Below are 221,724 nucleotides of genomic sequence, written 5' to 3' on the forward strand. Positions count from 1 at the left end.
CGACGAGTGCGTCTCGTCGGCCTGCGTGCAGCCGACCGGCACCCCGAGCAGGTCCACCGAACAATAGGCGTAGAACTGGGTCTTGCTGCCCGGCACCATGTCCGCCGACGCCGGTGCGGCCGTGGCGACCGCCGCGGAAACCGTGAGTGCAGCGGCCGTTGCCCAAGAAGCGATCCGGGTGTTCATCGTGCTCTCCTTCCGCCAAGCTTTCCCCTGCGTGCCAAGGGGTTCACCGGAGAGAATTCCCCGCGCGCCACCTCTTCAGCTCGACGTCACCGTAAAGAGTTACCGCCCACTGTTCACATACGTGACCATTGTTCATTCTGTTGACGGCCGTGGGGCCGGTAACCTATAAAGGGAAAGTCCGGGTGTCCGCCGCAACACCTCCGCAGCTCCGCTTCCCGGAGGCCATCGGTGTCCCCACGATCATCGTCGCGCCACACCGTTCTCCTCGGCGCCGCCATCGCCGCCGCCGTCGCCGCCGCCACCATCGCCGCGCTCGGTGGTCCGGAGCCCGCCGGAGCCACGCTCTCGGCTGCCACCACTCCCCCGCCCGACGGCGACGTCTTCGACGTCGCCACGGCCGCCCAGCTCCAGGCCGCCCTCGCGAACGCCGCCCCGGGGCAGGCGATCCGGCTCGCGGCCGGCACCTACCGCGGCTCCTTCGTCACCACGAAAGCCGGCACCGCGGCCAACCCGATCACGCTGTCCGGCCAGGCGAACGCCGTCCTGATCAACGACGGTCCCTCGGGCGACGGGCCCGGCTGCCCGGCACCGGCGGCCGGCTGGGACTCCGGCTACGGCCTGTGGCTCTCCGGTGCGCCGCACTGGACCCTGCGCGGGTTCACCGTGCAGGAGTCCAAAAAGGGCATCGTCGTGGACGGCTCCCCGCACACCACCATCGACGGCGTCACCGTCCACCACGTCGACGAGGAGGCCGTGCACTTCCGCCGCTCGTCGGCCGACAGCGTGCTGAAGAACTCCACAATCAGCTACACCGGTCTGGCGCAGCCGGGCTACGGCGAAGGCGTCTACCTCGGCTCGGCCCACTCGAACTGGGCCTGCCACGGCAACTCCGGCGGCGTCGACCGCAGCGACCGGATCCAGGTGCTGGACAACCACATCGGCCCGTTCGTCGCGGCCGAGGCGATCGACGTCAAGGAAGGCACGTTCACCGGCCTGATCCGCGGCAACACCTTCGACGGCCGCGGGATCACCGGCCAGAACTCGGCGGACTCCTGGATCGACGTCAAGGGCATCGGCTACACGATCGAAGGCAACACGGGCACCTTCGCCCCACCCGGCACGTTCGCCAACGGCTACGAGAACCACAACCCGAGCACGAGCCCGTCGTTCGCCAACGGCTGCGGAAACGTCTGGCGTGGCAACAAGTCCGACCTCGGCGGCGTGGGCGCCTACGCGATCAAGATCAGCTCGGTGTCCAAGTGCGCGGCCGACCCGAACGTGGTGTCCGCGTCGAACACGGTCACCAACGCCCGGTCGGGACTGACGAACGTCCCGGTCACCCCGTGAGGCTCACGGCACGATCGCGTCGACGTACCCGCCGTCCACCCGCACCGCCGCGCCCGTGGTCGCCGACGCGAACGGCGAACTCAGGTACACCACCATGTGCGCGATCTCCTCGGGCTCGATCAGGCGCTGCAGCAGCGACTGCGGGCGGTGCCGCTTCATGAACTCCCGCTGGGCTTCCTCCCACGGCAGGTCCTTGTCGACGAGCTCGTAGACGAAGTCCTCGACCCCGCCGGTGTGCGTCGGCCCGGCGATCACGGCGTTGACCGTGACGCCGGTGCCGGCCGCGTGCTTGGCGAACCCGCGGGACACGCCGAGCAGCGCCGTCTTCGACACTCCATAGTGGAGCATCTCGGCGGGGATGACGATCGCGGAATCGCTGGCGATGTACTGGATCCGGCCCCAGCCGCGGTCGGTCATGCCCGGCAGGTAGGCGCGGGTGAGCCGCACCGCGGCGAGGACGTTGACCTCGAAGTAGCGCCGCCAGTCGGCGTCGGTGATTTCCAGGGGCTCCTGGGCGCCGAAGATGCCGAGGTTGTTGACCAGGATGTCGGCGTCCGGCACCTCTTCGACCACCTGGGCCGCGCCGGCCTCCTCGGAGACGTCGCCCGGGGCCGGCAGGAAGTCCGCGTCCGGCACCTCTTCGCGCAGCCGCGCGATGGCCTTGTGGACGCCAGTCTCGCCGCGGCCGTTGATCGCGACCCGCGCGCCCGCCGCGGCGAGGCCTGCCGCGATCGCCGCGCCGATGCCCTGGGTGGAGCCGGTGACCAGTGCCGTCTTCCCGCTCAGGTCGACCCGCATCGTGAAAGCCCTCTCTCGCTCGCGTGCCTCCTCCGGGGCGATTCAAGCACAGCTCGCCGGAGCTCACCGGCTGGAAAACCCGGTTGCCGCACGCCACCCGCGGCCGCCACGATCTGCGCATGACCACCCAGCGCACCCCGCTCCTGCCGACCGTCGCCGCGACCACCGCGCCGGCCCGGCAGCAGCCGTGCCGCCCGCGGAGGTCGATCGCCCCGGCGCCGTGAGCGCCGCGCTGCTCGCCGGCCTCGTCGCCGGCTACGGCATCGCGATCCCGGTCGGCGCCGTCGGGACGTACCTGGTGGCCCTCACCGCCCGCACGTCGCTGCGGACCGGCCTGGCCGCCGCCATGGGCGTCGCGACGGCGGACGGGGTGTACGCGCTGGTCGCCGTGCTCGGCGGCGCCGCGATCGCGGGCGTCATCGCGCCGTTCGCCGGGCCGCTGCGGCTGCTCTCGGCGACGGTCCTGATCGTGCTGGCCGCCCACGGCACCGTGCGCGCGGTGCGCTCGCACCGCGCGCCGGCCACGCGGCCGGTCACCCCGCTCGCCCCCGGCCGCGCCTACGTCAGCCTGCTGGGCATCACGCTCGTCAACCCGGCGACCGTCGTCTACTTCACCGCGCTGGTGGTCGGCGACCGGGCCGGCGCGGGAGTCCCGGTGCTCGACCAGGCGGTGTTCGTGCTCGCCGCGTTCGCCGCGTCGGCGAGCTGGCAAGCCGCGCTCGCCGGCGGCGGGGCCCTGCTCGGCCGGGTCCTCACCGGGCGGCGGGGCCGGCTGGCGACGGCGCTCGTGTCGAGTGCGGTGATCACCGCACTCGCCGTCCGGCTCGTCCTCACCTGAGGCGGTCACCGGGCGGCCGGCGTGACCTTCGGCGCGGCACTGTCCACTGTGGATGGATGCGTCACGGTCAGTGCGGCCGGGCGCGGGACTGGGCGGCACGGCGCTCGCGGCCACCGCCCCTGCGTCCCGGCCAGCCGCCGCGTCAGCGTGGCCGGGTGCTCTCCCGTACGACCAGCTCAGCCGGCACGAGGTGCCTCGCTCCGGCGTCGCCGCCCGCCATCCGCTCTTCGAGGAGGCCGAACGTGCGGCGGCCGACCTCGATGAAGTCCTGGCGGACCGTGGTCAGCGGTGGGGTGAAGTACTCGGCTTCCGGCACGTCGTCGAATCCGGCGACGTGGACGTCCTCCGGCACCCGGATGCCCGCTTCGGTGAAGGCCCGCAGCAGGCCCAGCGCCATCTGGTCGTTGGCCGAAAACACCGCCTTGAGCCCGCGCTTGCCGACCAGCGTCCGGCCCGCTTCGTAGCCCGAGCGCGGGCTCCAGTCGCCGCGGACCACCGCCGGCGCGCGCAGGCCGTGGCTCTCCAGGGTCTCGCGCCAGCCGCGTTCCCGGTCCCTGGCCTCCAGCCAGTCCTCCGGGCCTGCCAGGTGCCAGACCGTCCGGTGGCCGAGGGACAGCAGGTGCTCGGTGACGAGGCGGGCGCCGTCGTACTGGTCGACCGAGAGCACCGGCACCGGCGCCGACTCGCCGCCGCCGACGGCCACCAGGGGGATGTCCGAAGGCGCCGCCGCGAGCGCGCGCCCGGCCGTCACGTGCGGGGCGATCACGACGATCCCCTCCACCGCCTGGCGCCGCAGGCTCTCCACCGCGTCGCCGATCGACGTCCGGCCCGGACGCGTCACGCTGCAGATCGCGACGCCGTAACCGGCCTCGCGGGCCGCGTTCTCGATACCGTAGAGGGTGCTCGCCGGTCCGTAGAGATTGGACTCGAGCGCGACCACACCGAGGGTGCCGGACCGGCCGGTGACCAGTGCCCGCGCGGCGGTGTTGGGCCGGTACCCGAGCTTCTGCACGGCGGCGAGGACGCGCTCGCGGGTCTCCGGGCGCACCGGCCCGCTCGCGTTGACCACGCGCGAAACGGTCATGTGCGAGACACCGGCCATGCCGGCGACGTCGGCCAGGCTCGGCTGCCGCGGTCCCGGCGGGAAAGTTCTCGTCTGCTCCCCCGGCTTCGCCCGGTCCACCACCCTGGCCCCCTCCACGTCGTACTGCCTCACCCCCGAGACGGTACCGTCGAACCGGCGCTTCCCGGACGTCCCGCGCCGGGCCGGGCCGACCGAGCGGACGAGAGAAGGCTTTCCCCGCCGCCGTGACGGGCCGGTGGCGCCACGACGTCGGCGGCGGCGCCGCGGTCGCCGTCGTGGCCACACTCGTCGTCAACGACGGCGGGACCGGTGGCCCTGCCTCGGCGGGCTCCGGTGGCCGCAGCGCCGCGGCCAGCCCCGGCACGGCCACCACCGCGCCGGCGCACGTCCCGGCGAGCAGCATCGCGTTCCCTCGGTGCATACCGGCTGTTGTCCGCGCGCCGCTCCCGCGTTCGCGCGATGTGGCGTGCGTCTCATCCGGACGAGGGAACGGGGACGCGGGTGGCGGGCCGCGACAACCAGTACCGTGACCAGAATCGTCGAACGGCTGGACCGGCCCGACCTCGCCGCACGGGATCCGAAGGAGATCTTCGCGCGGCTCTTCGACGAGTACGCCCCTCCCCTGCGCGGGTACCTCGCGGGCCGGGTGGGTGCGCACGTCGCCGACGACCTCGTGGCGGAGACGTTCGTCGTCGCGCTGCGAAGACGGGCGAGCTACGACCCGGAGCAGGCGCCGATCCGCGGCTGGCTCTACGGCATCGCCACCAACCTGCTGCGCAACCACGTGCGCCAGGAGGTCCGCGGGTTCCAGCTGACCGCGAAGGCCGGTGCCGGTGACCGCCCGGCCGAAAACCACGACACCGCGGTCGCCGGCCGGGTCGACGCGGCGGCCCGGCTGCGGGTGCTCGCCGCCGAGCTCGCCGAACTGTCCGAACAGGACCGCGACGTCCTGCTGCTCACGTCCTGGGCCGGTCTCGAACCGGCCGAAGTCGCCGAGGCGCTCGGCGTGCCCGCGAGCACGGTGCGCTCGCGCCTGCACCGCGTGCGCCACCGGCTCCAGGCCCTGCTCGCCCCCACCGAGGAGAACCCGTCATGAACGAGCTCGACGAAACTCTCGAGCTGCTCCACCGCGATGCCCGCACCGCCCCGGCCGACCTGTCCGCGGCCCGGGCCCGGCTGCTGGCCGAGCTCGACGCCGGATCCGTGGTCCCGTTGCGCCCCGGACGCCTCCGCCGGTTCGCGCTGCCGGTCGCGGCCGCGGTGGCGGGCGTGGTGGCGGTGACCGTCGTCGTGGTCCAGCCACGCCCGGCGGCACCCGGCCCGGCCGCCGCACCACCGGTCCGGACCACTTCACCGGCCCCGACGGCGGCGGCCCCGGACGTCCGGCTGATGTCGGCGGTCCAGGTGCTGACCCGGGCCGCGGACCTGACCGTCGGCGCGAGCGACCAGCCCGTCGGCCCGGGGCAGTTCCGCTACGTCGCCGAGCACACGTGGGTGCAGCGCGGCGTCCAGACCGGCGACGCCACCGGCTACACCTACCTGTGGGAGCAGGAGGTCGGCCGCTGGATCCCGGCGGACGAGCACGACGTCTGGCAGGAGACGCGCAAGATCCTGAGCACCGGGAAGTTCCTCGGCGGTTCGGTGCCGCAGTCGCAGGCCCCGGAGCCGTCGGTGACGAACACCGACCAGGGCCGGTGGCAGGGCCGCTGCGGCGACTTCTTCCCGAAGTCCAAGCCGGCGAAGAAGTGCGGCGACCCGAGCGACTGGGACAGCCCGGCGTTCTACGCGGCCTTGCCACGCGACCCGGCGGCCTTGTACGCGAAGCTGCAGCAGCTGACGAAGGGCCGCGGCTCGACGCCGTCGGTGATGTTCCACTTCGGCATCGAGATCCTCCGCGCGGGCCAGATGCCGGCGCAGCTGCGGGCGCAGTGGTACCGGGCGCTGGCGAAGATCCCGGGCATCACGGTACTGGCGGCGGAGACGAACCTCGACGGACGGACCGGGGTCGCGCTCGGCCTCGACGACCGCCACGAGATCCGCCAGCTGATCATCGACCCGGTGACCGGCGGGTTCATCGGCGAACGCACGATCGCGGGCGCGGAGCCGCGGCAGCCGTGGCTGAAGCCGGGCACGGAACTCGGCGCGAGCGCGATCACGACCGCGGTGGCCGACCGGCTCGGCGAGATCCCGCCGAAGTGACGAACCGCCCCAAGGTGGCCTTGGTTGCGTTGAACGCACCGAAGGCCACCTTGGGTGCGTCCAACGCACCGAAGGCCACATTGGGGCGCTCGGGTCCGGCGCCCGGGTCCGGCGCCCGGCGAGTGCTTGCAACTTTCATAGGGAAGTGGCGTTTTTTGAGGCTGGTGGGGCTAGTGGGACTGATGTGGTGCTGAGCGCGGCCGGTGAAGCCGGGCGTCGGCTTGTGGAGCCGGGGTCAGTCCGCCGCCAGGCGTACGCAGCACGATCCCGGGCGTGGGTCCAGCCTCGCCCGCCACCCGGGCTCCCCCACCCCCGCCAGCATTCCTTCGACCAGGCCCAGGTTCATCTCGCACATCAGCCGCGGGTGGGCCTGGGCCAGCCGGTGGAACGGGCAGTTGGCGAGCGAGACCTCGCCGTCCCCGTGCCGCGGCTCGAAGCCGTTTTCCTCCAGCGTGCTCACGATGTCCTGGCCGACGGTGGCCAGCTCCGCCCCCTGCTCGCGGGCGCGGCGGGCGAGGATCTCGCGCGCCGAGCCGCCGGTTGCGTCGGCCTCCTCCACCGACGCGGCCAAGAGCCGGCCGGCGAGCTCGTATTGGCGTTCGGGCAGGGAAACGCTCACCTGCCGGTCCGACCGGCGGTACAGCTTCGCCGGGCGGCCCGCCCCCGGGCCGCTGCGGCCGGTCCGGCGCTCGTGGCCCACCACCAGCAGCTGCTCCTCCACCAGGCGGTCGAGGTGGAATGCGACCGTCGCCCGCGGCACGCCGAGTGCGGCGGCGACGTCGTCGCGGCTCACCGGCTCCGGGCGGCGGACGACGTACTCGTACAACCGGCGCCGGGTCGGCTCGTCGAGCGCCGCGACCGCGGTCAGCGCCTGCGTTTGCTGCATCACCGCACTCTAAAACAAATACCTGTTGACGAAAACCCCCGGGAGCTTCTAACGTCGGCCTGACTTGATTTTAGAAGGAGGCATCCCGTGACCGCCGAACCCCTCAGCGCACCGGTCCCCCTGCGGCACCTCGGTGTCGTCCACCACCGCGACACCGTCGACCTGCGCGCGGCCCAGCGCGCGGTCGCCGACCTGTTGCGGGCCCTCGGGAAGGACCCGTCGTCGGAGCACCTCGGCGACACACCGCGGCGGGTGGCCCACGCCTACGCGGAAATGCTGCAGCCGCGCGACTTCCAGCTGACGACCTTCCCCAACGACGAGGGCTACGACGAGCTCGTGCTGGCGAAGAGCATCCCGGTGCAGTCGCTGTGCGAGCACCACCTGCTGCCCTTCCGCGGCGTCGCGCACGTCGGCTACCTGCCCGGCGAGCGGATCCTCGGGCTGTCGAAGCTCGCCCGCGTCGTCGAGATGTTTTCGCGCGATCTGCAGGTGCAGGAGCGGCTGACCAAGCAGGTCGCGGACTGGCTGCAGGAGCACCTGGCCCCGAAGGGCGTCGGCGTGGTGATCGAGGCCGAGCACCTGTGCATGTCCCTGCGCGGCGTGCGGGCGAACGGCGCGCAGACCGTGACGTCGTCGCTGCACGGCATGCTGCGCGAAGAACCCAAGACGCGGCAGGAGTTCTTCGCGCTGACCGGCGTGATCGGCTGAGGGGCCGCGCCGCGCAACGTCTAGTTGTCCCGCCGGTGCCGGCCGCGCCGGGTTCCCACCAGCGCGTGGACCCGGGTCGCCAGGTCGACCCGGCGCTCCCGGCGTGCGTACTCCAGCAGCGCCTGCGCCTGGTCCCGCGGCAGCCAGCCGCGGTCGGCGCCCGCCTCCAGGCGCAGCAGGTGGGTCACCAGCTCGCGCGACTCCTCGTCGTGCTCGCCCGCCAGCTCCGCGAACCGGCGGGCCGCCTCCGCCTCGCCGTCGCACCACGCCGTCATCGCCAGCAGCGTCGCCGTCGCCGTCAGGATGTCGCCGCGGTGGACGCCTCCCTCCGCCGCCAGGTGCTCGGCCAGCTGGAAGCTGCGTGTGCCGACACCGCCGGCCCCCTCGCGGCGCACCGCGTCCGCGAGTGCCCTGATCTGCCGCGTGACATAGTCCCCGCCCGACAACCCCGCCATGTCGTCCCCTCCGCCGGCGCACACCATTCGTGCGTCACCCGGACAGGTGTACTCCATTGGCGGCTGGATACGTCGAACGCCCCACCCGTTTCGTCCGATCGGCCGTGATTTCAGCCGGGTCGTCCGGGTTCGGCCCGCCGCTGGGACATGTACACCGCCGCCGAGGTGCGCCGCTCGACGCCGAGCTTGTGCAGCACCGACGACACGTAGTTCTTCACCGTCTTCTCGGCCAGGAACAGCCGCTCGGCGATCTGGCGGTTGGTCAGGCCCTCCGCGATCAGGTCCAGCACCCGCCGCTCCTGCGGGCTCAGCTGCTCGTACCGCGGGTCGGGCGCCGCGACGTTCTCGCCACGCAGCTTGTTCATCACCGACGCGGTCAGCGTGGCGTCCAGCAGGGAACCGCCGGCGGCGACCGTGCGGACGGCTTCGATCAGCGACCGCCCGGAAACCTGCTTGAGCATGTACCCGGCCGCGCCCGCCATGATCGCGCCGAACAGTGCTTCGTCGTCCGAATAGGACGTGAGCATCAGGCAGGCGGGCGGCGGCTCCATGGTGGACCGGATCTCCCGGCACACCCCCACGCCCTCGCCGTCGGGCAGCCGGACGTCGAGGACGGCCACGTCCGGGCGGGCCTGCGGGATCCGCACCAGCGCCTCGGCCACCGTCCCGGCCTCCCCGACCACTTCGATGTCGGGTTCGGGCTCGAACACGGTCTTCAGCCCGGTCCGGACCAGTTCGTGGTCGTCCAGCAGGAACACCGCGATCGTCATCGTCCACTCCCCTGCTCGCCGGTCGTCACCGGCAGGTCCGCCGTCCACTCCAGCCGCGACCCGCCGTCCTCGCCCGCCGCCAGCACGCAGTGACCGCTCCACCGGGCCGCCCGCGAGGCGAGGTTGGCCAGGCCGCTGATCCGGCCCGCCTCCGCCGGCGGGCCGCCCCCGTCGTCGCGCACCACCAGCGTCAGCCGCCGGCCGAGCCGGTCGACGGTGACCTCGACCGACGACGACTTCGCGCCGGCGTGCCGGGCGATGTTCGTCAGCGCTTCACGCAGCGATGCGATGAGGTCGGAGCGCACCGCGTCCGGTACCGCGGCGTCCAGCGGCCCGTCGAAGCCGACGCGCGGCTCGAAGCCGAGCGCGTCCCGGGCGTCCACGGCCACCCGCAGCAGTTCCGCGCGGAGGCTGCCCTGCGCCTGCGCCGGCGCCTGGAGCGAGAAGATGCTGTTGCGGATCTCGCGGATCGTGCCGTCGAGGTCCTGGGCGAACCCGGCCACGCGGGCGGCGACACCGGCGTCGGCGATCAGCCTGCTGACGCCCTCCAGCCCGAGCCCGGTCGCGAACAGCCGCTGGATCACCAGGTCGTGCAGGTCACGGGCGATCCGGTCGCGATCGGAGAACACCGCCAGCTGCTGGCGCGCCTCCTGCGCCCGCGAGAACTCGACGGCGAGCGCGGCGTGCCCGGCGAAGGTCTCGGCCAACTGGACGTCGGAGGCGGTGAACGGCGAGCGGTCGCGGAACTTCGCGACCACCAGCACCCCGAGGGTCTCCTCGCCGACGATCAGCGGCACCGAGATCGCCGAGTCGAGGTCCTTGACGATCGCCGGCATCGGCCCATCGTGGTTGCGCTGCTGCTCCTGCACGTGCTCGCCGTAGTCGCGGACGACGACCGGATGCCGGGTCGTGAACGCCATCCCGGTGGCGGTGCCCTCGGTCGGCACGGTCAGGCCGGTGAGGCGGTCGGCGTCCTCGCCCGGCGGCTCGACGACGTCGAACACGAGCCGGCCGGGGCCGTCGGGCCGCGCGATCGCGCCGGCCGTCCCGCCGGCGACGACGCGGGCGCGTTCGGCGACCAGCCGCAGCGTGGCCCGCAGGTCCTGGGCCGAGAGCAGGGCGCGGGTGACGTCGTAGGACGCTTCGAGCCAGCGTTCGCGGCGGCGCATCTGGTCGACGAGCAGGGCCTTCTCGACGGCCATCCCGGTCGCCGCGGTGAGCGCGCCGAGCACCTCGCGTGCGGGGCGGCCGAACTCCCCGCCGTCGCCGGGTTCGACCGTGAGCATCCCGAACGTCTGCGTTCCCGCGCAGACCGGCAGCTCGACCGCGCCGGGACCGAGCGCGCCCCGGCCGTATTCGGCGATCCCGTTCTCGGCCAGGTCCAGCCGGCCGCGGCGGGCGCCGAGCAGCTCGCACGTCGCCGTCACCGCGCGGTCCAGCAGCGACGGCAGCTCCAGCTCGCGGGCGATGCCGCCCACCGCCGCCAGAATCGCCGGCATGCTGATTTCGTCCGCCACTTCCCCTCGACCCCGCTGGCTCCGCCGCTGTCCCGGGCGTGCCCCGGGCCGTCAAGGGTCCCACAGGCCACTGCCCGTGTCGGCCCAATCCGGTTCGTCCATCCGGTGGGTCGATGACGGGAGCCACACCGTTACGGCCATCGCGGGATCACTCCGCGTGACAGGCGATCCGGTGGCCGCTGATGGTCTCCGCCGGGACGCGCAGGAACCGGTGGCCCGCACGGGTGGGCGCCGGACACGGGCAGGCTCGCTCGCCGAAGTCGACGGCACCGGACTCGGTGGCGCGCCCCAGCAGGCTGACGTACCAGCCGGCACCCAGGTCGGGCGCGAACTCGTCGGCTTCGAACGCGACGACGGCGTCCCGCGCGCCCGCGTACAGGAGGCTGCCGGGCAGGACGGCGAACACCACGGCGTCGCCGACGACCGTGAACCGCACCGGCCGCACGGCCGGCATGGCCCGGTGGGTGTAGATCACCCGGCCGAGGCTCGCCGTCCGGAGCAAGGCGAGGCACTGCTGCCGGTCCAGCTGCAGCCCGAAGCCCACGTCGTCCACCATCGCGTCCCTGTGTTTCCGCTGTGAATTCCCGGCCACCAGCGTGATCGGGCGCCCGGGCCGCCGATAGGGCCGTTCGGCCCGGCCACCCGCGACGCCGGCCGCCACGCACATCGGTCCACTTCGGACCAGGGCCGGAAGACCCGGTCCGGGACGGCCGCCCGGCCGGTGTGGCGGCCACGCGGAGTGACCTAGCGTCGTGACCGTACGTTGCCGTCGAAGTTGCGAAGAGGGGTGAGGGCCGATGCCACCGAACTCCGCCGAGAGCCGTCCCGCGCCCACGGCGCCGTTCTCCCTGGACCCGGCGCTCGTGCGGTCGGCGGTGCAGGGCGACCGCACCGCGGTGGCCGGGCTGCTGCGGGCACTGCGGCCGATCGTCTTCCGCTACTGTCTTGGCCGGCTGCGCACGTGGCAGGACGGCTCGTCGGACGCCGAGGACTGCGCACAGGACGTGCTGCTCGCGATCGTCCGCGCCCTGCCGGGGTACCGCCTCGCACCCGAGGGCTTCGTGCCGTTCGTCTTCGGCATCGCCGCGCACAAGGTGGCCGACTTCCACCGGTGCCGGGCACGCAACCGCAGCAGCCCGGTCGCCGAACTCCCGGCCGGCCGGGCGGGCGGCGCGGACCCGACGTGCGACGAGGTCGTGCGCTCCGCGGCACTCGACTGGTCGTCCGGGCTGCTCGACACGCTTCCGCCGCGCCAGCGCGAAATCCTGGTCATGCGCATCATCCTCGGCATGACGGCGGAGGAGACGGCCACCGCGGTCGGCCTCGGCAGTGCGGGCGCGGTCCGCGTCGCCCAGCACCGCGCCCTCGCGACCCTGCGGCGCAGCCTGCTGGCCTGCAAAGGGGCGTCCTGACGGATCCGGTGTGAAGGGAAACCGGGGTCACCATTTCCGCATTTCACGGCAATTCACGCCGAGGTCCGCACTGCGGGCATTCGACCGGTCTCACCGGGGGATACGGACGCCGGTTCACTTCGGTTCAAACTTTTTTCCACAAGCTCGTCTCGCGGAGACAATCCGCAGGTCGGAGCCCTCTTCAACTACGGAAGCACGAACCGGCCCTGACCGTTCGTGACGGCCGGAAAGAACTTCTTGCCCGGTGTCAAATGCCGGTGTAGCGTCCATAACGGAACGATAACCAGCCGGTTGACGGCGCGGCCACGGGCAGGTACGGGCGCGCACCCACTGATGTCGGGTCAGTGGACCAGCCGGGCATCGTGCCCTGCCGACGCATCGAAGAAACCCGTGACAGAACCCCGCCTGATCGGGACGAGCCTGGGCTCGTCCCGGCTCAGTGTCGCGCGTTCCCGCCAGCCCGACACCCGGAGGATTTTCCCATGTCCCGCACCCAAGGACGGCATCGCCTTTCCCGCCGGACGAAGATCGCGACCGGGGGCCTCGCCCTCGCGATCGCGGTCGGCGGCATCGTCGTCGCGACGACCACCGGAAACACCGGTGAAGCCAGCGCCGACGAAGCCGACCCCGCCTTCTTCGTCGACATCCTGAAGGTGAAACCGAACCAGTTCGACCCGCGCCCGGTCAGCGGCGCGGCGACGGGCACGTTCACCGTCGACTGCGGCCGCAACGAAAACGGCCACTTCAACCCGGACAACTTCATCGCCCAGCCCGGTGTCCGCAATGGAGCCCAGCACCTGCACGACTACGTCGGCAACCTGTCGACGAACGCCGACTCGAACAACAAGAGCCTGGCCAAGGCCGGGACCACCTGCCGCAACGGCGACAAGTCCGCCTACTTCTGGCCCGTGGTCCGCATCGACACCGGCGAAGAGGAGGAGAACGAGCCCGCCAAGGTGCCCGACGGCGACCGGGCGCAGGCCGACCGCGAGGCCAAGACCGTGCAGGTCGCGTGCCCGGACGTCGCCAGCAAGCTGCCCGACATCCCCGACCAGGCCATGGCCGAGGTCGACGGCAACCTCGACCAGCTCGACACGCAGGCCGACGAGGCCAACCAGCGCATCGCCGCGACGCAGGGCCAGGGCGGTCCGGACTTCGTGCGCAACGCGATCCTGAACCCGCTGAAGGACCGGCGCTCCGCGATCATCGACCGGATCGCCATCGCGATCGGCCGGTTCGCGCAGAAGCCGCGGGACCTGGGTGGTCTCGCACCGTGCGGGACGAAACCGGGCAAGGACACCGGAATGCCGGCGCCGCCGCCGAGCAGCACGGCCGGCGGGGCGCTGCCCGGGCAGGACGAGAACAACGAGCTGCCCGGGAACGACGGCAAGATCCTGCGGCCGCAGCGGGTGCAGCTCACCTTCCGCGGCAGCCCGGTCGGGAAGGTCGTGGCGATGCCGCGATTCCTGCGCGTGCTCTACGGCGACGCGAAGGTCTCGACCAACGGGCCCGCCAACGCCAAGGCGAGCTGGACCTGCACCGGCTTCGAGAACCGCCTCATCGACAAATACCCGATCTGCCCCGAAGGCAGCAAGGTCAAGCGCGTGCACACGTTCCCCAGCTGCTGGGACGGCAAGAACACCGACAGCGCCAACCACCGCACGCACATCGTGTTCCCGGACCGGTTCGGCCGGTGCGGCAACGGGTTCAAGGCGGTGCCGCAGCTGCAGATCTCGCTGACCTACGACATCCCGCGGGACATCCAGCTCAAGAAGCAGTACAAAGTGGACGCTTTCCCGCAGGAGGAGCACAACCCGCTGTCCGACCACGACGACTTCGCCAACGTGATGTCGCAGCGGATCATGAACGGCCTGGTGAACTGCGTGAACCGCGGACGCACCTGCCGGGCGTGACTTCCCGATCGACCCTGAAGGCCTCCGCACCGCCGCCGGTGCGGAGGCCTTCGTCATCGGAGCCGTGCACGCCTCCCGCGGGGGCCATGACGAACGCATGGGCCGGGGTATGCGCACCGCATTCCAGAAGACGTCAGAGTGCCCGCCCGGAACCCAATCTTATTCACGTCACCCCGACCCGGTGGCACCACCGGAAACACTCCACATCCCTTCAGGAGGAACCATGATCTCGACCTTCGAGCGCCCCTCGGCCGTCGTCGTCCACAACCGCGCCGTGGTCCACAACCGCGCCGTCGTCCACAACCGCGCCGTCGTCCACAACCGCGCCGTGGTGCACAACCGCGCTTCCGCCAAGTAGCCACGGCCAAGCCGCCGGCGTGCCGCGGCCCCGCTCCGGGGCCGCGGCACGGCCATGTCCGGCCCGTTTTCCGACCAAGGGGTTCGCCATGTCTTCCGACACCCGCCCGCAGCTGACCGGGATCGAGATCCACGACCTGGAACCCGGCCTTTGCCTGCTCATCACGCCGAACGGCGGCCAGTTCTCGATCACCGCCCCGGTGCGGGAGTTCCGGGCGTGGCTCGACCGGTGCGACGGCACCCGCACCCGCGGGGAGCTGCTGGCCGGGATGAACCCCGACTACGCGGAGGTGCTCGACGTCCTCGAGGCGGACGGCTGCCTGCGCGCGGGGCGGGACGAGGAAGCCGGCGCCCGGCGCCTCGCCGCGACCGCGGTGCTGCTCGCCGGAGCGGCCGAGCTGACCGGCCCCCTCGCGGAGATCCTCGCGCCGTCCGGCTACGCGCGGATCGAAGCGCTCACCGGGCTCGACCACCCCTTCCCGGTGGATCCGGCGGACACCGTCGTCGTCGCCGCGTTCGCCCATCCGGCCTATGCCGAACTCACCGCGCTGGATGCGTTCTGTGCCGACCGCGGGGTGCGCTTCTTCCCCTTCCGCTGTGAACGCGGCCAGGGGATCGCCGGGCCGGCGGTCACGCCCGGCACCGGCCCCGACTTCGCCGACGTGCTCGCCCGCCGCCGGTCCGCGGCGGTCGACCCGCGCGTGATCGACGCCTTCGCCGCCGCCGCGGCCCCGCCCGGCCCGCGGTTCCGGCCGGGGGAAACCCGCTGGCTGCTCACCGCGCTCGCCGTCCAGCTCGAACGCTGGGTCGGTGGTGCACCCGCCGAGACGACGACCGGGGAGCTCGAGCTCGATCCCGTCCGGCTGACCGTGCTGCCCCGGCCCGTGCTGCCTGTGCCCGACCGGCCCCGCCCGGTGGTGGCGCACGGGCCGCGGCCGGACCTGCTCGTCGACGACCGGACGGGCATCGTGACTGCGGTCCACGAACTGCCCGCCGCGCCGGGCATGCCCGCTCGCCTGCGGGTGTGCGCGGTCGACGTCGCCGACATGCGGCGGGTGGTCGACTGGCCCAACGACCGCCAGGCGTTCGGCACGTCGTGGCACGACTTCGAGCTCGCCCGAGACTCCGCGATCGGCGAGGCCGTGGAACGCTACTGCGGCAGCTGGCTCCCGCCGGAACGCCGGATCCGCCACGCCAGCTACGCCCGGCTGTGCCGCGACGGGGTGCCGGCCCTCGACCCGCGTCGCCTGAACCTCTACTCGCCACGCCAGTACCGGACCGCGGGCTTCCCGTTCGCGCCGCTGACCACGGACGTCGAATGCGCGTGGGTGGAAGGCTTTTCGCACACGACGAAGGAGGTCGTCTGGGTGCCGGCCTGCCTCGTCTCGACCGAGGCGGAACCCGGTGGCGCCCGGTTCACCGACCCGCTGATCGCCGGGCTCGCCGGCGGCACCAGCGTGGAGCACGCCGTCACCTCCGGCCTCGAAGAGGTGCTGGAACGCGACACGACCATGCTCTGGTGGGCCAACACGCCCCGGCTTCGCCGGCTGTCGGTCCCGGCGGAGATCCGGGCGCTGGTCGCCGACACCGCCGACACCTACGACGTCACGCTCATCCCCCTGGACAACGAGTTCGCCGTCCCGATCGTCGCCGCCGCGGTGTTCGACCGCACCCGGCGCTGGCTGTCCATCGGGTTCGCGACCCGGCCCGACCCGTTCGAAGCGGCCAAGAAGGCGCTCGCCGAAGGGTTCACCCTGCAGCACACCTGCCTCGCCCTCGACGACGAGCGCGAGCTGGGCGCGATGCAGGCCGACCTGCCGCACCTGGGCAACCTCAAGCCGTACCGCGCCGACCGGCGTTACCTCGACTCCTACCGCGAGGACTTCGCCGACGTCGTGGACCTGCTGTGCCAGCAGCAGATCTACCTCGACCCGCGGGCCGCGGCCCGGGTGGCGCCCTGGGTGCGCGACCTGCCCGTGCGGACCTGGGAGGGCCTGCCCGCGCTGGGCGAGCGGCGGCTCAAGGCCTACCAGGAGCGCGTCGAGGCGCGCGGGTTCGAAGTGATCAGCGTCGACCTCACCACCCGTGACGTCGAGGCCGCCGGGTTCCACGCCGCGCACACGCTCGTGCCCGGGCTGGTGTCGAACTTCCCGGCCGGGTTCCCGTACTGGGGCGACGGCCGGATCAGCCGCGCCGCGGTCGACCTCGGCTGGCGCGCCGAGCCTCTGCCCGAAGAGCGGCTGAACGTCTTCCCGCTCCCCCACGCCTGAGGAGGCCGGGATGGCCGTCACCGAACTGCTCGGGCTGCCCCGGACCCGGGGCCGCCTGCCGCTGGTCGCCGCGCAGGGTGTCGACGCACTCGGCACGGGCCTGTTCCTGCCCTTCGCCGTCGTGTACTTCCACGCGGCCAAGGGCATCTCGCTGCCCGCGGTCGGTGCCGCGCTCTCCGTCGCAGCCCTGCTCGCGCTGCCGGCCGGGCCGTTCGCGGGCCCGCTGGTCGACCGCTTCGGTCCGCGGCGGATCGTGGTCGCCGCCAACCTGCTGCGAGTGGCGACCTTCGCCGGGTACGTCTTCGCCGGGTCCTTGTGGCAGCTGGTGCTGCTGGCCGCGCTGACGTTCTGGGGCGAAGGGCTGTTCTGGCCGGCGTCCGGCGCGCTGGTCGCGCAGGTGGCCGACGACGGTCAGCGGGCCCGCTGGTACGCGATGGAGCGGACGCTGCGCAACGTCGGCATCGGCCTCGGCGGGCTGGCGGGCAGCGCGCTCGTCGTCGCGGGCGGCACCGGCGGCTACACGGCGATCGTGGTGCTGAATGCGGCCAGTTTCCTCCTCGCGGCGGTCCTGGTCGCCGCCTGGCGGGGCGGCCGGGCCGTCCCGCCGCGGACCGCTCGCGGCCCCGCCGCCGGCCGGGGCTACCGGGCCGTGCTCGCCGACCGCGCGTTCCGGCGGGTGCTCGTGACGGTGTTCGTCTTCGCCCTGTGCGACCTGGCCTTGACCGTCCTGCTGAGTGCCTACGTGCTCGGCACGCTGCGGCTGCCCGCGTGGCAGCCCGGGGTGCTGTTCGCCCTCAACACGGTGCTCGTGGTGCTCGCGCAGACCGTCGTGGCCCGGCGCGTGGAACGCTTCGGCAAGCCGCGGACGCTGCAGGTCGCGGCCGCGGTGTGGGCGGTCGCCTTCCTGCTGTTCGCGGTCGTGCCCCTCGCCGCGCCGCTGCCGGTCTTCGCCGTGCTGACCGTCGCCACCGCCGTGTTCACCGCGGCCGAGCTGCTGCAGGCCCCGACCAGCAGCGCGCTCACCGTCGCGCTGGCACCGCCCCACCTGCGCGGCCGGTACCTCGGGCTGGAGGAACTGCTGTGGGGCGTGGCCCGGGTGCTGGCGCCGGTGACGTTCACCGCCCTGCTGGCCGCCGGCCCGCAGCTGCCCTGGCTGGTCCTGGCCGGTTGCTGCATGCTGGCGGTGGTCGTCCTCGCGGGGCTGAAGGCGGTTCCGGAGCCGGCCGCGACCCGGGAGACCGCGGATGCCTGACTGGACCGAGCTCGGCGAGCTCTACCTCGACGTCTACCGCGAACCGCCGTACGGGGAAGGCGAAACCGAGGCGGCCGAGTTCCGCAAGACCGTGGCGCGGCACGCGCTCCTGCCCGGGTTCGCGGTCACCACCGTCCACAAGGGAACAGAGCTGGCCGGGTTCGCCTACGGCGTCGGCCGCGAACCGGGCTGGTGGCACCCGCGGGCCGCGGCGGCCGCACCGGCGTGGCTGGCCGGCCGGCCGGTGTTCTACGTGTACGAACTCGCCGTCCGGCCGGAGCACCGCGGGCACGGCCACGGCCGGGACCTGCTCGACCGCCTGCTCGCCACCCGGTCCGAGCCGTTCGCCGTGCTGGCCGCCTCCCCCGCGGCCCCGGCGCACGCGATGTACCGCCGGTGGGGCTGGCAACCGGCCGGCTCGCTCACGCCGGGCCGCTCCGAACTGCTGGTGCTGGCCCGGTGACCCGTCGTCACCGGGCCCGTGCCGGCTCCCGCGCCGGCACGGCGGGCCCACCGGTCCGGCGCCGGTGCCCCGGTTCGACGCCTGGGCTCCATTTCGCCGAGCCGCGGATTGACCCCGATGCGCGCGCCTTTCCGGATTACGGGAAATCACCGGCCGGGCACCGATCCGGAAATCGGGAAACGTCACCCCTCCCGGGTGTTCACCCGGCGTAACGCGGCGTCCGGTGCAGGCGACTCACCAGGGTCCGGACCGGGGAGGAAACATGGCGAAACGTCTGGTGATCTGCTGCGACGGTACTTGGAACAGCCTCCGTCAGCCGGCGCCGACCAATGTGGGCCGGCTCCAGAAGGTCGTCGCGCCCACCGACCCGGCCGGCACCGAACAGCGGGTGTACTACCGCGAAGGCGTCGGCACCGGAAAGCTGTGGGACCGCCTCACCGGCGGCGCTTTCGGCATGGGCCTTTCGGCGAATGTGAAGCACGCTTACCGGTTCGTCGCCGAAAACTACGAACCCGGTGACGAACTGTTCTTCTTCGGCTTCAGCCGCGGTGCCTACACCGCGCGCAGCACGGTGGGTTTCATCCGCAACTGCGGGGTGCTGCTCCCCGGTGAGCTCGGCAGGCTCGAGGAGGCCTACCGGCTCTACCGCGCCCGCGACCGGGTCACCTCCGGCCCGGACAGCCCGCAGGCCCGGGAGTTCCGCGCGAAGTACGCCCGGGAAGACCGGACGCCCATCCGGTTCGTCGGCGTCTGGGACACCGTCGGCGCGCTGGGCATCCCGCTCAGCGGCGGACGGCTGATCCACCGGCTGAACAAGCGCTGGCAGTTCCACGACATGGAGCTGACGTCGATCGTGCAGGCGGCGTTCCAGGCGCTGGCGGTGGACGAGCACCGCAAGTCGTTCAGCCCGGCCGTGTGGGCGCCGTCGAAGGCGGCGAACGGCCAGGTGCGCGAACAGGTCTGGTTCGCCGGCGCCCATTCCGACGTCGGGGGCGGGTACGGGCAGCCGGCCCTGTCGGACCTCGCCCTCCGGTGGATGGCCGACCGCGCCGAGCGGTGCGGCCTCGCCTTCGCGGACAACGCTTTCGCGAACTTGGCCGCTCGCGACGAACTCGGCGAGCTGCACGACTCGCTCAACGCGTTCTTCCGGTGGTTCGGCTCGGCGAACCGCGCCATCGGCCGGGTCGACCCGGCGACCGAGTTCGCGGGATCCTGCGCGGTATACCGCAGTGAGCGGATGGAGCCGCCGTACCGGCCCGGGAACCTGCTCACGTACCTGGCGGATCCGGTGCACCGGATCATGAAGGTCTGACTGTCCACGACGGACAGCGGAACGGGCCCCCGTCCCGCGGACAGGGGCCCGTGCACGTTCAGCGGGTCAGTGGTTGATCTTGAACCACGGCTGCGCCCAGCCGACGTAGGTCTGGCCCCACTTGCTCTTGATCTGCGCGATGGTCGTCTCGGTGTAGCTGCCCGGGCCGTTGATGTCGTTCGACAGGAACTTGCCGTCGCCGATCGAGATCATCGTGTGGCCGGCACCGCTGCTCTTGAAGTACGCGAGACCGCCGGCCGGGACCTGGTAGTCACCGGCGTGCTTGAACGAGGACGGGATCTGGGTCCAGTGGATGTAGGCGGTCTCCGAGCCGGAGGCGGACCAGCCGTAGTTCTGGGCGTTGATCCGGTCGCACCAGCCGTTGTAGGAGTCGATGTTGCTGGTGTGGACGCGGGTCTTGGCGTAGGCCACGGCCTGCGCGCAGGTCTTCGGGTTCCCGGTGCCCGCGGTCGAGCAGGTCAGCGTCGAACCGGCGCAGTCCGGCGCGACCCGGCCGTCGGAGCCGGTGTAGACGTAGGCGTCGCTGATGTAGCCGTCGCCCACCTTGTCCCAGATGTCCGAGGTGCCGTACTTGCCGTCGACCGTGGATCCGTTGGTCTGGCAGGTGATGGTCACCGCGGTGCCGTCGGCGATGCTGCCGATCGAGCCCGCGGTGGCGCTCGGGCTGGACCGCACGGTCAGCGCCGCACCCGAGTCGGTGTGCACGGTGCCCGTGGCCGCGAACGCCGGACCCGCCCCGGCGACCACGAGCGCCGCGGCGATGCCGGCCACCCCGGCCAGCCGCTTCACGATCCCCATCTTCATGCTTCCGTCCTCCAGTTTTCGGTGTGCGGACAGAATGCAGCGCACCGGTACAAGCCGCGTACAAACCGCGGTTGAACTTCTGGAGATGCGGCAAAGCGGACGAAAATCCGGTCAGGCCAGATATTCCGCCGCGGCGCGCAGGCTGACGTACGAGCCGCTGAACGTGTCGATCCGCGGGCCGGCGTCGCCGCCGGGGCCGGGCGCGCCGGTCTCCACGCGGATGAAGTCCAGCGCCGACAGGGCGGCGAGCAGCGCACGCACCCGCGGGTGCCGGTGCGCCTCCCGCGTCACCACGACGACGCTGCGGAAGCCCTGCGCCGCCTCGAGCACGACGTCGACGTCTTCCGGGGTGACGGTGAGTGTCCGGGTGCCCGGCACGAGCTCGGCCAGGTGCGCGCCGAGGCCCCACGGCACCGGCCCGGCCGCGATGGTCGGCTCGGTCTGCACGTCGACGACCAGCGGCGGCCCGTCCAGGCGCACCTCGCCCCGGATCCGCAGCGCCTTGCGGGCCGCCTCCAGGCCGAGCCGCCGGTCGACCGGGCCGACCTGCGCCGGCGCCGGGTCGGTACCCAGCGCCGCCGTCCGCGAAGCCGCCTCCGCCAGCCGTTCCAGGGGCAGCTCCCCCGCCGCGACCGCGGCCACGATCGCCGAGGCACAGGCGTCGAGCGCGGAAGCTTCGAACGCCGCGCCGCCGAGGCACAGCGCGTCCGCTCCCGCGGCCAGTGCCCGCACCGCGGACCGGCCGAGGCCGTCGTGGCGTCCGTACGCCCCCGACACCGCGCCCATCTCCAGTGCGTCGGTGATCACCGCGCCGGTGAAGCCGAGCTCGCCGCGCAGGACGTCGGTGAGCGCGGTCCGGTTGAGGGTGGCCGGCTCGTCGCCCCAGGCCCGGACGACCAGGTGGCCCGACATGATCGAGCGCACCCCGGCCCGGATCGCCGCGGCGAACGGGACCAGTTCGATCGCGCGCAGCTCTTCGAGGGTGCGCGGCAGCACCGGCAGCGCCACGTGCGAGTCCTCGGTCGCCGCGCCGTGGCCCGGGAAGTGCTTGGCGCACGCCGCGACGCCGTACTTCTGCAGGCCGGTCACGTACGCCGCCACGTGCGGCGACGCCTTCGCCGGGTCGGACCCGAACGCCCGGACGCCGATGATCGGGTCCTCGGCCGCCAGGGTCAGGTCCGCGCAGGGCGCGAAGTTCACCGTGACGCCGCACGCGGCCAGCCGCTCGCCGAGCGCGGCGGCGACGGCCGTCGTCAGCTCCGGGTCGTCCGCCGCGCCGAGGGCGAGCGGCCCCGGCACGAACGAGCCGGTGTTCACGTCGAGGCGGGTGACGTCGCCGCCCTCCTCGTCGATCCCGACGACCACGCCATCGCGCCCGCTTCGCAGCTGCGTGGTCAGCGCGGCGACCTGCTCGTCGTCGACGACGTTGCGGCCGAACAGCACCACCCCGCCCAGGCCGCCGTCGATCCGGCGGCGCAGCCAGTCCGGCGCGGTGGTCCCGGCGAACCCGGGCAGGAGGACGGCTTCGGCGAGCTTCTCGGGCGTGGACAGCGTCTCGGGTGTGGACTGTGTCTCGGGCGTGGACAACGGGGCTACCCCTTCACCGCGCCGGCGGTCACGCCGGACACGAGCTTGCGTTGCACGAGCAGGAAGAAGATCAGCGCCGGGATCGCGTAGATGACCGACGCGGCCATGACGCCGCCCCAGTCGGTGGCGAACGCGGTGCGGAACGACGCCAGCCACACCGGCAGCGTCTCCTTCGGCTTGTCCTGGATGAACACCAGCGCGAACAGGTACTCGTTCCACGCGGTGATGAAGCTGAACACCGAGGTGGTGACCAGCCCCGGCCCGAGCAGCGGCAGCGTCACCCGGCGGAACGCACCGGTCCGGCTGCAGCCGTCGATCATCGCGGCCTCCTCCAGCTCGTACGGGATCCCGTTGACGAAGCCGTAGAGCATCCAGACCGTGAACGGCAGCGTGGTCGCGAAGTAGATCAGCAGCAGCGACGGCAGCGTGTTGAGCAGCCCGGCGTCCCGCATCAGCAGGAACAGCGGGATGAACAACGCCGACACCGGGGCCAGCTGCGCCACCATGACCAGCACCAGGAAGCCCCGGCGGCCGGTGAACCGCAGCCGCGAGAGCGGGATGGCCGCCAGCGTCCCGGCGACCAGCGCGCACAGCACCGAGCCGACCGTGACGATCAGGCTGTTCATCAGGTAGGTCGGGAAGTTGTCCTTGCCCAGCGCGGTGGCGAAGTTGCCGAACGAGAACGACGTCGGGATCAGGTCGTACTTGGGCGAGAGGATCTCGCCCGGCGACCTCATCGACGTGACGAACATCCAGTACGTCGGGAAGACGATCACCAGCGCCACCAGGACGCCGACGACCGACAGCGCGATCCGCTGCGGCAGCGATTTCCTCACTTGAGATCACCTTCCGGGGTCCGGACGAGCAGCTGGATGTACCGGCCGGTGATGAGGGCCAGCACGATCAGCATCAGCGTCGCGATCGCGCCCGCCGCGCCGAAGTGGTTGCCCGCGATGCCCTTGAGGTACAGGACGACGGCCAGCGTGGTGCTCCCGCCGTCGGGCCCGCCCTCGCGGATCGCCCAGATCTGGGCGAAGGCGTTGAAGTCCCACAGGACCGACAGGAACGTCACCATGGTGGTGATCGGCCGGATGGCGGGCCAGGTGACCGCGCGGAACGTCTGCCACGCACTGGCGCCGTCGATGCCCGCGGCCTCGTACTGCTCGCGCGGGACGCCGATGATGCCCGCGTAGAGCGAGAACGTCACGAACGGCACGGCCTGCCACACGATGAGCAGCCCGATCACCGTCAGCGTGCTGGCCCCGCTGGAGAACCAGGAGAACCCGATGAAGCCGGGGAAACCCAGCCGGTCCAGTGTCTTGTTGAGGATGCCGTACTGCTCGTCGAAGATCCACTGGAACACCGTGGTCGTGGCGATCACCGGCGTGGCCCACGCCAGGACCAGCGTCACCTGCACCATGATCCGCACGACCGGGCCGAGGTGGCGCATGAGCACCGCCAGCAGCAGCCCGCCGACGATCGTGGCGGCCACGATGGCGGCGGTGAAGACCAGGGTCCGGACGGTGATCGTCCAGAACTCCGGGTCGGAGAGGGTGTTCGTGTAGTTGTCGAACCCGATCCAGACGGTCTTGCCGGAGACGAGCTGGCCGATGTCGAGCTTGCGGAAGCTGATCGCGAGCACCTGGACCAGCGGCCAGGCGAGCAGTACCAGGATGGCGGCGAACGCGGGGAGGAGGAGCAGGTACGGGAGCACCCGGTCGCCGAACCGGCCGCGCCTGCGCTTCCCGGCCCGCGTGTCGCGCGGCGATGCCGGCGGGGTCGCCCCCGCCGGCATCGTCACATTGGCGGTCGCGGTCATCCGCCGATGAGCTTGTTCAGCGCTGCGTTGGCGTCGGCGGTCGCCTGTTCCAGCGTCTTCTTGCCGGTCAGGTACGCGGTCAGCATGTCCTTGACCGGGTTCTGGCCGGACTCCACGTCACCCCACTTCGGGCTGGCCGGCACGGCCTTGCCGTTGGCCGAAGCCTTGGCCATCACGCTGCCCAGCGGGTCCTTGTCCAGGCCGGTGAGGTCGGTCGACGCGCCGGGCACGACGCCGGCGGCGGCGAGCTGGCTCTGGTACTTCGGGCTGGAGAGCAGCTTGACGTACTCCTTGGCCGCGGCCGCGTTCTTGCTGTTGGCCGGGATCGCCAGGTTCGAGCCGCCCAGGAAGACCGGGGCGCTCTGGCCGGCGGTCTTGCTCGGGATCGGGAACGCGCCGGTCTTCCCGGTCAGGCTCGCGTCGGTCTTCGCCGCCGTCGCCAGCTCCCACGGGAGGCCGATCATCATGGCCACCTTGCCGGCGCCGTAGACGGTCGCCTGCTGCGGCTTGGCCTCGTCGGCGTCCTTCGGCGCCTTCGTGCCCGAGGTGTCGACGAGCTTCTTGTAGAACTCGAGGCCCGCCTTCGCGCCGGCGCTGTCCAGCGTCGCCTTGAAGTTCTTGCCGTCGGGCTGGGCGATGTCACCGCCGTTGTCCCAGATGAACGACAGCAGCGAATACCAGTTCTGGCCCGGCATGTAGAGGGCCTGGAAGTCGGGGTCCGAGCCGAACTTCGTCTTCAGCTTGCCGATCGCGTCGATCCACTCGTCGTTCGAGGCGGGCGTCTTGGTGATGCCGGCCTGCTCGAACATGTCCTTGCGGTAGATGACCTCGCGGTTGGCCGCGTAGAACGGGACGCCGTAGACCTTGCCGTCGTAGCTGCCGGAGTCGGCGAGCCCCTTGAGCCACTGCGAGCCGTTGAAGCTGTCCTTGTCGGCGGTCAGGTCGGTCAGCACGCCGTCCTGGGAGGCGAACGCCGCGGTCTGCGTGTTGCCGATCTCGATGACGTCCGGCGGCGCGCCGCTGGCCAGTGCGGTGGTCAGCTTCTGCTGGATGCCGTCCCACTGCTGGATTTCGTACTTGACCTTGACCCCGGGGTGCGCGGCCTCGAACTCCTTGTTGAGCGCGTCGGTCAGCGTGGTCGGCGCGGAGCCGGTCATCAGCCAGACCGTGACGGTCCCGCTCAGCGGTGCGTTGCCGCTCGGCGAGGCCGCGGTGTCCGAGCCGCCGGAGCCCGCGCAGCCCGCGGTCGCGAGCGTGAGTGCGGCGGCGCCCGCCGCCAGCTTGAGCCAGCGTTTCACTCGATGCCGTCCTTTCCATGCCCGGCCACCGCGGCCGAGCGCCCCAAATGGTGTAGACCAATGTTGGGGTTAGAGTGGTACGTACCACAGGCGGTGTCAAGGCGGTTGCCGGAACGTTGTAAACGCATGCGGGCAGTAGCCGGACGGTTACGCCCCAGCCGGAGAGCCGCGTCGGAAGTCGTCCGAATAGGAAGGTGTCCCGGACGTTTCTTTCGACACCGGGGCACGGCTGCGGAACCGGAATCCGGTGCGCCCGCAGTGGCCGGCGACGACGAAAACCGCCCCGGGAAAGGCTTCCCGGGGCGGCGGTGGTGGTCAGGCCGGCGTTTTCACCGGTGGGACCGCATGTCGGCGAGCGCGGTGCGCCGCCATCCGCACCGGTGCGTTGGCCACGCCGAAGCCGCGGTACCCGCCGATCCGCTGCACCACTTCGAAGAACACGCGCGCCCCGGCCAGCGCGGTGTAGAAGTGCAGGAATTCCCCTTGCGCGTCGCGGTCGTAGAGCACCGAACGCTCCCTCAACGCGGCCAGCAGCGCGGGCGGCAGGTCCAGCCGGGCTTCGAGGTCGTCGTAGTAGTTGCCCGGGATGTCCAGCAGGGGTGCGCCCGCCGCCCGCATCGCCGCGGCCGCGGCCAGTGCGTCCGTGCAGGCGAACGCCACGTGCTGCGGCTCGGGGACCGCCGGCGCCCATTCGCCGCGGCGGACCACGGCGGCCTCCAGCGTCAGCCGCACCTCCCCCGCCACCACCGCGCGGCTGCGCACCAGGCCGAACGGCGCCGCGAACTCCGTCACCGGCGACGGCGTCAACCCGAACACCGAGCGGTAGAACAGCGCCGCCTCCTCGAAGTGGTCGAAGGGCTGCGTGAGCGCCACGTGATCGATTCCGAAAACCCCGGTGCCGCCGGCCGTTTCCCCGGTCGGCACGAAGTCGTCGCGCCAATCGTCGCCGCAGAGGAACACCTGGGTGCCGTCCGGCGCCTCGATCGACGCGAGGTCCGCCTCGCGCGGACCGCGCACCCGCGGCAGGACCGGCGCGCACAGCGCTTCCGCCCGGCGGGCCGAGCGGCCGGGATCGGTGCTGACCAGCGCGACCGCGCCGACCGCACCGTGCGCCGCGCCGCCTTCGTTGACCACCACCCGGGCGTCGCCCTGCTCCCACAGCTCGACCGGCTTGGTGCGGTGCACGCCGGTGCGCGCGAACCCCAGCGAGGCCAGCACCTTGCCCGCACCGGGATCGGTGACGACCTCGGCGAACGCGTGCCCGGTCAGCGCGGGCGCGGACGGCAGCTCCCGCACCCCGAGGGCTTCCTTCAGCGCCAGCAGCGACCGCAGCGCGTCGACCGCGGCGGGACGCGGGTCCGCCTGGCGGAACACGTCGTTGAAGACCTCCAGCGACAGCGGCCCGCGATACCCGGTGGCCAGCACGTGCCCGGTGAACGCGGTCAGGTCGAAGTCGCCCTGGCCGGGGAAGAGCCGGTGGTGCCGGCTCCACGGCAGCACGTCCATCGGCAGCTTCGGCGCGTCGGCGAGCTGCAGGAAGAAGATCCTCTCGCCCGGGATCGCGCGGATCGGCGCCGGGTCGTGGCCCTTCGAGAGGATGTGGAAGCTGTCCAGGCAGACGCCGAGCGCGGGGTGCGCGGCGCGGCGGACGATGCGCCAGGCGTGCTCGTACCCGCTGACGTGCCGTCCCCACGCCAGTGCTTCGTAGGCGATCCGCATCCCGCGGGTCGCGGCCAGCTCCGCCAAGGCGTGCAGCTGCCCGGCGGCCAGTTCGTCGTCGTCGATCGCCTCCGGCGAGACCGACGAGCAGACCAGGATCGTGTCGGCGCCGAGCTCGGCCATGACGTCGAACTTGCGCGCCGCACGGCGGAGGTTGGCCGCGTGCACGGGCGGCGGCACGGCTTCGAAGTCGCGGAACGGCTGGTAGAGGTCGATCGACAGGCCGAGGTCGGCGCAGCGGCGGCGGATCTCGGCCGGGCTCGACGGGGAGACCACCAGGTCGTTCTCGAACAGCTCGACGCCGTCGAACCCGGCCGCGGCGGCCGCGGCGAGCTTGTCTTCCAGGGTGCCGGACAGGCAGACGGTGGCGATCGCGGTGCGCGGCTCAGGCAGCACGGGCGGCCTCCCCGTCCAGTGCGTCGAAGTGCCGCAGCATCCGCGCCGGGTCGGGCTCGGCGCCGGTGAACAACCGGAACGATTCGGCCGCCTGCAGCACGACCATGCCACCGCCGTGCAGCACCCGGCAGCCGCGGGCGCGGGCGGCGGCCAGCAGCGCGGTCTCCAGGGGGCGGTAGACGATGTCGGCCACCCACAGCCGCGGGTGCAGCAGCTCGGCCGGGACCGGCGAGCCGGGGTGGGCGGCCATCCCGGTCGGGGTGGCGTGCACGAGGCCGTCGGCGTGCTCGAGCGCGCTCAGGTCGCCGGCTACCGCCCGGCCCGGGCCGAACTTCCGCTCCAGCGCCTCGACCAGGCCGGCGCTCCGGTCGCCGTCGACGTCGTGCACGGTGAGGCGCCCGGTGCCGAGCGAGAGGAGCGCGTGGGCGACCGCCGCGCCCGCTCCCCCGGCGCCGAGCAGGACGACGTCGTCCCGGCGGACGTCCGGCAGGCCGCGGGTGAGGCTGCGCGCGAAGCCCGTCGCGTCGGTGTTGTGGCCGATCGCGCGGCCGCCTCGGAACACCACGGTGTTGACCGCCCCGAGCGCGGCGGCTTCCGGCGAAAGCTCGTCCAGGTGCGCCACGACCGCCTGCTTGACCGGGTGGGTGACGTTGAGGCCGTCGAACCCGGCGAGCCGGGTGGCGGCGAGGACGTCGGCGACCGGGCGGCGCAGCACGTCGAGGTCCAGGAGGCGGTAGACGTAGCGGAGGCCGAGCTCGTCGGCCTCGCGTTCGTGCAGTGCCGGGCTGGCGGACGGCCCGATGCCCGTGCCGACGAGTCCGATCAGGTAGCTGGTCACGCCACACCCTCCCCGCTTAATGTACGAACTAGTACGTTCACGGTAGCGCGGCGTCCGCCCCGGCGGAAGGGCTGAGCTAGAGTGGGGCCGTCCACCTGCAGCGGAGGGAGCCCGGTGGCCGCACCATCGTCGGAGGCCGAGCGCCAGCGCGACAAGGAACGGACGCGCGCCGACATCCTCGCGGTGGCCACGCGGGAGTTCGCGGACAAGGGCTACACCGGCGCCCGGGTCGACGAGATCGCCGCCCGCACCAGCACCACCAAGCGGATGATCTACTACTACTTCGGCGGCAAGGAACAGCTCTACATCGCCGTGCTGGAGCAGGCGTACTCCGCGCTCCGCACGTCCGAAGCACAGCTGGACGTCGAACACCTCGAGCCGGAGGACGCGCTGCGGCAGCTGGCCGCGCTGACCTTCGACCACCACGAGGCCAACCCGGACTTCATCCGGCTGGTCAGCATCGAGAACATCCACCACGCGGAACACCTGTCGCGGTCGGAGATCCTGGCCGGGCTGGCCGACCCGGCGCTCGGCGGGATCACGCGGATCCTCGAGCGGGGCCGGAAGGCCGGCCTGTTCCGGACGGACGCCGACGCGCTCGACATCCACATGCTCATCAGCTCGTTCTGCGTGTTCCGGCTGGCGAACCGGCACACCTTCCAGGCGATCTTCGGCCGCGACATGCTGGACCCGGCCCGGCGGGAGCACTACCGCACGATGCTCGGCGACTTGCTGATCGACTACCTGACCGCGCGCTGAGCCCCCGCTCTGCCCGGCGCTCCGGCCGCCAAAAAGGATCTCTTGACACCCGCGCCCCGGTCTCGCACTCTCTATTAACTAACTAGACCGTACATTGCTTCCGCCACCCTCTTCGGCAGCAGTCTTGAGCACCACAGTCTGCGCAACGAAGCACGGACGTCAGGAGATCGTTCCCGTGACCGGATCGATGCCCCGCAAGGCAGCGCTGGCCGCCTGGATCGGCAGCGCGCTCGAGTACTACGACTTCTTCATCTACGGCACCGCCGCCGCGCTCGTGTTCGGCAAGGTGTTCTTCCCCGCCTCCTCCCCCGCCACCGGCACCCTGCTGGCCCTGGGCACCTTCGGCGTCGGCTACCTCGCCCGGCCGGTCGGCGCGTTCGTCCTCGGCCACGTCGGCGACCGGTTCGGCCGCAAGCGCGTCCTCGTCTTCACCTTGCTGCTCATGGGTTTCGCGACGTTCTGCGTCGGCTGCCTGCCGACGTACGCGAGCATCGGCGTCCTCGCGCCGATCCTGCTGGTCGTGCTCCGGCTGCTGCAGGGGCTGTCCGCGGCCGGCGAGCAGGCGGGCGCGAACTCGATGTCGCTGGAACACGCACCGGAGCACCGGCGCGCCTACTTCACCAGCTTCACCTTGAGCGGCACGCAGGCCGGGCAGATCCTGGCCACCGCGATCTTCCTCCCCGTCGCGGCACTCCCCCCGGAAGACCTGCTGACGTGGGGCTGGCGGCTGCCGTTCTGGGGCAGCGCGCTCGTCGTGGTCGCCGGCTTCGTGATCCGGCGCAAGCTCGACGAGACCCCGGTGTTCGAATCCACCGAGGTCGCGAAACTGCCGGTCGCGCTGCTGTTCCGGCACCACTGGGCCGACGTCCTGCGGGTGGTGGTCGCGGCGACGATCGCCTCGGTGAGCACGATCTTCACCGTCTACGCGCTGAGCTACGCGGTCAACACGATCGGCCTGGCGCGCACCCCGATGCTCTGGGTCGGCGTGCTGGCGAACGTCGTCGCGCTGGCGGCGATCCCGCTGCTGGCCGGGCTCGCCGACCGCGTCGGGCGCAAACCGGTGTTCATCACCGGCTGCCTGGCCTGCGGTGTGCTGATCTTCCCGTACCTGTGGTCGATCTCGATCGGCTCGTACACGCTGTTGTTCGTGCTCGGCATCGTGCTGTTCGGGCTGGCGTACTCGGGCGTGAACGGGGTCTGGCCGTCGCTGTACGGCGAGATGTTCAGCGCCCGGGTCCGGCTGTCCGGCATGGCGATCGGCACCCAGATCGGCTTCGCGGTCGCGGGGTTCGCCCCCAGCGTCGTGGCGGCGATCGGCTCCGGCAAGGACGACTGGCTCGGCGTCGCGATCTTCACCGCGGCGGTGTGCGTGGTGGCGGCGCTCGCCGCGGCGACGGCCCGCGAAACCTACCGGGTGCCGACCGCGCAGCTGGGCGGCGCGGCACCCGCGACACCGTCCACAGTATCCAAGTCTACTGTGGACGGTTAGAACGGGACGCCGGCCGCGGCGGCGAGCGCGCGCACCGCGGTCCACAGCCCGGCGCCGGCGGTCGCGAGGCCGCCGGCGTCCCGGAGCAGGTCCCGGGCCCGCCGGACCTTCGCCCCCGCGTCCGCTCCGCCGTGCACGACGTCCCGGTCGACCTCGTCGAGGGCGTCGTGCACGGCGTCCTTCGTCGCCGGCGGCAGCCGGGCCGCGTCGAGTTCGCCGCGGACCGCCCGCACCAACGAGGCGACCTGCCGCGCGTCGAACCCGCGGTGGATCTCCTGGTGTCCACCGTGGACGGTGTTGATGTCGCCGTGGACGGCGTTGTTGACCGTCCCGGCGCGAACTTCGCCGTGGAAGTGGATGCCGTCCATCTAGCGCCTCCCGTTCCGGCGCCGCTCGCGCGCCGCCTTGGCCATGACCAGCCCGATCGACGACACCACGCCGCCCAGCGCGAACAGCGCGAAGCCGACCGCGCCCAGCGGCACCCCGCCGAAGACCTCCGGGCCGAGCGGCGACGGCGGCGCGGCGAACGAATCCGCCGCCATCGCGTCCGCGCCCGCCTTGATGAACCGGAAGATCCCCGACGCGAACAGCCCGAACCCGACGAGGCTCATGAGCATCCCGAGGAACATGATCGGCCGGCCGAGCCCCTTCCCGGTCGCCATCAGCGAGAGCGCCTCGCCTTCCGGCGTGGTGAGGTCGTACTGGTGGTGCTGGCGGTTGTCGTAGCGGTTGTTGACATCGCGCCCGGCGTTGTTGATCGTCCCGGCCGAAACATCGCCGAACGAGACCCCACCGGACGAAGAACGCTGCCAGGTCCGGGTCTGCGGCGTGCCGCCCTCACCATCGGAGTAGACGGCGGCGACGGGCCCGAACTCCAGCCGGTCGCCGTGGCGGAGCGGGTGGTCCTGCCGCGCCCCCAGCCGCCGCCCGTTGACCCAGGTCCCGTTGCGCGACCCGGCGTCGGCCACCCAGGTGCCGCGCGCGTCCTGGCGGATCCAGGCGTGCCGCAGCGAAACCTGGTCCGACTGCAGCCGCAGGTCCGCGTCGGGCCCGCGCCCCACCAGCCACGAGCCCCGGCGCACCGCCAGGCGCGCGCCGGACCCGCCGAGCGTCTCGATCCTCGCCCCGCCCATCGGCACTCCTCCCGCCGCACGGCTCTCTTTCAAGGAAGAGCCGTGCGACGGGCCGGCGATATAGGGCGAACGGGTGAACCTGTTCAGACCTTCGGCGCTGCGGTGTCCGCTGCCTTCACCCGTTCCAGCAGCAGCTGGGCGACGTCGCGCACGTCCACGTTCTCCGCCTTCTGCTCGCTCTGGCGCTGGACCAGGCCGTCGGTCAGCATCACGCGGCAGAACGGGCAGCCCGTCACGATCGTTTCCGCGTCCGTGGCGATCGCCTCGTCCACCCGTTCCAGGTTGATGCGCTTGCCGATCTGCTCCTCCATCCACATGCGGGCGCCGCCGGCGCCGCAGCAGAGGGCGCGGTCCGCGTGCCGGGGCATCTCGGCCAGCGAAGCGCCCGTCGCGCCGACCAGCTCGCGCGGTGGTGTGTAGACCTTGTTGTGGCGCCCGAGGTAGCAGGGGTCGTGGTAGGTGACCTTCGGGCCGTCTTCGACCGGCTTCACCGGGGTCAGCTGCCCGCCGCGGACCAGGCGGTTGAGCAGCTGCGTGTGGTGGACGACCTCGTAGTGCCCGTCCAGGTCCGGGTACTCGCGGCCGAGGGTGTTCAGGCAGTGCGGGCAGGTCGTGACGATCTTGCGCAGCCGCGGCTCGCGGCCCTCGAACACGGCGTTGAGCGTCTCGGCCGTCTGCTGCGCCATCATCTGGAAGAGGAACTCGTTGCCCGCGCGGCGGGCCGGGTCACCGGTGCAGGACTCCTCCTTGCCCAGCACCACGTACTTGACCCCGGCGATGTGCAGGAGCTCGGCCGTGGCGCGGACGGTTTTGCGCGCCTGGTCGTCGAAGGCGCCCGCGCAGCCGACCCAGTAGACGTACTCGACGTCCTCGGCCAGCTCGCCGTCGAACACCGGGACGTCGAAGCCGAGGTCCTTGGTCCAGGCGAGGCGCTCCGCGTTGTTCTGGCCCCACGGGTTGCCCTTGGTCTCCAGGTTCTTGAACAGCCCGCCGAGCTCGGTCGGGAACGCCGACTCGATCATCACCTGGTAGCGGCGCATGTCGACGATGTGGTCGACGTGCTCGATGTCGACCGGGCACTGCTCGACGCACGCGCCGCAGGTGGTGCACGACCAGAGCACGTCCGGGTCGATGACGCCGCCGTCGTCCTCCGGGCCGACCAGCGGGCGGGCGCCCTCGTGCTCGGTGCCCGCGAGGATGTAGGGCGCCTCCTCGAACAGGTTGTCCCGCAGGTTCATGATGACGAGCTTGGGCGACAACGGCTTCCCGGTGTTCCACGCCGGGCACTGCGACTGGCAGCGGCCGCACTCGGTGCACGTGGTGAAGTCCAGCATGCCCTTCCACGTGAAGTCGCCGATCTTGCCGCGGCCGAACGTGTCGTCCTCGCCCGGGTCCTCGAAGTCGATCGGCTTGCCGGCGGACTCCATCGGCAGCAGCGGGCCGAGCGCGTCCGGCAGCCGCTTCGCCGAGACGTTGATCGGCGCCACGAAGATGTGCAGGTGCTTGGAGTAGAGCACGATCGACAGGAACACCAGCATGACGCCGATGTGCAGCAGCAGGCCGGCCGTCTCCAGCACCTCGGTCGCCGAGTGCCCGAGCGGCTCCAGGAGGTTCCCGACGCCGAGCGAGACGTACGCGCCGGAGTCGTACGGGAAGTTGCCGGACGCCGAAGAGGCGCCGCGGAAGAAGAACATCGTCCAGACGACGTTGAAGATCATGAACAGGATCAGCCACGCGCCCCCGGTGTGCGAACCGTAGAACCGGGACGCGCGGTCCTTGCGTTCGGGCGCCTGCCGGATCCGGATGACCGTGAAGACGCCGAGCGAGACGACCACCGCGACGGCGATGAAGTCCTGCAGGAACCCGAGCACCGCCCAGTGGCCGATCCACGGGATGGCGAACTTCTCGTCGAACAACGCGCCGTACGCCTCGAGGTACACCGAGGCGAGGATCACGAAGCCCCAGAACGTGAAGAAGTGCGCCAGGCCGGGCACCGACCACTTCAGCAGCTTGCGCTGACCGAACACCTCGCGCACCTGCGCGAAGACCCGGGCACCGAGGTCGCCGGACCGCTTGGTGTCGGGCTGGCCGGCCTTGATCAGCCGGTACAGGAAGGCCACGCGCTTGCCGGCGACGGCGAGGCCGACGACGGTCATGAGCAGGCCGAGGATGAGACGAACGAGCACGAGTCCTCCGGTCGTTCTTGAAGGAACGGCTCAGTGCGAGCCGGTGTAGTACCGGCACGCCTTGCACGCGTACCGCATCTTCGCGATCCGCCAGTGTTTCCGGTACAGATCGGGATCGGGCGAGCGCCGGACGCCGAGGCGCTGGTAGCGCCCGGGCCGCCGGCCGGTTTCGTACTGCTCGGTCGCGCGGCCGAGGTGGGCGCGTCGCAGCACGCACCCCCGCGTCCGGCACCGGCCGAGCGCGCTGCGGCAGAACCGGTGCAGCAGCACGAGATCGCCGGTCACTTCTTCGACGACGCCGTAACCGGGGTGGTCGCCCGGCCCGGCGAGCCGCACCGGCAGCCCGCAGTACGCGCATTTGAGCGTGCAGGGAAGGCAGCCGGTGAGGTGCCTGATCCGCAGTTCGCGCCGATCTTCGGAGCCGGGTCCCCGGACGCGCGACGCCATAAGGCCTCCTGGACGACTGTGATCAGCACCACTGCCCTGCTACTGGAGGGTAATGAGGAGATCACTGCACGCGACAGGACCGAACGGCCTGGTTTCCCTCGACCATTCAGGGCAATTTCCGGGGCAAGGATGACCTTACTGTCCGTAGAACGGACGCATAACACCGCGAATCGTACGTTCGGGCCTGCTGCGGCGCCCGTGTCCCCGCCGCGTTGCGCCGGCGGGTGGAAGCCCGGCGCTCGGTGCGCATGTTCTCCCCCGACCCGGTGCCCGAACGCGCGGTGCTCGACGCCATCGCGGTGGCCTCCACCGCCCCGAGCGGGGCGCACCAGGAGCCGTGGACGTTCGTCCTCGTTGCCGATCCGGCGGTGCGCCGCCGGATCCGCGAAGCCGCCGAGGCGGAGGAGGCGGGCCTCGCGACGCTGCCCCACACGCCGTCGCCGATGCGGTTCCTCGGCGAGTTGCTCGGCCGTCCCCGCAACGAAAAGGCGTTCGCGGTGCTGCCGGTCGGCTACCCGGCCGACGACTGCGTCGTGCCGGACCTGCGGCGCAATCCGCTCGACGAGGTGCTCGTGCGGATCTGATTCACCAGCCGGGCAAGCCGCCCGGCAGGTCCGGGAACACCGGGCCCGACAGCAGGTCCGCGCCCCGGTCCTGCCACCACGCGGCCTCGTCGGGCGTCCGCACCCCGGCGACCGACACCGAAGCCCCGGCCGCGTGCGCCGCGTCGACCAGCGCCGACAGCGGTCCGGTCACCAGCGGGTGGTCCCGCTTGGCGGCCAGGTTCGCCGCGATCCGGACCGCGTGGACCGGGAACTCCGTCAGGCAGGTGACATCGGCGAGGCCGTGGACCTCCATCCGGACGCCGATCTCGCCCAGCACCTTGTAGTTGTCCGCCACGTCCCCGGTCGCCGCGGTCAGAGCCGCGGCCGGGAAGCCGGGACGCAGGCCTTCGGGCGTCAGGCCGGTGTCGTTCAGGACGCGGCGGATCTCGCCGACCAGCTCCGGGTCCGCGGCCTGCTGCGCCGTCAGCTCGACGACCAGCGGCACCCCGATCCCCGCCGCCGCCAGCCGCTCGGCCGCCGTGCGCAGCAGCCACGTGCCCAGCGGCAGCGCCAGCCCGGTCTCCGCGGCCAGCCGCACGCACGTCTCGTGCGGCAGCACGCCTTCGGCCGGGTGGTTCCAGCTCAGGCGCGCCTCGACACCTTCGACCACTCCGGTCGTCGCGGACACCAGCGCGCGGTAGCGGGCGTCGATCTCGCCGTTCTCCCACGCGCCCGCCATCGACGCGGCCAGGCCGAAGTCGTGCCGGTCGCGCCGGTCCAGCTCGCGGTCGAACAGGCCCCACTGGTTGCCCGCCCGCTGGGCGCGCCGCAGCGTCAGGTCCGACGCATGCAGCAGCTCCGCGGGCGTGCTGTCGCGCGGCGGCCGGTGGACGACGCCGATGGCGGCCGACACCGCGACCCCGCGCTGCCCGTCGACGTACTCCGCTTCGGCGAGCTCGCGGGTGATCCGGCGGACGAGCGTCACCACGCCCGGGGTGTCCGACGTGTTCTGCACCAGCACGCCGAACTCGTCACCGCCGAGGCGGGCCACGAGGGCCTTCTCCGTGTCGAACACCGTCTTCAGCTTCGCCGCGACACCGCGCAGCACGCGGTCGCCGAGCTCTTGGCCGAGCCCGCCGTTGATCTGCGAGAAGCCGTCGAGGTCCAGGTGGAACAGCGTGACCCCGCGGGCCGGGTCCGCGTCGCGCAGCAGGGTTTCCAGGCGGGTGCTGAAGAACTGCCGGTTCGGCAGCCCGGTGAGGACGTCGTGCAGGGCCTGGTGACTCAGCCGCCGCTGCAGCAGCGACACCTCGGTGTCGTCGTCGACGATCGTGAGCAGCTGCCGGGGCGCGCCGACCGCGTCCCGGATCACCGACGCGGCGAACGTCGCCCACATCGGCTCGCCGTCCTTGCCGACCAGGCGGCGCCCGGCGCGCAGCCGGTGCAGCCGGCCGGCCACCAGCTCGCGGTAGCTTTCCCGCAGCTGCTCGACGTCCTCGGGGTGGATCAGGTCGAACAGGGACATCGCGGCGATCTCCGCCGGCGTGCGGTGGAGCGTCTTGGCCAGCGCCGCGTTCGCCCGCAGCACCCGGCCGTCCAGCTCGGTGAGCGCGACGCCGCTGGCCGAGCCGGCGAACACCTCCTCGAACTGCGCGCGGGTGATGACCTGCTTCTGCCGCGTCTCCTGCTCGACCTTCAGCAGCGCACGGCTCAGGCCCTCCTGCCGCTTCTGGATGTCCTCGCGCAGCATCTCGCCGTACCCGGAACTGAGGGCGCCGAGCACCAGCACGACCCGCTCGGCCAGCCGGTCGACGTCACGCAGTTCCGGTTCGCGCACCAGCCCCTTGCCCAGCACCTCCAGGCTCCGGCGCAGGCTGTCGGGTCCGACGCACCGCAGCTCGACGAGCCGCCCGCCCGCGCTCGCGGCCGCCTCGAGGTCCGGCGGATCGCTCGCCACCGCCGCGAACAGCCGCCCGGCGAGGCCGGCCAGCTCGCGCTCGATTTCGTCGGGCGGGTGCGGCAGGTAGGCCGTCGAGCTGATCAGGTAGCCCCATTTGCGGGCGAGCGCGCCCAGCCGCCTCGCCGCGAGATCGGCGGACGGCTTCTTCCGCGGGGCATCGCCGCGGGGGTGGGGAGCGGTCACCTCAGGCAGTCCAAGGGTTCAGTGCACACCGTTCGGGTCAATCGATCTATCTTGGCCCGGAATTGTGCGACACGCACGGATTCAGTTTCGTCCGATCGAGTGGTAACCCTGTGGAGCGATCCCGAGGCGGTCCTGCAACCACGAACGGGTGGCATTGCGGTATTCGTTCGCATTTTCGTGCAACGCCACGGAATGGCCTGCCCGCGGCAGCACGTACATCGACAACTTCGACGGGTCGGCGTAATAGGGCGCTTCCTGTGCCCGCAGCACCGCGACGTCGGAACAGTCGCGCAGCGCGAGCAGCCCGCAGAAAAGGACGTCCTTTTCCCCGACCACCTGGAAAACCGGTGCCGTGATTCCCCACGTCGCGGGCAACACGATGCCGAACAACGCGACGGTGCCCATCCCGGGCACCGAAACCTGGTCCTTCGTCGCCTCGTCGGCCGCGATCACGGCGGGGTCGGCGTTGCCCGCGGCGTAGAACAGCCCGGCGCGTGCTCCCGGCTTCGTCGTGAAGTACAGCGGGTCGCTGCCGAGGTTGGACAGCCGGCTGTCGAGCAGCGCGGGCTGCAGGCCGAGCGCCGCACCGAGGGCGAGCACGGGCAGCGCGGGCAGGTGCGTGATGCCGGTCAGCACCACGCCGTCGACGTCGTGGTAGGTCGACGCCTCCACCGCGACGATCCCCGACCCGACCGAGTGCCCGACGATGACCACCTTCGCGAACGGCACCCCGCCCACCCGCCCGGCCCGCAGGTGGCCGACCACCTCGTGCATCGACTCGGCCGCCGCCCAGACCGACAGCGGCAGGCTCAGCGGCCGGCTGCTGCGCCCGGCGCCGAATTGGTCGGCGGCGAAGGTCGCGTAACCGTGCGCGGCCATGTCCCGCTGGTAGGAGTAGCGCTGCGGCTCGTGGGGCAGGTCCCAGTACGCGCTGTTGTACGTGCCGCCGTGCACGAGCAGCTGGACGGTGTCCGGCGCCTCTCCGGCGGGCAGGCACAACCGTCCGTGCACGATCGACGGCGCCCCCGGCACCAGCGGTGGCAGGCCGGGCCCGGTGACGGGCAGATCCGTGTCACGGCACGAAATCGCGGCGGCCGCGGCGGGCACCGCCGTGGTCAGCGACGCGAACAGGACACCGCAGGCGAACAACGCCGACGTCAGCTTGAGCGGCCGTCTCAAACCGCACTCCCCTTCCGGAAGAAGCCAGCTGAAGGACCCCGGAACACTACACCCGGTAGTGGATCCGGCACCGTCAGGTCCGGCGGGGCACCACGGTCATCGGCAGCCGGTTCGGCTGCATGGTGGCCTTGATCTGCGCGTACACCTTCTTGCCCGGCACCGGAACCAGGCGCCACCGCGCGCCGATGGTCGCGGCCACGATGCCGATCTCCGTCGGCGCGAACACGTGCCCCGGGCACAGCCGGGGCCCCGCGCCGAACGGGATGTACGCCCCCCTCGGCAGTTCCGCGGTGCGGCCGGGCGTCCAGCGGTCCGGGTCGAACCGGTCCGGGTCGGGGAACCAGCGCGGATCGCGGTGCAGGGTGTGCTGGCTGACCGCGACCTCGCTGCCGGCCGGGATGGCCACCCCGCCGAGTTCGACGTCCTCCCGGGCGCGGCGCATCAGGATCAGCGGTGGGGTGCGGCGGACGATCTCGTCGACGATCTGCAGGGTGTAACCGAGCTTCGGCAGGTCCTCGAAGCGCGCGGGCCGTCCGCCGAGGACCTCGTCGACTTCGGCGTGGAACCGCCGTTCGACTCCCGGGTGCTGCCCGAGCTCGTGGAAGAACCAGGCCAGCGCGACGGCGGTGGTCTCGGCACCGGTGGTCAGGATCGTGATGACCTCGTCGTGCACCTGGCGGTCGGACATGCCCTCGCCGGTGTCCTCGTCGCGGGCCAGCAGCAGCATCGAGAGCAGGTCGCCGTGGTCGGCGCCGTCTTCGCGGGCCGCGACGACGGTCTCGCCGATCACCTCGCGCAGGCGTGCGGCCGCGGCGTCGAACCGCCGGTTCGGCGGGATCGGCAGCTTCTCGACGAACTTCGGCGAGAACGCCCGGATCAGCACGTACTTGAGCATGATCGGGATCGAGTGCCGGATCTCCGCCAGTGCTTCGGCGCCGAGGGCGGTGGAGAACAGCGTCTGCCCGGCGATGGTCAGCACCAGGTCCTGCATCCGCCGGTCGAACTCGACGACCTCGCCCGGGCGCCACGAATCCACCAGCTCGCCGGCCAGTTTCGTCATGGTGGTTTCGGCGTAGCCCGCGATCCGCGTGCGGCCGAAGGCGGGCATCACCAGCCGGCGCTGGCGGCGGTTGAGTTCGCCGTTCGAGGTGGCCAGCCCGTCGCCGAAGAGCGGGCGCATCTTGTCGAAGACCAGGCCCTTGTCGAACTTGCCGGCGTCGGTGGCCAGCACCTGCCAGGCCAGCTCCGGGGTGGTGACCACGTGCACCGGGAGCGGGCCGAGGTGGATTTTGACGACATCTCCGTGCGCGGGAAGGGAAGTGAAGAACTTGAGCGGGTCGCGCAGCAGGGGCACCGTGTGCCCGAGCAGGGGCCGCCGGCCGGGAACGGGACGCGCGTTCGTCATGGCCTCGTCTCCTCGTGACCGGGTCACCCTAGCCGGGCCCCGGGCACACCGGACGCGAGTCCACACGAACGGATGAGGGCGCTAAGCTGCGCCCCCGCAGCGTCCGCGAGGGTGGGAGGTCCCGTGACCGCAGAGCCGAGCTGGGTACCGCCGGAGGTCGACACCACGGTGCCGAACCCGGCCCGGGTGTACGACTTCTGGCTCGACGGGGACCACAACTTCGCCGCCGACCGGGCGCTCGGGGAGCAAATCCTCAAGATCATGCCCGGCGTCCGCGACGCGGCCCGGCTCAACCGCGCCTTCCTGCGCCGCGCCGCCCGGTACATGGCCGGCGCCGGGGTCCGGCAGTTCCTCGACGTCGGGTCCGGCATCCCGACCGTCGGCAACCTGCACGAGATCGTCCAGCAGGCCGACCCGGCGTGCCGGGTGCTGTACGTCGACCGCGAGCCGGTGGCGGTCGCGCACAGCGAACTGCTGCTGCAGGGCAACGACAACTGCGCGGTGCTCCAGGCCGACCTGCGCGACGTCAACGACATCTTCGACTCGGAGCCGGCGCGCCGGCTGCTCGATCCCGGCCAGCCGACCGGCGTGTTCATGTTGCTGTTGCTGCACTTCGTGCCGGATTCGTGGGACCCGGCCGGCATCCTGGCCCGCTACCGCGACCGGCTCGCCCCGGGCAGTTTCCTGGCCGTCACGCACGTCGCCGCGGACTCCGGGTCGGAGCGCCTCGACGAGGCGGTCGAGGTGTACAAGACCGGCCAGAACCAGCAGAACCAGCCGTTCCCGCGCACGCACGACCAGGTGCTCCGGTTCTTCGAGGGTTTCGACCTCGTCGAACCGGGCCTGGTCGGCTGCGCGATGTGGCACCCCGAGGGGGCCGGCGACATGTCCGACGACCCGTCGATCAACTCCCTCCCGTACGCGGGCGTCGGCCGGAAACCCTGATCACCGCAGCGAGAACGTCGCCAGGTTCACCGGGCCGTCGAACGTCAGGTAGACGTCGTGCCGTCCGGTGACCTTGGCCAGGGCCGCGGTCACCGTCGTGTACGCGTACCGGTCGCCGGTCGAAGCCACCGGCACCGTGCCGAGCACGCGGCCGGTCGGCGAATCGAGGCGGACCGTGATCTGCGCTGACGCCGTCGCGGACACCGAGGCCGAGAACCGCGCCGGGCCGGTCAAGGCCACATTGCGGTACGCCACCCAGCTCCCGGCCACGCCCGCGACCGAAGTACCCGAAACCTTCGACGTGTCCGTCAACGTCGCGCCGGAGTAGTCATCGAAGTTCTGGGCCTGCGTCGGACGGGTCAGGTCGCGCGGCAGGGCCCGCTCGCCCGGCACGTAGACCCGCTGCGGTGCCGAAAGCTCGGTGGCGTTGCGGCCCACCGAGAACTCGTAGACCCCCGCCGCCACCACGGACCGCTCCCGCGAGACGTCCCAGGACGCCAGGTCGGCCACGGGCACCTCGAACCGCACAGTGCGGGTCTGCTTCGGCGCCAGGGTCACCTTCGAGAAGTCCCGCAACTTCTGCACGCCGGAGTTCTTCGAATAGAGCTGGACGACGTCGCTGCCCGCGCGGGCGCCGGTGTTCGTCACGTCGACGCTCACCCGGACCTTCCCGCCGGCCTGGGACGTGCGGACGTTGTCGTAGCGGAAACCGGTGTAGCTGAGCCCGTAGCCGAACGGGAACAGCGGCTTCCCGCGGTAGTACTGGTAGGTCAGCCCGGTCTTGGAGATGTCGTAGTCCAGGATGCTCGGCAGCCCCGCGTCGGAGGCGTACCAGGTCTGGGTCAGCCGCCCGCCCGGGTCCTTGTCGCCGAAGAGCACGTCGGCGACCGCGTGCCCGGTTTCCTGCCCGGCGTGGCTGGTCCACAGGATGCCGGGCACGGACAGCGTGTCCCAGCCGGTCGTCGGGTAGCTGTTCTCCACCACGACGACGGTGTGCGGGTTCGCCTTCTGCACCGCCTCGATCAGCGCGCGCTGCGCCGGGGCGAGCTCGGTGCTCGTGCGGTCGTTGGCCTCCCGGCCGTTGATGAACGGCATGCTGCCGACCACGACGACGGCGGTGTCCGCGTCCTTGGCGGCGGCGACGGCGCTGCCGACACCGCTGGTCAGGACGTCACGGCCGAACTTGGTCGCGTGCGCGGCGTCCGGGGCGGAGAACGTCAGTGTCCCGTCGGCGCCGACGACGGCGAACTTGTTCGGGCCGAACCACGGTTCGTTCGCCTCGTTGCCCGCGTACTCGAGCACGTAGCTGCCGTCGGGCTGGGCGTCGAGCTTCAGCTGCTGCTGCACGAACCAGCCGGCCGGCTGGTCGACGTCGTTCACCAGCGCCCCGCCGGAGTAGCTGAGGAACTTGCCGTTCGCGGCCGCGCGCAGCGTGTTCTTGCCCGCGCCCCAGTCGTAGACGTCGAAGGACTCGGCGGTGCCCGCGGCAGTCCCGCCCGCGATCACCTTGCCGGTGGTGGCCGGCGCCGTCAGGTACCGGCCGGTGGACAGGTCCTTCAGCGCGATCCGGTCGACGCCTTCCGAAGACGCGACGGTGCCCGCCGAGCCGAGGCGCTCCTTGATGCCCTGCACCGGCGTGACCTTGTACTGCATCGCGCCGGCGTACCAGTCTTCGTACAGCGTGTTCGAGAGCGGGCCGACGACCGCGATCTTCTTGTTCCGCGCGGCGTCCAGCGGCAGCGCGTTGCCGTTGTTGCGCAGCAGCACCATCTGCTCGACGGCGGTCTTGCGCGCCAGCGCCTGGTGCGCCGGTGAGTTGATGACGGCCGGGGTGATCTTCGCGTAGGGGTTGCGGCCCGGCGGGTCGAACTCGCCGAGCCGGAACCGCAGCGACAGCAGGTGCCGGTCGGCGTTCTCGACGTCGGCCATCGTCAGCAGGCCCTTGCTCAGCGCCTCCTTGACCGCATTGGTCGTGATCGAGCCGTCGGTGTCGTTGTCGGTGAAGCTGTCGAGCCCCGCCTTGATCGCCGCCGCGTTCCCCTCGGCCTTGGTCGGGTAGTACTTCTCCGAGTTGACCAGGTTGGACGGCGCACCGGCGTCGCTGACGACGGCGATGTCCTGCGGCGCCCACTTCCGCAGCGCGTCGTCGAGGTCCGGGCTCACGTGGCTGGGCCGGCCGTTGACCAGGTTGTACGACGGCATCACGGCGTTGGCCGCGCCCGCCTGCAGCGGGATCTTGAACGCCTGCTCGTCGTAGTCGTGCAGGATCTTCGGCGGCACCGAGGAACTGGTGGTGTCGCGGTTGACCTCGTTGTTGTAGGCGAGGAAGTGCTTCAGCGTCGGCGCGGCCTGCAGGTACCGCGGGTCGTCACCCTGCATGCCGCGGCCGTAGGCCACCGCGAGCTCGCCGGTGAGGTAGGGGTCTTCGGAGTAGCCCTCCTCGTTGCGGCCCCACCGCGGGTCGCGCAGCAGGTTCACCACCGGGGCCCACAGGTTGAGGCCCCACAGCGTCGGGTTGCGGGCGTTGAAGCCGCGCGCTTCCTGCCCGACCGCCGCGCCCACCTGCTTCACCAGGGCCGGGTCCCAGGTGGTGGCCAGGCCGATGGCCTGCGGGAACACGGTGCCGTCGGCTTTGACGACGGCACCCTTGTTGTCGTAGTCGGTCGACCAGGCCACCCCGTGCAGGGCTTCGGTACCGGTCTTGAAGACCCCGATGCCGAGCCGCGGGATGGCTGGTTGGTACTGGTGCAGCAGCGAGACCTTCTCGTCCGCGGTCAACCGGGAAAGCAGGTCGTCGATCCGCGCGGCCAGCGGCAGCGACGGATCGCGGAAGGGTGGCGGCGGCGCCGCGAGTGCCGGCGACGGAGCCAGCAACAGGGTCGCGGCCACCGCCGGGACAAGGGCACGGCGGAAGAGGGACAAGCGCACGGACGGCCTCCGAATCGTCGAATCGTTTCGACGGCGTGGCGCGGAACATTCGCGTCGAACGGCGGGGAACGCGACGACTATTACAGCCGGGTGAGCAACAGGTCAAGAGTGCCCGGGAAGGCTCCCAGGCCGCTCGGCCGGACACGGCGAACCCGGCTCTGAGCTGCGACAAGAACGGTCAGCAGGCGCTTTCGATGAATTCGATCGCGAGGCCGGTTGTCGAATAATCGTCGAACGCGGGCGAACGGCAAATGATGCTTGTGTTTCGGGCGGGTGTCACTTACCTTCGTGCCATCGTCGATGCGCTTCGACACCGCACTCCCCGTCCTTCTCCTCCCCGCACCCAGGAGGCCGCCCGTGGTCACGATCAACGACGTCGCAAACGCGGCCGGGGTCGCGCCCAGCACGGTGTCGTACGTGATCAGCGGCAAGCGCTCGATCTCGCCGAAGACCCGGCGCCTGGTCGAGGACAGCATCCGCAAGCTCGGCTACCACCCGCACGCCGGGGCGCGGGCCCTGGCCAGCAGCAAGACCAACGTGCTCGCGCTGGTCGTGCCGCTGCGCACGGACCTCAACGTCGCCGTCGTGATGGAGTTCGTCGCCTCGGCGGTCACCGCGGCCCGCGCGCACGACCACGACCTGCTGCTGCTCACCAAGGACGAAGGGCCCGCCGCGCTGCAGCGGGTGGCGTCCTCCGCCATCGCCGACGCGCTGATGGTGATGGACGTCGAAACCGCCGACCCGCGGGTGCCGATGCTGCTGGCGCTCGACCTGCCGGTGGTGCTCATCGGCGTGCCCGACCACCCGGCCGGGCTCAGCTGCGTCGACCTCGACTTCACCGCGGCGGCCTCCGCGTGCGTCGCGCACCTGGCCGAGCTCGGCCACCGCTCGATCGCGCTGATCGGCCCGTCACCGGCCGTCTACCGGCGCGGCACGAGCTACGCGACACGGTTCCTGCGCGGCTTCGACGAAGCCGCGAAGAGCCGTGACCTGCGCGCGGCTTCCCACGCGTGCGCCCACTCCTACGAGGCGGTGAGCGCCTGCCTCGACGAGCTGCTCGCCGCCGAACCCGGCCTGACCGGCCTGGTCGTGCACAACGAGGCCGTGCTGCCCGGGCTGCTGTCGGACCTGCGCCACCGCGGCCTGCGGGTGCCCGAGGACATCTCGGTCATCGCCGTGTGCCCGGACAGCATGGCCGAGCAGCACGTCGTCTCGCTGACCAACGTGGCCATCCCGGCCGAGGAGGTCGGCACCCAGGCCGTCGAAATGACCATGCGCCGGCTCGCCGGCCACACCACCCCGGAGGTCCGGTTGCTCGGGCCCCGCCTCACCCGGCGCGAGAGCACCACCTCGCCGCGCGCCTAACCCGGTTCTGCTCCGCCGCCGAAGGAGAATCACCATGCCCGTAGTCCGTCGCGCCCTCGTCCTGACCGCGAGCGCCACGAGTGCCGCGCTGCTGGCCGCCTGCAGCCCCAGCCCGGCCCCGTCCGCACCCGGTGGCACCGACGCCCCGGCCGCCACGTCGATCACCGAACTCGACTACTACTCAGACGAGCAGGGGTCCGCCGCCTGGCAGAAGATCCTCGACACCTGCGCCACGCAGACCGGGATCAAGATCGACCGCCAGAAGGTGCCGACCAGCCAGATGCTGCCGAAGGTCCTGCAGGGCGCCAGCTCGAAGACCCTGCCGAACCTGCTCTTCACCGACAACCCCACGCTGCAGCAGGTCGCCGCCACCGGCGCGCTGACCCCGCTGACCGACTACGGCATCGCCACCGACGGCTACTACCCGAGCATCGTCAAGGCCGGGACCTACCAGGACAAGCTGTACGGCGTCGCTCCGGGCGTCAACGGCCTCGCGCTGATCTACAACAAGGACCTCCTGCAGGCCGCGGGCGTCGAGCCGCCGAAGACCTGGGAGGAGCTGAAGGCCGCCGCGGCGAAGCTGACCAAGGACGGCAAGTACGGCCTGGCCTTCTCCGCCATCCCGTCCGAGGAAGGCACCTGGCAGTTCCTCCCGTTCTTCTGGAGCAACGGCGCCGAACTGTCCCAGTTGGACTCTCCGCAGTCGGCGCAGGCGCTGCAGTACGTCACCGACCTGGTGAACTCCGGTTCGGCGTCCAAGTCCGTGGTGACCTGGAACCAGAACGACGTCGCCGACCAGTTCGTCGGCGGCAACGCGGCGATGATGATCAACGGGTCCTGGAACATCGCCCGGCTCGACGAGCAGAAGTCGCTGCACTACGGCGTCGTGCCGATCCCGGTGCCGCAGGCGGGCGGCAAGCCGGTGGTCGCTCTCGGCGGCGAGGTCGGCACCATTCCCGTCACCAGCGGTCCGGCGCAGCAGGCCGCCGCCAAGGTGCTCTCCTGCATCCTCTCCGAGCCGACGATGCTCGAGTGGAGCAAGGCACACGCCTACATCCCCTCGAAGACCGCCACGGCGCAGAAGTTCGGCACGGAGCAGCCGACGATGCAGGCGTTCGTCGACGAGGTCGGCACGGCCCGCTCCCGCACCGCCGAGCTCGGCGAGAAGTACCCGAAGGTTTCGCAGGCGCTGGCCGACGCGCTCCAGGCGGCGCTGACCGGGAAGACGCCGGTCGACCAGGCCCTCAAGGCGGCGCAGCAGGCGAGCGGCTCGTGACGCTCGCCGCCACACCGACGGTCTCGGCGGCACCCCGCGCGAACCGGAAGTCCCACCGGGACAACCGGTTCGCCGCGTGGGGGTTCCTGCTGCCGGCACTGGCCTACATCATCGTGTTCTTCGGGTACCCGCTCGTCGCGAACCTGGTGATGAGCACGCAGGACTACACGGTGAAGTCGTTCTACACCGGCGAAGCACCCTTCGTCGGCATCGCGAACTACTCCGCCGTGCTGAACAACCCGCTGTTCTCGACCGCGGCGCTCAACACGGTCCTGTTCACCGCCGGGTCGATCGTCTTCCAGTTCACCATCGGCCTGGCGCTCGCGGTGTTCTTCAACGGCCGCTTCCTCGGCAGCGCCCTGCTGCGGTCGCTGCTCCTGCTGCCGTGGCTGCTGCCGCTGGTGGTCAGCGGCGCGGTCTGGCGGTGGATGTTCGACCAGGACCACGGCGTGCTCAACGCGGGCCTGCGGTTCCTCGGTTTCGACGCGGTCCCGTGGCTGAGCAGCACGAGCTGGGCGCTGCCGGCGGTGATCCTCACCAACATCTGGATCGGCATCCCGTTCAACCTGGTCATCCTGCACGGCGGGCTGCGCGCGATCCCGGCGTCGCTCTACGAAGCCGCGGCTCTCGACGGCACCGGGCCGTGGCAGCGGTTCCGGCACGTCACCTGGCCGCTGCTGCGCCCGGTCACCGGGATCGTGCTCATGCTCGGGCTGGTCTACACGATCAAGGTGTTCGACGTGATCATGGTCGTCACCGGCGGCGGGCCGGCCAACGCGACGCAGACGCTGACCACGTGGTCGTACCGGCTGTCCTTCCAGGACTTCGCGTTCGGGCAGGGCGCGGCGGTCGGCAACGTCCTCATCGTGGTGGCGACGCTGTTCGGGCTGCTGTACCTGCGTTCGGCGAAGACGACCCTGGCGGAGGCGGCATGAAGACGTCGAACTGGCCGCGGACGGTGGCCGGCGTGCTGATCGTCGCGGTGCTGCTGTTCCCGCTGTACTGGATGGTCAACGCCTCGCTGCAGCCCAGCGGCGCGCTGCTGAGCCCGGACCCGGCGTTCTTCCCTGTCGGCGGCACGCTGGACGGCTACCGGAAGGCCGTCGCGTCGCAGGGGCCCAACCTGCTCTCCAGCGTCGTCGTCGCGCTCGGCACGGTGGTCGTGTCGCTGCTGGTGGCGGCACCCGCGTCGTACGCGCTGGCCCAGCTCAAGGTGCGCGGCGGCCCGGCACTGGTGTTCGTGCTACTGATCGTGCAGATGATCCCGGGCATCGTGATGGCCAACGCGCTCTACACCGTGTTCAGCAACCTCGGCCTGATCGACAACTACCTCGGGCTGGTGCTCGCCGATTCCACCGCGACCATCCCGTTCGCCATCCTCCTGCTGCGGGCCTTCATGATCTCCGTGCCGAAGGAGCTGACCGAAGCGTCCCGGGTGGACGGTGCCGGGTACTGGCGCACGTTCCGCTCGATCATCCTGCCGGTCAGCCGCAACGCGCTGGTGACCGCCGGGCTGTTCTCGTTCCTGTTCGCCTGGGCGGACTTCCTGTTCGCCGTCACCCTGACCACCGGGCAGTCGTTCGAGCCCATCACCGTGGGCATCTACCGGTTCGTCGGCAACCAGTCCGCCGACTGGAACGGGATCATGGCCACCGCCGTGCTCGCCGCGATCCCCGCGGCCGTCCTGCTCGTCGTCGCCCAGCGTTATGTCGTCGCCGGGTTGACCAGCGGCGCCGTCAAAGACTAAGGAGTTCGCTTGATCGCCACGACCGAAGACGGCCGCTCACTCGAGGTCAGGGTGCGGCACGAGGTGCTGCGCATCGAGCCGTGGGGTGACGGCAGCCTGCGCGTGCGCGCCGGACGGCACCGCATCCTCGACGACGTCCCGGGCGCGCTGCTGCCCGCCAAGCCGTCCGCCGCCACCGCGGAGGCCGACGGGCGGCACGGCCGGGTCGTCAACGGCGCGCTCACCGCGATCGTCGAGATCGCCGACACCGACACCGGCATCGACACGCAGCTGAAGTTCGTCCGCACCGACACCGGCGAAGAGCTGCTCTCCGAGCAGCGCGCGCACTTCTGGTGGCCGGGCGCGCGGCTGTTCATGCCCTCGCGCAACGGCTACGGCCGGCTGGAACAGCGGTTCACCGCCTACGACGACGAGCGGATCTTCGGCCTCGGGCAGCGCACGCACGGCCGGCTCGACCAGAAGGGCCTCGTGCTGGACCTGGTGCAGCGCAACGCCGAGGTGTCGGTGCCGTTCCTGCTGTCCAGCCGCGGCTACGGGTTCCTGTGGAACAGCCCCGCCGTCGGCCGCGTCGAGCTGGCCGCCAACGGCACCCGCTGGGTCGCCGACGACGCCCGGCAGATCGACTACTGGATCACCACCGGCGACGACCCGCGCCAGATCCTCGGCCACTACGCCGACGCGACCGGGCACGCGCCGATGCTGCCGGAGTGGGCGGCCGGGTTCTGGCAGTCGAAGCTGCGCTATCGGACGCAGGAAGAGCTGATGTCGGTCGCGCGCGAATACCACTCGCGGGGCCTGCCGCTGTCGGTGATCGTGACGGACTTCTTCCACTGGACGCACCTCGGCGACTGGAAGTTCGACTCGGCCGACTGGCCCGACCCGGCGGGCATGGTGCGCGAACTCGGCGAGCTGGGCGTCAAGCTGATGGTCTCGGTGTGGCCGTCGGTCAACCCGCTGTCGGAGAACTACCGCGAGCTGCACGAGAACGGTCTGCTGGTCGCCACCGAGAACGGCGTTCCGTTCCACGCGCCGTGGAAGGACAAGGGCTTCGACGTCGAGATGCCGGTGGCGTTCTACGACGCGACGAACCCCCAGGCGCGGCAGTTCGTCTGGAGCAAGGTCAAGGAGAACTACTACGACCTCGGCGTCCGCGCGTGGTGGCTGGACGGCGACGAGCCGGAGATCCAGCCCGGCCACCCGCACAACCTCGGCTTCCACGCCGGCCCGGGTGCCGAGGTGTTCAACCTCTACCCGCAGGCGAACGCGCAGACGTTCCACGACGGCATCCGCGCCGAGGGCGACGACGAGGTGGTGCTGCTGTCCCGCTCGGCGTGGGCGGGCAGCCAGCGCTTCGGGGCGGCGCTCTGGTCGGGTGACGTCGGGGCGACGTGGGCGTCGCTGCGCGCGCAGGTCCGGGCCGGGCTCAACGTGGCGCTGGCGGGCATCCCCTGGTGGACGACGGACATCGGCGGCTTCCACGGCGGCGACCCGGACTCGCCGGAGTACCGCGAGCTGATGGTCCGCTGGTTCTCCTACGGGGTGTTCTGCCCGCTGTTCCGCCTGCACGGCTTCCGCGACCCGCGGCCGGCGTTCGGGCCGGAGATGACCGGCGGCCCGAACGAGGTCTGGTCGTTCGGCGAGCCCGCGTACGAGGCGATCACCGCGTCCCTGCGCCTGCGGGAGCGGCTGCGGCCGTACCTGATGGAGCAGATGCGGATCGCCCACGAGCAGGGCATCCCGCCGATGCGGCCCGTGTTCGTCGACTTCCCGGCGGACCCGGCGGCCTGGGACGTGGACGACCAGTTCCTGCTCGGCCCGGACGTGCTGGTGGCGCCGGTGCTGGAGCCGGGGGTCACTTCGCGGCAGGTGTACCTGCCGGTCGGAGCCACCTGGACGGACGCGGTGACCGGCACCCGGTACGAGGGCGGCGACCGGGTCGAGGTGCCGGCACCGGCGGAGCGGATCCCGGTGTTCCTCCGCGACGGGGCGGACCTGCCGATCCGCGAGGGGTAGCGGCTACTGCTCCCGCAGCTCGACCCACGGCTGCGGCTCGGGCTCGCCCGGTGCCCAGCCCGGCGGCCAGGTCCGGATCACGTCGGCGTCGGTCCGGACCTGCGCCCCGGCGAAGTCGAACTCGGCGGCCGTCACGCCCGTGAAGTCCACAGGGCCGGCGAAGTACGCCCCGGCGAAGCTCGCCTTGCCGACTTCGCAGCCGCGCAGGTCCACCGCGTAGAGCACCAGATCGTCGAAGTCGAGGTCCATCCCGGGCCAGAACCGCGGCGACCAGGGACGCAGGTGGGGCAGCAGGCGCCGCCACAGCTCGGCCTGCCACGCCGGCTGGTCCGGCCACTCGTACTCGAACTCGGCGAGGAACTCGTCGACGCACTGCTGGCGGCGGTCGGGGTGGCCATCGGCATGCTCGGCGAAGGAGTCCAGCGCCGCCAGCCGAGCGGTGTAATCGTCGGCCAGGAGCCGGGCTTCGACTTCCTCGGGCACCGGTTCGGGCGGCGCAGACGGCGTGAGCACGTCCACCGGACGGTCCCGGCGGAGGAGCAGCCACGCCGCGACCGCGCCGGAGACGGCGCCGATCAACGCGAGGATCACGAACGGCGTGACGGTCGACATGCGGGAATTGTCCCGTGCCGGCGGTCTTCACGACACCGGTTTAAGGCGCACCCGGCCCGGCGCACGACGCCGGCCGGCCTGCGGGCGAGCGGGAACCGGGGCACCCGGTTCCCGCTCCCGGAAGTCAGGCGGACTTGATCGCGGAGATCTCGAACTCCAGCGTGACCTTGTCGCTCACCAGCACGCCACCGGTCTCGAGCGCGGCGTTCCAGGTGATGCCGTAGTCCTTGCGGCTGATCGTGGTGGAGCCCTCGAAGCCGATCCGGTCGTTCCCGAACGGGTCCTTGGCCGAGCCCTCGAACTCGAACGGGACGGTCACCGAGCGGGTGACGTCCTTGATGGTCAGGTCGCCGGTGACGTCGAAGCTGGTGTCGCCGGTCTGCTTGATCTCGGTCGAGGTGAAGGTGATCTGCGGGTACTCGTCCATCGACAGGAAGTCGTTGCCCTTGAGGTGCCCGTCGCGGTCGGCGTTGCGGGTGTCGATGCTGGTGGCCTGGATGGTCACCTGGACGCTCGACTTCTCCGGCACGTCGCCGTCGATGGTCGCGGCGCCGGTGAACTCGTTGAAGCTGCCGCGCACCTTGGTCACCATGGCGTGCCGGGCGACGAACCCGATCCGCGAGTGGGCGGCGTCGAGGGTGTATTCGCCGGTCAGCTGGGGGTAGGTGGTCGCGCTGGTCATCGCTGTTCTTCTCTCCTCGTGGTGGCGCCCCCCGGTGATTGAGGGTTCAACAAGACTGTACCCGATTTTGCTGGTTGCGCAAGCAAGCTTTCGGTAGACTTGCCGGTATGGGTGATCTGTCCGCGCTCGGCCCCGAGGAAACCGCCTTCTGGCGGCCGCTGATGCGCATCATGACGGCGCTGCCGCGCGCCCTCGAGGACCAGTTCCTGCCCGAGACGGGCCTCGCGATCACCGACTACGGGGTGCTGGTGGCGCTGTCCGAAGCGCCGGGCCGGCTGCTCCGCATCTCGGCGCTGGCCGCCACCACCGGGCTGTCGCTGAGCCGGATCAGCCGGGTCGTCGACGACCTGGCCCGCCGCGGCCTGGTCGAGAAGCGCCGCTGCGCGGAGGACGGCCGCGCGTCCAACGCCGTGCTGACCGAGGCCGGATTGGCCAGACTGGAGGCGGCCTACCCGAGCCACCTCGCCCGCGTGCGGGCTTCGGTGTTCGACCACCTGAGCGCCGAGGACATCCGCACGGCCGGGCCGGTGCTGGCCCGGCTGGCCGCGGCACTGGAGGCCGCTCCCCCGACCGACGACTGCTGAGACCACCGAGACTGCCGAGGAAGCCGATGAGCGACAAGGGCGAGTACAAGCGCGACCTGAACTACCTGCCGGACCGCATCACCGCCGACGGCCGCGACGGCTGGCCGGTGGAGCCGGGCCGCTACCGGCTGGTGGTCGCACGGGCCTGCCCGTGGGCGAACCGCGCGGTGATCGTCCGGCGGTTGCTGGGCCTCGAGCCGGTCCTGTCGATGGGCATCGCCGGCCCGGTCCACGACGAGCGCAGCTGGAGCTTCGACCTGGATCCCGGCGGCCGCGACCCGGTCCTCGGCATCGAGCGCCTGCAGGAGGCGTTCTTCAAGCGCGACCCGGACTACCCGCGCGGCATCACGGTGCCGGCCTTCGTCGACGTCCCGAGCGGCAAGGTCGTCACGAACGACTTCGCGCAGATGACGCTGGACATGTCCACCGAGTGGACCGCGCACCACCGTTCCGGAGCACCGGAGCTGTACCCGGAGAAGCTGCGGGACGAGATCGACGACGTGGCGCAGAAGGTGTTCACCGACGTCAACAACGCGGTGTACCAGTGCGGGTTCGCTCGTTCCCAGGAGGCGTACGAGCACTCCCACCGGAAGTTGTTCGCCCGGCTGGACTGGTTGTCGGAGCGGCTGGCGGACCAGCGCTACCTCGTCGGCGACACGATCACCGAGGCCGACATCCGGCTGTTCACGACCCTCGTCCGGTTCGACGCGGTGTACCACGGTCATTTCAAGTGCAACCGCCACAAGCTGGCCGAGCTGCCGGTGCTGTGGGCGTACACGCGCGACCTGTTCCAGACGCCCGGGTTCGGCGACACGATCGACTTCGCGCAGATCAAGGAGCACTACTACGTGGTGCACGAGAACGTGAACCCGACCGGGATCGTGCCGCTGGGCCCGGACGTGTCGGGCTGGCTGACCCCGCACGGCCGCGAGCAGCTGGGCGGCCGCCCGTTCGGCGACGGGACACCGCCGGGCCCGCCGCCGGAGGGCGAGCGGGTGCCCGCGCTCTGAGTTCTCGGTTACGGTGATCGCCATGGAACGCCTGCGCGATCGCCGAGTCCTGGTCACCGGCGCCGGTTCCGGCATCGGCCGGGCGACCACGTTCCGCCTGATGGCGGAGGGTGCCCGGGTCATCGGCACCGACGTCTCCGAAGAAGGCCTGATCGGCACCCAGCAGGCCGCGCCCCTCGGAGGCTTGACGACGTACGCCATGGACGTGGCCGACGAAGAATCGGTGAACTCCGGGGTGGCCGCGGCGATCGACGTGCTCGGCGGCCTCGACGTCCTGGTCAACGCGGCCGGGATCCTGCTGGCGTCGCACACCCACGAGACATCGCTGGAGTTGTGGAACCGGGTGCTGGCGGTGAACCTGACGGGCACGTTCCTGGTGACGCGCGCGGCCCTGCCGTCCCTGCTGGCCTCGGAGCACGGCGTGGTGGTGAACTTCAGTTCGACATCGGCCTCGTTCGCCCACCCGTACATGGCGGCGTACTCCGCGAGCAAGGGCGGCATCCAGGCGTTCACGCACTCGCTGGCCCTGGAGTACGGAAAGCAGGGCCTGCGCGCGGTCAGCATCGCCCCGGGCAGCGTGAAGAGCGGCATCACGGACTCGGCGGCGAGCTGGCTCCCCCAGAACGTCGACTTTTCCCTGTTCGGCCGGTTGCTCCCACTCCTGCCGACCGACCACACCACGGAGGTGGGCAACGCGGTGGCGGCCCCCGAGACGGTGGCGGGAGTGGTGGCCATGCTCGCCTCGGAAGACGGCAAGTTCATCACCGGCACCGAAATCCGCATCGACGGCGGCACGCACACGTGAGCAGGCCCGCGATGTCTTGATGCCGCGAAGTCCGAGCGCGGCTCGTGGATCCAGGCTGGAAGGGTGCCGGCAATCGGGCCGCGCCGGCGGGGCACCGGCACCGGCTGCCCACCGCTCTGTTCGACGCCTCGGCGCCACTTCATCCGCCTCCGCATCCGCGCCTGAGGAATTGTCAAGACCTGTGGATCGGCGGGGGCGGCGGCGGACCGTCTCCCGGTGGTTGGCGATCTTCCTTCCTGAGTCGGGACGTAGCGGCCAGGCGACGAAGGATGTGCCTGGAAGTCTTACGGCACCGGACGGCAGGACCGCCGAGGAGAACCGCTTGTCGTTGACCCGCGGCTCGTGGTAGCCGTTGCGGACGACCAGACGGTGGCCCTGCTCGTCACGCTGGGCGCGGCCGGACCTACATCGCTCGGGCCGAACGACGAGCACGCCGTAGCGCGTGGGTGTGGGCCCGTAGCCGTGTGGCTGCGGGCCTTTCCCGTGTTCAGGCTGCGAAGGGCAGCGGTTCGTGCAGGTTGTTGCGCCTGGGTTTTCGGCGCCTGTCGATGAACACCGGCGGAAGGAACTCGGGCAGACCATCGGCGGCGATCCGGACCTCCCACCCGGAGCGGTGCAGCAGCCGGTGGTGGTGAGCGCACATCAGCACCAGGTTGCCGAGATCGGTCGGACCACCGTCAGCCCAGTGGCGAATGTGGTGGCCTTGGCAGTGCCGGGGTGGCCGATGACAGCCAGGGAACGCGCAGCCACGGTCCCGTAAGAACAGGGCCCGGCGGAGTCCGGCGGAAATCAACCGCCGGAGCCGTCCCAGGTTGAGAGGTTCACTCTTCTCACCCAGCACGGCGGGGATGATCATGGCGTCGCAGGCGTGCACGCGGGCTTCGGCGGCCGAGATGGTGCCGGTGTCGCCGAGGGTCGCCTGACCGACCCCAGACTTCAACTCCTCCAGAGACACCGCGACCATCACATGCGCTCGCTCCCCCGCCTGCATCGGCAACTCCGGCGAGTTGAGAGCCAGGTCGATCGCGTCGGAGAAGGCATCACCGTAACGCTGCGGCAGCGTACGAAGGTCAGGGCCCTCATCGCTGGTGCGGCGTTCGGCCAGGGCATCCAGCAGGGCGCTGGCGCGGGTGCCGGTCTCGTCATCGAACCTGGCGTTCAACTCCCAAGTGCCGGACCGTCGGCGCCGCAGGAACAGCTCCCGCGGCGGGATCACCGGGTCGGCGACGGCGGGTTCCTCACCGTCAGGGGCCAGGTGGGCAAGGATGCGAGCCCCCAGCGCAGCGACCTGCTTGTGCCCGGCCTCGGCGGCAAAAGCCAGCAGGTCGGCCTCGGCGCGGTCGTGGTGCTCGGGCGGAACCTGGCCGAGGACATCGGTGATCACATCGATCATCGGGTTACTCAACCGCCCCGCCCGGGCAGCAACACCGGTCGCCGGAGCCAAGGCGGAAATCGGGCTGCCGTCGAGGGTGCGGCCGGGGTTGAGAGCACGGGCCCGCTTCACGATCCGTTCAGCGGCGGACTTGGGGATATCGGCCAGCTGCTCCAGCAACCGTGCAACAGAGCGGTAACCGAACAGCTCCATCACCCCACGCCGCTCAACCTCCACCAACACAGCACCCAGCTCCGCCTCAGCAGACCGCATACACGCCACCAGCTCACCGATGCGATCGGCCAAAGCCACCGCATCAGAAGAAGAGGAAAGCACTGCGCTGCTGGTCATACCTCCAAACTACCAACCATCGAACACCCGTTCATCACACGAAAGGGTGCACCTGTGAAGGGAATGTCGATAGTTGTTGGCAGCCAAGGGTTTCCCGCGCTGGGACGCGGCAGCATCCGCGGCACCGCAGCCGGTGCAGGCGATGCTCGGCCACCGACGGACGCACCTCGGGCAGGTCCACCACCTGCCGACAGGTCACCCCGACCTCGTCGCGGGGGCGCAGCCCGGTGCGGCATCCCGAACACAACGATGGCACGTGATCCACGATCTGATCGGGGTCCTCCACCAGCGACAGGCTCACCTCCCGGCGCTCCCGGCTGCTTACCCCGCTTGCGGTTGACCCTGCCACGCAACGACCTCGGTGCCGGCTTGCTGAACCGGTCCGACGACGGCATCGACGAGTTACCCGAATTCACCCCCGAGGCGACGTTTCAGCTGGGCGACCTCGTCCCCCAGCCGGCCGATCTCCTCCCGCGCACGCGTGAGCTCCACCGCCTGCGCTGCAACCAGTGCAACCAGCTCGTCATACGACGGGCGAACACCGAACGGGTACGAACCCACCGACCGTCCGGACCCCAGAACTCCAAAACGCGCCCAGCCGGATCTAGGCCATCAAGTGGCCTAGATCCAAGCCACCCTGACAACCATGGATCCCTTCCACATCACCATCCCCCAGCAAGACCTCGACGAACTGCGCCGCCGTCTGGCGACGACCCGCTGGCCCGGCGAACTTCCCGATGCCGGCTGGGACTACGGCGTCAGCGAGTCCTACCTGGCTGAGCTCGTCGGCTACTGGCAGGACGGTTTCGACTGGCGGGCACAGGAAGCCCGGCTCAACGAGTACCCGCAGTTCACCACCACCATCGACGGCCAGCGCATCCACTTCCTGCACGTGCGCTCCCCCGAACCCGACGCCAAGCCACTGATCGTCACCCACGGCTGGCCGAGCACGGTCGCGGACTTCCTGAAGATCCTCGGCCCTCTCACCGACCCGCGGGCCCATGGTGGTGACCCGGCCGACGCTTTCCACGTCGTCGCGCCGTCGGTGCCCGGGTTCGCCTTCTCCGGTCCGACGCGCGAACGCGGGTGGAACACGCACCGGACCGCGCGGGCGTGGGCCGAGCTGATGAACCGGCTCGGCTACGAACGTTACGGCGCCCACGGCGGGGACTTCGGCAGCATCGTCTCCCCCGAACTCGGCCGCGTTGCGCCGGCGGCGGTGGTGGGTGTGCACGTCAACGCCGTGGCGAACGCCGGGGTGCCGACCGCGCCCGGCGATCTGGACCGGCTGTCCGAAGAGGACCGGAAGCGGGCGCAGGAGAACGAAGCCTGGTGGTACGGCCACTCCGGCTACGCCACCCAGATGGCCACCCGTCCGCAGACCCTCGCCTACGCGCTCAACGACTCCCCCGCCGGGCAGCTCGCCTGGAACCTCGAGTGGTTCGTCGACTGGGATCCCACGGCCACGAACCAGACCCCGGTGAGCCGGGACGCCGTCCTCACGAACGTGACGATCTTCTGGCTCACCGGCACCGCCGGCTCGGCCGCACGCCTCTACCTGGAGGCCGGTCAGGACGGCTGGGGTGAGCGGCCCGCGCCCTCCGGTGTCCCGACCGCCGTGGCGAACTTCCGGGGCGACCACGCGATCCGCGGGCTGGCCGAGCTGTCGAACACCGTGACGCGCTGGTCGGAGTACGACACCGGTGGGCACTTCGCGTCGCTGCAGGCGCCGGACGTGCTCGTCGACGACATCCGGGCGTTCTTCCGGGAGCTCTAGTCCGCAGTGGAGGCTCGGCGGCGGCGTTTGTCCACGGCGCCGTCGAGCAACGGCCGCAGTTCCTCGACCACCGTGTCGAGCGGGGCGACGTCCCGGTGCGCCCGGGCCAGCACGATCGCGCCCTCCAGTGCGCTGAGCACCAGCACGGCCAGCGACGCGCTGCGGGCCGGGGGCACGCCCAGCTGCTCGAGGGTGGCGGCGACCGGGCCCTGCCACCCTTCGAACGCCTTGCCGACCGCCTCGCGCAGGCTGTCGCTGGTGGCCGCGGTGTCGGCGACCGTGGCCACCAGCGGGCAGCCGGCGTCGAACCCGGACGTGGTGAACTCGTCGGTCCACTGGGCGGCCATGGCCGCGAACAGCTTCCCCGGAGTCGGGTCCTCGAGCTTGGCCGCGACGCGCGCCACGCGCCGGGCTGCGTAGTCGCCGGCCCAGGTGACGGCTTCGGTGATCAGCTGGTCCTTACCGCCCGGGAAGTAGTGCTGCAGGGACCCCCGCGGGGCTTCGGCGTGGGCGACCACGTCCCGCATGCCGGTCGCCCCGACACCGTGGATCCGCACCAGCTGCGCGGCACTGAGCACCATCCGCTCGCGCGGTGTCCTGGTCATCGGCTGCCTCCTTCATGACGTCCGTCATGGTAGCCCAGTCCGGCACGACCAGCGCGAAGTCGCGTTCGCCGCGCTCGTACGACGGCAGCGGCCGGAAGCCCTGGCCCAGCAGCAGCGCCTCGGCGCCGGCGTTCCCGGCCTGCACCGTGGCGCGCACGGTCCAGCCCGGCCAGCGCCCGGACGCCCACAGCCACCGGCTGAGCGCGCTGCCGATCCCCCGCCGCTGCCACGCATCGGCGACGAGGACCCCAACCTCCGCTTCCCCCGGCGTCTGCGAGACGAAGTTGAGCAGCCCCACCGGAGTGCCGCCGCGGACGGCGAGCAGCGCGACGCCGTCGGGGGGCCCGGCGAGCAGAAAGCTCTGGTAGCGCTGGAAAACCTCGGCCGGGCGAGCCGGTCCGCCCATCAGGAACCGGCGCCGGAGACTGTCCGGCGAGCAGGCCGCGACGAGGGCGGCGACGCACTCGCGATCCGCGGAGCGGACCTCTATGACAGTGGTCATAGACCCATCAGACCACAGTGGCGCGAAAAACTCCATGACAGCCGTCATAGCGCAGTGCGGACCCCGCGATTCGCCCGGCGGAGCCGCGGGTACGTTGCCGTGGCCGCGCTCCCCCACCGCGAAAGGCGTCCGACGATGCAGCTCTACGCCGAACGGCCGATCCGCCGTACCGCCCAGCTCGTCAGCGATCTGCTGGCCGTGCTGCTCGTCGTCCTCGCGGTGTGGCTGGGGACTTCGGTGTACGACGAGGTCATGAAACTGCGAGCACCGGGTGACGGGCTCGTCGACGCGGGCACCGGCCTGCGCGGCACCTTCGACTCCGCGGCGAACTCCGCCGACGGGATCCCGCTCGTCGGCGACGCGCTCGCGCGGGCACTGCACGGCGGTTCGGACGTCGGGACCAAGCTCACGGACGCCGGCCGCTGGCAGATCGAGGCCGTCGAAAACCTGGCCTGGTGGATGGCGGCGATCATCATCGCCCTGCCGGTGCTCGCCCTCGTGGTCACCTGGCTGCCGCTGCGCTGGCACTACACCCGCCGCGCCACCGCGGCCGCGCGGCTGCGGGCCCTGGGCGACGAAGGGCTCGACCTGCTCGCGCTGCGGGCGCTCGCCACGCAGCCGTTGGGACGCCTGGCTTCCGTGGGCGAGCCGGCCACCGGCTGGCGGGCGCGCGACCGGGACGTCATCGAGAAGCTCGCCGGGCACGAACTGGCCCGGCACGGGCTCGCTCCCTGAGCCGGAGGTCTCCCCGCCGGCGCTCGGGACACCCCGGCCCGGTGGCCGCCCGGATCCCCGGCGGGCGGCCACCGGGTCTGCCCGGCGCCGGCGTCACTTCGCCGGCGGGTTCACCGCCGCGGCGACGTCGGCGATCGTCTTCGCGTCGACCAGCCCGGTGTCCTCGAGGACCGTCATGTGGTCGAGGACGGTCTGGTTCGCCTGGGTCGCGTGCCGCCGGATGACGTCGTTCTGCGTGCCCGCGCGGACTTCGGCGATGGTCGCGAAGATCTTGCCGTGCGACTCGCGCAGCACGTTCGCGAACAGCTTGTCGAACTCCGCGCCCTTGGCGTTGGTCAGCTGGCGGACCCAGTCCTGCTGTTCGGCGGTCGCCTTGTCCGGCAGCGCCACACCGAGCATCTTCGCGTCCTCGCGGACGAGCTGGTCGAGGTGCGAGTGCCCGTCCAGCAGGTGCAACCCGGCGCGCTTGACCTGTTCACTGCTGGCGTTGGTCTGCGCGAGGTCACCGGCGGGGATCTCCCAGAGCCCGGCTTGGCGGACCTTGACCAGGAACGTCTTGTCGAGCTCGGTGACCGGGCCGGCGCCGGCGATGTTCTCGGCCCCGGCCTGGGCGGCCGAGCCCATCTGCATGCCGGGCATGTTGTGCGCCGGGACCTCCGCCTGCGTCGAGCCGGGCGTGGTCTGGGCGTTGGCGTTCAGCACCATGACCGAGCCCACGCCGAGCACGGTGAGCGTGGCCACGACGACCAGCGCGGTCCGGACTTTGGCACGGCCCGTCATGCCACGGTGATCCGGCATGCTTCCTCCTTTTGACGGCAGTTCGGTACCGGGTACACGGATGCCGCCGCGGGGAGGTTCAGCGAATTCCGGGGAATTTTCGTTGCGCACCAACGTAATCAGTACGTAAGGATTCGCCGGGCAGCGAAAAGGGAAGAGCGGCCACGGTCGGCCGGACCACCACGGCCGACGCCGGGGATGTCCATCTTGACCGATGCTCTTGCGGTTGGCAAGTATTGCGCCATGCAACCCCCCGAAGACGCGGCGCCGGACGCCGACCCGGACGTGGCCGCCCTCGACGGCCTCACCGTGGTCCTGGTCGGGATCGCGTGGGAATGCGCGCACGCGGCGCCGCCCGAGGTGTCCTTCCCGCAGTCGAGGCTGCTGCTCGTCCTCGACCGCCTCGGCCGGGTCCCGAGCTCGCAGCTGGCGGCGGCGATGGGGGTCAACGCGTCCTCGGTGACCAGGCTGGCCGACCGCCTGGAAGCCATGGGGTACGTGGTCCGCGGCCGCAGCCCGGGCAACCGCAGCGTCGTCACGCTGGAGGTGACCGAGGCCGGGCACGAGATCGTCGCGCGGATGCTCGCCCTGCGGCACGCCGCGCTGGGGGCGCTGCTGGACAAGCTGCCGCCGTCGCAGCGGAAGGCCGCGGGCACGGCGGCCCGGCAGCTGCTGCACGCGGCCGCCGCCACCCCGGCGCTCGGCCCGGGCGCAATGTGAGGGCGGGACCGGCAGCGGGCCGCGTGCCGGGCACGAGCCGAACCTGCGCGAAGTGTCCGATGTGGACGGCGGAGGCCGCGGCCGTCCGGCCGCGGCCTTCGCCGTCTCCCGAGGTCAGGAACCGGTGGGACCGGTCCAGCCGTCGGGCACGTGGCCGACGCGGACCCGCTGCGGGTGATCACCGACCGGCACGGACAGGAGCTTCCGTCCGGTCGCGAAGTCGATCGCGGTGACCTGGTCGGCGCCGGCCTCGGAGATCACGCAGGCGCTGCCGTCGCCGCTGACCGTCGCCCAGTACGGCTTCGACGCGGACACCAGCGTGCCCTGCTGCAGGGACGCGCGGTCGACGACCGTGGCGTAGTCGTCCATGGTCCCGGCGACGCAGAGCTTGGTCCCCGCCGGGTTCATCGACATGCCGTGGTGGCGGGAGTCGTTGACGTAGGTCTTGCGATCGTTGCTGGTGGCCGGGTTCTTCGGCAGTTCCTTGATCCGCGTGATCTTGTCGGTGGCCACGTCGTACTCGGCGAAACCGTTGAAGAACGACACCTGGAAGTACAGCTTCGACCCGTCCGGGGTGAACGCGACCGGGCGCACGGCGTCCGAGAGGTCGCTGCGGCCGAAGGCGTCGAGCCGCTGGCGCATGTCGATCACCTTGACCTGGCGGAAGGTCGCGGCGTCGACCACGGTGATGCGCCGGTCCCCCTTGGTGAAGTCCCAGCCCGGGTCGTCGAGGTCGGTGTTGACCTCGCCGATCGACATGTTCCACAGGTACCGGCCGCCGTCGGTGAACACGTTCTCGTGCGGCTTGTCCCCGGTGGCGAAGGACCCCACCTGCTGCCCGGTGACGATGTCCAGCACGTGCACGGTGTTGCCCGTCGAGGCGGAGACGGCGACGCGGCGGCCGTCCGGCGAGACCGCCATGTGGTCGGAGCGGAAGCCCGACACCGGGAAGCGCCAGTTGATCCGGCCGGTGGTCAGGTTGATCGAGACGACGTCGGCGAAGCTCGGCCGCGACGCCACCACCGAACCGCCGTCCGGCGTCGTGTACATGTCGTCGACGAACTGGTCGTGCCCTTCGCCGGGCCCGTTGCGGATGCCGAGGAAGAAGGCCAGCTTGATCGGGTTGAGGTAGATCTCCGTCAGCCGCTGGTCCTTGTCGGGGATGATGTTCACCCGCCCGACGCGGGCGAACGAGCCGCGGGACTGGATGACGTCCGCCGTGCCTTCCCAGTTGTTGCCGACGAACATCACCTCCCGCAGGGCCGCCGGGGCGCCGGTGGCCGGCACCGCGGCGCCGGTCGCCAGCAGGGCGACGGAGGCGGTGAGCCAGGCCAGGCGGGAGAGGTACGACCGATTCCGACGGGAGTTGCGCACGGGGAACACCTTTCGGCACTGAAGAGGTGTGGTGACCTTCGGTCGATGGATTTCGCGAAGGAACGGGGTTACTGTCCGGTATCGTCACGATAACCGGCCACCGGAGCCGCTCCGGTAGGGCCGCTCGCCCAACATCGCGGCCGCGGTGTTGTGGCCTTGCCACAACGGGAGGGTGCCGTGCCGGCCTCGCCGCTGCTCCGGCAGGTGCTGGACGCGATGGCCGCGGACGAGACCGTGCTCGACGAGCTCGTGAAGGCCGCGCGCAGCCAGTCACCCGAGGTCGCGCGGCTGCCCGAGGCCGAGAACCGGCGGCACGTCCAGTTCCTGCTGTCGGCCGCGCTGCGCGCGACCACGAACCCCGACAGCGCCGACTACACCACCGCCGAGGCGCTCGGCGCCGACCGGGCCGCGCAGGGTGTCCCGCTCACCGACCTGCTGCGCGGGGTCCAGGCCGGGCGCACGCTCGCGGCCCGCTTCGCCGTCGAACGCGCGCGGGCCGCCGGCCTGCCCGACGACGTCATCCTCGAAACCGTCCTCGACGCCGAGCGCTACACCGGCGCGCTGGAGCGGCACATCGTCAAGGGCTACCACGCCGCCGAACTGCAGCGGTCCCGGACGGTGCGCGACGCGCGAACCCAGTTGCTGCGCACTTTGCTGCTCGCCGGGGACCCGCCGGCGCCGGAGGAGCTCCGGCAGGCGGGGCTGCGTCCCGAAGGCCGGTACTCCTGCGTGGTGTCCGACGTCAGCGACCCGGCGCGGGCGCGCACGCTCGAACAGGCACTCCTGGAGTTCGGCGGGGTGTACGGGCTGGTCGAGGGCAGGCTCACCGGCTTGGCGGCGCGCCCGCCCACCGGCGTCGCGCTCGCCGACGGCGTCCTGGTGGTCGTCGCGCCCCCGGCCGCCCTGTCCGAGCTGCGGGAAGTGCACCGGCTCGGCACGGCCGCGGCGCGCATCGCCGGTCCGGGCTACCACGACCTCACCGAACTGGCGGGCGAGATCGCGCTGACGGCCCAGCCGCTGCTCGCGGACCTGCTCGCGACCGGCCTGCTCGGTGCGCTCGACCCGGGCAACGCGTTCCACCGCGAGCTGGCCGCGACGGCGCTGGCCTACCTCGACCACGGCCAGCGCCTGCGCCCCACGGCCGAAGCACTGCACCTGCACCCGAACACGGTCCGCTACCGCCTCGACCGGCTGGCCGAGCTCACGCCGGTGGCCCTGCTGGAGCACAGCGGCGGCCGCGTGCTCGACGCCGTGCGCTGGTGGTGGGCACTGCACCACTGGCTCGCCTGCCGATAAGGTCGCCCCCCATGGCAGAGCTCCGCCGGATGCCGGCGTCGCTCGAGGAGCTGACGGAGGTCGCGGCGAAGGTCCGGGCGGCACGTCAGACCCGGTGATCGCGGTAAAGCGGGTCAGCATCTCACTTACCGCTCACGACGGCCACGGCAGACCGCGCACCCGCGCCGAGGAACGCCAGCAGCCGTTCGCCCTCCTCGGTGATTTCCGCTCGCTCCCGCGCCGTGAGCCGGTCGTGCGCGGTGACCTCCAGCCGGTCGGCGTGCAGCCGCCAGTCCGCGCGGAAGAAGCCGTCCACCAGCAGCGTCCCCCGGGAAGCGCCGTTGCCCGGCGGCAACGGGACCCGGCGCCCGGGCGGGAGGACCCGGGCGCGGTCGGCGTGGGCGAGCAGGACGTTGTCGTACTCCGGCAGGAACCGCGCCGGAGCCGGGGTGTCCGGGTCCGGGAGCAGACCGTCTTCGACGTCGTGGAGCACCTCGCCGGACTCCGCGCGGAACGTGCGCAGGCCCATCGGCTCCACGATCTCCCGCAGCTTCGTCAGCCCCGACCACGCCTGGACGTCGGCGACCGAAGCCGGGCCGAACGCCCGCAGGTACCGCCGGACCACGTCCTCCAGCGACGGTGCGTCGGCCAGCGGGCGGCCGAGCCAGCCTTCCAGGGTGGTCAGCGTGGCCGGGCCCGTCGAACCCCACACGCCGCGGGGTGTCACCTGCGCGGTCGGCACCAGGTAGCCGACCGCGTACGAGAGCGCTTCGGCGTCGTGCTCCGGCCACCGGGTGGCCAGCGCGTCCTGCAGCTGCCGCCGGGTGCGGGGCCGCTCGTCCAGCAGCCGACGGCCGAAGCGCGCCACCTCGCCGAGGTCGGCGTCGCCGATGCGGCGGCCGAAGTGACCGGTGTAGCCGCCGGCCACCACGCGCTGGACCAGCGGCCGCAGCACCCGTGCGTCCTCGGCGAGGACCAGGTGGACGGTCCCCCGCATCAGCAGCCCGCGCACGGCGTGGCGGCCGGTGATCAGGGACGCCAGCTCGTCCGGCCGGAACCGGGCGAGCCGCGTCCACAACCCGACGTACGGCGCGAGCGGCGCCTGCGCCTGCATCCCGACGAGGTGCCCGAGCACCGCCGCGGCGGGCAGCGACGCCCGCTCGAGGAGGTGCTGCCGCGCGAGCAGCGCGCGGTTGAGCGCGCGGGCGTTCACGGCCGCAGCCCGCGGAAGAACGCGCGGACGTCGGCGACGAGCAGCTCGGGCTCCTCCATCGCCGCGAAGTGACCGCCCTCGGCGAACTCCGACCAGTGCGCGATCTTCTCGTCGGGGTCCATGATCCGCCGGACCACCGGTGAGGTGTTGAACACCGCCCAGCCCGCCGGGACGTCCGAGGGCGCCAGCCACCCGTGCGCCGCGTGGGCGGCCTCGTAGAGGAACCGGGCCGCGCTCGCGCCGCTGCGGGTGAACCAGTAGAGGCTGACGTTGGTCAGCAGCCGGTCGCGGTCGACGCCGCCGGTGCCGGTCCACGCCTCGAACTTCTCCGCGATCCAGGCCAGCTGCCCGACCGGGGAGTCGGTGAGCGCGGCCGCGATCGTCTCGGGCTTGTGCGACTGGAGGTCGAGGTAGCCGCGGCCGGCCCGCCAGGCCGCGCGGGCGGCGTCCAATTCGGACTGTTCGGCCGCGGACAGGCCGTCCGGCAACGGCAGCTGCTCGCCGGCGAGGGCGATCGTGCCGCGGTCGCTGTTGACGTGGGTGCCGATGACGCGGTCCGGGTACAGCGCCGCCAGCCGGCCGGTGACGCCCGCGCCGAGGTCGCCGCCCTGCGCGGCGAACCGGTCGTAGCCGAGCCGGGTCATCAGCTCGGCGAACGCGCCGGTCGTCCGGGCCAGCTCCCAGCCGGGGCCGCTCAACGGCGTCGAGAACCCGAACCCGGGCACCGACGGGACGACGACGTGGAACGCGTCCGGGCCCGGCTCGGTCAGCGGGCCGATGACGTCGAGGAATTCGGCGATCGAGCTGGGATAGCCGTGCGTGAGCAGCAGCGGCATCGCGTCGGCCTGGGCCGAGCGGACGTGCAGGAAGTGGATGGTCTGGCCGTCGATCACGGTCGTGAACTGCGGGAACGCGTTGAACGCCGCTTCCTGGGCCCGCCAGTCGAAGCCGTCACGCCAGTACTCGGCCAGGGCCTGGACCTCGGACGCCGGGATGCCGCGGGACCAGTCCGGCTCGTCGCCGGGCACCGGCGCGGCGAACCGGGCCGAGGCCAGGCGGCGGTGCAGTTCGGCCAGCTCGGCCTGCGGGATGTCGATGCGGAAGGGGCGGATTTCGTTCGTCATGGGAAGCACGCTAGGAGCCATTGCGGAAGACTTCCTTCCGCGATTCGTGCGATCCTCGAAGAATGTTGCAGACCTCCGCCCGCCTCCTGCGGCTGCTGTCGCTGCTCGAAACGCGGCGCGACTGGACCGGCGCCGACCTGGCCGGACGGCTCGGTGTCACCACGCGCACCGTCCGCACCGACATCGGCAAGCTGCGGGAGCTCGGCTACCCGGTCGAAGCCGCACCCGGCGTGCAGGGTGGCTACCGGCTGGGCGCGGGCGCGCAGCTCCCGCCGCTGCTGCTGGACGACGACGAAGCCGTGGCCGTCGCGGTCGGGCTGCGGACGGCGACGGGGGTCGCCGGCATCGCCGAGACGTCGGTGCGGGCACTCGCCAAGCTGGAGCAGGTGCTGCCGTCGCGGCTGCGGCACCGGGTGCGGGCGCTGCAGACCGCGACGGTCGCGGTGCCCGGGGCCGGCCCGGCCGTCGACGCCGACGTGCTGACCGCGATCGCGGCGGCGATCCGGGCGAGCGAGCGGCTGCGCTTCGACTACACGAGCCACCAGCGCACGCCGAGCCGCCGCGACGTCGAGCCGCACCGGCTGGTCAGCTGGGGACGGCGCTGGTACCTGGTCGCCTGGGACACCGCCCGCGACGACTGGCGCACCTTCCGCGTCGACCGGATGACGCCGAAGGTGCCGAACGGCCCGCGGTTCGCCCCGCGCGAGCCGCCGGAGGGCGACGTCGCGCAGTTCGTCCAGCGCAGTGCGGGCGCGGCGACCTGGCGCTTCCACGCCCGGGTGCGGCTGCACGCGCCGGCCGGGCACGTCCGGGCGCGGCTGCCGATCGCCGTGGACGTGACGCCCGAGGGCCCGGACCGCTGCGTCGCCGAGGTCGGGTCGGACAACGCGTCGATGCTCGGGCTGTACCTGGGCCTGCTCGACGTGGACTTCGAAGTGCTGGACGCGCCGGAACTCGCCGCGGCACTGGCGAAGACGGGCGAACGGTTCCTGCGGGCGGCTACCGCAGCGAGTCCGCCAGCTCCTGGATGATCGCCAGCTGCTCCCGCACGCCGACCTCCATGCCGGACTGCAGGATCGTGTCGCGCAGTTCCTTGCTCCCGGTCTCGGTCAGCAGCTCCACGCGCGTGCGGTCGCCGTCGAGGGCGGTGAAGGTGACCGTGTTGAGCGGGCCGTCCACGGATTCGAGGTCCACCCCCGGCATCTCGAACACCTCGGTGTAGACGATCCGTTCGTCCGGCACGATCTCGCGGTACTCGCCGTGGAAGCCGACCTCGGCGCCGTCGCCGGTCTTCAGCACGTACCGCCAGCGGCCGCCGGGCCGCAGGTCCAGCTCGACCTCGGTGGTGGTGCCGCGGTGGCCGCTCCACCAGCGCCGCACCAGTTCCGGCGTGGTCCACACGCGGTAGACGAGGTGCTTCGGCGCGTCGAATTCGCGCGTGATGAGGATGCGGTCGTCGGCGGGGGTGCTGATCTCCACGTCACTGCTCCTGTTCCTTGAGTTCTTCGAGGACCTCGTCCATCAGGTCGAACCGCTCCGCCCACGTCCGTTCGTAGCGCTTGACCCAGTCGTGGATGGGCTTGAGCGCGGCGCCGTTGAGCCGGTAGAGCCGCTGGCGGCCGTCGCCGCGCACGTCCACCGCGCCGACTTCGCGCAGCACCCGCAGGTGCTTCGACACCTGGGGCTGGGCCAGGCCGAGCAGGTCGACGAGGTCGCCGACCGACCGCTCGCCGCCCATGAGGACGTCGAGGATCTGCCGCCGCCGGGGTTCGGCGACCGCGTTGAAGGTGTCCGCCGTCGTCGCTGCTCGTGCCACGCGGTCATCATATTCCCATATGGGTATACGTCAAGCCCGCATCCTGGGCACGCTGGGCGCGCGCCGGTTCGCCTGCTCTCGGCGTCGCACCACCGGCTGCCGCGGCACCAGAGGCCGTCGATGGCGCGGCCGCCGCGCAAGATCAGGCGGCGGGTCGGCGTCGAAGAGCATGAGGTGCGCGGCTTCCCCTGCTTCACCGTCCGCCGCGCGGGGAGCAGGCGTGCGATCTGCACGTCGTTCACCTGCACGGCGGTGGTTACGTCGAACAGGTCGAAAAGCACCACTGGCAGTACGCCGCCGATCTGGTCGCCCGGCTCGGCTGCGCGGTGACGCTGCCGGTGTACCCGCTGGTGCCGCACCACGACCACACCGCCACCATCCCGGTGGTCCAGGCCGCCTACGACGAGATCGAGGCCGAGCGGGTCGTGGTGACCGGCGACTCCGCGGGCGGGGCGCTGGCACTGGCGATCGCCCAGAACCTGCGCGCCGACGGGCGGCCGCAGCCCGAACGGCTGATCCTGTACTCGCCGTGGCTGGACGTCCTGCTCGAGGACCCGGTTTCGGAACTGCTCGACGAGACCGACCCGATGCTCGGCATCGCCGGGCTGCGCGAGGCCGGCCGGATGTACGCCGAAGGCACGAACCCCCGCGATCCGCTGGTCAGCCCGATCCACGCGGACCTGACCGGGCTCGCCCCGATCACGCTGTTCATCGGGACCCGGGACGTCCTGCTGCCGGACGCCCGCCGCTTCGCCGAGCGGGCCGGCGAAGCGGGCGTCGAGCTGGACTACCGCGAGTACCCCGGCATGTTCCACAACTGGCTGATGCAGGCGATCCCGGAGGGCCGCGAGGCGATGAACCACGTCGAGCGGCTCCTGCGGCGGCGGCCGGTCACCGCCCGTTCCGCGCCAGGCCCCGGAAGCAGTCCCAGGCGCGGCTGACCAGCGCCGGGTGCGTCCGCAGGTCGATCACCGTGCGCGCCAGTGCCGCCGCCGAGGCCAGCATCGCCACCCGGCCGCGCGGACCGGCCGCCGCGGCCGCGAACTCCGGGGTGTGGTCCGACATCTCCTCCGCCGTGATCGCCACGAACGGGTGGATCGCCGGGACGCGGACGCTGACGTCGCCGATGTCCGACGACCCGAGGAAGACCCCCGGCGCCGGCGGGGTCGCGTGGATCCCGCACGCCGCCAGGTGCTCGGTGAACCGCTCCGAGAGCACCGGGTTGTCGCGGAAGTGCGCGTACCCGCGCCCGAGGCGTTCGACGTCGACCTTCGCCCCGGTCGCCAGCGCCGCGCCGTCCGCGCACGTCGTCACGTCCTCGACCAGCCGGTCCAGCGCGTCGGTCGTCAGCGCGCGGAGCCCGAACCGGGCTTCGGCCCGGTCGGGGACGATGTTCGTCGCCTCGCCGCCGTGGGTGATGATGCCCTGGACGTGCGCTCCGGCGGGCAGCCGCTGGCGCAGGGCCGAGATGGCCCCGAACGCCTGGATGAGCGCGGCGAGGGCGTCGATGCCGTGCTCCGGGTCGCCGGTCGGGTGCGCGGCCCGGCCGTGGAAGGTCACCTTGAGCTCCACCTGCGCGGTCAGCGGGGCCCACGACCACGAGTGGACGCCGGGGTGGACCATCAGGGCCGCGTCGACGTCGTCGAAGACGCCCGCCTCGGCCATGGCGACCTTGCCGCCGCCGCGTTCCTCGGCCGGGGTGCCCACCGCGAGCAGCGAGCCCGGCGCGTCCCCCAGTACCTCCTTGGCGGCCAGCGCGGCCCCCAGGCCGGCCGCGGCGATCAGGTTGTGCCCGCAGGCGTGCCCGAGGCCGGGCAGGGCGTCGTATTCGAGCAGCAGCGCCACGCACGGCCGCCCTTCGCCGGCCCGCGCGACGAACGCCGTGGGGAGCCCGGCGATCCCGGTTTCCACCTCGAAGCCGTCCGCGGCCAGTTCACCGGTGAGCCGCTCGGCGGCGGCGTACTCCTCATAGGACAGTTCCGGCCGCTCGTGCAGCGCGGTGGCGACGGCCCACAGCCGCTCGTCCAGGTGCTCGATGCGCTCGTCGGCCCGCTCGTGCAGCTCCTCGTGCCACTCCATGCCCTCCGGCATACCCCAACCACGCACGGTCATGCCACCGCGTGTTTCACGCGGGCCGCGTCTCGCCGTCGCCGGCCCGCACGAAAAGCGGCTGGTGCCGCGGCACGTCCACAAGTCGGTGATCTCCGGGCTGATCGTCAGCGGCGTCCGCCCGGTGTGGGTGCGGCCGCACTGGGACGGCGAGCAGCACCTGAGCCACCCGCCGGGCCCGCGCGAGTTCGCGGAAGCCTACGAGAGCGACCCCGAGGTCAAGGGCGCCCTGCTGGTGACCCCGACCGACTACGGCACCTGCGGTGACATCGCCGCGGTGGCGCAGTGGTGCCACGAACACGGGCTGCCGCTCATCGTCGACGAAGCCTGGGGCGCGCACCTGCCGTTCCACGACGGACTGCCGCAGTGGGGCATGGACGCGGACGCCGACGTGTGCGTGACCAGCGTGCACAAGATGGGCGCGGCGGTCGAGCAGAGCTCGGTGTTCCACCTGCAGGGCGACCGGGTCGACCCGGACGTGCTGAAGGCGCGTGAGGACCTGCTGGGCACGACCAGCCCGAGCTCCCTGGTGTACGCGGCACTGGACGGGTGGCGGCGGCAGATGGCCGAACAGGGCAAGGAACTGCTGGACGGCGCCCTCACGCTCGTGCAGTCGGTGCGCGGCCGGCTGACCGAGCTGGGCCTCACGGTGCTGCACGACGAGTTCCTCGGCCCGGACCTCGCCGACTCGGTGGATCCACTGAAGGTCGTGCTCGACCTCGACCCGCTGGGCATCAGCGGGTACCAGGCCGCCGACTGGCTGCGCGAGCACCGGCGCGTCACCGTCGGCCTCTCCGACCACCGCCGGATCGTGGCCCAGTTCAACCACGCCGACGACGCCAAGACCGCGGGCACGCTGATCGACGCAGTCGACGCGTTGCGGAAGGTCGCGCCCTCGTTCGAGAAGCCGCCGAAGGTGGACCTGCCGTCGCCGCGGGAGCTGGAACTGGAGACGGCGATGCTGCCGCGTGACGCGTTCTTCGGCGAGGCCGAGCAGGTGCCCGTGACGGAGGCGGCGGGCCGGATCGCGGCCGAGATGATCACGCCGTACCCGCCCGGATCCCCCGGCGTCCTGCCCGGCGAGGTGCTCACCCGGCCGATGCTCGACTACCTGCGCAGCGGGCTCGGCGCGGGCATGCAGCTGCCCGACCCGGCCGACTCCGAGCTCAAGTCGATCCGGGTCGTCGCGAAGCACTGACCCCCGCAGAGGAAGAGGGGGCACTTTCACGTGAAAGTGCCCCCCTCTCTCCGGGGTTTCAGGCTTTGGCGCTCTTGAGGTCCAGGGGGTTCTTCGGCGCCTTGGAGCGGGCGTCGATCATGCGCTGCCCCAGCTCCTGCAGCTGCTTGCGGCCCAGCGCCGAGCGGACCTCGGGGAACCACTCGTCCTCTTCCTCTTCGACGTGGTGGCGGACGTTCTCGGTGAGCACGGTGACCTTGGCGTCGAAGGTCTCGTCCTTCGGGTCCATCCCGAGCAGCTCCGACAGCATCCACACCACGACGTGGTGCTCCTCCACGCTTTCGAGGACGTGGTCCTTGGTCTCCGGCACGGCTTCCCGCGCCGCCGGGTAGAAGATCTCCTCCTCGATGTAAGCGTGGACGGTCAGCTCTTCGATGATGGAGTCGGCGATCCGGCGCTTCTCGTCGTACGCGTCCTCCCCCGCCTTCTCGAATTGCTTGAAGAGCTTCTCCACGGTCTTGTGGTCGTTCTTGAGCAGCACGATCGCGTCGGTCGACATGAGCGGGCGAATACCCGCTCACCACGCCGGAAAACGCGTTTGCCGGAACACCCGTACGGGTATCCAGGCGGTCCCCGACCCCCAGGAGAACACCGGTGAACCAACCGACGGGCGACGTGCTGACGTTCGGCATCGAAGAGGAGTTCTTCGTCGTCGATCGCCGTGGCCACCTGTCCCACGCCGGCGACGACGTCGTCGACGCGGCCGAAGCCGCCGGCGACGACCAAGGCGAGCTGCAGCACGAACTCACCCGGTCACAGGCGGAGGCGGCCACCGACGTCTGCCGGACCCACGCCGAAGCCCTGCGCCAGCTGCGCGGGCTGCGCGAAGACCTCTCCGGGGCCGCCCGGCGGCGCGGGTACCGCCTGCTGCCCGCCGGGTCCCCGCTGCTGTTCGAAGCCGACCCGCCCGTCATCACGCCGAACCCGCGCTACGAGCGGATGGCCGAGCACTTCGGAGCCACCGCGCGGACGTCGCTCACCTGCGGCTGCCACGTGCACGTCGCGATCCCGGACAAGGAAACCGGCGTCCAGGTGCTCAACCGGGTCCGGCCGTGGCTGCCCGCCCTGCTCACCGTGACCGCGAACTCGGCGATCGCCGACGGCTACGACACGGGCTACTGCAGCTGGCGCTACCAGCAGTGGAGCCGGTGGCCGTCGGCGGGACCGCCGCCGCGGTTCGCGTCACTGGACGAGTACGAAAGCATCGTCGACGGCTGGCTGCGCGCGGGCTCGATCCTCGACCGCGGGATGATCTACTGGGACGTCCGGCTGTCGGACAAACAGCCGACGATCGAGTTCCGCATCGCCGACGTCGCGGCCGCCCCGGAAGACGCGGTGCTGCTGGGCGTGCTGGCGCGCGGCCTGGTCGCCACCGCGCTGGCCGAGGACACGCCCGCACCGCACCTGTCGAACGAAGTCCTGCGCGCCCAGCTCTGGCGCGCCTCCCGGGAAGGGGTCACCGGCTGCTGCCCGCACCCCAAGAGCGGCGACCTGGAACCGGCGAAGGCGGTCCTCGACGACCTGGTCGAGCTGACGGCCCCCGCGCTGGAAGCCGCCGGCGACCTCGACTTCGCGCGGGAAGGAACGGCGCGCCTGGCCGCCGAGGGCGGCGGCGCCGACCGCCAGCGGCGCCGGTTCGCGGAGCGGCAGCGCGCCGAAGACGTCGTCGACCTGCTCACGGGAAGTTAGCGCACCATCCCCTGCAGGCGGTCGAGCAGTTCGAGGGCCCGGACCGCGGCGCGCGACTCGCCGGGGTCGACGACCAGGTGGACGCCGGCGGCTTCGGCGTGGCGGTGGGCGCGCAGCAGCACGCGGATGCCCGCGGCGCCGAGGAAACAGACGTTGCCGAGGTCGACGCGCAGGACGCCGGGGCGCGCGCCGATGTGCTCGTCCAGCACGGCCGCCAACCGGGCCACCGTGCTCAGGTCCACTTCGCCCGTGACCTCCACGACCACCGCGTCGGGGCTCTTCCAGCGGATGCGGCTGGCCAGGTCACCGTCGGACGGGGCGCGGGGCGAAGGCAGGCGGTGCACCGGCGGGGTGGCCGTCCCGGCCACCCGCAGCCGCTCGTGAGTCGTCATGGGTGCGAAGTACCCGCCGCGCGCTCACCGCGAAACAAGCCGGGCGCATTTCCACCGCCGGAGCGGGTACCCCCGCCGGACGCCCGTCCGGAAGGAGCCCGCCCATGGCCGACGGCCCGCCCACGATGGGTGTCGAAGAGGAGTTCCTCCTCGTGAACCCCCGCACCGGGCACGCTTCGCCGTGCGCCGAGCCGGTGCTGGCCCGGTACCGCCACCACGGGCCGCTGCCCGACGGCGTCCGGATCCACCGGGAACTGCGGCTCACGCAGCTCGAAGCCGCCAGTGGCGTCTGCACGACGGCCGACGAGCTCCGCCTCCAGCTGACCGTGGCGCGCCGCGTGCTGGCCGGCGCCGCGGCGGCCGAGGACTGCGCGCTCCTGGCCACCGGCACCCCGGTCGGTCCCGGGCCGGCCGCGCCGCCGCCCGCGAGCACCGGCCGCTACGCCGAAATCGACGCCGCCTACGGCGCGGTCGTCGCCGACTACGAGGCCTGCGGGTGCCACGTCCACGTCGGGGTCCCGGATCCCGACACCGCGGTCGCCGTCGTCAACCACCTCGGCCGGTGGCTGCCGACGCTGCTCGCCCTGTCGGCCAATTCGCCGTTCGACCACGGGCGTGACACCGGTTACGCCAGCTGGCGGATGGTCCTGCAGTCCCGCTTCCCCGGCTCCGGAGTCGCGCCGCACCTGCGCGGGTACGCCGAATACCGCCGGGTCGTCGAGACGCTGGTCGGCTGCGGCGCGCTCGTCGACCCGGACCAGACGTTCTGGCTGGCCCGCCCGTCCGGGCGGTTCCCCACGGTCGAGTTCCGGGTCGCCGACACCGGGCTGACCGTCGACCACGCCGTGCTGCAGGCCCTGCTGAGCCGGGCGCTGGTGCAGCGGGCCCTGACCGACCTCGCCGACGGCCGCGAGGCCACGCCGCTGTCCCCGCAGGTGGCCGCGGCGGCCGTGTGGGCCGCGGCGCGCCACGGGCTCGCCGGGGACCTGGTGGACGTCGCCGGCGAGACTCGGCGTCCCGCGTGGACTCTCGTCGACGAGCTGTTGACGCACGTCCGGACGCCGCTGGAAGAAAGCGGTGACCTGGCCGAGGTCCGCAAGATCGTCGACGCGGTGCGCGCCGACGGCACCGGGGCCGCCCAGCAGCGCGCGGTCGCCGAGCGCGGAACGGCGGCCGCCGTGCGGTGGCTCACCGCGGCGACCGTGCCCGCGGGGCATGGAACGCTGCTGACGGGGTAGCCGGGGTCATGACGACTTCCACCAGCGTGCCGGGCGCGGCCACCCTGCCGTCCGCCCGTGGCCCGCTTTCGGAGTCCGTGCTGGGGACTCTCCTGCGTGCCCGGCCACGGGCGGACCTGGGCTTCGACGGCCTCGCGGACGCCGACCCGCTCGGCGACGACCTCCAGCTGGCTCTCCACCTGTGCTACGAACTGCACTACCAGGGCCTGCCCGGCGTGTCCGCCGACTGGGAGTGGGACCCGGAACTGCTGCGCCTGCGCGGCGCGCTGGAAGCGCGGTTCCTCGCCGCCCTGCGCGAGAACGTGGCGGGCGGCGACGACGTCACGGCCGGACTCGACGCCCTGCTGGTCGAGCCGATCGACGTCGAAGGGGTCTCGCACTTCCTGCGCGACCACGGTGACTGGACGCAGGTGCGGGAGTACTTCACGCACCGCTCGATCTACCACCACAAGGAAGCCGACCCGCACGCGTGGGTGATCCCGCGGCTGCGTGGCCGCGCCAAGGCCGCGCTGGTGGCGGTGGAGTTCGACGAGTTCGGCGGCGGCCGCGCGGAGTTCGTGCACGCACGCCTCTACGCCGATTTGCTGCACGCCGCCGGCCTGCCCGACGGTTACCTCGAGCTCATCGACCAGGTTCCGGGCGCGATGCTGGCGGTGGTCAACATGATGTCGCTGTTCGGCCTGCACCGATCGCTGCGGGGGGCGCTGTGCGGGCACTTCGCCGCGGCGGAGATCACCACGGCGCCGTCCGCGCAGCGGATGGACCAGGCCCTGCGGCGCCTGGACGCGCCGGAAGCGTGCCGGTTCTTCTACACCGAGCACATCGAAGCGGACGCGGTCCACGAGCAGGTCATGCGCCACGAGGTCCTCGGCGACCTGCTGGAGCACGAACCCGGGCTGGCCGCCGACGTCGTCTTCGGCATCCAGGCGACCGAGTTCCTCGAGGGCCGCTTCGGCGAGCAGGTGCTGAGCAGCTGGAAGGCCGGGAAGTCGTCACTGAGGACCTGAACCCGCCCCGGTGGGCACTTTCACGTGAAAGTGCCCACCGGAGGCAGCTCAGCTGTCGTCGTCCGCCTGCGTGCGGACGCGTTTGCGGTGACTGGTGTCGCAGAACGGGAACCGCTTGCTCCGCCGGCACGCGCACACCGCGACCAGGAAGCGATCCGACCGCACCAGCTCACCGTCGGGGGTGCACAGCTCGACCGGTCCTTCCACCAGGACCGGGCCGCCCGCGACGACGGTCACGCGCCGGGGCCCCCGCTCAGCGGTCGGCACGGAGCACCACCAGTTCTTCCACCCGCTGGCCGGGTTCGACCAGCCCGGCCGCCTCGAGGAACTCCGTCCGTCCGGAAAGGACCGGCCCGAACGGGATCCGGGCGCGCCGGGCCACCGAGGTGCGCAGTCCGTGCGCGGCCAGCAAGTCCAGCGACTTGTCCACATCGGACAGTGCGGACTGGACGAGCAGCATCGTCCCGCCCGGGCGCAGCAGCGTGCCCGCGGCGGCGCACAGCGGATCCAGCAGCGCGCGGCCGTCCGGGCCGGCGTCCCAGCCCCGGGTGGACCGGACCGCCGGCGCCGGGGACGGCACGTACGGCGGGTTCGCGACGACGACGTCGAACGGGCCTTCGCGCAGTGCTCTGGCGAGGCCTCCCCGGCACGGGCGCACGGCGAGCTGCCGGATCAACGCGTTGAGCCGCGCCGAGGCCAGCGCCCGGCGCGAAAGGTCCACCGCCAGCACGGTTCCCGCACCGCGGCGGGCCAGGGTGATCGCCTGTGCGCCGGTGCCGGTGCACAGGTCGAGGGCACGTGCCCCGGCCGGGATCGGCAGCTCGGCGATCGCGGAGGCGAGCAGGGCGGTGTCCTCCTGCGGGCGGTAGACGCCGGGCAACCGCAGCATCCGCGGAGCGGGCGGCACGGGCCGGTGGACAACGGACCGGGCGGCCAAGGGGCCCGGGCGGAGGGGTTCCGCCGACGTGGTCATCTGGGTCTCCTTCACTCGCCGCGGTCCCGGCGCGATCGCCGGTGTGCCAACCGCGTCGCCCCCGGCTACCCGGCGATCATCGCGGCAAACGCCGCGGTTGAGCGGGACCCAGCGGGGTATCCGGTCCGGAAAGGACCACGAACAGGAGGGTTCCGGATGACTTCCGAGGAACGCACGCAGCACCCCACCGAGCCCGCCGAGGGCGCCCGCGGCGACGACCCGCACGGCGACACGCCGGAGGCGCAGCGCGAGACGCTCCGCGGCGAGCAGGGCACGTCGGGCGGGAACGAGCACGACGACAGCGACCCGCAGTCGGGCTGAGGCCGAGCTCGAAACGACGACGGGGGTCGCGTTCGGACTGTCCGAACGCGACCCCCGCCGTCTTGCGGCTCACTCCGTGTGGCTCACTCTGTGCGGCTCACTCCTCGGCGAACTCGAACGGCAGCGCGTCGACGCAGGCCTGGTACTTCTGCACCATCTCGTGTTCGGTGTGCCCGGCGACGAACAGGTGCGCCAGCTCGAAGCTGTAGCTGTCCTGCTCCGGAAGGTCCGACAACCGCTGCCCGACCTCCGGCACGATCTCGATCTGGGTGCCGTCGATCCGGTCCTGCACCGCCACGATCTCCTCGGGCGTCGGCACCCGCGTCACCACGCCGTCTTCGAACCGGCGCAGGTACCACTTGCCGGCGATCTGGTAGGTGCCCTTGCTGGGACGGCGGCCGGGGTCCTGACCCAGGCCGAGGCGCACCATGATCTCGTGGTTGGCGACGCCGTCGACGAACTCGAACAGCTCCGCGTGCGACTGCGAGTGCCGCGGGTTGATCTCCAGCAGGCACACCTGACCCGACTCGGGGTCGCAGAAGAACTCGATGCTGAAGGTGCCGTTGTCGAAGCCGATCTGCTTCATCACCCGCGTGGCGACGTCCCGCATCCGCTGGACGGGCTCCTCCCCCAGCTGCGAGGGGTACTGGTGCCGCAGGAAGGACGAGCTGTCCGGGTAGTTGATGGAGTCCAGGGCACCGTAGACGGTCACCTCGCCCTGGTAGACGTAGCCTTCGACGGCCGCTTGGACGCCGTGCAGCGCTTCTTCGGCCAGGCAAGCCGCGCCACCCACCCGGGCGATCTCCGGCGGCAGCTCGACCTGCTCGAGCACGTAGCCGAACGGCTCCCCCACCCGGCCGACACCGGCCCGGATTTCGGCCACGGCGTCGGCGAATTCGGCGTCGTTCTCCGCCTTGAAGGCGAGTTCGGAGGAGAAGGACTTCACCGGCTTGAGCCACATGGGGTAGCCGACGCCCTCCGGCGGGGCCGGGTGCTCCGCGTCCAGGTCGACGATCCCGAAGTTCGGCAGCTCTTCGATCGCCTTTCTCTGCTCGAGCCGGCTCCAGTACTTGTGCTCGCACTTCAGCACCGCCTCCAGCGAAACGCTGGGCAGGCCGTAGCGGCCGCACAGGATGGGCACCATCGACGCGGCGGGGAAGTCCCAGTAGCTGACGATCGCGCCGATGTCGCCGTCGAACGCGTCCAGTTCGTGCTGCGCCGTCTTCAGGAGCGCTTCGAAGTCGATTTCGCCGTGCTGCAGCTCTTCGGGGGTCAGCAGGCCGTGGAACCGGTAGTTCCCGGCCCACGGCAGCCGTTCCAGCACACGCTGGTTCTCCTCGTCCAGGCCGATCACGAAGATGTCGGTACTCATGCGCAGGGGCTACCCGAGGCGCCGAGCGGGTCAAACGGGCCGGATGGCCGGTTTGACCCGGCCGTCAGCGGGCATCCGCACGCATGGCTGTGCCGTCCGAACCGCCCGTCCTGCCGGAACCGCTCTCGCTGTGGGTCGAAACCGCTCCGTCCCCGGATCGCACGGCGGTGCCGGTGCCGGAGTCCGCCGACGTCGCGGTGCTCGGCGCGGGCATCGCCGGGCTCACCACCGCGCTGCTGCTCGCGCGCGCCGGCCGGTCGGTCGTCGTGCTCGAGGCCGAGCGGGTCGCGGCCGGGGTGTCCGGCCACACCACCGCGAAGGTCAGCGCCCAGCACGGGGCCAAGTACGCGGACCTGACGTCCCGCCACGGCGCGGGCGCCGCGAAGGCCTACGCCGGAACGCAGGCGGCAGCCTGCGAGTGGATCGCCGCCACCGCGGCCGAGCTCGGCATCGACTGCGGCTTCACCCGCGCGGACAGCTACGTCTACACCACGCGGGCAAGAACCGTGGACTCGCTCAAACGGGAGGCGGACGCGGCCGCCGCGGCGGGGCTGCCGGCGTCGTTCACCGAGGACGTCGCCCTCGACGTGCCCGCGCTCGGGGCCGTGCGGACCACCGGGCAGGCGCACTTCCACCCGCGCCGGTGGCTGCTCGGCCTGGCCGCCGAGATCGAGCGGGCGGGCGGCACGATCCTCGAACACGCCCGGGCGACCGCGCTCAACGGGCAGACCGTCCGCACTTCGCGGGGCGACGTCGTCGCGGGCGAAGTCGTCGTCGCGACCCACTACCCCGTGCTCGACCGCGGCCTGTACTTCGCCCGGCTCGACCCGGTGCGCGACCTCGTCGTCGCGGGCCCGGCGGCCGGGAACGCCGCGCCGGCGGGCATGTTCCTCGACGCCGACACGCACCACTCCGTGCGCGGGTACACCGAACAGGGCACGCCGATGGTGATCGCCGGCGGCGAGCACTACCGCGTCGGCGCGCACGTCAACGTCGAATGCCGGTACCGGCGGCTCGCGGAGTGGGCCGACGCGCACGCGGGCCTGCACCGCGTCACCCACCGCTGGTCGGCCCACGACATGTCCACGCCCGACCTGCTGCCCTACGTCGGCCGCTACCTGCCGGGGACGAAGAACCTGTGGGTGGCCACCGGGTTCGGCCAGTGGGGCATGACCGGCGGCACGGCCGCGGGCCACGTGCTGGCCGCGCGGATCCTCGGCGAACCGCACCCGGCCGCGGACCTGTTCGACCCCAACCGCTTCGACGCCCGCTCGGTGCTCGAGGTGGCCCAGGACAACCTGACCGTCGCGAAGTACCTCGTCGGCGACCACGTCGCCGCGCTGTGGCGGTCCGAGAAGCTCGACGACCTGCGGCCCGGCGAGGCGGAGGTCGTGCGCGTGGGCGGCGAGCTCGTGGCCGCCCACCGCGACGAGGCCGGGAAGCTGCACACGGTCGGCGCGCACTGCACCCACCTGGGGTGCCTGGTTTCGTTCAACGACGCCGAGAAGACCTGGGACTGCCCCTGCCACGGCTCCCGGTTCGGCGTCGACGGCGAAGTGGTGCAGGGCCCGGCGGTCCGTCCGCTGCGCCGCGGCCCGGAGTGAGCCGGCGGGGACGTCCCGCCGGCTCGTCCGGCTCGCTCGGCTACCGGGACGCGAGTTTCTTGCCCGCGTCGTAGAGCAGGTGCAGCGCGTCCGCCACGCCGACGGCTGTCAGCACGGTGGCCGCCAGGCGGGTCGCGCGCGGCGCGATCACCAGGCCGGCGGCCAGGCCGGTGCCGACCCAGACGTTCAGGCAGAACGGGCACGACACGAGCTCGCCGACCGCGTGCTCGACGTGCCCCTTCGCGGGCACGGACTCGTTCAGCTCGTCGTCGCCGGCCGGTTCTTCGTACCGGGTGAACGGGGCACGCAGCGGGCTGGTCACCGCGTCCTTCGCCAGGAGACGGCTGGCCTTGAACGTCGCCGCGCCCAGCAGGACCGTGTCGCCGGCACCGAACCGCTGCGGCAACCGGGCGCCGACGGCCCGGCCGAGCAGCGTCAGCCCGCCCACGAGCCCGCTGTAGGCCCCCATCGCGACCACGTACCCGGCCAGCGGCCGGTCTTCCTTGCCGGCGTAGCTGCGCTGAACCTGCTTCGCCTTCTCGGTGACGTCTTCGAGCACGCTCATGCTTCCGCCGATCCGGGCTCGCTCGGCTTGCCCTGCTGCTTCGCCTTGACCTCGCCGGCCATCAGTGCGTCGAACCCGGCTTCGGCCGCCGGGTCCTGGGGGCCGGCACCGAGTTTGGTGTCCGTCATGTCCGCGCGCTCGAAGAACTCGGCGGCGTGGACGGCGCCGCACGCGCGGACCTCGTCGGCGGCCGTGGCGGGCTCGGCGTCTTCGGTGGCCGGCACGAGGTCGAAGTCGTGCCGGGCGAACTGTTTCGCCGGCTCGAGCCCGATTCCGCTCGACGCGCCGGTGACGACGGCCAGCGGCCTGGTTGCGGTGGTCATCCGTGCTCCTTCCGGTGCTTTCCCACTGGCTACCCGCCGCCACCGGTGGCAATCATGGTTTCCCGGTACGCCGGGCGGGTATCTCGCGGCGGTGGGACGCACCAGACTCCGGCGCAGTGACCTGCGCGGCCCGGGCATCAAGCGGATCCGCCGCGGCCGCGGGTTCTCCTACGCCATGCCCGACGGCTCGCCGGTGACCGACGCCGAGCTCCTGGCGCGGATCAAGGACCTCGTCGTCCCGCCGGCCTGGCGGAACGTGTGGATCTGCCCGTACCCGAACGGGCACGTCCAGGCGGTCGGCACCGACGACGCCGGGCGGCGCCAGTACCTCTACCACGAGCAGTGGCGGCGCGACCGCGACGAGGAGAAGCACGACCGCGTGCTGCAGATGGCCCGCCGGCTGCCCCGGTGGCGTGCTTCGGTGGCGGACGACCTCGCCGGACGCGGCCTGACCCGGAAGCGGGTGCTCGCCGCCGCCCTGCGCATGCTCGACCGGGGGATCTTCCGCACCGGCGGTGAGGAGTACGCGGAGGAGAACGGCACCCACGGCGTCGCGACGCTGCTGCGGGAGCACGCGGCGGTCCGCGGCGACGAATGCCGCTTCTGCTACGTCGCCAAGGGTGGCTTGAACCGCGAGGTGGCCATCCGCGACGCGGAGCTGGCGGCGGTGGTGAAGTCGCTGCTGCGCAGCCGGTCCGGGAGCGACCGGCTGCTGGTCTACCGCGAGGGCGGCACGTGGCACGAGGTGCACGCGGCCGACATCAACGAGCGGTTCAAGGAGCTGGCGGGCGAGGACTGCACGGCCAAGGACATGCGGACGTGGAACGCGACGGTCCTGGCCGCGGCGGCGTTCGCGGCGGCGTTCGCGGCAGCGGACTCCCCGACGTCGGAGACGGCCCGCAAGCGCGCGGAGGCGAAGGTGATGAAGGAGGTCTCGACGGCGCTCGGCAACACCCCGGCGGTGTGCCGGTCGTCCTATGTGGACCCTCGGCTGGTGGAGGCGTACCGGGCCGAGCGGACGATCGCCCCGGCCCTGAAGCGCGCGGCAAACCTCGACGGCGACGAGGCACGGGCGGTGCTGGAGAAGGCCTGCGCGCGGTTACTGAACGCGTCGTGACGGTGTGGAGTGGGAGGCACGGTGGGATCCATCCGAACGTGTACTGGCAGGCAGCCGCGGTCTTCGGGGAACCTGGAGGGGATGACTTCCTCCGCAGTCCGCTGGCGCGCCTCGATCGCCCTCACCGTGGGTGGCGACGGGACGGTGTCGAGCATCGTCGAGTCCGACCACGGGAGTGAGGGATCGGCGCGGGAGTGGATCGAACGGAAGCTCCCCCGAACACGGTTCCCGGCGTGGATCCCGGCGTCCCGCCGGCGGGACGGGGTCGAGCTGTTCGGCCGGGTGGCCCGGGGCAGGATGGTGACGGACCAGCTCCTCCCGACCTGGGAGCCGGAGGCGACCCCGGTGTGGCACGCCGACCGGGCCGGGGACGCGGTGCAGTGGCGCCGCTGCGCGGCCGACGGTCACTGAGGTACGGTCCGCGCAGCCGGGAATGCGCCCCAATGTGGCCTTCGGTGCGCCCAACGCACCGAAGGCCACATTGGGGCGCTGGCGACCGGACAACAAGCGGACCGACGTCAGGCGCGGCCGGGTCTCAGGGCGCGGCCGGGCTCAGGGCGTGCCCACGTCCTTGCGCAGCAAGCAGAACTCGTTGCCCTCCGGGTCCTGCAGGACGACCCATGACTCCTCGCCGGTCTGGCCCACGTCCGCCGGGCGGGCACCCAGGGCCGTCAGGCGTGCCAGCTCCGTTTGCTGGTCCACCCCGGCCGGGCTGACGTCGATGTGCAGCGGCAGCTTTCCCCGGCGGGTGTCGTCCGTCTGGGCCAGGATCAGCGTCGGCGGGCCGTCGCCGAACCGGGTGCCGGCCGGGCCCAGGGCCAGGCCGTCCGGCTCGTGGCCGATCACCTCGTAGCCGAGGACCGCGCACCAGAACTCCGCCAGGCGGTCGGGGTCGCGGCAGTCCAGCACCAGTTCGGTGATCCGGCAGGCCATCCGCTCACTTCCGTTCCGACTCCGCCACCGCCGCGGCTTCGTCGTCGTCCATTGCCTTCGTGTCCCGCGGCGGCAGGAACGGCTCCGCCTGGTCCTCCTCGCGCCCCGCCTCGATCGTGCGGCCGCGGGCCAGCTCCGCGTCCAGCTCGGCCCCCAGCAGCACCGCGAGGTTGAAGATCCACAACCATACAAGGAACACGATCACCCCGGCCAGCGAACCGTAGGTCTTGTTGTAGGAACCGAAATTCGCGACGTACAGCGCGAAACCGGCCGAGGCCAGCACCCACAGCAGGACAGCCAGCAGCCCGCCCGGGGTGAGCCACTTGAACCCCGGCTGCCGGACATTGGGCCCCACCCAGTACAGCAGCGCGAACGCCACGCTGACCAGCAGCGCCATCACCGGCCACTTCGCGATGTCCCACACCAGGACGCCGGTCGAGCCGAGCCCGATCAGGTCGCCGATCCGGCGGGCGACCGAGCCCGTCGCGACCACGCCGAGCGCGCACAGCGCCAGCAGCACCACGATGGCGATCGTCAGCGCCACGCGCAGCGGGACGACCTTCCAGATCGGCCGCCCCTCCGGCATGCCGTAGATCGCGTTCGACGCCCGCATGAACGCGCCGATGTACCCCGACGCCGACCACAGGGCGCCCAGCAGGCCCAGGATCGCCAGCGGGCCGGCCAGGCTCCGCGAGCCCGTCAGCTCCTTGATCGCGCCGACGAGGATGTCCTTGCCCTGCCCGGGGACGACCTGGTTGACATTGTCGATCACCGTCTGGATCTTGTCCGGCCCGAGCAGCCCGAGGATCGCGGTCAGCACGATGATGCCCGGGAACAGCGACAGCACGCCGTAGTAGGTGAGCGCCGCCGCCCAGTCGGTCAGGTTGTCCCGGTTGAACTGCTTGAAGGTCCGCTTGAGCACCGCGCCCCACGACCGCTTCGACAGCTCTCCCGGTCCTTCGGGTTCTTTGCCGTGTCTGGCCACCATTGCCACCTTCCACCGAGTTGTGGCCACGCATACCCCGTCCGCGAATGGGTATGCCTGGTTCGTCACCGGAAGCAGGAGGAAGCCGTGCCCGAGGTCAGTCGCGTGATCGACGTACCGCCCGACGCCGTGTTCGCGGTGCTGGCCGACGGCTGGCTCTACGCCGGCTGGGTGGTGGGCAGCTCCCACATCCGCGACGTCGACGAAGACTGGCCCGCGGTGGGCTCCCGGATCCACCACAGCGTGGGCCCGTGGCCCTTCCACATCCAGGACGTGACGGTGGTCCGCGCGGTCGAGCCGGGGCTGTCCCTGTCGCTGGAGGCCCGCGGCTGGCCACTGGGCGCCGCCGCGGTCGGCCTGACGCTGGTCCCGCACGGCGGCGGGCAGACGCTGGTCCGGATGACCGAGCACATCATCCGCGGACCGGGCAAGGTGCTCCCGGCGGCGGTGCAGGCGGTCATCGCGAAGCCGCGCAACACGGAGTCACTGGCCCGGCTCGCGGACCTGGCGACGGGCAAGCACTCCCGCGCGCAGCACGGCCACCCGAAGCCGTAAGCGTCAACGCCCAGCCGGGGGCACCCTGCGGACCGGCGCGGCCCCGGCCACGCGGGCGCAGACCGCGTGGTGGATGCCCGGCCACCGTCGCACGCCCACGAGGCGCAGACCGCGTGATGGATGCCCCGGCCACCGCCGCCGAAGCCACAACCGGCGCACGCCCGCGCGGGCTCAGCCGTAGATCGCGCGGTGGGCTGCCCGGATCACCGCCGCATACCCGCCGCCCAGCAGGCCCGACCGGGCCAGCGCCGCGCGGGCCGCGTTCGCTCCCGGGCCGCCGTGGACCGCTCCGCCCGGGTGGGCCGATGCGCCCGCCAGGTACAGGCGGTCCACCGGGGTGTCGGCGCGGCCCGTGCCCGGGACCGGGCGGAAGAACAGCTGCTGGTGGATCGCCGTCGTTCCCGCGTTGATCGCCCCGCCGATCAGCCCCGGGTTGTGGCCCGCCAGCTCCGCCGGCCCCTGCGCGTACCGGGCCTTGATCAGCCCGGTGAACCCCGGGGCGTTCGCCTCGACCGTCTCCTCGATCCGCTTGACCCGCCGCTCCAGCGCCGCCCGGTTCTCCATCGTGCCGCGCGGCACGTGCGTGTACGCCCACGCTGCTTCCGTGCCCGCCGGTGAGCGCGAGGGGTCGCTCGTGGTCATCTGGCCGAGCAACAGGAACGGACGGCGCGGAGTCCGGCCGCGGGCGAGCTCACCCCCGAACGCCGAGAGCCCGTCGAGATCCGTGCCGAGGTGGATCGTGCCCGCGCCACGCGCCGCTTCGGCCGTCCACGGGATCGGGCCGGACAGGGCCCAGTCCACCTTGACCGTGGCACTGTCCCACTCGAACTTGCCGAGGTCCTCCACCAGCCGCGACGGCAGCCACTCCTCCCCCACCAGCTCGCGGTACAGCACCGGGGCCGGCACGTCGGCGAGCACGGCCTTGCGCGCCCGCACCGGGTCACCGGCCGCGTCCCGCACGCCCAGCGCCCGGCCGTCCCCGATCAGGATCTCGCGCACCGGGCGTCCACAATGGATTGTCCCGCCCCGGGATTCGAGCCGGCGGACCAGCGCCGCGGCCAGCTCCCCCGCGCCGCCTTCGGGCACCGGAAAGCCCTCGTCCTGGCCGATCATCGCGAGCAGCCAGCCGAACACCGCGCTGCCGGCGTTGTCGACGGACAGGTCGCTGTGCGCGGAATTCCCGGCCACGAGCAGCTTCGCGCCTTCGCCGTCGAACAGCTCGTCGCCGAAGCGGCGCGCGGGCAGCGTCAGCATGCGCGCCAGCCGCAGCGCGTCTCCGGTCCCGGTGCGGCGCAGCAGCTTCATCGCCGGCCGGACCGGCGGGAACGGCGTGAACAACGCGTTCAGCAGCGGCTCGCGGAGTTCGCGCCACTGCTCGAACAGCCGCCGCCACGCGTCGCCGTCGCCCGGGGCGAACTCGTCGGCCGAGGCCGCCGTGCGGTCGAGGTCACGGGACAGCACCGCGCACCGGTCGTCGGGCAGCACGTGCGCCAGCACGTCGGGCGCGTGCCGCCAGCGCAGGCCGTGCTCGGCCAGCCCCAGGCCGCGGATCACCGGCGACACCGCCGAGAGCGGGTAGAAGGCGCTGAACAGGTCGTTGCGGAAGCCCGGCTCGGTCACCTCGGCGGTCCGGACCGAGCCGCCGGCGTACTCCGTCGCCTCCAGGACCAGCACCGACCAGCCCGCATCGGCCAGGAGGTTGGCCGCCACCAGTCCGTTGTGCCCGGCGCCGATCACCACCGCGTCGACGGCTTCCGTACTCACTCCGGCCTCCTGGCTGGTCAGGCTTGCGACTGGTGGCTCGGCCCGACCCGGGTGAGCGAGCGGAGCCGGGCCAGGACCCCGTCGCGGCGCGGCGGGGCCAGGGGCGGGCTCGCCGCTCCCGCGCCCGTCCGGAGCCCGGTGACCAGGTCGGCGAGCGCGGCCGCGGCGTCATACCGAGGTTGCCAGCCCAGCGCGGTCTCCGCCAGGGTGGTGTCGGCGAGGGCCGCCCGGTCGGCCAGCTCGAGCCAGCCGGGGTGCACCGGCAGCACCCCGCCCAGCCAGGCCGCCCGGGTCGCGAGCCGCACCACCGGCTTGGGCACCGGGACCCGGCTTCCACCCAGGACACCGGCCAGCGCGTCGGCGTCGAGCACTTCCGGCGCGGCCAGGTTGACCGCGCCGGTGAAGCCCGTGTCGAGGATCAGCCGGATCGCTTCGGCGACGTCGGTGGTGTGCACCACCTGGGCCCGCAGGTCCGTCCACAGCGGAACCGGCAGCCGCCGCCCGCCGACGAGGTGAGCGGGTACCGCCGGGCCGAGCAGCCAGCGCGCGAACTCCCCCGCCGCGGCCCGGTGCAGGATCGCGCACGGCCGGATCCGGGCCACCCGGACCTGCGGGTACTTCTCTTCGAACCGGTCCAGCAGGGTTTCCAGCGCCGCCTTGCCGCGGCTGTACGCACTGCCCGCGATGCCGTCGCACGGCCAGTCCTCGGCCACCTTGTCCCAGCGTGGTGTCGGCCCGTAGGCGGCCACGGACGAAGCGACGACCAGGTGCGGCACGCGAGCGGCCGCCGCCGCGGCGAGCACGTGCCGGGTGCCGTGGTCGTTGGTGCGCCCCATCGGCGGGTCGCCGCGCACCGGCGAGATCGCCCACGCCAGGTGCACGACGGCGTCCGCGCCCGCGAACACCGCCGCGAGCTCCTCTTCCGCGCCGGGGGCGCCGACGTCGACGGACCGCCAGCCCGCCCGGCGGTACGGCTCGGCGGTCGTGTCCGGCAGCCGCCGCGCCAGCCCGGCCACGTCGTGGCCGGGCTCCAGCGCGGCCAGCAGTGCCGTTCCGACGTTCCCGGTCGCCCCGGTGATCACGATGCGCACCCGAACGGCTTACCCCGCGTCGCGAACGTGAAACTTAGACGAGGTCACGCGGAATCCGCCGGTGCCAGTTCCGCGAGACGATCCGGCGCGCCCCGTCGTAGCCGTCGAGCTGCGCGTCGATGACGAACTCGGTGTCGGTGCAGGACACCCGGGTGCGGGTCTCGCTGCGCGCCACCCAGTCGCCACGCGCGAAGGTGACGTCCCACGCGGTCTCCGCCACCGGGGAGCAGAAGTCGTCGGCGACCCAGCTGTAGCGCTCGCGGACGTCCCGGGTGACCTCCAGGTCGAGGTCGTCGAAGCGGACGGTCCCCGCGTCCTTCACGATGTCCAGCGCCGACTGGTAGCCGATCAGGTCCCGGGAGACGGTCCAGCGCTGCTCCCCCGGTGTCAAGGCGGTCACCGGCATCGGCGGCGCGCCCTCGGGTTCGCCGAACGGCCGGGCCGGCAGCTCGTCCGGTTCGGCGACCGGGCGCACCGGCAGCTCGAGCGCGCTGTGTCCGGTGTGGACGGACAGCAGCACCGGTGTCGGCGGTGGCCAGGCCAGCGGCCAGTACGACGTGGACAGCGAAAGCCGGATCCGGTGCCCGGCCGGGAAAGCCTGCGCCACGGCGTTCAGCTCGATCTCGACCGGGCACCGCTCCCCCGGTTCCATCGGCGACGGCTCGTCGTGGCCGTCGCGGTGGGTCAGGTTGAGCAGCCCGTAGGTGACGCGCGTGGCCCGGCCGTCCGGGGCGACGTCCGAGATCCGCGCCGCGACCATCGCGACCGGCTGATCCGCCGAGACCTCCAGCCGCACCTTCGGGGAGCCGAGGATCTCGCAGCGCTCGGTGAGCACGTCGGTGTCGAAGACGAGCGACCCGCCGTCCTCTTCGCGCTGGTCGTAGGGCAGGTCGGGCGGGGCGCTGTAGGACGCCCACTTCCCGGAGAACTGCCCGACCGACAACGGCGACGACACGGTCAGGGCCTCGTCGGCGACGGTCTCGCCCGGCCGCGCGAGGCGGTGGCGGGCCAGGGGCAGCTCCTGCGGCGCGACGTGTGGCGACGGCCAGGTGGCCTCTCCGACCCAGCGGCCGGGGCGGTCCTCGTACGACGTCGACGGCGGCACGCTCTCCTGCATCCAGGTGCGCAGCATCGGCCCGTCCATGGCCCCGTTCTCCTCGCCACGCAGCCAGTGGTCCCACCACCCGACGACCTCCTGGAGGTAGCCGATCGCCGGGCCGGGCTCGCCGAGGTGCGGGTACTTGTGCGACCACGGGCCGATCAGCCCGCGCCGCGGGACGTCCAGGTGGGCCAGCAGCCGGATCACGGCGTTGGAGTAGCCGTCGGCCCAGCCGCTCGAGGCCAGCACCGGCACCTGGACGTCGCTGTAGTTCTCCGACACCGACGCGTGCCGCCAGTAGTCGTCGCGGCGCTGGTGGCCGAGCCAGTTCTCGATCCACAGGCTGCAGTTCTCCAGCCGCACCAGCCACATTTCCCGCCACCGCTCGCCGACGACCGCCGGGTCGGGCGGCAGCGTGGCGTAGGCGAACATCGTGCCGGACTCGGCGACGTTGTCCGACAACAGGCAGCCACCCATGTAGTGCATGTCGTCGGCGAAGCGGTCGTCGGTGAACGACGAGATCACGATCGCGCGCAGGCTCGGCGGTTTCCGCGCCGCGACCTGCAACGCGGCGAACGCGCCCCACGAGATGCCCATCATCCCGGTGTCGCCGGTGCACCACGGCTGCCCGGCGATCCATTCGAGGACCTCCTCGGCGTCGAGCTGCTCGCGTTCGAGGTACTCGTCGGCCAGGACGCCCTCGGACTCACCGGTGCCGCGGATGTCCACGCGCACGCAGGCGTACCCGTGCCCGGCGAGGTAGGGGTGGTGGATGGAGTCGCGGGGCGCGGTGAGGTCCCGCTTGCGGTAGGGGATGTATTCGAGGATCGCCGGCACCGGTTCGGCGTCCGACGAGACCGGCCGCCAGATGCGGGCGGACAGGACGGTCCCGTCGGACATCGGGATCCGGACGTGGTCTTCCTCGGTGATTTCGTACGGCAGCGAGGTGACGGCTCGCAAGAGCACTTCCTCCCAGGGGTTACGCGGTCGGCTGCAGCAGGATCTTCTGGGCGCCGTCGAGCTTCTTCTGGAACATCTCGTACGCGCGGGGCGCGTCTTCCAGCGGCAGCTTGTGCGTGGCGAAGCCTTCGACGCCGAGCGGGTCCCCGTCGGCGGTGAGCACCGGCATGATGGCGTCGAGCCAGTGCCGGACGTTGGCCTGGCCCATCCGCAGCTGGACCTGCTTGTCGAACAGCTCCATCATCGGCATCGGGTCGACCATCCCGCCGTAGACACCGGACAGCGAGATCGTGCCGCCGCGGCGGACCGTGTCGATGGCGGCGTACAGCACGCTGAGCCGGTCGATCCCGGCCTTCTCGGTGATCTTCTCGCCCAGCGGCTGCGGCAGCAGGCCGACCAGGGTGTGCGCCAGCTTGCCGACCGGGGCGCCGTGCGCCTCCATGCCGACCGCGTCGATCACCGAGTCCGCGCCGCGCCCGTTCGTCAGCTGCCGGATGGAGTCGCCGATTTCCTTGTGGTCACGCGTGTCGAGCGCGGTGGCGCCGTGTTCGCGGGCCCGCGCGAGACGCTCGGGCACCAGGTCGACGCCGATCACCTGACCGGCCCCGCGGTGCCGGGCGATCCGGCAGCACATCTGCCCGATCGGCCCGAGCCCGAAGACGACGACCGTGCCCCCGTCGGGGACGTTCGCGTACTCGACGGCCTGCCAGGCGGTCGGGACGACGTCGGAGAGGTAGACGAACCGCTCGTCCGGCGGCCCGTCCGGGACCTTGATCGGCCCGTAGTGCGCCTGCGGCACGCGCAGGTACTCGGCCTGGCCGCCGGGCACCTGGCCGTAGAGCTTGGTGTAGCCCAGCAGCGAGGCACCCTTGCCGTGCGCTCTGACCTGGGTCGTTTCGCACTGCGACTGCAGGCCGCGCTCGCACATCCAGCAGTGGCCGCAGGAGATGTTGAACGGGACCACCACGCGGTCGCCCGGCTTGAGGTTCGGCACCTCCGGCCCGACCTCCTCGACCACGCCCATCGGCTCGTGGCCGAGGATGTCGCCCTCGGTCATGAACGCGCCCAGGACTTCGTAGAGGTGCAGGTCGGAGCCGCAGATCCCGGTCGAGGTGATCCGCACGACCGCGTCCGTGGCCTCCTCGATCTTCGGGTCCGGCACCTCCTCGACGCGGACGTCGCGTTTGCCGTGCCAGGTCACTGCCTTCATGGCTCTCCCTTTCCGCGGTCGGGCGTCTCCGCCCCGGCTTCCCACGGGCGGCGACGGGCAAACCCGTCCGGTGCTCAGGTGAGGGCGTCGGCCACCAGGTACACGGCGGCGGCCACCGCGGCGGCGGCCGGGAACGTCAGCACCCAGCCCATGACGATGTCGCGGGCGATGCCCCAGCGGACCGCCGAAAGCCGCTTGGTCGCGCCCACCCCCATGATCGCCGCGGTGATGACGTGCGTCGTCGAGATCGGTGCCTTGACCGCGAACGCCGTCACGTACAACACCGACGACGCCACCGATTCCGCGACGAACCCGTGCGGCGGGTCGAGCGGGAAGACGCGCCTGCCGAGCGTCCGCATGATCCGCAGGCCACCCGAATAGGTGCCGAGCGACAAGGCCAGGGCGCACGCCAGGCTCACCCACACCGGGACGGCGAACGTCTGCTGCTGCCCGGCCGCGACCAGTGCCAGGACGATCACGCCCATGCCCTTCTGGGCGTCCTGCAGGCCGTGGCCGAGCGCGAGCGCCGACGCGGACACGATCTGGAAGCGGCGGAACACCCGGCCGCTGCGGTGCGGGTTCGCCCGCCGCAGCAGCCACAGCGCGGCGACCATCGCGAGGTAGCCCAGCACCAGCCCGAGCAGCGGCGACGCCACCATCGGGATCAGCACCTTCTCGGCGATCCCCGCCCAGTGCACGGTGCTCGCGGCGGCCAGCGCCGCGCCGACCATGCCGCCGATCAGCGAGTGCGATGACGACGACGGGAGCCCGAAGTACCAGGTGATCAGGTTCCACGTGATGGCCCCGGCCAGCGCGGCGAACACCACGGTGAGCGCGTCCGGCCCGACCGGGACGTCGATGATCCCCTTGGCCACCGTCGCGGCGATGCCGGTGGACAGCAGCGCGCCCGCCAGGTTCATCACCGCCGCCAGCACGAGCGCGGCCCGCAGGGTCAGCGCCCGCGTCGACACCGCGCTGGCGATCGCGTTGGCCGCGTCGTGGAACCCGTTGGTGTAGTCGAAGACGAGCGTCAGCACGACCACGGTGACCAGGGCGGCGGTCCCCGTCACTCAGGACTCCTTGACCGCGATGGTCTGCACCACGTCCGCCACGTGCTCGAACGCGTCGGCGGCCAGCTCGAATTGCTCGACGACTTCCTTGGTCTTGAGCACCTCGAGGGCGTCACCGCCCGGCTCGAACAGGTGGGCCAGTATCCGCCGGTAGACGCGGTCGGCCTCGTTCTCCAGCTCGTTGATCTCGATCCAGAACGGCTCGAGGTCGCCCACCTTGGCCAGGCCGGGCATCGACGAAGCCGTCAGCTCGGCGGCCCGGCAGAGCACCCGGACCAGGACGTCGATGCCCGGGGGGAAGGTGCCGATGCGGTAGAGCACGGCCAGGTCCGCGGCGGTGTCCATGAAGTCCAGCACGTCGTCGATCTTGGCGGCGAGGGCCTGGATGTCCTCGCGGTCGAACGGCGTCACGAACGAGCTGTTGAGCTCCACCATGATCGTGTGCGTCAGCTCGTCGCCCTGGTGCTCGACCTCGTGCAGGCGCTTGGCGATCGGTTCCCGCTCGGCCGGTTCGGCGGCCACGAGGTCTCTCAGCAACGCGGTCGCGGTGACGAGGTTCTTCGCCGCGTCGGCGAGCAGGTCGAAGAACCGGGTGCCCCGTGGGGTGAAGCGCATGGATCGCAGTCCTTCGTCGCGCGCCCGTCGAGGGCCGGGTACCCCGCCCGGCCGGACGTTTAACGGCCGGTCTCCGGGAAATCAGGAGTCATGACCGATCCCGGATCCCGGCGCCTGAGAGTTCTGCTCTGGCACGTCCACGGCTCGTGGACCGACGCTTTCGTCCGCGGCCGCCACGACTACCTCCTGCCGGTGTCACCCGGCGGTGCGCCCTGGGGCCTCGGCAAGGCGGGGCGGAACTGGCCGTCGGTGACCGAGGTTCCGCTCGACCGGCTGGCCGAGGCCGGGCCCGACGTCGTCGTCCTGCAACGCCCGGAGGAGCTGGACTTCGCCGCCCGGCTGGGCGTTCCGGCCGTCTACGTGGAACACAACGCGCCCCGGCCGTACGCCGCGTCCAGCGAACACCCGCTCGCCGGCCGGTCCGACATCACCGTCGCGCACGTGACCCACTTCAACGCGGCGATGTGGGACTGCGGCCGCGCGCCGGTGACCGTCGTGCCGCACGGCATCCCCGATCCGGGACCGCGCTACACCGGTGAGCTCGCCGCCGGGGTGTCGATGATCAACGAGCCGGTGCGGCGGCAGCGCGTCACCGGCGCCGACCTGCTCGGCACGCTCGCCGAGGCCGCCCCCGTCGACGTGTTCGGCATGGGGACCGAGGAGCTCGGCGCGCCGCTGCGCGGCCTGGGCGACGTCCCGGCGCCAAAGCTGCACGACGAGATCGCCCGCCGCCGCGTCTACCTGCACACCGCCCGGTGGACGTCACTGGGACTGTCCCTTTTGGAGGCCATGCACCTGGCCATGCCGGTCGTCGTCTTCGCCGCCACCGAGGCGGTCGAGGCGGTCCCGGACGACGCGGGTGTGCTGTCCACCGACGTCTCCGTGCTGGCGCGGGGTTTCCGCGAGCTGCTGAACGAGCCCGACTTCGCCGCGCTCGCGGGCAAGAACGCCCGCGAACACGCCCTGAAGCACTACGGGCTGGACGCCTTCTTGACCGCTTGGGACCACCTCCTCGCCGAGACGGCCCGTCGAACCGTGAAGGGAACGCCTCACCGATGAAGATCGCCATGGTGTCCGAGCACGCCAATCCCCTCGCAGCCCTGGGCGAAGCCGACGCCGGCGGCCAGAACGTGCACGTCGCGGAACTGTCGGCCGCGCTGGTGCGCGCCGGGCACGACGTCACCGTCTACACGCGACGGGAGAGCCGCGACGAGCCACCGGAGGTCCGGACACCGCAGGGCTTCCGCGTCGTGCACGTACCGGCCGGGCCACCCCGCAAGGAGCCGAAGGACCACCTCCTGCCCCACATGGGCGAGTTCGGCAGCTTCCTGCGTGACCAGTGGGCGATCGAGCAGCCGGACGTGGCGCACGCGCACTTCTGGATGTCCGGCCTCGCCACTTCGCTGGCGGCGAGCGCGACCGGCACCCCGGTGGCCCAGACCTTCCACGCCCTCGGCGTGGTCAAGAAGCGTTACCAAGGCGACCAGGACACCAGCCCGGCCGACCGCATCCGGCTGGAGCGCATCATCGGGCGGCAGGCCGGGCGCGTGATCGCCACCTGCTCCGACGAGGTCTTCGAGCTGTCCCGCCTCGGCGTGCCGCGGTCGCGGATCTCGATCGTGCCCTGCGGCGTCGACCTCGGCCGGTTCTCCCTCGACGGGCCGGTGGCCCGCCGCCGGCTGCCGCACCGGCTGGTCGCCGTCGGCCGGCTGGTCCCGCGCAAGGGGTTCGACATCGCGATCACCGCCCTCGCGCAGCTGCCGGACGCCGAGCTCGTCATCGCGGGCGGCCCGGAGCGCGGGCGGCTGTCCCAGGACCCCGAGGCGGGCCGGCTGCGGCAGCTGGCCGAGCGGCTCGGCGTCGCCGACCGCGTCCGCTGGCCCGGCCAGGTGTCGCGCGACGACATGCCGCCGCTGCTGCGCTCGGCCGACGCCGTCGTGTGCACGCCGTGGTACGAGCCGTTCGGGATCGTGCCGCTGGAGGCGATGGCCTGCGGCGTCCCGGTGGTCGCGGCCGCGGTGGGCGGCCTGACCGACACCGTCGTCGACGGCGTCACCGGGCTGCTGGTCCGCCCGCACCAGCCGAAGGAGCTCGCGTCCCGGGTCCGGCGGCTGCTCGACGACCCGGCCCTCTGCCACGCCTACGGCACCGCGGGCCACGACCGCGCGGTGGCCCGCTACTCGTGGGACCGCGTCGCCGCCGACACGCTGCGCGCCTACCACAAGCTCGTCCCCCAGCAGGCCGCCACCGCCGAGGCCCGCTGACCGCCGCAACGGTCGGCTCACGCACCACGAGCCACCCGTCGCCGTCCCCCTCGACCGGTTCTCAGAGAGCTCTGAGAACCGGTCGCTAGCGTGCACCGAGGCATGTTCACGCCAGTTCCAGGAGGGATTCGGTGAGAGTGATGTTTCGGATCGCCAGATCGGTGCTCGTCTCGGCCTCGGTGCTCCTGCTGTCCCTGGCCGGCACATCCGTCGTCGCGTCGGCGCAGACGGCGTCGCAGCCCCAGACGTGGCAGCTGGAGCAGTTCGACCGGACCAGCCGGATGTGCGTTCAGTACGGTCCCGACGGGAGGACCCACGCCTCTTACTTCATCTTCGTGGTGAGCGGGAAGTGGACCACCGACCTCGAGTTCGGGATGCGCGACCTGCCTCCCGGCTGGACCGCCACCGAGCACCACCTCCCACCGGGCGCCAACTTCCACGCCCCTGACGGCTCGATCAACGTCAACGGGTTCGTCGGCGTGCGAGGAGCCGCATCGGTGCCGATGGCGACCTACCACGCACACATCCGGGTATCGGACGGGACCGTGACCGAAACCCTCCCGACCGACATCGTGGTGACCACCGAGTCCTGGGTGGACTGCATGAATCGGGGGTGAATCCCCGGCACCGGGCGCCGGACGGCCCCACCACGGCACGACGGCCCTCAGCCGACGTAGCGGCGGGCCTTCGACTCACGTTGCGGGGCTTCCAGGAGGCGGAGGCCGTGCTCGACGTGCGGCGGGACCACGCGGCGGTCCGCGAGGACCCACGGCAGGCCGCGGAGCACGTCGAGCAGCGCGGCAGCGGTGGCGGAGTCGCGAGGAGCCGTACGCAGCACGTCACGGCCCCGGCGGAAGACCGCCGGCCAGGGACGGCGCAGCAGCAACGTCCACAGGGTGTTGCGGATGCCGAGGCGGCGGCGGTGGCGCGGGTCGCGCAGCTTCGACGGCGCGTGGTGGATGACCACGTCCTCCGCCCAGCACATCCACCACCCGCGTGCCGCGAGGTCCAACGCGAACAGCTCCTCCTCGCCGCCGAGCCACATCCGCGTCGAGAAGCCGCCGGCCTCGCGGAACGCGCTGACGCGCACCGCCGTCAGGCCCGCCATGATGCCGAGCAGCGCCGGCCCCGGCAGCCAGTCCGGGCCGGGCACCGGCGACTCCCGCAGCTCCGGCGTGATCGGGTCCTCGGCCAGGCCGGGCTCGACCAGGCAGCGCCCGGTCACCGACCCGAGACCCGGGTACCCGTCCAGCAGGTCGGCGGCCCGGGTGAGCGCGCCCGGCTGCCACGTGGTGTCGTCGTCGCAGAAGGCGACGTACGGCGTCGTCACTTCCTCGACGGCGATGTTGCGCGCCACCGCGCCGAGGTTCTCCGCCAGCCGGAACAGGCGGACACCGGGGAATTCCCGGGCGACCATGTCGGCCGTGCCGTCGGCGGACCCGTTGTCCGCGACGAAGACCGGCGCGGCGTCCGGCAGGGACGTCATGTGCGCCAACGTCTCGCGCAGCTGCTCGCGACGGTTGCAGGTGATGATCACGACCGAGATTCGCGCCATTCGGCGGTCCTTTCCAGAGTCCGGGCCTGGTGTTCGACGTGGGCGGGCAGCACACGGCGGGAGCTCAGCGCGCGCGGCAGGTGCGGGACCGCGCCGAGGACGGCGCCGGGCGCCCGCACCAGCGTCCGCGCCACCTCGCGGCGGCACACGCGCGGTGGGCGGCGCAGCACGGCGATGAGCAGCCGGTTCCGCAGTTCGGCCCGGCGGCGCCACGACGACGGCGGCCGTGACCGGGAGGGGTGGTGGTGGGCGCGCAGGCGCCCGACGTAGCAGACCTCCCAGCCGTGCGCGGCCAGGTCGTAGGCGAGCAGCTGTTCCTCCGCGCCGAAGTGCAGCAGCGGGCTGAATCCGCCCACCTGCAGGTACGCCGTGCGGCGCACGATCGCGGAGCAGGCGAGGAAGCCGAGCACCAGCGGCCCGGGCGCGCCGTCCGGGTGCCCCAGCGGGCTGCGCTCCATTTCGGGCGTCACCGGGTCGTCCCGGCATTCCGGGCCGACGAGGGTGCGCGCGGCGAGCAAGCCGGTCCCCGGGTGCTCGTCGAAGATCCGCTCCGCCTCGGCCAGTGCGTCCGGTGCCCACCACGAGTCGTCGTCGCTGAAGGCGATGTAGGGCGTCTCGGCCGCGATGACGCCGAGCGTGCGGGCGGCGGCGCCGAGGTTCTGCGGCAGGCGGATCAAGCGGACGCATCCGAACCGTCCGGCGACTTCGGCCGTGTCGTCCTCGGAAGCGTTGTCCAGCACGATGACCGGCGGTCTCGGGTCCAGCGAAGACAGCCGGCCGAGGGTGCGCGCGAGCTCGGTGGCGCGGTTGCGGGTGGCGATGACGACGGTCGTGCGGGCGCTCATCGCGGCCGCACCAGTTCGTCCACCAGCGCGGCCAGGGCGGGCGGGTGCGCGGGTGGCCGCACCGGTGCCGTCAGGCACCACTTCAGGCGGGCGTCGAGCAGCGCGGGGTCCGCGACGTCCCCGGCGGCCACCACCGGCCAGTCCAGTGCCTTCCCCTGCGCGGTCACCTTCCCGCCGCCGGCCACCGGGTCGACGGCGAGCACCGGCACCCCGGCCTTGAGCCCGAAGACCAGGCCGTGCAGCCGGGTCGTCACCACGGCGTCCATTTTGGACACCGCGGCGGCGAACTGGTCCGGGGTCGCGCACCGCTCCCAGTCCGCGTGCGCGAGCCGCGTGTCCAGCGGAACCCGGGCGCAGTCCAGGCCGGCGAGCCAGCCGGTCAGTGCCTCGTGGACCTCGGCGTGGCGCCCCGCGCTGCCGTACTCCGGCTGGTGCGGTGCCAGGATCACGCCGAGCACCGGCGTGGGCGACACCGCGGCGCCCAGCGACAGGTCCGGTTCGGCGGTGGTGCCGTCGTCGCGCGGGATGACCCGGTGGAACCCGGTCACCGCCGGGTCTTCGGCGTCGGGCACGGACACCCCGACCGCGATCCGGCGGCAGGCGGCGTAGCGCTCGTGCAGCGAACGCACCTGCGGCCCGTGGACCGGGCCGCAGGCGAAGACGACGTGCGTGTAGTCCCCGGGTGGCGCGTCGGGCAGGTGCAGGGTGCCGGGCCGGAAGCCCGGGCTCCAGGCAATGCGGTGGTCGATCCCCGCTTCCGCCAGTGCGGACGCCGCCGCGCGCAGGCTCAGGACGTCGCCCGCCGTCGCTTCTCCGTGCAGAAAACTGGCCCAACCGGTGAGCAGAACTCGCATGGCAGGGCGCTTACCCGCTCCTCACCCCCTTACACGGGTTTGCGCCCACCGGGGCCGGGTAGCCGCCACGGCATGACGAATCCGGGAGTGATCAGGCGGTTCGAACGTGCGGTGGTGACCGGGGGTGCCGGCTTCGTCGGCGCGCACCTGTGCGAGCTGCTGCTCGAAGAGGACATCGAGGTCGTCGCCGTCGACAACCTCGCGACGTCCTCGGCGGACTCACTGGAGCACCTGCGCCGCCACGCACGGTTCCGGTTCGTGCGGCACGACGTCACGCTGCCGATGCCGCTGAGCTGCGAAGCCGACGTCGTGTTCCACCTGGCTTCGGCCGCGTCCCCCCGCGACTACCTGGCGCTGCCGATCGAGACGCTGCGCGCGGGCTCGCACGGCACCGAGAACGCGCTCGAACTGGCCCGCCGCGACGGCGCCCGGTTCGTGCTCGCCTCGACCAGCGAGGTCTACGGCGATCCGCTGGAACACCCGCAACGCGAAGGGTATTGGGGCAACGTCAACCCGATCGGGCCGCGCAGCGTCTACGACGAAGCCAAGCGCTACGCCGAAGCGCTGACGTCGGCCTACCGCCGCGAATTCGGCGTCGACACGGCGATCGCGCGGATCTTCAACACCTACGGCCCCGGCATGCGCGCCCACGACGGCCGGATGATCCCGGCGTTCCTGGACCAGGCGCTGAAGAACGAGCCGATCACCGTCACCGGCACCGGTGCGCAGACCCGGTCGATCTGCTACGTCGAGGACACCGTCCGCGGCCTGCTCGCCCTCGCGCGGGCGGACCACGCCGGACCGGTGAACCTCGGCAACCCGGACGAGCTCACCGTCCGTCAGGTGGCGGAGCGGATCAAGGACATCACCGGGTCCGGCTCGCCGATCGAGTACATCGACGCGGTGGTCGACGACCCGCAGCGCCGCTGCCCCGACATCTCGCTCGCCCGCGACGTCCTCGGGTGGGAACCGAAGATCGACGCCGACGACGGCCTCCGTCGCACTGCGGCGTGGTTCCGCCGGGCGCCGTCGCGCTGAGTAGCGACGCCCAGGGCTTTTGCGCCGCCATCGTTTATCAACGACTTCGCCGGGTAGCGCTATAGGCGAGAGCGGGCCTCACGAGTCCGCACCGGAACGCCAGAGGCAGGTCGATGCGCATACTCGGGATCAATGCCGTCTTCCACGACCCGGCCGCAGCGCTGGTGGTGGACGGGGAGATCATCGCCGCGGCGGAGGAAGAACGCTTCAGCCGCCGCAAGCACGGCAAGCAGGCGGTGCCGTTCTCCACTTGGGAACAGCCCGCCCAGGCCGCCGCCTGGTGCCTGGCCCAGGCGGGACTGTCCGCGAAGGACCTCGACGCCGTCGGGTACTCCTACGACCCCGCGCTGGTCGAGCCGGGCCTGCCCGGCCACGACCCGAGCGGCGAGGAACTGCGGACGGAGTTCGCCAAGCGGGCACCCCTGTTCCTGAAGTCCGCTTTGCCCGGACTCGACCCGGGCATCGTCAAGTTCGTCCGGCACCACGTCGCGCACGCCGCGTCGGCCGCGCTCGCCGCGCCGTTCGGCGACTGCGCCGTGCTGGTCGCCGACGGACGCGGCGAAAGCACGTCCTATCTGGCCGGTGAGTACCGAGACGGGCGGTTCAAGGAACTGGCGGCCCAGAAGCTGCCGCACTCGCTCGGCCTGCTCTACGAAGACCTCACCGAGCACCTCGGCTTCGCGCGGTCCAGCGACGAGTACAAGGTCATGGCGCTCGCCTCCTACGGCAAGCCGGAGTTCCTCGACGAACTCTGCGAGCACGTCCACGTCACCGGGGACGGCGGGTTCCGCGCCTCGGGCGTCGACCTCGCATCGCTGGCTCCGCGCCGCGAAGCCGGCGAGGAGCCGACCCGCCGGCACGCCGATCTCGCCGCGAGTGTCCAGAAAGTCCTCGAGGACATCCTGCTCGAGCTGGCGGACTGGCTGCACGAGGCCACCGGCCAGCGCGATCTGGCGATGGCGGGCGGGATCGCGCTCAACTGCGTCGCCAACAGCCGGCTGCACGCCGAGGGCCCGTTCGACCGGATCTGGGTGCAGCCCGCCGCCGGGGACGCGGGCACCGCGCTCGGCGCCGCGTTGCAGCTGGCCGCCGACGCCGGGGAACGCGGCGCGCCCATGGGCGACGCCGGGCTCGGTCGCGGGTGGACCGACGAAGAGCTCGAAGAAATCCTGATCAAGGCCAAGCTGCCCTACGAACGTCCGGACGATCTCGCCGAGACGGTCGCCGAAGCACTGGCGAACGACGAGGTGATCGCCTGGTTCCAGGGCCGCGCCGAATTCGGCCCGCGGGCGCTCGGGCACCGGTCGCTGCTGGCCCACCCGGGCCGCAAGGCGAACCTCGAGCGGCTCAACGACGTCAAGGGCCGCGAGCAGTTCCGCCCGGTGGCGCCCATGGTCCGGGCCGAGCGGGCGGCCGAGATCTTCACGCGCGGCCCGCTGCCCAGCCCGTACATGCTGTTCGTGCACGACGTCGCCGAAGAGTGGCGCGACCGCATCCCGGCCGTCACGCACGTCGACGGCACGGCCCGCGTGCAGACCGTCGAAGAACGCGAAAACCCGGTGCTGGCCCGGATGCTGGCCGGCTTCGAGCGCCGGACCGGCCTGCCGGTCGTGATCAACACCAGCCTCAACACCGCCGGCCGTCCGATGGTCGACTCGCCCCGGGACGCGCTGGAGTGCTTCGGCTCGGCCCCGATCGACCTGCTCGCGCTCGGGCCGTTCGTGCTCCGGCGTCCCCGACCCACCCGAACCGGCGCGGCGTCGCCGGAGAAGAAGGAGGTGCCGTGATGGAAGACCATCTCGCCGCGCTGGCCGAAGCCGCCGGCCGGGCCCGTGAATCCGCCCCCAAGATAACCGCGTGGGGACGGCACCTCGCCGGCGTGTTCGAGGCCGGCGGACGGCTGCTCGCCTGCGGCAACGGGGGCAGCGCCGCCGAAGCCCAGCACCTGACCGGTGAGCTCGTCGGCCGGTTCCGCCACGAACGGCAGCCGCTCTCGGCCATCGCGCTGCACGCGGACACCTCCGCGACCACGGCCATCGTCAACGACTACGGCGACCACGAGGTCTTCGCCCGCCAGGTGCGCGCGCACGGGCGGCCGGGCGACGTGCTGGTCTGCCTGTCCACCAGCGGCACCAGCCAGAACGTCGTCGCCGCGGCCAAGGCCGCGCACGAACTCGGCGTGACGACGTGGGCGCTGACCGGACCGGCCCCGAACCCCCTCGCCGCCCTGTGCGACGACGCCGTGACGGTCGAGGCGCCGACCGTCGCGACCGTGCAGGAGATGCACCTGGCGCTGGTGCACGGCCTGTGCGCGGCGCTCGACGACGCGCTCGGGGTGACTGCGTGAAGCCGCTGGTCGTCCTCGGCGACACGCTGCTGGACGTCGACGCCGAAGGCACCGCCGAGCGGCTGTGCCCCGAGGCGCCGGTGCCGGTGGTCGACCTGACGGCCCGGCGCCGCCGCCCGGGCGGGGCCGGCCTGGCCGCGCTGCTGGCCGCGCGGTCCGCGGCCGAGGTCGTCCTGGTCACGCCGCTCGGCGACGACGAAGGCGGCCACGCGCTCACCGGGCTGCTCGAACCGGACGTGACCGTGCTGCCGCTGCCGTTGCGCGGCACGACGGTGTGCAAGACCCGCGTCCGCGCGGGCGGGCAGTCGCTGCTGCGCCTGGATTCCGGCGACGGCACGGCGACCACCGACCCGCTGCCCGCCCGGGTGCACGACGTGCTCGCCGACGCCGGCGCGATCCTCGTCGCCGACTACGGCCGCGGCCTGACGCGCAACGCCGAAGTCCGGCGGCTCCTGCGGGAACTGGCCGAACGGATCCCGGTGGTGTGGGACCCGCACCCGCGTGGCGCGCAGCCCGTGCCCGGCACGCGGCTGGTCACGCCGAACCTCGCCGAGGCGCGCGCGGTGCTCGCCGGGCACGAGGAACCGGGCGAGCTCGCCAAGCTGCTGCGCGGCCACTGGCACGCCGACGCGGTCGCGGTGACCGTCGGGTCCCGCGGCGCGGTGCTGGCCGACGGCCTCGGCGAAACGACCGTCCCGATCCCCGCCGCGGCGCGGACCCCGGGCCACACCGCGCCCGACACCTGCGGGGCGGGCGACCGCTTCGCCGCCGCGGCCACCGCCGCGCTGCTCCGCGGCGCGGACACCACCGAAGCCGTGGTGACCGCGGTCGAGGCGGCCGCCCGGTTCGTCGCCGCCGGCGGCGCGACCGCGCTGTCCACGAACGACGGCCCGGTACCCGACCCGCAGCCGGCGACCGACGCCTTCGGCCTCGCCGGACGGATCCGCGAGACCGGCGGCCGCCTGATCGCCACCGGCGGCTGCTTCGACCTGCTGCACCCCGGGCACGTGAGCCTGCTGCGGCAGGCCCGCGCCCTCGGCGACGCGCTCGTCGTCTGCCTCAACTCCGACGCTTCGGTCCGTGGCCTCAAGGGGCCCGGCCGCCCGCTGGTCCGCGACCGCGACCGGGCCCGGCTGCTGACCGCGTTGTCCTTTGTGGACGCCGTCGCCGTCTTCGACGAGGCCTCGCCCACGGCCGTCCTGGAGAAGCTGCGCCCGGACGTGTGGGTGAAGGGCGGCGACTACGCCGACGCGGACCTGCCCGAACGCGAAGTGGTCGAACGGCACGGCGGCGAAGTCGTGCTCGTCCCGACCGTGCCCGGCTACTCGACCTCCCGGCTGGTCGCCGCGGCGGCCAGTGCCTGAACCCCTCGCCCGCGAAGGAGAGCGATGCGACCCCTCGGCAACGTCCTGATCACCGGTGGCGCGTCCGGACTCGGCGCCGCCACCGTCGACGCCGTCCGCAAGGCGGGCGGGACCCCCTACGTCCTCGACCGGGTCCGCCCCGACGACCCGGCCGAGTACGTCGAAGCCGACCTGACCGACACCGCCGCCACCGAGGCCGCGGTGCGCGAACTCGCCGAGCGCGCGGGCGGCCTGGACGGCGTCTTCACCGCCGCCGGCACCGACGCCTGCGGGCCGCTCGCCACCGTGTCCACCGAGGACTGGGAGCGGGTGGTGAAGGTGAACCTGCTCGGCACGGCCGCGGTGATCCGCGCCGCGCTCCCCTACCTGGAACGCTCACACGGCACGGTCGTCACCGTCGCGTCCACCCTGGGCGTCAAGGCGGTGAGCGACGCGACCGCCTACTGCGCCTCGAAGTTCGGCGTCGTCGGCTTCACCCGGGCGCTGGCCGCCGAGCTGGCCGGGCGCGTCGGCGTCACCCTGCTCGTCCCGGGCGGGATGTGGACGCACTTCTTCGACGACCGCACCGACCAGTACAAGCCGCCGCCGGACGCGAAGCTCAACCAGCCCGAGCACGTGGCGAGCACCGTCGTGTTCGCGCTCCAGCAGCCGGCCGGCGCCGAAGTGCGCGAGATGGTCGTGTGCGCGTCGGAGGAGGGATCGTGGCCGTGAGCTCCGCGGTCCTCGTCCTGCGCGCGCTCGGCGTCGGGGACCTGCTGACGTCGGTGCCCGCGTTGCGTGCCCTGCGCACGGCCTACCCCGACGACCGGCTGGTGCTGGCCGCGCCGGAAGGCCTGCGGGACCTGGTGGAACTGATCGACGCGGTCGACGAGCTGCTGCCGACGCCCGCGCTCGGCGAGCTCGCCTGGCCGGGCCCGCCGCCGCGGCTCGCGGTCAACCTGCACGGCAGCGGCCCGGAGAGCATCCACGACCTGCTGGCCGCCGACCCGGCCGAGCTGCTGACCCACCGCCACCCCGACTTCCCCGACGTGTCCGGCCTCGACTGGCGCGACGACCTGCACGAGGTGGACCGCTGGTGCCGCCTCGTCGAGTACGCCCACCTGGAAGCGGATCGCTCGGCCCTGCACCTGCCCGTGCCGCCGGGCCCCAGCCCGGCCCCGGACGCCGTCGTGGTCCACCCCGGCGCGGCGTTCCCGGCCCGGCGCTGGCCGCCCGAGCGGTTCGCGACCGTCGTCCGGGACCTCGCCGCCGACGGCCACCGCGTCGTGCTCACCGGCAGCGCCGGCGAACGCGACCTGGCGCTCTCGATCGCCGAAGCGGCCGGGCTCGGCGACGACGCCGTGCTGGCCGGACGCACCGACCTGGCGGAGCTGGCCGCGCTGGTGGCCGGCGCGGCGCTCGTCGTCTGCGGCGACACCGGCGTCGGGCACCTCGCCACGGCGTTCGGCACGCCGTCGGTGCTGCTGTTCGGCCCGACCCCGCCGCGGCTGTGGGGACCGCCGCCGTCCGCGCGGCGGCATGTCGGTGACATCCGGGGCTCCGCCCCGGGCCGGGGGCTCCGCCACCCGGACCCCCCGCCACTACACATGGTGCTCTGGGCCGGCAACGTCGGCGACCCGCACGGCGAAGAGCCCGACGGCGGGCTGTTGCTGCTCGGCGAGGAGCGCGTGCTGGCCGCGACGCGCTCGGCCCTGGAAATGCGGGTGGCGCATGGCTGAACACATCGGGATCGTCGGCGCGGGCTACGTCGGGTTGACCAGCGCTGCGTGCTTCGCGCGGCTCGGGCACCGGGTCACCTGCGTGGACGCCGACGAGTCCAAAGCAGACGAGCTGAGCCGGGGCGAGGTGGCCATCGCCGAACCCCGCCTGGCCGAGCTGGTCGCACAGGGGCTCGCCGACCGGACACTGAGCTTCACCACCGCGCAGGCCGAGCTCCACGGCGCGGACCTCGTCTTCCTGTGCCTGCCCACGCCACCCGCCGAGGACGGCCGCCCCGACCTCGGCGTGCTCGAACACGTGGTGCCGCAGCTCGGGCGGCTGCTGCGGCCCGGCTGCGTGGTGGTCACCAAGTCGACCGTGCCGGTCGGCACCGCGGCGCGGCTGCCCCACCTGCTGGGCCGGGACGACCTGCCGGTCGTGGCCAACCCGGAGTTCCTCCGCGAAGGGCACGCCGTCGAAGACTTCCTGCACCCGAACCGGGTCGTGGTCGGCACCGACCCGGCGGACTCGCCGCCCGCCCGGCGGGTCGCGCGGCTGTACGAGCCGACCGGGGCCCCGGTGGTGGCGACCGACTCGGCCAGCGCCGAACTCGCGAAGTACGCGAGCAACGCGTTCCTCGCCGTCAAGCTGTCTTATGTGAACGTCCTCGCCGAACTGTGCGAGCGGTTCGGCGCGGACGTCCGCGAGGTCTCGCGGACCATGGGCCTCGACGCGCGGATCGGCCCCGGGTTCCTCGCCCCCGGCCCCGGCTGGGGTGGCTCGTGCCTGCCGAAGGACACCTCGGCCCTGCTGCACGCAGCCGAATCGGCGGGCGTCGACTTCGCCATCCTCCGCGACGCGGTCCGCGTCAACGCCCGGCAGCGCGCCCGGGTGGTGCGGGCCGTGCGGCAGGCGGTGACCGGGTCGCCCGCCGGCTCCCTTTCCGGAGCCCGCATCGGCCTGCTGGGGCTGGCCTTCAAGGCAGGCACCGGCGACCTGCGCGACTCCCCCGCCCTGGCGGTGGCCGACGACCTGGCCCGCGCGGGTGCGGAGTTGACCGCGCACGACCCCGCGGTCGGGTGCCTGCCCGGAACGAGCTCGGTCCAGGTCGTCGACGACCCGTACTTGGTGGCCAAGGACGCCGCGGCCCTCGTCGTGCTCACCGAGTGGCCCGAGTTCCGGGACCTCGACTGGCCCCGGCTGGCCGCGGCCGCCGACCGGGCGGTCGTCGTCGACACCCGCAACCTGCTCGATCCCGACGCGGTGGCCGAGGCCGGCTTCGCCCACATCGGCGTCGGCACCCACCCACGGAGGCAGTCATGACCCTGCGCGTCCTCGCGCTGGCCTGCACGCTCAAGCCGTCACCCGCGAAGTCGAGCAGCGATCTCATCGCGCGTCAGCTGCTCGACCTCTTCGCCGAACGCGGCGCCACCGGCGAGCTGGTCCGGGTGGTCGACCACGACGTCCGCCCGGGCGTCGAGGCCGACATGGGCGACGGCGACGCGTGGCCGGGCATCCGGCGGAAGATCGCCGCCGCCGACGTCCTGCTGATCGCCACCCCGACGTGGGTCGGCCACATGTCGAGCGTCGCGCAGCGGGTACTGGAACGCCTCGACGCCGAGCTGTCCGAAACCGACGACGAAGGCCGCCCGGCGATGTTCGGCAAGGTCGGGGTGGCCGCGGTCGTCGGCAACGAGGACGGCGCCCACAAGATCATCGCGGACCTGTTCCAGGCGCTGAACGACGTCGGCTTCACGGTGCCGGCCCAGGGCGCGACCTACTGGAACGGCGAGGCCATGCAGGGCGGCGACTACCAGGACCTGGACGAGACGCCGGAGGCCGTGGCCTCGACGAACGCGACGCTGGTCCGCAACGCCGTCCACCTGGCCACCCTCCTGCGCGAGCAGCAGTACCCCGCCAAGTGACTACGCCGTTCGAGTGACATCACTGCGCCGGACGAGTGTGGCGCAGGCCACCTGGGTAACTAGGCGGGACCGCCGATCCTCGTCAGGGGGCTTCACTATGCCGAACCGAGTCATGATCAGCCACGACAGCAAGCCCATCCCGTGCGAGGAGTGCGGGCTGCCCACGTTGCACGTCGCGCGGCTGGTGTCCGGCGACGGCACGTTGCTGGGCCAGACGATGGTGTGCACCGCCTGCCGCCGTCACCGCTCCGAAGCCGACCCGGTCGCGGTCCAGTAGTCTCAGCGCCTTTCCAGCTGTTCCAGCAGCAGCCGCGCGGGCAGCGTCATGGCGCCGAGGCCCAGCCGGGCCGGGACGCCGTCTTCCTCGGCGGTCACCAGCCGGTGCTCGAGCTTTTCGAGCAGGGCCCGGCATTCGTCCAGCTCGACCGGCTCCCCCGCGACCGCCACCGCCTGCACCGCGCCGGCGAGGTGGTGCATCAGGTCGGCGAGTGCTTCCCTCGCGTCCGGCCAGGGGTACTCGAACGGGTGCTCCCGGCGGCCCGCCGTCGTCCGCACGGCGGCGATCAGCTGCGACACCGCCGGCCACAGCCCGATGAGTGTCCGAAGTGGACGTTCGTGGTGCGTCCCGGCGGCGGGACGGCCGCGGCGGAGGTTCAGCAGCCGGCCTTCCCGGGTCAGGCCGGCGGCTTCTTCGGCCGCCAGCACCTGGCTCCGGGCGTCCTGCTCCTGCGACAGCAGCCCGTCCAGGTCTTCCGGCGGCTCGTCCCGGCGGATCAGATCGGACAGCGACTCCAGCAGCGCGGCCACGGCCTTCCCGAGCCGCCCGGCGGCCGCGGCCAGCCGTTCGCCGTAGAGCGGCGGGAAGATCAGCGTGTTGACCGCGACGCCGATGGCCGCACCCAGCGCCGTTTCGAGCAGGCGGTCGCCGAGCAGCGCGGGCTCGCGGGCGGTGCCGTAGCAGATCAGGAGCATGCCGGTGACGCCCACCCAGACGCCGGAATCCCCGAACCGCCGCCAGCTGCCCGCGAGCAGCCCCAGGAAGACGACGGCGGCCAGCGCCACGGCCTGCCACGGGATGAACTGCCCCGCGACGGCGGCCAGCAGGACACCGCCGGCGACCGAGCCGACCTGCTGGAGCCAGCCGCGCAGTGATCGGTACACGGTGGCTTCGACGAGGAAGACGGCCGCGTAGGGAGCGAGAAAGGGTTGCGGCAGCCGCAGGACGAGGGTGGCGAGCAACCAGGCGCCGGTCGCGGCCAGGCTGGCTTTGGCGCTCTGGACGAGAATGCGGCGCTCACGGCCGGGGACGCGCAGAGCACGGGCGAACCAGCCGACCGGCGTCCGGTCGTGCTGTTCGTCGCCCGAGCCGGCGCCGCTTTCCGACCGGAGCACACGAGCCGGCCGGTCCGCCGCGGTCCGGTCACGCCGGGCGGCCTCCGCCGAAGAGCCCTGCGCCTCCCCCACCGTCGGTCTGTCCCGCTGTCCGGTCATGCGGGCGGGGCGATGTGCACGAGCTTCGTCTGGGTCATCTCGTCGAGCAGCTCCGGCCCGTAGCCGTACCCGTTGCCGCTCCGGCCGCGCGGGTGTGCCGCTCCGCCCGGGGCGCCGCCGAACACGTTGTTGACCTTGACCGTGCCTGCCTGCAGCTCGCGCCAGGCGCGCTGGGCGTGGGCCATCGAGGCCGTCAGCACCGTCGCCGCCAGCCCGTACTCACCCTTCGCCGCTTCGGCCAGTCCCTCGTCGAAGCTCTCCACCACCCGGACCGGCGCCACCGGGCCGAACGTCTCCTCCGTCATCACCCGCAAGTCCGGCGCGCACTCGGTGAGAACCGTCGCCGGGTAGTGCGCGCCCGGGCCGTCCGGGACCGCGCCGCCGGTCAGCAGCCGGGCACCCCGCTCGAGCGCATCCGCCACGTGGGAGTGCACGTGGTCGCGGTGCCGCCGGTCGACCAGGGGGGCCACCGTGCGGGTCTCGGCCTCCTTCACCAGCGCCGCCAGGAACGGTTCCGCGATCGCCGAGCTCACGTAGATCCGCTCGACCGCCACGCAGATCTGCCCCGAGTTCGCGAACGCCCCCAGCGCCGCCTGGCCCGCCGCCCACACCGGGTCGACGTCCTCGTCGATCACCAGCGGGTCGTTGCCCCCGTTCTCCAGCAACGTCTTCGCCCCGGTCGCGGCCGCGCTCGCGGCGATCGACCGGCCGGTCGCCGTGCTGCCGACGTGCGCGATGACGTCGATGTCGGAACGCATCGCGAGGAGCGCGCCGACCCCGCCGTCCCCGTGCAGCGTCTGCAGCACCCCGTCCGGGAAGATCCCGCCGAGCACCTCGCCGAGCAGCTGCCCGGTGTGCGGCGCGCGCTCGCTCGGCTTGTGTACCACCGTGTTCCCGGTGGCCAGCGCCGCACCGAGGAGACCGCAGGCGACCGCGACCGGGTCGTTCCACGGCGTGAGCGCGACGACGACACCGCGTGGTTCGGGCACCATCAGGTCCGTCGCGCCGACGGCGCCGAGCAGGCTGCGGCCGCGGTGGACCGGGCCGAGTTCGGCGTACTGGTCCAGGGTGCCCGCCCCGGCGAGCACGCCTTCGCGGGCTTCGTCGCGGGGCTTCCCCGTCTCCGCTTCGTTCGTCTTCGCCAGCTCGTCGGCGTGCGCCCGCAACCGTTCGGCCGCGGTGTGCAGCAGCGCCCCGCGTTCGGCGGCCGGGGTCCGGGCCCACTGCGCCCGGGTCCGGCGGGCCAGCGTGAGCGCCGCGTCGATCTCGGCTTCGCCCGCGGTCGGCACAGTGCCCACCACGCTGCCGTCGGCCGGGTTCCGGATTTCGATCGTCCCCGCGGTCATCCGCACCTCCTTGTCGTCGCCCGCCGTCGTCGCCCGCCGTCGTCGCCCGCCGTCGTCGCCCGCCGTCGTCGCCCGCCGTCGTCGCCCGCCGTCGTCGCCCGCCGTCGTCGCCCGCCGTCGTCGCCCGCCGGTTACCCGGGCACGGGGACTTCGACACGCCGTTTGATCACCCCGGCCCCGGGTATCCGGTGCCGGTGACTGCTTCGCTCGACTACACCGTGGTGATTCCCACGACGGGCCGGGAGACGCTTCGGCCACTGCTCGAAACCCTCCTCGGCGGACCGGATCCGCGGCCGGTGGAGATCCTCGTCGTCGACGACCGCCCGGACGGGTCCGCACTGGACGTTCCCGACGGCGTGCGCGTGCTCCGCTCCGGCGGCCGGGGACCGGCGGCGGCGCGGAACCTCGGCTGGCGCACCGCGAGCAGCGAGTGGATCGCGTTCGTCGACGACGACGTCGTGCTCGCCCCGGACTGGCCGCGGCAGCTCGCCGCCGACCTCGGCTCGCTCCCGCCGGACGTGGCCGCCTCCCAGGGCCGGATCACCGTTCCGCTGCCGCCGGACCGGCGCCCCACCGACGACGAGCGCGGCACCGCGGGTCTCGAACACGCGCGGTGGATCACCGCGGACATGGCCTACCGCCGTCGCGCGCTCGTCGAGGCGGGCGGCTTCGACGAGCGGTTCCCGCGTGCGTTCCGCGAGGACTCCGACCTCGCGCTGCGCGTCGCCGAAGCCGGGCACCGGATCGACCAGGGTGAACGGCTGACCACGCACCCGGCCCGGCGGGCCGGGTTCTTCTACAGCCTCAAAGCCCAGCGCGGCAACGCCGACAACGCGCTGATGCGGGCCAAGCACGGCGTGCTCTGGCGGCAGCGCACCGGCGCCGGGCCCGGCAGGCTCGGCCTGCACGCACTGTCCACAGTGGCCGGTCTGGCCGCGCTCGCGCTGCCGGTGCTGCGCCGGCGCGGGAAAGCGCGGCTCGCGGCCGGCGTCTGGGCCGGGCTGACGGCGGAGTTCGCCACCCGGCGGATCCTGCCGGGCCCGCGGACCCCCGGCGAAGTGGCGCGCATGGTCGTCACCAGCGCGCTGATCCCGCCCGCCGCGTGCTACCACCGGCTGCGCGGGGAGATCGCGGCCCGGCGGCCGCGGCCTCCGGTCGCGGTGCTGTTCGACCGGGACGACACGCTGATCGTCGACGTCCCCTACCTCAACGACCCGGACGGCGTCCGCCCGGTGCCCGGCGCGGTCGAACTCGTCCGCGGGCTGCGGGAGCGCGGCATCCCGGTCGGCGTGGTGAGCAACCAGTCCGGTGTCGCGAAAGGACTGATCACCCCCGAGCAGCTCGACGCGGTCAACGCCCGCGTCAAGGAGCTCTTCGGCCCGTTCGGCACCTGGCAGGTCTGCGTCCACGACGACGGCGACGGTTGTGCGTGCCGCAAACCCGCCCCCGGCATGGTGTTGCGGGCCGCCGGCGAGCTCGGCGTCGACCCCGCGTCCTGTGTCGTCATCGGCGACACCGGAGCCGACGTCGACGCCGCGCTGGCCGCCGGGGCCCGCGCGGTGCTGGTGCCGACCCAGCGCACGCTCGAACCGGAGATCGCCCGGGCCCGGCGGCACGCCGCCGTCGCCCACGACCTGTCCGAGGCGCTGCGCGTCGCCGGGGTCGCCGGATGACCCGGGTGCTCGTCGCCCGCCAGGACAACCTCGGGGACGTCCTGCTCGCCGGCCCCTGCCTCCGCGCGGTCGCGGCGTCCGGGGCCGACGTGACGCTGCTGACCGGGCCACACGGCCGCGCCGCCGGGGAACTGCTCCCGGGCGTGACCGGCCTGCTCACCTGGACCGCACCGTGGATCGACCCCGAGCCGCCGCCGGTGACCGCCGGGGACACCGGCGCGTTCGTCTCGCTGATCCGGTCGAAGCGGTTCGACCGCGCGCTGATCCTGACGTCGTTCCACCAGTCCCCGCTGCCGCTCGCGCTGCTGCTGCGCCAGGCCGGCGTGCCGTGGATCGGCGCGATCTCCGAGGACTATCCGGGCAGCCTGCTCGACCTGCGTCACCGCGTCGACGGCGATCCGCCCGAGCCGGTCCGCATGCTGTCGCTCGCCGAAGCGGCCGGGTATTCGCTGCCGCCGGACGACCACGGCGCCCTGGCGCTGCGGCGCCCGTTGCCGGACATGGCCCGGCTGACCGGTGGCGGGGCCTACGTCGTCGTGCACCCCGCGGCGTCGGTGCCCGCCCGCCAGCCGTCGGCGGCCTGGAGCCGCGAGACGGTCCGGGCGCTGGCCGCCGACGGGCACCGGGTGCTGGTGACGGGCGCGCCTTCGGAGCGCGCGCTGACCCAGGAGGTGGCCGGGTCGTCGGCGGTGAACCTCGGCGGCCGGACATCACTGGCGGAGCTGGCGGCGGTGCTGTCCGGGGCGCAGGTCGTGGTGGCGCCGAACACCGGCCCCGCCCACCTCGCCGCGGCGGCGGGCGCCCCGGTGGTCTCGCTGTTCGCCCCGGTCGTGCCGCAGGAACGGTGGGCGCCCTACGGCGTTCCCACGGTGGTGCTCGGCGACCAGCACGCTCCCTGCCGCGCCAGCCGCGCGAGGGTTTGCCCGGTCCCGGGCCACCCCTGCCTCGACACGATCGACCCAGCCGACGTCTGCCGCGCGGTGACGGCCCTGGCCCAGCCCGGCGCCATCGTTCCGGAGACCGCCGAAATATCGCGGTGATCGCGGCCCGGGCGCGCGGCCCGGGCCGCGGGGGTGTCAGCCGCCGATTTCCTTGCTCACGCCGCTGGGTCCCTCGTAGGTCCGGTCGGGCAGGCCGCGCACGACGCTCAACGTGTCCGAGTCGGCGCCGTTCCTCTCGGCCGCCTGCACCAGGTCGTCCCGCTCGGCCGGGTAGTCGACGCCGGACAGGTACTTCTGCAGTTCGATCGGGTTCGGCTTGCTCACGGGAGCTCTCCTTCCGTTCGGGGAACCGCCCGATTACCCCGCCCGCCGCCCGGCACACGCTCAGGACGGCACCGGCTGCTCCCCCGCCGGGCGAAGGTGGCGGACCACCGCGGCCGGGTGGCGGGTCAACGGCTGCAGCGGCAACGGCGTCGATTCGGCCAGCTGTTCCAGGTGCCGCAACAGGATTCCCTCGCGCAGCGCCCACGGGCCGTACCAGCGGCGCGCGGCGAAGTACATCAGCCGCGCCCTCCTCGCCGGAGAGGAACTGCGGCCGGATCCCGGCGCCCGCCTGGATCCGGTCGATCACCTCGTCGCGGTTCACCGCGTCGCGCACGGCCGCGGTGACGAACGGGTACAGCTGGTCGACGCCGAGCCGCACCGCCGCGTCCACCGCCCGGCCCACCGCGGCGGTCACCCGCTCGATCCCGCCGTCGCCGAGCGTCCCGTCGGGCAGCAGCTCTTCGGCGAGCAGCGCCGGCTCCTTCGCCGCGTGCGCCGGCAGCGGCGGTGCTCCGCGTTTAGCCCCCGGTGGGGGTGGTAGCCGACCGGGGACGAAAGGAGACGCTCGTGTCGCTCCCGGCGCCCCTGCCCGCCGACGCCGCTTTACCGCGGCGCGCCGTAGTCACCGGTGCCGACTCCGGCATCGGCCGCGCGGTCGTCGCCGCCCTCGCCGGCGGCGGCCTGGATGTCGGCATCACCTACCACTCCGACGCCGACGGCGCGGAAGAAACCGCCGCCGAGGCCCGCTCGCACGGGGTGAGCGCGCACGTCCGGCAGCTCGACCTGACCGGCCTGCCCGGCGCGGCCGACGTCATCGACGCGTTCGCCGAAGACCTCGGCGGCATCGACGTCCTGGTCAACTGCTCCGGCACCGGCAGCAGCGAGCTCGCGGTGGACCTCGACTACGAGAAGTGGCGCCAGGTCCTCGACATCGACCTCGACGGGGTCTTCCTGCTTTCGCAGCGCGCCGCCCGGCACATGATCGACGCCGGGCACGGCGGCCGGATCATCACCATCACCAGCGTCCACGAGCACGTGCCGCGCGTCGGCGCCGCGCCCTACTGCGCCGCGAAGGCCGGGGCGGGCGCGCTGACCCAGGTGCTCGCCCTGGAGCTGGCCGAGCACGGCATCACCGTGAATTCGGTGGCCCCCGGCGAAATCTCGACGCCGATGACGGGCCAGACCGACGCCGACCCGCGCGAGCAGGACCGGCCCGGCATCCCGCTCGGCCGCCCCGGCCACGCGGCCGAGGTGGCCGCCGCGGTCGCGTTCCTGGCGACCCCGGCGGCCGGCTACATCACCGGCACGTCGCTCGTCGTCGACGGCGGCCTGCTGCTGATGGGTGCCCAGCACGGGACCGCCTACCGCGGTCACGACTGGCGTTCCCCCTGAGACTGAGTTTCCCGAGACTGAGTTTCCCTGGGACTGAGTTTCCCTGGGACTGAGTTTCCCGAGACCAGGGGCCCGCGTCCGGCTGCAGGGACCGGCGCGGGTCCCGGCCGCGGGCCGGACGGCGGATCCCCCAGCCCGCCGTCCGGCCCCCTTCCACTTGTCCGTTTTCCGCACGCGTGACGGGGTATCCGGCCGCGGAGGGAAGGAGAACCCCATGTCTTCCGCTGAACCTCGGTCTTCCGCTGAACCTCGGTCTTCCGCTGGATCCCGGTCGTCCGCCGAAACCCGTTCCCGGCCCGGAGCTTCCTGGCTCCGGCCGGTCGTGGCCGTCCTCGGGCTGCTCTACCTCGCGCTCGGGATCGCCGGGTTCCTGACCCCGGAAACCGCCGCGGTCGGCCACGAAACCAGCCGCGCCGTCGGGATCTTCAGCGTGACCCCGCTGCTCAACCTGGTCCACACGGCGGTCGGGGTGCTCGGGCTGCTGGCCGCGACGCGGCGCACCGGCTCGATCATCTACTGCTGGGTGCTGTTCGTCGGCTTCACCGGGATGACCGCGTACGGCATCCTCGCCACCGCGATGGTCAACCCCGAGGACCCGATCAACCTGAACTGGGCGGACAACTGGCTGCACGGGCTGACCGCGGTCGCCGGGCTGGTGCTCGGCATCGCCGGGGCGCGGGCGGTCAACCGGTCCGCCGCGCGCACCCGGTGATCTCGGTCGTTTTCGCGAGGGCAGCGGGTAGCCGGGAAGGACACCGCGTGAAGGAGGTTCCATGCACCGCGAAAGCGACCGGCATTCGCCCCGGGAGGACGACGCGCTGAAGGCCGAGCTGCGCGGGACCCTGCAGGGCAACGGCCCGTCCCGCGCCGAGGAGTGGCGAGAGCCCGAGCTCCCGGCCGACGACGAATCGGACGTCCCGCCGTTGGGCGGCGGCGCATGACCACGGGCGAAGCGGCGGCGGTGGGTGAACCCGCCGTCGTCGTGCACCACCGGCTCCACGCGGACTTCGCGGCCGGGTTCCCCGGGCTGCGCCGGCTCCTGGGTCCGCGTGCCGGGCTGGAATTGGACGTCACCGGCCTGCGCGTCCGGTTCGGGCCGTGGCTGGTCGAGACCCCGCTGAGCAACCTCGCCGGGGCCGAGGCCACCGGCCCGTACCGCGCTCTTCGCGTCTTCGGCGTCCGGCTTTCCCTGGCCGATCGCGGCCTGACCTTCGGGACGACGACGCGGGGTGGCGTCTGCCTCCGGTTCCGGGAACCCGTCCGGGGCATCGCCCCGTGGGGGCTGATCCGCCACCCGGGACTGACGGTGACGGTGTCCGAACCGGAACTGGTCGCCGAAGCCGTCAACCGGATCGTGGCGGCGTCGTGACGGCGGCGCGCATCCTGGCCGTGACGGTCGACTGCCGTCAGCCGGACCTGCTGGCGGAATTCTGGGCAGCGGCGCTCGGCAACGGGAAAATCCGGACGTGGACCGACTCGCACGGCCTGACCTACCGCCAGCTCGAGTTCGACGACGGACCAGCGGTGCTGTTCCAGCCGGTGCCCGAGGAGAAGGCCGTCAAGAACCGGCTGCACCTCGACCTGGCGCCGGTGGCCGGCGATCAGCGGGCGGAGGTCGAACGGCTGGTGATGCTCGGGGCGAAGGTCCTCGACGACCCGGACGACGACCCGTGGATCGTGCTCGCCGATCCGGAGGGCAACGAGTTCTGCGTGCTGCCCGCCCGCTGACCCCGGTGGCTCAGGGTTGACCGACGGTGTCGCCGGCGTAGGCGGCCAAGCGCTCGTCGAAGCCGTCGGCGGTACCCGGTCTCCGGAAGTCCGGGGGATCCGGACGGCCGGGGTACTTCTCGCCGTAGAGGCCGGCCACGAACTCCACGACGGCTTCGGGCGGGGGCAGGACGTCTTCACCCAGATAGGCGAGCACGATGACCTCGTCGCCGGCCGCCGACTCGACCGCCACGGCCCAGCCGTCGCGTTCGTCCCACAGCAGTGCCGTCTCGTGACCCGGGAACCGCGCGAGCCGCCGCTCCAGCGCCACATACGCGCCGGCAGGCACGTCCACCTCGCAGAACCAGGCGGGTGCGTCCAGCTTGGCCGCGACGGCCAGCAGGTACTGCCGCAGCCCGCGCGCCGCGGCGCCGAGCCCGTCCCGTTCGCTCATCCGCTCCCGCCTCTTCGGTCGGTGCCCCCATCGGGTGATACCCCGTCACCCACGCGGTCAACCCGGCCCACCCCGGGTGGAGCAGGACGTCACCGCGTGTCCTCTGTGGAACCCGCGGTGTCACCGGATGAGCAGGTCGAGGACGTCGTCGTCGCCGAGCTGGCGGAAATCGGCGTACCACTGGCCGACCGCGCGGAAATCCGGCGGTTCGGCAACGCAGACGACGTCGTCGGCTTCACGCAGCATCCGCGCGGCCGCGCCGGGTGCGGCGACGGGCGCCGCGAAGACGAGCGTCCGCGGGTGGGCGGCGCGGACGTCACGCAGCGCAGCCGTCGCGGTGACGCCGGTCGCGAGCCCGTCGTCGACGAGCAGCACGTCACGGCCGGTGAGCGCGGCGGGCGCCCGGCCGGCGCGGTAGCGCTCGAGCCGGCGGCGGGCCTCGGCCCGTTCCCGGTTCTCGGCCCGGGCCAGCCCCGCGGCGGTCAGCCCCAGCGCGCGCAGGCCGGTTTCGTCGTAGATCGCCGGGCCGTCCGGGGTGACCGCGCCGACGCCGTACTCGCGGTGGCCGGGAGCGCCGATCTTGCGGGCGACCGCGACGTCCAGTTCGGCGCCGAGCCGTCGCGCGACGACGGCCGCCACCGGCACCCCGCCGCGGGCGAGCCCGAGCACGACCGGGTCGGCCCAGGCCCGGCGCCGCAGTTCGCCCGCGAGCCGCCGTCCGCCGTCCTCCCGGTCGGCGAAGATCCGCGGACGAGCCGGCCACGCGGGCATCAGGTCACGGGCGCCATTCGTCGCGCCAGTCGGGGTGGGCTTCGTACACCGAGGCGATCAGCTTGACGGACGCGTCGTCGTGGGCGTCGCGGATCTCGCGGCGCAGGAACTCGGCCTTTTCGGCGAAGGGCACCGGGTGCCGGTCCTCCATCGCCTCGACCGGCCCGCCGGCCAGCAGCAGCCCGTCGCCGTCGTCGGCGTACATGATCCGCAGCCGTCCGCGCCGTTCGGCCTCGTCGATCAGCGGCAGGTTCCCCGCCCGGACGCGCTCTTCGTCCTCCGCGAGCCGGGCGAGCACGAATTCGTCGAGCTTCGCGGTCGTGGTGTCGTCGAGATTCGTCATGGGCCCGGGATACCCGCCCGGCGGCGGCCTCAAGCGTCCGCACGGCTCAGGTGTCTGGCCACCGCGAACCCGGTGCCGAGCAGCACGGCACCCCCGGTGATCCACGGCCACAGCGGCACCGGGCCGTCCTCGCCCGGGCGCGCCGCCGCCGCGGCGGCCGGCACCGCGGCGTCTCCCCCGCCCGCCGCGGTGAGCCGGAACGGGATGGTGCCGGAGACCGGGTGGCCGTCGGCGGAGGTGACGCGGTACCGGATGGTGTAGGCCCCCGCCGGGCCGAGGGGGCGCAGCGGCGCGGAGACCCGGGTGTCCACAACGGACACCGGGCCGGCCTCCCAGTGCGAGGCGCCGTCCGGTCCGAGCACCGTCAGTTCGGTGAACCGGTTCTCCACCGGCTCGTTGAACTCGAGCACGGCTTCGGCCGGGGTCACGGCGAGTGCCGCGTCGGCGGACGGGGAACTGGACACCAGGACGCTGTGGGCGGCCGCCGCGGGCGCGCCGAGCACTGCCGCCGCACCGATTGCCGCCAGCACGGCGGCCATCCGGACGGCGAAAGAGCAGCGGGAAGTCATGTTTTCTCGCCTTCTCGGGAATTCGAGCGACGATCCGAACGTAGCGAGCACATTCGGCGCCGCGGCGGAAGGCCGTGAAACGGCTGTGTTAAGCAATTCTCACCGCCGCGGCGGATCGCCGTCTCCCAACCGGGCAAAACGGGCCACTACTCCGGTAGTCCGCGCCTCCGGCCACCCGAACGGCGCAGCGAACCCGGCTTTCGGCGCAGCTTCTCACCGCCGCGCGCCGTCAGCGGGACACTCGACTTTACCTGTCCTTCACGTGGAGATCACCCCGCGAAACGTGGCGGCTGCTTTATTGCTCCCACATCCCGTTCTTTCCCCGCCGCTCCGGAGTTTCCGGCGCAGCTCTTTCCGGGAAGCGCATTCCCGTTCTCTGGAGGCCAAAACCGTGCGAGGACCCGCCCTGCGCCGTGACCACGTCATCGCCGCGAGCCTGGCCGGCGCGGTCGTGGTCGTCGTCGGCTACGCGTCCGGCATCGGCCTGCGCCCCGGCACCGCGGCGGCGACTCCGCCCGTGGTGGCGGACGGCGGGCACCCCGCCACCCCGCACCCCCCCGGCGCGCAGCCGCCACCGGCCGGCCGGCTGCCCACCGGCGGCCCGGCGTCGCCGCTGCCCGCCGTTCCGGTCGGCGACCTGCCGTCGGTTCCGATGCCGCCGATGCCCGGCGACACCGGCGTGGTGGTGCCGGTCCCGGATCCGGGTTCCCCCGGCGCCGGCACGCCGCCTCCGCCGTCCCCGCCCGGATCGGCGCCACCGGTCCCGCCGCCACCCGGCACCGCCGTGCCCGCGTGCCAACCCGGTGTGCCGCAACAGGTTCTGGACACCGTCGGCGGGCTGCCGCTGCTCGGCGCCGTCACCGCCGGGCTCGGGGTGACCGGGCCGTCCGGGGTCGGCGCGCTCGTCCTCGGCTACTGCCTCACGCCCGACGGCGGACTGGAACCCGCGATGGTGCCCGCACCGGCCCCGACCGTCCCCAGTGGACAGTGAGCCGTGGAACCCGTCAAGGCGTGGTACGTGCTCGCGCGGACCGTCGACTACGCCGGTCTCACGCTGTTCGCCGGTGGGCTGCTGTTCCTGGCCGCGCTCTGGCCCGCCGGCGCCGGCCACCGCGGTGCCCGCTCGGTGCTGGTCACCGGCTGGGTCCTCGGCCTGCTCGGCACGCTCGCCGGCCTGGGCCTGCAGGCGGCGTGGGCCGCGCAGCGCCCACCCGGCGACTTCCTGGCCTGGGACCTGCTCGGCCAGGCACTGGACAGCCAGTTCGGGCGGATCTGGTTCGCCAGGGCGCTGCTCTGGCTGCTCGGCGGGGTGGTGCTGGCCTGGCTGCTGCAACGCGGCCGGGACGCGGCCACGGCGTTGCCCTGGCGGGTCGGCGCCGGAGCCATCCTCGTCGGGCTGCTCCGCACGACCGGGCTCACCGGCCACGCGGTGGAGAGCACCCGGCCGTGGTTGACGCAGCTCGCGGACTTCGCGCACCTCGCGGGGGCTTCGGCCTGGATCGGCGGGCTGGCCGTGCTGCTGTTCGGCGTCCTGGCCCGCCGTGACCCCGAAGAGCTCGCCTCGGTGATCCCCCGCTATTCGAAGCTGGCGATGACGTCGGTCGCCGTGGTGGTCGTCGCGGGCGTGGTGCTCGCGTGGCAGACCGTCGGCAGCGTCAGCCGGGTGTTCGGCACGACCTACGGGCAGACGCTGCTGGTCAAGCTGGGCGTGCTCGCCGTCGTGCTGCTGGCCGCGCAGGCCAGCCGTCGCTGGGTGGGCCGCCGCCTCGACTTCGCCGTCGTCCTGCGCGGGGACGCCGGCACCGTCCGCCCCTTCGTCCATTCCGTCGCCGCCGAGACCACGCTCGTGCTCGTGGTCCTCCTCGCGGCGAGCTTCCTCGTCACGGCCAGTCCCGGCCGCTGATCGCCCTGCGAAAAAAGGAGTCCTCGATGGACAACCCCACCCCCACCGCCCCCGAGCAACCGGAGGTGGTGCGGCGACGGCGGAACTGGCCGGTCGCCGTGGCGATCCTCGCACTGGCGGCGGCGTTGTTCAGCCTCGCCACGCTGCGCGGCGGCCAGGCCGAGCAGGCCGCGCCGAGCCAGTCGACGAACGTCGACCTGGCCGCCTTGGCCCAGCAGGGTCCCCTGGCCGTCCCGCTGTACCAGGGGCTCGCCCAGGAACAGGCCGGCGGGGCCGCCCCGGCGGCCGCGTCCGCCGCCAAGCCGGTCGAGGCCATGGGTTACAAGTTCTCGCCCGCCGACCTGACGATCGCCGTCGGGGACACGGTGACGTGGACCAACCACGACACCGCGCCGCACAACATCGTCATCACCGACGGGCCGGAGAAGTTCACCTCGCCGACCCTGCAGACCGGCCAGACCTTCAGCCACACCTTCACCAAGGCGGGCAAGTACTCGTACTACTGCTCGATCCACCCGACATGAAGGCGACCGTCACCGTGACCGGCGCGGCCCCGACCGGTGCCCCGCCGACCTCGGCCCCGACGTCCGCCCCCACCTCGGCCCCGAGCCACACGATGCCCGCGCCGTCCACCCCGGCCGGCGGCAGATCCTGCGTGCCGAAGGCGGTCCTGCAGCCGATCCTCGACCACATCAAGAGCGCGCACCTCGAGACCTCACCCGGCCAGCAGGTGCAGGACATCCTCAACCTCGACCAGTACATCAAGACCCACACGGTGTGGCTGGAAACGGTGCTCGCCCCGGCGTTCGACGGATCGGGCAGCCAGGTCGTCACCGACACGCTCGCGCCGATCATCGCGCACATCAAGAGCGCGCACCTGGAGACGTCGCTGGGGCAGCAGGTGACCGACCTGCTGAACCTCGACCAGTACATCAAGACGCACACGGTGTGGCTCGAGACCGTGCTCACGCCGTTGCTCAACCAGGCGAGCTGCTGACCCCGCGGGTGGCCCGGTCCGCCGGGCCACCCGCTCCCTTCCCCGGAGGCCACCGCCCCATGCCCGACACCGCTTTGCTGCCCGCCACGACCGGCTACACCCTGCGCCGCGATCGCTGCGTCATCGAGATTTCCCCGCGCCCGCCGGTGATCCGCGGCCGCCTGACCGCGACCGGCGGGCACTGGACACCCGGCTCCACGTTGTCGGTCACCCTCGATCCCGGCTCGCTGCGGACTCCGATCCCGTTCCTCGGCCGGGTGTTCCGCGGCGGCGAACTGAGTTTCACCGCCGCCGAGGTCGAAGAAGACCCGTTCGTCGTCGAAGGCAGCGTGGCCGGGCGAGCCGTGCGCCTGCGCGGCGACGTCCGGCACCGGGACTCCCGCAGTGTCGTCGTGTGGGCGGCCGGGTTCGTCCTCCCGCCCCGCCGGAAACCGGCGCACGCGGGGCGGCTCGTCCGGCTGCCGGCCCGGCGGCGGCTGCGCGTCGAGATCGCGATCGAGTTCGTCCGATGAGGCGCGCCGCCCTGGCCGTCGCCGGCCTGCTGGTGTTCCTGAACCTGCCGTTCGCCGGCCCGGCCGCCGCGGCGACGCAGCAGGTGATGGTGCAGGGCTACGCCTACTCCCCCGCCACGCTGACCGTGCGCGTCGGCGACACGGTCACGTGGATGCAGCACGACGAGGCCCCGCACGACGTCGTCACGACGAGCGCGCCGGTCGCGTTCCGCGGCCCGCAGCTGTCGGCCGGGCAGAGCTGGAGCTACACGTTCCGGCAGCCGGGCACCTACCAGTACTACTGCTCGGTGCACCCCGACATGCGGGCCTCGGTGACGGTGCTGCCCGCGCCCACGACGGCGCCCCCGAAACCGGCGAGCACGGCGCCCAAGACCACGCCGCCGCGGACCACCGGCACCGGCACGACGGCTGCCGCGGTGCCGGTGACCACGCCGCCGGCCACCACGCCGCCGGCCACGGCCGCACCCGCCGCGCCCGCCGGCGAGCCGCGGCCCGCGGTTCGGCAGCAGGCGACCTCGGCCGCGCCGTCGACCCTGGACCCGATGCTGCTGGTCGCCGGGCTCGTCACCGGGATCGCGGTGCTGTGCCTGCTCCTGCTGAGCTCGCGGCGGGCGTGAATTCCTGTCCGGAACCTGTCCGGAAAAGGACTGGACCAATAATATCGGCTCGCCACAATGGAAGCATCGCCCTTCAGCGCGGAAGGTGACCGATGCACTTCCTTGTTGCCCTGCTGACCGCCGTCCTGGCGGCCACCCCGGCCGCGGCTCCGGCCGCCGCCCCGATCTGTGCCAAGTACTGCGATGCCCGGGACCCGGCGCTGTCCCCCGGCGATCGCGAAGGCGTCGCCGTGACCACCGGGGCTCGCCGGATCTCCCTGCACCTCGACGACGGCGACGACATGGGGTGGGCGGCGATCACCGGGGGCGCGGCCGGCGACCACGTCTGGCTGGACCGCTCGTTCGACGCCGGGCGCACCTGGGCGTCGGGCAGCAAACTCGGCGACACCGCCACGCCGCCGGGCGCGACCGGCTGGCGGACGCTGATGTACAACGCCGACGACTGGGCGAACAAGGGCGTCGGCCTGCTGCGCGCCTGCGGGCAGCCCGTGGGGTCGGGCACGATCGCCTGCACCGGCTGGGCCCGCCCGACGTGGAACGCCTGGGACCGGCGCACCGCGGCCGCCACGGCGCTGATGGAGCGGTACAACCTCGGCACCGGCCTCTTCGACACGACCGGGTGGTGGAACTCGGCCAACGCGCTCACCGCGATCATCGGCAACATCCGGGTCAGCGGCATGGGCAGCTACCGCTACGCGATCGACACGACGTACACGAAGAACCTGTCGGCACAGGGCGGCAGCTTCCGCAACGACTACCTCGACGACACGGCGTGGTGGGGCCTGGCGTGGGTGGACGCCTACGACCTGACCGGCGACAGCCGCTACCTGAACACCGCCCGCGCCGACGCCGACCACATGCACGCCCACTGGGACGGCGTCTGCGGCGGCGGGGTCTGGTGGAACACTTCGCGGACGACGAAGAACGCCATCCCGAACTCGCTGTACGTCCAGCTGAACGCGGCCCTGCACAACCGCATCCCGGGCGACACGGCGTACTTGGCGAGGGCGCGCGCGGGGTGGACGTGGTTCTCGGGCAGCGGCGTGATCAACGGCGCCAACCTCGTGAACGACGGCCTGAACATGTCGACCTGCACCAACAACGGCCAGCCGGTCTGGACGTACAACCAGGGCGTGCCCTTGGCGGCGCTGACCGAGCTGTACCGCGCCACCGGCGACGCGGGCCTGCTGACGAAGGCGCGGGCGATGGCGAACGCGTCGACGACGAACGCGGCGTTGAACCCGGGCGGCATCCTCCGCGACCCGGGCGAGACGGCCGGCGGCGGCGGTGCCGACGGCCCGACGTTCAAGGGCGTGTACGTCCGGGACCTGGCGGTGCTGAACGCGGCCCTGCCGGACCACCCGTACACGGCCTACCTGCAGCGGCAGGCGAACTCGGCGTACGCGAACGACCGCACCAGCGCGGACGCGTACGGACTGCTGTGGGCGGGCCCGCTCGACCAGTCCGACGCGGCCCGCCAGCAGAGCGCACTGGACCTGATGAACGCGGCCCCGTGACGGAAGCCGGAACCCGCGTGATCAGAGCCGGATCTCGCGTGATCGGAGCCGGAACCGGCGAGTTCCGGCTTCAATCACGCCAGTCACGGGCCCGATCACGCGAGTTCCGGGCTCAATCACCGCTCAGAGGGTCTTCTCCAGGCGGCCGGCCAGGAGCTTGATGAACCGCGACGGGTCGGCCAGTTCGCCGCCCTCCGCCAGCAGTGCCATGCCGTAGAGCAGCTCCGCCGTCTCGGCCAGGCCCTCGTCGTCCGGTCGGGAGGCGTGCGCCTCGCGCAGCCCGGTCACCAGTGCGTGCTCCGGGTTGAGTTCGAGGATCCGCTTGATCGGCGGCAGCTCCTGCCCCATCGCGCGGTACATCTTCTCCAGCGTCGGGGTCAGGTCGTGCGTGTCGCCGACGATGCAGGCCGGCGACGTCGTCAGCCGCGACGAGAGGCGGACCTCCTTGACGGTCTCGCCCAGCGCCGTCCCCATCCACGTCAGCAGGGTCTCGAAGTCCTTGTTCTGCTGCTCGCGGGCGACCTCGGTGGCCTTCTTGTCCTCTTCCGACTCCAGGTCGACCTGGCCCTTGGCGATCGACTGGAACTGTTTGCCGTCGAAGCCCGGCACCGAGTCGACCCACATCTCGTCGATCGGGTCGGTCAGCACCAGCACCTCGAACCCCTTGGCGCGGAACGCCTCCATGTGCGGCGAGTTCTCGATCGCCGACCGTGATTCGCCGGTCATGTAGTAGATGTGCTGCTGGCCGTCCTTCATCCGCTCGACGTACTCGCGCAGCGAGGTCGGCTTCTCGGCGTCGTGCGTCGAGGCGAACGAGGAGATCTCGAGGATGGCTTCGCGGTTCTCGAAGTCGTCGAGCAGGCCCTCCTTGACCGCCCGGCCGAACTCGCGCCAGAACGTCGCGTACTTCTCGGCGTCGGCGGTCATCATCGTCTTGACCGTCGAGAGGACCTTCTTCACCAGGCGGCGGCGGATCAGCTGGATCTGCCGGTCCTGCTGCAGGATCTCCCGCGAGACGTTCAGCGAGAGGTCCTGCGCGTCGACGACGCCCTTGACGAACCGCAGGTACTCGGGGACGAGCGACTCGCAGTCGTCCATGATGAAGACGCGCTTGACGTAGAGCTGCACGCCGCGCTTGCGCTCCCGCAGGAACAGGTCCATCGGCGCGTGCGAGGGCAGGAACAGCAGCGCCTGGTACTCGAACGTCCCCTCGGCCTGCAGCCGGATCGTCTCCAGGGGGTCCTGCCAGTCGTGGCTGACGTGCTTGTAGAACTCGTGGTACTCGTCCTCGGTGACCTCGCTCGACGACCGCGCCCACAGCGCCTTCATCGAGTTGACGGTCTCGACCTCGGCGTCCTCGCCGTCGCCCGTCATCCGGATGGGCCAGGTGATGAAGTCGGAGTACCGCTTCACGATCTCGCGGATCTTCGCCGCGGACGTGTAGTCGTAGAGGTGGTCCTCGGTGTCCTCGGGCTTGAGGTGGAGGGTCACCGCGGTGCCCTGGGGCGCGTCTTCGACCGGCTGGATCGTGTAGGTGCCTTCGCCGGTCGATTCCCAGCGGACGCCCTCGGCCGTGCCCGCGCGGCGGGTCACCAGGGTGACCTTGTCCGCGACCATGAAGCTCGCGTAGAACCCGACGCCGAACTGCCCGATCAGGTCCTGCGACGCCGCCGCGTCCTTCGCCTCCTTCAGCTTGGTCAGGAAGTCCGCGGTGCCGGACTTGGCGATCGTCCCGATCAGGGCGACGACCTCCTCGCGGGTCATGCCGATGCCGTTGTCGCGCACCGTCAGGGTCCGCGCGGCGGGATCGGTCTCGATCGCGATGTGCAGGTCGGCGGTGTCCGCCTCGAGGTCCTTGTCGCGGTAGGACTCCAGCCGCAGCTTGTCGAGGGCGTCGGAGGCGTTGGACACGAGTTCCCGCAGGAAGGTGTCCTTGTTCGAATAGATCGAATGGATCATCAGCTGGAGCAGCTGACGCGCTTCCGACTGGAACTCCAGCGTCTCGATCGGGGCAGTCACTTCCGTTCCTTTCCGCATGTCAAAGCCGAGGTGAGTCGATCCTATCCGGCGGTTGTTCCGCCACGCATCCGCTGTGGTGAAACGCGATTGACGCAGGTCACACCGCTCGGCGACGATGCTCCGCACCAGCCGGAAAGCCGCTCGCCGGGCGGTTTTCCACCAACGAAAAGGAGTGCACTGTGAAGGTACTCGTCCTGAACGCCGGCTACGAGCCGCTGCAGACCGTTTCGGTCCCGCACGCGATCCGCATGCTCGTGCGCCACGTCGCCGAGATCCACGAGGCCGAGGAGGGCCTCGCCTACGGGCTGTTCCCGCGCCCGAAGATCGTGCGGTTGCTGCGGTACGTCGTCATGAAATGGCGATATACGCAGCCGCCGCGCTGGTCCCGGCGCGGCGTGCTGGTCCGTGACGGCTACCGCTGCGCCTACTGCGGGCAGCGCGCCACCACGATCGACCACGTGACGCCGCTGAGCCGCGGCGGCGCCCGGACCGAGTGGCTCAACACGGTCGCCGCGTGCGGCGGCACGGCCCGCAGCTGCAACGCCCGCAAGGCGGACAAGCTGCCGGGCGAGGCCGGGATGAAGCTGCGCTTCACGCCGTACGTCCCGGCGTGGGACCAGCTGCACCGGCCCGGCGCGTGAGCGCGGCCTGTCCGTCGGCACACCGGCGGGCAGGCCGTTAAGCTCGAACCGATCGCCACCCGCATCCGTGTGTTCCGGGGAAGGCCGGGGAGGTCGCCGTGACCGACGCAGGAGAGCTGATCGCCGGGCGCTACCGGCTGGCCGAACGGATCGGCCAGGGATCGATGGGCGTCGTCTGGCGCGCCCGCGACGAGCGCCTCGACCGGGTCGTCGCGGTCAAGCAGCTGGACTACGACGCGGCCATCGGGCAGGCCGCGAGCGACCAGGCGAGCCTGCGTGCGCTGCGCGAAGCGCGGCTGACCGCGCGCCTGCGGCACCCGCACGCGATCACGGTCCACGACGTCGTCGAGGCGGACGGCGGGCCCTACCTGGTGATGGAGTACCTGCCGTCGCGCAGCCTGGCGGAGATCCTGCTCGACCGGGAGACCCTGCCCGCCGAGGAGGTGGCGCGCATCGGCGTGCAGGTGGCGTCGGCGCTGGCCGCCGCGCACGCCGAAGGTGTCGTGCACCGGGACGTCACCCCCGGCAACGTCCTGCTCGGGGAGTCCGGCGTCGCCAAGATCGCCGACTTCGGCATCTCGCGGGCCACCGGCGAAGGCACCGTGACCGGCGGCGGGTTCATCGCCGGCACACCGGCCTACCTGGCACCCGAAGTCGCCGGCGGCCGGGAAGCCGGCTTCCCGGCCGACGTCTTTTCCCTCGGGGCGACGCTGTACCGCGCGCTGGAGGGCACGCCCCCGTTCGGCAACGACGACAACGCCATCACGCTGCTGCTGCGCATCGCGAAGGAGGAGATCGTCCCGCCGCGGCACCGCGGGCCGCTCGCCGAGGTGCTGACCCGCATGCTGCACCGGGACCCCGAAGCACGCCCGTCGATGGCGGAGGTCCAGGAGCTGCTCGAAGCGGTCACCGGCGGCCGTCCGCTGCCGCCGCCCCGCCCGCGGCCCCGGGCCGGCACCAGGCTCCTGCGCGTCCGCCGTCCGCGGCGACGGCTCGTCCTGGCCGCGGCCGCCGGCGTGGTGCTGCTCGCCCTCGGCGTGGTGATCGGCACGGCGCTCGTCCCGGACGGCACCACGACCGTCGCCGCACCGATCTCGTCGGGTCCACCGGTTCCGTCGGCCCCGACGACCTCGAGCCCGGCGCCGACGACACCGGCCGACCTGGGCTGCGCCGCCCGCTACGAGGTGACGAACTCGTGGCCCGGCGGCTACCAGGTCCAGGTGACGGTGCGCAACGACCGGGCCGCGGACCTGTCCGGCTGGAGCGTGCGCTGGCAGCTGCCCGCCGGTCACCGCATCAGCGGCTTGTGGAACGGCACCTTCTCCGTCGATGGTTCGACGGTGACGGTCGAAAACGCCGCGTGGAACGCGAAGCTCGGCGCGGACGCGACGACGACGTTCGGCCTGACCGCACTGACGCAGAACGGAAGTGACGACGCCCGCCCGGCGCTCACCTGCCGGACGCTGTGACCACCGGGAGGCGACCGTGAGTACCGCACGCGTGGACGCAAGGCGCAGATCGCTGCGTTTCGACGGGCGAACCGTCACTCTCCGGATCGATACGAAGACCATGGGCATCGTCCCCGACCGGGCGGACCACAAGTTCCCGGTCGCGGAGATCACCGGGATCCGGCACCGCCCGGCGACCACGTGGAAACGCGGTCAGATCGTCTTCGAGAAGGCGGAAGCCCCCACGGAGGTCGTCACCAACGTGCCGCTCTTCGCCGACAAGCTGCCCGGCAACGTCTTCGAGTACGAGTACCCGAAACTCGCCAAGGTCAAGGAGTTTCTGGAAGCCGTCGAGCAGGCGAGGAAGAAGTAGGGCGTTGGGCCGATCAGGGTAATTCGCGGAAGTTCGGGATCCGGGCTCAACTCCTCCGGCGGCTGGCTCGTCGGTAGTGGTGATCGATCACCACACGGAGGTGCCAGTGCGAAGAACATTTTCGGTGCTCGCGGTCCTGCTCGCCGGTTCGGCGGGCGTGGCCGCGATCGCCCCGCCGGCCGCGGTGGCCGCGGTGCCACCGCCGACCGTCACGCTCGTCACCGGGGACCGGGTGACCGTCCGGACCGCCCCGGACGGCCGGGACACGTTCGAGGTGCAGCCGGCCGCGGACAAGGGCATGGCGCGGGCGCTGGTGCACCTGCGGCTCGGCGGCCGGGACTACGAGGTGCCCGGCACCGCGCTGCCCTACCTCGGGCGCGGCCTCGACCTGAGCCTGTTCGACGTCAAGGCGCTGCTGGCGGGCGCCAAGGCACCGGTGGACACCGCGACGTTCGGTGCGGCACTGGCGAAGCAGTTCAAAGAGGACAGTGCACGCGGCCGGTTCGGCGACCGGGGGCTGTTCGCCGGCGGCGTCCGGTACGCCCTCCCGGGCGCGCCGGAGCGGCAGGTGGCCCGCCCGCGGTCGGTGATGCGGACGGTGTCGGTCGACGCCACCGACATCGCGGGCAAGCCCGCCGACACCGGCATCGCGTTCCTCTACAACACCGATGACGGCAACGCCCTCGCCGCGGACGAGAACTTCAACTACTTCTTCGGCGGCACGGCCAAGTTCAGCGTGCCGGACGGCAACTACAGCGCGCTCGGCGTGTTCTGGACGACCGACGCCGACGGCAACCCGACCGAGCTGCGGTTCAGTGCGCAGCCGGAGTTCGCGGTGAAGGCGGACGCAGGAGTCCGCGTCGACGCGAAACGGGCGTCCAGCAAGCTGACCTGGGTGACGCCGCGCCCGGCGTTGCTCGACGACACCGGCTTCCTGTTCCGCCGGGCCGCCAAGACCGGGCCGGCGCTGCTCGTCGACTTCGACGCCGGGCCCGGCGTGCCGATCTCGGTGTCGCCGACGAGTGTCCCGGTGCGCACCGGGGCGTTGCAGACCTATCCGTACAGCAGGCTGGTGTCCCCGCCCGGGCCGGGCACGCCGTACGAATACGTGCTGCAGAAGGCGAGCACCGGGGTGATTCCGCAGCAGCGGTACGTGATCACGGCGAAGGACGTCGCCGCGGTGGACGCCACGTACTTCAGCGAGTACTCCTCGCTCGGCCTGCGCCAGCGCAGCGGGATGTTCTCGTTCGAGGACGTCAGCGGCCGGCCGTCGCACCCGATCCAGCTGCCCCGCAAGCAGACCGAGTACGTCTCGGCGTCGCCGGACCTGGGGTGGTTCGGCGGGTTCTCGAAGTACGTGCTGCCGGGACCGTTCCCCGGCTGGGCCGGCGGCCAGCGCGAGGCGATGCACACCTACCAGGGCGGCACGTCGGTCACCGAGGACTGGAACCGCTTCCCGCTGCACCCGGCGGGCGAGGTGGCGCTGCTGCCGCTGACCGACGGCCGCGCGTACACGCTGCCGGGCGCGACGCGGGCCGGCGACGTGGTGCGGGTCGCGATCACGCCGTTCAGCGACAACCAGCCCGGTCACACCGGCTTCGGCTTCTACGGCGAGCCGCGGGACACCATCACCGGGTCCTACCGGTTCACCCAGGACGGCACGACCCTGGCCGAAGGCACCCCGCAGGGTGCCACCGCGGTCGGCTTCGCGCAGGAGGTCGCGCCGGGCCCGTCGACGCTGGGCCTCACGATCGACGCCGGGCGCACCGGGCCGATGTACCGGCAGAGCACCGCGACCCACACCGAGTGGACGTGGCCGTCGCGGCACGTCGAAGGCGTGACCCTGCCGCCGACGCTGTACTGCGGCGGCCGCGGCGCGGACGGGCCGGACCGGGAGTGCGCGGTCGAACCACTGCTGACGCTGGGGTACGCGGTCGGCGGGCTGCGGCCGGACGGGTCCACCGCGTCCGGTCCGCAGGGCCTGGACCTCACGGTGGGGCACCTGCAGCAGAGCGCCGGTTCCCCGGTGACCGCCGCGACCGTGCAGTACTCGACCGACGGCACGACCTGGCAGGACGCGACCGTCACCGCCCGCGGCAACGGCGTCTTCCACGCGGACTTCGCCGTGACGACGGAGGCGTTCCGCGGCACGGACGTCTCCCTGCGGGTCACCGCGGCCGACGCCGCCGGGGCGACGATCGCCGAGACGATCACCGCCGCCTACCACGTCTACGCGTCATGAGGGGAATGTCCACAGTGAACAGAAGATGGCTGGGCGTGCTGGCGGCCGCGGTGGCGGCCGTCGGCCTGGTCACCCCGGTGGCAAGCGCGGCACCGGCGCCGCGGGCGGCGTGCCCCGAACGGCCGGGCGTGCTGCACTGCCTCACCACCTACACGCCGGGCGCGGCGCGCGCCTTCGGTCCGGCCGGCTGGGGTGCCGACGACCTGGCGTCGGCCTATGCGTTACCCGCCTCGGCGGGGCCGGACGCCGTCGTCGCCATCTCGATCGCCTTCGACGCCCCGAACCTGGAGGCCGACCTGGCGGCGTACCGGGCGGAGTACGGCCTGCCGCCGTGCACGACGGCGAACGGCTGCTTCCGCAAGGTCAACCAGCAGGGCGCGGCGGCGCCGCTGCCGTCGGTGAACTTCGGCTGGGCCCTGGAGTCCACATTGGACGTCTCGATGGTGTCGGCGGCGTGCCCGTCGTGCCGGATCCTGGTCGTGGAGGGCAACTCGCCCGGGTTCGCCGACCTGGCGGAGACGGTGGACACGGCGGTGCGGCTGGGCGCGAAGGTGGTGTCGAACAGCTACGGCGCCCGTGAAGGCGGCGCAGCGCTGGCGTACGCGAGCCACTACCGGCACCCGGGCGTGACGGTGGTCGCTTCCTCCGGCGACAGCGGCTTCACGGCGGCGAGCTACCCGGCGGTCCTGGCCTCGACGATCGCGGTCGGCGGGACGTCGCTGGCCCGCGATCCGGACTCCCCGCGCGGCTGGGCCGAGTGGGCCTGGACCTACGGCGGCAGCGGCTGTTCGGCGTACATCGCGAAGCCGAAGTGGCAGCAGGACACCCACTGCGGCAAGCGAACGGTCGCGGACGTGTCGGCGGCGGCCGAGGACCTCGCGATCCACTTCGCGGAGGCCGGCGGCTGGCTCCCGGTCAGCGGTACGAGTGCGTCGGCCCCGTTCGTCGCGGGCCTGATCGGCCGTTCGGGGCACGCCGGGGTCACCCAGCCGGCGGGCCTGTACGCGAACGCGGGCTCGTTCACCGACGTCACCACGGGCCACAACGACCCGGCGGGCGGCGGCCAGAAGTGCGGCGGGGACTACCTGTGCGTCGCGGGCCCGGGCTATGACGCCCCGACGGGTGTCGGGGTGCCGAACGGCCTGGCGGGCTTCTGATCGCATGACGTGAACGACTCTTTCCCGACGTCGGACGTCGGGAAAGAGTCGTCCACGTCAGTTCGGACCGGTCACGCCCGGGCGGCACAGTCCGCGCTCGTAGGCCAGCAGCCCCGCGCCCGTCCGGTGCGCGCACCCCAGCTTCCGCACCACCTTCGCCACCTGCTCCCGCACCACCGGCTCCGGCAGCTCCAGCCGCGCGGCGATCTCGGCGTTCGTCAGCGCCGCGCCCACCGCCGCGAGCACCTCGGTCTCCCGGGCCGTCAGGCGGTCCACCGCCGCCAGCCGTTCGTCACGCGGGCCGGACAACCGGGTCGCCGCCGACACCCACCGGCGGGCGGCGTCCGGGGACAGCACCACGTGACCGTCGGCGGCCAGGCGGACCACCTTGATCAGGTCCCGGCGGCGGGCCGACCGCAGCACGAACCCCGCGGCGCCGTCGCGCAGCGCGCGCAGGATGCCCGCGTCCGAGTCGAACGTCGCCAGCGCCACCACCGCCGGACGGCGGGTCAGCGCGTCCGGCCAGTTCAGGCGCAGGTCGAGCAGCAGCACGTCCGGCAGCCGCCGTCGAAGGGTCACCCGCGCGGCCGTCGCGTCGGGCGCCGCACCGACGAGCTCGATGCCGTCCGCCTCGTCGAGGATCGTGCTCAGGCGGGCTCGCACCGCCGGGTCGCGCTCGGCCACCAGGACGCGAACCGGCAACGGTGCGAGCACCGCGTCAGTCCCGGGGTCGCAGGCGGATCAGCGGCAGGTCGGTTTTCGACGCCCCGACCAGGTCCCGGCCGCCGGGGCCGCGCAGCCGCACCTCGCGGAACCGCACCGACGAAAGCTGCGCGGCTTCGATCGGGTAGACGTCGCCGTAGCGCTTGATCTTGTCCACCAGCTCCTTGCCGAGCAGTTCGACGAGACCGGCGTGCCGGGTCGCGCCGCCGCCCAGTGGCACGTCCAGCTGCTTGCGGACCTCGGGGAACCGCTGGTCGAGCTCGACGGCCAGCTGGTGGATCGTGACGTAGGCCCGGCCGAACTCCGCGGCTTCGGGACCAGGCGGGATCTCCTGCAGCACCTTGATGAGCTTGTCGTCCATCCCGAGCTTGTCCCACAACGTCACGTCTTTTCCTCCGCTCACGACCGCCGTTGGTCTACCAGAGGACCGGCACGCGGTCCACTCCCCCGGTGACACGGTTGGTCCGGACCTGGAGTTCATCGACGCCGACGGCCAGGCGCAACCCCGGGAACCGCCGGAACAGCGACCCGAACACCACGCGCAGATCGGTGCGGGCCAGGCTGGCACCGATGCAGAACCAGCCACCGTGGGCGAAGGCGACGTGCGCGTTCGGCTTGCGCCCGGGATCGAACGTCCCGGCGGCGGGGAACACGGTTTCGTCCCGGTTGGCCGCGGCGATCGACAGCACGACCGCGTCCCCGCGGGCGATCGTCACGCCACCGAGTTCGACGTCGTCGTGCGCGTACCGCAGGACGCCGAGCCCGCTCGGGGCGGACAGCCGCAGGATCTCCTCGACGACGCCGTGCACGCGCCCTTCGGGATCGGCGGCCAGCGCGTCCCGGCGGGCGAGATCGGTGAGCAGGTAGAGCACGCCGAGGTCGATCCGGTTGGACGTCGTCTCGTGGCCGGCGAACAGCAGGCCGGCGGCGAGCCGGGCGAGGTCGTCGTCGCCGAACGACGGGTCCCCGGCCTGCGCGCGCACCATGTCCGAGACGACGTCCTGGCCGGGAGCACGCCGCTTGGCCGCGGCGAGCCGGCTCATGTAGGCGGTGAACTCGTCGAGCGCGGCGGCCGCGCCGTCGCCGATGTCCATCCGCCCCATCCGGTCCGACAGCACCCGGAAGGTCTCGCGGTCCTCGTACGGGACGCCGAGGAGCTCGCAGATCACCAGCACCGGCAGCGGGAACGAGAGGTGCTCGTGCAGGTCGACCGGGCCGTCACCCTCGCGAGCGCGTTCCATGGCGTCGAAACAGCCGTCGGCGAATTCCCGGACGTGCCCGACGAGCCGCCGGATCCGGTTGGCGGAGAAGGCGGGCACGAGCATGCGCCGCATCCGCGCGTGTTCGACGTGCTCGGTTTCGTGGTCACCTTGCGGACGGCTGAGGATCGCGGCGTCCGAAAGCGCCGACGCCTCTTCCGGCGCCGGGTGCGAGCGCCCGAACCGCGGATCGGTGAACGCGGCGCGCACCTGCTCGAACCCGGTGACCAGCCAGGCGGGATCCCCGGCCGGGGTGGTGACGGCCACGACCGGGCCCTGCCGGCGCAGCACTTCGAAGAGCGGGGCGATTTCCAGGACGTTCGGCCGTTCGAACGGCAGGCGCGGCGTCTCCGCGGTGGCGGTCATGGGTTCTCCTCCCGGGTGCGCGGCCGATCGGCGCGGACACGGGCGGGCCGGTCACCGGCCGCTCCCCGGTCCCCCCGGGAACCACGGTACTCACGAACGCAGGCCCCTGTGTGCACGTCGTCACGGACGGTGGATCGGCGTGGGTGTCCCGGATCGGTTCCGGCGGTTCGGCGTCGCCCGGCCGGGGTAACCCACCCGCGCTCAACCTTCGGGGCCGTTCACCCGTACTGATCCTTGGCAAGACCTTCGACGAGGGGGCGATGGATGCGCAGGACCGGGGTGGTGACCCTGCTGGGGACGGTGCTGGTCACGGCGGCCTGCTCGGCGCCGCGCACGACGACGCCGAGCCCGATCGCCGAGCCGGTGCCGCTGACCACGGCTCCGGTGCCGACCACCAAGACCGCCACTCCCCCGCCGGCGCCGCCGTGCGCCGTGACGACCGGTGCCTGTGTGAGCCTGACGCAGCGGCTGGCCTGGCTGCTGCGGGACGGCCGGGTGGTCCGCGGCCCGGTCCCGGCCGGGTTCGGGTCGCCCGATCAGGCGACGCCCGCCGGGTCGTTCCACGTCGTGTGGAAGGACCGCGAGCACCGCAGCAGCGAGTACGGCACCGACATGCCCAATTCGGTGTTCTTCGCCGCCGGCGGCATCGCCTTCCACGCCGGACCGCTCGACGCGCCCTCGCACGGCTGCGTCCACCTGAACGACGCCGATTCGGCGGCGTTCTTCGACGGGCTGAACGTCGGCGACAAGGTGCAGGTCTTGTAGGCTGCCACCCTGTTGGACACTCCCACCGTCGTTTCCCGGCTGCGCGCCGCGGGTTGCGTGTTCGCCGAAGACGAGGCCGATCTCCTCGTCGCCGCGGCCACGACCCCCGCGGAGCTCGACGCGCTCGTGGAGCGCCGCGTCGCCGGGCTGCCGCTGGAACACCTGCTGGGCTGGGCGGAGTTCCACGGCCTGCGCGTCGCCGTGCGGCCCGGGGTGTTCGTGCCGCGGCACCGCACCGGGTTCCTCGTCGACGTGGCCGTCTCACTCGCCCCGCCGGACCCGGTGGTGCTCGACCTGTGCTGCGGTTCCGGGGCGCTGGGTGCCGCGTTCGCCGCCGCGCTCCCGCCGCGTGAGCTGCACGCCGCCGACGTCGAACCCGCCGCGGTCGGGTGCGCCCGGCTGAACCTGCCGGACGCCCACGTCCACCAGGGCGATCTCTACGACGCGCTGCCGTCGTCCCTGCGCGGCCGGGTCGACGTCCTCCTGGCGAACGTGCCGTACGTCCCTTCGGCCGCCGTCGCGACGATGCCGCCGGAAGCTCGCCTGCACGAGCCGCTGGTGGCGCTCGACGGTGGCGCGGACGGCCTCGACCTCGCCCGGCGCGTCGCCGCGGGTGCGCCGGGCTGGCTCGCTCCGGGCGGGACCCTGCTGATCGAATCGAGCGAGCGGCAGGCGCCGGTGCTGGCGGAAATCCTTGCCGCGGCGGGATTGTCGCCGCGGGTGCACTCCTGCGACGAGCTGGGCGCGACCGTGGTGACCGGTACCGCGGAACCGTGATCTCACGTTCCGCCGCTCCCGGACGTCTACCAGGTGTGATCGCGAAACCGTTCGAGCAAGTCGTGGCCGAGCACGGGCCGATGGTCCTCCGGGTCTGCCGGGCCGTGCTCGGGCAGGCCGACGCCGAAGACGCCTGGTCGGAAACCTTCCTGGCGGCGTTGAAGGCGTACCCGGAGCTGCCCGCCGACGCGAACGTGCAGGCGTGGCTCGTGACGATCGCGCACCGCAAGGCCGTCGACGTCACCCGCGCGCAGGCCCGCCGTCCGGTGCCGGTCGGGGAGGTCCCGGACCGGCCCGGCCGCGCGGACGCGTGGAGCGGCGACCTGTGGGACGCGCTGGCGAGATTGCCCGGCAAGCAACGCCTCGCCGTCGCCTACCACTACCTGGCCGGGCTGCCGTACCGCGAAATCGCCGAGATCACCGGAGGCACCGCCGACGCCGCCCGCCGGGCCGCCGCCGACGGCGTCAAGACGCTGCGGGCGAGCTATCCCCTGGAAGGAGCGCACTCATGACGGACGTGTTCCGGTTCTTCACGGACGAGATCCTGCTCGACTCGAGGGTGATGCACGAGCGGCTCGTCGCCGACGCTTCCCGCCAGGGCCTGCTGGACGTCGCCTACCACACGGTCGACTCCCCGGTCGGGTCGCTGCTGCTGGCCGCGACCGAGCAGGGCCTGGTGAAGGTGGCCTTCGACCGCCAGGACCACGACGCCGTGCTGGCCGAACTGGCGGCGCTCATCAGCCCGCGGATCCTCCGGGCCCCGGCCCGCCTCGATCCGGTGGCCCGGCAGCTCGACGAGTACTTCACCGGCGAGCGGCACGGCTTCGACGTCCCGCTGGACCTCCGGCTGGCGCGGGGCTTCCGCCGGGCGGTGCTGGACCACCTGCCCGAGATCGCCTACGGCCACACGGAAAGCTACGCGCAGGTCGCGGCCGCCGCCGGCAGCCCGAAGGCGGTTCGAGCGGTCGGCACCGCGTGCGCGCTCAACCCGGTGCCGGTGGTGGTGCCCTGCCACCGGGTCGTCCGGTCCGACGGGTCGTACGGCCAGTACGCCGGCGGGGAGGACGCCAAACGGGTCCTGTTGACGATGGAGGCGGCCTGATGTTCCCGTCAAGCCGAGGTAACCGTGTTGGCCCGGTAGCCGGCTCGGAAGGGCCGGCGGGGCGCAGAATCGCGCGGAGGTCGCGGACGCGACGCCGTGCGAGCGCGATGAACCAGCCCGGGCACGTGCACCAGGCGGATCCCGGCATCAGTCAGCATCGCGGTCAGCTGGCCGTCCCCGTCCCGCCTGCACACCCCGATCATTCCGGACGACCGGGGGCGCACCTGAAAGGCAGGACGGCATGACGAGTTTCGAGGAGCGCGTCGCCGCGGCGGACTGGGTGGCGGTGGCCGCCGAGGTCGACGACTACGGCTGTGCGCTCCTGCCGCGGCTGCTCACCCCGGCCGAGTGCGCGCGGCTGGTCGCGCTGTGGGACGAGCCCTCGCGCTTCCGGGCGACGGTGAACCTGCGCCGTCACCGCTTCGGGGACAACGGCGACTACCGCTACTTCGCCTCGCCGTTCCCGGAACCGGTGCACCGGCTGCGGCAGGCGCTCTACCCGCGGCTGCTGCCGATCGCCCAGGACTGGTGGGCCCGCCTCGGGCGCCCGGCCGACTGGCCGTCCACTTTGGACGAGTGGCTGGCGGAGTGCCACGCCGCGGGCCAGCAGCGGCCGACGCCGATCCTGCTGCGGTACGAGCCGGGCGGCTGGAACGCGCTGCACCGCGATCTCTACGGCGACAAGGTGTTCCCGCTGCAGGTGGTGATCAACCTCAACGACCCGGGAACCGACCACACCGGCGGCGAGTTCCTGCTGGTGGAGCAGCGGCCACGCGCCCAGTCCCGCGGCACGGCAACGCTCATCCCGCAGGGCCACGGCCTGGTGTTCACCACCCGCGACAGGCCGGTCCGCTCGGCCCGCGGCTGGTCGGCGGCCCCGGTGCGCCACGGCGTTTCGGCGGTCCGTTCGGGCCGCCGTCACACGCTCGGCCTCGTGTTCCACGACGCGGCATGACGCCCCCCGAACTCGAGGCGCTGCTGCGCCTGCTCGGCGGGGCCCGGCACATCGTGATCGGCACCGATTCGTCCTCCCGCGCGGACGGCGACCAGATCGCCGCGGCCTGGGGCGGCCTGGTGCTGGCCACGGTGACCTGGCCCGAAACGGCGGCGTCGTGGCTGCGCCAGGCGCGTCGCTTCGCGGCACCGGAGCCGGACGCATGGGTGGTCTGCGCAACCCCCGCGGGCTGGGCGGGAATGTGCCGGCGCCTGCAGCTGTCGACGTCCTGGAGTCCACATCGGACCGTCGCGACCGCGGCGCTGGCGGGCTTCCCGCTCTCCGGCCTGCGCGGCGCCCGCGCCGACGGCACCACGTGGGAAAGCTGACGGAGCACGCAGTACTGGATTCCCCGTTCGGCCCCTGACGTGGTCGCCGACCGCGACGTACGGCGCCTTGCGCACTCCTTCAGGGCGTTGGCCCCGCGAGGCCGGCGCGGCGGCCAGGCGCATCAGACGCGGCTGAGCAGCAGGGTCACCCCCAGCCCGGTCATGGTCACGGCGATCACGACGTCCAGCACGCGCCACGCCATCGGCTTCGCGAACACGCCGGCGAGCCGTTTGGCCCCGAACCCGAGCGCACTGAACCAGACAAAGCTGGCAATCCCGGCTCCGACGCCGAACAACCAACGACCGTCACCCTGCGCCACGGCGACCGAGCCGAGCAGCAGGACGGTGTCGAGGTAGACGTGCGGGTTGAGCCAGGTGAAGGCAACGCAGGCCAGAACGGCCTTCCGCAGCGGCGCCCGGTCCTCGCCGACGGTCATGACGGACGGCCGAAAAGCCCGCCGCGCGGCCAGCGCGCCGTACCCGAGCAGGAACAGCCCACCCCCGACGGCGATGACCCCGACGGCGGTCGGCCACTGCTCCAGCACCGCCCCGACCCCGCTCACCCCCAGCCCGATCAACACGAGATCCGAGACCGCGCAGATGACGACCAGCGGCGCCACGGCACCACCGCGCAGGCCTTGTTGGAGCAGAAAGGCGTTCTGGGAGCCGATCGCCACGATCAGCGACAGGCCGGTTCCGAATCCGGCCAGCAGGAGAGGAAGCACCCCGCCACGGTATGAGCGGCCGGTGCATTACTCCAGCTAAAGGTTCTTACGTAACGTTAGCGTCCTTAATGATCCGCCGTACCGGGAAAGCCGTCCACTCCGCGCTCCACCAGATCGAAGGCCTGGTCGATCACCGCGGCCTGCTCCCTTCGCACGACTTCCGCGTCGTCCCCCGCCACGATCCGGCCCATTGCGTGGGCGAAGACCGTGGTGATCGCGGTTGTCAGCAAGCCCGCCACCATGCGGGAGCGGAACGCGTCGCCCGTCTCCTCGAGCAACACCTCGGCGAACGCGTCCGCGATCTCGCGCTCCTGCTCGTACCAGCGCGCCATCAGCGCCGGGCTCGACGTCAGTACCCACCAGAACCCCGGGCCGCCCGCGATTGCGCCGGACAGGGGATGACCGGACGCCAGCAGGGCGTGCTGGTGGTGACGCAACGCCGTGCACGGCGAAACTCCGGCGGGCCGGGACCGGAGCACCGACGTCAGCTCCGCCAGGCGGTCCGCGTGGCGGTCCAGGAACAGGTCCTCCTTGCGCGGGAAGTAGTTGAACACCGTCATCTTCGAGACACCCGCCGCCTCGGCTATCTCCGCCACCGTCACCTCCTCGAAGCCCCGCTCGATGAACAAGCCTGTGGCCACGTTGGAGATCAGCAGGCGGGTGGCCTGCTTCTTCCGCTCGCGCAGTCCCGGGTCCGGCATGCGGCAAGTATAGACCGGGCTCAAAGTTTGACTCGGTAAAAGTTTCCCGGCATCATCGGACGCATGAACAGGGATGTGGTGATCTCCGGGGGCGGACCGGTCGGCTTGATGCTGGCCTGTGAACTGCGGCTGGCGGGCGTGGACGTGCTCGTCGTCGAACGGCTGCCCGAGCCGGACCAGACGATCAAGGCCGGGTCGGTCAACCTGACCACGGCCGAGGCCTTCTACCGGCGGGGTCTGCTGCCCGCGATGGACGAGGTCGTGCAGCAGAACTCCGCGCAGATCCGGAAGTTCCTCGAGTCACGCGGCGGGGGCGGGCCGAGAGCCGTTCCGGTGGGCCACTTCGCCGGGATCATGGTGACCTCGGACGGGGTCGACTTCGACGACCCGGCCTTCCGGGACGTCGGGCCCGCCGCCCGGGTGGTCGTCATCCAGCAGCAGGCCGTCGAGGCAATCCTCGCCGGACGCGCCGCCGAGCTGGGGGTCGAAATCCGGCGTGGCGTCGAACTCACCGGGTTCGACGCCGACGACGACGGCGTGACCGTGCGGCTCGACGAGGGCGATCCCGTGCGCGCCGGCTGGCTCGTCGGGGCCGACGGCGGGCGGAGCCGGGTGCGGAAGCTGGCCGGCTTCGCCTTCCCCGGGACCGATCCGGCCATCACCGGGCGGCAGGCGATGGCCGACCTGACCGGCGCCGACGTGCTGCCCGCCGGGTGGCAGCACGGGACCGGCGGGCTCTACGTCCACGGGCCGATGCCCGGGCGGATGCTCACCGTCGAGTTCGACGGGCCGCCCGAGGACCGGGACGCGCCGGTCACCGCGCAAGAGCTCGAAGACAGCTTCCGGCGCGTCTCCGGTGCGGACATCCGCGTCGGGAAGGTCCACAGCGCGACGCGCTTCACCGACAACGCGCGCCAGGCGGCCACCTACCGCCGGGGCCGGGTGCTCCTGGCCGGGGACGCGGCGCACGTCCACTCCCCGTTCGGCGGGCAGGGCCTCAACCTCGGCATCGGCGACGCCGTCAACCTCGGCTGGAAGCTCGCCGCCACCGTCCACGGCTGGGCGCCCGGCGGCCTGCTCGACACCTACACGACCGAACGGCACCCGATCGGCGAGTGGGTTCTCGAGTGGACCCGGGCGCAGGTCGCCCTGATGCGCAGCGACGTGCGGACCAAGGCGCTGCGCCGGGTCGTCACCGAACTGCTGTTCACCGGCGACGGCGCGACGTACCTAGCCAAGAAGCTCTCCGGCGTCCTGCACCGCTACCCGATCGACGGCGAGCACGACCTCACCGGCCGCGCCGCGCCCGACTTCGCGTTCGCCGACGGCACCCGGCTCGGCGACCACCTCCACGACGGGAAGGCCCTCCTGCTCGACCTCGCCGACCGCGGCGACCTGCGGGAGACGGCGGCCGGCTGGGCCGGGCGCGTGAACGTGCTGACGGCGAAGTGCGAGAGCGAGCCGGCACTCACCGGCGTGCTGGTCCGGCCGGACGGGCACATCGCCTGGGCCCGTGACGACGATGCGACGGCCGGTCTCGAAGCGGCGCTGCGCAGGTGGTTCGGCGAACCCGCCTGACAGGATGGAACCGGTGAGCGGACTGCACCCACCGATCGAGCCCTACGACCACGGGCTGCTCGACGTCGGCGACGGGCACCACGTGTACTGGGAAACCTGCGGGAACCCGGCCGGAAAGCCGGCGGTGGTGCTGCACGGCGGCCCCGGCCAGGGCTGTACGTCCGGCATGCGGCGGATGTTCGACCCGGCCCGCTACCGCGTCGTGCTGCTGGACCAGCGCGGCTGCGGCCGGAGCCGTCCGCACGTGGCCGGCCCCGCGACGTCGCTGCGGCACAACACCACGAGCCACCTCGTCGCCGACCTCGAACGGCTGCGGGAGCACCTCGGCATCGAACGCTGGCTGGTGACGGGCGGCTCGTGGGGCACGACGCTCGCACTGGTGTACGCCGAGCGATTCCCGCACCGGGTGACGGAAATCGTGGTCAGCGCGATCAGCACGACGCGCCGCTCGGAGATCGACTGGCTCTACCGCGGCGCCGGCCGCTTCTTCCCCGAGGCGTGGCAACGCTTCCGCGACGTCGCCGGGGACGACGACGTCGTGGCCGCCTACGCCCGGCTGATGGCGGACCCGGACCGGCGGGACCGCGCCGCCCTCGCCTGGAACGCCTGGGAAGAAACGGTCCTGTCCCTCGAACCGGGTGCCTCGGCGGAGGTCCGCGGTGGTCCGCCGGACGACGCGCTGCTGGCGTTCGTCCGGCTCACCACGCACTACTACGCCCACGCCGGCTGGCTCGAGGAGGGCGCGGTGATCCGCGACGCCGGACGCCTGGCGGGCATCCCCGGCGTGCTGATCCACGGCCGGCTCGACCTCAGCTGCCCGGTCACGACGGCGTGGGAGCTGGCCGAGGCGTGGCCGGGCGCCGAACTGCTCGTCGACGACCGGTCCGGGCACGGCGCGAGCGACGTCAAACGCGCCTGGAAACTCGCTGCCCTGGACCGGTTCGCCGGTTAGGGGAGCATGGTGGCGACCGTCACGAGCAGCCCGTACAGCCAGCCGAAGGCGAGCCGTCGCAGGGTCGGCGGGCGGCCCGTTCTCGGGTCCGCGCAGCGCAGGCCGATGAGCAGCCTGCCGATCGTGGCGCCCCACCACCGCTGCAGGAACACGCGGTGCACGAAGGAGATCGCGAGGTAGGTGGCGAACAACGTGACCGTGTAGGCGATCCCCACCTCCGGGTCGACCTCCGCCGCGGCCACGGCCGCCACCACGAAGTGCAGCACGATGTCCGCGGAAACCGCCGGAAAGCGCCGCCACCGCGACGCCCGCCGGATCGGACCCGTCCGCAGCAACCGGCGACGCACGGGCCACGGGATGTCCGGCGCATCGTCCAGGGTGGGGTCGACTTCCATGCCCTCCCCACGCGCGGAGCCGGTGATCGGTTGCCTATCCCTCCGCCGCCAGTTGCACCGCGACGTCGATGATCATGTCCTCCTGCCCGCCCACCAGGGCGAGCTCGCCGCAGCGGCGCAGGATCGCCTGTGCCGGGACGCCGTAGCGCTCCGCCGCGCGCTCGGCGTGCAGCAGGAAGCTCGAGTACACCCCGGCCCAGCCCTGGACGATCGCGTTGCGGTCCATTTTCGGCCAGCGGTGCAGGTACGGGCGGACGACCTCCTCGGCCGCGTCCAGCAGGCCGCCGACGTCGAGGCCCGTGTCGATCTCCAGGCGGTCGAACACCGCCGCCAGCACCTCCGTCGGCGAGTTGCCCGCGCCGGCGCCGAGGGCGCACAGCGACCCGTCGATGTACCGGACACCCGCTTCGTAGGCCAGGACCGAGTTGGCGACGCCGAGCGAGAGGTTCTGGTGCCCGTGGTAACCCACCCACGCCGTGTCGCCCACCTCGGCGACCAGCGCTTCGAAGCGGGCGCGGGCCTCGTGCATCAGCAACGCGCCCGCCGAGTCGGTCACGTACGCCGCCTGGCAGCCCGCGTCCACCATGATCCGGGCCTGCTTCGCCAGGTCTTCCGGCGGCGTCCGGTGCGCCATCATGAGGAACCCGGCCGTCTCCATGCCGAGTTCCCGCGCCAGGCCGAAGTGCTGCGGCGAGACGTCGGCTTCGGTGCAGTGCGTCGCCACCCGGACCATCTCCGCGCCCGCGTCGAAGGCCCGCCGCAGGTCCTCGGCCGTGCCGATCCCCGGTACGAGCAGCACCGCGATCTTCGCCTGTTTCGCCTCTTCGCGGGCCGCGGAGATCAGCTTCAGCTCGTCGACGGCGGAAAAGCCGTAGGTGAAGGACGACCCACCGAGCCCGTCGCCGTGGGTCACCTCGATGACCTCGACGCCCGCACGGTCGAGCGCGCGGACGGTGTCCCGCACCTGCTGCTCGGTGAAGCGGTGCGCCATCGCGTGGCTGCCGTCGCGCAGCGTCGTGTCGACGATCCGGACGTCGTGCCGCAGTTCCGGGCGGCCGGTGACACTCATGCGGGCACCTCCTGCTTCGCGCGCGCCATCAGCTCGCCGACCCGGGCGGCCGCGGCGGTCATGATGTCCAGGTTCCCGGCGTACTCGGGCAGGTAGTCGCCGTTGCCGCGGACCTCCAGGAAGATGCCGACCCGCGCGTTCCCGTCCCACTCCTCGCGCGCGTCGTCGAACTGCGGGTCCGCCCGCAGGCTGTACCCCGGCACGTACTGGCGGACCTCGGCGGCCATCTCGTGGATCGACGCGGTGATCGCGTCGCGGTCGGCGTCCATCCCGATCGCGCAGAACACCGTGTCCCGCATGATCATCGGCGGCTCGACCGGGTTGAGGATGATGATCGCCTTGCCGCGGCCGGCGCCGCCGATCTCGGCCACCGCCTGCGACGTCGTGCGCGTGAACTCGTCGATGTTCGCCCGTGTCCCGGGCCCCGCTCCGCGCGAAGCGACCGACGCGACGATTTCGGCGTACGGGACCGCGGTCACCCGGGAAACGGCGTGCACCATCGGGATGGTGGCCTGGCCGCCGCAGGTGATCATCGAGACGTTCGGCGCGTCGAGGTGCGCGCCGAGGTTCACCGGCGGGCACACCATCGGGCCGAGGTGGGCCGGGGTCAGGTCGATCGCCTGGATGCCGGCCGCCTCGTACCGCGGGGCGTTCGCGGCGTGCGCCTTCGCCGACGTCGCCTCGAACACCAGTTCCGGCCGGGGATCCTGGCGCAGCAGCCAGTCGACGCCTTCGGCCGACGCCGCGATCCCCTGTGCGCGGGCGCGCTCGAGGCCGTCGGACTCGACCACACCGACCACGTAACCGACTTCGATCACTTCACTGCGTCGCAGCTTCGCCAGCAAATCGGTGCCGATGTTGCCGGGGCCGACGATCGCCGCCATCACGGGAGCCATGTCCCGACCGTCGCACCGCGCGGGCCGGTCGGAACAGCCCGGTGTTCCGTTCAGTGGAACGCAGAGACCGGACGGCGGACGCCCCCGATCACCGCCGCGGCCACCAGGGCGATCACTCCCCCGCAGGTCATGACGGCCGGGACCGACCCGGCGTCGACGACGAACCCGCCGGCCAGGGCACCCGCCGAGATCGTCGCCTGGAACGACGCGGTGAACAGGACGGTGGCCGCCTCGGGTGCGTCCGGCGCCGCGCGGGCGAACCAGGTCTGGGCGTGCACCGGCACCGCGCCGTAGGCCACGCCCCACGCCACGAGGGCCAAGAGCGCGCCGACCGGCCCGGTGTGCGGCAGGGCGAAAACGGCCACCGCGATCACCGCCGCCGCGAGCGCGAAGCCCCTCCGGTGCCGCCCCGCCAGGAAGGTGCCCGCGATCCCGGCGACGCCGTACGCGAGCAGGTAGCCGCTGAGCACCTCCGGGCGGACGACGTCCCGCAGCAGCGGCGTGACGTAGGTGTAGGTGCCGAAGTGGGCCAGGACGACCAGGAACGTCACCAGTAGTCCACTTCGGACAGCGCGTCGCCGCAGGAGTCCATTAAGGACGCTCGGTCGCGTGGCTTGCGCCGTCGGCAGGGGCGGCATGAGGAGCACGAGGGCCACGGCGGTGCCGAGACTCAGCACCCCCAGCAGGAGGAACGCCGTCCGCCAGCCCGCGAGCTGCCCGACGAGGGTGCCCAGTGGCACGCCCAGCACCGAGCCCAGCGGCACGGCGGCGAAGATCACCGAGGTCGCGCGCGCGGCGGCCGCCGTCCCGACGAGCCGGGGCGCCAGGCCGGCGCCGACCGACCAGAAGCCGCCGATGACGACGCCGACGAGGAAGCGGCCGGTCAGCAGCACCCAGAACGCGGGGGCGGCGGCCGAGAGGAAGCCGGCCACCGCGAGCAGGACCATGAGGCCGCCCAGCAGCGGCCGCCGGTCGATCCGGCCGGCCGCGACGGTGACCACCGGCGCGGCGACCGCGGCGACGAAGCCGGGCACGGTCATGGTCCAGCCGGCGGTCCCGGCCGAAACGCCGAACCCGGCCGCGATCGGCGTCAGCAGCCCGATCGGCAGGATTTCGGTGGTGACGATGGCGAAGATCCCGACGGTGACGGCGAAAACGGCCGGCCACCGCGGCGCTGGAGCGGTCATGGGCCCAGTGAACCGGCGGCGGCCCGTGAGGGCTGGCCGGTTTGCGACGGCTTGATCGCCGGGCGCGGGTCATGGCGGATTCCCGCCGGTTCGCCGACAGCTCCTGGAGATGAGCCGGGTTCGTCCCCGCCCGCGGGCGGGGACGAACCCGGTCTTCAGTCCAGCACCTCGCGCACGGTGCCCGCGGCGACCGTCAGCCGGCCTTCGCGCATCGCGAACCCGAGACCCGGGCTCATCGCGACCGGCTGCCCCAGCTCCACCGTCAGCGAAGCCGCGTCGCCCGGCCGGACGACCGTGACGCCCTCGGCGAGGGCGACCACCCCGACGACGTCGCTGGTGCGGAAGTGGAACTGCGGCCGGTAGTTCGCCGCGAACGGTGTCCGCCTGCCGCCCTCGGCGGCCGACAGCACGTGGACGTCCGCGCGGAACCGCGTGTGCGGCCGGACGCTGCCCGGCAGGCAGACGACCTGGCCGCGCCGGACCTCGCCGCGCTTCACCCCGCGCAGCAGCACCGCGGCGTTGTCGCCCGCCTCGGCGCGGTCCATCGGCTTGCCGAACGTCTCGAGCCCGGTGGCCACGCTGGTCACCGCCGGCCCGAGGCCGATCACCTCGACCGCGTCGCCGACCGCGAGGGTGCCCTGCTCCACCGCGCCGGTCACCACGGTGCCGCGGCCGGTGATGGTCAGGACGTTCTCGATCGGCATCAGGAACGGCAGGTCGAGCCGCCGCGGCGGGATCGGCACGTGCTCGTCGACGGCGGCGAGCAGGTCGAGGATCCGCTGTGTCCACCGCGGGTCGCCGTCGAGTGCGCGCAGCCCGGACACCCGGACCACGGGCACCGCGTCACCGTCGAACCCGTAGCGGGTCAGCAGCTCGCGCACCTCGAGCTCGACCAGGTCGAGCAGCTCCTCGTCGTCGGCGAGGTCGGCCTTGTTGAGCGCGACCACGAGGTGCTCGACCCCGATCCGGCGCGCCAGGACGACGTGCTCGCGGGTCTGCGGCATCGCGCCGTCCTGTGCCGAAACCACGAGCACCGCACCGTCGAGCTGGGCGGCGCCGGTGATCATGTTCTTGACGTAGTCGGCGTGCCCCGGCATGTCGACGTGCGCGTAGTGCCGGGTCGGCGTCTCGTACTCGACGTGCGCGATGTTGATGGTGATGCCGCGCTCGATCTCCTCCGGCGCGCGGTCGATGCGGTCGAAGGCGACGTAGCGGTTGGTGGTCCCGCTCTGCTCGGCCAGCACCTTGGTGATCGCGGCGGTGAGGGTGGTCTTGCCGTGATCGACGTGGCCCATCGTGCCGATGTTCAGGTGCGGCTTGGTCCGCACGTACTGTTGCTTGGTCATGAGTTTTCCCTGCGCTGGAACGAGAATGCGCGAAACCGGCGGAGCGCGTCGACCCTCCCCCGACGGTTTCGCGCCCAGGGCGGGGAAATCGGGGAAGGGTCAGCTTCGAGCGCCGCTGGACAGGGCCGGAAGCGGCCGTGCCGAAAGGGCGCTCGGCAGGGACAGCCCTGCGAGCGTCGCGCTATCGGACACGGGGAACATGCCCCGGAGGGTGTCACGCCCGCCGGCGCGGTGTCATCCGGTTTTCCGCGGCCGCATGATCAACGCCGCAACGTGGTAGACACAAGGCTTCCCGGTGCGGTTCGCGTAGGAATGCCGGGTATCGGCGGGAAAGTACACCGAATCGCCCGCCGCCAGGACGTACGACGCCTCGCCGACGCCCAGGCACAGCTCACCCGACTCGACGGCGACGAACTCGTGGGAACCCGGTGCGTACGCGGGGAAACTGCCCGCGTCACAACCGGGCGGCAGGGTGGTGCGGATCCACTCGAAGTTGACGCCGGGGACGACCGGCGTCAGCACCGTGCGGTGCCAGCCCCCGGGTTCGGCGACGTGGTCCTGCTCCGCCGCGCGGCGGACGATCACCCGGTCGTTCTCGAGGTCGGCGAGCAACCGGGAAAGGGACAGCCCGAGGCCGTCGGCGATGCGGGACAGCACCACGACCGTCGGTGTCTTCTCGCCGCGCTCGATGGCCGACAGCATGCTGACGCTGACGCCCGCCCCATCGGCCAGTGCGCTCAACGCGAGACCCCGGGACCCGCGCAGCTCGTGCAGGTGACGGCCGAGCAACACCGGATCAATCATTCCTCTATAATACCTGTCATGTCCACTATAGCGGAAGCCACGGCGGCCGACGCCGAAGGCATCGCCGCCGTCTTCGCGCCCTACGTCACCGACTCCGTCGTCACCTTCGAAACCACGCCGCCGACCGCCGGGCAGTGGCACGCGAAGATCCGCGACCGCACGTGGCCCTTCCTCGTGCTCGCCGAAGAGGGCGAGGTGCTCGGGTACGCGCTGGCCGCGCCGTGGCGGCCGAAGCCGGCGTACCGGCACTCGGTGGAGACGACGATCTACCTCGCACCGTCGGCGGCCGGCCGCGGCCACGGGCGCCGGCTGCTCGACGAGCTGCTGAAGCGGTGCGCCGCCGCCGGGGCCCGGCAGGCGATCGCGGTCATCGTCGACTCCGGCAACCCGGCGTCGCGGAACCTGCACCGGGCGGCCGGGTTCACCGACGCGGGCGTGCTGCGCCGCGTCGGCTTCAAGCACGACCGCTGGCTCGACACCATCCTGATGCAGCGCGAACTGGGCTAACGGGACTTCGCGCGCAGGTGCAGCCGCTCCCCCTGCTTGCCGAACAGGCTGAGGATCTCCGCCGGACGGCCGCCGACCGCGCCGAACCAGTGCGGGAGGCGGGTGTCGAACTCCGCCGCCTCGCCCGGCCCCAGGGTCATGTCCCGGTCGGCCAGGATCAGGCGCAGCCGTCCCGACAGGACGTACAGCCACTCGTATCCCTCGTGGACCTGGGGATCGGGTTCGCCCGTCTCCGGCTCGAGGATCATCTTGAACGCCTGTGGCGCGCCCGGCTGGCGGGTCAGCGGCAGCACCGTCATCGTCGCGCCGTTGTGGCGCGGGATGCGGCGCGCGGTCAGCCGGACGCGGGGGTCGCCGACCTCCGGCGCGCCCACCAGCTCGTCCAGCGGGACCTGGTGAGCCTGAGCGATCGGCAGCAGCAGCTCCAGGCTCGGCTTCCGCTGCCCGGACTCCAGCCGGGACAGCGTGCTCTTCGAAATGCCCGTCGCCGCCGACAGGTCGGCCAGCGTGACCCGCCGCTGCGTGCGGACCCGCTTGAGCCGGGGGCCGACCTCGGCCAGTGCCTGGGTGATCGCGTCCGTCATGCCTCCAGGAAACCCCGTTGTCCCGGAATCGGCAACAATGGTTGTCGAATCCGCCAAGCCGGGTTCATGGTGGCGACATGAGCGAAAACAACAGCTTCGACGTACTGGTGGTGGGTGGTGGCGCCGCGGGACTCAGCGCCGCCCTGATGCTGGGCCGGGCGCGGCGGCGCGTCGCGGTCGTCGACGGGGGCGCGCCGCGCAACGCACCGGCGTCGCACATGCACGGCTTCCTGTCCCGTGACGGCCTGCCGCCGTCCGAACTGCTCGGGATCGGCCGCGGAGAACTCCGCGGCTACGGCGTGGAGCTCCTCGAAGACCACGTGACCCGGCTCGAGCCGGGCTTCACCGCCCGGCTGGCCGGCGGCCGGGAGCTGACGGCCCGGCGCGTCCTGGTCGCCACCGGCGTCCACGACGACCTGCCGGACGTCCCCGGCCTGCGCGAGAGCTGGGGCACCGACGCGGTGACCTGCCCCTACTGCCACGGCTACGAAGTGCGCGACCAGCCGCTCGGCGTGCTGGGCACCGAACCCGCGAGCGTCGAGCACGCGCTGCTGGTCCGCCAGTGGTCGCCGGACGTCGTGTACTTCCCGCACACCACGCCGGTGTCCGAAGAAGACCGTGAACGGCTCGACGCCCGCGGGATCCGCGTCGTGGACGGCGTCGTGACCGCGGTCCGGCGGGCAGGCGGCCGCCTCACCGGCGTCGAGCTCGGGGCCCGGTTCGTGCCGCGGACGGCGCTGTTCCTCCGCACCCGGACCATCCCGCACGACCAGCTGCTGCGCGACCTCGGCTACGTCGAAGGCGACGTCGACCCGTCCGGGAAGACCGGCGTGCCCGGGGTGTGGGCCGCGGGGAACGTCGTCGACGCGCGGGCGACCGTGATCGTCGCGGCGGCCCAGGGCGCGGCCGCCGCCGGGGCGCTGAACCACGACCTCGTCACCGAGGACGTCCGGCGGGCGGTCGACGCGCTCGGCGGCTTCTCCCCCGCCGCGGAACGCGCGGCCGCCGGGGCGCGCTGAGGTCCTGGCTTCCGGTGGCCCGGCGTGCCAGGCTCGGCGGGTGCGCCCGACCCTGTACGACTTCGCCGGCGGCGACCCGGCGTTCCTCGCGCTGGCCGCCGCGCACCACGAGCGCTGCCTGGCCGACCCGGAGCTGAACCACCCGTTCTCGCACCCGGGTCAGCACCCGCGGCACGTCGAACGGCTGGCCTGGTACTGGGCCGAGGTCATGGGCGGCCCGCCGCGGTTCTCCGCGGAGTGCACCGACCACTCGGCGATGCTCCGGCTGCACGCCGGCAACGGCGACATGAGCGACCTCGGCCGCCGGTTCGTGACCTGCTTCGTCCGGGCCGCGGACGACGCCGGCCTGCCCGCCGATCCGGAGTTCCGCGCCGCGCTGCGGTCCTACCTGGAGTGGGCGGTGGCCGAGGTGCTCACCTACCCCGGCCCGCCCGCCGAAGTCCCCGCGGGGCTGCCGGTGCCCCGCTGGACGTGGAACGGGTTGCAGCCGCTGTAACGACCGGGGCGGCCACCGCGTCTTGCAGGCGACGACCGGCTGTGGAGGTCCGTCGCCAGAGCCGGTCCGGGCAGGTTCCCCCCACCCGCCCGGACCGGCTCGTGCCCCGCCGGGCGGCCGCTCAGGCGGTTCGGCCGGGCTCCTTGCCGAGGCGGCGGACCAGCTCGGTCAGCGCGGGCCCCAGCGGCCGGTCGACCCGCACCGCGGCGTAGCGGTCGCCGCGGGTTTCGCCGCGGTTGACGATCACCACCGGCTTGCCCGCCTTCGCCGCGTGGCGCACGAACCGGAGCCCGGACATCACCGTCAGCGACGAGCCGAGCACCAGCAGCGCGGCGGCGTCGTCGACCAGCCGGTAGCACTGCTCGACGCGGGGCCTAGGCACGTTCTCGCCGAAGAACACGACGTCCGGCTTCAAGACGCCTTCGCACGCCTCACACGGGACCGGCCGGAAGCCGCGCACGACGTCGGCGGGCAGCTCGACGTCGCCGTCGGGGTTGATGCGGGTGGCCGCACCGGTGAAGCCGGGGTTGGCCGCGCGCAGCCGCCGGTCGAGCTCGGCGCGCGGGCTGGTGCGGCGGCAGTCCAGGCAGACGACGCGGTCCAGGCTGCCGTGCAGCTCGACGGCGTCCGCGGTGCCTGCCGCCTGGTGCAGGCCGTCGACGTTCTGCGTGATGACGCCGGAGACGTAACCGCCGTCGCACAGCGCGGTCACCGCGCGGTGACCGTCGTTGGGATCGGCGCGGGCGATCGTGCGCCAGCCGAGGTGGCTGCGTGCCCAGTACCGCTGCCGCCCTTCGGCGCTGGTGACGAACTCGTCGTAGGTCATCGGCGTGTGCCGGCGCAGGCTGCCGCTTTCGCCGCGGTAGTCGGGGATCCCGGATTCGGTGGACAACCCGGCCCCGCTGAGCACGACAACCCGCCCGCGGGCGACGACGCGGGTCAGCTCGTCGAGGCTGGACGTCCGCGGCAGCGGCGCCTCCGCCGACGTCCAGGAGAGGGTGGGCCGGGTCCGCACCCAGCCAGGGTACGTGGGCGGAGTCAGCCTCCGGCGATGTCCAGGTGGTTCGGCCCGTCCCAGACGGAATCGGCGTCCACGAACGACCTCAGCAGTGTGGTCAGCCTCGGGTCGCCGCGGCCGTTGAGGTCGTCGGAGGCGATGCGGCGGGCCACGCCGGCCAGGAAGTCGGCGATCTGGACCCGGGCGTCGGTGCGGGAATCCACGAACCGCACGTCGGCCAGGCGGGGGCCGAGCGTCGCCTTGAGCTGCAGGATGCGCTCGGCCGTGAGGGCCAGCTGCTCGTCGTGCACCAGGGCGACCGGGGTGCCGCCGGCGCTCCAGTGGCGGACCGTGTGGACGACCGCCGGCACCAGCGGGTCGAGCACCGGCACCAGGCCCGGATCGCCCGCCAGCCGCGCGCGGTAGGCGGCCACGCGGTCGCCGCCGTCGCGGAACCGGGCGACGACTTCGCCGGCTTCACCCGGGACACCGGCGAGCTCGCCGACCAGGGCGAAGAATTCTTGCGGCGACGTCGTCACGCCGCGACGGGGGTTCAGTCGCAGCACGCTGGTGAAGGCGGTCAGGAAGAACTGCCAGCGGACGGTGCCGAACGCGGCCGGGCCCGTGCGGTGGAGGGTGCGCGCCATCGCGTCCGTGCCCTGCTCGGCCAGCAGGGAGACCGCCGCGCGCACGGCGAAGAACGTCTTGCCGGTCAGGTGCACGTGCCCGCGGCCGTCGAGCGGGCCGTCCGGGGCGAGCAGCCATTCGAGCACCGCGCGGTGCTTCGCGCGCAGCAGGTGGTTGGCCTTGTACTCCTCCGCGGGCGAGCCGATCCGGGCGCGGATCTCCCGCACGCACGCGGCCGCCTCGGGCCAGGACATCCGGACGCCGGTGTGGGCGAAGACGTCGGTCTCGCCGCCGAGCAGGTTCTCGCCCTCCGAGCCCGACTCGTCGCAGGCGATCTCGACCGGGCGCACCTGCCCGATCGTGCCAGAGGGACCGGGCCGCGGGCGATCGGTTTACCGGCCCGGCGTGGCCGGTGACTACCCCTGAGCCAGGGTGATCCGGCCGCCCGTGACCGTGATCGCCTTCTTTTCCAGGGGCTTCGACGCCGGCCCGTTCGCCACCGCACCGTCGGCGACCTTGAACTTGCTGCCGTGGCACGGGCAGTTGATGGTGCCGTCGGCGACGGCGTCGACCGCGCAGCCCTGGTGGGTGCAGATCGCCGAGAAGGCCGCGAACGTCCCCGCCGCCGGCTGGGTCACCACCACCTGCCTGTCCGCGAACACCTTGCCGCCGCCGACCGGGACGTCCGCGGCCGCGCCGAGTTCGGTGCCGGCGGGCGCCGGGGCCGTCGGCGTCCCGCTCGTGCTGCCGCCGTAGGTGCTGCAGCCGGCCGCCAGCCCGGCGCCGAAGACCGCGAGTGCCGTCCGGCGCGCCAGCACCGGGTCCACGTCGTCGTTGCGCACGTTTCGTCCTCCGAGAGCCATACCGCTAGAAGGTCAAGCCGAACTGGGTGAAGAACCACAGCGAAGCGCTCAGCCAGAGCCCGACCAGCGCGGTGAAGGCCAGGCCGCCCACCAGCGGCAGCGACCACGCCGGCGCGCCGTCCTTGCGCAGCAGGAGCATCTTCGCGACGAACACGCCGTAGAAGAAGCACCCGAGCAGGGAATGCAGGAGAACGCGCGGGCCGGACGACTGGAACCCGAGCGCGTAGAGGCAGTGCATCGCGACCGGGATCGACACGAGGAAGGCCAGCCGTCCCGACCACCGGTGCACCGGTGCGACCCACGCGGGCGCGCCGCCGAGCTTGCCGTACATCGCCAGTGCCGAACCGAACTGGACGAGGGCGAGCACGACGACGACCGTGGCGAGCCACGCCTTCACCGCCTGCGGACCGGAGAAGCCCGCGACGTTCACCGCGACCCCGGTCGGCGTGTGCAGGCCGCCGTAGACACCGAGCACGACCGAGACGACGGCGCCGGCCACCAGCGGCACCAGGAGCGCGACCGCGGCGCGGTGGCCCGCTGCCGGGGCGGCCATCAGAAGTCACCGGTCCCGGCCAGGCCGCTGATCGCCTCGGCGGTCACCGAGGCGCCGTCGACGGTCGCGGTGGCCGCGGCCGGATCGAGCGGCGGGGCGGCCGCGGGGCCCTCCTCCGTCGTGAGGATGCCGACCTGGCTGCCGTCGGGCTGCACGATCCAGCCGACCTTCGCCGCCTTGCCCTTCACCTTCGGCGCCGCCCGGTAGAGGCCGGCGGGTTTCTTCGCCGCCGGCACGGTGAACCGGTACGTCTTGCCTGCCGCCGTCACGGTGCCGGTGGCCGAAGTCGGGTCGAAACTGCCCGCCAGGCCGGCGTCCGGGGCGCCCTTGAGCTCCAGCTTGCCCCCGACGGCGACGCCCTGGAGCCACGCTTCGAGCTTCTTGCCGTCGCAGAGGTACGCGATGGCGTGGCCGTCCCGCGCCGACACCGCGATCGACGCGCCGCCGCCGGTCACCTTCCCGGCGTAGTCCGCCCGCGCGGGCGCTTCGGGCTTCGGCGGCTCCGATATCGTCGCAGGCGTCGCAGGCGTCGCGGTCGCCGTGGTGCTCGCGGCACCCACCGCGCTCGCGGTTCCGGCGACCGACGGCGCACCGGTCCCGGTCGCCAGGTTGGCGATGCCGATCCCGCCGGCGAGCAGTGCGCCGGCGAGCAGCGTGAACAGCGGCCCCGGATGTTTCATGGTCTGCCCCGCTTCTCCCGGTCCACCACCGTGTCCGCAACGCGGACTTCGGGCCGAAACGGCTCCACGCTACGCGCCGGGAAGAGGTATTGCTTAGCGTCGGCAACCGGGTGGCTCGTGGTTGACTGGCCGCATGCTTCCCTGGGACGGCGAACTCGCCGGACGAATCGACCGGCACACCGTCGATTCCGCGCTGCTGCGCGGCAATCCGCTCGGTGACCCGCACGAACGCCCGCTGTGGGTGTACGTCCCGCCCGGCTACGACGACGGCGACGAGCGCTACCCGGTGGTCTACGTCATCCAGGGCTACACCGGGCACCTGACGATGTGGGCCAACCGGACACCGTTCCGGCAGCCGTTCGTGGAGACGGCCGACGCCGTCTTCGCCGGAGGGGTGCCGGGCTGCGTCGTGGTGTACGTCGACGCGTGGACTTCGTACGGCGGCTCGCAGTTCGTCGATTCGCCGGGCACCGGGCGGTACCACTCGTACCTGTGCGACGAGATCGTGCCGTGGGTCGACGCGCACTACCGCACCCTCCCCGACCGCGAATCCCGCGCGATCGCGGGGAAGTCGTCGGGCGGGTTCGGCGCGATGATCACGCCGATGCTGCGGCCGGACGTGTTCGGCGCGCTGGCCACCCACGCGGGCGACGCGCTGTACGAGCTCTGCTACCTCGCCGACTTCGGCAAGGCGGTCCGCGCGCTGCGCGGCTACGGCCAGGACATCCAGGCGTGGTGGGCGGATTTCCGCAGCCGTCCGGCGTTCACCAAGCCCGAGGACGACACCCTGCTGACGGTGCTCGGCGTCGCGGCGTGCTACTCGGCCCGGGAGGACGGGACGCCGGAGCTGCCGTTCGACCCGCTGACCGGCGCGCTGCGGCCACGGCAGTGGCAGCGCTGGCTGGACTGGGACCCGGTCCGGATGGTGCCGGACCGGGCGGAGGCGGTCCGCTCCCTGCGCGCGGTGTGGATCGACGCGGGCACGAGCGACGAGTACTTCCTCGACGTCGGCGCGGAGGCGTTCCGGGCGGAGGTCGCCCGCGCGGGCCTGCCGGACGACCGCGTCCACTTCGAGCTGTTCGACGCCGGCCACGGCGGGATCGACTACCGGTACCCGCTTTCGCTGGCCTGGCTGGCGGAACGGCTGGCCCGCTGACGCCATGATCACCGAGACCGAACTGGCCCTGCCCGGCGGGCGCAGCCTGCACGTCTACGACACCGGCGGCCCCGCGCGGTGCACCGTGTTCTGGCACCACGGCACGCCCAACACCGGTGCGCCGCCGGAGCCGTTGCTGCCGCTCGCCGCGGAGCTCGGGGTCCGGTTCGTGTCCTACGACCGGCCCGGCTACCGCACCTCGACCCCGGTTCCGGAGCGGACCGTCGGGAACTCCGCCGAGTGCGTTGCCGCCGTTGCCGATGCGCTCGGGGTCGGCGCGTTCGCCCTGATGGGGCACTCCGGTGGCAGCTCGCACGCGCTGGCCTGCGCCGCCCTGCTGCCGGACCGGGTGCTCGCCGTGGCGAGCCTGGCCGCCGTCGCGCCGTTCGACGCCGAGGGGCTCGATTGGTTCGGGAGCATGGCCGCCGCGACTGCCGCGTCGCTGCGGGCCGCCACCGAAGGCCGGGCAGCCAAGGAAAAGCACGAGGCCGCCACCGAGTTCGATCCGGACGTCTTCACCGACGCCGACACGGCCGCGCTCACCGGGTCGTGGTCGTGGCTGGGCGAGGTCGCCCGCGCGGCCATCGCGGACGGGCCCGGCGGGCTGATCGACGACGACCTCGCCTACGTCACGCCGTGGGGCTGCGACCCCGGGCGGATCACCGCGCCCGTCCTCCTCGTGCACGGCGAACAGGACCGGATGATCCCCGCCACGCACAGCGCGTGGCTCGCCGGGCGGCTCCCGGCCGCCGAATACCGGCCCGCGCCCGGCGAAGGCCACCTGTCCGTGCTGCACCACGCCGCCGACGCCCTCACCTGGCTCGCCGGGGAGCACCCGCCCGGCACGTGAGCCGTCACTCCCCGAAGTGCGCCACGACCATGCCGGCCAGCGCGGCGACGTCCGCGTCGACCATCGGCTCGCCGGTCATGCCCATCCGGTGCAGCAGCGCACCGACCACGACGTCGATGAAGAACAGCACCCGGTGCTCCGGTTCGCCGAGGGCCTCCTGGAGCGCGAGCCGGTACGGGTCCTGCAGCCGCGAGGACAGGACCACGCGCAGCGCCGGATCGCTGACGGCGTCGCTGAACACGCCGGCGAACGCGTCGCCCACCCCGGGTTCGCCGATCTTCGCGGCCGCCCAGCGGATGGCCGCGGTCAGGACTTCCGCGCGGCTCCCGCCGGCCAGCGGTGCCGGGCCGAACGCGTCGAGGAGGCAGTCCACGATCAGCTCCCCCTTGGACGGCCAGCGCCGGTAGATCGTCGTCTTCGCGACGCCGGCCGCCGCGGCGATGCGCTCGACGGTGGCGCGCGCGTAGCCCAGCTCGTCGACCGTGCTCAGCGTCGCGGCGAACACCACGCCGTGGAGGCCGGCGCGGGGACGGCCCGGCGGCCGGGCGGAGGGGGACGAAGCCATGGCGCGAGCCTACCGGTTTTCGCTACCGTAGGTTTCGATACCTCAGGTTTCGAAACTAGGGAGTGACCATGACGGCCGAACCGACCGTGCAGCGTCCGCCGGAGCCGGACTGGCTCGCGATGACCACCGAGGAGCTGATCGCCTACCGCGAGGCCGAGAACCGCTTCCGGGCGTCCGCCGCCGCGCGGGCGTTCACCGGGGAGCCGCACCCGGACGTCGTGATCGAGTGGCGCGAGCCGGCGCTGCCCGGCCGCGTGCTGCCGGTCCGGGTGTACCGGCCGGCGGGCCGCGACGACGGCGCGCTGCCGCTCGTGGTCCACGTCCACGGCGGCGGGTTCGTGGGCACGGCCGTGCAGAGCGACTGGGTCAACAGCCGGCTCGCCGCCCGGCTGCCCGCGGTCGTCGTCTCGGTCGAACACCGGCTCGTCGCCCCGGACCACCCGCTCCCGGACGCGGTCGACGACGGCTGGGACGTGCTCCGGCACCTGGTGCGGGACGCCGGGACGTGGGGCATCGACCCGGCGCGGGTCGCCGTCTTCGGTGAAAGCTGCGGTGGGTTGATCAGCGCGCTGGCCGCGATCCGGGCCCGGGAGGCCGGGTTGCCCCTGCGGGCCCAGGTGCTGGTCAACCCGGCGGTCGACGCGACCGACGCGATGTTCGACCACCCGTCGGTCACCGAGTACGCCGCCACGCCCACCCTCGGCGTGCCGGTGCTGCGGCTGTTCCAGCGCCTCGCCGTCCCGCCGGGCACCGACGCCCGCGCACTCTCCCCGCTGCACGCCGGCGATCTGAGCGGGCTGGCGCCGGCGCTCGTGGTGGTCCCGACGCACGACCCGCTGGCCGATCACGGCCGCCGCTACGCCGAACGCCTCGCGGCGGCGGGCACCCCGGTCCGGCTCGCCGAGTACGCCGGCGCCGGGCACGCCTTCCTCAGCCTGCCCGGCCTGGTGCCGCAGGCCGAGGCGGCGGCGACGGACATCCTCGGCTTCCTCCGGACCTCACTCGCCGCGGACCGGGCCTGACGCCGCCGCGATGAACCGGAACGCCTCCGCGTGAGCCATGCCGGCCTGCCACGGCTCGTCGTGAGGGGTAACGCGGGCCATAACCCGCGTTACCCCTCACGACCCGGAACAGTCCACTGTGGATGGTCAGCGGGCCGGCAGCAGCGGCAGCAGCTCCTGGTGACGGCCGGCGCGGCGCAGCACGGGCGAGCCCGGCCCGGCCGGCTCCCGCGCGCCGGCCCGCAGCGCGGTCAGGAAGCGCACGACTTCGGGCGGCGGCGGCAGGATGTCCGCGCCGCCGAGGTAGGACAGCACGATCATCTCCTCGCCGCAGGCCGCCTCGACCGCGACCGCCCAGCCGTGCACCTCGTCCCAGAGCAACGCCACGTCGCGCTCGGGGAACCGGCGCAATCGCCAGTCCACCGCCACGTAGGCCGACACCGGGACGTCGACGTCCACGGTGCAGGACTCCAGGCCGAAGCCGAGCGCACGCGCCACCTCGCCCAGATACGCGCGCAGCCCGCGCTGGAACCAGAATTCGAGATCGGTGTCGATCAGGCCGGACACCCGTTTCCTTTCGCCACGTTCGACAAGACCGGCAACGGCCGCCGAATCATTGTCTTTCGCCACCGCGACGGCTGTCGCGCTTCGTGCATAGACCGTACCGACTTCGCGGACTTCGGCCCACCGCCGGACATCCGCATTTGCGGGCCGTGCAGTCACACGGTCGCCTGCACGTGCAGAGCACCACTGTGGACGATCAAATCCCCAGGTGAAGACGTTTTCCCGCAATTCGACGAAATCCCGGCCGCGCACTCGGCGGAATGGTGGTTGCCGAAGTTCAGCCGAACGCAGGAATCGGCACCCGGGTGCGTTCCAGATCGGCGAACAGATCTCCGAGCTCGTCGACGCGCGCCAGGACTTCGCCCGCGGTGAACCTCAGGTGCGTGACGTGCCGGCAGGCGCGGACCTCGTCCCAGGTGACCGGCGTCGACGCGGTCGGTTCGTCGCGCCCGCGCAGCGAGTACGGCGCCACGGTCGTCTTGAACGGGTTGTTCTGGCTCCAGTCGATGAAGACCTTGCCCGGGCGCAGGTTCTTCGTCATGCGCGCCACGACGAGGTCCGGCGTCTCGGCGGCGAGCCGCTCGGCCAGCGCCTTCGCGTACCGCGACGGCTCACCGCCGTCCGTCGTCACCACCCCGGCGTAGAGCTGCATGCCCTTGGAGCCGCTGGTCTTCGCCACCGGGGTCAGCCCGTCCGCGACGAGCACGTCGTGGAGCCGTTCGGCGACCCGGCAGCAGTCGACCACCGTCGCGCCGGGGCCCGGGTCGAGGTCGAACACCAGCCGGTCCGGGGTGCTGCGCTCGTCGCCGGGGCCGACGGTCCACTGGTGGACGTGCAGTTCCAGCGCGGCGAGGTTGGCCGCCCACACGAGCTCGGGCAGGTCGTTGATCAGCGGGTACGCGACGATCTCGGGGGCCTTGCCCCGGCCGCCGCCGACGGTCAGGCGCGCGGTGCGGACCCAGTCCGGGGCGTGCCGGGAGACGTCCTTTTCGAAGAACGAGCTGCCGGTGACGCCCTCGGGGAAGCGCACGAACGTCATCGCCCGGTCGCGGATGTGCGGCAGCAGCACCGGCGCGATCCGCGTGTAGTAGTCGAGCACCTCGCCCTTGGTGAAGCCGAGCCGCGGGTAGAGCACCTTCTCGAGGTTCGAGAGCGTCAGCTGCCGCTCGCCCACCCGTACCGTGATCCGGCTCCCCGCCACCCGTCCACGTTACCGCGGCGGGACGTGCCCGGAGACCACCCGGTCGACGAACCGCCCGGCGACTTCGCGCAACTTGACGTTCTCCCGCTGCGACTGCTCCACCAGCAGGGCGAAGGCGTCGTCGGCACCGACCTGGCGGATCGCCATCAGCATGCCCTTGGCCTGGTCGATGACCGCGCGCGAGGTCAGCGCGGCCCGGAGGTGCTCGGCGGTCTCGCGGGCCTGCAGGTACCGGTGGTACACGCGGAGGATCGCCTCCACCGCGGCCGTGTAGAGCTCCAGCAGCCGGCCTTCGACCTCCTCGAAGCCGCCGTCCTGCCGTCCGTAGCAGTTGATCGCGCCGGAGAACCGCTCGTCGGCCACCAGCGGTGCGGCGAGGAAGCTGCCGAAGCCCGCTTCCCGGGCGCCACGGGCGAAGCGCGGCCAGCGTTCGAGTGCGTCGGACACCGTGGTGCGGACGATCTTGCCCCCGCGGATCGCCTCGAGACAGGGGCCGTCGCCGAGGTGGTACTGCTCGCGGTCCAGCTCGTCCACCACGCCGCTCGTCGCGGTCGCCGTGTGCGGCACCTCCCCGGTCACCAGGGTCACCGAAGCCTCGTCGACGCCGGGGACCGCGTGGCGGACCTGCAGGCACACGTGCCGCAGCAGGATCCGGAAGTCGTCTTCCTCCCGCAGGACCGCGGTGAGGGCCTCCAGCGCTCCGGTGACCTCGTCGAACAGCGGCGAAGCCGGGGCGGTGGGATCCGGCCGTTCCATGTCTGCTCCTCCCGGTCGGGCGCGCGAAGTGCCCCCGGGTACCCACTCCGCCCGCGATCCATGTCCGCCGGCCGGTCGGCGTCCGCCCTGGTCACCGCGCGGCGGCCGCCCGTTCGCCGAGGAGCGCCCGCCGCAACGGTTCGCGCCAAGCGGCCCGCTCGAGGTCGAAGGCGCCGAAGTCCGTGCCGAACTCCCAGTAGGCCCAGCTCATGCCCAGCCGCTCGGCCTCGGTCCGGACGAAGGCCGTCCACCGGGCGCGGGACGCCATGTCCGCCGCGGAGAACGCACCGAACTCCCCGATGAACAGGGGAAGCCCCCGCTCCCGCCCCCAGGCCGCGGCCTCGGCCAGATCAGCGCGGACGGCGGCCTCGTCGGCGGCGCCACCCCAGGTGCGGCCGAGCCACCGCCCGGCCCCGGTCACCCAGCCGGCGCCTTGGTGGGTGAACTCGAACGGGGCGTAGTAGTGGATCGTGGCGATCAGCTTGCCGTCGTCGGGCACGGCGAGCGCGGGGAGCGCGTCGAGGCCGTTCATCCCGGCGGGCCCGACGAGCACGGTCCGCCCGGGGTCGGCCGCGCGGACGACGGCGAGGGCGTCGGCCAGCACGGCGTTCCACCGGGCCGCCGTGAGGTGGTCCCGTGGTTCGTTGAGCAGCTCGAAACAGAGCCGTCCGGAACAGCCGGCGTAGCGTGCCGCGATCTGCCGCCAGAGCGCGAGGAAGCGGGGAAGCTGTTCGTCCGGCGCCGCACAGAGCTCGTGGTAGTGGTGGACGTTCACCACCACCTGCAGGCCGCGGTCGAGGGCCGCGCCGATGCCCGCGTCGACGCGCCGGAAGAACGCCGGGTCGATCGCGTACGGCGGTGCGACCCCGGCGTGCGCCGACCACCGGACCGGCAGGCGGACGGTGTCGAAGCCGGCCGCGGCCACCTGGTCGAAGTACTGCGCGTCGAGCGGCAGCTCCGGCCCGTCACCCAACGCGTCGAGGGCGTTGCCGAAGTTGATTCCCCGCCCCAGCCACCGGTTCACTGTGCCTCCCGGGTCAAGATAGCCGCTCCGGGGGATCCTCCGGACGGGTTTACCGGCCGGGCTCACGCGCCGGCGAGGGCGGCGTCGCGCAGCTGACGGCGTGAGCTGATGCCGAGCTTGGTGAAGATCTTGCGCAGGTGCCATTCGACCGTGCGCGGGCTGAGGAACAACCGGGTGCCGATCTCGGGGTTCGAGTAGCCTTCGGCGGCCAGCCGGGCGATCTGGAACTCCTGTGCGGTGAGCTCGCCGGTCGGCTCCGCCGTGCGCTTCCGCGCGGTCTCCCCGGTGGCCTGCAGCTCCCGCCGGGCCCGGTCGGCGAACGCCTCCAGCCCCATCGCGGACAACCGCTCGTGGGCCGTGTGCAAGTGCGCGCGAGCGTCCGCACGGCGGCCCGCACGGCGCAGCCATTCGCCGTACAGCAGGTGGCTGCGGGCGAGGTCCACCCGGAGCGGCGTCCGTTCGAGGTGGGCGATCGACTCGCGGTAGCGGCCCTCGGCGTCGGGTCCGGTGCCGCACAACGCGCGCACGCGGGCGTCGATCCCCCTCGCTTCCGCGGTCTTGGCCGCTCCGGCGCGTTCCGCCGACCGGGTGGCCGCGGCCAGGAGCTGGGCCTCGTCCCCGGTCCGCGATGCCGCCTCGGCCAGTTCGGCGGTGGAGAGGGCCTGGAACCCCACCACGTCGTGGTCGAACACCCGGCGGGCGGCGGTCAGCGCGGCGTCGTGGCGGCCGAGGCCGTTGTACAGCACCGCCCGCCCGTAGTCGGCGAAGGTCACCAACCGGAGCTGGCCGCGCTCCGAGGCCTGGCGCGCGGTGTCCTCGAACAGCTCCGCCGCCCGTGCTTCCCGGCCGCGGAACGCCTCGAGCAGCATCGCGGCGTAGCCGACCGGCGCGTTGCCGGTCACGCCGGCGATCACGCGGTCTTCCTCGGCCGACGCGGCCGCCGCGGTGAGTTCCCCCGCGAGCAGCTCGTTGACGCCGAGGAAGTTGAGCGCGAACTGCAGCTGCACGAGGGCACCCGCGTCGCGGGCGAGCCGGACCTGACGATCGGCGAACTCCCGGGCCGCCGCGAAGTCCGCCGCTTCGGTGGCGATCATGCCGCCGGCCCGGTTGCCCAGCAGCCAGAGCACCCGCGCGGGGTCCTCCGTGCCGGCGTCCAGGCCGCGCACGGCCGCCAGTGCCTTGGTCAGCAGCGGCGACGCTGCCTGGTAACCATCGGTGAACCGGGTGGCCAGGGCATCGAGGACGAGGTCGACGGCACGGGGCGGCTCGTGCGCCGGGGGCGCGGCACGGCTCGCCTCGGCCGCCGCGGCGAGGACGCTCCGGTCCGCGCCGGCCCACAGAGCGGCCGCCAGCGCTTCCAGGTACGTCTCCCGCGCCCGGTTCACGTCCAGCGGGACGAGCTGCCCGGCCGCGCGCAGCAGGAGCCGGGCCGCGTCGCCACCGCGCCGCTGGTCGAACGCGATCTGTCCCCGCAGGTGCCCGGCTTCGGCGGCGCGTCCGGCGTCCGGCGGTCCGCTCGCCGCCGAGTCGAGGAGGTCGAGCGCCTCGTCGAGCGCGCCGGCATCGCGCTTGACCGCGGCCGCCGCGAGTTCGCGTTCCGCGCGCCGGGCGGGCTCGGGTGTCAGGAGCGCCGCCTGCTCGAGGAACGCGGCCGCCGCGACCAGGCCGCCGCGTGCCCGGGCTCGGCCCGCCGAGCGTTCCAGACCGGCCGCGACGTCCTCGTCCGGGGAGACGGTGGCCTGGGCGCGGTGCCAGGCACGGCGGTCGGGATCACGGTCGGGGTCGGTCACGTTCGCCAAGGCCCGGTGCACGTCCTGCCGGTCCGGGGCCGGCGCCGACCGGTACACCGCCGACCGCACCAGCGGGTGCCGGAAGCGGATGCGGCGGCCGAACTCGATCAGCCCGGTCGCTTCGGCCGCGGCCGCGGGGTCGGCGCCGAGCCCCAGCCGTCCGGCCGCGCCCCAGAGCAGGGTGGCGTCGCCGAGGGGCTCGGCGGCGGCGATGAGCAGGAGCCGCCGGGTGTCGGCGGGCAGCGGCTCCAGCTGCTTGACGAAGGACTGTTCGATGCGCCCGGCGAGCGGCACCGCCCCGGGCGGCCCGAAGCCGTCGGCCAGCTCGGCTGCCGTCCACGCGCGGGGCAGTTCCAGCAGCGCCAGCGGGTTGCCGTGGGCCTCGGCGATGACCCGGTCGCGGACCCGGCCGTCCATCGGCCCCTTGAGCACCGAGGCCAGCAGCGTGTCCGACGCGGCCTCCCCCAGGCCACCGATGGCGAGCTCCGGCAACCCGGCCGGATCGGGCTCGTCGCCGCCGTCGCGCACCGCGAAGACCATGGCGATCCGCTCGGCGAGGAGCCGGCGGGCGACGAAGGCGAGGACCACCGCGGACATCCGGTCGAGCCACTGCACGTCGTCGACCAGGCAGAGCAGCGGCTGTTCTTCGGCCACGTCGGCGAGCAGCGTCAGCACCGCCAGCCCGACCAGGAACCGGGTCGGCCGGGCCCCGGAACTCAGCCCGAACGCCGTGCCGAGCGCGTCGCGCTGGGGTTCGGGAAGGCGGTCGAGCCGGTCGAGGAACGGCGCGCACAGCTGGTGCAGCCCGGCGTAGGCCATCACCTGTTCCGACTCGACGCCGGCCGCGCGCGCGACGCGGAATCCCCGCGCCTGCGCGTCCACGTGGTCGAGGAGCGCGGTCTTGCCGATCCCGGCCTCGCCGCGCAGGACCAGCCCCTGGCCCCGCCCCGACCGGGCATCGGCCAGCAGGCGATCGAGAGCGGCGCATTCGCTGTGCCGGCCGATCAGCGCCGGCCCACGCCCCGGCATCCGCACCTCCCACGACCGGCCGGCGACAGCGGGACGACCGTGCCGGGCGAGGCGAACGATAGCGCAGCGGGGTCGGGGCGATCACGCGTCGTCGTGGCCTCCCGCGTGCGCGGCCAGGTACCGGGCGTACCAGACCGGCCACTCCTCGTCGTACTGCCCGGTTTCCTTCTCGTGCTCGCCGTGCGCGGCCGCGGCTCGCCGCAGGGCCCGCTCCAGCTCTTCGGTGGAGCGGTAGGTCACCCCGGCGGTGCGGCCGGGGAACCGGGTGGTGATCTCCTGCAGCAGCCAGGTGTTTCCGTCGGGGTCGCTGAAGGACGCGAACGACGAGTAGGTGCCGCGGCCGGGGTGCACGCCCGGGGCGAAGGCGCCGGTTGCGTCGCGGTGGAACACCTCGCCGACGTCGACGCCGTGCCCGGCCAGCTCGGCGCGGGCGGCCTCGATGTCCTCGACGACGAGGTAGGTACCGCGGACCGAGCCGGGGGCGGCATCGGTGATCCCGGTACCGAAGTGGACCGACGCCGACGATCCCGGCGGGGTCAGCTGGACCACCCGCGAAGCACCGAAGACGATGTCGGCGTCTTCGCGCCAGCCGAGTGTCTTGTAGAAGTGCTTGGTCCGGTCGACGTCGGCGACGGGCAGGACCACGACCTCGAGTTTCATGTCCATGATCGGCAACTCCTCAGTGTCTCGCGGCGGGGTTCGCCGCTCGAGATTCAGCGTGGCCCCCGGCGGGTCCCGTTCGCCCCAGGGAGACACCCTGGCCGGGCCCGGGCCCGGGCGGGTGCTCGGCCGGACCCGGCGCAGATCACTCGTGACCTGGAGAAACCGGCACATCCCCGCACCAGGTTTACCGGGGACGCCGGAAAGGTATACAGCGGTCATGTCGTCGGAACAGGCCGCGCCGGGCGAGCTGCCGCTGGACGGTGAGCTGGCCGCGGTCGCCGCCCGGATGTCCGGGCTGCTGCTGTCGCGGGAATCCGTGGAGTCGGTGCTGGAGCTGATCGTTTCGCTGGCCGGGACGACGATCCCCGCCGCGGCCGGGGCCGGGGTGACCCTCGTCGACGCCGACGGCGGGTTCGTCACGACGAGTGCGTCGGGCCCGCTGGTGCGCGAGGCCGACACCCTGCAGTACGAGCTGGGCGAAGGCCCCTGCATGACCGCGCTGGCCGGGGGTTCACCGCAGCGGATCGACGACGTCACCACCGAACGGCGCTGGACCCGGTGGTGCGCCGCGGTCGCCGGCTCGGGCCTGCGGTCGGTCGTCACCGCCCCGATGGTCACCCGGGACGGCTGCCACGGTGCCATCAAGATCTACGCGACGGCTCCCGGCGCCTTCGGACCGGTCGACGAGCGGGCGCTGGTGACGTTCGCCGACCGCGCCGCGGTCCTCGTCGCCAACGCGCGGGCGTACGAACGGGCCGGCCGGTTCAGCGAGCAGTTCAAGGGCACCCTCCGCGACCGGGACCGGGTCGCCATGGCGAAGGGCTTCCTCATGGGCCGGGACGGCCTCCCCGAGGAAGCCGCGTTCGACCGCCTGCTCGCGCTGGCCCGCGCCGACGGCACCAGCCCCGCCGAAGCCGCCGCCCGCCTCGTCGGCCCCGCGCCGCGGGAAGGGTGAGCGCATGCCCTTCCTGCCCGAGGAGGAACAGCGGCGGCTGATCGCCGCCTGCTTCGCCCGGAGCGACCTGACGCTGGAACAGCTGTGGATGCGCTACTTCGCCCTCGGCGGCAGCCTGAGCCTGCTGGAACTGGACGCCTACCTCAACGGGCTGGTCCCGCTGCCCCGGGTCGACCGGGACATGCTCGCCCACGCCGTCAACGAGCGGCTCGACGAGGTGACCGGGCCGGCCCGCGCGCCCTACAGCCACTCGGTCCAGGACGCGAAGCCGTTGCACGGTCCGCTGAAGGCCCTCGTCGACCTGCTAGAAGGCGCCCACCGCGCCCCGCCCGAGCGGCTCCCGGCCGTCGTCGCCGAGGCGGGCCGCGCACTCGACCTGACGATCGACGTCTACCTGGCCGACTACGACCAGTGCCGGCTGGTGCCGCTGCGGCCGGGTGCCGCGGAACTCGACATCGAGACCTCCGTCGGCGGCGACGTGTACCGCCGCGCCGGCACCCTGACCCGCGACGGGACGCTGTGGACGGTGCTGCTCGACGGCGTCGAGCGGCTGGGTGTCCTCGAAATCGTCCCGGCCGGCGACGCCGACCCGGACGACCCGGCGCTGCGGGAGCAGTGCCGGTGGCTGGCCGCGCTGCTCGGGCACCTCGTCACCATCACGACCCAGTACGGCGACGGCCTGGACCGCCGTCGCCGCCACCGGCGGCGCGGCTCCCCCGCCGAACTGCTGTGGCAGAGCCTGCCACCGCTGACCGGCGCGACCGAAAGCGTCGTCGTGGGCGTCAGCGTCCAGCCGGCGCACGACCTCTGCGGCACCGTGTTCGACTACGCCCTCTCGGAGGAGCGGGCGCAGCTGGCGATGTTCGACGCCGGCGTGCGCACCCGCGGCGCGAACACCGCGGTCGTGACCGCGCTGGCCGCCTACCGCGCCGCCCGCCACGGCGGCGCGTCACTGGGCGAGCAGTTCGCCGCGGTCGGCGCCGAACTCGAAGGCAGGCCGGACACGCCGGCGGTCAGCGGCGTGCTCGCCGAGCTGGACCTGAACACCGGCGTCCTGCGCCTGCTCGGCGCCGGGGACGCCGCGCCGCTGGTCGTCCGCCGCGGCGAGGCGCTGCCGGTCACCGGCCCCGCGGCCCCCCGGTTCGCCGCGGCGGGCGAGGCGGCGGTGACGGAGCTCCGGCTCGAATCGGGCGACCTGCTCGCGCTGTGTTCCCGGGGCGTCGCCGAGACCACCGACGGCGGCGGGGAGCCGTTCGGCCGGCCCCGGATCACCGGGCACCTCGGGCGCGACGCCGGCGAACTGCCCCCGGAGATCGCCCGCCGCCTCACCCGCGCCGTCCTCGCCCACGGCGGCGGCGCGTTCCGGCAGGACGCCGGGGTGCTGGTCGCCCGCTGGGTTCCGCGCTGAGCGCCGAACGCCGTCGGCAGGCGGTGCCGCACGCCTCGACCACCGGGATGCCGACCGCCCACTGGAACCCGCCGAACGCCGTCAGCAGGCGGTGTCGCGCGCCTCGACCGCCGGGGTGCTGGTCGCCCACTGGAACCCCGCCGAGCGCCGGCAACAGCCGGGCCGCGTGCCTCGGCCGCCGGGTCTTCGGCTGCTCGCGTGCCGATCCCGCTGCGCCCACCGCCGGACGCCGTCAGCAAGCCGTGTCGTGCACCTCGGCTGCCAGCAGCTCTCGCAGCGCGTCCGACAGCGATGCGAACATCGGGACCACCGCGGCCAGCCCGGTGATGCGGAACAGGCGTGCCAGCGTCCGGCTGTTCGCCACCACCCCGAACCGGCGGCCCGCGGCGCCGGCCCGCTCGGCGGCGGCCGCCAGTGCGCGGGCGCCGGCCAAACCGATGAAGGCCACCTTGGTGAGGTCCACCACGGTCGTCCCCGGTGGGGCCGTACCCAGCTCGCGCTCGAGGATCGGCAGGGTCAGCGCGTCGATTTCGCCGGCGAAGGTGAGCACCAGGAAACCGGGGCGGTACTCCGTCCGGCGCGCCGTGAGGGGCGCGGACCGGGCAGGGACCGGAAAGGTGGGGGACACGGGTTCGATTGGCCTTCCGCGCCGGCCGGGGCCGGCGACGCAGTGACGGATCAAGGGCAGTGACGTGATCAACGACGGGGTCTTGATACCCAAACGGCCGGTCCGGAAACGCTCTCTTTCACGGCGAGACGCTCGTGAAAGCCGACCAGAGCCGTTCCGCGGCGTGGCGGGCCGAAGTGCCGGGCCGGATCTCGCGGGTGCCGTCCGCCGGGGCGGGCACCTGGCCCCCGAGGTACTCGATGAGGGCGACGGCCAGCTCGCGGACCTTGACGTTGAACTCCTGGCTGGCGCGGCGCAGCGTCTGCCAGGCCTCCTCCGGCGGGCACCGGCGGACCGCCATGATCGCGCCCTTCGCCTGCTCGATGGCGGCGCGGGAAGCCAGCAGGTCCAGCATCTGGTCGGGGTCGCCCGCGGTGGCGGTCTCGGCGACCACCAGGGTCATCTCGGTGAGCTTCGCGTAACGCCGCAGGACAGCCAGGGTTTCGGCACCCGGCGCCCGGTCGAGCGTGACCGACAGCACGAACGCCCCGTCCTCGTCCCAGAACCCGGGCAGCGCGACGGCGCCGCGGATCGCCGCGGTCGCCGGACCGCCGTCGAACACGGTCTCGCGGGTCAGCGCCGGCCAGCGCTCGTCGCCGAAGAGGCGGTCGGTGGTGACCGGCTCGCCGGAGGCCTCCGCGGCGGGGACCGGCCCGCCGTGGGCCAGCTGGGCGGGGAGCACGTGCTCGGCGACGCCGGCGGTGGCCAGCACCCGCAGCGGCCGGTCGCCGCGGCTGACGGTCAGGCCCGCGCCGAGCCACCCGGGTAGTTCCCCGGCGATCCGCTCGAGCAGCGCCTGCAGCAACTCGGTCAGCGGTCTCCAGCGATCCGCCGCGTTCATCAGTGTCTCGGTCACCGAACCTCCACCGGTCTTGGTTCCCTTGATTTACCGCACCCCACGGGTCTCCGCTCGCGACGGCGCACCGGTTTGTGGGACCGGTTACGCGGAAAGACGAACCGGTGCGCCGTCCGGCGGAACCCGATCACCCGGCTGCGCTCGGCAACCCGCAACCGCCGACCCGAACGAGCGGTTTACCCGCCTCCGTCTCCGGGGTAGCCGATCGGTGATCCGAGGAGGCGCCATGACCCACCGGTGGTCCCGATGATGTTCAGCGAAGTCGTCGTCGCCGGGCAGATCGCCCGCGACCTGGTGATCGAGGTGCCGGACGCGCCCGACGCGGACTCTTCGGCGCCCGTGCGGCACCGGCAGGAGCTGCTCGGCGGGAAGGGCGCCAACCAGGCCGTGGCGCTGAGCCAGCTCGGGATGTCGGTGTCGCTGGTCGGCGTCGTCGGCCGCGACCGCACCGGGGACTCGCTGCTCGCCCAGGCCCGGGCGGACCGGATCGGCACCTCGCACGTGATCCGCCGGCCGGGTACCGAGACAGCACTGCTCGTCGACGTCGTCGACGACCACGGCCGCCGCCGCTACCTCGAGCACGTCCCGGACGGGACGCTGCTCACCGAGAACGACGTCTTCGCCGCGTCCGCCCCGATTTCGGCCGCCGCCTCGCTGATCGTGCAGCTGCAGCAGCCCGCGCCGGTGGCGCTGCTGGCGGCCCGGCTCGCGCACACGGCGGGCACCCGGGTCGTGCTCGACGGGGCACCGGAGTCCGACACGCTGACGGCCGAGCTGCTCGCTCTCGCCGACGTCGTGCGCGCCGACGGCCACGAAGCCGAGCTCCTCACCGGGCAGCCGGTGGACGACGTCGCCGCGGCCGCCCGCGCGGCCGCGGACATCCGGCAGCGCGGGCCGTCACTGGTCGTGCTGGAGGTGTCCGGGCAGGGCAACCTGTTCGCCGGACCGGAAGGCACCTGGTTCGTGCCGAACGTGAAGACCGACGTCGTCGACCCCACCGGTGCCGGTGACGCGCTCGTCGCCACCCTGACCGCGGCGCTGACCCGCCGTCGTCCGCTGGCGACCGCGGCGAGCCTGGCCGTCGCGGCCGCCGCGGCGACGACCGGGCACGCGGGCGGGCGCCCGCACCTGTCCCGCGCCGAACTCGACCGGCTGCAGCCGCGGGAGCTGGAAACCGTCCAGGCCTGAGGGGCTTACAGGCCGGGCAGCTTCTGTTCGAGGCCCAGCAGCACCGAGAACGGGTCGCCGCGCTCGGCCAGGCGGGCCGGCACGTCCCGGATCGTCCACCGGTCCGGGGCGAGTTCCGGGTCGTCCAGCTCGTCCCACTCCAGCGGCACCGAAACCGGCCCGCCGGGCCGCGGGCGGACGCTGTAGGGCGCCACGAGCGTCTTGTTCAGCACGTTCTGCGTGTAGTCGAGCCGGGCGCGGCCGCGGCGCTTGTCCTTCGTCCAGGCCCAGCTGACCAGGTCCGGCAGCACCTTCCCGATCGTCCTGGACACCGTCTCCGCCCACGCGCGCGTCTGTTCGAAGGTGCAGTGCGGCGCGATCGGGACCCACACCTGGACACCGCGCTGACCGGTCACCTTGGGCCGGCCGGTGAGATCGAGGTGCTCGAGCGCGGTGCGGTGCAGCCGCGCCAGGTCCAGCACCTGCTCGAACGTCGTCTCCGGGCCCGGGTCGATGTCGAACAGCACCCACGTCGGGTGGTCGACGTCGGCGGCGCGGGAGGTCCAGGCGTGCAGCTCCAGCGCGCCGTAGTTCGCCAGCCAGGCCAGCGTCGCGACGCTGTCGGCGACGACGTACCGGCTGGTCTCCCCCGGCTCGGCGCGGTCGTTGCGCCAGGTGGTCAGCCAGTCCGGTGCGTGCTGCGGGACCTCCTTCTGCCAGAAGCCCGGCTCGGTGACGCCCTGCGGGAACCGGTGGGTGTTGAGCGGGCGGCCGGCCAGGTACGGCAGCATCACCGGCCCGGCGGTGACGTAGTACCGGACGAGATCGCGCTTGGTGACCGGCTTTCCGCCCCGGGCGGCGGGGAAGAGCTCCTTGTCCAGGTTGGTCAGGGCCAGCTCGCGGCCCGCCACCGACCACCGGCCCTTGGCGCCCAGTGCGTCGAGGGCGGCCAGTTCGTCCTCGGTGGGCGCTTGCCAACCACCGACGGGCTCCTCCGCTTCCGCCGCCGGGCGGTCGCCGTGCCACAGAGCGTCGGGTGCGGCCGCGACCTCGTCGTTGGTGCGGCCGCTCTTCACCGAGCGCGGGTGGTCTTCGGCGTCCCAGCCGGGCTGCGCGTGCTCGTCCTGCTTGTGCAGGAGGAACCACTGGTCCTTTTCGCCGCGGCTGGTGCGGACGAGGACGAACCGCCCGGCCAGCTTCTCGCCTTCGAGGTCGAAGTGCAGCGTCCCGGCCTCGATGGCACGCGCCGGATCGGCTTCGACCGGCCGCCAGACACCACGGTCCCAGACGATGACGTCCCCGCCGCCGTACTCGCCGCGCGGGATGACGCCCTCGAACCCGGCGTACTCGATCGGGTGATCTTCGACGTGCACCGCCAGCCGGCGGGCCTTCGGGTCCAGCGTGGGTCCCTTCGGCACCGCCCAGCTGACCAGCACGCCGTCGAGCTCGAGGCGGAAGTCGTAGTGCAGGCGGCGCGCCCGGTGCCGCTGCACCACGAACCGGTGGCCGTCCGGACCGGCGGGTCCGCCGGCCGGCTCCGCGGTCCGGCCGAAGTCACGCATCTCCTGGTAGCGCCGCAGTTTGCGGGCCGGGTCTGCTGCCATGCTCCGGGAGTACCCACTCAGTCCGGCGACGACCAGGGCGGGTTCTTCTTCGCCAGCTCTTCGTATTCGGCGACCTCCTGCGGGGTCGGGTCGAGGCCGGCTTCTTCGGCAAACCGCTCCGGGTCGGTGACCTCGCCGGGTTTGCCGGGCTCCTCCGGCTCGGTGCCGTCGTCGGGGTCGGTCATGGCGGTCAGCCTCCCAGCGCGCCGCGGATGAGGTCGCGCGCGCGGTCCATGATCGCCGCGGGCGGGCCCAGCAGCAGGTTCGCCTTCGCGCTCTCGACGCCGGGGTGCGGGCGCGTCGGCCCGACCGCTTCGGCCACCTTGGCGGTCGCGGCCATCGCCCGCAGCCGCTCCGGCGGGCGGTGCGCCCGCAGCAGCGGGAACTCCTCGCGCTCCTCGTGCTCGGCGTGCGCGAGCACGTCTTCGCGCAACTGGACGAGCAGGGTGTCGAAGCCGTCGGCCTCCGGGCCCATCTTCTGCAGGGTGGTCAGCAGTTCCTTGGCCCGGTGCTCCTCGCCCAGCCGCGCCTCGACGACCGGCTCCGCCGCCGGCTCGAGGTCGCGGATTTCGGGGTGCACCACCAGTTCTTCCGCCGTCTCGTGCACGGCCAGCAGCCGCACGAGGTCGTGGAACAGCTCCTGCCGCCGGTCGTCTTCCGCGGTCTCCAGCGCGGCGAACAGCTCGCGGATCTCGCGGTGCTGGCGCTGCAGCAACTCGATGACGTCCTCGTTCTCCGCCATGGTCGGCCTCCTCCTCGGTCTCGGTCTCGATCCTCGGTCGGAAGCGGCGTTCCCCGTCCCGGACGGGTTACTCGTCCCGATGGGCGGCTGTGAGCCACAGCGCGCCCGCACCGGCCAGGGCGAGACCGGCGACGGCCCACCAGGACCACCAGCCGAAGAAGGCGACGACGAGCCCGACGGCGAGCAGCACGCCCCCGCCGACCGAGGCGGTGTCATCGCGGGCGGGCCGTGCGGTGAACGCCATCAGCCCACCGGCCCGTCGACGGCGGCCACGACGAGCGCGGCGCACCGCGCGACGGTCACGCCCCGTTCCTTCGCCATGGAGACCAGGGCGGCGTGCGCGGCCGGACGGCTGAGCCCTTGCGCGGCAAGGACTTCCAGGGCCAGGCCGACGACATCGGTGGCGGGCGGGGTGACGGTTCGCACGGGCATCGGAAGACCTCCGGCTCGGTCGGCGGCGCAACGAACGCGACCGGATACCCCGCCGCGCCGGGTTTCACACCTTCACCGAACCCGTTGGAGTGGCGCGGTTCAACTCCCGGCGAGCCTTCCTCCGGCGGGTGACCGCGCCGCGGTGGCTGCGCCTCGAGCCGCCGGACGCCGCTCACGGCCGGGCGAACCACACCGCCGTGTCCGGAGGCACCCGGCCACCGTCGAGCGGCCCGCTCGCCAGCAACACCCGTGCACCGCCGGGCAGCTCGCACGCCTCCCCCGCCAGATTCACCACACACCCGAACCCCGGCTCGCGCGTGAACGACAGGACTCCCTCCGGCGCGGGCGACCACGTCAACGTCCCGTCCCCCAGTGCCGGGTGCGCGCGGCGCCGGGCGAGCGCCGCGCGGTACAGGGCGAGCATCGAGCCCGGATCGCCCGCCTGAGCCGAGGCCGTCAGCGTCCGCCAGCGGGCCGGCTGCGGCAGCCACGTCGGCGCGCCGTTGCCGGTGAACCCGAACGGTGGTTCCGTTCCCGACCACGGCAGCGGTACCCGGCAGCCGTCGCGGCCGCGGCGGGTCCGGCCGGACCGCTCCCAGGTCGGGTCGGCCAGCACTGCCTCCGGCAGGTCCTCGACCTCCGCCAAGCCCAGTTCCTCGCCCTGGTACAGGTACGCGCCGCCGGGCAGGGCGAGCATCAGCAGCAGCGCCGCGCGGGCCCGCCGGATGCCGGGCCGTCCGCCGCCGAACCGGGTGACGTGCCGGACCACGTCGTGGTTGGACAACACCCACGTCGCCGGCGCACCGACCGCGTGCAGCGCCGCCAAGGTCCGGTCGATCACCTCGCGCAGGGCCGCCGGATCCCAGGCGCAGCGCAGGAAGTCGAAGTTGAACGCGGTGTGCAGCTCGTCCGGGCGGACGTACCGCGCGAGCCGGTCCGGGCGGTCGACCCACGCCTCGGCGACGAACACCCGGTCCGGGCCGAAGCCGGCCGCGACCCGCCGCCACGAACGGTAGATCTCGTGCACGCCGTCGCGGTCCCAGTGCGGGTGGCGGCTGCGGTCCGGCGGCCGCACGATCTCCTCGTCGTCGGCGCCGAGGTCGGGGAAGGCCGGGTCCTTGAGCAGGCCGTGGGCGACGTCGATGCGGACGCCGTCGACCCCGCGGGCGAACCAGAACCGCAGCAGGTCCTCGAAATCGGCGCGGACGTCCGCGTGCTCCCAGTTCAGGTCCGGCTGCTCCGGGGCGAACAGGTGCAGGTACCACTCGCCGTCCGGCACGCGGGTCCACGCGGGCCCGCCGAAGACGCTGCGCCAGTCGTTCGGCGGCCCGTCGCCGCGACCCGGCCGGAAGTGGTAGCGCGCGCGTTCGGGCGAACCGGGGCCCGCGGCCAGCGCGGCGCGGAACCACCGGTGCCGGTCGGAGGTGTGGTTCGGCACGACGTCGATCACGACGCGCAGCCCGAGCCGGTGCGCCTCGGCGATCAGGGCCACGGCGTCGGCGTCGGTGCCGAACAGCGGGTCCACCGACCGGTGGTCCTCGACGTCGTAGCCGCCGTCGACCATCGGCGAGCGGTACCACGGCGTGGTCCACACGGCGTCGACCCCCAGCTCGGCCAGGTAGCCGAGGCGGGAGCGGAGACCGGCGAGGTCTCCCGTGCCGTCGCCGTCCGCGTCGGCGAAGCTGCGGACGTAGACCTCGTAGACCACGGCGTCGCGCCACCAGTCGTCCATGCCACCGAGTATCTACGCTGGAGCCGTGACCGACGCGTGGGAATGGGACCCGTCCCTCTATTCGGGCAGCGCGCAGTACTACGCGCGGGGCCGCGTGCCGTATCCCGCGGACCTCGCCCCGGCCTTCGCCGCCGAGCTCGGGCTGGACGGGTCCGGACGGCTGCTCGACGTCGGCTGCGGTCCGGGATCGCTGACCCTGCTGCTGGCCGGGATGTTCGAGGAGGCGGTCGGGCTCGACGCCGACGGGGACATGCTCGCCGAAGCGGCCCGCCTCGCGGCGGCCGCGGGGATCGGGAACTGCCGGTGGGTGCACCGGCGTGCGGAGGAACTGCCCGCCGGGCTGGGCCGGTTCCGGCTGGTCACCTTCGCCCAGTCGTTCCACTGGCTGGACCGGCCCCGCGTCGCCGCCGCGGTGCACGGCATGCTCGCGCCGGACGGGGTGTGTGCCCACGTGCACGCGTCGACGCACGGGACCGTGCACCCGGCGATCGCGGAACTGGTGCGCGAGTACCTCGGCCCGGTGCGGCGCGCGGGACGCGGTTCGCTGCCGGACGGCACGCCCGGCAGCGAGGCGGCGGTCTACCGCGCGGCGGGTTTCCACGGCCCGCGGCGGTTCGAGGTGCCGGGCCGGGTCGTGACCCGCACGGTCGACGACGTCGTCGCCGAGGTGTTTTCGCTGTCGAGCTCGGCGCCGCACCTGTTCGGCGAGCGGCGGGCCGAGTTCGAGGCGGAGCTGCGGCGGCGGCTGGCCCCGGCGGAGACGTTCACCGTGCGCCTGCGCAAGCTCGCCGTCGACCTGTGGCTCACCAGGGGTTGTTGAAGTCCTCTTCCTCTTCGACGGCGGCACGGGGACGGCGGACGGCCCGCGGCTCGTCCCGCACGGGCCGCGGCGCCGGTTCGAACCCGCCGGTGTACTCGTCCGCGGCGAAGGCGGAGGCCGGTTCGGCGTGCGACCGGTCGGTGCTCCAGCCGGACTTGGTCTTGCGCTGGGCCAGCTCGCGGACGTGCTGGACGTACCGCTCGGCCGCCTGGACCTGCTTGGTCATGTACTCCTGGGAGCGGGCCTTGATCTCCTCGCCCTGCTGTTCGCGCAGGGCACGCCGATCGGCCTGTTCGCGGACGAGGCCGTCGAGCTCGGCCTTCATCCCGGCGATGTCGGTCATTCGTCCTCCTACCAGGTCCGGACGGACGGCGGCTCTTCGTCGTCGAGCGAGCCGATGATCCGCCGCCCGGGCTCACCGAGGTTGTCGAAGACGGCGCCTTCGATCCGGTAGGCGGGCGCGCGGCGTTCGGTGTCGCCGCCCCCGCCTCCCTGGGCACCGCCCATGGCCCCCATGCCGGGCATCCCGGACATCGACGAGCCGGGCGCACCGCCCGCCCCGGACGCACCGGCCGCCGACGCGAACGCGGGCTGGGCCGACGCGGGACCGGCGCCGGTGTGGGCACCGCCGGACACGGGTGACTCGCCGAGCCCGGCGCCGGCCGGGTCGAAGCCTGCGCCGGAGAACCCGGAGCCACCGCCGATGCCGGCCGCCGAGGGGCCGGGGTGTGAGCCGCCACCGCCGCCGCCGGGCGAGCCGCTTCCCCCGCCCGGGGTGCCGTCCCCGCCGCCGGGCGAACCCGGCCCGCCATCGGGTGCGCCGGCCGTGTTGCCGGGCGAGCCACCCGCACCATCGTGCGAACCAGGCCCGCCGCGGGGCGAGTCGTCTCCGCTGGCGGGCGAGCCCGGGTCACCGGAATTGCCGCCGTGGTGCGAGCCGTCGCCGCCACCGGGTGAGCCGCTCGCGCTGTCGGGCGAGCCCGGGTCGCCGGAGCCGCTGTCGTGCGGCTTCAGGTCCTCGAGGGTGCCCCGGTGGGTGGGGAGGTCGTCGAGCTGCTTCTCGGGGGTGGTGCCGAGGGCCTTGTCCGGCTTGTCGTCCTCGCCCAGGGTGTACGTCGTCGGGGTGCCCTTGCCGTCGTCGACGGTCACCACCGTCGGGCCGTCCGGGCCGTCGGGGCGCTCCGCGGTGATCTCGAGGTCGCCGTCGCGGATGTGGATCTTGCCGTCCGGGCCGGGGCGGTAGGTGTCCGTGTCCGTCCCTTGTGGACCGTCGGCGGGCTTGCCGTCGGACCAGTCGAGCTTGAAGTCCTTCGGGTCACCCGGTCCGTCGCCGACCTTGATGTCCATCTTGCCGTCGTGGTCCGGCTCGGTCATTTCGAAGGTCTTGTCGCCCTGCTTGACCTTCAGGACTTCGGGATCGTCGTCACCGAGCAGGCCGTCCGGCTTGCCGCCGGGATCCGTCTCGATGCCCGGGCCGCCGAACTCCTTCAGCGCGTCCGCGGCCTTCTTCTTCGCTTCCTCCGCGGCCTGTTCGGCGCCGGCCTTGCCGTCGTCGCCGGAGCCCGTGTCACCGCCACTGCCGCCGAGGCTGCCGGCACCGTCGCCGGACTCCGTCTCGATACCCGGGCCGCTGAACTCCTTCAGCGCGTCCGCGGCCTTCTTCTTCGCGGCCTCGGCAGCCGCGGCCGCGGCGTCCTGGCCGCCGTCGGACGGCGACGGCACCGAAGACGGCGTCGTGCCGTCGGATCCCGAGCCACCGCCGGAGCCGCCACCCGAGCCCAGTCCGGCGCCGGCGCCGGATTCCGTCTGGATGCCCGGGCCGCTGAACTGGTTCAGGGCGTCCGCGGCCTGCTTCTTCGCCGCCTCGGCCGCTTCCGCCGCCTGCTGCCTGGCCGCCTCCGCCGCGGCCGCTCCGTCGTCCTGGCCGGTCGGCGAACCGGAGCCACCGCCCGCGGAACCACCGCCCGCGGCACCGCCACCGGACGGCGTGGACCCCTCCGGGATCGACGGCACCGGACCGCCACCACCGGCCCCCGAGCCACTGCCGGAACCCGAGCCACTGCCGGAACCCGCGCCGCTCGGCAGGTCGCTTCCCGCGCCGCCGCCGGACCCAGCACCGCCGCCCGGCACACCGGACCCGGAACTGGTCTCGGGGATCGACGGCACCGGACCACCGGTTCCCGAGCCACCGGACCCGCCCGAGCCGGAACCGGACCCACCCGGACCGGAACCACCACCCGAGCCGGAACCACCCGAACCCGAACCCGAACCGTCCCCGGAACCACCGGGACCACCGCCGGAGCCGCCGGCCGACCCGGAACCGGCGCCCGCACCCGCGCCACCACCCGGCGCGCCGGGGCCATCGCTGCCACCCGCACCCGGCAGCGAAACGCCCTCGAACTCGTTGCGGATCCCGCCCATGACCTTGTCGAGCGCGTCATACGCCTGGTCGACCAGGTCCTTCGTGTCCTTGCAGGTCTTCACGAAACCCTGGTACAGCCGGTCCCACATGTCGGGGTTGAACTGGTTCTGCACCCACTGCTTGGCGAGGTCCTGGCCGTGCTTCTTGATCTCGTCGCCGTCGCAGCAGCCCTGGTCGTTGAGCGTGTCGACCAGGTTCGTCCCGAAGTTGAGGTCCATCCAGCCCGCGATCTGGGCCAGGTCCTGCTCGTTGCCGCGCTCGCCGTTGGCGACGGCGACGACCTTCTGCGCCATCGTGTAGTCGGCCTTGCCGACCAGATCGGTGTACATCCCGATGACCGCGTCGGCCTTGCCCTTGCACAGCTGGAACACCGTCGTGGCCGTGCTCAGCGTCGCTTCGCTCGCGTTGCCGAGCGTCTGGGACAGCTTGGCCGCCTTGGGCTGGATCTTGTCGTTGTAGGTGTCCGACGCGGCATCGGCACCGGCGCCGCTCCAGCTGCGGTACAGGGTGCCCAGCTGCGAACCGGTGTCCTGCACCGTCCGGTCCACCGTCTCCGAACCGCGTTTGAAGTGCCCGGCGTCGGCGACGAAGTCCGCGAAGCTGATCCCGCGCTGCTCGTCGAACGGCGTGCGGATGTCCTTGTCGAGGTCGAGCGCGCGGGTGTTGCCGCGGCAGTCGGCCGGGATCTTCGCCAGCAGCGACCCGAACGTCTCGAACAGCTTGAGCGCGGGCGCGGCGGCGTCGAAGATCTCGTCCGACGTCTTCGTCCCGCCGCTGCTGTCCGCCGCGGGCGGCTGCGTCTCGTCGAGCTTCTTCTTGCCGTCGTCGACGGCCTTCTTCTCTTGATCCTCGTTGTAGCTGTTCTGGTCGCCGCTCTTCTTCGCCTTGTCAAAGGCTTCGTCGACCGACTGACCGGCGAACAGCGGGTTCGCGTTGTACGCCTGCGCGTACTTCTCGGCCTCCGCCCGCTTCTGCTTGATCTCGTCCGGCTCCTGGTCGGACAGGAACGGTGGCGGGTTCTCCCGCAGCCAGCTGCTGATCAGCGCGCTCTTCTGCGCCGGCGGAACACTCGGGTCGTCCAGCAGCGCCTTGACGTCGGACCAGGTCTTCTTCTCGGCCATCAGAGCGGGCCCCCGGCGTTCGTGATCGCGCCCGCCTGGCTGTCTTCGTTGGCGCCGTAGCTCGACCCGGCGGTCCCGAGGTTCGTGCCGAACGAGCCGAGAGTGCTGCTGTAGCCGGAGACCGCGGCCCACAGCGCCTGCGCGCCGGCGGTGTACTTGGCCGCGTGGGCGCCGTGCGCCCGGCCGAACTTCTCCGCCGTCACCTGCGGCGTCTGCAGGTCCGGGTTGTCGTCGAGCAGGTGTTCCGCCAGGTCCCCGATGGTCTTGGCCGCCGCCGACAACGCCTCGGTCGTCGCGGTGTACCCCCCGCCGCTCATTTCAGCGCCTCTCCTGAAGATCCTCGAGTTCCCAGTGCTTCCGCCAGCACGCCGGCCACGGATCCCACGTCGGTGAACCGGTCGAGCCGGTCCAGGTCGATCGTCACCCCGTAGTAGATCTCCAGCGCCGCCAGCAGTTTGATCCGGCCCTTCGAGTCGATGCCCAGCTCCTCCAGCGGAGCGTCGGGCTCGACGAGAGCCGGGTCGAGCCGGAAGGTGTCGCAGACGACCTTCGTGACCTCGGCGCGGTGATCACCCACGGAAGTCACCATACTGCGCCTTGGCGGCCGACCGGGCGACCTTGCCGCTCGATGTGCGCGGAAGTCCACCGGAAGGGACCAGACGTACCGCGCGCAGCGTGAGACCGTGTTCGCGCGACACCGCGCGCAGCACCGCGCGGGTCACCTCCCGGTCGTCGGCGACGGCGCCGCGGACCCGTTCGGCCACCACCACCGCGCCCTCGCCGCGAGAGTCGGCGACGCCGAACGCGGCGACGCGGTCGCGGCGGACCGCGGGGTGGGCCTCCCCGGCCGCCGCTTCGATGTCCTGCGGGTGGAAGTTGCGGCCGTCGACGACGATGAGGTCCTTGAGCCGTCCGGTGACGTACAGGTCGCCGCGGTGCACGACGCCGAGGTCGCCGGTGCGCAGCCAGCCGCCGAGGCCGTCGAGCTCCGCGCCGAACGCCGTGGCGTCGCCGCGGCCCCAGTAGCCGTCCGCGACGTTCGGGCCGTGCACCCAGATTTCGCCGACCAGGCCGTCGGGTTGTTCCCGGCCGTCACGGACGATCCGGACGAGCTGCCCGACGGGACGTCCGACCGACAGAAGTTCCTGGCCGCCCTCGGTTTCGACCGCCCGGCCCTGCGCGAGGGCTTCGCGGTCGAACACCGCGCCGCGGGGCCCTTCCTCGCCCGCGCTCGCGACGTACACGGTGGCTTCGGCGAGCCCGTACGACGGCCGGTGGGCGGCACGCCGGAAGCCGCGCGGTCCGAACACCTCGTGGAAGCGCTCGACCGTGCGCGGCCGGACGGGTTCGCTGCCGTTCAGCGCGACCCGGACGCCGGACAGGTCGAGGTCTTCCCCCGTGTCGGCGTCGGCGGCGAGGTCGTAGGCGAAGTTCGGCGCGGCGGTGAACACCGCGGGGTGGTCCGCGAGCTGCCGCAGCCACCTCGACGGCCGGTGCACGAACTCCGCCGGCGCCATGAACACCGACCGCCCGCCGGCGAAGACCGGCAGGCACAGCAGCTGGATCAGGCCCATGTCGTGGAAGAACGGGATCCAGCCGGCGCAGGTGGTGCCCTCGTCGACGGCGTACGCGAGGCTGCCCTGCCAGCAGGCGGCGACGATGGCGCGGTGCGGGATCACCGCGCCGGCCGGCTCACGCGTCGAGCCCGACGTGTATTGCAGGTACGCCGGGCTGTCCGGCGTCACCGGCACCGGATCGGCGCCGGGCCCGGTGAGCTCGTCGACCACCACGACGTGCTCGTGCGCGGGCAGCCCGCCCGCCGCGGCCGACGACGTCAGCCACACCCGCGCGCTCGCGTCGGCCAGTACCCCGGCGAGCCGGCCGGCCTGCGCGGGGTTCGACGGCACCATCAGGGGGACGGCGATCAAGCCGGCGGCCAGCGCGCCGAAGAACGCCAGCGGATAGGCGAGCTCCTGGCCCGCGAGGATCGCGACCCGCTCCCCCGGCGCGGCGACGCGGCGCAGCTCGCCCGCCACCACGCGGACGCGGGCGGCGAACTCCGCCCACGTCAGCGTGTGCTCCACGCCGTGAACGTGGTCCTGGTGGGTGAACAGCGGACGTTCGTCGGCGTCGCGGGCGAACAACCGCTCCACGATCGACGTGCGCAGCACGGCCCCGGGCACGGTCGCCGGCGCGGTCGGACGAGGCACGCTGCGCAACCTACCGGCCCGCGGAAACCCGGTTCACCCCCGGGGCGAGCGCGGGTACGGTCGCAGACCATGGTCAAACCGGAAGCGCTGGTCTCCGCTCTCGCGGATCCGGACCGGCTCCAGCTCTTCGCCCGCATCTGCGCCGCTCCCGACGGGCTCGAGACGTCCGCGGCCACCGCCAAGCTCGCCAAGCGGCTCGTCGACGCCGGACTCGTCACCGTGGCCGGGGACCGCTACCGGGCCGTGCCGTCGGTGTTCCGCGAAGCGCTCGCCAAGGCTCCGGTCGATCCGCTCGACGCGCTCTTCCGCCACGGGCGGCTCGTCTCGATCCCGCACTCCGGCCGGCGGCGGCAGCTGTTGCTGGCCTACCTCGCCGACCGCTTCGAACCAGGCCGTCTCTACACGGAGCAGGACGTCCGCGAGAAGCTCTCGATGGTCCACGACGACCACGCGACGCTTCGCCGCTACCTCGTCGACGAAGGCCTCCTGCAGCGCAGCAACGACGGTGGCGCCTACGGCCGTCCGGCGGAAGCCCGCGCCGCCGGCTGAGCGGCAGGTGTCCCGGCGCCGCCGGACTTCACCGCCGTCGGGAGAACCCTTCTACAGGTCGTCGAAATCCTCGGGCCGCAGGTCGTCGAGCTCGGCGCGGAACCGCTCGACCTCGGCCTCGGCGTCCAGCACGTCGGCGGCGGGCCCTTCGGACTCCTGCTCGACCTCGAGCTGCACGGACGCGACGTCCAGCACCTCTTCGGCGACCCGGATGGGCGCGCCCTGGCGCAGGCCGAGCGCGACGGCGTCACTCGGGCGGGCCGACACGCGGGTGCCCGAGGCGAGCACGAGGTCGGCGTAGAAGATCCCGTCCCGCACCTCGGTCAGCTCGACCGCGGCGAGGCCCTGGCCGAACGCGGCGAGCACGTCGCCGAGCAGCTCGATCGTGCCCGGGCGCGGCTGCGCGATCTGCTCCCGCGCCCGCACGAGGGCTTCGGCCTCGCCGTAGCCGATCATGATCGCCAGCCAGCGGCGAGCACCCTCGGGCTCGCGCAGCAGCATCAGCGGCGCCTCACCGGGCACCGGCACGGCCATCCCCACCACTTCGATCGGGATCACGCTGACCACCGCACCCTCCGTGTCGTGGGACTCCTCCGCGCGCGTAATACCCACAACGGCGGCCCGGCAACCCGATCCGGCGGCCGGGTTTTCGCAGCCGGGCTCTTCCCGGCTGCGGACTACACCCCGGCGCCTTGCCCGGCCGTGGCGAGCGCTGTCACCGTCGACGGCGTGGAACCGACGATTTCGCGCAATGTGACCGTGTCCGCCGACCCGGACACGGTGTGGTCGTGGGTCACCGACCTGCCGCGGATGGGCGAGCTGAGCCCGGAGAACGTCGGCGGCCGCTGGCTGGACGGCACCGGGCCCGCCCTCGGCGCGCGGTTCCGCGGCCGCAACCGCAACGGCGAGCTGCAGTGGTGGACGCGGGTGCGGGTGGTCGCGTTCGAGCCGGGCCGCCGGTTCGCCTTCGACGTGCGCACGCCGTTCGGCTCGCGGGTCTCGCGGTGGGAGTACGTGCTGGCCCCCGCCTCCGGCGGCTGCGTCGTCACGGAGAACTGGTACCGGATCGGCAGCTGGGTGGTGCGGAAGTTCCTGGGGCCGCGGGTCACCGGCCGCGCCGACCGCCCGGGGTACAACGTCCGGTCGATCGAGCACACCCTGGCCGCATTGAAGGCCCGCGCCGGCTCAGTCTCTTGATAAGACTGGCATCTTCCAGCTAGGTTGCTTTTTAAGACCTAGGAGGAGCATGCCCGACAGCGCGCCCAAGCCCGGCCTCGTGCTCCTGGTCGTCTCGACGGCCGCGTTCCTGGCCGGTCTGGACACGTTCATCGTCACGATCGCCTTCCCCGCGATCCGGGCGGCGTTTCCCGGCGGCGACCTGGCGACGCTGTCCTGGGTGCTGAACGGCTACACGGTGCTGTTCGCGGCCTGCCTCGCCCCGGCCGGACGGCTGGCCGACCGGTACGGCCGCCGCCGGCTGTTCCTCGCCGGCGTGGCGGTGTTCACGCTGGCCTCCGCCGCCTGCGCGGCCGCCCCCACGATCGGGGTGCTGATCGCCTTCCGCGCGGTGCAGGCGATCGGCGCCGCACTCGTCATGCCGACGTCGCTGGCGCTGCTGCTGACGGCGTTCCCGCCGCACCGGCGTCCGGTGGCGGTCGGGGTCTGGGCCTCGGTGGGCGCGGCGGCCGCGGCCCTCGGCCCGCCGGTCGGCGGGCTGCTCGTCGAGGCGTCCTGGCGCTGGGTGTTCCTGGTGAACCTGCCGATCTGCGCGCTGACGCTGCTGGCCGGGCCGCGCGTGCTGCGCGAATCGCGGGACACCGGCGGCGGCGTCCCGGACGTCCTCGGCGCGGCCGGGTTGCTGGTGGGCGTCGGCGCCCTGGCGTATGCGCTGGTCGAAGCGTCCGACCACGGCTGGGGTGCCGGGCCGGTGCTGCTGGCGTTCGCGGTGGCCGCCGTCGCGCTGGCCTGGGTCCCGCTGCGCTCGTCGCGGCACCCGGTACCGGTGCTGGACCTGCCGGCGCTGCGCGTCCCGACGTTGTGGCTGGCCTGCCTGACCACCGGCGTGTTCGCCGCCGGCTTCGCGGCGATGCTGTTCGGCAACGTCCTGTTCCTGACGTCGGTGTGGCACGACTCGATCCTGGTGGCCGGGCTGTCACTGGCGCCGGGCCCGCTGGTGGTGATCCCGGTGTCGATCCTCGGCGGCCGGTTCGTGCACCGCTTCGGGCCGGGCCCGGTGGTCGCCCTCGGCGGCGTCTCGTTCGGAGCCGGGGTGCTGATCTGGTTGCTGCGCATGGGATCCACACCCGACTACGCGGCCTCGATGCTGCCCGGCCAGCTGCTGACCGGCCTCGGCGTCGGGCTCGTCCTGCCGAGCCTGTCGGGGGTGGTGGGCACGGTCCTGCCGCCGCCCCGCTGGGGCGCGGGCTCGTCGATGGTGAACACGGCCCGCCAGATCGGCACGGTCCTGGGCATCGCGGTGCTGGTCGCGGTCTTCGCGGGAACGCCGGACCTGGCGGACTTCCAGCGGGGCTGGCTGGTGATCCTGGCGACGGCGGCGGCCACCTGCGCGGGCGGGTTGCTGATCGCCGCGCGACGGCGGACGGACCATCACGTCGAGGAGCCTGCCGCCGCCGTGCGTGGTAAGGCGGGTTAGTTGTTCTGTCTTGGGAGGTTGCGATCGTGGCGACGCGTGACCGGATGATCTTGCTGTAGGGAAGGGCCTCCGGGTTCGGTGTGGATTGCGACGTCTACACCGATCAACGGAGGCCCTTCGTGACCCACGCCAACGCACCCCTGACCCCGACCGGGAGACTGCGGCTGGCCTGCTGCGTCGTCGAAGACCGGTGGCCGTTGCGGCGGGCCGCGGAACGGTTCCAGGTGTCGGTCTCCACCGATGCCGCTGCTGAGCGTCGCGATCCCGCTGTGGATCGTCGAGCGCACCGCGGCGCCGGGCTGGACGGTGTCGGCGTTGTTCGTGCTGAACACGGTCGCGGTGGTGGTCCTGCAGGTCCGCGTCGCCGGGAAGCTGACCTCGCTCGGCTCGGCGGCGCGGATGGTGCGCCGGTCGGGTGCGGTTCGCTGCCCCCCAGCGCCCCAATGTGGCCTTCGGTGCGCTCAACGCACCGAAGGCCACCTTGGGTGCGTCCAACGCACCCAAGGCCACCTTGGGGCGCTTGAGCCGGGGGTTACTCGCTGGCCTGGGCCGCCGTGGTCTGGTGCAGGGAAAGGTCCTGGCCCGCGGCCGGATCCTCGGCCCACGCGCCGGACTCCGCCGTCCAGGTCTGGCCGGCGAAGCTCACCTTGTCCACGCCCAGCGCCTCGGCGCGGCCGACCAGCCAGGCGGCGTACGTCCAGCCCTGTGCCGCCGGGTGGGGGCCGCTCAAGCGGGACGTGCCCAGTTCCTCCGTCGCCGCCGCCGCGAGGTCCGCGGGGGCCGCCAGGGTCAGGTTGCGGCAGGTCAGCACCGCCGGGAACTGGCCGTTGAACGCCGCCGCCATGGTGCGGGACTGGGGCTCCCACTGCGCGTACGCGTCCGGGTGGCCGGATCGCTGGACCGCCTGGGCCGCCTGAGTGATCGGCAGCGTCTCCCAGTTCGGCAGCTTCTCGAGCTTCTCGTAGAACTCCGTCGCCGCGTACACCGGGTCGCGCAGCTGGGCGATCGTGCCCCAGCCCTGGCTCGGGCGCTGCTGGAACAGGCCGACCGAGTCGCGGTCACCGCCCTCGAGGTTGCGCAGCTTCGACTCCTGCAGCACCGTCGCCAGCGCGACCGTCGTCGCGTGCGCCGGCAGCCCCCGCTTGATGCCGACCGCCGAGATCGTCGCCGCGTTGTTCATCTGCTCCGGCGTGAACGTGTAGGCGGACGCGCCGTCCCCCGGCAACGCCACCGTGCACCCCGGCGTCCGGACCGAGCCGCGCGTCAGCGCCACCACCACGACGACCCCGGCGGCCAGCACGATGACCGCCCCCAGGACCATGGCCAGCTTCAGGCCACAACCGCGCACCCTGCCTCCCCGTCACCCGTTGGCACCAGTCTGCCAAACGGAGGACGCGGCGCACCGGGTGCGGGTTCAGTGGCCGGGGCCGAGGAAGATCGGGTTGGACATCGCCACCATGGCGTTCGGCACCGTGGTGTTCGGGCCACCGGACGGGCGGCGGACCTCGACGCGCACCCAGCGGCTGTAGCGGGGGTAGGTCGTCCAGGTGACCGTGGCCGCGCCCGAGTCGCCGATCGGCTCGGTGCGTTCCGGGCCGAGCTGGTCGAGGAACGTCACCGTCGTCCCCGGCACGCCGGCGACCACGGCGTTGATGGTCACCGGTGTCCCGGTGCCCACGGCGAGCCGCTCACCGATGCCCGCGCTGGTGCCGCCGCCGGAGGCCGTGAAGTCCAACTGCACGGACGCCGACTCGGCCAGCCACGAACGTCCCGCCTTGAGCCCGGCCAGCAGTTCCCGGCGGCGCAGCCGGTCGGCGAGCACGACGGTGTGCGGCAGGGCCACGCGCTGGTCCGGGTGGTGCGCGTCCGAGTCGCCGATCGCCGGGATGAAGCGGCCGCCGCGCAGCAGCCCGTCCCAGTGGATGACGCTCGCCTCGTCGTCCTGGGTCCACGGGCCGTTCCACACCTCGACGAGGTCGGCGATCTCGTAGGCGAATTCGTAGGTGCACCCGAAGCAGTTCGCGAACGGGTGCGCCGCGGTGACCAGGCCGCCGGCGCGGTGCACCTGGTCGGTGAAGCGCCGGAAGTCCCGCGGATCGGCCGCGCGGTAGCGCCAGTCGATCCACGTGCCGGCGGGCAGGCCGATCGCGGGCCAGTGCCCGGACCGGGTCGTCACCTCTTCGCCGTTGAGGATCAGCAGGTCGTCGACGGCGTGGTCCCCCCAGACCAGCTGTGAGCTCGAGGTGTTGTGGTCGGTGGAGACGATGAAGTCGAGGCCGGCCGCGCGGGCGTCGGCGACGAGCTGCTCCGGTGTGCGGCGGCCGTCGGAGTGGACGGTGTGCAGGTGGCTGTCGCCGCGGTACCAGGCGCGGCCGCGCTCGCGGGCGGGCGCGGACTCCGGTGCCGGGTTCGGGGTGAAGGGGGTGCCGTCCGGACCGAAGGTGAGCGTGATGTCGACCCGGTAGGTCAAGCCCTGCGGCGCGACCGTGTACGGCCCGAGGATGACGTGCCACCGGCCGGGCCTGATCGGACCGGCGAGGTAGCCGGGCGTGGCCTCGGACGCGCTGATCGAGAACCGGTCGCGGAAGCCGCCGGACCAGCCGCGGAAGCCGCGCGCGTTGCCGAGGTCGTGGCCTTCCGGGCCGAAGATGCCGATGTCGCAGGCGTTCCCGCGGGTGCCGGCCGGCACCGGAGGCCGGTCGTAGGAGTACCCGACGTCGATCTGCCGCACGCCGCGCGGGACGTCGACGGGCAGGTAGTACCAGTCCGGCACGTCCGGGTTCAGGGTGCCGGTGACGGTCTGCGTCCGGCTGCCCGAGCCACTGGGCTGTTCGGCGAACGCCACGCCGGGCAGCATCCCCGCGGCCGCCGCCACCCCGCCGGCCCGCAGCAGCGTCCGCCGGCTGAAGTCCCCGGAATTCATGCGCACCTCCGCATCGAAAGACACCCCGACGCTAGGCCGCCGACGCGAACATCGGTGCGAACCGCCGGTGAACTTTCGCCGGAACCCCGGTCAGGCTCTGGCCCGCCTGGCCAGGATCCTCACGAGCGCGGCGACGCCGAGGGCGGCCAGCCCGAGCCGCGTCACGTCCACCGCGGGCACCCAGGTCACCTCGCCACCATGGACCACGAACGCGCCGACGGGCCGGGCGAACATCCCGAAGCCGGCCCCCTCCCGCACCGGAAGGGCGCCGGTGTCGTCCCCACCGCCGCCCCCGCCGCCGAGAACGGCCGCGGCCGGGATCACGACGGTCCCGGCGCGCTCGACCGGTTCGCCGTAGACCAGCCGGGCCGAGAAGATGTCCCGCGCGGCCGACGCCACCTGCCCCAGTTTCATCCGGACAGCATGACGGGGCGACGGGCCGACCGCGCCTTGCCGGTGGCGGATTTCGTCGGTGCCTGCCGGTAGCGTGGTGACCGGGGGCGGCGCCCATCGCCCGCCGTCCACTGTGGCCGGTGCCGCCTGCCCGGTTCCCCGCCTCGCGCAAAAATGGGCCACGGAATCGGTGCAGCGCTGAAAAAATTGCGCTGAAGGTGTGGCAAAAAGATGTATCCGATTGTTTTCAGCGCTTTGACGACTACCGTCCGATCGCTGCATTCTGCCACCCACGGGGAGGAATCATGGCACTGCTCAAGAACGGCGCGGTGGCCGCGCCGGCCGGTGCACCCACCGGCGCTCAGGCGCTGACCTCGGCCGATCCGTTCGGCGGGACCGGCACGGCCGCCGATCGGGGCGCGAACCGGTACGGCGTCTGCTCCATCGAAGACTTCCCGTCCGGCATCAACGACCTTTCCCACACCCACGACGACGCGGGTGGTTTCTACAATTACGTCAAGCAGTTCACCGCGCCGAACTTCTGGTACACCGACGGCGGTGTGCTGTCGTGGATCTACGGCGAGCAGTACGACGACTGGCAGGGCACCTACGGCTTCGACGCCTGCGTCGCCGAGTACCACTCCGGGCACGGGACGATGGACGGCAATGGCGTCTTCTGGATGCCGATGGGCGGCACCTGGGGCGGGTCGGCCTGGGCGAGCTCGGCCGACATGCGGCTGGGCAACGAGGTCGCGCGCTACCTGTTCTTCTCCACCTGTCTCTCGCTGCGCATCGGCGGCGGCCACAGCCCGATCCGCACCTGGGAGGCGGCCAACCTCGGCCTGCGGATGATCTTCGGCTTCGAGACGACCAGTATCGACAGCCCGCACTACGGCGCCTACTTCTTCAGCAAGTGGAACGGCAACGGCCACAAGTTCAGCAAGGCGTGGCTGGACGCGTCGTGGGACATCGACCACCACCAGGCACCCTCGGCGGTCGCGTGCGGGGCGACGCAGGCCGAAGCGCAGGACCGGCTGTGGAACGAAGGGACCTTCTCGACCGCCGCCGCGTCGAAGAACTGGTGGTGGTGGACCTGGTACGACGCCGCCAAGAGCATCCGGGCGGCGCAGCTGGAGCTGCCGGGCTCGACGCAGACGGCCCGGTTCGCCCCGCAGCGGCTTTCGCCGGCGCGGCTGACCGAGCTGGCCGGCCACTACGGCGTCCGGCTCGGCGGCGGGGTACCGGCGGACGCGATGGGCCCGCACGGCGTCGTGCTGGGCGACGGCCAGAGCGGGCCGCGGCTGAGCGTCGACCACCGCGGCGTCCGCGAGATCACCTTCGCCGACGCCGACGGCACCGGCCGGGACGCGCCGAGCGCGGACGAAGCCGTCCGGATCGCCCAGGACGCCATCGAGACGTTCGGCCTGGCCGACCGGGTCGACCTGGTCGCGGACAAGGTGCGCCACCAGTACCACGCCGGCGGCACGGCAGGCGACATCGCCGACCCGCGGGTGCGGGAGACCCACGTGGTGTTCACGCAGCTGGTCGACGGCCACCCGGTCGTCACGCCCGGCCTCGGCGAGGTGCGCGTCGGCATCGACGGCAGCGGCACGGTGACGACGATCGTCGACGCCACGCGCGAAGTCGACCGGCTGAGCGAAGGCGCGCCCGCCGCGCCGCCGTCGGCCGGGGAGTCCACCCGCGAGCCGTCGACGGTGGACGAGGCACTCGACGCGCCGCTGCAGCGGCTGCTGCGCCGGCTGTCGGCCGGCGGGCGCGTCCCCGCCGAGGTCCGCACCGTTCCGGACTCGACGGCGGTCGGGTATGCGCTGCGCGGCGACGACGGCGTCCCGGTCGTCCGGCGGACCGTCGAAGTCGACTGCGGTGCGGGGCTCGCGAAGCGGTACGTCGTCGAGGCGCCCCTGCACTGACCGGCGGAAACAGCGGGCGGGCCGTCACCACGTCGGGGGGTGCCGGCCCGCCGTTTCGCTCGATCGGGTGTAGATCCGCGGTATCCGGGGCACCCGCCAGCGACACCTGTGCTCCAGGGGGAGCGCGCTGGACCAAGGGGAGACCGCGATGACCTTCGATTTCGTCGGCCGCTGGCTGGGCAGGCATCGCGAGCGCCCCGGCATCACCGTCGACCTGGCGTGCGGTGGCCGCGTGACGCTGCGTGAGGTCGACGGCCGGCCGGTGCTGGTGGTCACCACCGCGCCCGGACCGAACGGCCGCAGCGACGTGGCCGCCGTCCCGCTGTCGGAGGCCGAACGCCGCGAACTCGGCCAGGTCCTGGACTCGGACGCGCTGCTCGCCTCCTGATCGCCTCCCCGCCACCCGCTGTTCGCCATCGCGTTGCGTGCTTTGTCGCGAACCTCGCGTGAAAGCCGGTCCGGACGGTGTGGCGCGGGTCGCTTTTTGTGGGGTTCCCACAACTCAGCCGCCCCGGCATGCGCCATCGCGGACATTGGTCCGACCCGTCGTCATCCACCAGGGTGTAGACAAGTGCAGGCGACGTTCCAGGACAGGTACGTCGCCTTCTGCGCGTGGGTACTTGGGAGGCTCAGCCGGTGTTCAGTCGTGTCGCCATCGTCAACCGCGGAGAGGCCGCGATGCGGCTCATCCACGCCGTCCGGGATCTGTCGGCGGAAACCGGGACGCGGATCGAGACGGTCGCCCTCTACACCGACGCCGATCGCACCGCCACGTTCGTCCGCGAGGCGGACCTGGCCTACGACCTGGGCCCGGCCTCGGCGCGTCCCTACCTCGACCTGGCCAAGCTCGAGAAGGCGCTGGTCGAGACGAAGGCCGACGCCGCCTGGGTCGGCTGGGGCTTCGTGGCCGAGGACCCGGCGTTCGCCGAGCTGTGCGAGAAGGTCGGCGTCACCTTCGTCGGGCCGAGCGCGGACGCGATGCGCAAGCTCGGCGACAAGATCGGCGCGAAGCTGATCGCCGAAGAGGTCGGCGTGCCGGTCGCGCCGTGGAGCCGCGGCGAGGTCGCCACCCTCGAAGACGCGCTGAAGGCGGGCGAGCAGATCGGCTACCCGCTGATGCTCAAAGCCACCGCGGGCGGCGGCGGGCGCGGCATCCGCATGGTCGCCTCCGGTGAGGACCTCGCCGACGCCTACGAGCGCACCAGCTCCGAAGCGCTGCGCGCGTTCGGCTCCGGCGTCGTGTTCCTGGAGCGCCTGGTCACCGGCGCCCGGCACGTCGAGGTCCAGGTCATCTCCGACGGCGCGACGGCGTGGGCGCTCGGCGTCCGCGACTGCTCGGTGCAGCGGCGCAACCAGAAGATCATCGAGGAATCCGCTTCCCCGGTGCTCTCGCCGGCGCAGACGGCCGAGCTGAAGGCGTCGGCGGAGCGGCTCGCGGTGGCCGTGGGCTACCGCGGCGCGTGCACCGTCGAGTTCCTGTACCACCCGGGCGAGCGGCTGTTCGCCTTCCTCGAGGTCAACACCCGCCTGCAGGTCGAGCACCCGATCACCGAGATCACCACCGGCACCGACCTGGTCAAGCTGCAGCTGCACGTCGCGGGCGGCGGGAAGCTCGAAGGCGACCAGCCGGTCGAGAGCGGCCACGCCGTCGAGGCCCGCCTCAACGCCGAGGACCCCGACCGCGACTTCGCCCCCTCCCCCGGCCGCATCGCGCGGCTGGCCCTGCCCGCCGGCCCCGGCATCCGCGTCGACACCGGCGTCAGCGAAGGCGACACCATCCCGGCCGACTTCGACTCGATGATCGCCAAGATCATCGCCTACGGCCGCGACCGCGACGAGGCCCTCGGCCGGCTGCGCCGCGCGATGGCCGAGACCACCGTCATCATCGAGGGCGGCGCGACCAACAAGAGCTTCGTGCTCGACCTGCTCGACCAGCCCGAGGTGATCGACGCGAGCGCCGACACCGGCTGGATCGACCGCGTCCGCGCCGAGGGCCGCCTGGTCACCCACCGCCACTCCGCGATCGCGCTCGCCGCGGCCGGCATCGAGGCCTACCAGGACGAAGAAGAGGTCTCCGTCCAGCGGCTGCTGTCCACCGCGCACGGCGGGCGCCCGCAGGTGCAGCACGAAAGCGGCCGCCCGCTCGAGCTCAAGCTCCGCGGCGTCGGCTACCGCGTCTCCGTCGCCAGGGCCGGGCGCAGCCGCTTCCGCGTCGGCATCTCGGCCGGGGCGTCCGACGTCCACCACGCCGACATCGAGATCGACCGGTTCGACGCCCACAGTGGCCAGATCCTGGTCAACGGCAGGCGCTTCCGGCTCATCTCGGCCACGCACGGCCCGATCCACCTCGTCGAGGTCGACGGCGTCACCCACCGCATCAGCCGCGACGAAGGCGGCGTCGTCCGCTCCCCCGCGCCCGCGCTGGTCGTCGCCACGCCGCTGGCGGTCGGCGACGAGGTCGAGGCGAACGCGCCGATCCTCGTGCTGGAGAGCATGAAGATGGAGACGGTGCTGCGCGCGCCGTTCCGCGCCCGCGTCCGCGAATGCCCGGTTTCCGTCGGCAGCCAGGTCGAGACCGGCGCACCGCTGATGCGCCTGGAACCCCTGGCCGACGGCGCCGAGGACGCGGCGGCCGAGGAGACCGAGACCGTCGAGATCGAGCTGCCCTCGGTGCCGGACGGCGTTTCCGCCGCCGAGCGCGTCGAACGCGGCCTGCAGGATCTCCGCAGCCTGCTGCTCGGCTTCGACGTCGAGCCGGCCGAGCGCAAGCGGCTCGTCGCCACCTACCTGGAGGCGCGCACCGAGCTGGGCAACCGGCCGGTCGAGGGCGAACTCGAGCTGCTCACCGTCTTCGCCGACCTGTCCGAGCTCAGCCGCAACACCCCGGGCGGCGAGCTCGACACCGAGCCGGGCAGCCCGGTGCACAGCTCGCGGGAGTTCTTCCACAGCTACCTGCAGAGCCTCGACGTCGAACGCGCCGGCGTCACCGAAGGCTTCCAGGCGAAGCTGAAGCGCGTGCTGGCGCACTACGGCGTCGACGAGCTCGAGCGCACGCCGGAGCTCGAAGCCGCGGTCTTCCGGATCTTCCTGGCCCAGCAGCGGACGGGGGCCGACGTCGCGGTCGTCTCGGAGCTGCTGCGGCAGTGGCTGACCGGCGCGCCGCCGGCCGAGTCGCTGAGCGAACGCGCCGGGCTCACCCTGGAACACCTGGTCGAGGCCACGCAGGTGCGCTTCCCCGCGGTGTCGGACCTGGCCCGTGGCGTGGTCTTCCGCTGGTTCGCCCAGCCGCTGCTGCGCCGCAACCGCGCCCGCGTCTACGCCGCCGTCCGCACCGAGCTGACCTACCTCGACCAGCACCCGGACGCACCGGACCGCGCCGAGCGGATCCAGGCCATGATCACCGGCTCGCAGCCGCTGGTCCGGCTGATCGGGCAGCGGATCGGCCGGCCGGGCCGCGACCACGCGCCGCTGCTGGAGGTGCTGACCCGCCGGTACTACGGCAACCGGCGGCTGTCCGCGGTCGCCGTGCGCGAAGCCGGCGGGCACCGCTGGCTGACCGCCGAGCTGAACACCCCCGAAGGCGGGCTGCCGCTGGTCACCACCGCCGTCGACATCGCCGCCCTGCCCGACGCACTCCGCGCGCTCGGCGAGGTGGCCACCGAAGGCGTGGTCGCCGACCTCTACCTGCGCTGGGAGGACCAGCCGGACGTCGACGCGACCGCCGGGCGGCTCGGCACGCTGCTGGGCGAAACCCCGGTCCCCGCGGGCGTCCGCCGGATCGTGGTCACCGTGGCCGGCACCGGCGGCGCGGTGATGCACCACCACTTCACCTTCGAGCGCGGTGGCAGTGGCTCCACCGCCTTCACCGAAGACCGGCTGATCCGCGGCCTGCACCCGCAGATCGCCCAGCGCCTGCAGCTGGAGCGGCTGCGCGAGTTCGACCTCACCCGGCTGCCGTCGGCGGACGAGGAGATCTACCTCTTCAAGGCCGTGGCGAAGACCAACCCGGCCGACGAGCGGCTGATCGCGATGGGCCAGGTCCGCGACCTGACCCCGCTGCGCGAGGCCGACGGACGGCTGGTCGCGCTGCCCGCGCTCGAGGACGCGGTCACCGCCTGCCTCGACGCGATCCGCAACATCCAGGCGCAGCGGCCGCAGAACAAGCGGTTCGACACGAACCGGATCATGATGTACGTCTGGCCGCCGACCGACCTGACCACCGAGGAGCTGAACACGCTGGTCCAGCGCATCCTGCCGACTTCGGTGGGGGCCGGGCTGGAGGAGGTCCAGTTCCTGGCGCGGCGGCGCACGGACGCGGGCAAGCTGGCCGAGCTGGCCGTCCGGATCACCCTCGACCCCGGGCACGGCGCGCGGCTGCACGTCGAGCCGCCGTCGACCGAGCCGGTGAAGCCCCTGGACGACTACCGCCTGAAGGTGCTGCGTGCGGCGCGGCGGGGCACCGTCTACCCGTACGAGCTGACCGGCCTGCTCTCCGGCCCCGCTGGCACCTTTGTCGAGCACGACCTGGACTCCTCGGGCGGCGGCGTCCTGGTCCCGGTGGACCGGCCGAAGGGCAAGAACACCGCGGCGATCATCGCGGGCGTCGTCACGACCCCGACCGAACGGCACCCCGAGGGCGTCACCCGCGTCGTGCTGCTCGGCGACCCGACGAAGTCGCTGGGCGCCCTCTCGGAGCCGGAGTGCTCGCGCGTGATCGCGGCGCTCGACCTGGCCGAGCGGATGCAGGTGCCGCTGGAGTGGTTCGCGCTGTCGTCCGGGGCCCGGATCTCGATGTCGTCGGGCACCGAGAACATGGACTGGGTCGCCGCGGCGCTCAAGCGGATCGTCACGTTCACCCAGGACGGCGGCGAGATCAACATCGTGGTCAACGGCATCAACGTCGGCGCCCAGCCGTACTGGAACGCCGAAGCCACGATGCTCATGCACACCAAGGGCATCCTGGTGATGACGCCGGACTCGGCGATGGTGCTCACCGGCAAGCAGGCACTCGACTTCTCGGGTGGCGTGTCGGCCGAGGACAACTTCGGCATCGGCGGCTACGACCGCGTCATGGGCCCGAACGGCCAGGCGCAGTACTGGGCGCCGAACCTGCCGGCCGCGCGGCAAGTGCTGATGGCGCACTACGACCACACGTACGTGGTGCCGGGTGAGGCCGGCCCGCGGAAGGTGGCCACGAGCGACCCGGTCGACCGGGACGTCTCGCCGTTCCCGCACGCGATCGTCGGCAGCGATTTCACGACGGTCGGGGAGATCTTCTCGGCCGAGCACAACCCGGACCGCAAGAAGCCGTTCGACATCCGCACGGTGATGCGCGCGCTGTCCGACCAGGACCACCCGGTGCTGGAGCGCTGGGCGGGCATGGCCGACGCGGACACCGCGGCGGTGCAGGACGTGCACATCGGCGGCCGCCCGGTCTGCCTGATCGGCATCGAGTCGCGGTCGGTGCCGCGGCGCGGCTTCCCGCCCACCGACGGGCCGGACACCTACACCGCGGGCACGCTCTTCCCGCGGTCGTCGAAGAAAACGGCGCGGGCGATCAACGCGGCGTCGGGCAACCGGCCCCTGGTGGTGCTGGCGAACCTGTCCGGCTTCGACGGCTCCCCGGAGTCGCTGCGCAAGCTGCAGCTGGAGTACGGCGCGGAAATCGGCCGGGCGATCGTCAACTTCGAGGGCCCGATCGTGTTCTGCGTGATCTCGCGGTACCACGGCGGCGCGTTCGTGGTGTTCTCCAAGGCACTCAACCCGAACATGACGGTGCTGGCCCTGGAAGGCTCGTTCGCTTCGGTGCTGGGCGGCGCCCCGGCGGCGGCGGTGGTGTTCGCGGGCGACGTCAACAACCGCACGGCGAACGACCCCCGCGTGACGGAGCTGCAGGCCCAGGTGGCGGCGGCGACCGGCGCCGCACGGGCGGCGTTGAACGCCCAGCTGGCGGAGGTCCAGTCGGCGGTCCGCGCGGAGAAGGTGAGCGAGGTGGCGGCGGAGTTCGACCGGGTGCACAGCATCCAGCGCGCGGTCGAGGTCGGTTCGGTCGACGCGATCATCAGCGCGGCCGAGCTGCGCCCGCGGATCATCGAAGCCATCGAACACGGCCTGAAGAAGTAGCGGGACCCGAGCGCCCCAATGTGGCCTTCGGTGCGTCCAACGCACCCAAGGCCACATTGGGGCGCTCGGCGTTTCGCGACTTTCGGGGGTATGGCCCGTTTACCTCCGGCCGACACACTGTGCGTGCCGGTACGGTGACCACGGGTTCCGACCGGACCTCCATCCGTGCGGCGTGAGGAGATCCCCCGATGGCGTCAAGGTCCCTGTCCCGGCTCGCCCTCGCGGCGTCCGGGGTCCTGCTCACCACCCTGCTCGGCGGCACCGCCACCGCACAGGCGGCCGACACGCCGGTGTTCTGGCGCGTCCCGGCCGGCGCCGCCCAGGCGCAGGCGCTGGCCGAAGCCGGGTTCGACGTCGAAGAAGGGGACGACGACGCCAGCGTCAACGTCGTCGGCGGGCGAGCCGTCGCCGCGAAGCTGCGGGCGCTCGGCTACCGGCCCACCTTCTTCGACACCGTCTACAAGGAACTGCCCGCCGACGCGAACCGCCTGGCGGCGGACACCTACTACGGCGGGTACCGGACCGCCACCGCGCACGAGAACCACCTCACGCAGGTCGCGTCGGCGCACCCCGATCTGGCCACGAAGTACACGATCGGCCAGTCGTGGAAGAAGACGAAGGGCCAGGGCGGCCACGACATCCAGGCCCTCTGCCTGACCAAGAAGCAGACCGGCGACTGCACGCTGTCGACGACGTCGCCGAAGCCGAAGTTCTTCCTGGTGGGCCAGATCCACGCCCGCGAGCTGTCGACCGGCGAGCTCGCCTGGCGCTGGATCGACTACCTCGCCGACGGCTACGCCACCGACGCCACCGCGAAGTCCATTCTGGACACCACCGAGGTGTGGGTGGTGCCGGTCGCCAACCCCGACGGCGTCGACATCGTCGCCTCCGGCGGCAACTCCCCCAAGCTGCAGCGCAAGAACGCGAACAACTCCCGTGGCAGCTGCACCGGCACGAGCATCGGCGTCGACCTCAACCGCAACTCGACGTTCAAGTGGGGTGGCGACTCCAACTCCGCCTGTTCCGAGACTTACCAGGGCGTGAGCGCGGGTTCGGAGCCGGAGGTGCAGGCGCTGGAGAAGCTGGCCCGCGCGATCTTCCCGGACCAGCGCGGCACCGGGAACAACGACCCGGCGCCGTCGACCGCCAAGGGCACGATGATCACGCTGCACAGCTACGGCAACGACGTCATCATCCCGTGGGGCTTCACGCCGGCGACCTCGCCGAACGACGCGCAGTACCGCAAGCTCGGCGCGAAGTACGCCGCGTCCAACGGTTACCTCGTCGGCACGAACGAGGAAACCGTCGGCTACGACACGACCGGCACCACCGACGACTTCACCTACGGCGAACTCGGCGTCGCGAGCGTGACGTTCGAGGTCGGCAGCTCGAGCGGCACGTGCGGCGGCTTCCTGCCGCGTTACACGTGCGTCGACAGCACGTTCTGGCCGAAGAACAAGGGCGCGTTCATCACCGCCGCGAAGGCCGCCGCGGCGCCGTACCGGCAGTGAGTCACGGCCGGCAGGCGTAGATGCAGTTCTGCGGGCGCGGGGAGCCGAGCACTTCGACGTGCCGGAACCCCGCGTCCGCCAGCATTTCCGCCGCCTTTTCGGTACCCCACACGGCGCCGAGCGCGGCACCGCCCTCGGCCAGCGACGTCGTGGTGCAGTACATCAGGCTGATCGAGTAGGTGAGCGCCGCCAGCGGGTTGCCGATGTTCTTCTCGAGGTGGCTGGAAAAGTTGGTGTCCACCATGAAGAACAGGCCGTCCGGGGCGAGCGCGTCCCGGATCCGGCGCAACACGACGTCCGGACGGTCCTGGTCGTGGACGGCGTCGAACGCGGTGATGACGTCATACGGCGGGTCGGCGCTCAGCTCGGCGGCGTCCCCGACGGCGAACTCGGTGTTCGGGAGGCGGTGTTCCCTCGCCTGCTCGACGACGTTCGCGTTGATGTCCAGGCCGGTGAAGTGCGACGCGGGGAACGCACGGGCGGCGACCGCGATCGCGTTGCCGGTGCCGCAGCCGAGGTCGAGCACGCGCACGCCGGCCGTGAGCCGTTCCTTGAGCCCGGGGACCGCGCCGAAGAAGCCGTCCACGAGGTGTTCGCGGTAGATGTGCTTCCAGCTGTCCCCGGTTTTGGCGCCGAGGGTTTCGAGGTAAGGGCCGTAAGCCGACCGCGGGACACCGCCGCCCTCGGCGAACGCGCGTTCCAGCTCGGGCAGCACGCCGGTGAACGCCGACAGCATCAGCAGCGACGGCATCAGGTTCGCCGCGGTCTCGCCGAGCAGGAACTTGGCGTGTTCGGGCGGGAAGGTGTACTCGCGGCCGTCGTAGGTGAAGATGCCGCCGGTGACCATGGCGCCGAGCCACTCGCGGACGTACCGTTCCTGCAGCCCGGCGCGCTCGGCGAGCCCGGCACTGGTGGCCGGCCCCCGTGCGGCCGCGGCGAGCAGGCCGGTGCGGTGGCCGACGCCGATGAGCATGGTGAGGGCGCTGCCGGTCATGGTCGCGGTCAGGTGCGCGGCGAAGTCCTGCTCCTCCATGGGATGCAGCCTACCCGCCGACCGGAGAGTCCGAAGTGGACGATCCGGCCGGCGGGGGCGGGCGGCGCTGCAGGTCAGGCGTCGTCTTCCTCCAGATTCGCGTCCGCCAGCACCGCGTACACGCGGCGGCGGGCGTCGGCGAGGATCTTCTTCACCTCGGCGACCTGGGCTTCGTTGCCGCTGTAGCCCACCTGGGCGGCCGCTCCGGACAGCTCGCCCAGCGCGTGCCACAACGCCGTGAACCGGTCTGCGCCCGGCTCCTCCGCCGGTTCCTCCCACAGCGCCGCGAACTCCGCCTCGCGCCCGGCCACGTGCTCGCGCCCGGCGTCGGTCAGCTCCGCCACCCGGCGACCGGCCGTCTCGACCGTGTGGACCAGGCCTTCGTCCTCGAGCTGCTGCAGGATCGGGTACACCGATCCCGGGCTGGGCCGCCACCGGTCGTGCGTGCGGCGGCGGATCTCCTGCATCAGCTGGTAGCCGTGCATCGGTTCCTCCGCCAGCAGCGCCAGCACCGCCGGCCGCACCGGACGGGCCGGTGGACGGCCGCCGCCGCGGAACTCGCGGACCCGCTGGAACGGCCCGCCGCCGCCGAGCCAGCCACCCGGGCCGCCGAACGATCCCGGGCCGCCCGGGAACCCGGGAAAGCCGGGCCCGCCCGGGGGCTGGGGTGGGTGCGGCGGGTGGGGTGGCGGCGGCGGGAAGCCGCGCGCCAGCTCCGGCCCGCCGTCCCAGTCTTCGTGCCCCGGCACGGCGTGCCCGGGGTGCCCGGGGTGCCCGGGGTGATGCTGCTCGAAGTGCCCCCCGAACCCGGCGAAGATCCGGCCTGCTCCCGCGCTCATCTCCATGATGACCTCCCAGTCGTATCGGCGACATTCACACGATATATCGCCGCTCGATCGACGGCAAGGTGGCCGGTCGTCAGCCGAAGTAGTGCCCGGCCTTCAAGTCCGCGAGCAGGCCGGGCCATTCGGGCACCCAGCCGAGCCGGTTCCGCGTCAGCACGCTCGACGCCGGCGCGTCCGGCCCGGCGAAGTGCGCGAGCCAGCCGAAGTGGCCCGGGACGTCGGACACCGACCGCACCGGCAGGCCGAGGTGTTCCCCGATGACTTCGGCGAGCACTTTCAGCGGCACGCCTTCGTCGCCGACCGCGTGCAGGCGCACACCCGCGGGCGCCGCCTCGACGGCCAGCCGGTACAGGCGCGCCGCGTCGAACCGGTGGACCGCGGCCCACCGGCCGGCGCCGTCGTCCGGGTAGGCCGAGACCCCGGTCTGCCGCGCGAGCCGGATCAGGGCCGGGACGAACCCGTGCCCGTCGCCCTCCCCGTGCACCGAATGCGGCAGCCGCAGCACCGACGCGCGCACGCCCCGCCCGGCCAGCGCGAGCGCCGCCGTCTCCGACGCCGCGCGCGGGAACGCCGGGTCGGCCGCGTCCTCCTCCGTGGCCAGCCGGCCCGGCGCCACCGGGCCGGTCGCGGCCGTGATGATCAACGCCTTCCCGGTTCCTTCGAGCGCCTCGCCGAACGCCCCGATCGCCGCGCGGTCGGTCGCTGCGGCGGCCGTGAGATCGGCGAAGTCGTCGTGGACGTAGGCGGTGTGGACGACCGCGTCCGCTTCGGCGGCTGCCGAGCGGAGGCCGTCCAGGTCGGTCAGCGTTCCGCGCCGGACCTCGGCGCCGGTGGCCGCGAGTGCCGCGGCCTTGTCGTCCGAGCGGGCGAGGCCGAGGACTTCGTGCCCCGCTTCCCGCAGTTCCCGGACGACGGCGCCGCCGACGAATCCCGTCGCACCGGTGACGAACACCCGCATGGTCGTACGCCTCGTGGTTCGGTGACAGTGGCTCCATCGTTGGGCCGCGGCGGCGCGGGCGTCCAAAGCCTGGTTCTCATCGAGCGATACGCTTCCGGCATCACCGCAGGTAGGCTGCGGTCATGGCGGACCTGGACCTGCGGCTGGTGCGGTACTTCGCGGCCGTGGCCGAGCACCGGCACTTCGGGCGCGCGGCGGCCGCGCTGCACACCACGCAGCCGTCGCTGAGCCGGCAGATCCGCCGCCTCGAGGGCCAGCTCGGCGCGCGGCTGCTGGACCGCACGCCGCAGGGTACGCGGCTGACCGAAGCGGGCGAAGTGTTCCTGCCCCGCGCCAAGGCGCTGCTGCGGTCGGCCGAGCAGGCGGCGGCGAGCACCCGCGCGGCGGCCGCGCCGAGCCGTATCACGATCGGCTACCGCACGAACCTGTTCGTCACGCCGGCGGTGCGCGAACTGCGCCACCGCCACCCGGAGGCCGAGGTGCTGACCCGGCACCTGGGCTGGACCGAAACCCGGGAGGCCCTGCTGGAGCACCGGGTGGACGTCGCGGTGACGCGGTTGCCGCTGCGGGCCGACCGGCTGCGCGTCACGGTGCTCTACGACGAAGAGCGGGTGCTGCTGGTGTCAGCCGATCACCGCCTGGCCGGCCGGGAGTCGGTCACGCTGGCCGACATCGCCGACGAGCCGCTCCCCCGCGTCGACGACCCGGAGTGGAACGCGTTCTGGCGCGTCGACCCGCGCCCGGACGGCAGCCGCGCCCCGGACGGCCCGCTGGTCAAGGAGTTCGAGGAGAAGTTCGAGCTGATCGCCGCGGGAGAACTTGCGGCGATCGTCCCGGCCGGGGTCCGGTTCAGCCGCCTCCGGTCCGACGTGACGATCGTCCGGCTGGCGGGCGTCGAGCCGTGCCAGGTGGCCCTCGCCACCCGCGCGACGGACGACAACGACCTCCTGGCGCCGGCGTGCAAGACGCTGGCGGCCCATCTGACCGGCCCCGAGGCGGCGGGGCTGGAGCCTTCGAGGGTCTGACCGCCCGGGTCACGCCGGGCCGGACTTCACCGCCAGTGCCAGCAGCTCCGCCGCCGGGCCCGTCAGGCGCCGGCCCGCCGGCCACACCGCGCGCAGCACCCGGCTCAGCTCCATCCCCGCCACCGGTACCGGCACCAACCGGCGGCCCGCGACTTCGCGCACCACGTCGAGGTCGCTGATCACCGCCGGCCCGGCGCCCGCGATCACCGCGTTGCGCACGGCCGAAGCCGACCCCAGCTCCAGCAGCGGCTTCACCGGCCCCGCACCGGCCCGGCGCAACGCCGCTTCGACCGTCTCGCGCGTTCCCGAGCCCGGCTCGCGCACCACCAACGGGGTCGCCGCCAGCTCGTCGGCCCGGAGCGGACGGCGGCGCCGGGCCCAGGCGTGCCCGGCCGGGACCACCACGACGAGCCGGTCCTCCGCGACGCGACGCGTGGCCAGGCCCCGCCACGGCCCGGGTGACTCGACGAACCCCAGGTCCACCCGGCCGCGCGCGACCAGGTCGGCGACCTGCTCGGAGTTCACCACCTCGAGCCCGACGTAGGTGTCCGGCCCGGCCCGCTTGACCTCGCCGATCCACGCGGGCACGAAGTGCTCGGCGAGCGTCATGCTCGCCGCGACCCGCAGCTGCGCGCCGCGCTGGGTGCGCAGGGCTTCCGCCCCCGTTCGCAGACCGTCCACTTCGGTCAGGACGCGGTGGGCCCAGCCCGCGATCACCCGGCCGTCCGGGGTCAGCGCCGAGCCGCGCCGGGTCCGGTCCACGAGGGACAGTCCCAACTGGCGCTCCAAAGTGGACAGACGTTTGCTCGCCGACGGCTGGGCGATGCCGAGCGCCCCTGCCGCCTGGCCGATGCTGCCGAGGTCGTCGACGAGCACCAGCAGGCGCAGTGAGTCCAGATCCGGTCCGGTCATAGCTTCAGTCTATGACCTCACCACGGATCACCGGCTACCGCGCAGGCCCGGCACCGGCGACGCTGGAGGCATGGCACTGACGACGGCGAAAACCTCCGGCCTGGCGATCACCGGGCTCGGCGTCGCCGCGGCGTACGCGCTCAGCTCGGCGTGGCCGGTGGCCGGCGCGCTCACCGTCGCCGTCGTGCTGGGCGTCGTCGCCGGGAGCACGCCCGTCCTGACCGGCGAGCACCGCCGGGCCGTCGCCGCCCTCACGAAACGCCTGCTGCGCGCGGGCGTCGTCCTGCTCGGGCTCCAGCTCGCCGTCCCCACCGTGCTCGCGCTCGGCCCCGGCACGCTCGCCGCGGTCGTGGTGACGGTCGCGGTCACCTTCGCCGGCACGCTCGGCCTCGCCCGGCTGGCCCGGGTGCCGCGCGCCCTCGCCCTGCTGGTCGCCACCGGCTTCTCGATCTGCGGCGCCTCGGCGATCGCCGCGGTGGAGGGCGTGATCGAGCGCGACGACGAAGACGTCGCCACCGCCGTCGCGCTCGTCACCTGCTACGGCAGCTTCGCCTTGGCCGCGCTCCCCCTGCTCGCCCGCGCGCTCGGCCTCGACGCCGCCAGGACCGGCAGCTGGGCCGGGCTCTCGGTGCACGAGGTCGCCCAGGTCGTCGCGGCGGCCGGGCCCGCGGGCGCCGCCGCGGTCGGGATCGCCGTCGTGGTGAAGCTGAGCCGAGTCGTCCTGCTGGCCCCGGTGGTCGCGCTCGTCGGCGTGACCCAGCGCGTCCGCCGTGACGCGCACGCGCCGCTCGTGCCCCTGTTCGTCCTCGGCTTCCTCGCGATGGTCGCCGTCCGGAGCACCGGGCTCGTCCCGGCGTTCGTGCTCGACGTCGCGAAGACCGCGTCGACGCTCCTGCTCGCGGGCGCGCTGTTCGGTCTCGGCTGCGCCGTCCGGCTCGGCGCGTTGCTGCGCGGCGGCGGCCGGGCCTTGCTCCTGGGTCTCCTGTCCACGCTTCTGGTGCTGGCGACCGGGTTCGGCACGCTGGCCGCGTTCACCTGAAATTTCCCCGCCGGTCACGTATAGGTCGTTATACGCGAGATTGTACGGGTCTTGTACGGATTGCGTCGACGCTGCTGCCGAGACGTGAAACGAATCCGTAGGGAGCTCGAACCGTGAAGATCACCCGAATCGCCCAGGGCTTGCTGGCCGGGCTCCTGGGGTGCGCCACCGTCGCCGTCCCGGCAGCAGTCGGCGCCGCGACCGCTCAGGCCGACGTGGCCAGCTCGGTGGTGTTCGCCAGGAACACCGACGGCCATGACTGTTACCGCATCCCCACTATCGTCAAGGCGAACAACGGCGACCTGCTCGCCTTCGCCGAAGGTCGCAACGACGGCGCCAGCTGGTGCAACGACCTGGGCAAGATCGACCTCGTGATGAAGCGTTCCACCGACGGCGGCAAGTCGTGGGGCGAGATGAAAACGGTCATCACCGCCTTCGGCGACGTGAAGGGCAACCCGGCGCCGATCGTCATCCCGAACAGCAACCGGATCGTGCTGCTCTCGACCATGCAGTGCTTCACCAGCCCTGACTGCAACCGGGTCCCGCGCGTGTCCATCAGCGACGACAACGGGAACACGTGGGGCGCGCCGAAGACGCTGACCACGGAACTCGGCTTCTCGGCCGCGCCGGACTGGCTGGCCACCGGGCCGTCCCACGGGATCGTGCTGACGCGCGGCGCCCACGCGGGCCGGCTCGTCGCCGGGATGAGCTACTCGAACATCGGCGCTCTGATCTACAGCGACGACAAGGGCAGCACCTGGCACCTCGGCGCCAAGGACAAGCCGACGTCGAGCGCGATGAACCCCCAGGAGATCAGCGTCACCGAGCTCAACGACGGCCGGGTCTACGCCGCCGCCCGCAACCAGGCGAACGACGGCAACAAGTGCCTGGCCGACGGAACGCGCAACCGGGCGTTCGCGATCAGCTCGGACGGCGCCGAGACCTTCAGCCAGAACTTCACCTTCGCCACCGACCTCGTCACCTCGGTCGTCGAGGGGTCGACCGGCCGCATGAGCGCCACCGACACCGGCGGCAAGTACAACCGCCTCCTGTTCGCCGCGCCGTCCCTCTGCGGCGCACGCAAGGAACTCCGGATCCACTCGTCGTTCGACGAGGGCGCCAACTGGACCGGCACCGCAGGCAGCTTGCTCGTGTGGGGCCAGGACGCGGCGTACTCCGACATGGTGCCGCTGTCCCAGTCGTCGGCCGGAGTGATCTTCGAGGCAGGCACCGGGGGCGAATACCGCAACTCGATCCGCTACGCCACGATCACCGAAGCCGCGCTCGGCGCCCCGGCCTGCGGTGGCGGCTACAGCGTGATCGATTCGAAGGCGCTCGGCACGGCGGGCACGGTTTACCTGTCGTACAACGCGGCCAACGGAAAGAACTGCGTCAGCACGATGAAGAGCGCGTCCACCGGGACGGGCACGGCGACCTCGGCCTACCTGGAGGTCAAGGGCGCGGCACGGGTCACCGACTCCGGCTCCTTCTCCTACTTCGCCGGCCCGGTCTCGGCGGCCGCGGCGGACAAGTGCGTGAAGTGGGGCGGCTCGGCCGGCGGCGCGTCCTTCGACAGCGAGTTCGAGCACTGCAGCTGATCGGAGGGTGGGACCCGCCCCCTGGCCGGGTCCCACCCTCTTTCCCCGTGCCACCCGGCCCCCTCGCCCGGGTGGCACGGGTGGTTTCAGAAGCCGGTGCAGCCGGCGACGGCACCGGGCCCGGCCGCGGTCGCGGTCTTGGCCTCCTTGCCGTCCACGACGACCTTGCAGCTGACCGAGCCGCCGTCCGGGCCGGCGGTGGCGGTGAACTGGGCCCCGGCGAGGAACCCGGTGGCTTCGACGGTCTTGGTCCACGGCACGGCGGCCGACGTCTCGGTGTTGATCAGGATCGTGTTCCGGTCGAAGGTGCTGTAGACGACGTCGACGGCCTTCGCGTCCCCGCTCACCTCGTAGACGATGGTGTGGTGCTGGGTGGCCTGCTCGTTCACGTCGTCGACCACCTTGCCGATCACCACCAGCCACAGGACGCTCACGATCAGGGCGAGCAGCGACAGCACGACGCCGGCGATCGAGAGTCCCTTGTTGGTCGCCTTCCGGGCACGCACTCTGGCGACGCCGGCCGCCGACAGGATCAGGCCGAGCACCGCCAGCGGCCAGGCGACCACCCCGGCGACCGGGATCGGCGCGATCACCAGCCCGATCAGGCCGAGGACGAACCCGGCTGTGCCCAGGCCGTTGCGCGGCGGCGCGGCAGGCGGAGCCGCGTGCTGCTGGAGCGGGGTGTAGTCGGTCATCGGGTTTCCTTTCGCCGCTGCTTGACGACGAGCAGACAACCAGCCACGCGACCGCGGCCGCGTCGTCCGCAGGCCTCGACCCCGTACGACCAAAGTCGTCACCGCACCGGCGTGGACGAGCGGAACGGCCGATGGGGACGTGACCGTGACCTCGTACGCTGCCCCTCATGGGACGGTCCGTGCTGGGCGTGGTGTGCACCGTGCTGGCGGTCATCGCGAGCTTGGTGAGCGGGTTCGGGAACCTGGCACTGGAAATCAGCCTGCCCGGGACGGACGACCTGCAGCCGTCGGCCGGGGCGGTGCTGGGCTGGCTCCTCGGGGTCGGTGCGTCCGTCCTCCTGGTCTGGCGGTGGCGATGGCCGTTGGTCGTCACGGGTGTCGCGGTGGTGCCGCCGCTGCTGCTGGTGGCCGACTCGCTGCCCGCGCTGATCGCCCTCGCCGCGCTCGCGACCCGGTTCACCGGCTGGTGGCGCTGGAGCGCGGCGGCGCTGGTGTTCGCCGCGACCGGGCTCGCGGTGTGGCGCGACGTGAGCCGGTACCCGGACGCGTCGCTGGCCGAAGCCTGGGTGTCGACCGGGACGACGGTGGGCAAGCTGATCGGCGTCGTCGTCACCGCGGCCGTGTACACCGCCGTCCCGCTCACGCTGGGCATCGTCCGGCACAACGTGACCGAGAAACGCCGCCGGCTCGCCGAAGAGGCGGCCCTGCGCGACCAGGTCGCGCGCCGCGAGGAGCAGGCGCGGATCGCCCGCGAGATGCACGACGTCCTCGGGCACCGGCTGTCCCTGCTTTCCCTGCAGGCGGGTGCACTGGAGGTCACCGCCACCACGGCGCCGGAGGCGGCCGAGGCGGCCAAGACCGTGCGGACCACCGCCCGGCAGTCGCTCGACGACCTGCGTCAGGTGATCGGCGTGCTGCGCGGCTCCGGTTTCCCCGACCGGGCGGCCGGCGGGGCCGCGGAGCCGCCCCAGCCGACGCTGGCCGACATCCCCGACCTGATCACCGGCGCCCGCCAAGCCGGCCTGGCCGTCAACGTGACCATCCTGCTCGACCAGGCTTCGGCGGCCCCGGCCCCGCTCGCCACGGCGGCCTACCGGATCCTCCAGGAGGCGCTGACCAACGTGCTGCGGCACGCCCCGGGGGCGCCGGCGGAGGTGCTGGTCCGCGGCGGGCCGGGTGCCGGGCTGTCCGTCGAAGTGGTCAACCCGCTGCCGCCGCACCCGGTGCCGTCACCGGGCTCGGGCACCGGGCTCACCGGTGTCAACGAGCGGATTTCCCTGCTGGGCGGCACCCTCTCGGCAGGCCCGTTCGACGAGCGGACGTTCGCACTGCGGGCCTGGCTGCCGTGGGTGGCACCCGCGCCCTAGCATGGGCAGGTGAGCGTGCGCGTACTGCTCGTCGACGACGACCCGCTGGTCCGCACCGGACTGTCCATGATCCTGGCCAGCGCACCCGATCTGACAGTGGTCGCCGAGGCCGGCGACGGCGACGAAGCGGTCCAGCAGGTCGCCCGGCACGCGCCGGACGTGGTGATCATGGACATCCGCATGCGCCGCATGAACGGCCTCGTGGCCACGGCGGCGGTGCTGGCCCAGCCCCGCCCCCCGAAGGTCCTGATCCTGACGACGTTCGATCTCGACGAGTACGTGTTCGAGGCGCTGGCGGCGGGAGCGAGCGGCTTTCTGCTGAAGGAAGGCTCACCCCAGGAGATCATCGAAGGCGTCCGGGTGGTGGCGAACGGCGACGCGATGTTGTCCCCCCGGACGACGAAGCAGCTGATCGGCCAGTTCGTGGCTTCGCGGGCGAATCCGCGGCGGAGCCGGGCCCAGGCGAAGCTGGAGCTGCTCAGCGAACGGGAACGCGAAATCGTGACGGCGGTTGCGCAGGGAAAGCCGAACGCACAGATCGCGGCAGAGCTGTTCCTGAGCGAGGCGACGGTGAAGACGCACATCACCCGGACGTTCGCGAAGCTCGATGTGAGCAACCGGGTCCAGTTGACGATCTTCGCGTACGAAGCGGCGCTCGTGACGCCGTGAGTCGCCGCCCGGAAGACCGCCGCTCGGTTCGGCATCCACCGCCCCGGACGGGCAACGGGATCAGAGCGCGACGCGCGTGCGGACCCGGCGGCCGACGTCGCGGGCCCACGCCTTGATCCGGTCCCAGTCGCGGAAGTCGCCGGCGCGACGGCCCGACGCCACCAGCTTCGGGATCAGGCCGTGCACCGTCGCCGGGTCCAGCCGGCCGCCGAAGGTGGCGGTGCGCTCCGCGTCGATGCGCGCGGCCAGCAGCGCCACGTTCGCCGGCAGGCTGACCTGGTGCGTGGCCGCGCCGGGGCCGCACGGTCCGCTGTGGAACAACCACACCGGCCGCTCGGCGAGCACCCGGGCGTTGCGTTCCAGCAACCGGACGGCTTCCGGCCGCCACCGGTGGTAGTACAGGGCGCTGCCGACGACGACCGCGGCGTAGTGCTCGACGCCGGCGACGTCGGCGGCGTCGCGCACGTCGACGGTCAGGCCCGCTTCACCGATCTCGGCGGCGATGACCTCGGCGATCTGCCGGGTTCCGCCGTGACGCCCGGCGTAGGCGACGAGGACTGCGGTCATGCGCTCCATTGTCGGCCCTCGCGGACCGGACTGCCCCGTGGGTTGCGCACGATCCGCCGAACGGGCGCTTCCACGCTACTCTCCGCGTTTTCACGGCGGCGGCAGGAACGCGGGCCGCTGCGCCGGGTCCGGTTCGTCGTAGTAGCGGTGGAAGACCGCGGTCTGCCCGCCGGACAGCGGCGGCACGATCCAGCTCCACTCCGCCGGGCACCGGCGCCCGGCCCGCTCCTCGCGTTCCAGGTGGGACAGGAACCGGTGCGACTCGGTGTGGTGGTCGGCCATCGTGACGCCGGCCGCGTCGAACGAGTGCTGCACCGCCAGCGTCAGCTCCACCAGCGCCCGGTCGCGCCACAGCGTGCGCTCGGACGCGGTGTCGAGACCCATCAGCTCGGCGATGACCGGCAGCAGGTCGTACCGCTGTTCGTCGGCCAGGTTCCGGGCACCGACCTCCGTGCCGAGGTACCAGCCGTTGAACGGCGCCGCCGGGTAAGTGACGCCGCCGATCTCCAGCGGCATGTTGCTGATCGCCGGCACGGCGTGCCAGCGCAGGCCCAGCCCGGCGAACCAGCGGTGGTCGGGATGGGTCAGCGGCACCTCCAGGACGGCGTCCGGCGGCAAGGTGAACAGCCGCGGCTCACCGGGCGCGGCCTCGATCAGCAGGGGCAGCACGTCGAAGGAGCCTCTTCGCTCCGGTGGCCGCCAGCCGAGTCTTCGCACCTGCTCGGTGAACTCGGCGTACCGCGGGTCGCCGAGGACGGAGCCGTCCTCGAACCGGTACCCGGCGTAGCGGATGAGCTGCTCGTTGTGGATGCGCGGGCCCGGCGTGGCCGGGGTGTCCGGCGCGAAGACGGTGACGGTCGGCCGGATCCGCCCGACCCGGGTGGCCTGGCGGAGGTGGGCGACGCACTCGCCGGCGATCGCGGCGGGATCGGTGACCCGGCGGCGGTCCCGGATCCGCAGGCTGCGCCAGTACAGCCGGCCGATGCAGCGCGCCGAGTTGCGCCACGCGACGCGCGCGCCGTACGCCAGCTCGGCCGGGGTGTGCCGGTAGGTGCCGGTTTCCTGGATTTCCGCGCGAACCGCCGCCAGCCGGGTCTCGAACCGCTGACCTTCTTCCGCGGCGCCTTCGGCGAACATCCGGTCCAGGAATTCCTCCGCTGCCGCGGAATTGACGCTTTGCTCCTCCGAGACGCGCTGGGGGCAGAGCGGCAGCGAGGACGTCACCCGCTCGGGTGTAACGGTCATCGGGGTTCCCCACTCTCCGAAATCGCGATCTGCAGCCCGACGAAAAGGTTCACCGTTCCTCCGAAGGTCGCCGACGACACTGCCGGCCCGAAACCCCACTGCCCTGGGAACTCCGGCCAGGCGGGGGAGGATACCCCACGTTTCGCGAGGTCGGCTCCGGCGGTCGGGAACGGCGTCCCGGCGATCCCGGAATTCCAGCGCAGACCGGGTCCGGCTGAAAAAATAACTGCTACCAAGCGTTATTCGGACATGGCACAGCGCGTTTTCCGTCAATCGATCACGACGGGTGGCAAAATCCGCGTGATCCTTTCCCGCGCATCCGGTTGCGTCTTTTCGTGGACATTCGCCGAACGGCCTTCACCGGGGGCGGTCGCCCGTGTATGGCCCCCGGCGTTAGAGTCGCGGGATCGGCAGAGGAGGGAGGAGTTTCGTGAACGCCAGGCGCATCCCCGTGGTCCTGGTCGCCGGGTTCCTCGGCGCGGGCAAGACGACGCTGCTCAACCACCTGCTCGCCAACCGCGAGGGCGCCCGGGTCGGCGTCGTGGTCAACGACTTCGGCCAGGTGAACGTCGACGCGCTCGCCGTCGCGGGCCAGGTCGACACGATGGTCTCGCTCGGCAACGGCTGCCTGTGCTGCGCGGTCGACGCGAGCGGCCTGGACGCGATGCTCACGAAGCTGTCGAGCGCCGAAGCGGGCATCGACGTCATCGTCGTCGAAGCCAGCGGGATCGCCGAGCCGCGCGACCTCATCCGGCTGATGATCGCCAGCGAGAACCCGGACATCCGCTACGGCGGGCTGGCCGAGGTCGTCGACGCCGCCGAGTTCGAGGCCGCCCGCGAACGCCACCCCGAACTGGCCGGTCACCTGCGGCTGGCCGACCTCGTGGTGCTGAACAAGGCCGACCGGGTGCCCGCCGGATCGCTCGCCAAGCTCATCGCGACCGTCGAGGAGCTGGCGCCGGGCCGCCCGCTGCTGGTCACCGAGCACGGCCGGGTCGATCCGCGGCTGTTCTTCGACCCCGAGCCCCGCGGCGAACGGGCCGGCCAGCTGTCGTTCGACGACCTGCGCGAGGACGACCACGACCACTCGCGGCACCTGCACGCCGAGTACCAGACGGTCACCTTCACCGCCGGGACGCCGCTCGCGCCGCGTGCCTTCGTCGAGTTCCTCGAGCGGCGGCCGGCCGGGCTCTACCGGATGAAGGGGCAGGCCGACTTCGGCCCAGCCGGCCCGAAAGCGCGCTTCCACCTGCACACTGTCGGCGGGTTCGTGCAGCTGGACCGGTCGGCCTGGCCGCCGGGCGAGCCGCGGCGGACCGAGCTGGTGCTGATCGGCGCCGGCATCGACACCGACGCCGTGCTCGCCGACCTGGGCCGGTGCCTCGCCGAAGACCCGGACACCGTGGACGAGCGCGGCCTCCTGCACGTCCTGCGGTACCTGCCCGACGAGGCCTGAGGCGCGCCGCCACGCCGAAGATCGGCAAATGCGGTCCGGTCCCGGGCACCGCGACGGACACTGACCGCCATGACGACCACCGCGGTGAGCGCACCACGCTGGTACCTGGTCGGCGTGCTGCCCGAAGACGTCCCGCTGGCGCACCTGATGACCCGCTCCGGCGACCTCCGCTACCGGCGTTCGGCCTGCGGGGAGCGCGAGTCACGCAGCTGGAAGCCGGTGGACCTGACCACGTCCGAGCTCGCGCCGTGCCCGGCGTGCGTCGCGACGCTCTCCGGCGTCGGCGAGGACCGGGGTCAGCTCGCCCTCGACCTGCAGGTCTAGACCAAGGTCCGCGCGAGCCGCTTCGCCGTGTCGAACGGCTGCGGGCCCTGGGCGATCACCGACGTGACCGCGGCGCCCTCCAGCAGGAGCATCAGCTCGTCGGCCAGGGCCTCGGCGCGATCGGGTTCGCCGCGCCGGAGCTGTGCCCGCAGGTAGCCGTGCATGGCGGTCTTGTGGTGACGGACCACTTCGCGGACCGGGTCGGCGGGGTCGGGGAACTCCGAGGTCGCGTTCAGGAACGCGCAACCGCGGTAACCGTCGTGCGACAACGAGGCTTCGTAGGCGTCGAAGACCGCCAGCACGCGCTCCCTCGGATCGGTGTGCGCGGCGGTGATCCGGTCGATCTCTTCCTGCCACCGCCGGTCGCGCTCCCGCAGGTACGCGACGACGAGCCCGCTCTTCGACCCGAAGTTGCCGTAGAGGGCCGCCTTCGTCACCCCGGCTTCGGCCGCCACCGTGTCGACGCCCACGGCGTGGATGCCGTCGCGGTAGAACAGCGCCGACGCGGCCTTGAGCACTTTCGCGCCCGCGTCGCCGGGACGGGTCCGGCCCACAGCAGTCCTCCGAACAGATCAGTATGGCCTCTACCTGCGTCGACCTTACCATCGCTTGACACCAGACAGACCTGTCTGTTTGGTGGGGGTGATGGTGACGCAGACGAAGACGGACAGCTGGTGGTCCACGGCCGCGGCCGGCGCGGTCGTGATCGCCCTCTGCTACGGGTTCGCGCGCTACGCGTACGGACCGTTCGTACCGCGGTTCAGCGAGACGTTCGGGCTCACGACGATCGGGGTCGGCGTACTCGGCGGCCTCTCCACCTCGGGGTACGGCCTCGGGCTGGTGCTCGCCCCGCGAACGTCCGCCCGGTCGGCACGCGGCACCGTGCTGCTGGCCGCGGCGGCGGCCACGCTCGGGCTCGGTCTCATGGCGCTGGCGCCGCACGTCGCGGTGTTCGGCGCCGGGATCACCGTCGCGGGCGCCGGCGCGGGACTCGTCTCCCCGGGCGTTGCCCAGCTGATCGGCGAAACGGTCGGGGCCGGCCCTCGCGACCGGGCGCAGACCTGGGCCAACACCGGGACCGGCCTGGGGCTGGCCGCGTCGGCGTTCACTCCCCTGCTGGCGTTCGGCTGGCCGGTGATCTGGTCGGCGTTCGCCGCCCTCGGCGTGGCCGTGACGCTGATCGTGTGGCGCGCACTGCCGCATTCAGCCGGTCCCGCCGACGTCCCGGCGGCCTCCGGTCCGGTCCGCGGGGTAGCTCCGCTGCTGGTCAACTCCGCCCTCGTCGGCGTGACGAGCGCGCCGTACTGGACGTTCTCCACCTCCCGGCTCGCCGAAGCCGGGCTGAGCCCGGTGGCCGCGACCTGGTGCTGGGCCACGATCGGCGTGGCCGGGCTGCTCGGTGGCCTGGCCGGACGGGCGGCCGGACGCGCGGGCCTGCGGACGGTCAACCTCGCGACGTGGACCCTCTCCGCGGTGGGCATCGCCCTCCTGGCCCTGCCGAACCCGGGGGTGCCCGCCGCCCTGCTTTCCGGTGCCCTGTTCGGCAGCACCTACATGGCGCTGACCGGGCTGTGCATCCTGTGGGCGGCGCGCCTGTTCCCCGGACGGCCCGCGCGGGGCATCACGTGGTCGTTCGCCGGGCTCGGTGTCGGCCAGACCGTGGCCTCACCCCTGGCCGGCGCGGCGGCCGCGGGCATCGGATCCGCGGCGGTGTTCGGGCTGACCGCGTTGGTGGCGCTCCTGGCGTGGAGCCAGCTCCACCCCCGGCTGGGGCCACCCTGATCACGCTTTCTTCGCGCGGCTCGGCGCCACCCGCGGCGGTTCGTTGGGCATCTTCGGGTAGACCGGTGGCCACGGCGCGTCCATCAGCCCGGCCGCCATGTCCTGTCCGGACATCTCCAGCAGCGGCTCGATCGACTGCGGCCGCTCCCCCGCGCCGGCCCACGGATCGCCGCGCTCGGCCACCCGCGCGGGCACCGTGCTCAGCGTCAGCGTGCCGGGTTCGACGGTGCCGAGCTCGTCCCAGCCGATCGGCGTCGACACCTGGCCGCCGACGCGCGGGCGCACGCACCAGGCGCCGAACACGGTCTTGTGCGGGGCGTTCTGGTTGAAGTCGACGAACACGCGCGTGCCGCGTTCTTCCTTCCACCACTGCGCGGTGATCTTCTCCGGGTGACGGCGTTCCAGCGCCCGCGCCAGCGCGACCGCGGCCGCCCGCACCTGGAAACTGTCCCAGCGCGGCTCCAGCAGCACGTACAGGTGCAGCCCGCGCGAGCCCGACGTCTTCAGGTGCCCTTCGATGCCGTGTTCGGCCAGGAATTCCCTGGTCAGCACCGCGGCTTCGCGCAGTTCGTCGAACCCGACGCCGGGCGACGGGTCGAGGTCGACGCGCAGTTCGTCGGTGATCTCGGGCGTGTCGGCGAGGTAGGGCCAGACGTGGAAGCCGAGGCACCCGAGGTTGACCGCCCAGAGGATGTGGGCCAGGTCCTTCGCCACCAGCGCGTCGCTCGTCGTGCCGTTCGGCGTCGAGACGACCGCGGTGGTCAGCCACGGCGGCGCGCCCTTCGGCACGCGTTTCTGGTACCAGTTCTTGCCGCCGGCGCCGTCGGGGTAGCGCTCCAGCAGCAGCGGACGCCCGCCGAGCCGGGCCAGCAGCGGCCCGGACACGGCCCGGTAGTACTCGACGAGGTCGAGCTTCGTCTCGCCGCGTTCCGGGAAGTAGACCTTGTCCGGGCTGCTGATCTTGACCTCGACGCCGTCGACGTCGAACACGACCGCGCCGCTCACCGGGCCTCCCCGAACAGCTTCGCCAGCTCGGCGGGCGGTGCCTCGTCGAGCTGGGCGTACGTGCACGACTCCGGCGTGCGGTCGGGCCGGAAGCGGACCAGCCGCCCGCCGTGGCGGAACCGGCCGCCCTGCAGGTGCTCGTAGCGGACCTCCGCCACCCGTTCCGGGCGCAGCGGCTCCCACGAGAGGTCTTTCTGCGGGGCCCACCGGCTGTTCGCACCCGGTTGCCGCCCCGGTTCGGGCTCGTATCCCGCCGACGTGCTCTCCCCCGCGGAGGCGGCATGAGACTCGGCCCAGGACCGCCACGGGTGGTTCTCGAGCGCGTTCTCGCGCAGCGGTGCCAGCTCCTCGACGAGCTCGGCCCGCCGCGCCTTGGTGAAACTGCTGGCCACCCCGACGTGGTGCAGGACGCCCTCGTCGTCGAACAGCCCGAGCAGCAGCGACCCGACGCCGGCGCCGTCCTTGTGCCAGCGGAACCCGGTGACGACGCAGTCGGCCGTGCGCTCGTGCTTCACCTTCAGCATGACGCGCTTGTCCTGCTCGTACGGCAGGTCGCCGGGCTTCGCCATGACGCCGTCGAAGCCCGCGCCCTCGAACCGGGTGAACCAGTCCTCGGCCTGCGCGGGATCCTCGCTCAGCGGCGTCAGGTGGACGCGCTGCAGCCCTTCGGCCGCGGTGCTCAGGACGCTTTCGAGCTGCTTGCGCCGCTCGCGGAAGGGCTGCTCGGTGAGGTCGGTGTCGCCGAGGGCGAGCAGGTCGAAGGCGATGAAACTGGCCGGCGTCTCCCCGGCGAGCTTGCGCACGCGCGAAGCCGCCGGGTGCAGCCGCAGCTGCAGCACCTCGAAGTCGAGCCCGTGCGGCGTGACCAGCACGATCTCGCCGTCCACGACGCAGCGCGGCGGCAGCGCGGCGGCCAGCAGCTCCACCAGCTCCGGGAAGTAGCGGGTCAGCGGGCGGTCGTTGCGGGAGCCGAGCTCGATCTCGTCGCCGTCGCGGAACACGACGCAGCGGAAGCCGTCCCACTTGGGCTCGTACAGCAGCCCCGGCGCACGAGGCAGTTCGTGCACGGCTTTCGCGAGCATCGGCCGCACGGGCGGCATCACGGGCAGGTCCACCGCGCGAGCTTAAAACACGGGTACGACAGTTCTGGGCGTGATACACACTGTTCCGTGACCACCGAACGCCCCGCACCGCCCCTGACCGGGGGCGAGCGCGAGATGCTGCGCACGTTCCTCGACTTCCACCGCGCCACCCTCGCGATGAAGTGCGACGGACTGTCCGACGAGGACCTTCGCCGGGCGTCGAGCCCGCCGTCGGCGCTTTCCCTGCTCGGCCTGGTCCGGCACATGGCCGAGGTCGAGCGCACCTGGTTCCGCCGGGTGATCGCGGCCGAGGACATCCCGCTGGTGTGGTCGGACGAGGGCGACTTCCAGGCTGCCTACGACGCGAGTTCGTCGACGCGCTCCGAAGCCTTCGCGGTGTGGCAGGCCGAAGTCGAGCAGTCGCGCAAGATCGAGGAAGCGGCCGAGTCCCTGGACGTCACCGGCCACCAGGCGCGCTGGGGCGAGGACGTCTCGCTGCGGCTGGTGATGCTGCACATGATCCACGAGTACGCCCGGCACAACGGCCACGCGGACTTCCTGCGCGAGGCGATCGACGGCGTCACCGGGGCGTAGCGGACCGGGACGCCCGCTAAAGCTCCGCCAGGACGAGCCCGCTGCGCGGCTTCGGCGTGAAGTAGGTGGCCTTGCGCGGCATCCGGCGCCCGGCCGCGTGCACGGCGAGGACGTCGGCGAAGCTCACCGGGGCCAGCTGGACCACCGCGTCCGCGTCCGGCGGCAGCGGGCGTCCGGCCGGCAGCGGGCGGACGCACGGTCCGTCCGGGTCGATGCCGAGCGCGCCGGCGAACAGGATCTGCTCCACGATCTCGTGGTCGATCGCCGGCCACGGCCCGGCCGGCGCCGGGAGCGGCACCCGCAGGACGGCCGGTCCGGCACGCACCACCGCCTCGCCGGTCACCGGCACGGCGTGCTCGTCGTAGCGGACGTCCAGGCCGGCCGCGCACCAGCGGGACACCAGGTCCTCCGGGCCGAGGCCGGTGCCGGTGAGGACGCGGTGGATCGCGCCGATCTTCAGGTCCGGTCCCGCGGTGACCAGGGCCAGCAGCGCGCCGTGGCCGGCCGCCGCCGCGGCGGCGACGCGGTGGTTGCCGTCGGCGACCAGCAGGTCCGCATCGGCGACCGCGGCCAGCAGCCTGCGCTGCAGCGGGCCGTCCGGCACCACCCACAGGTCGTGGCGCCGGCCGGCCGCGTCCGAAGTGGACAGATCGGGCAGGCCGAGGCCGGCGCAGGCCTGCTCGACCTGCCCGGTCAGCTCCGGGCCACCGGCGGCGGGGACGAGCAGCGCCGCACTCGTCGCGCAGCCCAGCCCGGCGAGCACGGCGGCCCGTTCCGCGACGACGTCCGGGTAGACGTCCTCGGTGTGGCGGACGCGCGCGGCGCCGTCGTCGGCCACCGCGGCCGGGTCGACCAGGCAGAGGAGGCCGAGCGCCGCGCCGTCCGGCCCTTCGACGCGGTACGGGGCGACGATGTCGCGCACGGGCCGGTAGAACCGCCTGCGCAGCCGTTCGAGGACGGCGCGGGCGACCGGGACGGCGGCCGTCAGGTCGAGGCCGCGGGCCAAGGCCGCGGGCGTGCGGGCCGGGTGCTGCACGGCCAGCAGGCTGTCGGCGGCACCGGGCGCGGCCAGTGCGGCGATCACGTGTTCGGGCTCGGCGAACTCGTCGACGTCCGGGCCGGGGACCGCGTCGCGGATCACCCAGCCCCGCTCGATCGGCCGGATCCAGTCGCTCATCCTGCCCATCTTGCGCCACGGGCGCCGGGAAATTCGCTGGGGCCGCCGTCGCGGGAATGGAATGCTTAGGGCTGCAAAGTAGTTGACCCCGGTCATGACCGACCCGAGGAGCACCCCGCCGATGACGACGTCCGCCGCCGCGAAAGGGGTCGGCTTCCGGTCCGAACGCGGCCCGGTCCTGATCGCGGTCATGCTCAGCACGGCTCTGGTCGCGCTGGACAGCACGATCATCGCGACCGCCGTCCCGTCGGTGGTGCGCGACCTCGGCGGGTTCGCGCAGTTCCCGTGGCTGTTCTCGATCTACCTGCTCACCCAGGCCGTGACGGTGCCGCTCTACGGCAAGTTCGCCGACGTGCTCGGCCGCCGTCCGGTGATGTTCTTCGGGATCGCGGCGTTCCTGGTCGGCTCGGTGCTGTGCGGCGCCGCGTGGAGCATGCCGGTGCTGATCGCCGCCCGCGCGGTGCAGGGCATCGGCGCGGGGGCGATCCAGCCGATGTCGATGACGATCATCGGCGACCTGTACACGGTGGAAGAACGCGCGCGGGTGCAGGGCTACGTCGCCAGCGTGTGGGGCGCCGCCTCGGTGGTCGGCCCGACGCTCGGCGGCCTGTTCGCCGAGTACCTGGACTGGCGCTGGATCTTCTTCGTCAACCTGCCGCTGGGCGCGATCGCGGCGCTGATGCTGTTCCGCGGTTTCGCCGAGCGCGTGGAGCGCAAGCCGCACAAGGTCGACTACCTGGGCGCGGCGCTGCTGACCGTCGGCTGTTCCCTGATCATCCTCGGCCTGCTCGAAGGCGGCGTGGCCTGGGCGTGGGGCTCGCTGCCGAGTGTGGCGATCTTCGTCGCGGGCGCGGTGCTGCTGGTGGCGTTCGTGCTGGCGGAGAAGCGCGCCGCGGAGCCGGTGCTGCCGCTGTGGGTGTTCACCCGCCGCGTCCTGGTGGGCGGCAACCTGGTGGCGCTGGTGGTGGGCGCGGTCCTGATGGGACTGACCTCGTACCTGCCGACGTACGCGCAGGGCGTGCTCGGCGCGGGAGCGCTGGTGGCCGGGTTCGCGGTGGCGGCGCTGACGGTGGGCTGGCCGATTTCGGCGTCCCTGGCCGGCAAGATCTACCTGCGCATCGGCTTCCGCGACACGGCCCTGATCGGCAGCGTGTTCATCATCGCGGGCGGCGTCCTGGTGGCCCTGCTGGGCGCGGGTTCGTCGCTTTGGGCGGCAGCATTCGCGGCGTTCGTCCTCGGGATCGGGCTGGGCCTGGCGGCCAGCCCGACGCTGGTGGCGATCCAGTCGGTGGTGGGCTGGGACCGCCGCGGCGTGGTGACGGCGACGAACCTGTTCAGCCGGTCGCTGGGAAGCGCGGTGGGAGCGGCGGCGTTCGGCGCGATCGCCAACGCGACACTGGCGTCGAGGTTCGCGTCCCCACCGCCGGGGGTGGGACCGCTGCCGCCATCGGTTGATGCGACGAGCCTGGTGCTGGGCGGGCACGCGGACAACTCCCCGGCGGCGGTGTTCGTGCGCGGGGCGCTGGCGGAGGCCACGCACTATGTGTTCTTGGGCTTGCTGGCGGTGGCCGTGTTGTCGGTGGGGGCGTTGCTGCTCATGCCGCGGAAGACCGAACAACTGGAGTTCTGAGCTGATTTCCGGCCGCGGCAAACCCGATTCGACGGCACGTTCGTTTGCGCACGCCACGTGCACGTGCAGCCGGATGAGCGCCCGGCCGATCCCCTTGCTTCGCAAGGAAACCCGGCGGAGCGGACGTCCAGGAATTGTCACTTATTTGACCGGGAATCACCGAGCAACTGCACAGCCGGACGTGCGTTATCCTGCTCTCGGCGGTGTCGAGCCGTCACGTTCCGCAGTTAACCTAAACGGACGCCTACGCGACGTTCCGGCCTTCGATGCCGTAGCCGGCCGACCGGAACGCGCCCGTCGAGAACCAGGGGACGCACGTGGCCGAACAGGACGGGCCTACGGCCGAGACGGACTCCGTCGGCCTCACTTGGGTGAAGAGTTCGGCCAGCGGCACCGGTACGGACCCTGAAAAATGCGTCGAGGTCGCCCGGACACGTGAACACGTCCTCATCCGGGATTCGAAGCACCCCGGCGCCTGGCTCTCGATACCCCCGGCAACCTGGCAGGCTTTCCTTCGCGGATGCCTCTGAAGAACGCCCCCTCGCCCGGCTGGACCTGATCAAGGTCCGGCCGGGTTTTCCGTTCCGGGGGCGACGCTCCTCGGAGCCACCTGGCAGCACTCCAACACGCTATGAAGGTGAACGCAAGGTGCTCTATGACAGTCAGAGTGCTACCGTTCTGCCATGTGGCACATCGACAGCCTGCCACCTGAAACGTGGAGGAGTGAAGACAATCATGACTAGGGCGCACTCGCCAGTGGTCAGCCAGCGACGTGTGCTGGCGGAGATAAGGGAGGCGCGTGAGGCCCTGCAGCTCACTCAAAAGGACGTCGCCGAGGCGCTGGACTGGTCGACTTCGAAGCTCATCCGCATCGAAAACGGCACAGTGGGCTTGTCGATCACCGACCTCAAGGCGCTCCTGCTGCACTACGGCGTCACCGACCGGGATCGCGTCGAAACCTACGTCGCGATGGCCAAGGCAGGCCGGGAACCCGGCTGGTGGGACCAGTTCAAGCGCACCAGCAGCCCGGAGTTCGTGAAGTTTCTCGGTCTCGAGTCGGCCGCGGTCATTCTTCGCCAGTACCAACTGCACCTCGTACCAGGGCTGTTGCAGGTGCCCGAGTACACCCGTTCCCTGGTGACGCGGGCCACCGGGGACCCCGACGTCCAGGCGCGGGGAACCAAACTCCGCGCGCAGCGGCAGGGGCGGCTCGAAGACCCCGAACTCGAGCACTTCTTCATCCTCGACGAATCGGTGCTGCACCGCCGCGTCACCGACGGCGAGAGCTGGCGAACCCAGCTGCGCCACCTCCGCGAAGTGGCCCGGAAACCCAACGTGACCTTGCAGGTCCTCCCGTTCGAAGCCGGCTGGGTCGAAGGGATGCAGAGCTCCTTCGAGCTGCTGCAGCTGTCCGACCAGTCCAACGACCTGTTCCTGAACCTGGAACAGCCCGACGGGGACCTCTTCTTCGACGACGTGATCGGCGCCGAGAAGGCCGCCCAGTTCATCCAGATCTTCTACCGCTTGGAAGATGCCGCACTCAGTCCCGGCGAAACACCGGACTTCATCGACAGCATGCTGCAGAAGCTGGAGGACTGAATGAGATTCGCGTAGGGAAGCGGCCCCTGGCTGGTACCCAGGGACCGCTTCGAAGGCAATACCTCCGACCCACCCAGAAGCAAGCGCGGACATACTGCCGAGGCGCCAGCATACGACCCGGCATCCGGGGAACGGTCCCGCCGTACGGGCTCATGACCTGAGTTCACTCTCCGGAGACCCGGCGTCACCCTCGCTGGTGACCGAAAGCTGCCCGGGCGAGCGCGGCCACGAGCCGTGATCAGCTCGCCAGGCGCCTCTTCTCCGGAAAAGGGTGTCCGTGACGCACCGCCCGGCCCGGCCGGTGGTGCACCCGGTCGCTCACGCGACCCACCCGACCCGTGTCCGGCAGGTCGATGCCGGCCAGTTCGAGGAGGCACTGGTGAACTTCGAAGTCCGCGCCGCCCACAGACCGTTCCCCCTCCCGTACCCGGCGCTGGCCAGCCGAGCCGGTGCCCTCTGCTACGCCTCGGGTGAGGGGTGGCCACGGTGAACGGCGACGACGGAGCACGCGGGGACGCCGATCGGCACTGGGCGACCCGGCTCGGCAAGTCCGTCCTGGTCCTCGCCCCGCACATCGTCGCCCTTGCCCGGCTGGACGACCTCCTTCCGCTCCTCGAGGCCGACCACCGGCTGCAACGCGTGTACGCCATCCCGGAGAACGGCGAGGACCGGCCCGACGCCGCCGAACTCATCCGGGCCCGAGGCGAGGTTCTCCTCTCCGCGACGCAGGCCGCACAGACCACCCACGGCCTCATCCTCGCCGGGAGCAACCGCGGCCTCGACGACGTGCGGGGGCCCGTCCTGCTGGTCCCCCACGGTGGCGGCCTCGGGCAGTACCGCTCCGGTGAACCCATCACAGGCCTGGACCCCACCCAGCTCATGCGGGCCGGGCGGGTGCGCGCCGACCGGATCGTGCTCACCCACGGTCGCGAGCTGGACCTCCTCGCCGAGGTCTGCCCGCAGGCCGTTCCGCACGCCGTCGTCGCCGGGGACATCGCCTTCGACCGGCTCGTCGCCGGCGCTCCCTATCGCGATCAGTACCGGCAGGCACTCGGTGTCACGGACGACCGGGAGATCCTCGTGGTCACCGTGACCTGGTCCCCCAGGTCGGGGTTCGGCATCGACCCGCACGTCTTCCGGCACATCGTCGAGGCGGCACCGCGCGACCTCCAGGTGGTTGCTTCCCTGCACCCGCAGATCTGGTCGCAGCACGGCACCGGCCAGGTGCTCGGCTGGCTCTCCGACGCCGTCGAAGCCGGACTCGGTGTGCTGGCTCCGCACAGCGACTGGCGCGGCGCGGTCACCGCCGCCGACTACGTGCTGGCCGACTACACCTCGGTCGGTGCGTTCGCGGCCGGGCTCGGCACCCCCGTCCTGCGGATTCCGCACGACCCTCAGCCGCTGTTGCCCGGCAGCCCCACCGCGGTGCTCGCCGACCACACTCCCCTGTGGAACCGCGAGCGACCGCTGCTCCCCCAGCTGGACGCCGCCGGGGAAGCGCAGTCCGGCGAGCTCGGCGCCCACATCGCCGGCCTGCTGACCTCCCGGCCCGGACAAGCCGGGAGGATCCTCCGGAAGGCGATGTACGACCTTCTCGAACTCGGCGAACCGGCGCGGGCCGTGCCGCTCTCCCCCGCGCCGCTGCCAAGGCTCATCGAGCGGCCGGTGATCCGGGCGCCCCGAAGCCGGCCGCGAACGTGACGACCCGGCCGCTGCTCTGGACCTACGCGCTCGCCTCCGGCGCGCAGGGCAGCTTCGCCACCGCCGGATACCACCGGTGTCCGGCGCTGGCGGACGTCCTCATCCATCCCGGAACCCTCGTCCTCGCCGACGCCCGTGCCCTGATCGCCCGGTCATTCCGCGACCTGCCCGGGCTCTCCGTCGCCGCCGTCGGCCACGTCGTCGGGGACCGCTCGGGAGCCTTCGCGATCATCGACGGCGACCTCGCCGGTGTGGCCGCCCACGTCTGGGTTCTCGGCGGCCGGCGGCTCGGCGAGCTCGGCTCCGTGCGCTTCCAGCCGGGCCCGGATCCGGTCCACCTGCGGCCCCCCGACCTGCTCGTACAGCTGCAGTGCCTCGGTGAGGTAGCCGCGCGCCGCGGCCGGGTCGTGGCCGTGCTCCGCCACGTCGGCGAAGCCGACCAGGACGTCCGCCTGGTAGAACGGTGAGCCCGACTCCGACAGCACCGTCCACGCCCGCTGCAGGTGCCGCACCGCCGAAGAAACGTCGCCGCCGCGGGCCTCCAGGCGGGCGAGGCCCACCAGTACCTTCGCCTCGTCCTTTTCGTCCCCCATGTCGGCGAACATCCGCCGGGCGCGCTCGAGGTGCGACGCTGCTTCGCCGTCACGGTCCGCCTTCGCCAGCACCTCGCCGATCCGGCGGTGCCGTTGCGCGACACCGCGATCGATGCCCAGCTCCGCTTCGATCGCCAGGCTGCCGGTGTAGAACGCGATCGCCGCGGAGACGTCACCGCGTCCATGCGCCGCCGTGCCCAGCTGGTCCAAGGCCACCGATTCGTTGTGCCGGCTTCCCGCCGAACGCGCCAGCTCCAGCGCGCGGCCGCACTCCTGCTCCGCCGCCTCGAACCGGCCCAGGTCCAGGTAGGCGCGACCCAGCTGGCAGCGCAGCCGCGACTCCGCGACGGCGTTGCGGCAGCGCTGCGCCGCGGCGATCCCGAGCTCGTGCGAACGCAGCCACCGGGGGAAGTGCTTCCGGTTCAGGAACAGTTCCCACAACGCCTCGCACAGCTGCCACGCCACCTCGTCGTGCCGCTGTGCGGCCGCTTCCTCGAGCACCGCCAGCACGTCCGGCAGCTGCTCGTCGAGCCACTCGAGCGCGGCCCGTCCCGAGCCGAACGCGGGCGGGGAATTCCGGTACTGCTCGCAGACCGGGCTGATCCGCCAGCGGATCGGGATGACGACCATGTTCGCCCGGGTCATCGTGTGCAGGTACCAGGTCGCCACCCGCGGCACCACTTCGGCACGGTCGTCGTCACGCTGGGCGCGGGCGTGCAGCCGGACGAGGTCGTGGAAGCGGTAGCGCAGCTCGTCGACCTCCTCCAGAAGACTCGCGTCGACGAGCAGCTGGAGGCCTTCGGCGGGTTCGGGCAGTTCGGTTGCCGCCGCCGCCACGTCGACGCCGAACGAAGCGCCCGGGAATTCGCCCAGCAGCCGGTACAGCTTCGCCACCGGATCCGGCAACGCCAGGTAGGACCAGTCGAACATCGCCGCCACCGGGGCGCCGCCCTCCGCTGACAGCCTCCTCAGCCGCGAGCGTTCGTCGCCCAGTTCGGCCACCACCCGCGCCACCTGCCACCGGGGCCGGGACGCCAGCCGGGCGGCCGCGACGCGCAGCGCGATCGGCAGCCGTCCGCACAGCGAGGCCAGCTCGGCGACCTCGTCGAGCTCACCGGCCACCCGGTCGCGCCCCACCGCCTTGACCACCAGCTCCACGGCGTGCGGCTGGGAAAGCGGTGCCACGTCGAGGAACCGCGCGCCTTCGGAGACCAGCCCGTCCAGCCGCAGCCGGCTGGTCACCACGACCGTGCAGCCGGCGGACGCCGGGATCAGCGGCCGGACCTGGGCCGCCGAAAAGGCGTTGTCCAGCACGACCAGCAGCCGACGGCCCGCGGTCATCGTCCGGAACAGCGCCGCCTGCTCGGCCAGCTCGATCGGGACGCGTTCGGGTGTGACACCCAGCGCACGCAGGAACGCGCCGAGCGCCTCGTCCGGGAGAACCGTGGTCCCCGGCGAGAACCCCCGCAGATCGGCGTAGAGCTGGCCGTCGGGGTAGCGCCCGGCGTGCCGGGCGCCCCAGGTGACGGCGAGGGCGGTCTTGCCCACCCCGCCGGGCCCGACCAGCACGGCGAGCGCGGGCTGTCCGCCGGTTCCCGGCCCGGCGACCTCGTCCAGCGCCGCGAGCTCGTCGGCCCGGCTCGTGAAGTGCGACGGCGCCGCGGGCAGCTGCCGGGGTACCGGGTGCGGCGACCGCGGGCCGGCGACCCAGACGTCACCGGTGATCGTCCCGGCCTGCAGCACCACCCCGGCCGCGCCACCGTCGATGTGGTTGTGCACTTCGGATGGTGATCCGGCACCGCTCCGAGACGTCATCCGAGAACTCCCGCCCAGAGTCGAACTTCTCTGTGTACCTGTCGCCCGCTCGCGACGGCACGGGAAGCGGGCGGAATTACCTCGAACGTACGAGGATGGCGGGGCCGCAGTCCGTCAGAATCGGAGGCCACCGGCAACCAGGAAGGCATCACCTTGTCCGTCGACGAACTCCCGCCGTACCGCGCCCTGCTGGTGGTCGACG

General features: G+C 72.6%; 223 protein-coding genes and 4 pseudogenes (2 of these 227 cut by a window edge). 110 read left to right on the forward strand and 117 right to left on the reverse strand.

What is annotated here, in order from left to right; translation table 11 throughout:
* Positions 1-186, reverse strand: the 5' portion of a protein-coding gene (locus ACLJQE_RS09715; protein WP_410638806.1) for a hypothetical protein. 69 nt of this gene lie to the left of the window's left edge; 186 of the gene's 255 nt are visible here — the first part of the coding sequence; it begins with the start codon at positions 184-186; the stop codon falls past the left edge of the window.
* A gap of 228 nt (positions 187-414) precedes the next feature.
* Between ACLJQE_RS09715 and ACLJQE_RS09720 the strand changes: the two genes are divergently transcribed.
* A complete protein-coding gene (locus tag ACLJQE_RS09720) occupies positions 415-1,533 on the forward strand; it encodes a right-handed parallel beta-helix repeat-containing protein (protein ID WP_410638807.1) in 1,119 nt (372 codons plus the stop codon).
* Between the two features lie 3 nt (positions 1,534-1,536).
* Here the strand turns inward: ACLJQE_RS09720 and ACLJQE_RS09725 are convergent, their stop codons facing one another.
* Positions 1,537-2,331, reverse strand: a complete 795-nt coding sequence (locus ACLJQE_RS09725; RefSeq protein ID WP_410638808.1) for an SDR family NAD(P)-dependent oxidoreductase — start codon at positions 2,329-2,331, stop codon at positions 1,537-1,539.
* Between the two features lie 220 nt (positions 2,332-2,551).
* Between ACLJQE_RS09725 and ACLJQE_RS09730 the strand changes: the two genes are divergently transcribed.
* Complete coding sequence (locus ACLJQE_RS09730; protein WP_410638809.1) at positions 2,552-3,169, forward strand: LysE family transporter; 618 nt, start codon at positions 2,552-2,554, stop codon at positions 3,167-3,169.
* A gap of 142 nt (positions 3,170-3,311) precedes the next feature.
* On the opposite strand, the gene ACLJQE_RS09735 is transcribed toward ACLJQE_RS09730, so the two are convergent.
* Entirely contained in the window at positions 3,312-4,355 is a 1,044-nt protein-coding gene (locus ACLJQE_RS09735) for a LacI family DNA-binding transcriptional regulator (RefSeq protein ID WP_410639170.1), read from the reverse strand.
* Between the two features lie 424 nt (positions 4,356-4,779).
* Between ACLJQE_RS09735 and ACLJQE_RS09740 the strand changes: the two genes are divergently transcribed.
* Together ACLJQE_RS09740 and ACLJQE_RS09745 are read left to right on the forward strand one after the other, a co-directional pair.
* A complete protein-coding gene (locus ACLJQE_RS09740) occupies positions 4,780-5,349 on the forward strand; it encodes an RNA polymerase sigma factor (protein ID WP_410638810.1) in 570 nt (189 codons plus the stop codon).
* Complete coding sequence (locus tag ACLJQE_RS09745; RefSeq protein ID WP_410638811.1) at positions 5,346-6,452, forward strand: CU044_5270 family protein; 1,107 nt, start codon at positions 5,346-5,348, stop codon at positions 6,450-6,452. Before ACLJQE_RS09740 ends, ACLJQE_RS09745 begins: the two co-directional genes overlap by 4 nt.
* A gap of 235 nt (positions 6,453-6,687) precedes the next feature.
* Here the strand turns inward: ACLJQE_RS09745 and ACLJQE_RS09750 are convergent, their stop codons facing one another.
* A complete protein-coding gene (locus ACLJQE_RS09750) occupies positions 6,688-7,338 on the reverse strand; it encodes a helix-turn-helix transcriptional regulator (RefSeq protein WP_410638812.1) in 651 nt (216 codons plus the stop codon).
* Positions 7,339-7,425: 87 nt separating this feature from the next.
* On the opposite strand from ACLJQE_RS09750, the gene folE reads away from it, so the two are divergent.
* On the forward strand, positions 7,426-8,046 hold the full coding sequence (gene folE, locus ACLJQE_RS09755; protein WP_410638813.1) for a GTP cyclohydrolase I FolE: 621 nt from the start codon (positions 7,426-7,428) through the stop codon (positions 8,044-8,046).
* Between the two features lie 20 nt (positions 8,047-8,066).
* Here folE and ACLJQE_RS09760 read toward each other — a convergent pair whose 3' ends face one another.
* From ACLJQE_RS09760 to ACLJQE_RS09775, 4 genes are all read right to left on the reverse strand, one after another.
* A complete protein-coding gene (locus tag ACLJQE_RS09760) occupies positions 8,067-8,501 on the reverse strand; it encodes a hypothetical protein (RefSeq protein ID WP_410638814.1) in 435 nt (144 codons plus the stop codon).
* Between the two features lie 110 nt (positions 8,502-8,611).
* Positions 8,612-9,271 carry a response regulator gene (locus ACLJQE_RS09765; RefSeq protein WP_410638815.1) on the reverse strand — a complete coding sequence of 220 codons (660 nt, stop codon included), beginning with the start codon at positions 9,269-9,271 and terminating at the stop codon, positions 8,612-8,614.
* Positions 9,268-10,770, reverse strand: a complete 1,503-nt coding sequence (locus tag ACLJQE_RS09770; protein WP_410638816.1) for a GAF domain-containing sensor histidine kinase — start codon at positions 10,768-10,770, stop codon at positions 9,268-9,270. Before ACLJQE_RS09770 ends, ACLJQE_RS09765 begins: the two co-directional genes overlap by 4 nt.
* Before the next feature lie 166 nt (positions 10,771-10,936).
* Positions 10,937-11,344, reverse strand: coding sequence for a pyridoxamine 5'-phosphate oxidase family protein (locus tag ACLJQE_RS09775; RefSeq protein WP_410638817.1), 408 nt, complete (start codon positions 11,342-11,344; stop codon positions 10,937-10,939).
* A 241-nt stretch (positions 11,345-11,585) separates the two neighbouring features.
* Between ACLJQE_RS09775 and ACLJQE_RS09780 the strand changes: the two genes are divergently transcribed.
* From ACLJQE_RS09780 to ACLJQE_RS09810, 7 genes are all read left to right on the forward strand, one after another.
* Entirely contained in the window at positions 11,586-12,200 is a 615-nt protein-coding gene (locus ACLJQE_RS09780; protein ID WP_410638818.1) for a sigma-70 family RNA polymerase sigma factor, read from the forward strand.
* A 482-nt stretch (positions 12,201-12,682) separates the two neighbouring features.
* Entirely contained in the window at positions 12,683-14,113 is a 1,431-nt protein-coding gene (locus ACLJQE_RS09785) for a DUF1996 domain-containing protein (protein ID WP_410638819.1), read from the forward strand.
* Positions 14,114-14,336: 223 nt separating this feature from the next.
* Positions 14,337-14,471, forward strand: coding sequence for a hypothetical protein (locus tag ACLJQE_RS09790; RefSeq protein ID WP_268747407.1), 135 nt, complete (start codon positions 14,337-14,339; stop codon positions 14,469-14,471).
* An 88-nt stretch (positions 14,472-14,559) separates the two neighbouring features.
* Positions 14,560-16,740: a YcaO-like family protein gene (locus tag ACLJQE_RS09795; RefSeq protein ID WP_410638820.1), complete on the forward strand. Its 2,181-nt coding sequence runs from the start codon at positions 14,560-14,562 to the stop codon at positions 16,738-16,740.
* A 10-nt stretch (positions 16,741-16,750) separates the two neighbouring features.
* A complete protein-coding gene (locus ACLJQE_RS09800; RefSeq protein ID WP_410638821.1) occupies positions 16,751-17,992 on the forward strand; it encodes an MDR family MFS transporter in 1,242 nt (413 codons plus the stop codon).
* Positions 17,985-18,455 (forward strand): GNAT family N-acetyltransferase, encoded by a 471-nt coding sequence (locus ACLJQE_RS09805; RefSeq protein WP_410638822.1) that lies wholly within the window; start codon positions 17,985-17,987, stop codon positions 18,453-18,455. Before ACLJQE_RS09800 ends, ACLJQE_RS09805 begins: the two co-directional genes overlap by 8 nt.
* Positions 18,456-18,717: 262 nt before the next feature.
* Complete coding sequence (locus ACLJQE_RS09810) at positions 18,718-19,767, forward strand: DUF2235 domain-containing protein (RefSeq protein ID WP_410638823.1); 1,050 nt, start codon at positions 18,718-18,720, stop codon at positions 19,765-19,767.
* Positions 19,768-19,833: 66 nt separating this feature from the next.
* Here ACLJQE_RS09810 and ACLJQE_RS09815 read toward each other — a convergent pair whose 3' ends face one another.
* The 7 genes from ACLJQE_RS09815 to ACLJQE_RS09845 all read right to left on the reverse strand — a co-directional run bounded on the left by ACLJQE_RS09815 (position 19,834) and on the right by ACLJQE_RS09845 (position 28,249).
* A complete protein-coding gene (locus ACLJQE_RS09815; RefSeq protein ID WP_410638824.1) occupies positions 19,834-20,592 on the reverse strand; it encodes a hypothetical protein in 759 nt (252 codons plus the stop codon).
* 111 nt (positions 20,593-20,703) lie between these two features.
* Entirely contained in the window at positions 20,704-22,143 is a 1,440-nt protein-coding gene (locus tag ACLJQE_RS09820) for a glycoside hydrolase family 3 protein (RefSeq protein ID WP_410639171.1), read from the reverse strand.
* 41 nt (positions 22,144-22,184) lie between these two features.
* A complete protein-coding gene (locus tag ACLJQE_RS09825; RefSeq protein WP_410638825.1) occupies positions 22,185-23,015 on the reverse strand; it encodes a carbohydrate ABC transporter permease in 831 nt (276 codons plus the stop codon).
* Positions 23,012-23,998: a carbohydrate ABC transporter permease gene (locus ACLJQE_RS09830; protein WP_410638826.1), complete on the reverse strand. Its 987-nt coding sequence runs from the start codon at positions 23,996-23,998 to the stop codon at positions 23,012-23,014. Before ACLJQE_RS09830 ends, ACLJQE_RS09825 begins: the two co-directional genes overlap by 4 nt.
* Entirely contained in the window at positions 23,995-25,296 is a 1,302-nt protein-coding gene (locus tag ACLJQE_RS09835; protein WP_410638827.1) for a sugar ABC transporter substrate-binding protein, read from the reverse strand. The genes ACLJQE_RS09830 and ACLJQE_RS09835 overlap by 4 nt, the downstream gene beginning before the upstream one ends.
* Positions 25,297-25,611: 315 nt before the next feature.
* Entirely contained in the window at positions 25,612-27,411 is a 1,800-nt protein-coding gene (locus tag ACLJQE_RS09840) for a TIM barrel protein (protein ID WP_410638828.1), read from the reverse strand.
* Complete coding sequence (locus ACLJQE_RS09845; RefSeq protein WP_410638829.1) at positions 27,401-28,249, reverse strand: shikimate dehydrogenase; 849 nt, start codon at positions 28,247-28,249, stop codon at positions 27,401-27,403. The genes ACLJQE_RS09840 and ACLJQE_RS09845 overlap by 11 nt, the downstream gene beginning before the upstream one ends.
* Before the next feature lie 114 nt (positions 28,250-28,363).
* Here ACLJQE_RS09845 and ACLJQE_RS09850 point away from each other — a divergent pair, with 114 nt between their 5' ends.
* Complete coding sequence (locus tag ACLJQE_RS09850) at positions 28,364-29,008, forward strand: TetR/AcrR family transcriptional regulator (protein WP_410638830.1); 645 nt, start codon at positions 28,364-28,366, stop codon at positions 29,006-29,008.
* Positions 29,009-29,183: 175 nt separating this feature from the next.
* The gene (locus tag ACLJQE_RS09855) at positions 29,184-30,497 is read left to right on the forward strand and encodes an MFS transporter (RefSeq protein WP_410638831.1); all 1,314 of its coding nucleotides are present in this window, start codon (positions 29,184-29,186) and stop codon (positions 30,495-30,497) included.
* On the opposite strand, the gene ACLJQE_RS09860 is transcribed toward ACLJQE_RS09855, so the two are convergent.
* The 4 genes from ACLJQE_RS09860 to ACLJQE_RS09875 form a co-directional block, all read right to left on the reverse strand.
* Positions 30,494-30,865 (reverse strand): hypothetical protein, encoded by a 372-nt coding sequence (locus ACLJQE_RS09860; RefSeq protein WP_410638832.1) that lies wholly within the window; start codon positions 30,863-30,865, stop codon positions 30,494-30,496. The genes ACLJQE_RS09855 and ACLJQE_RS09860 overlap by 4 nt on opposite strands.
* The gene (locus tag ACLJQE_RS09865; RefSeq protein ID WP_410638833.1) at positions 30,866-31,630 is read right to left on the reverse strand and encodes an FHA domain-containing protein; all 765 of its coding nucleotides are present in this window, start codon (positions 31,628-31,630) and stop codon (positions 30,866-30,868) included.
* An 83-nt stretch (positions 31,631-31,713) separates the two neighbouring features.
* Positions 31,714-33,816 carry a (Fe-S)-binding protein gene (locus ACLJQE_RS09870; RefSeq protein WP_410638834.1) on the reverse strand — a complete coding sequence of 701 codons (2,103 nt, stop codon included), beginning with the start codon at positions 33,814-33,816 and terminating at the stop codon, positions 31,714-31,716.
* Between the two features lie 30 nt (positions 33,817-33,846).
* Positions 33,847-34,263 carry a hypothetical protein gene (locus ACLJQE_RS09875; RefSeq protein ID WP_410638835.1) on the reverse strand — a complete coding sequence of 139 codons (417 nt, stop codon included), beginning with the start codon at positions 34,261-34,263 and terminating at the stop codon, positions 33,847-33,849.
* Positions 34,264-34,469: 206 nt separating this feature from the next.
* Here ACLJQE_RS09875 and ACLJQE_RS09880 point away from each other — a divergent pair.
* Positions 34,470-34,847, forward strand: a pseudogene (locus ACLJQE_RS09880) (nitroreductase family protein); the annotation flags it as partial.
* A 1-nt stretch (position 34,848) separates the two neighbouring features.
* Here ACLJQE_RS09880 and ACLJQE_RS09885 read toward each other — a convergent pair.
* The 3 genes from ACLJQE_RS09885 to ACLJQE_RS09895 form a co-directional block, all read right to left on the reverse strand.
* The gene (locus ACLJQE_RS09885; protein WP_410638836.1) at positions 34,849-36,951 is read right to left on the reverse strand and encodes a diguanylate cyclase domain-containing protein; all 2,103 of its coding nucleotides are present in this window, start codon (positions 36,949-36,951) and stop codon (positions 34,849-34,851) included.
* Between the two features lie 81 nt (positions 36,952-37,032).
* Positions 37,033-38,130, reverse strand: coding sequence for an alpha/beta hydrolase (locus ACLJQE_RS09890; protein ID WP_410638837.1), 1,098 nt, complete (start codon positions 38,128-38,130; stop codon positions 37,033-37,035).
* A gap of 73 nt (positions 38,131-38,203) precedes the next feature.
* A complete protein-coding gene (locus ACLJQE_RS09895; RefSeq protein ID WP_410638838.1) occupies positions 38,204-39,535 on the reverse strand; it encodes a cytochrome P450 in 1,332 nt (443 codons plus the stop codon).
* Positions 39,536-39,658: 123 nt separating this feature from the next.
* Between ACLJQE_RS09895 and ACLJQE_RS09900 the strand changes: the two genes are divergently transcribed.
* Positions 39,659-40,480 carry an SAM-dependent methyltransferase gene (locus ACLJQE_RS09900; RefSeq protein ID WP_410638839.1) on the forward strand — a complete coding sequence of 274 codons (822 nt, stop codon included), beginning with the start codon at positions 39,659-39,661 and terminating at the stop codon, positions 40,478-40,480.
* Here the strand turns inward: ACLJQE_RS09900 and ACLJQE_RS09905 are convergent, their stop codons facing one another.
* Positions 40,481-43,408, reverse strand: a complete 2,928-nt coding sequence (locus ACLJQE_RS09905; protein ID WP_410638840.1) for a glycoside hydrolase family 3 C-terminal domain-containing protein — start codon at positions 43,406-43,408, stop codon at positions 40,481-40,483.
* A 357-nt stretch (positions 43,409-43,765) separates the two neighbouring features.
* Between ACLJQE_RS09905 and ACLJQE_RS09910 the strand changes: the two genes are divergently transcribed.
* Genes ACLJQE_RS09910 through ACLJQE_RS09930 form a run of 5 tightly spaced genes read left to right on the forward strand, consistent with a single transcriptional unit; the run spans position 43,766 to position 49,809 of the window.
* The gene (locus tag ACLJQE_RS09910; RefSeq protein ID WP_410638841.1) at positions 43,766-44,773 is read left to right on the forward strand and encodes a LacI family DNA-binding transcriptional regulator; all 1,008 of its coding nucleotides are present in this window, start codon (positions 43,766-43,768) and stop codon (positions 44,771-44,773) included.
* Between the two features lie 34 nt (positions 44,774-44,807).
* Positions 44,808-46,049, forward strand: coding sequence for an extracellular solute-binding protein (locus ACLJQE_RS09915; protein WP_410638842.1), 1,242 nt, complete (start codon positions 44,808-44,810; stop codon positions 46,047-46,049).
* Complete coding sequence (locus ACLJQE_RS09920) at positions 46,046-46,984, forward strand: carbohydrate ABC transporter permease (RefSeq protein ID WP_410638843.1); 939 nt, start codon at positions 46,046-46,048, stop codon at positions 46,982-46,984. Before ACLJQE_RS09915 ends, ACLJQE_RS09920 begins: the two co-directional genes overlap by 4 nt.
* Complete coding sequence (locus tag ACLJQE_RS09925; RefSeq protein WP_410638844.1) at positions 46,981-47,796, forward strand: carbohydrate ABC transporter permease; 816 nt, start codon at positions 46,981-46,983, stop codon at positions 47,794-47,796. The genes ACLJQE_RS09920 and ACLJQE_RS09925 overlap by 4 nt, the downstream gene beginning before the upstream one ends.
* Positions 47,797-47,805: 9 nt before the next feature.
* Complete coding sequence (locus ACLJQE_RS09930; RefSeq protein WP_410638845.1) at positions 47,806-49,809, forward strand: TIM-barrel domain-containing protein; 2,004 nt, start codon at positions 47,806-47,808, stop codon at positions 49,807-49,809.
* A gap of 3 nt (positions 49,810-49,812) precedes the next feature.
* Here the strand turns inward: ACLJQE_RS09930 and ACLJQE_RS09935 are convergent, their stop codons facing one another.
* Positions 49,813-50,421, reverse strand: a complete 609-nt coding sequence (locus ACLJQE_RS09935) for a hypothetical protein (RefSeq protein ID WP_410638846.1) — start codon at positions 50,419-50,421, stop codon at positions 49,813-49,815.
* Positions 50,422-50,545: 124 nt separating this feature from the next.
* Entirely contained in the window at positions 50,546-51,103 is a 558-nt protein-coding gene (locus ACLJQE_RS09940) for a YceI family protein (protein WP_410638847.1), read from the reverse strand.
* 107 nt (positions 51,104-51,210) lie between these two features.
* Here ACLJQE_RS09940 and ACLJQE_RS09945 point away from each other — a divergent pair, with 107 nt between their 5' ends.
* From ACLJQE_RS09945 to ACLJQE_RS09955, 3 genes are read left to right on the forward strand one after another with little or no spacing between them, the layout of a single operon-like run.
* A complete protein-coding gene (locus ACLJQE_RS09945) occupies positions 51,211-51,687 on the forward strand; it encodes a MarR family winged helix-turn-helix transcriptional regulator (RefSeq protein ID WP_410638848.1) in 477 nt (158 codons plus the stop codon).
* 26 nt (positions 51,688-51,713) lie between these two features.
* Positions 51,714-52,697, forward strand: coding sequence for a glutathione S-transferase family protein (locus ACLJQE_RS09950; RefSeq protein WP_410638849.1), 984 nt, complete (start codon positions 51,714-51,716; stop codon positions 52,695-52,697).
* A 22-nt stretch (positions 52,698-52,719) separates the two neighbouring features.
* Positions 52,720-53,502, forward strand: a complete 783-nt coding sequence (locus ACLJQE_RS09955) for an SDR family NAD(P)-dependent oxidoreductase (RefSeq protein WP_410638850.1) — start codon at positions 52,720-52,722, stop codon at positions 53,500-53,502.
* Positions 53,503-53,763: 261 nt separating this feature from the next.
* Here ACLJQE_RS09955 and ACLJQE_RS09960 read toward each other — a convergent pair.
* The 3 genes and pseudogenes from ACLJQE_RS09960 to ACLJQE_RS09970 all read right to left on the reverse strand — a co-directional run.
* Positions 53,764-53,892, reverse strand: a pseudogene (locus tag ACLJQE_RS09960) (IS256 family transposase); the annotation flags it as partial.
* Between the two features lie 97 nt (positions 53,893-53,989).
* Entirely contained in the window at positions 53,990-55,225 is a 1,236-nt protein-coding gene (locus ACLJQE_RS09965) for a DUF222 domain-containing protein (RefSeq protein ID WP_410638851.1), read from the reverse strand.
* A 34-nt stretch (positions 55,226-55,259) separates the two neighbouring features.
* Complete coding sequence (locus ACLJQE_RS09970; RefSeq protein ID WP_410638852.1) at positions 55,260-55,574, reverse strand: IS66 family transposase zinc-finger binding domain-containing protein; 315 nt, start codon at positions 55,572-55,574, stop codon at positions 55,260-55,262.
* Between the two features lie 297 nt (positions 55,575-55,871).
* On the opposite strand from ACLJQE_RS09970, the gene ACLJQE_RS09975 reads away from it, so the two are divergent.
* Entirely contained in the window at positions 55,872-57,002 is a 1,131-nt protein-coding gene (locus tag ACLJQE_RS09975; RefSeq protein WP_410638853.1) for an epoxide hydrolase family protein, read from the forward strand.
* Here ACLJQE_RS09975 and ACLJQE_RS09980 read toward each other — a convergent pair.
* Entirely contained in the window at positions 56,999-57,520 is a 522-nt protein-coding gene (locus tag ACLJQE_RS09980) for a TetR family transcriptional regulator C-terminal domain-containing protein (protein WP_410639172.1), read from the reverse strand. The two genes, ACLJQE_RS09975 and ACLJQE_RS09980, sit on opposite strands and share 4 nt — an antisense overlap.
* Positions 57,462-58,157 carry a GNAT family N-acetyltransferase gene (locus ACLJQE_RS09985; RefSeq protein ID WP_410638854.1) on the reverse strand — a complete coding sequence of 232 codons (696 nt, stop codon included), beginning with the start codon at positions 58,155-58,157 and terminating at the stop codon, positions 57,462-57,464. The genes ACLJQE_RS09980 and ACLJQE_RS09985 overlap by 59 nt, the downstream gene beginning before the upstream one ends.
* A gap of 87 nt (positions 58,158-58,244) precedes the next feature.
* On the opposite strand from ACLJQE_RS09985, the gene ACLJQE_RS09990 reads away from it, so the two are divergent.
* Positions 58,245-58,844: a hypothetical protein gene (locus ACLJQE_RS09990; protein WP_410638855.1), complete on the forward strand. Its 600-nt coding sequence runs from the start codon at positions 58,245-58,247 to the stop codon at positions 58,842-58,844.
* 93 nt (positions 58,845-58,937) lie between these two features.
* Here the strand turns inward: ACLJQE_RS09990 and ACLJQE_RS09995 are convergent, their stop codons facing one another.
* Positions 58,938-59,642 carry a DUF4142 domain-containing protein gene (locus tag ACLJQE_RS09995; protein ID WP_410638856.1) on the reverse strand — a complete coding sequence of 235 codons (705 nt, stop codon included), beginning with the start codon at positions 59,640-59,642 and terminating at the stop codon, positions 58,938-58,940.
* 222 nt (positions 59,643-59,864) lie between these two features.
* On the opposite strand from ACLJQE_RS09995, the gene ACLJQE_RS10000 reads away from it, so the two are divergent.
* Entirely contained in the window at positions 59,865-60,341 is a 477-nt protein-coding gene (locus tag ACLJQE_RS10000; protein WP_410638857.1) for a MarR family winged helix-turn-helix transcriptional regulator, read from the forward strand.
* A 114-nt stretch (positions 60,342-60,455) separates the two neighbouring features.
* Here the strand turns inward: ACLJQE_RS10000 and ACLJQE_RS10005 are convergent, their stop codons facing one another.
* Complete coding sequence (locus ACLJQE_RS10005; RefSeq protein WP_410639173.1) at positions 60,456-61,589, reverse strand: YncE family protein; 1,134 nt, start codon at positions 61,587-61,589, stop codon at positions 60,456-60,458.
* A gap of 303 nt (positions 61,590-61,892) precedes the next feature.
* Here ACLJQE_RS10005 and ACLJQE_RS10010 point away from each other — a divergent pair, with 303 nt between their 5' ends.
* A complete protein-coding gene (locus tag ACLJQE_RS10010) occupies positions 61,893-63,011 on the forward strand; it encodes a helix-turn-helix domain-containing protein (protein WP_410638858.1) in 1,119 nt (372 codons plus the stop codon).
* A 121-nt stretch (positions 63,012-63,132) separates the two neighbouring features.
* On the opposite strand, the gene ACLJQE_RS10015 is transcribed toward ACLJQE_RS10010, so the two are convergent.
* Together ACLJQE_RS10015 and ACLJQE_RS10020 are read right to left on the reverse strand one after the other, a co-directional pair.
* A complete protein-coding gene (locus ACLJQE_RS10015) occupies positions 63,133-64,203 on the reverse strand; it encodes a winged helix DNA-binding domain-containing protein (RefSeq protein ID WP_410638859.1) in 1,071 nt (356 codons plus the stop codon).
* Positions 64,200-65,327: an epoxide hydrolase family protein gene (locus tag ACLJQE_RS10020; protein WP_410638860.1), complete on the reverse strand. Its 1,128-nt coding sequence runs from the start codon at positions 65,325-65,327 to the stop codon at positions 64,200-64,202. The genes ACLJQE_RS10015 and ACLJQE_RS10020 overlap by 4 nt, the downstream gene beginning before the upstream one ends.
* A 62-nt stretch (positions 65,328-65,389) precedes the next feature.
* Between ACLJQE_RS10020 and ACLJQE_RS10025 the strand changes: the two genes are divergently transcribed.
* Positions 65,390-66,358 carry a helix-turn-helix transcriptional regulator gene (locus ACLJQE_RS10025; RefSeq protein ID WP_410638861.1) on the forward strand — a complete coding sequence of 323 codons (969 nt, stop codon included), beginning with the start codon at positions 65,390-65,392 and terminating at the stop codon, positions 66,356-66,358.
* On the opposite strand, the gene ACLJQE_RS10030 is transcribed toward ACLJQE_RS10025, so the two are convergent.
* The gene (locus tag ACLJQE_RS10030; RefSeq protein WP_410638862.1) at positions 66,327-66,806 is read right to left on the reverse strand and encodes an SRPBCC family protein; all 480 of its coding nucleotides are present in this window, start codon (positions 66,804-66,806) and stop codon (positions 66,327-66,329) included. The genes ACLJQE_RS10025 and ACLJQE_RS10030 overlap by 32 nt on opposite strands.
* A gap of 1 nt (position 66,807) precedes the next feature.
* The gene (locus ACLJQE_RS10035) at positions 66,808-67,143 is read right to left on the reverse strand and encodes an ArsR/SmtB family transcription factor (RefSeq protein ID WP_410638863.1); all 336 of its coding nucleotides are present in this window, start codon (positions 67,141-67,143) and stop codon (positions 66,808-66,810) included.
* Positions 67,144-67,385: 242 nt separating this feature from the next.
* Between ACLJQE_RS10035 and ACLJQE_RS10040 the strand changes: the two genes are divergently transcribed.
* Positions 67,386-68,084 carry an alpha/beta hydrolase gene (locus ACLJQE_RS10040; RefSeq protein WP_410639174.1) on the forward strand — a complete coding sequence of 233 codons (699 nt, stop codon included), beginning with the start codon at positions 67,386-67,388 and terminating at the stop codon, positions 68,082-68,084.
* On the opposite strand, the gene ACLJQE_RS10045 is transcribed toward ACLJQE_RS10040, so the two are convergent.
* Entirely contained in the window at positions 68,035-69,255 is a 1,221-nt protein-coding gene (locus ACLJQE_RS10045; protein ID WP_410638864.1) for an amidohydrolase, read from the reverse strand. The two genes, ACLJQE_RS10040 and ACLJQE_RS10045, sit on opposite strands and share 50 nt — an antisense overlap.
* On the opposite strand from ACLJQE_RS10045, the gene ACLJQE_RS10050 reads away from it, so the two are divergent.
* The gene (locus ACLJQE_RS10050; protein WP_410638865.1) at positions 69,254-70,450 is read left to right on the forward strand and encodes an aminotransferase class I/II-fold pyridoxal phosphate-dependent enzyme; all 1,197 of its coding nucleotides are present in this window, start codon (positions 69,254-69,256) and stop codon (positions 70,448-70,450) included. The two genes, ACLJQE_RS10045 and ACLJQE_RS10050, sit on opposite strands and share 2 nt — an antisense overlap.
* A 58-nt stretch (positions 70,451-70,508) precedes the next feature.
* Here ACLJQE_RS10050 and ACLJQE_RS10055 read toward each other — a convergent pair whose 3' ends face one another.
* Entirely contained in the window at positions 70,509-70,988 is a 480-nt protein-coding gene (locus tag ACLJQE_RS10055) for a hemerythrin domain-containing protein (RefSeq protein ID WP_410638866.1), read from the reverse strand.
* 95 nt (positions 70,989-71,083) lie between these two features.
* Between ACLJQE_RS10055 and ACLJQE_RS10060 the strand changes: the two genes are divergently transcribed.
* Positions 71,084-72,178 (forward strand): glutamate--cysteine ligase, encoded by a 1,095-nt coding sequence (locus ACLJQE_RS10060; protein ID WP_410638867.1) that lies wholly within the window; start codon positions 71,084-71,086, stop codon positions 72,176-72,178.
* Here the strand turns inward: ACLJQE_RS10060 and ACLJQE_RS10065 are convergent.
* Entirely contained in the window at positions 72,175-72,570 is a 396-nt protein-coding gene (locus ACLJQE_RS10065) for an STAS domain-containing protein (RefSeq protein WP_410638868.1), read from the reverse strand. The genes ACLJQE_RS10060 and ACLJQE_RS10065 overlap by 4 nt on opposite strands.
* Before the next feature lie 104 nt (positions 72,571-72,674).
* Between ACLJQE_RS10065 and ACLJQE_RS10070 the strand changes: the two genes are divergently transcribed.
* Positions 72,675-73,808, forward strand: a complete 1,134-nt coding sequence (locus tag ACLJQE_RS10070) for a glutamate--cysteine ligase (RefSeq protein ID WP_410638869.1) — start codon at positions 72,675-72,677, stop codon at positions 73,806-73,808.
* Positions 73,809-73,816: 8 nt separating this feature from the next.
* On the forward strand, positions 73,817-74,815 hold the full coding sequence (locus ACLJQE_RS10075; RefSeq protein WP_410638870.1) for an iron-containing redox enzyme family protein: 999 nt from the start codon (positions 73,817-73,819) through the stop codon (positions 74,813-74,815).
* A 48-nt stretch (positions 74,816-74,863) separates the two neighbouring features.
* Here the strand turns inward: ACLJQE_RS10075 and ACLJQE_RS10080 are convergent, their stop codons facing one another.
* Complete coding sequence (locus ACLJQE_RS10080) at positions 74,864-75,082, reverse strand: CDGSH iron-sulfur domain-containing protein (RefSeq protein ID WP_410638871.1); 219 nt, start codon at positions 75,080-75,082, stop codon at positions 74,864-74,866.
* Complete coding sequence (locus ACLJQE_RS10085) at positions 75,069-75,788, reverse strand: methyltransferase (RefSeq protein WP_410638872.1); 720 nt, start codon at positions 75,786-75,788, stop codon at positions 75,069-75,071. Before ACLJQE_RS10085 ends, ACLJQE_RS10080 begins: the two co-directional genes overlap by 14 nt.
* Before the next feature lie 156 nt (positions 75,789-75,944).
* Here ACLJQE_RS10085 and ACLJQE_RS10090 point away from each other — a divergent pair, with 156 nt between their 5' ends.
* Positions 75,945-76,109 (forward strand): hypothetical protein, encoded by a 165-nt coding sequence (locus ACLJQE_RS10090; RefSeq protein WP_206785621.1) that lies wholly within the window; start codon positions 75,945-75,947, stop codon positions 76,107-76,109.
* Positions 76,110-76,206: 97 nt separating this feature from the next.
* Here the strand turns inward: ACLJQE_RS10090 and ACLJQE_RS10095 are convergent, their stop codons facing one another.
* Positions 76,207-77,481, reverse strand: a complete 1,275-nt coding sequence (locus ACLJQE_RS10095) for an acetyl-CoA carboxylase biotin carboxylase subunit family protein (RefSeq protein ID WP_410638873.1) — start codon at positions 77,479-77,481, stop codon at positions 76,207-76,209.
* Positions 77,482-77,564: 83 nt separating this feature from the next.
* Here ACLJQE_RS10095 and ACLJQE_RS10100 point away from each other — a divergent pair, with 83 nt between their 5' ends.
* On the forward strand, positions 77,565-79,085 hold the full coding sequence (locus ACLJQE_RS10100) for an FAD-dependent oxidoreductase (protein ID WP_410638874.1): 1,521 nt from the start codon (positions 77,565-77,567) through the stop codon (positions 79,083-79,085).
* Positions 79,086-79,125: 40 nt separating this feature from the next.
* On the opposite strand, the gene ACLJQE_RS10105 is transcribed toward ACLJQE_RS10100, so the two are convergent.
* Positions 79,126-79,650 (reverse strand): DUF1360 domain-containing protein, encoded by a 525-nt coding sequence (locus tag ACLJQE_RS10105; protein WP_410638875.1) that lies wholly within the window; start codon positions 79,648-79,650, stop codon positions 79,126-79,128.
* The gene (locus ACLJQE_RS10110) at positions 79,647-79,973 is read right to left on the reverse strand and encodes an SDR family NAD(P)-dependent oxidoreductase (RefSeq protein ID WP_410638876.1); all 327 of its coding nucleotides are present in this window, start codon (positions 79,971-79,973) and stop codon (positions 79,647-79,649) included. The genes ACLJQE_RS10105 and ACLJQE_RS10110 overlap by 4 nt, the downstream gene beginning before the upstream one ends.
* Positions 79,974-80,064: 91 nt before the next feature.
* On the opposite strand from ACLJQE_RS10110, the gene ACLJQE_RS10115 reads away from it, so the two are divergent.
* Together ACLJQE_RS10115 and ACLJQE_RS10120 are read left to right on the forward strand one after the other, a co-directional pair.
* Positions 80,065-81,090 (forward strand): DNA topoisomerase IB, encoded by a 1,026-nt coding sequence (locus ACLJQE_RS10115; protein WP_410638877.1) that lies wholly within the window; start codon positions 80,065-80,067, stop codon positions 81,088-81,090.
* A gap of 81 nt (positions 81,091-81,171) precedes the next feature.
* Positions 81,172-81,501, forward strand: coding sequence for a hypothetical protein (locus ACLJQE_RS10120; RefSeq protein ID WP_410638878.1), 330 nt, complete (start codon positions 81,172-81,174; stop codon positions 81,499-81,501).
* A gap of 141 nt (positions 81,502-81,642) precedes the next feature.
* On the opposite strand, the gene ACLJQE_RS10125 is transcribed toward ACLJQE_RS10120, so the two are convergent.
* Positions 81,643-82,023 carry a VOC family protein gene (locus tag ACLJQE_RS10125; protein WP_410638879.1) on the reverse strand — a complete coding sequence of 127 codons (381 nt, stop codon included), beginning with the start codon at positions 82,021-82,023 and terminating at the stop codon, positions 81,643-81,645.
* A 4-nt stretch (positions 82,024-82,027) separates the two neighbouring features.
* Entirely contained in the window at positions 82,028-83,011 is a 984-nt protein-coding gene (locus tag ACLJQE_RS10130; protein WP_410638880.1) for a YihY/virulence factor BrkB family protein, read from the reverse strand.
* 84 nt (positions 83,012-83,095) lie between these two features.
* Between ACLJQE_RS10130 and ACLJQE_RS10135 the strand changes: the two genes are divergently transcribed.
* On the forward strand, positions 83,096-83,563 hold the full coding sequence (locus tag ACLJQE_RS10135) for an SRPBCC family protein (RefSeq protein ID WP_410638881.1): 468 nt from the start codon (positions 83,096-83,098) through the stop codon (positions 83,561-83,563).
* Between the two features lie 171 nt (positions 83,564-83,734).
* Here the strand turns inward: ACLJQE_RS10135 and ACLJQE_RS10140 are convergent, their stop codons facing one another.
* The 6 genes from ACLJQE_RS10140 to ACLJQE_RS10165 form a co-directional block, all read right to left on the reverse strand.
* Positions 83,735-85,327 (reverse strand): phytoene desaturase family protein, encoded by a 1,593-nt coding sequence (locus ACLJQE_RS10140; protein WP_410638882.1) that lies wholly within the window; start codon positions 85,325-85,327, stop codon positions 83,735-83,737.
* Positions 85,328-85,344: 17 nt separating this feature from the next.
* The gene (locus ACLJQE_RS10145; protein WP_410638883.1) at positions 85,345-86,418 is read right to left on the reverse strand and encodes an NAD-dependent epimerase/dehydratase family protein; all 1,074 of its coding nucleotides are present in this window, start codon (positions 86,416-86,418) and stop codon (positions 85,345-85,347) included.
* Positions 86,419-86,452: 34 nt separating this feature from the next.
* Positions 86,453-88,477, reverse strand: coding sequence for a CocE/NonD family hydrolase (locus ACLJQE_RS10150; protein ID WP_410638884.1), 2,025 nt, complete (start codon positions 88,475-88,477; stop codon positions 86,453-86,455).
* Positions 88,478-88,496: 19 nt separating this feature from the next.
* Positions 88,497-89,687, reverse strand: a complete 1,191-nt coding sequence (locus ACLJQE_RS10155; RefSeq protein WP_410638885.1) for a zinc-dependent alcohol dehydrogenase — start codon at positions 89,685-89,687, stop codon at positions 88,497-88,499.
* A 74-nt stretch (positions 89,688-89,761) separates the two neighbouring features.
* Positions 89,762-90,757 (reverse strand): anion permease, encoded by a 996-nt coding sequence (locus ACLJQE_RS10160; protein ID WP_410638886.1) that lies wholly within the window; start codon positions 90,755-90,757, stop codon positions 89,762-89,764.
* Positions 90,758-91,372 (reverse strand): DUF47 domain-containing protein, encoded by a 615-nt coding sequence (locus ACLJQE_RS10165; RefSeq protein ID WP_410638887.1) that lies wholly within the window; start codon positions 91,370-91,372, stop codon positions 90,758-90,760.
* Positions 91,373-91,462: 90 nt separating this feature from the next.
* Here ACLJQE_RS10165 and ACLJQE_RS10170 point away from each other — a divergent pair, with 90 nt between their 5' ends.
* The 3 genes from ACLJQE_RS10170 (at position 91,463) to ACLJQE_RS10180 (ending at position 94,253) form a co-directional block, all read left to right on the forward strand.
* Positions 91,463-92,431, forward strand: a complete 969-nt coding sequence (locus tag ACLJQE_RS10170; RefSeq protein ID WP_410638888.1) for a glycosyltransferase — start codon at positions 91,463-91,465, stop codon at positions 92,429-92,431.
* A complete protein-coding gene (locus tag ACLJQE_RS10175) occupies positions 92,428-93,636 on the forward strand; it encodes a glycosyltransferase family 4 protein (RefSeq protein ID WP_410638889.1) in 1,209 nt (402 codons plus the stop codon). The genes ACLJQE_RS10170 and ACLJQE_RS10175 overlap by 4 nt, the downstream gene beginning before the upstream one ends.
* A gap of 140 nt (positions 93,637-93,776) precedes the next feature.
* Positions 93,777-94,253, forward strand: coding sequence for a DUF5980 family protein (locus ACLJQE_RS10180; protein WP_410639175.1), 477 nt, complete (start codon positions 93,777-93,779; stop codon positions 94,251-94,253).
* A 47-nt stretch (positions 94,254-94,300) separates the two neighbouring features.
* Here the strand turns inward: ACLJQE_RS10180 and ACLJQE_RS10185 are convergent, their stop codons facing one another.
* Genes ACLJQE_RS10185 through ACLJQE_RS10195 form a run of 3 tightly spaced genes read right to left on the reverse strand, consistent with a single transcriptional unit; the run spans position 94,301 to position 96,890 of the window.
* Positions 94,301-95,191: a glycosyltransferase family 2 protein gene (locus ACLJQE_RS10185; protein WP_410638890.1), complete on the reverse strand. Its 891-nt coding sequence runs from the start codon at positions 95,189-95,191 to the stop codon at positions 94,301-94,303.
* Positions 95,170-96,036 carry a glycosyltransferase family 2 protein gene (locus ACLJQE_RS10190; RefSeq protein WP_410638891.1) on the reverse strand — a complete coding sequence of 289 codons (867 nt, stop codon included), beginning with the start codon at positions 96,034-96,036 and terminating at the stop codon, positions 95,170-95,172. The genes ACLJQE_RS10185 and ACLJQE_RS10190 overlap by 22 nt, the downstream gene beginning before the upstream one ends.
* Entirely contained in the window at positions 96,033-96,890 is an 858-nt protein-coding gene (locus ACLJQE_RS10195; RefSeq protein ID WP_410638892.1) for a polysaccharide pyruvyl transferase family protein, read from the reverse strand. The genes ACLJQE_RS10190 and ACLJQE_RS10195 overlap by 4 nt, the downstream gene beginning before the upstream one ends.
* A 72-nt stretch (positions 96,891-96,962) precedes the next feature.
* Between ACLJQE_RS10195 and ACLJQE_RS10200 the strand changes: the two genes are divergently transcribed.
* The 9 genes from ACLJQE_RS10200 (at position 96,963) to ACLJQE_RS10240 (ending at position 105,539) form a co-directional block, all read left to right on the forward strand.
* Positions 96,963-97,928, forward strand: coding sequence for a UDP-glucuronic acid decarboxylase family protein (locus ACLJQE_RS10200; protein WP_410638893.1), 966 nt, complete (start codon positions 96,963-96,965; stop codon positions 97,926-97,928).
* 113 nt (positions 97,929-98,041) lie between these two features.
* A complete protein-coding gene (locus ACLJQE_RS10205) occupies positions 98,042-99,715 on the forward strand; it encodes a carbamoyltransferase (RefSeq protein WP_410638894.1) in 1,674 nt (557 codons plus the stop codon).
* A complete protein-coding gene (locus ACLJQE_RS10210) occupies positions 99,715-100,275 on the forward strand; it encodes an SIS domain-containing protein (RefSeq protein WP_410639176.1) in 561 nt (186 codons plus the stop codon). Before ACLJQE_RS10205 ends, ACLJQE_RS10210 begins: the two co-directional genes overlap by 1 nt.
* Positions 100,272-101,639, forward strand: a complete 1,368-nt coding sequence (locus ACLJQE_RS10215; protein ID WP_410638895.1) for a PfkB family carbohydrate kinase — start codon at positions 100,272-100,274, stop codon at positions 101,637-101,639. The genes ACLJQE_RS10210 and ACLJQE_RS10215 overlap by 4 nt, the downstream gene beginning before the upstream one ends.
* Positions 101,640-101,663: 24 nt before the next feature.
* Positions 101,664-102,350 carry an SDR family oxidoreductase gene (locus ACLJQE_RS10220; protein ID WP_410638896.1) on the forward strand — a complete coding sequence of 229 codons (687 nt, stop codon included), beginning with the start codon at positions 101,664-101,666 and terminating at the stop codon, positions 102,348-102,350.
* Positions 102,341-103,357, forward strand: a complete 1,017-nt coding sequence (locus ACLJQE_RS10225; RefSeq protein ID WP_410638897.1) for a glycosyltransferase family 9 protein — start codon at positions 102,341-102,343, stop codon at positions 103,355-103,357. The genes ACLJQE_RS10220 and ACLJQE_RS10225 overlap by 10 nt, the downstream gene beginning before the upstream one ends.
* Positions 103,350-104,660: a UDP-glucose dehydrogenase family protein gene (locus tag ACLJQE_RS10230; RefSeq protein ID WP_410638898.1), complete on the forward strand. Its 1,311-nt coding sequence runs from the start codon at positions 103,350-103,352 to the stop codon at positions 104,658-104,660. Before ACLJQE_RS10225 ends, ACLJQE_RS10230 begins: the two co-directional genes overlap by 8 nt.
* Positions 104,657-105,262, forward strand: coding sequence for a flavodoxin family protein (locus tag ACLJQE_RS10235; protein WP_410638899.1), 606 nt, complete (start codon positions 104,657-104,659; stop codon positions 105,260-105,262). Before ACLJQE_RS10230 ends, ACLJQE_RS10235 begins: the two co-directional genes overlap by 4 nt.
* 97 nt (positions 105,263-105,359) lie before the next feature.
* A complete protein-coding gene (locus ACLJQE_RS10240; RefSeq protein ID WP_410638900.1) occupies positions 105,360-105,539 on the forward strand; it encodes a hypothetical protein in 180 nt (59 codons plus the stop codon).
* A gap of 2 nt (positions 105,540-105,541) precedes the next feature.
* Here ACLJQE_RS10240 and ACLJQE_RS10245 read toward each other — a convergent pair whose 3' ends face one another.
* Complete coding sequence (locus tag ACLJQE_RS10245) at positions 105,542-106,654, reverse strand: FUSC family protein (protein ID WP_410639177.1); 1,113 nt, start codon at positions 106,652-106,654, stop codon at positions 105,542-105,544.
* Between the two features lie 95 nt (positions 106,655-106,749).
* The gene (locus ACLJQE_RS10250) at positions 106,750-108,099 is read right to left on the reverse strand and encodes an aldehyde dehydrogenase family protein (RefSeq protein ID WP_410638901.1); all 1,350 of its coding nucleotides are present in this window, start codon (positions 108,097-108,099) and stop codon (positions 106,750-106,752) included.
* A 194-nt stretch (positions 108,100-108,293) separates the two neighbouring features.
* On the opposite strand from ACLJQE_RS10250, the gene ACLJQE_RS10255 reads away from it, so the two are divergent.
* Together ACLJQE_RS10255 and ACLJQE_RS10260 are read left to right on the forward strand one after the other, a co-directional pair.
* Positions 108,294-109,772: an HAD-IIIA family hydrolase gene (locus ACLJQE_RS10255; protein WP_410638902.1), complete on the forward strand. Its 1,479-nt coding sequence runs from the start codon at positions 108,294-108,296 to the stop codon at positions 109,770-109,772.
* Positions 109,769-110,812 (forward strand): glycosyltransferase family 9 protein, encoded by a 1,044-nt coding sequence (locus ACLJQE_RS10260; protein ID WP_410638903.1) that lies wholly within the window; start codon positions 109,769-109,771, stop codon positions 110,810-110,812. The genes ACLJQE_RS10255 and ACLJQE_RS10260 overlap by 4 nt, the downstream gene beginning before the upstream one ends.
* A gap of 36 nt (positions 110,813-110,848) precedes the next feature.
* Here ACLJQE_RS10260 and ACLJQE_RS10265 read toward each other — a convergent pair whose 3' ends face one another.
* Positions 110,849-111,037 (reverse strand): DUF2795 domain-containing protein, encoded by a 189-nt coding sequence (locus tag ACLJQE_RS10265; RefSeq protein WP_410638904.1) that lies wholly within the window; start codon positions 111,035-111,037, stop codon positions 110,849-110,851.
* Between the two features lie 60 nt (positions 111,038-111,097).
* On the reverse strand, positions 111,098-111,274 hold the full coding sequence (locus ACLJQE_RS10270; RefSeq protein ID WP_410638905.1) for a hypothetical protein: 177 nt from the start codon (positions 111,272-111,274) through the stop codon (positions 111,098-111,100).
* A 330-nt stretch (positions 111,275-111,604) separates the two neighbouring features.
* Here ACLJQE_RS10270 and ACLJQE_RS10275 point away from each other — a divergent pair, with 330 nt between their 5' ends.
* From ACLJQE_RS10275 to ACLJQE_RS10295, 5 genes are all read left to right on the forward strand, one after another.
* Positions 111,605-112,429: an SDR family oxidoreductase gene (locus ACLJQE_RS10275; protein WP_410638906.1), complete on the forward strand. Its 825-nt coding sequence runs from the start codon at positions 111,605-111,607 to the stop codon at positions 112,427-112,429.
* A 322-nt stretch (positions 112,430-112,751) separates the two neighbouring features.
* Positions 112,752-113,141: a DUF4383 domain-containing protein gene (locus ACLJQE_RS10280; RefSeq protein ID WP_410638907.1), complete on the forward strand. Its 390-nt coding sequence runs from the start codon at positions 112,752-112,754 to the stop codon at positions 113,139-113,141.
* A gap of 61 nt (positions 113,142-113,202) precedes the next feature.
* A complete protein-coding gene (locus ACLJQE_RS10285) occupies positions 113,203-113,370 on the forward strand; it encodes a hypothetical protein (protein WP_167344369.1) in 168 nt (55 codons plus the stop codon).
* Entirely contained in the window at positions 113,367-113,798 is a 432-nt protein-coding gene (locus tag ACLJQE_RS10290) for a hypothetical protein (protein WP_410638908.1), read from the forward strand. Before ACLJQE_RS10285 ends, ACLJQE_RS10290 begins: the two co-directional genes overlap by 4 nt.
* On the forward strand, positions 113,795-114,157 hold the full coding sequence (locus ACLJQE_RS10295; RefSeq protein ID WP_410638909.1) for a VOC family protein: 363 nt from the start codon (positions 113,795-113,797) through the stop codon (positions 114,155-114,157). Before ACLJQE_RS10290 ends, ACLJQE_RS10295 begins: the two co-directional genes overlap by 4 nt.
* A gap of 10 nt (positions 114,158-114,167) precedes the next feature.
* Here the strand turns inward: ACLJQE_RS10295 and ACLJQE_RS10300 are convergent, their stop codons facing one another.
* From ACLJQE_RS10300 to ACLJQE_RS10315, 4 genes are all read right to left on the reverse strand, one after another.
* Complete coding sequence (locus tag ACLJQE_RS10300; RefSeq protein WP_410638910.1) at positions 114,168-114,590, reverse strand: DUF6292 family protein; 423 nt, start codon at positions 114,588-114,590, stop codon at positions 114,168-114,170.
* A 120-nt stretch (positions 114,591-114,710) separates the two neighbouring features.
* Positions 114,711-115,361, reverse strand: coding sequence for a phosphoribosyltransferase (locus ACLJQE_RS10305; protein ID WP_410638911.1), 651 nt, complete (start codon positions 115,359-115,361; stop codon positions 114,711-114,713).
* A gap of 4 nt (positions 115,362-115,365) precedes the next feature.
* Positions 115,366-115,704: a hypothetical protein gene (locus ACLJQE_RS10310; RefSeq protein WP_410638912.1), complete on the reverse strand. Its 339-nt coding sequence runs from the start codon at positions 115,702-115,704 to the stop codon at positions 115,366-115,368.
* Between the two features lie 29 nt (positions 115,705-115,733).
* Positions 115,734-116,273, reverse strand: a complete 540-nt coding sequence (locus tag ACLJQE_RS10315; protein WP_410638913.1) for a copper resistance CopC family protein — start codon at positions 116,271-116,273, stop codon at positions 115,734-115,736.
* Between the two features lie 391 nt (positions 116,274-116,664).
* Here ACLJQE_RS10315 and ACLJQE_RS10320 point away from each other — a divergent pair, with 391 nt between their 5' ends.
* The 6 genes and pseudogenes from ACLJQE_RS10320 to ACLJQE_RS10345 all read left to right on the forward strand — a co-directional run bounded on the left by ACLJQE_RS10320 (position 116,665) and on the right by ACLJQE_RS10345 (position 121,819).
* Positions 116,665-117,264, forward strand: coding sequence for a hypothetical protein (locus tag ACLJQE_RS10320; protein WP_410638914.1), 600 nt, complete (start codon positions 116,665-116,667; stop codon positions 117,262-117,264).
* Between the two features lie 3 nt (positions 117,265-117,267).
* Positions 117,268-118,176, forward strand: coding sequence for a copper resistance D family protein (locus ACLJQE_RS10325; RefSeq protein WP_410638915.1), 909 nt, complete (start codon positions 117,268-117,270; stop codon positions 118,174-118,176).
* Between the two features lie 26 nt (positions 118,177-118,202).
* Positions 118,203-119,173 (forward strand): annotated as a pseudogene (locus tag ACLJQE_RS10330) (plastocyanin/azurin family copper-binding protein).
* A gap of 59 nt (positions 119,174-119,232) precedes the next feature.
* The gene (locus tag ACLJQE_RS10335) at positions 119,233-119,685 is read left to right on the forward strand and encodes a hypothetical protein (protein ID WP_410638916.1); all 453 of its coding nucleotides are present in this window, start codon (positions 119,233-119,235) and stop codon (positions 119,683-119,685) included.
* Positions 119,682-120,302: a cupredoxin family copper-binding protein gene (locus tag ACLJQE_RS10340; protein WP_410638917.1), complete on the forward strand. Its 621-nt coding sequence runs from the start codon at positions 119,682-119,684 to the stop codon at positions 120,300-120,302. Before ACLJQE_RS10335 ends, ACLJQE_RS10340 begins: the two co-directional genes overlap by 4 nt.
* 92 nt (positions 120,303-120,394) lie before the next feature.
* The gene (locus ACLJQE_RS10345) at positions 120,395-121,819 is read left to right on the forward strand and encodes a glycoside hydrolase family 76 protein (protein ID WP_410638918.1); all 1,425 of its coding nucleotides are present in this window, start codon (positions 120,395-120,397) and stop codon (positions 121,817-121,819) included.
* A gap of 123 nt (positions 121,820-121,942) precedes the next feature.
* Here ACLJQE_RS10345 and htpG read toward each other — a convergent pair whose 3' ends face one another.
* A complete protein-coding gene (gene htpG, locus ACLJQE_RS10350; protein ID WP_410638919.1) occupies positions 121,943-123,838 on the reverse strand; it encodes a molecular chaperone HtpG in 1,896 nt (631 codons plus the stop codon).
* A 179-nt stretch (positions 123,839-124,017) separates the two neighbouring features.
* Between htpG and ACLJQE_RS10355 the strand changes: the two genes are divergently transcribed.
* The 5 genes from ACLJQE_RS10355 (at position 124,018) to ACLJQE_RS10375 (ending at position 129,699) form a co-directional block, all read left to right on the forward strand.
* Positions 124,018-124,479, forward strand: coding sequence for an HNH endonuclease (locus ACLJQE_RS10355; RefSeq protein WP_410638920.1), 462 nt, complete (start codon positions 124,018-124,020; stop codon positions 124,477-124,479).
* Positions 124,480-124,577: 98 nt separating this feature from the next.
* Complete coding sequence (locus ACLJQE_RS10360; protein WP_410638921.1) at positions 124,578-125,948, forward strand: protein kinase domain-containing protein; 1,371 nt, start codon at positions 124,578-124,580, stop codon at positions 125,946-125,948.
* A gap of 100 nt (positions 125,949-126,048) precedes the next feature.
* Positions 126,049-126,300, forward strand: a complete 252-nt coding sequence (locus ACLJQE_RS10365) for a hypothetical protein (protein ID WP_410638922.1) — start codon at positions 126,049-126,051, stop codon at positions 126,298-126,300.
* A 106-nt stretch (positions 126,301-126,406) separates the two neighbouring features.
* A complete protein-coding gene (locus ACLJQE_RS10370) occupies positions 126,407-128,542 on the forward strand; it encodes a hypothetical protein (RefSeq protein ID WP_410638923.1) in 2,136 nt (711 codons plus the stop codon).
* A gap of 5 nt (positions 128,543-128,547) precedes the next feature.
* Positions 128,548-129,699, forward strand: coding sequence for a S8 family serine peptidase (locus ACLJQE_RS10375; protein ID WP_410638924.1), 1,152 nt, complete (start codon positions 128,548-128,550; stop codon positions 129,697-129,699).
* 57 nt (positions 129,700-129,756) lie between these two features.
* On the opposite strand, the gene ACLJQE_RS10380 is transcribed toward ACLJQE_RS10375, so the two are convergent.
* The 3 genes from ACLJQE_RS10380 to ACLJQE_RS10390 are packed head-to-tail and all read right to left on the reverse strand — an operon-like array spanning position 129,757 to position 132,047.
* On the reverse strand, positions 129,757-130,413 hold the full coding sequence (locus ACLJQE_RS10380; RefSeq protein WP_410638925.1) for a LuxR C-terminal-related transcriptional regulator: 657 nt from the start codon (positions 130,411-130,413) through the stop codon (positions 129,757-129,759).
* A 4-nt stretch (positions 130,414-130,417) separates the two neighbouring features.
* Complete coding sequence (locus ACLJQE_RS10385) at positions 130,418-130,807, reverse strand: hypothetical protein (protein ID WP_410638926.1); 390 nt, start codon at positions 130,805-130,807, stop codon at positions 130,418-130,420.
* A gap of 31 nt (positions 130,808-130,838) precedes the next feature.
* Positions 130,839-132,047 (reverse strand): cytochrome P450, encoded by a 1,209-nt coding sequence (locus ACLJQE_RS10390; RefSeq protein WP_410638927.1) that lies wholly within the window; start codon positions 132,045-132,047, stop codon positions 130,839-130,841.
* Between the two features lie 264 nt (positions 132,048-132,311).
* On the opposite strand from ACLJQE_RS10390, the gene ACLJQE_RS10395 reads away from it, so the two are divergent.
* From ACLJQE_RS10395 to ACLJQE_RS10420, 6 genes are all read left to right on the forward strand, one after another.
* Positions 132,312-132,812, forward strand: a complete 501-nt coding sequence (locus ACLJQE_RS10395) for a L,D-transpeptidase (RefSeq protein WP_410638928.1) — start codon at positions 132,312-132,314, stop codon at positions 132,810-132,812.
* A gap of 12 nt (positions 132,813-132,824) precedes the next feature.
* Positions 132,825-133,589 carry a putative protein N(5)-glutamine methyltransferase gene (locus ACLJQE_RS10400; protein WP_410638929.1) on the forward strand — a complete coding sequence of 255 codons (765 nt, stop codon included), beginning with the start codon at positions 132,825-132,827 and terminating at the stop codon, positions 133,587-133,589.
* A 35-nt stretch (positions 133,590-133,624) separates the two neighbouring features.
* Positions 133,625-134,101, forward strand: a complete 477-nt coding sequence (locus ACLJQE_RS10405; protein ID WP_410638930.1) for an RNA polymerase sigma factor — start codon at positions 133,625-133,627, stop codon at positions 134,099-134,101.
* Positions 134,098-134,691 carry a methylated-DNA--[protein]-cysteine S-methyltransferase gene (locus ACLJQE_RS10410; RefSeq protein ID WP_410638931.1) on the forward strand — a complete coding sequence of 198 codons (594 nt, stop codon included), beginning with the start codon at positions 134,098-134,100 and terminating at the stop codon, positions 134,689-134,691. The genes ACLJQE_RS10405 and ACLJQE_RS10410 overlap by 4 nt, the downstream gene beginning before the upstream one ends.
* Positions 134,692-134,932: 241 nt before the next feature.
* The gene (locus tag ACLJQE_RS10415) at positions 134,933-135,646 is read left to right on the forward strand and encodes a 2OG-Fe(II) oxygenase (RefSeq protein ID WP_410638932.1); all 714 of its coding nucleotides are present in this window, start codon (positions 134,933-134,935) and stop codon (positions 135,644-135,646) included.
* On the forward strand, positions 135,643-136,014 hold the full coding sequence (locus tag ACLJQE_RS10420; protein ID WP_410638933.1) for a hypothetical protein: 372 nt from the start codon (positions 135,643-135,645) through the stop codon (positions 136,012-136,014). The genes ACLJQE_RS10415 and ACLJQE_RS10420 overlap by 4 nt, the downstream gene beginning before the upstream one ends.
* 122 nt (positions 136,015-136,136) lie before the next feature.
* Here ACLJQE_RS10420 and ACLJQE_RS10425 read toward each other — a convergent pair whose 3' ends face one another.
* Complete coding sequence (locus tag ACLJQE_RS10425) at positions 136,137-136,739, reverse strand: LysE/ArgO family amino acid transporter (RefSeq protein WP_410638934.1); 603 nt, start codon at positions 136,737-136,739, stop codon at positions 136,137-136,139.
* A gap of 65 nt (positions 136,740-136,804) precedes the next feature.
* Positions 136,805-137,440 (reverse strand): TetR/AcrR family transcriptional regulator, encoded by a 636-nt coding sequence (locus tag ACLJQE_RS10430; protein WP_410638935.1) that lies wholly within the window; start codon positions 137,438-137,440, stop codon positions 136,805-136,807.
* A 63-nt stretch (positions 137,441-137,503) separates the two neighbouring features.
* Here ACLJQE_RS10430 and ACLJQE_RS10435 point away from each other — a divergent pair, with 63 nt between their 5' ends.
* Together ACLJQE_RS10435 and pip are read left to right on the forward strand one after the other, a co-directional pair.
* Positions 137,504-139,018, forward strand: coding sequence for an FAD-dependent monooxygenase (locus tag ACLJQE_RS10435; RefSeq protein WP_410638936.1), 1,515 nt, complete (start codon positions 137,504-137,506; stop codon positions 139,016-139,018).
* Positions 139,019-139,031: 13 nt separating this feature from the next.
* Entirely contained in the window at positions 139,032-139,970 is a 939-nt protein-coding gene (pip, locus tag ACLJQE_RS10440) for a prolyl aminopeptidase (RefSeq protein WP_410638937.1), read from the forward strand.
* On the opposite strand, the gene ACLJQE_RS10445 is transcribed toward pip, so the two are convergent.
* The 6 genes from ACLJQE_RS10445 to ACLJQE_RS10470 all read right to left on the reverse strand — a co-directional run bounded on the left by ACLJQE_RS10445 (position 139,967) and on the right by ACLJQE_RS10470 (position 145,667).
* Complete coding sequence (locus ACLJQE_RS10445) at positions 139,967-140,365, reverse strand: RDD family protein (RefSeq protein WP_410638938.1); 399 nt, start codon at positions 140,363-140,365, stop codon at positions 139,967-139,969. The two genes, pip and ACLJQE_RS10445, sit on opposite strands and share 4 nt — an antisense overlap.
* Before the next feature lie 34 nt (positions 140,366-140,399).
* On the reverse strand, positions 140,400-141,434 hold the full coding sequence (dmpG, locus tag ACLJQE_RS10450; protein ID WP_410638939.1) for a 4-hydroxy-2-oxovalerate aldolase: 1,035 nt from the start codon (positions 141,432-141,434) through the stop codon (positions 140,400-140,402).
* Positions 141,431-142,330, reverse strand: a complete 900-nt coding sequence (locus ACLJQE_RS10455) for an acetaldehyde dehydrogenase (acetylating) (protein WP_410638940.1) — start codon at positions 142,328-142,330, stop codon at positions 141,431-141,433. The genes dmpG and ACLJQE_RS10455 overlap by 4 nt, the downstream gene beginning before the upstream one ends.
* Positions 142,331-142,380: 50 nt before the next feature.
* Entirely contained in the window at positions 142,381-143,517 is a 1,137-nt protein-coding gene (locus tag ACLJQE_RS10460; protein WP_410638941.1) for an MFS transporter, read from the reverse strand.
* Between the two features lie 155 nt (positions 143,518-143,672).
* Complete coding sequence (gene tuf / locus ACLJQE_RS10465; protein ID WP_410638942.1) at positions 143,673-144,863, reverse strand: elongation factor Tu; 1,191 nt, start codon at positions 144,861-144,863, stop codon at positions 143,673-143,675.
* A gap of 234 nt (positions 144,864-145,097) precedes the next feature.
* The gene (locus ACLJQE_RS10470; RefSeq protein WP_410638943.1) at positions 145,098-145,667 is read right to left on the reverse strand and encodes a helix-turn-helix domain-containing protein; all 570 of its coding nucleotides are present in this window, start codon (positions 145,665-145,667) and stop codon (positions 145,098-145,100) included.
* Positions 145,668-145,685: 18 nt separating this feature from the next.
* Here ACLJQE_RS10470 and ACLJQE_RS10475 point away from each other — a divergent pair, with 18 nt between their 5' ends.
* Entirely contained in the window at positions 145,686-146,174 is a 489-nt protein-coding gene (locus ACLJQE_RS10475) for a GNAT family N-acetyltransferase (RefSeq protein ID WP_410638944.1), read from the forward strand.
* Here ACLJQE_RS10475 and ACLJQE_RS10480 read toward each other — a convergent pair.
* Positions 146,171-146,758 carry a helix-turn-helix domain-containing protein gene (locus tag ACLJQE_RS10480; protein WP_191306572.1) on the reverse strand — a complete coding sequence of 196 codons (588 nt, stop codon included), beginning with the start codon at positions 146,756-146,758 and terminating at the stop codon, positions 146,171-146,173. The two genes, ACLJQE_RS10475 and ACLJQE_RS10480, sit on opposite strands and share 4 nt — an antisense overlap.
* Positions 146,759-146,835: 77 nt before the next feature.
* Between ACLJQE_RS10480 and ACLJQE_RS10485 the strand changes: the two genes are divergently transcribed.
* Positions 146,836-147,777 (forward strand): NAD(P)/FAD-dependent oxidoreductase, encoded by a 942-nt coding sequence (locus ACLJQE_RS10485; protein ID WP_410638945.1) that lies wholly within the window; start codon positions 146,836-146,838, stop codon positions 147,775-147,777.
* A 40-nt stretch (positions 147,778-147,817) separates the two neighbouring features.
* Positions 147,818-148,273, forward strand: a complete 456-nt coding sequence (locus ACLJQE_RS10490) for a group II truncated hemoglobin (protein WP_410638946.1) — start codon at positions 147,818-147,820, stop codon at positions 148,271-148,273.
* A 121-nt stretch (positions 148,274-148,394) separates the two neighbouring features.
* Here ACLJQE_RS10490 and ACLJQE_RS10495 read toward each other — a convergent pair whose 3' ends face one another.
* The 5 genes from ACLJQE_RS10495 to ACLJQE_RS10515 all read right to left on the reverse strand — a co-directional run bounded on the left by ACLJQE_RS10495 (position 148,395) and on the right by ACLJQE_RS10515 (position 151,993).
* Complete coding sequence (locus tag ACLJQE_RS10495; RefSeq protein ID WP_410638947.1) at positions 148,395-149,288, reverse strand: NAD-dependent protein deacetylase; 894 nt, start codon at positions 149,286-149,288, stop codon at positions 148,395-148,397.
* 23 nt (positions 149,289-149,311) lie between these two features.
* The gene (locus ACLJQE_RS10500; protein ID WP_410638948.1) at positions 149,312-150,247 is read right to left on the reverse strand and encodes a DUF3800 domain-containing protein; all 936 of its coding nucleotides are present in this window, start codon (positions 150,245-150,247) and stop codon (positions 149,312-149,314) included.
* Between the two features lie 66 nt (positions 150,248-150,313).
* Positions 150,314-150,739 carry a Rieske (2Fe-2S) protein gene (locus ACLJQE_RS10505; RefSeq protein ID WP_410638949.1) on the reverse strand — a complete coding sequence of 142 codons (426 nt, stop codon included), beginning with the start codon at positions 150,737-150,739 and terminating at the stop codon, positions 150,314-150,316.
* A gap of 25 nt (positions 150,740-150,764) precedes the next feature.
* On the reverse strand, positions 150,765-151,313 hold the full coding sequence (locus ACLJQE_RS10510) for a DUF6529 family protein (protein ID WP_410638950.1): 549 nt from the start codon (positions 151,311-151,313) through the stop codon (positions 150,765-150,767).
* Entirely contained in the window at positions 151,313-151,993 is a 681-nt protein-coding gene (locus ACLJQE_RS10515) for a hypothetical protein (RefSeq protein WP_410638951.1), read from the reverse strand. Before ACLJQE_RS10515 ends, ACLJQE_RS10510 begins: the two co-directional genes overlap by 1 nt.
* A 133-nt stretch (positions 151,994-152,126) precedes the next feature.
* Between ACLJQE_RS10515 and ACLJQE_RS10520 the strand changes: the two genes are divergently transcribed.
* Positions 152,127-153,149: an alpha/beta hydrolase gene (locus tag ACLJQE_RS10520; RefSeq protein WP_410638952.1), complete on the forward strand. Its 1,023-nt coding sequence runs from the start codon at positions 152,127-152,129 to the stop codon at positions 153,147-153,149.
* 4 nt (positions 153,150-153,153) lie between these two features.
* Positions 153,154-153,999, forward strand: coding sequence for an alpha/beta fold hydrolase (locus ACLJQE_RS10525; RefSeq protein ID WP_410638953.1), 846 nt, complete (start codon positions 153,154-153,156; stop codon positions 153,997-153,999).
* Positions 154,000-154,003: 4 nt separating this feature from the next.
* Here the strand turns inward: ACLJQE_RS10525 and ACLJQE_RS10530 are convergent, their stop codons facing one another.
* A complete protein-coding gene (locus ACLJQE_RS10530) occupies positions 154,004-154,564 on the reverse strand; it encodes a TetR/AcrR family transcriptional regulator (protein WP_410638954.1) in 561 nt (186 codons plus the stop codon).
* A 68-nt stretch (positions 154,565-154,632) separates the two neighbouring features.
* Between ACLJQE_RS10530 and ACLJQE_RS10535 the strand changes: the two genes are divergently transcribed.
* Positions 154,633-155,586 carry an alpha/beta hydrolase gene (locus ACLJQE_RS10535; RefSeq protein WP_410638955.1) on the forward strand — a complete coding sequence of 318 codons (954 nt, stop codon included), beginning with the start codon at positions 154,633-154,635 and terminating at the stop codon, positions 155,584-155,586.
* Between the two features lie 126 nt (positions 155,587-155,712).
* On the opposite strand, the gene ACLJQE_RS10540 is transcribed toward ACLJQE_RS10535, so the two are convergent.
* From ACLJQE_RS10540 to ACLJQE_RS10565, 6 genes are all read right to left on the reverse strand, one after another.
* On the reverse strand, positions 155,713-156,132 hold the full coding sequence (locus ACLJQE_RS10540; RefSeq protein ID WP_410638956.1) for a DUF6292 family protein: 420 nt from the start codon (positions 156,130-156,132) through the stop codon (positions 155,713-155,715).
* A gap of 274 nt (positions 156,133-156,406) precedes the next feature.
* The gene (gene ligD / locus ACLJQE_RS10545) at positions 156,407-157,330 is read right to left on the reverse strand and encodes a non-homologous end-joining DNA ligase (RefSeq protein ID WP_410638957.1); all 924 of its coding nucleotides are present in this window, start codon (positions 157,328-157,330) and stop codon (positions 156,407-156,409) included.
* 9 nt (positions 157,331-157,339) lie between these two features.
* Positions 157,340-158,086, reverse strand: coding sequence for an ANTAR domain-containing protein (locus ACLJQE_RS10550; protein ID WP_410638958.1), 747 nt, complete (start codon positions 158,084-158,086; stop codon positions 157,340-157,342).
* Between the two features lie 91 nt (positions 158,087-158,177).
* Positions 158,178-159,110 (reverse strand): glycoside hydrolase family 5 protein, encoded by a 933-nt coding sequence (locus ACLJQE_RS10555; protein WP_410638959.1) that lies wholly within the window; start codon positions 159,108-159,110, stop codon positions 158,178-158,180.
* Positions 159,111-159,172: 62 nt separating this feature from the next.
* On the reverse strand, positions 159,173-161,929 hold the full coding sequence (locus ACLJQE_RS10560) for a helix-turn-helix transcriptional regulator (RefSeq protein ID WP_410638960.1): 2,757 nt from the start codon (positions 161,927-161,929) through the stop codon (positions 159,173-159,175).
* 81 nt (positions 161,930-162,010) lie between these two features.
* Positions 162,011-162,595, reverse strand: coding sequence for a VOC family protein (locus ACLJQE_RS10565; RefSeq protein ID WP_410638961.1), 585 nt, complete (start codon positions 162,593-162,595; stop codon positions 162,011-162,013).
* A gap of 214 nt (positions 162,596-162,809) precedes the next feature.
* Here ACLJQE_RS10565 and ACLJQE_RS10570 point away from each other — a divergent pair, with 214 nt between their 5' ends.
* Both ACLJQE_RS10570 and ACLJQE_RS10575 read left to right on the forward strand, forming a co-directional pair.
* The gene (locus ACLJQE_RS10570; protein ID WP_410638962.1) at positions 162,810-163,547 is read left to right on the forward strand and encodes a GAF domain-containing protein; all 738 of its coding nucleotides are present in this window, start codon (positions 162,810-162,812) and stop codon (positions 163,545-163,547) included.
* Between the two features lie 4 nt (positions 163,548-163,551).
* On the forward strand, positions 163,552-164,955 hold the full coding sequence (locus ACLJQE_RS10575; RefSeq protein ID WP_410638963.1) for a PP2C family protein-serine/threonine phosphatase: 1,404 nt from the start codon (positions 163,552-163,554) through the stop codon (positions 164,953-164,955).
* Positions 164,956-165,187: 232 nt separating this feature from the next.
* On the opposite strand, the gene ACLJQE_RS10580 is transcribed toward ACLJQE_RS10575, so the two are convergent.
* Both ACLJQE_RS10580 and ACLJQE_RS10585 read right to left on the reverse strand, forming a co-directional pair.
* Positions 165,188-165,583, reverse strand: a complete 396-nt coding sequence (locus ACLJQE_RS10580) for an STAS domain-containing protein (protein ID WP_410638964.1) — start codon at positions 165,581-165,583, stop codon at positions 165,188-165,190.
* 118 nt (positions 165,584-165,701) lie between these two features.
* Positions 165,702-166,478 (reverse strand): ANTAR domain-containing protein, encoded by a 777-nt coding sequence (locus tag ACLJQE_RS10585; protein WP_410638965.1) that lies wholly within the window; start codon positions 166,476-166,478, stop codon positions 165,702-165,704.
* 246 nt (positions 166,479-166,724) lie between these two features.
* Here ACLJQE_RS10585 and ACLJQE_RS10590 point away from each other — a divergent pair, with 246 nt between their 5' ends.
* A complete protein-coding gene (locus ACLJQE_RS10590) occupies positions 166,725-167,666 on the forward strand; it encodes a PfkB family carbohydrate kinase (protein ID WP_410638966.1) in 942 nt (313 codons plus the stop codon).
* A gap of 5 nt (positions 167,667-167,671) precedes the next feature.
* Here the strand turns inward: ACLJQE_RS10590 and ligD (ACLJQE_RS10595) are convergent, their stop codons facing one another.
* The 6 genes from ligD (ACLJQE_RS10595) to ACLJQE_RS10620 all read right to left on the reverse strand — a co-directional run bounded on the left by ligD (ACLJQE_RS10595) (position 167,672) and on the right by ACLJQE_RS10620 (position 172,155).
* The gene (gene ligD, locus ACLJQE_RS10595; protein ID WP_410638967.1) at positions 167,672-169,249 is read right to left on the reverse strand and encodes a non-homologous end-joining DNA ligase; all 1,578 of its coding nucleotides are present in this window, start codon (positions 169,247-169,249) and stop codon (positions 167,672-167,674) included.
* Positions 169,250-169,266: 17 nt separating this feature from the next.
* Complete coding sequence (locus tag ACLJQE_RS10600; RefSeq protein WP_410638968.1) at positions 169,267-169,434, reverse strand: hypothetical protein; 168 nt, start codon at positions 169,432-169,434, stop codon at positions 169,267-169,269.
* 5 nt (positions 169,435-169,439) lie between these two features.
* Complete coding sequence (locus ACLJQE_RS10605) at positions 169,440-169,991, reverse strand: hemerythrin domain-containing protein (protein ID WP_410638969.1); 552 nt, start codon at positions 169,989-169,991, stop codon at positions 169,440-169,442.
* A 67-nt stretch (positions 169,992-170,058) separates the two neighbouring features.
* The gene (locus tag ACLJQE_RS10610; protein ID WP_410638970.1) at positions 170,059-170,235 is read right to left on the reverse strand and encodes a hypothetical protein; all 177 of its coding nucleotides are present in this window, start codon (positions 170,233-170,235) and stop codon (positions 170,059-170,061) included.
* Positions 170,235-170,423, reverse strand: a complete 189-nt coding sequence (locus tag ACLJQE_RS10615; RefSeq protein ID WP_410638971.1) for a hypothetical protein — start codon at positions 170,421-170,423, stop codon at positions 170,235-170,237. The genes ACLJQE_RS10610 and ACLJQE_RS10615 overlap by 1 nt, the downstream gene beginning before the upstream one ends.
* A 172-nt stretch (positions 170,424-170,595) precedes the next feature.
* Positions 170,596-172,155, reverse strand: a complete 1,560-nt coding sequence (locus ACLJQE_RS10620) for a glycoside hydrolase family 13 protein (protein ID WP_410638972.1) — start codon at positions 172,153-172,155, stop codon at positions 170,596-170,598.
* Positions 172,156-172,180: 25 nt separating this feature from the next.
* Here ACLJQE_RS10620 and ACLJQE_RS10625 point away from each other — a divergent pair, with 25 nt between their 5' ends.
* Entirely contained in the window at positions 172,181-172,975 is a 795-nt protein-coding gene (locus ACLJQE_RS10625) for a class I SAM-dependent methyltransferase (RefSeq protein ID WP_410638973.1), read from the forward strand.
* Here ACLJQE_RS10625 and ACLJQE_RS10630 read toward each other — a convergent pair.
* The 5 genes from ACLJQE_RS10630 to ACLJQE_RS10650 are packed head-to-tail and all read right to left on the reverse strand — an operon-like array spanning position 172,959 to position 178,728.
* On the reverse strand, positions 172,959-173,318 hold the full coding sequence (locus tag ACLJQE_RS10630) for a hypothetical protein (RefSeq protein ID WP_410638974.1): 360 nt from the start codon (positions 173,316-173,318) through the stop codon (positions 172,959-172,961). The genes ACLJQE_RS10625 and ACLJQE_RS10630 overlap by 17 nt on opposite strands.
* Positions 173,319-173,326: 8 nt before the next feature.
* A complete protein-coding gene (locus ACLJQE_RS10635; protein WP_410638975.1) occupies positions 173,327-176,518 on the reverse strand; it encodes a WXG100 family type VII secretion target in 3,192 nt (1,063 codons plus the stop codon).
* Positions 176,518-176,835 (reverse strand): hypothetical protein, encoded by a 318-nt coding sequence (locus ACLJQE_RS10640; RefSeq protein ID WP_410638976.1) that lies wholly within the window; start codon positions 176,833-176,835, stop codon positions 176,518-176,520. The genes ACLJQE_RS10635 and ACLJQE_RS10640 overlap by 1 nt, the downstream gene beginning before the upstream one ends.
* Positions 176,832-177,095, reverse strand: a complete 264-nt coding sequence (locus tag ACLJQE_RS10645; protein ID WP_230468895.1) for an acyl carrier protein — start codon at positions 177,093-177,095, stop codon at positions 176,832-176,834. The genes ACLJQE_RS10640 and ACLJQE_RS10645 overlap by 4 nt, the downstream gene beginning before the upstream one ends.
* Positions 177,088-178,728, reverse strand: a complete 1,641-nt coding sequence (locus ACLJQE_RS10650; protein ID WP_410638977.1) for a fatty acyl-AMP ligase — start codon at positions 178,726-178,728, stop codon at positions 177,088-177,090. The genes ACLJQE_RS10645 and ACLJQE_RS10650 overlap by 8 nt, the downstream gene beginning before the upstream one ends.
* 69 nt (positions 178,729-178,797) lie before the next feature.
* Between ACLJQE_RS10650 and ACLJQE_RS10655 the strand changes: the two genes are divergently transcribed.
* Complete coding sequence (locus tag ACLJQE_RS10655; RefSeq protein ID WP_410638978.1) at positions 178,798-179,277, forward strand: DUF2087 domain-containing protein; 480 nt, start codon at positions 178,798-178,800, stop codon at positions 179,275-179,277.
* A gap of 51 nt (positions 179,278-179,328) precedes the next feature.
* On the opposite strand, the gene ACLJQE_RS10660 is transcribed toward ACLJQE_RS10655, so the two are convergent.
* Positions 179,329-179,844 carry a bifunctional nuclease family protein gene (locus tag ACLJQE_RS10660; protein WP_410638979.1) on the reverse strand — a complete coding sequence of 172 codons (516 nt, stop codon included), beginning with the start codon at positions 179,842-179,844 and terminating at the stop codon, positions 179,329-179,331.
* Positions 179,845-180,006: 162 nt separating this feature from the next.
* On the opposite strand from ACLJQE_RS10660, the gene ACLJQE_RS10665 reads away from it, so the two are divergent.
* The 3 genes and pseudogenes from ACLJQE_RS10665 to ACLJQE_RS10675 all read left to right on the forward strand — a co-directional run.
* The gene (locus ACLJQE_RS10665; protein WP_410638980.1) at positions 180,007-180,474 is read left to right on the forward strand and encodes an SRPBCC family protein; all 468 of its coding nucleotides are present in this window, start codon (positions 180,007-180,009) and stop codon (positions 180,472-180,474) included.
* A gap of 49 nt (positions 180,475-180,523) precedes the next feature.
* A complete protein-coding gene (locus ACLJQE_RS10670) occupies positions 180,524-181,930 on the forward strand; it encodes an MFS transporter (protein ID WP_410638981.1) in 1,407 nt (468 codons plus the stop codon).
* Positions 181,931-182,049: 119 nt separating this feature from the next.
* Positions 182,050-182,169 (forward strand): annotated as a pseudogene (locus ACLJQE_RS10675) (IS481 family transposase); the annotation flags it as partial.
* 293 nt (positions 182,170-182,462) lie between these two features.
* On the opposite strand, the gene ACLJQE_RS10680 reads toward ACLJQE_RS10675, so the two are convergent.
* The 3 genes from ACLJQE_RS10680 to ACLJQE_RS10690 form a co-directional block, all read right to left on the reverse strand.
* Entirely contained in the window at positions 182,463-183,251 is a 789-nt protein-coding gene (locus ACLJQE_RS10680; protein WP_410639178.1) for a hypothetical protein, read from the reverse strand.
* 93 nt (positions 183,252-183,344) lie between these two features.
* Positions 183,345-184,853: a CehA/McbA family metallohydrolase gene (locus ACLJQE_RS10685; protein ID WP_410638982.1), complete on the reverse strand. Its 1,509-nt coding sequence runs from the start codon at positions 184,851-184,853 to the stop codon at positions 183,345-183,347.
* A gap of 90 nt (positions 184,854-184,943) precedes the next feature.
* Positions 184,944-185,267 carry a hypothetical protein gene (locus ACLJQE_RS10690; protein ID WP_410638983.1) on the reverse strand — a complete coding sequence of 108 codons (324 nt, stop codon included), beginning with the start codon at positions 185,265-185,267 and terminating at the stop codon, positions 184,944-184,946.
* A 284-nt stretch (positions 185,268-185,551) separates the two neighbouring features.
* Here ACLJQE_RS10690 and ACLJQE_RS10695 point away from each other — a divergent pair, with 284 nt between their 5' ends.
* The 4 genes from ACLJQE_RS10695 to ACLJQE_RS10710 all read left to right on the forward strand — a co-directional run bounded on the left by ACLJQE_RS10695 (position 185,552) and on the right by ACLJQE_RS10710 (position 194,811).
* Positions 185,552-187,177: a DUF6345 domain-containing protein gene (locus tag ACLJQE_RS10695; RefSeq protein ID WP_410638984.1), complete on the forward strand. Its 1,626-nt coding sequence runs from the start codon at positions 185,552-185,554 to the stop codon at positions 187,175-187,177.
* Between the two features lie 148 nt (positions 187,178-187,325).
* Positions 187,326-187,565 (forward strand): hypothetical protein, encoded by a 240-nt coding sequence (locus ACLJQE_RS10700; RefSeq protein ID WP_410638985.1) that lies wholly within the window; start codon positions 187,326-187,328, stop codon positions 187,563-187,565.
* Positions 187,566-187,813: 248 nt separating this feature from the next.
* A complete protein-coding gene (locus ACLJQE_RS10705) occupies positions 187,814-193,300 on the forward strand; it encodes a biotin carboxylase N-terminal domain-containing protein (protein ID WP_410638986.1) in 5,487 nt (1,828 codons plus the stop codon).
* Positions 193,301-193,488: 188 nt separating this feature from the next.
* Positions 193,489-194,811: a M14 family zinc carboxypeptidase gene (locus ACLJQE_RS10710; protein WP_410638987.1), complete on the forward strand. Its 1,323-nt coding sequence runs from the start codon at positions 193,489-193,491 to the stop codon at positions 194,809-194,811.
* Between the two features lies 1 nt (position 194,812).
* Here the strand turns inward: ACLJQE_RS10710 and ACLJQE_RS10715 are convergent, their stop codons facing one another.
* The 3 genes from ACLJQE_RS10715 to ACLJQE_RS10725 all read right to left on the reverse strand — a co-directional run bounded on the left by ACLJQE_RS10715 (position 194,813) and on the right by ACLJQE_RS10725 (position 197,647).
* Positions 194,813-195,844: a class I SAM-dependent methyltransferase gene (locus ACLJQE_RS10715; protein ID WP_410638988.1), complete on the reverse strand. Its 1,032-nt coding sequence runs from the start codon at positions 195,842-195,844 to the stop codon at positions 194,813-194,815.
* A 74-nt stretch (positions 195,845-195,918) separates the two neighbouring features.
* Positions 195,919-196,689 (reverse strand): PadR family transcriptional regulator, encoded by a 771-nt coding sequence (locus ACLJQE_RS10720; RefSeq protein ID WP_410638989.1) that lies wholly within the window; start codon positions 196,687-196,689, stop codon positions 195,919-195,921.
* 73 nt (positions 196,690-196,762) lie between these two features.
* Complete coding sequence (locus ACLJQE_RS10725) at positions 196,763-197,647, reverse strand: SDR family oxidoreductase (RefSeq protein ID WP_410638990.1); 885 nt, start codon at positions 197,645-197,647, stop codon at positions 196,763-196,765.
* 122 nt (positions 197,648-197,769) lie between these two features.
* Between ACLJQE_RS10725 and ACLJQE_RS10730 the strand changes: the two genes are divergently transcribed.
* On the forward strand, positions 197,770-198,672 hold the full coding sequence (locus ACLJQE_RS10730; RefSeq protein ID WP_410638991.1) for a LysR substrate-binding domain-containing protein: 903 nt from the start codon (positions 197,770-197,772) through the stop codon (positions 198,670-198,672).
* Between the two features lie 9 nt (positions 198,673-198,681).
* Here ACLJQE_RS10730 and ACLJQE_RS10735 read toward each other — a convergent pair whose 3' ends face one another.
* Positions 198,682-199,584 (reverse strand): LysR family transcriptional regulator, encoded by a 903-nt coding sequence (locus ACLJQE_RS10735; protein WP_410638992.1) that lies wholly within the window; start codon positions 199,582-199,584, stop codon positions 198,682-198,684.
* A 70-nt stretch (positions 199,585-199,654) separates the two neighbouring features.
* Here ACLJQE_RS10735 and ACLJQE_RS10740 point away from each other — a divergent pair, with 70 nt between their 5' ends.
* Both ACLJQE_RS10740 and ACLJQE_RS10745 read left to right on the forward strand, forming a co-directional pair.
* Positions 199,655-200,623: a YeiH family protein gene (locus tag ACLJQE_RS10740; protein ID WP_410638993.1), complete on the forward strand. Its 969-nt coding sequence runs from the start codon at positions 199,655-199,657 to the stop codon at positions 200,621-200,623.
* 113 nt (positions 200,624-200,736) lie between these two features.
* On the forward strand, positions 200,737-202,221 hold the full coding sequence (locus ACLJQE_RS10745; protein WP_410638994.1) for a sialidase family protein: 1,485 nt from the start codon (positions 200,737-200,739) through the stop codon (positions 202,219-202,221).
* A gap of 86 nt (positions 202,222-202,307) precedes the next feature.
* Here ACLJQE_RS10745 and ACLJQE_RS10750 read toward each other — a convergent pair whose 3' ends face one another.
* Complete coding sequence (locus ACLJQE_RS10750) at positions 202,308-202,916, reverse strand: MmpS family transport accessory protein (protein ID WP_410638995.1); 609 nt, start codon at positions 202,914-202,916, stop codon at positions 202,308-202,310.
* A gap of 167 nt (positions 202,917-203,083) precedes the next feature.
* Here ACLJQE_RS10750 and ACLJQE_RS10755 point away from each other — a divergent pair, with 167 nt between their 5' ends.
* The gene (locus ACLJQE_RS10755) at positions 203,084-204,283 is read left to right on the forward strand and encodes a sensor histidine kinase (protein WP_410638996.1); all 1,200 of its coding nucleotides are present in this window, start codon (positions 203,084-203,086) and stop codon (positions 204,281-204,283) included.
* A 9-nt stretch (positions 204,284-204,292) separates the two neighbouring features.
* The gene (locus ACLJQE_RS10760) at positions 204,293-204,952 is read left to right on the forward strand and encodes a response regulator (RefSeq protein ID WP_410638997.1); all 660 of its coding nucleotides are present in this window, start codon (positions 204,293-204,295) and stop codon (positions 204,950-204,952) included.
* 60 nt (positions 204,953-205,012) lie between these two features.
* Here ACLJQE_RS10760 and ACLJQE_RS10765 read toward each other — a convergent pair whose 3' ends face one another.
* Entirely contained in the window at positions 205,013-205,519 is a 507-nt protein-coding gene (locus tag ACLJQE_RS10765; RefSeq protein WP_410638998.1) for a flavodoxin domain-containing protein, read from the reverse strand.
* Between the two features lie 90 nt (positions 205,520-205,609).
* Entirely contained in the window at positions 205,610-206,764 is a 1,155-nt protein-coding gene (locus ACLJQE_RS10770; RefSeq protein ID WP_410638999.1) for a nitric oxide synthase oxygenase, read from the reverse strand.
* A gap of 430 nt (positions 206,765-207,194) precedes the next feature.
* On the opposite strand from ACLJQE_RS10770, the gene ACLJQE_RS10775 reads away from it, so the two are divergent.
* Both ACLJQE_RS10775 and ACLJQE_RS10780 read left to right on the forward strand, forming a co-directional pair.
* Positions 207,195-208,220, forward strand: a complete 1,026-nt coding sequence (locus tag ACLJQE_RS10775) for a CobW family GTP-binding protein (protein WP_410639000.1) — start codon at positions 207,195-207,197, stop codon at positions 208,218-208,220.
* 69 nt (positions 208,221-208,289) lie between these two features.
* Positions 208,290-208,544: a hypothetical protein gene (locus ACLJQE_RS10780; protein WP_410639001.1), complete on the forward strand. Its 255-nt coding sequence runs from the start codon at positions 208,290-208,292 to the stop codon at positions 208,542-208,544.
* Here ACLJQE_RS10780 and ACLJQE_RS10785 read toward each other — a convergent pair.
* Positions 208,541-209,098, reverse strand: coding sequence for a TetR/AcrR family transcriptional regulator (locus ACLJQE_RS10785; RefSeq protein WP_410639002.1), 558 nt, complete (start codon positions 209,096-209,098; stop codon positions 208,541-208,543). The two genes, ACLJQE_RS10780 and ACLJQE_RS10785, sit on opposite strands and share 4 nt — an antisense overlap.
* A gap of 91 nt (positions 209,099-209,189) precedes the next feature.
* Here ACLJQE_RS10785 and ACLJQE_RS10790 point away from each other — a divergent pair, with 91 nt between their 5' ends.
* Entirely contained in the window at positions 209,190-210,326 is a 1,137-nt protein-coding gene (locus ACLJQE_RS10790; protein WP_410639003.1) for a YbfB/YjiJ family MFS transporter, read from the forward strand.
* Here the strand turns inward: ACLJQE_RS10790 and ligD (ACLJQE_RS10795) are convergent, their stop codons facing one another.
* Both ligD (ACLJQE_RS10795) and ACLJQE_RS10800 read right to left on the reverse strand, forming a co-directional pair.
* Entirely contained in the window at positions 210,327-211,331 is a 1,005-nt protein-coding gene (gene ligD, locus ACLJQE_RS10795; protein ID WP_410639004.1) for a non-homologous end-joining DNA ligase, read from the reverse strand. It lies immediately after the preceding gene.
* Positions 211,328-212,446 (reverse strand): ATP-dependent DNA ligase, encoded by a 1,119-nt coding sequence (locus tag ACLJQE_RS10800; protein ID WP_410639005.1) that lies wholly within the window; start codon positions 212,444-212,446, stop codon positions 211,328-211,330. The genes ligD (ACLJQE_RS10795) and ACLJQE_RS10800 overlap by 4 nt, the downstream gene beginning before the upstream one ends.
* Before the next feature lie 54 nt (positions 212,447-212,500).
* On the opposite strand from ACLJQE_RS10800, the gene ACLJQE_RS10805 reads away from it, so the two are divergent.
* Positions 212,501-213,007 carry a DinB family protein gene (locus tag ACLJQE_RS10805; RefSeq protein ID WP_410639006.1) on the forward strand — a complete coding sequence of 169 codons (507 nt, stop codon included), beginning with the start codon at positions 212,501-212,503 and terminating at the stop codon, positions 213,005-213,007.
* Between the two features lie 16 nt (positions 213,008-213,023).
* Here the strand turns inward: ACLJQE_RS10805 and ACLJQE_RS10810 are convergent, their stop codons facing one another.
* Entirely contained in the window at positions 213,024-214,184 is a 1,161-nt protein-coding gene (locus tag ACLJQE_RS10810; RefSeq protein WP_410639007.1) for a DUF1015 family protein, read from the reverse strand.
* Positions 214,185-214,305: 121 nt separating this feature from the next.
* On the opposite strand from ACLJQE_RS10810, the gene ACLJQE_RS10815 reads away from it, so the two are divergent.
* From ACLJQE_RS10815 to ACLJQE_RS10835, 5 genes are all read left to right on the forward strand, one after another.
* Positions 214,306-215,814, forward strand: a complete 1,509-nt coding sequence (locus tag ACLJQE_RS10815) for an MDR family MFS transporter (RefSeq protein ID WP_410639008.1) — start codon at positions 214,306-214,308, stop codon at positions 215,812-215,814.
* Between the two features lie 371 nt (positions 215,815-216,185).
* Positions 216,186-216,344, forward strand: a complete 159-nt coding sequence (locus ACLJQE_RS10820; protein WP_410639179.1) for a DUF397 domain-containing protein — start codon at positions 216,186-216,188, stop codon at positions 216,342-216,344.
* Between the two features lie 226 nt (positions 216,345-216,570).
* Complete coding sequence (locus ACLJQE_RS10825) at positions 216,571-217,413, forward strand: helix-turn-helix domain-containing protein (RefSeq protein ID WP_410639009.1); 843 nt, start codon at positions 216,571-216,573, stop codon at positions 217,411-217,413.
* A gap of 277 nt (positions 217,414-217,690) precedes the next feature.
* The gene (locus ACLJQE_RS10830) at positions 217,691-217,903 is read left to right on the forward strand and encodes a hypothetical protein (protein ID WP_410639010.1); all 213 of its coding nucleotides are present in this window, start codon (positions 217,691-217,693) and stop codon (positions 217,901-217,903) included.
* Positions 217,900-219,114 (forward strand): hypothetical protein, encoded by a 1,215-nt coding sequence (locus ACLJQE_RS10835; protein ID WP_410639011.1) that lies wholly within the window; start codon positions 217,900-217,902, stop codon positions 219,112-219,114. Before ACLJQE_RS10830 ends, ACLJQE_RS10835 begins: the two co-directional genes overlap by 4 nt.
* A 152-nt stretch (positions 219,115-219,266) precedes the next feature.
* Here the strand turns inward: ACLJQE_RS10835 and ACLJQE_RS10840 are convergent, their stop codons facing one another.
* Complete coding sequence (locus ACLJQE_RS10840; RefSeq protein WP_410639012.1) at positions 219,267-221,522, reverse strand: ATP-binding protein; 2,256 nt, start codon at positions 221,520-221,522, stop codon at positions 219,267-219,269.
* Between the two features lie 153 nt (positions 221,523-221,675).
* Here ACLJQE_RS10840 and ACLJQE_RS10845 point away from each other — a divergent pair, with 153 nt between their 5' ends.
* Positions 221,676-221,724, forward strand: partial view of a hypothetical protein gene (locus tag ACLJQE_RS10845; protein WP_410639013.1) — the 5' end (the start) only. Its footprint extends 749 nt past the window's final position; only the first 49 of its 798 coding nucleotides appear in the window; its start codon is at positions 221,676-221,678; its stop codon lies off the right edge, out of view.

The organism is Amycolatopsis sp. lyj-346 (genome assembly GCF_046548975.1).
Lineage (GTDB): Bacteria > Actinomycetota > Actinomycetes > Mycobacteriales > Pseudonocardiaceae > Amycolatopsis.

Coding starts and splice junctions, on each gene's coding strand:
- ACLJQE_RS09725 (WP_410638808.1), bottom strand. CDS start 2,331: ATGCGGGTCGACCTGAGCGGGAAGACGGCACTGGTCACCGGCTCCACC.
- ACLJQE_RS09745 (WP_410638811.1), top strand. CDS start 5,346: ATGAACGAGCTCGACGAAACTCTCGAGCTGCTCCACCGCGATGCCCGC.
- ACLJQE_RS09750 (WP_410638812.1), bottom strand. CDS start 7,338: ATGCAGCAAACGCAGGCGCTGACCGCGGTCGCGGCGCTCGACGAGCCG.
- ACLJQE_RS09760 (WP_410638814.1), bottom strand. CDS start 8,501: ATGGCGGGGTTGTCGGGCGGGGACTATGTCACGCGGCAGATCAGGGCA.
- ACLJQE_RS09765 (WP_410638815.1), bottom strand. CDS start 9,271: ATGACGATCGCGGTGTTCCTGCTGGACGACCACGAACTGGTCCGGACC.
- ACLJQE_RS09770 (WP_410638816.1), bottom strand. CDS start 10,770: ATGCCGGCGATTCTGGCGGCGGTGGGCGGCATCGCCCGCGAGCTGGAG.
- ACLJQE_RS09775 (WP_410638817.1), bottom strand. CDS start 11,344: ATGGTGGACGACGTGGGCTTCGGGCTGCAGCTGGACCGGCAGCAGTGC.
- ACLJQE_RS09780 (WP_410638818.1), top strand. CDS start 11,586: ATGCCACCGAACTCCGCCGAGAGCCGTCCCGCGCCCACGGCGCCGTTC.
- ACLJQE_RS09785 (WP_410638819.1), top strand. CDS start 12,683: ATGTCCCGCACCCAAGGACGGCATCGCCTTTCCCGCCGGACGAAGATC.
- ACLJQE_RS09790 (WP_268747407.1), top strand. CDS start 14,337: ATGATCTCGACCTTCGAGCGCCCCTCGGCCGTCGTCGTCCACAACCGC.
- ACLJQE_RS09795 (WP_410638820.1), top strand. CDS start 14,560: ATGTCTTCCGACACCCGCCCGCAGCTGACCGGGATCGAGATCCACGAC.
- ACLJQE_RS09800 (WP_410638821.1), top strand. CDS start 16,751: ATGGCCGTCACCGAACTGCTCGGGCTGCCCCGGACCCGGGGCCGCCTG.
- ACLJQE_RS09805 (WP_410638822.1), top strand. CDS start 17,985: ATGCCTGACTGGACCGAGCTCGGCGAGCTCTACCTCGACGTCTACCGC.
- ACLJQE_RS09810 (WP_410638823.1), top strand. CDS start 18,718: ATGGCGAAACGTCTGGTGATCTGCTGCGACGGTACTTGGAACAGCCTC.
- ACLJQE_RS09815 (WP_410638824.1), bottom strand. CDS start 20,592: ATGAAGATGGGGATCGTGAAGCGGCTGGCCGGGGTGGCCGGCATCGCC.
- ACLJQE_RS09830 (WP_410638826.1), bottom strand. CDS start 23,998: ATGACCGCGACCGCCAATGTGACGATGCCGGCGGGGGCGACCCCGCCG.
- ACLJQE_RS09860 (WP_410638832.1), bottom strand. CDS start 30,865: ATGGACGGCATCCACTTCCACGGCGAAGTTCGCGCCGGGACGGTCAAC.
- ACLJQE_RS09865 (WP_410638833.1), bottom strand. CDS start 31,630: ATGGGCGGGGCGAGGATCGAGACGCTCGGCGGGTCCGGCGCGCGCCTG.
- ACLJQE_RS09875 (WP_410638835.1), bottom strand. CDS start 34,263: ATGGCGTCGCGCGTCCGGGGACCCGGCTCCGAAGATCGGCGCGAACTG.
- ACLJQE_RS09895 (WP_410638838.1), bottom strand. CDS start 39,535: ATGACGAACGCGCGTCCCGTTCCCGGCCGGCGGCCCCTGCTCGGGCAC.
- ACLJQE_RS09915 (WP_410638842.1), top strand. CDS start 44,808: ATGCCCGTAGTCCGTCGCGCCCTCGTCCTGACCGCGAGCGCCACGAGT.
- ACLJQE_RS09925 (WP_410638844.1), top strand. CDS start 46,981: ATGAAGACGTCGAACTGGCCGCGGACGGTGGCCGGCGTGCTGATCGTC.
- ACLJQE_RS09935 (WP_410638846.1), bottom strand. CDS start 50,421: ATGTCGACCGTCACGCCGTTCGTGATCCTCGCGTTGATCGGCGCCGTC.
- ACLJQE_RS09940 (WP_410638847.1), bottom strand. CDS start 51,103: ATGACCAGCGCGACCACCTACCCCCAGCTGACCGGCGAATACACCCTC.
- ACLJQE_RS09945 (WP_410638848.1), top strand. CDS start 51,211: ATGGGTGATCTGTCCGCGCTCGGCCCCGAGGAAACCGCCTTCTGGCGG.
- ACLJQE_RS09950 (WP_410638849.1), top strand. CDS start 51,714: ATGAGCGACAAGGGCGAGTACAAGCGCGACCTGAACTACCTGCCGGAC.
- ACLJQE_RS09955 (WP_410638850.1), top strand. CDS start 52,720: ATGGAACGCCTGCGCGATCGCCGAGTCCTGGTCACCGGCGCCGGTTCC.
- ACLJQE_RS09965 (WP_410638851.1), bottom strand. CDS start 55,225: ATGACCAGCAGCGCAGTGCTTTCCTCTTCTTCTGATGCGGTGGCTTTG.
- ACLJQE_RS09975 (WP_410638853.1), top strand. CDS start 55,872: ATGGATCCCTTCCACATCACCATCCCCCAGCAAGACCTCGACGAACTG.
- ACLJQE_RS09985 (WP_410638854.1), bottom strand. CDS start 58,157: ATGACGGCTGTCATGGAGTTTTTCGCGCCACTGTGGTCTGATGGGTCT.
- ACLJQE_RS09990 (WP_410638855.1), top strand. CDS start 58,245: ATGCAGCTCTACGCCGAACGGCCGATCCGCCGTACCGCCCAGCTCGTC.
- ACLJQE_RS09995 (WP_410638856.1), bottom strand. CDS start 59,642: ATGCCGGATCACCGTGGCATGACGGGCCGTGCCAAAGTCCGGACCGCG.
- ACLJQE_RS10000 (WP_410638857.1), top strand. CDS start 59,865: ATGCAACCCCCCGAAGACGCGGCGCCGGACGCCGACCCGGACGTGGCC.
- ACLJQE_RS10005 (WP_410639173.1), bottom strand. CDS start 61,589: ATGTTCGTCGGCAACAACTGGGAAGGCACGGCGGACGTCATCCAGTCC.
- ACLJQE_RS10020 (WP_410638860.1), bottom strand. CDS start 65,327: ATGACGAACGAAATCCGCCCCTTCCGCATCGACATCCCGCAGGCCGAG.
- ACLJQE_RS10025 (WP_410638861.1), top strand. CDS start 65,390: ATGTTGCAGACCTCCGCCCGCCTCCTGCGGCTGCTGTCGCTGCTCGAA.
- ACLJQE_RS10050 (WP_410638865.1), top strand. CDS start 69,254: ATGCCACCGCGTGTTTCACGCGGGCCGCGTCTCGCCGTCGCCGGCCCG.
- ACLJQE_RS10045 (WP_410638864.1), bottom strand. CDS start 69,255: ATGACCGTGCGTGGTTGGGGTATGCCGGAGGGCATGGAGTGGCACGAG.
- ACLJQE_RS10055 (WP_410638866.1), bottom strand. CDS start 70,988: ATGTCGACCGACGCGATCGTGCTGCTCAAGAACGACCACAAGACCGTG.
- ACLJQE_RS10065 (WP_410638868.1), bottom strand. CDS start 72,570: ATGACGACTCACGAGCGGCTGCGGGTGGCCGGGACGGCCACCCCGCCG.
- ACLJQE_RS10070 (WP_410638869.1), top strand. CDS start 72,675: ATGGCCGACGGCCCGCCCACGATGGGTGTCGAAGAGGAGTTCCTCCTC.
- ACLJQE_RS10075 (WP_410638870.1), top strand. CDS start 73,817: ATGACGACTTCCACCAGCGTGCCGGGCGCGGCCACCCTGCCGTCCGCC.
- ACLJQE_RS10085 (WP_410638872.1), bottom strand. CDS start 75,788: ATGACCACGTCGGCGGAACCCCTCCGCCCGGGCCCCTTGGCCGCCCGG.
- ACLJQE_RS10090 (WP_206785621.1), top strand. CDS start 75,945: ATGACTTCCGAGGAACGCACGCAGCACCCCACCGAGCCCGCCGAGGGC.
- ACLJQE_RS10095 (WP_410638873.1), bottom strand. CDS start 77,481: ATGAGTACCGACATCTTCGTGATCGGCCTGGACGAGGAGAACCAGCGT.
- ACLJQE_RS10100 (WP_410638874.1), top strand. CDS start 77,565: ATGGCTGTGCCGTCCGAACCGCCCGTCCTGCCGGAACCGCTCTCGCTG.
- ACLJQE_RS10105 (WP_410638875.1), bottom strand. CDS start 79,650: ATGAGCGTGCTCGAAGACGTCACCGAGAAGGCGAAGCAGGTTCAGCGC.
- ACLJQE_RS10110 (WP_410638876.1), bottom strand. CDS start 79,973: ATGACCACCGCAACCAGGCCGCTGGCCGTCGTCACCGGCGCGTCGAGC.
- ACLJQE_RS10120 (WP_410638878.1), top strand. CDS start 81,172: ATGACTTCCTCCGCAGTCCGCTGGCGCGCCTCGATCGCCCTCACCGTG.
- ACLJQE_RS10125 (WP_410638879.1), bottom strand. CDS start 82,023: ATGGCCTGCCGGATCACCGAACTGGTGCTGGACTGCCGCGACCCCGAC.
- ACLJQE_RS10130 (WP_410638880.1), bottom strand. CDS start 83,011: ATGGTGGCCAGACACGGCAAAGAACCCGAAGGACCGGGAGAGCTGTCG.
- ACLJQE_RS10155 (WP_410638885.1), bottom strand. CDS start 89,687: ATGAAGGCAGTGACCTGGCACGGCAAACGCGACGTCCGCGTCGAGGAG.
- ACLJQE_RS10165 (WP_410638887.1), bottom strand. CDS start 91,372: ATGCGCTTCACCCCACGGGGCACCCGGTTCTTCGACCTGCTCGCCGAC.
- ACLJQE_RS10170 (WP_410638888.1), top strand. CDS start 91,463: ATGACCGATCCCGGATCCCGGCGCCTGAGAGTTCTGCTCTGGCACGTC.
- ACLJQE_RS10175 (WP_410638889.1), top strand. CDS start 92,428: ATGAAGATCGCCATGGTGTCCGAGCACGCCAATCCCCTCGCAGCCCTG.
- ACLJQE_RS10180 (WP_410639175.1), top strand. CDS start 93,777: ATGTTTCGGATCGCCAGATCGGTGCTCGTCTCGGCCTCGGTGCTCCTG.
- ACLJQE_RS10185 (WP_410638890.1), bottom strand. CDS start 95,191: ATGGCGCGAATCTCGGTCGTGATCATCACCTGCAACCGTCGCGAGCAG.
- ACLJQE_RS10190 (WP_410638891.1), bottom strand. CDS start 96,036: ATGAGCGCCCGCACGACCGTCGTCATCGCCACCCGCAACCGCGCCACC.
- ACLJQE_RS10195 (WP_410638892.1), bottom strand. CDS start 96,890: ATGCGAGTTCTGCTCACCGGTTGGGCCAGTTTTCTGCACGGAGAAGCG.
- ACLJQE_RS10200 (WP_410638893.1), top strand. CDS start 96,963: ATGACGAATCCGGGAGTGATCAGGCGGTTCGAACGTGCGGTGGTGACC.
- ACLJQE_RS10205 (WP_410638894.1), top strand. CDS start 98,042: ATGCGCATACTCGGGATCAATGCCGTCTTCCACGACCCGGCCGCAGCG.
- ACLJQE_RS10210 (WP_410639176.1), top strand. CDS start 99,715: ATGGAAGACCATCTCGCCGCGCTGGCCGAAGCCGCCGGCCGGGCCCGT.
- ACLJQE_RS10220 (WP_410638896.1), top strand. CDS start 101,664: ATGCGACCCCTCGGCAACGTCCTGATCACCGGTGGCGCGTCCGGACTC.
- ACLJQE_RS10230 (WP_410638898.1), top strand. CDS start 103,350: ATGGCTGAACACATCGGGATCGTCGGCGCGGGCTACGTCGGGTTGACC.
- ACLJQE_RS10235 (WP_410638899.1), top strand. CDS start 104,657: ATGACCCTGCGCGTCCTCGCGCTGGCCTGCACGCTCAAGCCGTCACCC.
- ACLJQE_RS10240 (WP_410638900.1), top strand. CDS start 105,360: ATGCCGAACCGAGTCATGATCAGCCACGACAGCAAGCCCATCCCGTGC.
- ACLJQE_RS10250 (WP_410638901.1), bottom strand. CDS start 108,099: ATGACCGCGGGGACGATCGAAATCCGGAACCCGGCCGACGGCAGCGTG.
- ACLJQE_RS10260 (WP_410638903.1), top strand. CDS start 109,769: ATGACCCGGGTGCTCGTCGCCCGCCAGGACAACCTCGGGGACGTCCTG.
- ACLJQE_RS10270 (WP_410638905.1), bottom strand. CDS start 111,274: ATGTACTTCGCCGCGCGCCGCTGGTACGGCCCGTGGGCGCTGCGCGAG.
- ACLJQE_RS10285 (WP_167344369.1), top strand. CDS start 113,203: ATGCACCGCGAAAGCGACCGGCATTCGCCCCGGGAGGACGACGCGCTG.
- ACLJQE_RS10290 (WP_410638908.1), top strand. CDS start 113,367: ATGACCACGGGCGAAGCGGCGGCGGTGGGTGAACCCGCCGTCGTCGTG.
- ACLJQE_RS10300 (WP_410638910.1), bottom strand. CDS start 114,590: ATGAGCGAACGGGACGGGCTCGGCGCCGCGGCGCGCGGGCTGCGGCAG.
- ACLJQE_RS10305 (WP_410638911.1), bottom strand. CDS start 115,361: ATGCCCGCGTGGCCGGCTCGTCCGCGGATCTTCGCCGACCGGGAGGAC.
- ACLJQE_RS10310 (WP_410638912.1), bottom strand. CDS start 115,704: ATGACGAATCTCGACGACACCACGACCGCGAAGCTCGACGAATTCGTG.
- ACLJQE_RS10315 (WP_410638913.1), bottom strand. CDS start 116,273: ATGACTTCCCGCTGCTCTTTCGCCGTCCGGATGGCCGCCGTGCTGGCG.
- ACLJQE_RS10335 (WP_410638916.1), top strand. CDS start 119,233: ATGCCCGACACCGCTTTGCTGCCCGCCACGACCGGCTACACCCTGCGC.
- ACLJQE_RS10340 (WP_410638917.1), top strand. CDS start 119,682: ATGAGGCGCGCCGCCCTGGCCGTCGCCGGCCTGCTGGTGTTCCTGAAC.
- ACLJQE_RS10345 (WP_410638918.1), top strand. CDS start 120,395: ATGCACTTCCTTGTTGCCCTGCTGACCGCCGTCCTGGCGGCCACCCCG.
- ACLJQE_RS10365 (WP_410638922.1), top strand. CDS start 126,049: ATGGGCATCGTCCCCGACCGGGCGGACCACAAGTTCCCGGTCGCGGAG.
- ACLJQE_RS10375 (WP_410638924.1), top strand. CDS start 128,548: ATGTCCACAGTGAACAGAAGATGGCTGGGCGTGCTGGCGGCCGCGGTG.
- ACLJQE_RS10390 (WP_410638927.1), bottom strand. CDS start 132,047: ATGACCGCCACCGCGGAGACGCCGCGCCTGCCGTTCGAACGGCCGAAC.
- ACLJQE_RS10395 (WP_410638928.1), top strand. CDS start 132,312: ATGCGCAGGACCGGGGTGGTGACCCTGCTGGGGACGGTGCTGGTCACG.
- ACLJQE_RS10410 (WP_410638931.1), top strand. CDS start 134,098: ATGACGGACGTGTTCCGGTTCTTCACGGACGAGATCCTGCTCGACTCG.
- ACLJQE_RS10415 (WP_410638932.1), top strand. CDS start 134,933: ATGACGAGTTTCGAGGAGCGCGTCGCCGCGGCGGACTGGGTGGCGGTG.
- ACLJQE_RS10420 (WP_410638933.1), top strand. CDS start 135,643: ATGACGCCCCCCGAACTCGAGGCGCTGCTGCGCCTGCTCGGCGGGGCC.
- ACLJQE_RS10430 (WP_410638935.1), bottom strand. CDS start 137,440: ATGCCGGACCCGGGACTGCGCGAGCGGAAGAAGCAGGCCACCCGCCTG.
- ACLJQE_RS10435 (WP_410638936.1), top strand. CDS start 137,504: ATGAACAGGGATGTGGTGATCTCCGGGGGCGGACCGGTCGGCTTGATG.
- ACLJQE_RS10445 (WP_410638938.1), bottom strand. CDS start 140,365: ATGGAAGTCGACCCCACCCTGGACGATGCGCCGGACATCCCGTGGCCC.
- dmpG (WP_410638939.1), bottom strand. CDS start 141,434: ATGAGTGTCACCGGCCGCCCGGAACTGCGGCACGACGTCCGGATCGTC.
- ACLJQE_RS10455 (WP_410638940.1), bottom strand. CDS start 142,330: ATGGCTCCCGTGATGGCGGCGATCGTCGGCCCCGGCAACATCGGCACC.
- ACLJQE_RS10460 (WP_410638941.1), bottom strand. CDS start 143,517: ATGACCGCTCCAGCGCCGCGGTGGCCGGCCGTTTTCGCCGTCACCGTC.
- tuf (WP_410638942.1), bottom strand. CDS start 144,863: ATGACCAAGCAACAGTACGTGCGGACCAAGCCGCACCTGAACATCGGC.
- ACLJQE_RS10470 (WP_410638943.1), bottom strand. CDS start 145,667: ATGATTGATCCGGTGTTGCTCGGCCGTCACCTGCACGAGCTGCGCGGG.
- ACLJQE_RS10475 (WP_410638944.1), top strand. CDS start 145,686: ATGTCCACTATAGCGGAAGCCACGGCGGCCGACGCCGAAGGCATCGCC.
- ACLJQE_RS10480 (WP_191306572.1), bottom strand. CDS start 146,758: ATGACGGACGCGATCACCCAGGCACTGGCCGAGGTCGGCCCCCGGCTC.
- ACLJQE_RS10485 (WP_410638945.1), top strand. CDS start 146,836: ATGAGCGAAAACAACAGCTTCGACGTACTGGTGGTGGGTGGTGGCGCC.
- ACLJQE_RS10510 (WP_410638950.1), bottom strand. CDS start 151,313: ATGGCCGCCCCGGCAGCGGGCCACCGCGCCGCGGTCGCGCTCCTGGTG.
- ACLJQE_RS10515 (WP_410638951.1), bottom strand. CDS start 151,993: ATGAAACATCCGGGGCCGCTGTTCACGCTGCTCGCCGGCGCACTGCTC.
- ACLJQE_RS10520 (WP_410638952.1), top strand. CDS start 152,127: ATGCTTCCCTGGGACGGCGAACTCGCCGGACGAATCGACCGGCACACC.
- ACLJQE_RS10525 (WP_410638953.1), top strand. CDS start 153,154: ATGATCACCGAGACCGAACTGGCCCTGCCCGGCGGGCGCAGCCTGCAC.
- ACLJQE_RS10530 (WP_410638954.1), bottom strand. CDS start 154,564: ATGGCTTCGTCCCCCTCCGCCCGGCCGCCGGGCCGTCCCCGCGCCGGC.
- ACLJQE_RS10535 (WP_410638955.1), top strand. CDS start 154,633: ATGACGGCCGAACCGACCGTGCAGCGTCCGCCGGAGCCGGACTGGCTC.
- ACLJQE_RS10550 (WP_410638958.1), bottom strand. CDS start 158,086: ATGGAACGGCCGGATCCCACCGCCCCGGCTTCGCCGCTGTTCGACGAG.
- ACLJQE_RS10560 (WP_410638960.1), bottom strand. CDS start 161,929: ATGCCGGGGCGTGGGCCGGCGCTGATCGGCCGGCACAGCGAATGCGCC.
- ACLJQE_RS10565 (WP_410638961.1), bottom strand. CDS start 162,595: ATGGACATGAAACTCGAGGTCGTGGTCCTGCCCGTCGCCGACGTCGAC.
- ACLJQE_RS10570 (WP_410638962.1), top strand. CDS start 162,810: ATGTCGTCGGAACAGGCCGCGCCGGGCGAGCTGCCGCTGGACGGTGAG.
- ACLJQE_RS10575 (WP_410638963.1), top strand. CDS start 163,552: ATGCCCTTCCTGCCCGAGGAGGAACAGCGGCGGCTGATCGCCGCCTGC.
- ACLJQE_RS10590 (WP_410638966.1), top strand. CDS start 166,725: ATGATGTTCAGCGAAGTCGTCGTCGCCGGGCAGATCGCCCGCGACCTG.
- ligD (WP_410638967.1), bottom strand. CDS start 169,249: ATGGCAGCAGACCCGGCCCGCAAACTGCGGCGCTACCAGGAGATGCGT.
- ACLJQE_RS10600 (WP_410638968.1), bottom strand. CDS start 169,434: ATGACCGACCCCGACGACGGCACCGAGCCGGAGGAGCCCGGCAAACCC.
- ACLJQE_RS10605 (WP_410638969.1), bottom strand. CDS start 169,991: ATGGCGGAGAACGAGGACGTCATCGAGTTGCTGCAGCGCCAGCACCGC.
- ACLJQE_RS10610 (WP_410638970.1), bottom strand. CDS start 170,235: ATGGCGTTCACCGCACGGCCCGCCCGCGATGACACCGCCTCGGTCGGC.
- ACLJQE_RS10615 (WP_410638971.1), bottom strand. CDS start 170,423: ATGCCCGTGCGAACCGTCACCCCGCCCGCCACCGATGTCGTCGGCCTG.
- ACLJQE_RS10620 (WP_410638972.1), bottom strand. CDS start 172,155: ATGGACGACTGGTGGCGCGACGCCGTGGTCTACGAGGTCTACGTCCGC.
- ACLJQE_RS10630 (WP_410638974.1), bottom strand. CDS start 173,318: ATGACCGACATCGCCGGGATGAAGGCCGAGCTCGACGGCCTCGTCCGC.
- ACLJQE_RS10635 (WP_410638975.1), bottom strand. CDS start 176,518: ATGGCCGAGAAGAAGACCTGGTCCGACGTCAAGGCGCTGCTGGACGAC.
- ACLJQE_RS10640 (WP_410638976.1), bottom strand. CDS start 176,835: ATGAGCGGCGGGGGGTACACCGCGACGACCGAGGCGTTGTCGGCGGCG.
- ACLJQE_RS10655 (WP_410638978.1), top strand. CDS start 178,798: ATGGTCAAACCGGAAGCGCTGGTCTCCGCTCTCGCGGATCCGGACCGG.
- ACLJQE_RS10670 (WP_410638981.1), top strand. CDS start 180,524: ATGCCCGACAGCGCGCCCAAGCCCGGCCTCGTGCTCCTGGTCGTCTCG.
- ACLJQE_RS10680 (WP_410639178.1), bottom strand. CDS start 183,251: ATGGTCCTGGGGGCGGTCATCGTGCTGGCCGCCGGGGTCGTCGTGGTG.
- ACLJQE_RS10685 (WP_410638982.1), bottom strand. CDS start 184,853: ATGAATTCCGGGGACTTCAGCCGGCGGACGCTGCTGCGGGCCGGCGGG.
- ACLJQE_RS10690 (WP_410638983.1), bottom strand. CDS start 185,267: ATGAAACTGGGGCAGGTGGCGTCGGCCGCGCGGGACATCTTCTCGGCC.
- ACLJQE_RS10695 (WP_410638984.1), top strand. CDS start 185,552: ATGGCACTGCTCAAGAACGGCGCGGTGGCCGCGCCGGCCGGTGCACCC.
- ACLJQE_RS10700 (WP_410638985.1), top strand. CDS start 187,326: ATGACCTTCGATTTCGTCGGCCGCTGGCTGGGCAGGCATCGCGAGCGC.
- ACLJQE_RS10710 (WP_410638987.1), top strand. CDS start 193,489: ATGGCGTCAAGGTCCCTGTCCCGGCTCGCCCTCGCGGCGTCCGGGGTC.
- ACLJQE_RS10715 (WP_410638988.1), bottom strand. CDS start 195,844: ATGGAGGAGCAGGACTTCGCCGCGCACCTGACCGCGACCATGACCGGC.
- ACLJQE_RS10720 (WP_410638989.1), bottom strand. CDS start 196,689: ATGGAGATGAGCGCGGGAGCAGGCCGGATCTTCGCCGGGTTCGGGGGG.
- ACLJQE_RS10725 (WP_410638990.1), bottom strand. CDS start 197,647: ATGCGGGTGTTCGTCACCGGTGCGACGGGATTCGTCGGCGGCGCCGTC.
- ACLJQE_RS10730 (WP_410638991.1), top strand. CDS start 197,770: ATGGCGGACCTGGACCTGCGGCTGGTGCGGTACTTCGCGGCCGTGGCC.
- ACLJQE_RS10735 (WP_410638992.1), bottom strand. CDS start 199,584: ATGACCGGACCGGATCTGGACTCACTGCGCCTGCTGGTGCTCGTCGAC.
- ACLJQE_RS10740 (WP_410638993.1), top strand. CDS start 199,655: ATGGCACTGACGACGGCGAAAACCTCCGGCCTGGCGATCACCGGGCTC.
- ACLJQE_RS10750 (WP_410638995.1), bottom strand. CDS start 202,916: ATGACCGACTACACCCCGCTCCAGCAGCACGCGGCTCCGCCTGCCGCG.
- ACLJQE_RS10755 (WP_410638996.1), top strand. CDS start 203,084: ATGGGACGGTCCGTGCTGGGCGTGGTGTGCACCGTGCTGGCGGTCATC.
- ACLJQE_RS10765 (WP_410638998.1), bottom strand. CDS start 205,519: ATGACCGCAGTCCTCGTCGCCTACGCCGGGCGTCACGGCGGAACCCGG.
- ACLJQE_RS10770 (WP_410638999.1), bottom strand. CDS start 206,764: ATGACCGTTACACCCGAGCGGGTGACGTCCTCGCTGCCGCTCTGCCCC.
- ACLJQE_RS10780 (WP_410639001.1), top strand. CDS start 208,290: ATGACGACCACCGCGGTGAGCGCACCACGCTGGTACCTGGTCGGCGTG.
- ACLJQE_RS10790 (WP_410639003.1), top strand. CDS start 209,190: ATGGTGACGCAGACGAAGACGGACAGCTGGTGGTCCACGGCCGCGGCC.
- ACLJQE_RS10810 (WP_410639007.1), bottom strand. CDS start 214,184: ATGAGCGACTGGATCCGGCCGATCGAGCGGGGCTGGGTGATCCGCGAC.
- ACLJQE_RS10815 (WP_410639008.1), top strand. CDS start 214,306: ATGACGACGTCCGCCGCCGCGAAAGGGGTCGGCTTCCGGTCCGAACGC.
- ACLJQE_RS10840 (WP_410639012.1), bottom strand. CDS start 221,522: ATGACGTCTCGGAGCGGTGCCGGATCACCATCCGAAGTGCACAACCAC.